At 40.2% G+C, this 230686-nt stretch carries 202 protein-coding genes, 3 tRNA genes and 5 pseudogenes (1 of these 210 cut by a window edge); 170 read left to right on the top strand and 40 right to left on the bottom strand.

Going from position 1 to position 230686, the window contains the following annotated elements; translation table 11 throughout:
- The 3 genes and pseudogenes from IGJ28_RS06480 to trhA all read left to right on the top strand — a co-directional run.
- Positions 1–342 (top strand): annotated as a pseudogene (locus IGJ28_RS06480) (pilin N-terminal domain-containing protein) (it extends 1521 nt beyond the left edge of the window).
- Between the two features lie 39 nt (positions 343–381).
- Entirely contained in the window at positions 382–1242 is an 861-nt protein-coding gene (locus tag IGJ28_RS06485) for a class C sortase (protein ID WP_175413541.1), read from the top strand.
- A 73-nt stretch (positions 1243–1315) separates the two neighbouring features.
- On the top strand, positions 1316–1957 hold the full coding sequence (gene trhA / locus IGJ28_RS06490; RefSeq protein ID WP_021149355.1) for a PAQR family membrane homeostasis protein TrhA: 642 nt from the start codon (positions 1316–1318) through the stop codon (positions 1955–1957).
- Positions 1958–2148: 191 nt separating this feature from the next.
- Here trhA and IGJ28_RS06495 read toward each other — a convergent pair whose 3' ends face one another.
- Positions 2149–2643: an FUSC family protein gene (locus IGJ28_RS06495; RefSeq protein ID WP_081445577.1), complete on the bottom strand. Its 495-nt coding sequence runs from the start codon at positions 2641–2643 to the stop codon at positions 2149–2151.
- A 275-nt stretch (positions 2644–2918) separates the two neighbouring features.
- Here IGJ28_RS06495 and IGJ28_RS06500 point away from each other — a divergent pair, with 275 nt between their 5' ends.
- From IGJ28_RS06500 to IGJ28_RS06545, 10 genes are all read left to right on the top strand, one after another.
- Positions 2919–4022 (top strand): alpha-hydroxy-acid oxidizing protein, encoded by a 1104-nt coding sequence (locus IGJ28_RS06500; RefSeq protein ID WP_252712121.1) that lies wholly within the window; start codon positions 2919–2921, stop codon positions 4020–4022.
- A gap of 248 nt (positions 4023–4270) precedes the next feature.
- A complete protein-coding gene (locus IGJ28_RS06505) occupies positions 4271–4897 on the top strand; it encodes a glycosyltransferase family 32 protein (protein WP_003127510.1) in 627 nt (208 codons plus the stop codon).
- Positions 4898–5044: 147 nt separating this feature from the next.
- Positions 5045–5551, top strand: a complete 507-nt coding sequence (locus tag IGJ28_RS06510) for a GNAT family N-acetyltransferase (protein WP_005471780.1) — start codon at positions 5045–5047, stop codon at positions 5549–5551.
- A gap of 194 nt (positions 5552–5745) precedes the next feature.
- Positions 5746–6588: a DUF368 domain-containing protein gene (locus IGJ28_RS06515; protein WP_003127514.1), complete on the top strand. Its 843-nt coding sequence runs from the start codon at positions 5746–5748 to the stop codon at positions 6586–6588.
- Positions 6589–7638: 1050 nt separating this feature from the next.
- The gene (locus IGJ28_RS06520; RefSeq protein WP_438845433.1) at positions 7639–8457 is read left to right on the top strand and encodes an alkaline phosphatase family protein; all 819 of its coding nucleotides are present in this window, start codon (positions 7639–7641) and stop codon (positions 8455–8457) included.
- 486 nt (positions 8458–8943) lie between these two features.
- A complete protein-coding gene (locus IGJ28_RS06525; protein ID WP_252712122.1) occupies positions 8944–10716 on the top strand; it encodes an oleate hydratase in 1773 nt (590 codons plus the stop codon).
- A gap of 350 nt (positions 10717–11066) precedes the next feature.
- Positions 11067–12518: an amidase gene (locus IGJ28_RS06530; RefSeq protein ID WP_171917668.1), complete on the top strand. Its 1452-nt coding sequence runs from the start codon at positions 11067–11069 to the stop codon at positions 12516–12518.
- Positions 12519–12564: 46 nt separating this feature from the next.
- Positions 12565–13407 carry a transporter substrate-binding domain-containing protein gene (locus tag IGJ28_RS06535; protein WP_252712123.1) on the top strand — a complete coding sequence of 281 codons (843 nt, stop codon included), beginning with the start codon at positions 12565–12567 and terminating at the stop codon, positions 13405–13407.
- A complete protein-coding gene (locus IGJ28_RS06540; protein WP_156248185.1) occupies positions 13407–14078 on the top strand; it encodes an amino acid ABC transporter permease in 672 nt (223 codons plus the stop codon). Before IGJ28_RS06535 ends, IGJ28_RS06540 begins: the two co-directional genes overlap by 1 nt.
- Before the next feature lie 111 nt (positions 14079–14189).
- Positions 14190–14831 carry a GyrI-like domain-containing protein gene (locus tag IGJ28_RS06545; RefSeq protein ID WP_005471783.1) on the top strand — a complete coding sequence of 214 codons (642 nt, stop codon included), beginning with the start codon at positions 14190–14192 and terminating at the stop codon, positions 14829–14831.
- A gap of 81 nt (positions 14832–14912) precedes the next feature.
- Here IGJ28_RS06545 and IGJ28_RS06550 read toward each other — a convergent pair whose 3' ends face one another.
- Complete coding sequence (locus IGJ28_RS06550) at positions 14913–16088, bottom strand: AI-2E family transporter (RefSeq protein ID WP_005471785.1); 1176 nt, start codon at positions 16086–16088, stop codon at positions 14913–14915.
- A gap of 170 nt (positions 16089–16258) precedes the next feature.
- Here IGJ28_RS06550 and IGJ28_RS06555 point away from each other — a divergent pair, with 170 nt between their 5' ends.
- Both IGJ28_RS06555 and IGJ28_RS06560 read left to right on the top strand, forming a co-directional pair.
- A complete protein-coding gene (locus IGJ28_RS06555; RefSeq protein WP_003127523.1) occupies positions 16259–16462 on the top strand; it encodes a hypothetical protein in 204 nt (67 codons plus the stop codon).
- 17 nt (positions 16463–16479) lie between these two features.
- Complete coding sequence (locus IGJ28_RS06560) at positions 16480–16692, top strand: DUF2922 domain-containing protein (RefSeq protein ID WP_003127524.1); 213 nt, start codon at positions 16480–16482, stop codon at positions 16690–16692.
- A 210-nt stretch (positions 16693–16902) separates the two neighbouring features.
- Here IGJ28_RS06560 and IGJ28_RS06565 read toward each other — a convergent pair whose 3' ends face one another.
- Positions 16903–17268: a PaaI family thioesterase gene (locus IGJ28_RS06565; protein ID WP_003127525.1), complete on the bottom strand. Its 366-nt coding sequence runs from the start codon at positions 17266–17268 to the stop codon at positions 16903–16905.
- A 126-nt stretch (positions 17269–17394) separates the two neighbouring features.
- Here IGJ28_RS06565 and menB point away from each other — a divergent pair, with 126 nt between their 5' ends.
- Genes menB through menC form a run of 6 tightly spaced genes read left to right on the top strand, consistent with a single transcriptional unit; the run spans position 17395 to position 24650 of the window.
- On the top strand, positions 17395–18210 hold the full coding sequence (gene menB / locus IGJ28_RS06570; protein WP_003127527.1) for a 1,4-dihydroxy-2-naphthoyl-CoA synthase: 816 nt from the start codon (positions 17395–17397) through the stop codon (positions 18208–18210).
- Complete coding sequence (gene menE, locus IGJ28_RS06575) at positions 18210–19673, top strand: o-succinylbenzoate--CoA ligase (RefSeq protein WP_252712523.1); 1464 nt, start codon at positions 18210–18212, stop codon at positions 19671–19673. Before menB ends, menE begins: the two co-directional genes overlap by 1 nt.
- Positions 19651–21027, top strand: a complete 1377-nt coding sequence (locus IGJ28_RS06580; RefSeq protein WP_138371614.1) for an isochorismate synthase — start codon at positions 19651–19653, stop codon at positions 21025–21027. The genes menE and IGJ28_RS06580 overlap by 23 nt, the downstream gene beginning before the upstream one ends.
- On the top strand, positions 21005–22723 hold the full coding sequence (gene menD / locus IGJ28_RS06585; protein ID WP_138371615.1) for a 2-succinyl-5-enolpyruvyl-6-hydroxy-3-cyclohexene-1-carboxylic-acid synthase: 1719 nt from the start codon (positions 21005–21007) through the stop codon (positions 22721–22723). Before IGJ28_RS06580 ends, menD begins: the two co-directional genes overlap by 23 nt.
- Positions 22707–23525, top strand: coding sequence for a 2-succinyl-6-hydroxy-2,4-cyclohexadiene-1-carboxylate synthase (menH, locus tag IGJ28_RS06590; RefSeq protein WP_103300634.1), 819 nt, complete (start codon positions 22707–22709; stop codon positions 23523–23525). The genes menD and menH overlap by 17 nt, the downstream gene beginning before the upstream one ends.
- A gap of 21 nt (positions 23526–23546) precedes the next feature.
- On the top strand, positions 23547–24650 hold the full coding sequence (gene menC, locus IGJ28_RS06595) for an o-succinylbenzoate synthase (protein ID WP_252712521.1): 1104 nt from the start codon (positions 23547–23549) through the stop codon (positions 24648–24650).
- A 119-nt stretch (positions 24651–24769) separates the two neighbouring features.
- Here menC and IGJ28_RS06600 read toward each other — a convergent pair whose 3' ends face one another.
- Positions 24770–26296 carry an AMP-binding protein gene (locus IGJ28_RS06600; RefSeq protein WP_003127533.1) on the bottom strand — a complete coding sequence of 509 codons (1527 nt, stop codon included), beginning with the start codon at positions 26294–26296 and terminating at the stop codon, positions 24770–24772.
- Positions 26297–26641: 345 nt separating this feature from the next.
- Here IGJ28_RS06600 and IGJ28_RS06605 point away from each other — a divergent pair, with 345 nt between their 5' ends.
- The 3 genes from IGJ28_RS06605 to IGJ28_RS06615 all read left to right on the top strand — a co-directional run bounded on the left by IGJ28_RS06605 (position 26642) and on the right by IGJ28_RS06615 (position 30345).
- On the top strand, positions 26642–27295 hold the full coding sequence (locus IGJ28_RS06605) for a GntR family transcriptional regulator (protein ID WP_003127534.1): 654 nt from the start codon (positions 26642–26644) through the stop codon (positions 27293–27295).
- Between the two features lie 118 nt (positions 27296–27413).
- Positions 27414–28625 (top strand): quaternary amine ABC transporter ATP-binding protein, encoded by a 1212-nt coding sequence (locus tag IGJ28_RS06610; protein WP_252712520.1) that lies wholly within the window; start codon positions 27414–27416, stop codon positions 28623–28625.
- Positions 28618–30345 carry an ABC transporter permease/substrate binding protein gene (locus tag IGJ28_RS06615; protein WP_252712519.1) on the top strand — a complete coding sequence of 576 codons (1728 nt, stop codon included), beginning with the start codon at positions 28618–28620 and terminating at the stop codon, positions 30343–30345. The genes IGJ28_RS06610 and IGJ28_RS06615 overlap by 8 nt, the downstream gene beginning before the upstream one ends.
- 115 nt (positions 30346–30460) lie before the next feature.
- On the opposite strand, the gene rnhC is transcribed toward IGJ28_RS06615, so the two are convergent.
- Positions 30461–31396, bottom strand: a complete 936-nt coding sequence (gene rnhC / locus IGJ28_RS06620) for a ribonuclease HIII (protein WP_138371618.1) — start codon at positions 31394–31396, stop codon at positions 30461–30463.
- 205 nt (positions 31397–31601) lie between these two features.
- Here rnhC and zapA point away from each other — a divergent pair, with 205 nt between their 5' ends.
- The 9 genes from zapA (at position 31602) to IGJ28_RS06665 (ending at position 41484) form a co-directional block, all read left to right on the top strand.
- Complete coding sequence (gene zapA / locus IGJ28_RS06625) at positions 31602–32042, top strand: cell division protein ZapA (RefSeq protein ID WP_003127539.1); 441 nt, start codon at positions 31602–31604, stop codon at positions 32040–32042.
- A 23-nt stretch (positions 32043–32065) separates the two neighbouring features.
- Positions 32066–32620: a CvpA family protein gene (locus IGJ28_RS06630; RefSeq protein WP_003127541.1), complete on the top strand. Its 555-nt coding sequence runs from the start codon at positions 32066–32068 to the stop codon at positions 32618–32620.
- Between the two features lie 72 nt (positions 32621–32692).
- Positions 32693–35056 (top strand): endonuclease MutS2, encoded by a 2364-nt coding sequence (locus IGJ28_RS06635; protein WP_005471799.1) that lies wholly within the window; start codon positions 32693–32695, stop codon positions 35054–35056.
- Positions 35057–35150: 94 nt separating this feature from the next.
- Complete coding sequence (gene trxA, locus IGJ28_RS06640) at positions 35151–35465, top strand: thioredoxin (protein ID WP_021149372.1); 315 nt, start codon at positions 35151–35153, stop codon at positions 35463–35465.
- A gap of 155 nt (positions 35466–35620) precedes the next feature.
- Positions 35621–37840: a L,D-transpeptidase family protein gene (locus IGJ28_RS06645; protein WP_252712517.1), complete on the top strand. Its 2220-nt coding sequence runs from the start codon at positions 35621–35623 to the stop codon at positions 37838–37840.
- A 479-nt stretch (positions 37841–38319) separates the two neighbouring features.
- Complete coding sequence (locus tag IGJ28_RS06650; RefSeq protein ID WP_003127545.1) at positions 38320–38646, top strand: PadR family transcriptional regulator; 327 nt, start codon at positions 38320–38322, stop codon at positions 38644–38646.
- Positions 38633–39313 carry a DUF2812 domain-containing protein gene (locus IGJ28_RS06655; protein WP_103300638.1) on the top strand — a complete coding sequence of 227 codons (681 nt, stop codon included), beginning with the start codon at positions 38633–38635 and terminating at the stop codon, positions 39311–39313. Before IGJ28_RS06650 ends, IGJ28_RS06655 begins: the two co-directional genes overlap by 14 nt.
- Positions 39314–39338: 25 nt before the next feature.
- A complete protein-coding gene (locus tag IGJ28_RS06660) occupies positions 39339–40238 on the top strand; it encodes an ABC transporter ATP-binding protein (RefSeq protein WP_003127547.1) in 900 nt (299 codons plus the stop codon).
- Positions 40231–41484, top strand: coding sequence for an ABC transporter permease (locus IGJ28_RS06665; RefSeq protein ID WP_438845295.1), 1254 nt, complete (start codon positions 40231–40233; stop codon positions 41482–41484). The genes IGJ28_RS06660 and IGJ28_RS06665 overlap by 8 nt, the downstream gene beginning before the upstream one ends.
- A gap of 303 nt (positions 41485–41787) precedes the next feature.
- Here the strand turns inward: IGJ28_RS06665 and IGJ28_RS06670 are convergent, their stop codons facing one another.
- Both IGJ28_RS06670 and gloA read right to left on the bottom strand, forming a co-directional pair.
- Positions 41788–42501 (bottom strand): gamma-glutamyl-gamma-aminobutyrate hydrolase family protein, encoded by a 714-nt coding sequence (locus IGJ28_RS06670; protein WP_176333187.1) that lies wholly within the window; start codon positions 42499–42501, stop codon positions 41788–41790.
- A 184-nt stretch (positions 42502–42685) separates the two neighbouring features.
- Positions 42686–43060, bottom strand: coding sequence for a lactoylglutathione lyase (gloA, locus tag IGJ28_RS06675; protein WP_003127551.1), 375 nt, complete (start codon positions 43058–43060; stop codon positions 42686–42688).
- 145 nt (positions 43061–43205) lie between these two features.
- On the opposite strand from gloA, the gene IGJ28_RS06680 reads away from it, so the two are divergent.
- Entirely contained in the window at positions 43206–43667 is a 462-nt protein-coding gene (locus tag IGJ28_RS06680; protein ID WP_005471806.1) for an NUDIX hydrolase, read from the top strand.
- 29 nt (positions 43668–43696) lie between these two features.
- Here the strand turns inward: IGJ28_RS06680 and yidA are convergent, their stop codons facing one another.
- From yidA to IGJ28_RS06695, 3 genes are read right to left on the bottom strand one after another with little or no spacing between them, the layout of a single operon-like run.
- Positions 43697–44518: a sugar-phosphatase gene (yidA, locus tag IGJ28_RS06685; RefSeq protein WP_003127553.1), complete on the bottom strand. Its 822-nt coding sequence runs from the start codon at positions 44516–44518 to the stop codon at positions 43697–43699.
- Between the two features lie 9 nt (positions 44519–44527).
- Complete coding sequence (locus tag IGJ28_RS06690; protein ID WP_060813523.1) at positions 44528–45898, bottom strand: HD domain-containing protein; 1371 nt, start codon at positions 45896–45898, stop codon at positions 44528–44530.
- A complete protein-coding gene (locus IGJ28_RS06695; protein ID WP_176333185.1) occupies positions 45895–46725 on the bottom strand; it encodes a lipoate--protein ligase family protein in 831 nt (276 codons plus the stop codon). The genes IGJ28_RS06690 and IGJ28_RS06695 overlap by 4 nt, the downstream gene beginning before the upstream one ends.
- A gap of 179 nt (positions 46726–46904) precedes the next feature.
- Between IGJ28_RS06695 and IGJ28_RS06700 the strand changes: the two genes are divergently transcribed.
- Together IGJ28_RS06700 and rpoE are read left to right on the top strand one after the other, a co-directional pair.
- A complete protein-coding gene (locus IGJ28_RS06700) occupies positions 46905–47342 on the top strand; it encodes a DUF1934 domain-containing protein (protein WP_005471808.1) in 438 nt (145 codons plus the stop codon).
- 86 nt (positions 47343–47428) lie between these two features.
- Entirely contained in the window at positions 47429–48034 is a 606-nt protein-coding gene (rpoE, locus tag IGJ28_RS06705; RefSeq protein WP_005471809.1) for a DNA-directed RNA polymerase subunit delta, read from the top strand.
- A 150-nt stretch (positions 48035–48184) separates the two neighbouring features.
- Here the strand turns inward: rpoE and IGJ28_RS06710 are convergent.
- Positions 48185–48256, bottom strand: a tRNA-Arg gene (locus tag IGJ28_RS06710).
- A gap of 54 nt (positions 48257–48310) precedes the next feature.
- Here IGJ28_RS06710 and rpoN point away from each other — a divergent pair.
- Positions 48311–49624: an RNA polymerase factor sigma-54 gene (gene rpoN / locus IGJ28_RS06715; protein ID WP_081131213.1), complete on the top strand. Its 1314-nt coding sequence runs from the start codon at positions 48311–48313 to the stop codon at positions 49622–49624.
- Here rpoN and IGJ28_RS06720 read toward each other — a convergent pair.
- A complete protein-coding gene (locus tag IGJ28_RS06720) occupies positions 49602–49802 on the bottom strand; it encodes a hypothetical protein (protein ID WP_081131214.1) in 201 nt (66 codons plus the stop codon). The two genes, rpoN and IGJ28_RS06720, sit on opposite strands and share 23 nt — an antisense overlap.
- Positions 49803–50060: 258 nt before the next feature.
- On the opposite strand from IGJ28_RS06720, the gene IGJ28_RS06725 reads away from it, so the two are divergent.
- From IGJ28_RS06725 to IGJ28_RS06755, 7 genes are all read left to right on the top strand, one after another.
- Entirely contained in the window at positions 50061–51098 is a 1038-nt protein-coding gene (locus tag IGJ28_RS06725) for a sugar-binding transcriptional regulator (protein ID WP_003127560.1), read from the top strand.
- 40 nt (positions 51099–51138) lie between these two features.
- Positions 51139–52140, top strand: coding sequence for a type I glyceraldehyde-3-phosphate dehydrogenase (gene gap, locus IGJ28_RS06730; protein ID WP_003127561.1), 1002 nt, complete (start codon positions 51139–51141; stop codon positions 52138–52140).
- Positions 52141–52239: 99 nt separating this feature from the next.
- Positions 52240–53430, top strand: a complete 1191-nt coding sequence (locus IGJ28_RS06735) for a phosphoglycerate kinase (protein ID WP_003127563.1) — start codon at positions 52240–52242, stop codon at positions 53428–53430.
- 69 nt (positions 53431–53499) lie between these two features.
- Positions 53500–54255 (top strand): triose-phosphate isomerase, encoded by a 756-nt coding sequence (tpiA, locus tag IGJ28_RS06740; RefSeq protein ID WP_252712515.1) that lies wholly within the window; start codon positions 53500–53502, stop codon positions 54253–54255.
- A 111-nt stretch (positions 54256–54366) separates the two neighbouring features.
- The gene (gene eno / locus IGJ28_RS06745) at positions 54367–55668 is read left to right on the top strand and encodes a surface-displayed alpha-enolase (protein WP_003127565.1); all 1302 of its coding nucleotides are present in this window, start codon (positions 54367–54369) and stop codon (positions 55666–55668) included.
- Between the two features lie 227 nt (positions 55669–55895).
- Positions 55896–57008: a UDP-galactopyranose mutase gene (glf, locus tag IGJ28_RS06750; RefSeq protein ID WP_081131216.1), complete on the top strand. Its 1113-nt coding sequence runs from the start codon at positions 55896–55898 to the stop codon at positions 57006–57008.
- Between the two features lie 159 nt (positions 57009–57167).
- Positions 57168–68072, top strand: a complete 10905-nt coding sequence (locus tag IGJ28_RS06755; RefSeq protein WP_438845296.1) for a KxYKxGKxW signal peptide domain-containing protein — start codon at positions 57168–57170, stop codon at positions 68070–68072.
- A 136-nt stretch (positions 68073–68208) separates the two neighbouring features.
- Here the strand turns inward: IGJ28_RS06755 and secA2 are convergent, their stop codons facing one another.
- Positions 68209–70578 (bottom strand): accessory Sec system translocase SecA2, encoded by a 2370-nt coding sequence (gene secA2, locus IGJ28_RS06760; protein WP_438845297.1) that lies wholly within the window; start codon positions 70576–70578, stop codon positions 68209–68211.
- 41 nt (positions 70579–70619) lie between these two features.
- Positions 70620–71075: a hypothetical protein gene (locus IGJ28_RS06765; protein WP_081131219.1), complete on the bottom strand. Its 456-nt coding sequence runs from the start codon at positions 71073–71075 to the stop codon at positions 70620–70622.
- A 262-nt stretch (positions 71076–71337) separates the two neighbouring features.
- Between IGJ28_RS06765 and IGJ28_RS06770 the strand changes: the two genes are divergently transcribed.
- The 43 genes from IGJ28_RS06770 to IGJ28_RS06980 all read left to right on the top strand — a co-directional run bounded on the left by IGJ28_RS06770 (position 71338) and on the right by IGJ28_RS06980 (position 106588).
- Complete coding sequence (locus tag IGJ28_RS06770) at positions 71338–72555, top strand: accessory Sec system protein translocase subunit SecY2 (protein WP_252712194.1); 1218 nt, start codon at positions 71338–71340, stop codon at positions 72553–72555.
- Positions 72556–72576: 21 nt separating this feature from the next.
- Positions 72577–74178 (top strand): accessory Sec system protein Asp1, encoded by a 1602-nt coding sequence (asp1, locus tag IGJ28_RS06775; RefSeq protein WP_230321091.1) that lies wholly within the window; start codon positions 72577–72579, stop codon positions 74176–74178.
- Positions 74165–75757 carry an accessory Sec system protein Asp2 gene (gene asp2, locus IGJ28_RS06780; RefSeq protein ID WP_252712195.1) on the top strand — a complete coding sequence of 531 codons (1593 nt, stop codon included), beginning with the start codon at positions 74165–74167 and terminating at the stop codon, positions 75755–75757. Before asp1 ends, asp2 begins: the two co-directional genes overlap by 14 nt.
- A gap of 15 nt (positions 75758–75772) precedes the next feature.
- On the top strand, positions 75773–76318 hold the full coding sequence (gene asp3, locus IGJ28_RS06785) for an accessory Sec system protein Asp3 (protein ID WP_438845298.1): 546 nt from the start codon (positions 75773–75775) through the stop codon (positions 76316–76318).
- A gap of 88 nt (positions 76319–76406) precedes the next feature.
- Positions 76407–76655, top strand: coding sequence for a hypothetical protein (locus IGJ28_RS06790; RefSeq protein WP_438845299.1), 249 nt, complete (start codon positions 76407–76409; stop codon positions 76653–76655).
- 16 nt (positions 76656–76671) lie between these two features.
- Complete coding sequence (locus IGJ28_RS06795; RefSeq protein ID WP_438845300.1) at positions 76672–78111, top strand: glycosyltransferase; 1440 nt, start codon at positions 76672–76674, stop codon at positions 78109–78111.
- Positions 78101–78949 carry a DUF2963 domain-containing protein gene (locus tag IGJ28_RS06800; protein WP_003127568.1) on the top strand — a complete coding sequence of 283 codons (849 nt, stop codon included), beginning with the start codon at positions 78101–78103 and terminating at the stop codon, positions 78947–78949. The genes IGJ28_RS06795 and IGJ28_RS06800 overlap by 11 nt, the downstream gene beginning before the upstream one ends.
- Positions 78950–78956: 7 nt before the next feature.
- Entirely contained in the window at positions 78957–79490 is a 534-nt protein-coding gene (locus IGJ28_RS06805) for a hypothetical protein (RefSeq protein ID WP_003127569.1), read from the top strand.
- Positions 79491–79573: 83 nt separating this feature from the next.
- Positions 79574–79756 carry a hypothetical protein gene (locus tag IGJ28_RS06810; RefSeq protein WP_005471830.1) on the top strand — a complete coding sequence of 61 codons (183 nt, stop codon included), beginning with the start codon at positions 79574–79576 and terminating at the stop codon, positions 79754–79756.
- A 46-nt stretch (positions 79757–79802) separates the two neighbouring features.
- A complete protein-coding gene (locus IGJ28_RS06815) occupies positions 79803–80789 on the top strand; it encodes a helix-turn-helix domain-containing protein (protein ID WP_081131225.1) in 987 nt (328 codons plus the stop codon).
- Entirely contained in the window at positions 80786–81802 is a 1017-nt protein-coding gene (locus IGJ28_RS06820; protein ID WP_103300949.1) for a sugar transferase, read from the top strand. Before IGJ28_RS06815 ends, IGJ28_RS06820 begins: the two co-directional genes overlap by 4 nt.
- Positions 81799–82182 (top strand): hypothetical protein, encoded by a 384-nt coding sequence (locus IGJ28_RS06825; RefSeq protein WP_003127574.1) that lies wholly within the window; start codon positions 81799–81801, stop codon positions 82180–82182. Before IGJ28_RS06820 ends, IGJ28_RS06825 begins: the two co-directional genes overlap by 4 nt.
- 70 nt (positions 82183–82252) lie before the next feature.
- Positions 82253–83596 (top strand): hypothetical protein, encoded by a 1344-nt coding sequence (locus IGJ28_RS06830; RefSeq protein ID WP_252712196.1) that lies wholly within the window; start codon positions 82253–82255, stop codon positions 83594–83596.
- 378 nt (positions 83597–83974) lie between these two features.
- On the top strand, positions 83975–84910 hold the full coding sequence (locus tag IGJ28_RS06835; protein ID WP_103300947.1) for an alpha/beta hydrolase: 936 nt from the start codon (positions 83975–83977) through the stop codon (positions 84908–84910).
- A 12-nt stretch (positions 84911–84922) separates the two neighbouring features.
- Entirely contained in the window at positions 84923–85225 is a 303-nt protein-coding gene (locus IGJ28_RS06840) for a GNAT family N-acetyltransferase (protein WP_225585961.1), read from the top strand.
- Between the two features lie 209 nt (positions 85226–85434).
- Positions 85435–85671 carry a preprotein translocase subunit SecG gene (gene secG, locus IGJ28_RS06845; protein WP_003127578.1) on the top strand — a complete coding sequence of 79 codons (237 nt, stop codon included), beginning with the start codon at positions 85435–85437 and terminating at the stop codon, positions 85669–85671.
- A 122-nt stretch (positions 85672–85793) separates the two neighbouring features.
- Positions 85794–86549, top strand: coding sequence for an alpha/beta hydrolase (locus IGJ28_RS06850; protein ID WP_003127579.1), 756 nt, complete (start codon positions 85794–85796; stop codon positions 86547–86549).
- Between the two features lie 3 nt (positions 86550–86552).
- Positions 86553–88886 (top strand): ribonuclease R, encoded by a 2334-nt coding sequence (gene rnr / locus IGJ28_RS06855; protein ID WP_171917937.1) that lies wholly within the window; start codon positions 86553–86555, stop codon positions 88884–88886.
- A gap of 12 nt (positions 88887–88898) precedes the next feature.
- Complete coding sequence (gene smpB, locus IGJ28_RS06860) at positions 88899–89357, top strand: SsrA-binding protein SmpB (protein WP_003127581.1); 459 nt, start codon at positions 88899–88901, stop codon at positions 89355–89357.
- Between the two features lie 292 nt (positions 89358–89649).
- Complete coding sequence (atpB, locus tag IGJ28_RS06865) at positions 89650–90369, top strand: F0F1 ATP synthase subunit A (RefSeq protein WP_003127582.1); 720 nt, start codon at positions 89650–89652, stop codon at positions 90367–90369.
- Between the two features lie 32 nt (positions 90370–90401).
- Positions 90402–90617: an ATP synthase F0 subunit C gene (gene atpE, locus IGJ28_RS06870; protein ID WP_003127584.1), complete on the top strand. Its 216-nt coding sequence runs from the start codon at positions 90402–90404 to the stop codon at positions 90615–90617.
- Positions 90618–90699: 82 nt separating this feature from the next.
- Positions 90700–91224, top strand: a complete 525-nt coding sequence (gene atpF, locus IGJ28_RS06875) for a F0F1 ATP synthase subunit B (protein ID WP_003127585.1) — start codon at positions 90700–90702, stop codon at positions 91222–91224.
- Positions 91211–91753 (top strand): ATP synthase F1 subunit delta, encoded by a 543-nt coding sequence (gene atpH / locus IGJ28_RS06880; protein WP_438845301.1) that lies wholly within the window; start codon positions 91211–91213, stop codon positions 91751–91753. The genes atpF and atpH overlap by 14 nt, the downstream gene beginning before the upstream one ends.
- A gap of 23 nt (positions 91754–91776) precedes the next feature.
- Complete coding sequence (atpA, locus tag IGJ28_RS06885) at positions 91777–93333, top strand: F0F1 ATP synthase subunit alpha (RefSeq protein WP_003127587.1); 1557 nt, start codon at positions 91777–91779, stop codon at positions 93331–93333.
- 15 nt (positions 93334–93348) lie between these two features.
- Positions 93349–94251, top strand: a complete 903-nt coding sequence (locus IGJ28_RS06890) for a F0F1 ATP synthase subunit gamma (protein ID WP_003127588.1) — start codon at positions 93349–93351, stop codon at positions 94249–94251.
- 26 nt (positions 94252–94277) lie between these two features.
- The gene (gene atpD, locus IGJ28_RS06895) at positions 94278–95684 is read left to right on the top strand and encodes a F0F1 ATP synthase subunit beta (protein WP_003127589.1); all 1407 of its coding nucleotides are present in this window, start codon (positions 94278–94280) and stop codon (positions 95682–95684) included.
- Positions 95685–95714: 30 nt separating this feature from the next.
- The gene (locus IGJ28_RS06900) at positions 95715–96137 is read left to right on the top strand and encodes a F0F1 ATP synthase subunit epsilon (protein ID WP_003127590.1); all 423 of its coding nucleotides are present in this window, start codon (positions 95715–95717) and stop codon (positions 96135–96137) included.
- A gap of 152 nt (positions 96138–96289) precedes the next feature.
- Positions 96290–96523: a DUF1146 family protein gene (locus IGJ28_RS06905; RefSeq protein ID WP_003127591.1), complete on the top strand. Its 234-nt coding sequence runs from the start codon at positions 96290–96292 to the stop codon at positions 96521–96523.
- Positions 96524–96615: 92 nt separating this feature from the next.
- On the top strand, positions 96616–97905 hold the full coding sequence (gene murA / locus IGJ28_RS06910; protein ID WP_003127592.1) for a UDP-N-acetylglucosamine 1-carboxyvinyltransferase: 1290 nt from the start codon (positions 96616–96618) through the stop codon (positions 97903–97905).
- A gap of 15 nt (positions 97906–97920) precedes the next feature.
- Positions 97921–98097, top strand: coding sequence for a DNA-directed RNA polymerase subunit beta (locus IGJ28_RS06915; protein WP_005471848.1), 177 nt, complete (start codon positions 97921–97923; stop codon positions 98095–98097).
- An 83-nt stretch (positions 98098–98180) separates the two neighbouring features.
- Positions 98181–98456 (top strand): membrane protein insertion efficiency factor YidD, encoded by a 276-nt coding sequence (yidD, locus tag IGJ28_RS06920; protein WP_003127593.1) that lies wholly within the window; start codon positions 98181–98183, stop codon positions 98454–98456.
- A gap of 53 nt (positions 98457–98509) precedes the next feature.
- Positions 98510–98965, top strand: coding sequence for a GNAT family N-acetyltransferase (locus tag IGJ28_RS06925; RefSeq protein ID WP_252712199.1), 456 nt, complete (start codon positions 98510–98512; stop codon positions 98963–98965).
- A 184-nt stretch (positions 98966–99149) separates the two neighbouring features.
- Entirely contained in the window at positions 99150–100022 is an 873-nt protein-coding gene (locus IGJ28_RS06930; protein ID WP_003127596.1) for an ROK family protein, read from the top strand.
- Positions 100023–100283: 261 nt separating this feature from the next.
- Positions 100284–101471 (top strand): ABC transporter substrate-binding protein, encoded by a 1188-nt coding sequence (locus tag IGJ28_RS06935; RefSeq protein WP_003127598.1) that lies wholly within the window; start codon positions 100284–100286, stop codon positions 101469–101471.
- Positions 101472–101680: 209 nt separating this feature from the next.
- Positions 101681–102559: a branched-chain amino acid ABC transporter permease gene (locus IGJ28_RS06940; RefSeq protein ID WP_003127599.1), complete on the top strand. Its 879-nt coding sequence runs from the start codon at positions 101681–101683 to the stop codon at positions 102557–102559.
- A 9-nt stretch (positions 102560–102568) separates the two neighbouring features.
- Complete coding sequence (locus IGJ28_RS06945) at positions 102569–103546, top strand: branched-chain amino acid ABC transporter permease (RefSeq protein WP_005471852.1); 978 nt, start codon at positions 102569–102571, stop codon at positions 103544–103546.
- The gene (locus IGJ28_RS06950) at positions 103527–104303 is read left to right on the top strand and encodes an ABC transporter ATP-binding protein (RefSeq protein ID WP_252712200.1); all 777 of its coding nucleotides are present in this window, start codon (positions 103527–103529) and stop codon (positions 104301–104303) included. Before IGJ28_RS06945 ends, IGJ28_RS06950 begins: the two co-directional genes overlap by 20 nt.
- The gene (locus tag IGJ28_RS06955; protein ID WP_005471855.1) at positions 104303–105004 is read left to right on the top strand and encodes an ABC transporter ATP-binding protein; all 702 of its coding nucleotides are present in this window, start codon (positions 104303–104305) and stop codon (positions 105002–105004) included. Before IGJ28_RS06950 ends, IGJ28_RS06955 begins: the two co-directional genes overlap by 1 nt.
- Positions 105005–105029: 25 nt before the next feature.
- The gene (locus IGJ28_RS06960; RefSeq protein ID WP_003127602.1) at positions 105030–105677 is read left to right on the top strand and encodes a CBS and ACT domain-containing protein; all 648 of its coding nucleotides are present in this window, start codon (positions 105030–105032) and stop codon (positions 105675–105677) included.
- A gap of 124 nt (positions 105678–105801) precedes the next feature.
- Positions 105802–106038: a DUF2969 domain-containing protein gene (locus IGJ28_RS06965; protein ID WP_005471857.1), complete on the top strand. Its 237-nt coding sequence runs from the start codon at positions 105802–105804 to the stop codon at positions 106036–106038.
- An 85-nt stretch (positions 106039–106123) separates the two neighbouring features.
- A tRNA-Tyr gene (locus IGJ28_RS06970) sits at positions 106124–106207 on the top strand.
- 1 nt (position 106208) lies between these two features.
- Positions 106209–106280 (top strand) — tRNA-Gln (locus IGJ28_RS06975).
- A 140-nt stretch (positions 106281–106420) separates the two neighbouring features.
- Complete coding sequence (locus IGJ28_RS06980) at positions 106421–106588, top strand: hypothetical protein (RefSeq protein WP_003127605.1); 168 nt, start codon at positions 106421–106423, stop codon at positions 106586–106588.
- A gap of 156 nt (positions 106589–106744) precedes the next feature.
- Here the strand turns inward: IGJ28_RS06980 and IGJ28_RS06985 are convergent, their stop codons facing one another.
- On the bottom strand, positions 106745–107350 hold the full coding sequence (locus IGJ28_RS06985) for a TetR/AcrR family transcriptional regulator (RefSeq protein ID WP_003127606.1): 606 nt from the start codon (positions 107348–107350) through the stop codon (positions 106745–106747).
- A 177-nt stretch (positions 107351–107527) separates the two neighbouring features.
- On the opposite strand from IGJ28_RS06985, the gene IGJ28_RS06990 reads away from it, so the two are divergent.
- Positions 107528–111760, top strand: a complete 4233-nt coding sequence (locus IGJ28_RS06990; RefSeq protein WP_438845302.1) for an acyl-CoA dehydratase activase-related protein — start codon at positions 107528–107530, stop codon at positions 111758–111760.
- Between the two features lie 188 nt (positions 111761–111948).
- Positions 111949–112656, top strand: coding sequence for a GntR family transcriptional regulator (locus IGJ28_RS06995; protein WP_003127608.1), 708 nt, complete (start codon positions 111949–111951; stop codon positions 112654–112656).
- A gap of 192 nt (positions 112657–112848) precedes the next feature.
- Here the strand turns inward: IGJ28_RS06995 and IGJ28_RS07000 are convergent, their stop codons facing one another.
- A complete protein-coding gene (locus IGJ28_RS07000) occupies positions 112849–113484 on the bottom strand; it encodes a YigZ family protein (protein ID WP_003127609.1) in 636 nt (211 codons plus the stop codon).
- A gap of 101 nt (positions 113485–113585) precedes the next feature.
- Here IGJ28_RS07000 and IGJ28_RS07005 point away from each other — a divergent pair, with 101 nt between their 5' ends.
- The 5 genes from IGJ28_RS07005 to hpf all read left to right on the top strand — a co-directional run bounded on the left by IGJ28_RS07005 (position 113586) and on the right by hpf (position 117152).
- Positions 113586–113879: a DUF7662 domain-containing protein gene (locus IGJ28_RS07005; protein WP_003127610.1), complete on the top strand. Its 294-nt coding sequence runs from the start codon at positions 113586–113588 to the stop codon at positions 113877–113879.
- A 71-nt stretch (positions 113880–113950) separates the two neighbouring features.
- Positions 113951–114271, top strand: coding sequence for a PTS sugar transporter subunit IIB (locus IGJ28_RS07010; protein ID WP_003127611.1), 321 nt, complete (start codon positions 113951–113953; stop codon positions 114269–114271).
- A 215-nt stretch (positions 114272–114486) separates the two neighbouring features.
- Positions 114487–115797: a DEAD/DEAH box helicase family protein gene (locus IGJ28_RS07015; RefSeq protein WP_438845303.1), complete on the top strand. Its 1311-nt coding sequence runs from the start codon at positions 114487–114489 to the stop codon at positions 115795–115797.
- On the top strand, positions 115787–116461 hold the full coding sequence (locus IGJ28_RS07020; protein ID WP_103300937.1) for a ComF family protein: 675 nt from the start codon (positions 115787–115789) through the stop codon (positions 116459–116461). Before IGJ28_RS07015 ends, IGJ28_RS07020 begins: the two co-directional genes overlap by 11 nt.
- 133 nt (positions 116462–116594) lie before the next feature.
- Entirely contained in the window at positions 116595–117152 is a 558-nt protein-coding gene (gene hpf / locus IGJ28_RS07025; protein WP_003127615.1) for a ribosome hibernation-promoting factor, HPF/YfiA family, read from the top strand.
- 250 nt (positions 117153–117402) lie between these two features.
- Here the strand turns inward: hpf and IGJ28_RS07030 are convergent, their stop codons facing one another.
- Positions 117403–118197: an SDR family NAD(P)-dependent oxidoreductase gene (locus tag IGJ28_RS07030; RefSeq protein WP_060813460.1), complete on the bottom strand. Its 795-nt coding sequence runs from the start codon at positions 118195–118197 to the stop codon at positions 117403–117405.
- 18 nt (positions 118198–118215) lie between these two features.
- Positions 118216–119058, bottom strand: a complete 843-nt coding sequence (locus tag IGJ28_RS07035) for an aldo/keto reductase (protein WP_252712202.1) — start codon at positions 119056–119058, stop codon at positions 118216–118218.
- 128 nt (positions 119059–119186) lie between these two features.
- Here IGJ28_RS07035 and IGJ28_RS07040 point away from each other — a divergent pair, with 128 nt between their 5' ends.
- Positions 119187–119546 carry a winged helix-turn-helix transcriptional regulator gene (locus IGJ28_RS07040; protein ID WP_003127619.1) on the top strand — a complete coding sequence of 120 codons (360 nt, stop codon included), beginning with the start codon at positions 119187–119189 and terminating at the stop codon, positions 119544–119546.
- A 91-nt stretch (positions 119547–119637) separates the two neighbouring features.
- Here the strand turns inward: IGJ28_RS07040 and IGJ28_RS07045 are convergent, their stop codons facing one another.
- The 3 genes from IGJ28_RS07045 to IGJ28_RS07055 form a co-directional block, all read right to left on the bottom strand.
- A complete protein-coding gene (locus tag IGJ28_RS07045; RefSeq protein ID WP_003127620.1) occupies positions 119638–120507 on the bottom strand; it encodes a sugar ABC transporter permease in 870 nt (289 codons plus the stop codon).
- A gap of 2 nt (positions 120508–120509) precedes the next feature.
- Complete coding sequence (locus IGJ28_RS07050) at positions 120510–121856, bottom strand: carbohydrate ABC transporter permease (RefSeq protein WP_252712203.1); 1347 nt, start codon at positions 121854–121856, stop codon at positions 120510–120512.
- 81 nt (positions 121857–121937) lie between these two features.
- A complete protein-coding gene (locus IGJ28_RS07055; protein ID WP_060813454.1) occupies positions 121938–123197 on the bottom strand; it encodes an extracellular solute-binding protein in 1260 nt (419 codons plus the stop codon).
- Between the two features lie 506 nt (positions 123198–123703).
- Here IGJ28_RS07055 and secA point away from each other — a divergent pair.
- The 5 genes from secA (at position 123704) to cls (ending at position 130634) form a co-directional block, all read left to right on the top strand.
- Positions 123704–126199, top strand: coding sequence for a preprotein translocase subunit SecA (secA, locus tag IGJ28_RS07060; protein ID WP_029487183.1), 2496 nt, complete (start codon positions 123704–123706; stop codon positions 126197–126199).
- A 92-nt stretch (positions 126200–126291) separates the two neighbouring features.
- Positions 126292–127399, top strand: a protein-coding gene (gene prfB / locus IGJ28_RS07065; protein ID WP_252712204.1) for a peptide chain release factor 2 whose coding sequence is annotated in 2 segments (ribosomal slippage) — positions 126292–126363 and positions 126365–127399 — 1107 coding nt in all. Because the reading frame shifts where the segments join, the coding sequence is not laid out codon by codon here.
- Positions 127400–127515: 116 nt separating this feature from the next.
- Positions 127516–128202: a cell division ATP-binding protein FtsE gene (gene ftsE, locus IGJ28_RS07070; RefSeq protein WP_005471877.1), complete on the top strand. Its 687-nt coding sequence runs from the start codon at positions 127516–127518 to the stop codon at positions 128200–128202.
- Positions 128195–129079 carry a permease-like cell division protein FtsX gene (gene ftsX / locus IGJ28_RS07075; protein WP_003127626.1) on the top strand — a complete coding sequence of 295 codons (885 nt, stop codon included), beginning with the start codon at positions 128195–128197 and terminating at the stop codon, positions 129077–129079. The genes ftsE and ftsX overlap by 8 nt, the downstream gene beginning before the upstream one ends.
- A gap of 109 nt (positions 129080–129188) precedes the next feature.
- On the top strand, positions 129189–130634 hold the full coding sequence (gene cls / locus IGJ28_RS07080) for a cardiolipin synthase (protein ID WP_003127628.1): 1446 nt from the start codon (positions 129189–129191) through the stop codon (positions 130632–130634).
- Positions 130635–130760: 126 nt separating this feature from the next.
- On the opposite strand, the gene IGJ28_RS07085 is transcribed toward cls, so the two are convergent.
- Positions 130761–130880 carry a DUF4044 domain-containing protein gene (locus tag IGJ28_RS07085; protein ID WP_005471881.1) on the bottom strand — a complete coding sequence of 40 codons (120 nt, stop codon included), beginning with the start codon at positions 130878–130880 and terminating at the stop codon, positions 130761–130763.
- A gap of 330 nt (positions 130881–131210) precedes the next feature.
- Here IGJ28_RS07085 and IGJ28_RS07090 point away from each other — a divergent pair, with 330 nt between their 5' ends.
- The 19 genes from IGJ28_RS07090 to IGJ28_RS07180 all read left to right on the top strand — a co-directional run bounded on the left by IGJ28_RS07090 (position 131211) and on the right by IGJ28_RS07180 (position 155706).
- Positions 131211–131579, top strand: coding sequence for a DUF3397 domain-containing protein (locus IGJ28_RS07090; RefSeq protein ID WP_003127630.1), 369 nt, complete (start codon positions 131211–131213; stop codon positions 131577–131579).
- A 207-nt stretch (positions 131580–131786) separates the two neighbouring features.
- The gene (gene mraZ, locus IGJ28_RS07095; RefSeq protein WP_003127631.1) at positions 131787–132218 is read left to right on the top strand and encodes a division/cell wall cluster transcriptional repressor MraZ; all 432 of its coding nucleotides are present in this window, start codon (positions 131787–131789) and stop codon (positions 132216–132218) included.
- A gap of 14 nt (positions 132219–132232) precedes the next feature.
- The gene (rsmH, locus tag IGJ28_RS07100; protein WP_438845304.1) at positions 132233–133192 is read left to right on the top strand and encodes a 16S rRNA (cytosine(1402)-N(4))-methyltransferase RsmH; all 960 of its coding nucleotides are present in this window, start codon (positions 132233–132235) and stop codon (positions 133190–133192) included.
- Positions 133193–133197: 5 nt separating this feature from the next.
- Positions 133198–133617, top strand: a complete 420-nt coding sequence (ftsL, locus tag IGJ28_RS07105; RefSeq protein WP_003127633.1) for a cell division protein FtsL — start codon at positions 133198–133200, stop codon at positions 133615–133617.
- Positions 133618–135825, top strand: coding sequence for a penicillin-binding transpeptidase domain-containing protein (locus tag IGJ28_RS07110; RefSeq protein WP_041119492.1), 2208 nt, complete (start codon positions 133618–133620; stop codon positions 135823–135825).
- 12 nt (positions 135826–135837) lie between these two features.
- The gene (gene mraY, locus IGJ28_RS07115) at positions 135838–136800 is read left to right on the top strand and encodes a phospho-N-acetylmuramoyl-pentapeptide-transferase (RefSeq protein ID WP_438845305.1); all 963 of its coding nucleotides are present in this window, start codon (positions 135838–135840) and stop codon (positions 136798–136800) included.
- 14 nt (positions 136801–136814) lie between these two features.
- The gene (gene murD, locus IGJ28_RS07120; protein ID WP_156248154.1) at positions 136815–138191 is read left to right on the top strand and encodes a UDP-N-acetylmuramoyl-L-alanine--D-glutamate ligase; all 1377 of its coding nucleotides are present in this window, start codon (positions 136815–136817) and stop codon (positions 138189–138191) included.
- A complete protein-coding gene (gene murG / locus IGJ28_RS07125; protein WP_438845306.1) occupies positions 138188–139282 on the top strand; it encodes an undecaprenyldiphospho-muramoylpentapeptide beta-N-acetylglucosaminyltransferase in 1095 nt (364 codons plus the stop codon). The genes murD and murG overlap by 4 nt, the downstream gene beginning before the upstream one ends.
- 86 nt (positions 139283–139368) lie before the next feature.
- Entirely contained in the window at positions 139369–140319 is a 951-nt protein-coding gene (locus IGJ28_RS07130; protein ID WP_138371644.1) for a cell division protein FtsQ/DivIB, read from the top strand.
- Positions 140320–140473: 154 nt separating this feature from the next.
- A complete protein-coding gene (gene ftsA, locus IGJ28_RS07135; RefSeq protein ID WP_003127640.1) occupies positions 140474–141790 on the top strand; it encodes a cell division protein FtsA in 1317 nt (438 codons plus the stop codon).
- A gap of 31 nt (positions 141791–141821) precedes the next feature.
- A complete protein-coding gene (gene ftsZ / locus IGJ28_RS07140; RefSeq protein WP_003127641.1) occupies positions 141822–143060 on the top strand; it encodes a cell division protein FtsZ in 1239 nt (412 codons plus the stop codon).
- Between the two features lie 12 nt (positions 143061–143072).
- On the top strand, positions 143073–143747 hold the full coding sequence (locus tag IGJ28_RS07145) for a YggS family pyridoxal phosphate-dependent enzyme (protein ID WP_252712205.1): 675 nt from the start codon (positions 143073–143075) through the stop codon (positions 143745–143747).
- Between the two features lie 13 nt (positions 143748–143760).
- Positions 143761–144375 (top strand): cell division protein SepF, encoded by a 615-nt coding sequence (locus IGJ28_RS07150; protein WP_005471891.1) that lies wholly within the window; start codon positions 143761–143763, stop codon positions 144373–144375.
- A gap of 17 nt (positions 144376–144392) precedes the next feature.
- Positions 144393–144665 carry a YggT family protein gene (locus tag IGJ28_RS07155; protein WP_029487179.1) on the top strand — a complete coding sequence of 91 codons (273 nt, stop codon included), beginning with the start codon at positions 144393–144395 and terminating at the stop codon, positions 144663–144665.
- A gap of 18 nt (positions 144666–144683) precedes the next feature.
- On the top strand, positions 144684–145466 hold the full coding sequence (locus IGJ28_RS07160) for an RNA-binding protein (RefSeq protein WP_003127645.1): 783 nt from the start codon (positions 144684–144686) through the stop codon (positions 145464–145466).
- Positions 145467–145485: 19 nt separating this feature from the next.
- The gene (locus IGJ28_RS07165; RefSeq protein ID WP_003127647.1) at positions 145486–146235 is read left to right on the top strand and encodes a DivIVA domain-containing protein; all 750 of its coding nucleotides are present in this window, start codon (positions 145486–145488) and stop codon (positions 146233–146235) included.
- A 375-nt stretch (positions 146236–146610) separates the two neighbouring features.
- Positions 146611–149406, top strand: a complete 2796-nt coding sequence (gene ileS, locus IGJ28_RS07170) for an isoleucine--tRNA ligase (RefSeq protein ID WP_438845307.1) — start codon at positions 146611–146613, stop codon at positions 149404–149406.
- Between the two features lie 371 nt (positions 149407–149777).
- A complete protein-coding gene (gltB, locus tag IGJ28_RS07175) occupies positions 149778–154265 on the top strand; it encodes a glutamate synthase large subunit (protein WP_252712206.1) in 4488 nt (1495 codons plus the stop codon).
- Between the two features lies 1 nt (position 154266).
- Positions 154267–155706, top strand: a complete 1440-nt coding sequence (locus IGJ28_RS07180) for a glutamate synthase subunit beta (RefSeq protein WP_156248150.1) — start codon at positions 154267–154269, stop codon at positions 155704–155706.
- A gap of 137 nt (positions 155707–155843) precedes the next feature.
- On the opposite strand, the gene IGJ28_RS07185 is transcribed toward IGJ28_RS07180, so the two are convergent.
- The 6 genes from IGJ28_RS07185 to IGJ28_RS07210 all read right to left on the bottom strand — a co-directional run bounded on the left by IGJ28_RS07185 (position 155844) and on the right by IGJ28_RS07210 (position 161390).
- Complete coding sequence (locus IGJ28_RS07185) at positions 155844–156401, bottom strand: TIGR01440 family protein (protein ID WP_438845308.1); 558 nt, start codon at positions 156399–156401, stop codon at positions 155844–155846.
- 7 nt (positions 156402–156408) lie between these two features.
- Positions 156409–156888, bottom strand: a complete 480-nt coding sequence (locus IGJ28_RS07190) for an ECF transporter S component (RefSeq protein ID WP_029487174.1) — start codon at positions 156886–156888, stop codon at positions 156409–156411.
- The gene (locus IGJ28_RS07195; RefSeq protein ID WP_138371650.1) at positions 156870–157676 is read right to left on the bottom strand and encodes a hydroxymethylpyrimidine/phosphomethylpyrimidine kinase; all 807 of its coding nucleotides are present in this window, start codon (positions 157674–157676) and stop codon (positions 156870–156872) included. Before IGJ28_RS07195 ends, IGJ28_RS07190 begins: the two co-directional genes overlap by 19 nt.
- Positions 157677–157774: 98 nt before the next feature.
- Positions 157775–159298, bottom strand: coding sequence for a glucose-6-phosphate dehydrogenase (gene zwf, locus IGJ28_RS07200; RefSeq protein WP_060815194.1), 1524 nt, complete (start codon positions 159296–159298; stop codon positions 157775–157777).
- Positions 159299–159310: 12 nt separating this feature from the next.
- Positions 159311–159958 (bottom strand): metal-dependent transcriptional regulator, encoded by a 648-nt coding sequence (locus IGJ28_RS07205; protein ID WP_005471905.1) that lies wholly within the window; start codon positions 159956–159958, stop codon positions 159311–159313.
- 196 nt (positions 159959–160154) lie between these two features.
- Positions 160155–161390 (bottom strand): aminopeptidase, encoded by a 1236-nt coding sequence (locus IGJ28_RS07210; RefSeq protein ID WP_438845309.1) that lies wholly within the window; start codon positions 161388–161390, stop codon positions 160155–160157.
- Between the two features lie 231 nt (positions 161391–161621).
- Here IGJ28_RS07210 and IGJ28_RS07215 point away from each other — a divergent pair, with 231 nt between their 5' ends.
- Positions 161622–162209, top strand: a complete 588-nt coding sequence (locus IGJ28_RS07215) for a TetR/AcrR family transcriptional regulator (RefSeq protein ID WP_003127658.1) — start codon at positions 161622–161624, stop codon at positions 162207–162209.
- A 68-nt stretch (positions 162210–162277) separates the two neighbouring features.
- Here the strand turns inward: IGJ28_RS07215 and IGJ28_RS07220 are convergent, their stop codons facing one another.
- On the bottom strand, positions 162278–162718 hold the full coding sequence (locus IGJ28_RS07220; RefSeq protein ID WP_003127659.1) for a flavodoxin: 441 nt from the start codon (positions 162716–162718) through the stop codon (positions 162278–162280).
- Positions 162719–162889: 171 nt separating this feature from the next.
- Here IGJ28_RS07220 and map point away from each other — a divergent pair, with 171 nt between their 5' ends.
- From map to IGJ28_RS07235, 3 genes are read left to right on the top strand one after another with little or no spacing between them, the layout of a single operon-like run.
- The gene (gene map / locus IGJ28_RS07225) at positions 162890–163654 is read left to right on the top strand and encodes a type I methionyl aminopeptidase (protein ID WP_252712207.1); all 765 of its coding nucleotides are present in this window, start codon (positions 162890–162892) and stop codon (positions 163652–163654) included.
- Between the two features lie 32 nt (positions 163655–163686).
- Positions 163687–164610: a YihY/virulence factor BrkB family protein gene (locus tag IGJ28_RS07230; RefSeq protein ID WP_003127661.1), complete on the top strand. Its 924-nt coding sequence runs from the start codon at positions 163687–163689 to the stop codon at positions 164608–164610.
- Between the two features lie 19 nt (positions 164611–164629).
- Positions 164630–165841, top strand: a complete 1212-nt coding sequence (locus IGJ28_RS07235; protein ID WP_003127662.1) for a glycosyltransferase family 4 protein — start codon at positions 164630–164632, stop codon at positions 165839–165841.
- A 91-nt stretch (positions 165842–165932) separates the two neighbouring features.
- On the opposite strand, the gene IGJ28_RS07240 is transcribed toward IGJ28_RS07235, so the two are convergent.
- Entirely contained in the window at positions 165933–166292 is a 360-nt protein-coding gene (locus tag IGJ28_RS07240; protein ID WP_021149466.1) for an iron-sulfur cluster biosynthesis family protein, read from the bottom strand.
- A 148-nt stretch (positions 166293–166440) separates the two neighbouring features.
- Here IGJ28_RS07240 and IGJ28_RS07245 point away from each other — a divergent pair, with 148 nt between their 5' ends.
- The 5 genes from IGJ28_RS07245 to IGJ28_RS07265 all read left to right on the top strand — a co-directional run bounded on the left by IGJ28_RS07245 (position 166441) and on the right by IGJ28_RS07265 (position 171139).
- Positions 166441–167427 (top strand): aldose epimerase family protein, encoded by a 987-nt coding sequence (locus IGJ28_RS07245; protein ID WP_005471910.1) that lies wholly within the window; start codon positions 166441–166443, stop codon positions 167425–167427.
- A gap of 114 nt (positions 167428–167541) precedes the next feature.
- Positions 167542–167988 carry a CopY/TcrY family copper transport repressor gene (locus IGJ28_RS07250; protein WP_252712208.1) on the top strand — a complete coding sequence of 149 codons (447 nt, stop codon included), beginning with the start codon at positions 167542–167544 and terminating at the stop codon, positions 167986–167988.
- A gap of 3 nt (positions 167989–167991) precedes the next feature.
- Positions 167992–168201, top strand: a complete 210-nt coding sequence (gene copZ / locus IGJ28_RS07255) for a copper chaperone CopZ (protein ID WP_086269458.1) — start codon at positions 167992–167994, stop codon at positions 168199–168201.
- A gap of 141 nt (positions 168202–168342) precedes the next feature.
- On the top strand, positions 168343–170424 hold the full coding sequence (locus IGJ28_RS07260) for a heavy metal translocating P-type ATPase (RefSeq protein WP_438845310.1): 2082 nt from the start codon (positions 168343–168345) through the stop codon (positions 170422–170424).
- A 196-nt stretch (positions 170425–170620) separates the two neighbouring features.
- Complete coding sequence (locus tag IGJ28_RS07265) at positions 170621–171139, top strand: prevent-host-death protein (protein ID WP_005471914.1); 519 nt, start codon at positions 170621–170623, stop codon at positions 171137–171139.
- A gap of 168 nt (positions 171140–171307) precedes the next feature.
- Here the strand turns inward: IGJ28_RS07265 and IGJ28_RS07270 are convergent, their stop codons facing one another.
- The gene (locus IGJ28_RS07270) at positions 171308–172042 is read right to left on the bottom strand and encodes a DUF2087 domain-containing protein (protein WP_219645623.1); all 735 of its coding nucleotides are present in this window, start codon (positions 172040–172042) and stop codon (positions 171308–171310) included.
- Between the two features lie 166 nt (positions 172043–172208).
- Here IGJ28_RS07270 and IGJ28_RS07275 point away from each other — a divergent pair, with 166 nt between their 5' ends.
- From IGJ28_RS07275 to IGJ28_RS07285, 3 genes are all read left to right on the top strand, one after another.
- Entirely contained in the window at positions 172209–173387 is a 1179-nt protein-coding gene (locus IGJ28_RS07275) for a pyridoxal phosphate-dependent aminotransferase (RefSeq protein ID WP_252712209.1), read from the top strand.
- Between the two features lie 533 nt (positions 173388–173920).
- The gene (locus IGJ28_RS07280) at positions 173921–174832 is read left to right on the top strand and encodes a phosphate ABC transporter substrate-binding protein PstS family protein (protein ID WP_005471921.1); all 912 of its coding nucleotides are present in this window, start codon (positions 173921–173923) and stop codon (positions 174830–174832) included.
- Between the two features lie 120 nt (positions 174833–174952).
- Complete coding sequence (locus tag IGJ28_RS07285; RefSeq protein WP_252712210.1) at positions 174953–177172, top strand: GH25 family lysozyme; 2220 nt, start codon at positions 174953–174955, stop codon at positions 177170–177172.
- Positions 177173–177195: 23 nt separating this feature from the next.
- Here IGJ28_RS07285 and pnpS read toward each other — a convergent pair whose 3' ends face one another.
- Both pnpS and IGJ28_RS07295 read right to left on the bottom strand, forming a co-directional pair.
- A complete protein-coding gene (pnpS, locus tag IGJ28_RS07290; RefSeq protein WP_252712211.1) occupies positions 177196–178938 on the bottom strand; it encodes a two-component system histidine kinase PnpS in 1743 nt (580 codons plus the stop codon).
- Positions 178935–179642, bottom strand: coding sequence for a response regulator transcription factor (locus IGJ28_RS07295; protein WP_003127674.1), 708 nt, complete (start codon positions 179640–179642; stop codon positions 178935–178937). The genes pnpS and IGJ28_RS07295 overlap by 4 nt, the downstream gene beginning before the upstream one ends.
- A 143-nt stretch (positions 179643–179785) precedes the next feature.
- Here IGJ28_RS07295 and IGJ28_RS07300 point away from each other — a divergent pair, with 143 nt between their 5' ends.
- The 5 genes from IGJ28_RS07300 to IGJ28_RS07320 all read left to right on the top strand — a co-directional run bounded on the left by IGJ28_RS07300 (position 179786) and on the right by IGJ28_RS07320 (position 182580).
- Entirely contained in the window at positions 179786–180259 is a 474-nt protein-coding gene (locus tag IGJ28_RS07300) for a DUF523 domain-containing protein (RefSeq protein WP_081131248.1), read from the top strand.
- Positions 180249–180587, top strand: coding sequence for a putative DNA-binding protein (locus IGJ28_RS07305; RefSeq protein ID WP_003127676.1), 339 nt, complete (start codon positions 180249–180251; stop codon positions 180585–180587). Before IGJ28_RS07300 ends, IGJ28_RS07305 begins: the two co-directional genes overlap by 11 nt.
- Positions 180588–180602: 15 nt before the next feature.
- On the top strand, positions 180603–182021 hold the full coding sequence (ffh, locus tag IGJ28_RS07310; protein ID WP_003127677.1) for a signal recognition particle protein: 1419 nt from the start codon (positions 180603–180605) through the stop codon (positions 182019–182021).
- Between the two features lie 38 nt (positions 182022–182059).
- A complete protein-coding gene (locus IGJ28_RS07315) occupies positions 182060–182200 on the top strand; it encodes a hypothetical protein (protein WP_156137048.1) in 141 nt (46 codons plus the stop codon).
- 176 nt (positions 182201–182376) lie between these two features.
- Positions 182377–182580 (top strand): CsbD family protein, encoded by a 204-nt coding sequence (locus IGJ28_RS07320; RefSeq protein WP_252712212.1) that lies wholly within the window; start codon positions 182377–182379, stop codon positions 182578–182580.
- 76 nt (positions 182581–182656) lie between these two features.
- Here IGJ28_RS07320 and IGJ28_RS07325 read toward each other — a convergent pair whose 3' ends face one another.
- The 3 genes from IGJ28_RS07325 to IGJ28_RS07335 are packed head-to-tail and all read right to left on the bottom strand — an operon-like array spanning position 182657 to position 185091.
- Positions 182657–183814, bottom strand: coding sequence for an ABC-2 transporter permease (locus IGJ28_RS07325; RefSeq protein ID WP_438845311.1), 1158 nt, complete (start codon positions 183812–183814; stop codon positions 182657–182659).
- A 12-nt stretch (positions 183815–183826) separates the two neighbouring features.
- On the bottom strand, positions 183827–184708 hold the full coding sequence (locus IGJ28_RS07330; protein WP_005471930.1) for an ABC transporter ATP-binding protein: 882 nt from the start codon (positions 184706–184708) through the stop codon (positions 183827–183829).
- On the bottom strand, positions 184705–185091 hold the full coding sequence (locus IGJ28_RS07335; RefSeq protein ID WP_003127681.1) for a GntR family transcriptional regulator: 387 nt from the start codon (positions 185089–185091) through the stop codon (positions 184705–184707). The genes IGJ28_RS07330 and IGJ28_RS07335 overlap by 4 nt, the downstream gene beginning before the upstream one ends.
- A 96-nt stretch (positions 185092–185187) precedes the next feature.
- Here IGJ28_RS07335 and IGJ28_RS07340 point away from each other — a divergent pair, with 96 nt between their 5' ends.
- Complete coding sequence (locus IGJ28_RS07340) at positions 185188–185745, top strand: DNA-3-methyladenine glycosylase I (RefSeq protein WP_156248143.1); 558 nt, start codon at positions 185188–185190, stop codon at positions 185743–185745.
- Positions 185746–185779: 34 nt separating this feature from the next.
- Positions 185780–186295 (top strand): dihydrofolate reductase family protein, encoded by a 516-nt coding sequence (locus tag IGJ28_RS07345; RefSeq protein ID WP_005471936.1) that lies wholly within the window; start codon positions 185780–185782, stop codon positions 186293–186295.
- A 173-nt stretch (positions 186296–186468) separates the two neighbouring features.
- On the opposite strand, the gene IGJ28_RS07350 is transcribed toward IGJ28_RS07345, so the two are convergent.
- Positions 186469–187020 carry an NADPH-dependent FMN reductase gene (locus tag IGJ28_RS07350; RefSeq protein ID WP_103300916.1) on the bottom strand — a complete coding sequence of 184 codons (552 nt, stop codon included), beginning with the start codon at positions 187018–187020 and terminating at the stop codon, positions 186469–186471.
- A gap of 278 nt (positions 187021–187298) precedes the next feature.
- Here IGJ28_RS07350 and rpsP point away from each other — a divergent pair, with 278 nt between their 5' ends.
- The 24 genes and pseudogenes from rpsP (at position 187299) to IGJ28_RS07470 (ending at position 213113) form a co-directional block, all read left to right on the top strand.
- Entirely contained in the window at positions 187299–187574 is a 276-nt protein-coding gene (rpsP, locus tag IGJ28_RS07355) for a 30S ribosomal protein S16 (RefSeq protein WP_003127685.1), read from the top strand.
- An 11-nt stretch (positions 187575–187585) separates the two neighbouring features.
- Positions 187586–187831 (top strand): KH domain-containing protein, encoded by a 246-nt coding sequence (locus tag IGJ28_RS07360; RefSeq protein WP_003127686.1) that lies wholly within the window; start codon positions 187586–187588, stop codon positions 187829–187831.
- 111 nt (positions 187832–187942) lie between these two features.
- On the top strand, positions 187943–188206 hold the full coding sequence (locus tag IGJ28_RS07365; protein WP_081131250.1) for a hypothetical protein: 264 nt from the start codon (positions 187943–187945) through the stop codon (positions 188204–188206).
- Positions 188207–188280: 74 nt separating this feature from the next.
- A complete protein-coding gene (locus IGJ28_RS07370; RefSeq protein WP_252712215.1) occupies positions 188281–189081 on the top strand; it encodes a hypothetical protein in 801 nt (266 codons plus the stop codon).
- 30 nt (positions 189082–189111) lie between these two features.
- Positions 189112–189588 carry a GNAT family N-acetyltransferase gene (locus IGJ28_RS07375; protein ID WP_252712216.1) on the top strand — a complete coding sequence of 159 codons (477 nt, stop codon included), beginning with the start codon at positions 189112–189114 and terminating at the stop codon, positions 189586–189588.
- A gap of 48 nt (positions 189589–189636) precedes the next feature.
- Positions 189637–190161, top strand: coding sequence for a ribosome maturation factor RimM (rimM, locus tag IGJ28_RS07380; protein ID WP_003127690.1), 525 nt, complete (start codon positions 189637–189639; stop codon positions 190159–190161).
- A complete protein-coding gene (gene trmD, locus IGJ28_RS07385; RefSeq protein WP_252712223.1) occupies positions 190151–190906 on the top strand; it encodes a tRNA (guanosine(37)-N1)-methyltransferase TrmD in 756 nt (251 codons plus the stop codon). The genes rimM and trmD overlap by 11 nt, the downstream gene beginning before the upstream one ends.
- A 257-nt stretch (positions 190907–191163) precedes the next feature.
- A complete protein-coding gene (rplS, locus tag IGJ28_RS07390) occupies positions 191164–191511 on the top strand; it encodes a 50S ribosomal protein L19 (RefSeq protein WP_002357176.1) in 348 nt (115 codons plus the stop codon).
- 370 nt (positions 191512–191881) lie between these two features.
- On the top strand, positions 191882–192544 hold the full coding sequence (locus IGJ28_RS07395; protein ID WP_103300913.1) for a hypothetical protein: 663 nt from the start codon (positions 191882–191884) through the stop codon (positions 192542–192544).
- Positions 192545–192624: 80 nt separating this feature from the next.
- Positions 192625–195852, top strand: a complete 3228-nt coding sequence (fss3, locus tag IGJ28_RS07400) for a fibrinogen-binding MSCRAMM adhesin Fss3 (RefSeq protein ID WP_170081238.1) — start codon at positions 192625–192627, stop codon at positions 195850–195852.
- A 112-nt stretch (positions 195853–195964) separates the two neighbouring features.
- Positions 195965–196279, top strand: coding sequence for a YdcP family protein (locus tag IGJ28_RS07405; protein ID WP_137264439.1), 315 nt, complete (start codon positions 195965–195967; stop codon positions 196277–196279).
- 12 nt (positions 196280–196291) lie between these two features.
- Positions 196292–196666 carry a YdcP family protein gene (locus tag IGJ28_RS07410; protein ID WP_170081239.1) on the top strand — a complete coding sequence of 125 codons (375 nt, stop codon included), beginning with the start codon at positions 196292–196294 and terminating at the stop codon, positions 196664–196666.
- Between the two features lie 9 nt (positions 196667–196675).
- Positions 196676–197020, top strand: a complete 345-nt coding sequence (locus IGJ28_RS07415; RefSeq protein ID WP_170081249.1) for a type II toxin-antitoxin system RelB/DinJ family antitoxin — start codon at positions 196676–196678, stop codon at positions 197018–197020.
- A 67-nt stretch (positions 197021–197087) separates the two neighbouring features.
- Positions 197088–197477, top strand: a pseudogene (locus IGJ28_RS07420) (ATP-binding protein); the annotation flags it as partial.
- Positions 197463–197594: pseudogene (locus IGJ28_RS07425) on the top strand (NlpC/P60 family protein); the annotation flags it as partial. The pseudogenes IGJ28_RS07420 and IGJ28_RS07425, both read left to right, overlap by 15 nt.
- Positions 197595–197612: 18 nt before the next feature.
- The gene (locus IGJ28_RS07430; protein ID WP_137264857.1) at positions 197613–198524 is read left to right on the top strand and encodes a conjugal transfer protein; all 912 of its coding nucleotides are present in this window, start codon (positions 197613–197615) and stop codon (positions 198522–198524) included.
- Between the two features lie 420 nt (positions 198525–198944).
- Complete coding sequence (gene bsh / locus IGJ28_RS07435; protein ID WP_137264856.1) at positions 198945–199922, top strand: choloylglycine hydrolase; 978 nt, start codon at positions 198945–198947, stop codon at positions 199920–199922.
- An 836-nt stretch (positions 199923–200758) separates the two neighbouring features.
- Positions 200759–207547 carry a Rib/alpha-like domain-containing protein gene (locus IGJ28_RS07440; RefSeq protein ID WP_438845312.1) on the top strand — a complete coding sequence of 2263 codons (6789 nt, stop codon included), beginning with the start codon at positions 200759–200761 and terminating at the stop codon, positions 207545–207547.
- 192 nt (positions 207548–207739) lie between these two features.
- Positions 207740–208048: a DUF7006 family protein gene (locus IGJ28_RS07445; protein ID WP_436796725.1), complete on the top strand. Its 309-nt coding sequence runs from the start codon at positions 207740–207742 to the stop codon at positions 208046–208048.
- Entirely contained in the window at positions 208008–209351 is a 1344-nt protein-coding gene (locus IGJ28_RS07450) for an NAD(P)/FAD-dependent oxidoreductase (RefSeq protein ID WP_238696195.1), read from the top strand. Before IGJ28_RS07445 ends, IGJ28_RS07450 begins: the two co-directional genes overlap by 41 nt.
- Positions 209352–209369: 18 nt before the next feature.
- The gene (locus IGJ28_RS07455; RefSeq protein WP_137264851.1) at positions 209370–209831 is read left to right on the top strand and encodes a hypothetical protein; all 462 of its coding nucleotides are present in this window, start codon (positions 209370–209372) and stop codon (positions 209829–209831) included.
- 58 nt (positions 209832–209889) lie between these two features.
- Complete coding sequence (locus IGJ28_RS07460; RefSeq protein ID WP_170081581.1) at positions 209890–211077, top strand: YSIRK-targeted surface antigen transcriptional regulator; 1188 nt, start codon at positions 209890–209892, stop codon at positions 211075–211077.
- A 114-nt stretch (positions 211078–211191) separates the two neighbouring features.
- Positions 211192–212511 (top strand): DUF3440 domain-containing protein, encoded by a 1320-nt coding sequence (locus IGJ28_RS07465; protein ID WP_137264849.1) that lies wholly within the window; start codon positions 211192–211194, stop codon positions 212509–212511.
- 68 nt (positions 212512–212579) lie between these two features.
- Complete coding sequence (locus tag IGJ28_RS07470) at positions 212580–213113, top strand: IbrB-like domain-containing protein (protein WP_252712599.1); 534 nt, start codon at positions 212580–212582, stop codon at positions 213111–213113.
- A gap of 364 nt (positions 213114–213477) precedes the next feature.
- Here the strand turns inward: IGJ28_RS07470 and IGJ28_RS07475 are convergent, their stop codons facing one another.
- Complete coding sequence (locus tag IGJ28_RS07475) at positions 213478–214674, bottom strand: ROK family transcriptional regulator (RefSeq protein WP_202977527.1); 1197 nt, start codon at positions 214672–214674, stop codon at positions 213478–213480.
- A 452-nt stretch (positions 214675–215126) separates the two neighbouring features.
- Here IGJ28_RS07475 and IGJ28_RS07480 point away from each other — a divergent pair, with 452 nt between their 5' ends.
- From IGJ28_RS07480 to IGJ28_RS07505, 6 genes are all read left to right on the top strand, one after another.
- Positions 215127–216026 carry a DUF7916 family protein gene (locus IGJ28_RS07480; protein ID WP_170081580.1) on the top strand — a complete coding sequence of 300 codons (900 nt, stop codon included), beginning with the start codon at positions 215127–215129 and terminating at the stop codon, positions 216024–216026.
- A 7-nt stretch (positions 216027–216033) separates the two neighbouring features.
- Positions 216034–216351 carry a PTS sugar transporter subunit IIB gene (locus IGJ28_RS07485; protein WP_137264847.1) on the top strand — a complete coding sequence of 106 codons (318 nt, stop codon included), beginning with the start codon at positions 216034–216036 and terminating at the stop codon, positions 216349–216351.
- Positions 216352–216360: 9 nt separating this feature from the next.
- Positions 216361–216678 carry a PTS lactose/cellobiose transporter subunit IIA gene (locus IGJ28_RS07490; protein ID WP_396336521.1) on the top strand — a complete coding sequence of 106 codons (318 nt, stop codon included), beginning with the start codon at positions 216361–216363 and terminating at the stop codon, positions 216676–216678.
- Positions 216679–216744: 66 nt separating this feature from the next.
- Positions 216745–218061 carry a PTS sugar transporter subunit IIC gene (locus IGJ28_RS07495; protein WP_077454692.1) on the top strand — a complete coding sequence of 439 codons (1317 nt, stop codon included), beginning with the start codon at positions 216745–216747 and terminating at the stop codon, positions 218059–218061.
- Between the two features lie 223 nt (positions 218062–218284).
- Complete coding sequence (locus IGJ28_RS07500) at positions 218285–223093, top strand: family 16 glycosylhydrolase (RefSeq protein WP_438845313.1); 4809 nt, start codon at positions 218285–218287, stop codon at positions 223091–223093.
- Positions 223094–223384: 291 nt separating this feature from the next.
- Positions 223385–224287 (top strand): diacylglycerol/lipid kinase family protein, encoded by a 903-nt coding sequence (locus IGJ28_RS07505; protein ID WP_252712602.1) that lies wholly within the window; start codon positions 223385–223387, stop codon positions 224285–224287.
- A gap of 361 nt (positions 224288–224648) precedes the next feature.
- Here IGJ28_RS07505 and tnpA read toward each other — a convergent pair.
- Together tnpA and IGJ28_RS07515 are read right to left on the bottom strand one after the other, a co-directional pair.
- Positions 224649–225100, bottom strand: a pseudogene (tnpA, locus tag IGJ28_RS07510) (IS200/IS605 family transposase).
- A 527-nt stretch (positions 225101–225627) separates the two neighbouring features.
- Positions 225628–226839: an ROK family transcriptional regulator gene (locus IGJ28_RS07515; protein WP_170081576.1), complete on the bottom strand. Its 1212-nt coding sequence runs from the start codon at positions 226837–226839 to the stop codon at positions 225628–225630.
- A 134-nt stretch (positions 226840–226973) separates the two neighbouring features.
- Here IGJ28_RS07515 and celB point away from each other — a divergent pair.
- Positions 226974–228253, top strand: a pseudogene (celB, locus tag IGJ28_RS07520) (PTS cellobiose transporter subunit IIC).
- A 9-nt stretch (positions 228254–228262) separates the two neighbouring features.
- Entirely contained in the window at positions 228263–230152 is a 1890-nt protein-coding gene (locus IGJ28_RS07525; RefSeq protein WP_170081574.1) for a DUF4838 domain-containing protein, read from the top strand.
- Positions 230153–230686: the final 534 nt, after the last annotated feature.

Consider the following 230686-nt stretch of genomic DNA (forward strand, 5'->3'; position numbering starts at 1 on the left):
ACAAAAGCAGTGGCGTGGACGAATTCTCCGGAGAAAGCAACAACTTTCAATACAACGAACGATGGATTAGTAGACATTACAGGATTAGCTTATGGAACCTAATATTTGGAAGAAACCAAAGCACCGAATAGCTATATCAAATTAAATGAACGAATTGCTTTCAAAGTAGATTCACAATCTTATGCGGTGGCGAATGAATTGGTTACTCCAGAAAAAGTACCAAACAAACAGAAAGGAACATTACCAGCAACTGGCGGCGAGGGAGTTACTTTGTATATTGGTTTAGGCGTCGTTTTATTGACGATAGTAGGTGTCTACTGGATAAAAAGATATAAGGCTTAGTGTCAAACGAAGAACGAATGGATAGCTGAGGAGAATGAAATGAAGCAAAAAAAAAGGCATCCTTTAGATCTAATCATGCTATTGGTATTTTTTATCGGTATCCTCAGCTTGGCGTATCCCTTTGTTAGCGATACATTGAATGACTATCTCGATCAACAAATCATCAAAAACTATCAGAAAAAAGCAAAATCTGAACATGCGTCAGTGATTGCTGAGTTGAACAAGCAGATGCGTGAAGCAAATGAAAAAATGGCATCAAATGAACCTAAGACAGAAGCAGACCCATTTTCCAAGGAAAAAAAGGAAAAGCAGAACTCGCTGAAATCTTATATAGAAGCACACACGATAGGTGTTTTGACGATCCCGAAAATCAATGTCAATTTACCAATCTTTGATCAGACGACAACAAAACTATTGGAGAAAGGGGCCTGTCTGCTCGAGGGAACTTCATATCCAGTCGGAGGAGTATCGACACATGCGGTACTTTCTAGTCACCGAGGATTACCACAAGCAAAACTCTTTACAGATCTACCTCGGTTACAGATAGAGGATCGCTTTTATATCGAAATCAATGGTCAATATCTTGCGTATCAAATCGATCAAATACAAACCGTCGCGCCGACAAAAACAGAAGCACTTCAGATCCAAGATAACCAAGACCTGGTCACACTAGTTACTTGCACCCCTTATATGATCAATAGTCACCGTTTGCTGGTTCGCGGACACAGGGTCGCAGTTGAGCAAGAGGAAATAAGCGCGTCATTGTCAAAAGTGCAGCAAGCAAAACGAACGACCTTTTTACTCGTGACTGGTTTGATCGTTGTCCTTTTGATGCTGTCTTTGGTGATGGTGATAAAACATTTTACAAAAGTTAAAAATACATGTAGTTTTAAAAACTAGATGAAAAAGTTTTGGTAATCAGATAGTTTTTCGAGTATAATGGAGTCGAAGAAATGAAACGGAGTGGATCAAGATGGAGATAGAATTTAGTCGAAAGTATCAAATCATCAATGAAGTATTAAATGCAGTGACCCATGGGATCGCAGCGTTGTTAAGTTTGTTTTGCTTTAATTTGCTGATGGATCGCGCCCATACCACCTTAGATTATGTCGCTTTTGCGATTTATGGAAGTTCGCTTTTTCTGCTTTTCTTTTCCTCTACGTTATTTCATAGCCTGATTTTTACGAAGGCAAAGAAAGTTTTCCAAGTATTCGATCATTGCTCGATCTATCTCTTGATCGCTGGTACGTATACCCCATTTTGCCTCTTAGTCGTACAGGGAATGGCTGGGTTGATCTTGCTTAGTGTCATTTGGACCACCGCAGTAATAGGGATTATTTACAAATCTTTGACGTTGACAAAAACGAACAAAGTATCGAAAGTTTCAACGATCATCTACAATGTGATGGGGTGGGCAATCATTGTTGTCTTACCTAAGCTCTATCAGAATATCGATTTGACCGGATTACTACTGTTAGTTGCTGGAGGAATCGCTTATTCTGTAGGCTCGCTCTTTTATAGTATGAAAAATAGACGATTCACCCATGTAATCTGGCATTTGTTTGTCATGTTAGGTGCAGCATTGATGTTTTTTGCGATTTACGTAAGTAATTAAGACGTTGTGCATGATGAAATAAGAATGAACAAATTGTTGGGACATAGGTTCGTTACACTCTCAAAAAAACAGAAGCACTCGAAAATGGTTTATTTTTCGAGTGCTTCTTGTTTGAAAAGGGAATCCGAGGAAATCCTTTATGACTAAAGCAAAAACGTGCCGAGCAATTTAGCTCAGCACGTTTTTTTACCTTATTCTTCCACTATTTTAGCTGATGCAGGCAAGCAGCGGTTGACGGCAATCGCAACAGCCATCCCAATGAAACTATCGATCACCCGGTTAAAGGCATAAAGATAGGATTCAGTTTGGGGAACCATAAATAAAATCGTCAATAGGGTAGCACAGGCACCGACCGTTCCTTCGTGATAGTCGAATTTCACTAATAATGCGATCATCAGCATGATAACGAAAGGAATCGATAGCAGCTGAACAAGGTGTGTGTAGCCAAAAAATTTAAAAATTCCGATACAGATGATCGATGCTAATGCGCCAAAGGTATTTCCAGCAATCCGATGCCGGCCGTATTTGACAGTAGTCCCATGATCTTCTCTTAAGGTAAAGACAGCTGTGATCGTTGAAACAACGTATGTCTCACGCTGTAGAAGAAAACTTAGAAGAATACAAATGAAGACGCTGATCCCCGTTTTTAGATTTCGCAAACCAAATTTTAATCCGAATAGATTCAATAATGCCATCCTTTCATAAGAAATCATCTTAACCCTTTCAAACGAATCATATCATACCATAAGCTGTATTTGCTAGTGAAAAAAAGTCCGAAAGGTTGCTGCAAAGGCTTCTCTTTGTGAAAAACCTTCGTGGCTCTCCTGGAGAATACGTCAATCAGCTTGAGAGTGATCAAAAAAGAGTGACTACCAGCGTTGGAGCGAATCAGTTGCTTGGCTGACCAAACAAGCGTAACATAATATTGTAAACGTTATCTTATTGGAGAGCAGGGATAGGGATGGAAAAAATTTATCAAGCAAGTACGGCAGAAGGCGCAGTCGATTTTATCAACATGCGTGATTTAGAAGAGGCAGCAAAAGAAGTGATTCCCAAAGGAGGCTATGGCTACATCTCTAGCGGTGCGGGAGATACCTTCACTTATCGAGAAAATGAACGCGCATTCAATCATAAGCTGATTATTCCTCATGTCCTCAAAGACATTGAATTACCAGACACCAGGACTACTTTTTTCGGTGATACATTAAATGCACCGATCATCATGGCTCCGGTGGCCGCTCATGGCTTGGCCAATGTCAATGCGGAGAAAGCCTCGGCAAAAGGAGTTGCGCGCTTCGGTACAATTTACACAGCTAGTTCTTATGCTTCCTGTACGCTAGAAGAAATTCGGGCAGCCGGCGGAGAACAAGCACCTCAGTGGTTTCAATTCTATATGAGCAAAGATGATGGCATCAATCGGGATATTTTGGCGATGGCGAAACGCAATGGTGCCAAAGCGATTGTTTTAACAGCGGATGCCACAGTTGGTGGCAACCGAGAAACGGATCGCCGTAACGGCTTTACCTTTCCATTGGCTATGCCAATTGTGCAAGCTTATCAGTCTGGAATCGGACAAACAATGGATGCGGTATATGGCTCCTCCAAACAAAAACTGAGTCCTCAAGATGTGGCGTTCATTGCGAAGGAATCTGACTTACCTGTTTATGTCAAAGGGGTTCAATCAGAAGAAGATGTAGCACGTGCGTTAGATGCTGGAGCACAAGGGATTTGGGTCTCAAATCATGGTGGCCGTCAGTTAGATGGTGGACCAGCTGCTTTTGATTCTTTACAGATCGTAGCAGATGCCGTCGCTGGCAGAGTTCCGATCGTCTTTGACAGCGGTGTGCGCCGTGGGCAGCACGTCTTTAAAGCAATCGCCTCTGGTGCTGATCTAGTGGCGATTGGACGTCCAGTGATTTACGGATTAGCGTTAGGCGGTACAACAGGCGTTCAGCAAGTGTTCGATTTCTTCAAAAAAGAATTAGAGATGGTAATGCAATTAGCAGGGACTCAAACGATTGCAGATATTCGCCAAGCGAAACTACGGGACAATCATTATATGTAATAAAAAATAGTAATAAAAAGAGCCTTCCTCTGCCGCACGCAGCCAGAAATTCAAAGAACTGAAACCTTTGAAAGCCACGGCAGCGGGGCTTTTTTTATGGCTTTTTTGTATCTGGGTTGATTATAGGAAATCACCGGTATCAAGAACGAACTGCTACGATTTATTTGATAGTAACAGTGTATATGATTTTGAAAAGGAGAGAAAACCCTGTACACTTAAATTAACGAAATCAAAAAGGAGAGGGTAAAATGATTCCAAAAATCATTCATTATTGCTGGTTTGGGGGCAATGAATTAGGGGAAAGCGAACAGAAATATATCGAAACCTGGCGCAAATTTTGCCCAGACTATGAGATCAAACGCTGGGATGAATCAACGATCGATCTTTCAAAATTTGGTTCTTACTTACAAGAAGCCTACAAACAAGAAGAATGGGCCTTTGTTTCTGACGTTGTTCGTTTGTATGCATTAGTGACAGAAGGCGGCATTTATATGGATACCGATGTCGAAGTGGTAAAACCATTAGATGATCTATTAAACTATGAGGCATTTATGGGATTTGAGATCGAAACCAAAATTTCCACCGGTATCATCGGTGCAGTGCCTCATCATCCTTTCATGGAAGAATGGTATCATGACTATGATGATCGTGAATTTGTGCGAGCAGAAAAAACGGAAGATGTAGTAACCAACGTCATTCGAGTCACTGAATTGTTGCAGGAATATGGTCTGCAACTAAACAATCAGCGTCAAACGGTTAAAGGGGTAGAAATTTTCCCGCAAATGACTTTCTCGCCAAAAAGTTATATTACCGGCGAAGTTGAGGAAGATCCAACTACTATGGTGATCCACCAATTTTCCGGATCTTGGCTATAAACAGTTTTTTACTGATCCGATAGTTCGTCAAGCAGAATCCCAGCAACAGTTGAATGGGCGCCTGCTGACGAACTATTTTTTATTGTCTTTGGCAATGAATTATGCCACAATAGAACGAAATGAAATGGATCGGAGTGAGAGTTTATCATGGGAATTATCCAATGTACACCGGCTGACCTTGTTGAGTTGAAAGCCATCAGTATTGAGACGTATCAGGACACATTTGCGCCATATAATACGGAAGAAAATATGCAAGCTTATTTAGAGGCTGCTTATCATTCAGAAAAATTGCACAAAGAACTGAAAAATCCGCAGTCTGCTTTTTTCTTTTTGCAAGAAGAAGCAATTGCTGGTTATCTAAAGCTTAATTGGGGAACAGCTCAAACTGAGCCGATTGCACCAGAGGGACTTGAAGTTGAGCGGATCTACATCCGAAGTGACTACAAACGCCGCGGCTATGGTCAGCAATTGTTGTCTTTTGCGGAAGAGTTTGCCAAGGCAAAACAAAAGACGTCTTTGTGGTTAGGCGTATGGGAACACAATGCCAATGCATTGGCTTTTTATAACAAGATGGGCTTTCGACGAGTAGGCAGTCATTCTTTCTTCATGGGGGATGATGAACAGACCGATTATTTAATGGAAAAACAAATATGAAGAGAGTCACTCTTCTTCGATTCGTTGTTGAAAAATCAAAGTCGAAAACCTGTCGATGAGAGATGCCATTAGTGACTTCGAAAGAGGGAGCAAGAGGAGGATGAAAATTCCTTTTCAATTAATAGAGCTTCCAGTATAGTAGTAAATGACTAACTAAAAAATGAAAATTATGGTGACAGATGAAGGAGACAAGAATGGGACAACAAAAAACTGAAAGTGTATTATCACGATTTTTAAAAGGAGTCGTTATTGCTTTAGGATTTATTTTGCCGGGGGTCTCCGGTGGAGTTCTAGCAGCAATTTTAGGGATCTATGAACGAATGCTGCGTTTTATGGCACATTTAACGAAAAACTTCAAAGAAAATCTGCTCTTTTTCTTGCCAGTAGGGATCGGCGGGATCGTTGGGATCGGGCTTTTATCGAAACCGTTAGAATGGCTGCTGCAAAATTATCAGATTGTCGTCTTATGGGGATTTGCCGGAGCCATTATTGGTACATTGCCTGCACTTGCAAAAGAATCGACTCTTAAAAGCAAACGAACTATGGGGGATCTGTTTTGGTTCTTTGGTACAATGATCATCGGTTTCTTATTTCTTTATTTCATGGGTGATATTCTAGGAACGATCCCAGCAAACTTTTTAGGATTTGTTTTGGCCGGCGGATTGATTGCATTAGGTGTGTTGGTGCCTGGATTAAGCCCATCTAACTTATTGCTCGTATTAGGTTTGTATGATCCGATGTTGAAAGGCTTCAAGGGGTTCGACATCTTAGGCGTCTTCTTGCCGATCGCAATTGGTGGTCTACTCGTGATGCTGCTGTTCTCAAAATTGATGGAGTGGCTCTTGGAGCATTATCATTCGAAAGTCTATCACTTTATTTTGGGAATTGTGATTGCATCAACAGTATTAATCGTCTTGCCACCAGTGGCTGATTATAGCGGATTTACTTGGCTGACTGCGGTCAGCGGTGTGATACTGTTTGTTTTAGGGTACTGGTTAGGAGCTTGGATGAGTAAATTAGAAGAAAAATATAAATAACCACTGCGTGGACAAAAAAACAATCGGTCAGATGATCGATTGTTTTTTTATGGAATAGAAACCGAGGCAACCTTTGTCTGAATAGCGACGTTCACACGTACTATCCTCACTCCCCCTTGGAAGATAATCATGAAACGTCGCTGGAAAAAGGGGACAGGATCGAACGGGACAACTTACATCTGATCGCTAAGCGCCCAAATTTAAAAAAGGATATATATAAAAAAGAGGTATCGGACGATCCTGCCCAATACCTTTGTCATAGTGAAATAAGCAGACCAAAGCGTGTTGATTTACCTAAAAAGAGGTAGAAATCACCCAGAAAATTGGGTACAATAAACACGTTGATGTACTGCATTGACTATGGCAAACTTGATGGTCAGTTGCTGCTGACAAATCAAGGCCCTATTCCTTAGTTGCCGCTAAGGGATGGGGTGCCTTTTTTGGTTTCTATTCGCTTTTATTTTATAGAAAGCGAGGGTATAAATCAAGGGAACGTTTCCATATTTAATGAAAAAATGCAAGTGTTTTATTAGAAAAACGTGAAAAGATAACAGAATTCTGTGAGATTTGTCAATAAAAGTCAATATTTATTTATTGATATGAGAAAGACTGAAAAAATAAATTTTTTCCTGTGAGAGCCAAGCCATCAAAGTGATGATTTGGCTCTTTTTTGTCGCTTTTTTAAGGGGGGACACTTACGAGCCCTTTATTGTGTTAGGCAAAAGTTTACCAACTTAACATGAACTTTTCATAACGCTTACTGGATGTTAACGATTGCTTGATAGGATGGAGTAAATGAGTAATGAGGTGAAAAGATGAATCATGATAGGCTAAAGGTACTTATTGAAAAGAGACTGCCCCATATCCCTGCAAGGGATTGTAAACGAAACACCTCCAAAAGCAAACGGATTTTGGATCCTCAAAAAAGTATCCGGTTCCAACGTGGACTTGCTAAGAAAAAGATACTAAACGGGCTAGCTATAATAGTAATTAGGAAATGGCTTTTGAGAATCAGCAAAGACCGACAGATGGGGGTGACAAGCTATGTCCATTAAATCGCAAATAACCGAAAAGCTGCTTTTACTGGTTTTGGATGGCTGCCGATACGATACCGCGGTTGAACAGATGGGGATCTTGAATCATCATGTGGATTATAAACAAGCACAATTGATCAAAGTCCATGCTGAAATGCCTAGCAGTTCTCGGCCATTGTATGAAGTGTTGGCTACTGGTGTACCAAGCTACCGGAATGGGATTCTGACCAATGCCGATGGTCAACATTCCAAAGAACTCTCGATTTTTGATCTTGTCAAAGCTGCCGGCGGAAGTACTGCAGCTGCAGCACATTATTGGCAAAGTGAATTATTCAATCAAGCACCTTATGAAATCAAACGAGATCGTATTCAACACGACCACAAAAAAAGTATCCAACATGGGATCTTTTATAGTGAAAACCAGTATCCCGATTCACATGTGTTTGCAGATGGACATTATTTACTGCACACGTATCAGCCGAATTTGTTACTGATACATTCCATGAATATCGATGCCGCGGGACATCGTTATACGGCTGTTTCAAAAGAATACCGAAGAGCCGTCAACCAAGCAGACCAATTGATTGGTCTGTATTTGCACGATTGGTTGGCTGCAGGTTATCAAGTGATTGTTACTGCGGACCACGGAATGGATGAATATGGGTTGCATGGCGGAAGCATGGCTGCTCATCGCGAAGTCCCCCTCTATATTTTTTCAGATATTTTTCCGCCAGACTGTGGGATCGAAAAAATGAATCAATTAGAGTTGGCACCACTGATTTGCAGTTTATTAAAAATCGATACTTCTGAACGCATGCAGATTGGGCGCAGCTGATTTGTAGAAACGAACAAAGCCGCTAAAGTCAGGTGCTCAAATTAGGGCATCATTGCTAGAAGTCTATTTGGTTTGGCTTAACGGGCATAAATAGATGGCTTATATCAGATGAATAAGCAAAAAAAGTAATCGATTGTTGTTCCGCTACAGAGAACTGTGCCATGAGTGAAAATAAACGGACATTGTAAATGAGAGAAAGTGGCTGCCGCGTCTTGGAAACTGTGAGAGTGCCTAGGTACTATAGCAGCAGTTGCGATCGTTAGAATTTATTGGGCTTTGTTTAGATCCGGTCGTTCCGTCTGTTTGTTGACTGTTTATGGGACCGTCTTTTTTAATTAGAACAAGGCAACGAAGTGCTGCTATTCTTTGCACTTTTGGACAAACGACTTTATTTGTCTAAATCTGTGAAAAATAGCGGTTGTTATTTTTGTCACAAATAGAAGATACTGCTACCATGGATTCGTACCAATATTAGGAGGGGATCATATGAGATATACAAACGGAAATTATGAAGCTTTTGCAAGAAGCAGAAAACCGAAAGATGTCGAAAAAAAACAGGCCTATATTGTTGGTGGCGGATTAGCTGGATTAGCAGCAGCAGTCTTTTTGATTCGTGACGGACACATGGAGGGAAAGAAAATCCATGTGCTGGAGGAGCTGTCTCTTTCAGGCGGCTCACTCGACGGCAAATTTATTCCTCATGATGGCTTTGTCACTCGAGGCGGCCGTGAAATGGAAAATCATTTTGAATGTTTATGGGATTTATTCCGTTCGATTCCATCATTGGAGGTAGAAGATGCCTCCGTCTTAGATGAATTTTATTGGTTGGATCATGACGATCCAAACTCATCCAATTGTCGGATCATTCATGATCGTGGCCAACGAGCAGCAGATGACGGAGAATTCACTTTATCAGCAGCAGCCCAAAAAGAGTTGGTCCAACTATTTATGATTTCAGAAGATCAGCTTGTTGGCAAACGGATCGAGGATGTTTTTGGAGACGAGTTCTTTGAATCAAACTTTTGGCTTTATTGGTGTACGATGTTTGCTTTTGAAAAATGGCATTCTGCCATCGAAATGCGTAGATATGTTTTAAGATTCATTCACCATATCGATGGATTGCCTGATTTCACGGCTTTGAAATTTACTCGTTACAATCAATATGAATCGTTAGTTAAACCATTATTAGCTTACCTTGATGCACAAGGTGTCGATTTCCAATATGAAACCAAAGTCATGAATATTGACGTGAAGATCACTGAAGGAGAGAAAATCGCCCAAAGTATCACACTGATGAGAAATGGCAAAGCCCAAGAAATCACTTTGACAGCAGATGATCTGGTGTTTGTAACAAACGGCTCAATCACGGAGAGTTCGACTGAAGGGGATCACCATACGCCTGCCCCTATTACTCATGAATTAGGCGGCAGTTGGAATCTTTGGAAGAACTTGGCTGCTCAATCTCCTGAATTTGGTCGCCCAGAAGTCTTTTATGACAATCTGCCAGCAGAAAGCTGGTTTGTATCAGCGACAGTCACATGGCAAAACTTTGATATTGAACCTTATATTTCTCGTTTGACAAAACGGAAATTACGGACAGGAAGAGTAGTGACCGGTGGGATCGTCACCATCAAAGATTCAAATTGGCTGATGAGTTTTGCGACCCATCGTCAACCTCATTTCAAAGAGCAAGGCGATCAACAAACGGTGACTTGGGTTTATGGTCTATTGTCTAATACACCAGGAAATTATATCAAAAAACCGATTGAACACTGTTCCGGACAAGAAATCGTTCAAGAACTATTGTATCACTTAGGTGTTCCAGAAGATGAAATTCTACGGATCTCTAATGAATCATGTTCAGCGATCCCTGTGTATATGCCTTTTATCACTTCTTACTTCATGTTGCGGGAACCTGGAGATCGTCCGCTTGTGATACCGAATGGTTCACGAAACTTAGCCTTCATCGGCAACTTTGCCGAAACGCAACGTGATACCGTCTTTACGACTGAATATTCTGTACGAACGGCGATGGAAGCTGTCTACCAATTGTTAGCTATTGAACGAGGCGTTCCAGAAGTCTTTGCTTCTGCCTATGATCTGCGTACATTGGCCAATGCGATTTACTATTTATCGGACAAGAAAAAATTGACTGAGATGGAGCTGCCATTTATCGAACGCAAATTAGTAGAAGGATTTGTTAAGAAGACGAAAGATACCTATATCGGCGAAATCCTTGAAAAAAATCATTTAGTTTAACACACTTGAATGCTGTGACATCCGTTACTTAAAGACAGGATACCCGAAAGAACCAGAGAGGCCATGAAACGGCCTCTCTTTTCTTCGGGGTTACATATGTCTGACAGATGGCACAGTTTTTTGGGGAACGATTTCCATGCTGTAGACCCCCCTGTGTGATGTACACAAGAGTAGCGAAAAATAAGGGAACCGCTATCAAACAAATTGCTTCTTTTTAATAATACAGAGTGTTATTCTGTTATATTTGTATTGAACTTTTTCACTCTGTTTGGTATATTGGTTGTTAATTAAAAGCTTTTTTTGTTTTTAGTACAGAAGCTATAATTGTTACGATGAAAGGCGGGAGATTTATGGAAGATGCGACCTATTGGGCAGAGCAATTAACGCAGAAGAAAATCAGTTTTTCGGAATTGACAGCTAGGATCGAAGAAAAAATTCAGCAAGTTGAACCAACGTTAAATGCGCTTGTTTCTTTTGATCGGCAAGCAGCAATTAAGCAGTATGAACAGAATCCGCAAACAAAAGCGGCTTTATTCGGCGGGCTGCCAATACCACTTAAAATATTGGGTCAAAGTAAAGCGGGGTGGCCGGCCACATCGGCGGCTGCATTGTTTGCAAATGCAAAAGCAGAGCAGACGAGTGCATTTGTCAACGGGCTGGAACAGCTAGGATTGATTCCTTTGGGTCAAACCAATGCCCCGGAATTTGGTTTCAAAAATGTTACCGATCCAGTATTGTACGGTCCAACACGCAATCCGTGGCAGTCCGCCTATTCGGCAGGGGGATCCAGCGGTGGAGCGGCGGCCGTCGTAGCGGCTGGACTATTTCCATTAGCTGCTGCTAGTGATGGAGGCGGTTCCATTCGTATCCCAGCTTCTTTCAACGGACTAATTGGGTTAAAACCGACGCGAGGAACTATGCCAGTGGGACCTCAAGAATGGCGTAGTTGGCAAGGTGCTTCGATCAATTTTGCATTGACGCTTTCTATGAGAGATACGGAACGTTTGTTTTATGGATTACGTACGTCTCAACCGGCGGCTCCCTATCAGGCACCTAGAATCGAATGGAAACATCATGGACCCAGTCAGAATCGAACACTGAGAGTTGCGTACACAACCGAGTCTCCAGTCGGGAGTCCAGTTTCAAAAACTGCTGTCTTAGCTGTCAAGAAAGCTGTCGCATTTTTGGAAGATCAAGGACATCAGGTTACAGAAATCCGTTATCCTGTTGACGGTCAAACGATGATGGCAAGCTATTATCGTATGAATGGTGGAGAGACAGCAGCAATGTTTGCCGAGATCGAGGCAATGCTGCAACGACCAGTGGAACAGAAAGATATGGAGCTGATGACTTGGGGGCTGTACCAATATGGCAAAAAATTAGCGGCTGCCGATTATATCCAGGCATTGCAATATTGGGATCAGCTGGCAGTAACGATGGAAGCTTTGTTTGCAGATTATGAGTTGTTTTTGACCCCTGCAACAGCACAAACGGCGCCATTGATCGAAGAGGATTTGCAAAGTGATACGATTCGACGCGAACTGCAAGAGATAGAAAGACGAACAGCTGCTGCTGCCGGAGACTTGATTTATCAGATGTTCGACAAAAGTTTGGCACTGACGCCCTATACGCAATTGGCCAATCTAACGGGCCAACCTGCAATCAGCCTTCCAACAGCTGTTAGTGAGGAAGGTTTGCCATTGGGAATTCAGTTTATGGCATCAAAAGGCCGTGAAGATTTACTTTTTCAAGTGGGTGAATTGTTTGAACGATGGGAGCAATTTCATTTACCCAAAAAATAACTGTCGATGAATGACGGTTCAAGAATGATTTTCTAGGGGGATAAAGATGGAAACAATCAAAATAAACAAGTGGAAAAATATCGTTGTACTAGGTGCCTTTGTGATGTTGTTAGGTGCTTGCGGAAGTAAGGCTAAAGAGGACAATAGTTTAAGTCGTGTTCAAGAGTCAAAAGAATTGACTGTTGCTACGTCAGGTACGTTATTTCCTTCCTCTTATTACAATGATGACAATCAATTAGTTGGCTATGACGTAGACGTTGCAAAAGAAGTAGCCAAGCGGATGGGTGTTTCGATCCAGTTCAAAGAATACAATGTAGACGGACAAGTGGCGTCCTTGACTAGAGGTAAAGCGGACTTTGCCGCAAATGATTTCGGTCTCAGCGGAGACCGTGGAGATAAGTTTCGTCTGTCTGAACCAATCAAGTATTCATTTGATAGTATGATCGTGCGAAAAAGCGATGATTCTGGCATTGCCTCTCTAGATGATTTAGCAGGCAAAAAAGCAGCGGGAGAACCCAATACAAGCTACATGAAGTTAGCCGAAGAATATGGTGCGAAACTTGTGACCTATGATAATGCCACGAATGACCAGTATCTGACAGATGTGGCAAACGGACGGACCGATGTGATCCTTAATGATTATTATCTGCAAAAGATGTCGGTGGCAGCTTTGCCAGATATTCCAGTTAAAATCTTGGAAGATGTCTACTTCAATCCGAACGAAACAGGCTTTCTTTTTGCGAAAGACAACCAAGCATTGCATGACGAAGTCGATCGTGTTTTAAAAGAGATGAAAGCAGACGGGACGTTAAAAGAAATTTCCGAAAAATACTTCCAAACAGATGTATCTGTACCATCTGACAAAGAGATCCAAAAGGTTGAAAAGTAATGTATATCCCAACTCTTGATCTTCCACTGATGTGGGAGTCGCTTCCTTTTTTACTGACAGGGTTATCCTATACGTTAGGGATTGCCATTGCTTCTTTTCTCGCAGGAAATGCTTTAGGTTTATTGCTGACTTTTCTGGGGATGCTTCAAAACCCTTTGGTAAGAAGGATCGTTCGAGGCTATATCTCCTTTCTGCGAGGAGTACCCGCATTGGTGCTGTTGTTTTTGCTCTATTTCGGATTGCCGTATCAATTACCCGCATTGACAGCTGCCATTATTTGTTTTAGTTTGACTAGCAGTGCTTTTATTGGAGAAATTTATCGAGGATCGATCGCCGGAGTGGATCGCGGGCAATGGGATGCAGCGTATGCTCTGGGATTGAGTTTTTCTAAAACATTACGGTTGATCATTCTGCCTCAGGCATTTCGCATATCGGTCCCAGCATTAAGCAATGTCGCGATGGACCTGTTGAAAGGAACCTCGTTAGCGGCAATGATCACGATCCCGGACATTTTTCAAAAAGCCAAAATTGTTGGCGGCCGGACGTTTGATTATATGTCGATGTACGTGTTAGTGGCGATCATTTACTGGTTGCTGTGTATCGGGATCGAAGCGCTCCAACATCGCTTAGAAAAACGATTTGCTGACCGCTTTGAAAGTCAAAAAGGCTGATCGTCAAAAAAGCTGATCGTCAAAAAAGTAGCTAAAAAAATTCGCTGGTTGGATTATTTATGAATCAATCTCTTTGTTTGTGGTACACTTTACAAAAAAGGAGTTTAGACAATGAAATATGAATGGCGAAAACAAGAAAAAGCTTACTATTTACCAAAAGAACCACAGCTGATCGAAGTGCCTGCTTATCAATTCATTACGTTGACTGGCGAAGGAAATCCTAACCGTCCTGAATTTTCCGAGCAAATCAGTGCACTTTATATGATGGCCTATGGATTGCGCATGGGATTGAAAAAAGGCTCCTTCGGCAATACGCCTTTTGAGTATACGGTATACCCGCTAGAAGGCGTATGGACTTTACCTGAAAAACCACAAGGACCGATTGCTAAAGAAGAGTTGATCTATAAAATCATGATTCGGCAACCGGAACAAGTAACTGCTGATTTAGCCGCCGAACAGTTGACACAAATCATGAAGAAAAAAGAAAATCGTTTTTTGGAACGAATTCGTTTCGAAGAATACCAAGAAGGCTGGTCCGTGCAAGCTTGTCACATCGGTCCTTTTGACACAGAAACAGAAACGTTTGCGAAAATGCAAGACTATTGCGAAGCCCACGATCTATCAATTGTTCCCACGATGGGCAATTATCAGCATCGGGAGATCTATCTGTCAGATCCGCGAAAGACAGCACCAGAAAAAGCAAAAACAGTCTTACGCTGGCGGGTAGCCAAAACAAACAAAGAATCCGCTTGATCCATTTAACCGTTGGTGTACTTAATGAAAACACGTAATGAAAAGAGAGAGAACCGCGCTTAAGCGATTCTCTCTCTTTTACTACTCATCTTTTAAATAGTCTTCACTGGTGAATTCACTGTGAAAATACTTGCCTTCGTCGCCGTAATAGGTATTGTACCGTTGCTTGAATTTGCGGAATCCATACACCACTAATACTTTTAAGAGACAGTAGATCGGTATTCCGAAAATGACACCTACGATCCCCATCAAATCCCCCATAACTAATAAAACAACGAGAATCGTGATCGGATGGATCTGCAGACGATCTCCCATTACACGAGGAACGACCAAGTCACCATGAAGCAGCTGTACGGCGAACCAAGCAATCAGGAATTTGATCAGCATTCCTGTTGAATCTTGTGCTGCGATGAAAAGGGCCGGGAAGAAGACGATAAATGGACCGATATATGGAATGATACATAAAATCCCGGCAGCGATCGCCAAGATACTTGCATATTCTAAACCAATCAGCAAAAAAATCACCCAATAAATTCCGCCTAAAATAAAGGAAGAAATAATCTGTCCTTTCAGAAAGGCACCAACTTGTAGGTCAGCGATCTTTACGATCGTGTTGAAATCTTTACGAAATCGCGGTGGTACGATTGACAGGAGAGAATAATAAAACTTGTTTGGATTTCTTAGTAAGAAAAAAGCAATGATCGGTCCTGTAAACAATGCGATAAACAACGTTGAGATCGTCGAAAAGATACTGCTAAGCCCTGCAGCACCGGTTTGCCAATAGTCACCAATGAAATCCATGATATTGTTGGCAACTTTTTGAAGAGTATCCGTGATCTGATCGATCTGAGCACCAAATGGCGTATTCGCTAGGAATGAGTCAGCGTTTCGCTCGAAATCAGCAATCAAATCTGGGAATTGATTGATCAAATCGGTTGTTTGTTTTTGGATGATTGGATAAAGCTGAAACCCAGCCAAAACGATCACTAAAAGAATCAGAAGATAGATCCCGCCAATGGAAACAATGCGGGGAATCTTTTTCGTTTCTAAGCGATCAACTAACGGATTGAACAAATAATACAAGATCAGGCCGAATAAAAATGGTGGAATAAGAGTAGAAATAATGACAAAAAAAGGATCAAAAAGAAACGAGATTTGTTTAAGTAAAAAAGCAGCGATCGCACAGAGAATGATCAATCCCAGTACATAATAGCTGGTTTTTCCTCCTAAAAATTGGATTAAACGGTTTTTTTTCATAGAAGAGCCTCACTTTCTTAGCCTCATTATAACGAAAGCAGCACTTTCTGTAAAAAAAGAGCGAGTCAAACCAATTTTATTTTTTACTTTTGCTTATTTGATTCGTTTATAGATATGTAAGGGCGCCACTTACGAAGCAATCAAAATACAATAGAGGAGGAAAAGAAGCGATGAAGACCAAAACCACCACAAGGCTGACGATTCGAATCCAAGCACCAGATGCAGAAAAAACTGTCAGTCAGACCGTCAATCAAGTCATGAATGCTCCAGAGGAGGCTAAGATGTTAGCGTTTGGTGAAGCCATGGCAGGATTTTCTAAGAATGCGTCTTTGGCTGGCGTGGTAGAAACGATCCAGAATGAGTACGTAAAATAACGAAAGGAGAGAAAGAGATGAAAAAGCTTCATGCATTATTTTTGACTAGCGAGGGCAAAAAACACACATTGCAGCCAAAAGTTTTTGATGAAGAGATAACGGCAGAAGCAGCACGAACAGCAATGGAGAATATTACAAAAATCGGTATCTTTGAATCAGATGGTGTCCGTTATTACAATGAGCTGTCTGGCGCCAAAATCGTAGAGACGATTGAGACGCCATTGTTTTGAAATAAGTTGAAGTAGAACGTTCATCAAGAAATGCTCGACAATCAAAAGGGACTGTGCCATAAGTCAGTATCCAACAAGTTAAACCGAATAATAGTCTGTTGCTAGGATAGATTCCTCTGACTTTTGCGACGAGGAGTCCCTGCACCGCAGGAGCAATAATCATTAATGTTCGGCTAGTGTTACTTGTAGGAGACTTATGGCACAGTCCCTTTATTTGGTGACGGCAGTTAATGTACAACGTCCGACAGCCGTTTTCGTTCCATCGGATTGTCTGATCGTAGCTTGCCAAGTTTGGATCTTTCCACCGATTCGATCAGGGACAGCTTCCACAGTAACAGTTCCTTGTTTGACCGCTTTTAAATGATTGACTTGTAGATCAATCGCGGCGGCAAATTGGTCTTCAGCTACGGCTTGATTTGCCCCCAGACTACAAGCTGTTTCAATCAAGACGGCATTGATACCACCGTGCAGAAGACCAAAAGGTTGTTTATGCTGATCGGTGACCACTAAAGATAACCGAACCTGAGTAGCGGTTGTTTCTTCGATCTGGATGCCTAAATAGTCAAGTAAGTTCATAGAGTTCCTCGTTTTCTGAGAATTTGATGATTTGATTATAACAAACGTTTGACAGAAAGCAATTTCTAACGAAATTCGCTCAGAAATGTGTATAATGGAAACATGTGACATAAGGAGGAACCTGTAATGAGAGAATGGAAAACCTTAAAAGAATACGATGAAATTTTATTTGAACAGCATGGTAAAGTGGCGAAGATCACGATCAATCGTCCAGAAGTCCACAATGCCTTTACACCGAAAACGGTGTTTGAAATGATCGATGCTTTTTCAATCAGTCGCGATGAACCTGGCATTGGTGTGATCATTCTAACAGGGGCTGGCGACAAAGCTTTTTGTTCTGGCGGCGACCAAAAAGTTCGCGGACATGGCGGCTATGTTGGTGAAGATCAAGTTCCTCGTCTCAATGTGCTGGACTTGCAACGTTTGATCCGGACATTACCAAAACCGGTGATCGCTATGGTCAAAGGTTGGTCTATTGGAGGCGGAAACGTGCTGCAGCTGGTTTGTGATCTAACGATCGCGGCAGATAATGCGAAATTTGGTCAAACAGGACCGAATGTCGGCAGTTTCGATGGTGGCTACGGTTCAGGCTATCTTGCTCGAACGATTGGCCACAAGAAAGCCAAAGAAGTTTGGTTTATGACGAAACAGTATACAGCAGAAGAAGCTTTAGCAATGAACTGGATCAATACAGTCGTTCCTCTTGATCAAGTGGAAGATGTGACGATGGAATGGGCAGAAACGATGCTGCAAAAAAGCCCATTGGCTTTGCGCATGATCAAAGCCTCAATGAATGCCGATACAGATGGGCTAGCCGGAATCCAACAACTTGCTGGCGATGCGACCTTATTGTATTACACAATGGATGAAGCAAAAGAAGGCCGCGATGCGTTTAAAGAAAAACGTCAGCCTAATTTCGACCAATTCCCTAAATTCCCTTAATGAATGGTAGTTGGCTGCAACGGCAAGCACAACTTCATCCAGAACGACCAGCTTTTTATTGGCAAGATAAAAGCTGGTCGTTTGCTGCCTTGCAAAAAGAAGTCACGGCTTATGCTTGCTATTATGAACATCGGATTCCTCAAACAATCGAGCGAGTAGCGATTTTAAGCAATAACTCTCCTGAGATGTATTTCACGATTTTGGCACTTTGGGAATTAGGAAAACAAATTCACTTCTTAAACACTCGATTGACTGAAAAAGAGCTGTACTTTCAATTAACCGATGCTGCCTGTCAGTGGGTAGTCACCAATCGATCGCTTTCCTTGCCGAGAATCAAGTTCCTGCCTTTTGGCAAATTGCAAGAACGTTTTTTTTCTGCGCCGATTTCGATTTACCAAAAAACACAAGTTGCATCGGTCATGTACACTTCTGGCACGACGGGTAATCCCAAAGGAGTGCCTCAAACATTTGGCAATCATTTTGCCAGTGCACAAGCCACGCAGATCAACTTGTCGGTGACTGCTGACGACTGCTGGTGTTGTGTCGTTCCGTTGTATCATATTAGCGGTTTATCAATTTTGTTGCGTTCCTTGATTTTAGGGATCAGTGTTCGATTATATGATCGATTCGATGCGCAGCAAATCGCATCAGACCTAGCTGCTGGTAAAGGAACGGTGCTCTCGTTAGTGACCAAAATGCTGACCGATCTTTTGCCTTTGACTGGAGACAATGGTTACCCTTCATTGCGCTATATTCTTTTAGGTGGTGGTCCGATTGCCAGATCAGTCTTGATGCAATGCCAAGACAAGTGCTTATCAGTTATTCAATCCTATGGGATGACTGAAACTTGTTCGCAAGTCGTTGCTTTGCCTCCAGATAAAGCCGAGGAAAAAATTGGTTCTGCTGGATTACCATTAGCCCAAGTCAATTTGCGGATTCAGTCGCAGTCTTTGAAAGAATCTGTTATCGAAAAAGAAGGAAAACTGGGGGAAATCCAGTTGCAAGGACCTGCGATCGTTACGTGCTATTTGAATGATCGCGGGTTGGAGCAGTGGACGCAGGATGGCTGGTTTGCCACCGGTGATCTTGGCTATTTGGATTCTGAAGGGTATTTGTATGTGGTATCTCGTTTGAGCGAATTGATTATTTCCGGTGGCGAAAATATTTATCCAGCTGAAGTTGAACAGGCATTAGTTAGCCACCCTGCAATTGAAGAAGCGGCAGTGGTGGGCGAGCCAAGTGGAGTGTGGGGACAAGAGCCAGTTGCTTATCTTACACTCAAAGAGCCGATTACATTACCAGAATTGATCGCCTATCTAACCCCACAGCTTGCTCGGTACAAACACCCCCGTCGCTATTATCAAGTAAAAGAAATGCCGCGTACCGCTAGCGGGAAAATAGTAAAGCGTGTATTGCTGACAGAAGAAAGAGTGAACTACATTGAACAGCAAATCAAAGAATGAGTATCAACAAGCATTAGCTGCTGGCAAAAAGGTGTTTAGTCATTATTACCCACTTGCACCTTGTGATTTTGTTCAGTTATATGCTGCTGCCAGTCAATTTATTGGTGAACGTTATTTTTGGCGATCATCAGATCAAGCAACCTGTTTTTTGGGTATCGGCAGTGTGAAACGGTACGCGAACCCATCATTGATTGATTTTGAGCGGCAGCGTCGAAACCTTAAAAAGCAGCATTTTCAACCAAATACGGACCAAATGGCTGCTACATTATTAGGGGCTTTTGCTTTTGATGAACAAAGCCAAGGAGCAGCAGAATGGGGCACAATCGGCAATGGTCTTTTTGTGTTGCCGAAAATTCTTTTTAGAAAAATAAATGATGTGTATGGTGTGATCTTGACCGTCGAAGCGAAGGATACGAATGACGTGGAAACGCTGTTCGGACAGTTTGCTGATTTACAACAACTCGTTGAGCAATGGGGAAAACAAGCGCAACAGCCTGTAGGGGCTTGTTTGTTGCAGCAAACAGAATTAGACGTACCACAATGGGTAAAAGCGGTCGATGAGACAGTCGCTGCGATCCGCTCTGCAAAAACGCCTTTGGAGAAGGTTGTTTTAGCTCGGCGAATGAAAATCACTACTAAGAAGGAGATTGATTCCTTTGCGGTGTTGGCCCGTCTTGCAGAGCAACAAACCAATACCTATCTCTTTGCTTTTGAAGACGAGGTTTCGTTTATTGGTGCCACACCGGAGCGCTTGTTAAAGGCGACTGCCAGTCATTTCGAGACAGTCAGCATTGCAGGGTCTGCGCCTCGAGGCAGCACACCAGCAGAAGATCAGCAAATAGCTGATGCATTATTAACTGATCCCAAAAATACCCATGAGCATCAAGTAGTTGTCAATCGCCTGGAGCAGGCGTTGTCTTCCTTATTGGCGGAAGGGTTCCATTCAGAGGCGCGATCGATCATCAAGAATCGCGACATTCAGCACTTATTCGTGCCTTTGTCTGGCAAGCGGAAGCCCGCTGTTTCTTTTTTAGAAGCAGTGGCTAAGCTGCATCCAACACCAGCCCTAGGTGGGGAGCCAAAAGCTGATGCGCTGGCATGGATTCGTAACCACGAACCTGCGCGTCGGGGATTATATGGTGGACCAATCGGGTGGCTAGGTATCCAAGAAGATATCGGAGAATTTGCAGTAGCGATTCGTTCTGGTGTTTTTCATGGGACAGAAGGCATCCTTTACGCAGGATGCGGGATCGTCGCCGATTCTGTTGCAGAAGAAGAGCGCCAAGAGACAGCCTTGAAATTCCAACCTATGCTAAGAGGAGTGATAGAGAATGAATCAGCAAGTCATGACTGACTACTTGTTGGCAGCAATCCATGGGTTTAAAGCCGCTGGAATAAAGCGAGCGGTGATCAGTCCCGGATCGCGGTCGACACCGTTGGCATTGCTTTTGCATCGGGATCCAGAAATCACTTGTTGGATCGATGTCGATGAACGTTCAGCAGCTTTTTTTGCGTTGGGAATGACCAAAGTCGATTTGCAGCCGACACTTTTACTATGTACATCAGGTACTGCTGCAGCCAATTACTATCCAGCAATTTGTGAGGCGGAAGCCACAAATTTGCCATTGATCGTCTTAACTGCTGATCGGCCACCGGAACTACGTGGTGTTGGTGCACCGCAAGCCATGGATCAGCAAAGTCTGTATGCTTCTCATGTAAAAAAAATGGTAGAAATGACTGTGCCGGAGAATACACCCAACATGCTGAAGTACAGCTTTTGGCAGGCTGCCACGACAACGATCGAAGCATTAAAGCAACCACGTGGTCCCGTACACCTGAATTTTCCTTTGCGGGAACCATTACTGCCTGACTTCACGCGGACTTGTTCGATCCAACAAAATATCGCTTACCTCCCTACACAGCAATCGCTACCTGCAGCTGTATTGACAGAACTGGCACCATTGTTTATGAAAAAAGGGCTCCTAGTGGTGGGTGAAAGTTTGACACCTTCTGAAGCAGAAACGCTGCATGCGCTTGCCAATCATCTTGGCTGGCCGCTAGTGGGGGATCCACTGACAAATTTGGCCACTTGCGGGGAAACGTCGGCTCATTTTCTCCCACAGGCTGATTTGATTTTTCCACAACTAGATGCGGACTTTATTCCCGAAGTCGTTATTCGTTTTGGTCGCTTGCCAGTGACCAAAAATGTCTTGCTTTGGTTAAGCGGTCTGCCGGAAGGCATCGACTGGCTTTTCGTGGATGAATCTGGACAGTGGCAAGATCAATTGCATCGCTCAGCCTTTTTGCTACAGCTTACGATAGAGGATTTTGTGGAGCAAGTAAGCAAGTTGCCTAGCAGACCACAACCAGAATGGTTTCAGCCATGGCAAAAGCTGCAAGCCGTCGCTGAGGAAGCATTGGCAACGACTCATTCTTTAACGGAGTGGAATGAAACTGCTGCTGTACGGATCTTGCAACAAACATTGGGACATGATGCCCAATTGCTCTTAGCAAATAGTAATGCGATCCGCTTTGTTGATCGATACGGAACGGTTACAGGTAGTGCTTACCAAGTATTTGGCAATCGCGGTGTGAATGGTATCGATGGGTTGATATCGACCGTTGCTGGGATCGCAGCTGCCAGCCAAAAACCGACCTATTTATTGATTGGCGATCTAGCTTTCTTTCATGATATGAATGGGCTGCAATTGCTCAAACAATATCAGCTGCCAGTCACGATCATTTTACTGAATAATAACGGTGGTGGGATTTTTTCCTTCTTATCGCAAAATACCTTGTCAGAAAGTGACTTTGTGCCGCTATTTGGCACCCCGTTGGATCTTGACTTTCAGCAAGCTGCAAAACTTTATGGCGCGAAATGGCACGCTCCAGCAACTTTGACTGATTTTGCCTCCCAAATCGAGCAATCATTAACGACGCCTTGTTTTCAGATCATTGAAGTAGTTGGCCTGCAAAAAGATCCTGTGATCGCTTGGCAAGCGTTGCAACAGGAGTTTCAGGAAAGGATCTCCAATGAAAATAAACGTTAACGGTGTGAACTATTTGTATCAGTGGTATCGACCTTATCTGGCTGATCTGCCGACCCTCGTAGTTCTGCACGGATTTACTGGCACTTCAGATTCTTTTCGCCCAGTGTTTGCTCAAGAAACGTCCTTCAATGTCTTAGCAATCGATTTGTTGGGTCATGGTGGTTCCGCCAGTCATGTGCACCCGTTACGCTATGAGATGATTCAGATGGTAACGGATCTGGCAGAATTGGTGGATCGTTTAACGGTTGACCGTTATTATCTTTATGGCTATTCAATGGGTGCTCGTACGGCATTGGCATGGACGGTTGCTTTCCCAGATAAGATCGCTGGCTTGATCATGGAGAGCGGCTCTCCGGGACTGGAATCAGAATCTGCCCGCAGTCTTCGCCGACGCAATGATCAACGTTTGGCGATACGATTGATTCAGCAACCGCTGGTTGACTTTGTTGATTATTGGCAAGAACTGCCATTGTTTGCTAGTCAAAAACGATTACCAAAGGAAATACAGCAGCAAGTACGAGCGACGCGTTTGAGCCAACAGGCGTTTGGTTTGGCGATGAGTTTGTACTATAGCGGAACAGGAACACAACCTAGCTTCTGGCAAAATTTGGCAGACATTCAGTGCCCATTTCTGGTTCTCACTGGGGAATGGGATGAAAAATTTTTCCTGATCGCTAAAAAAATGCAGCAGCAACAACCAGCGTTGACTATCCTCTCGGTGTCAAAAGCCGGTCATTGCGTGCATTTGGAACGTCCAGATGTAGTGGCAAATGAAGTGCATGCTTGGTTGACCGCACACTGATATTGGAAAAGGAGAGCGCGTATGAAAATCGTCAAAGCAGAACGGATTGCTTGTCGACTCCCATTGAGGCAGCCTTTTGAGACGAGTTATGGTCGCTTGACGGAAAAAGCATTTGACCTGCTTGTACTGACCGACCAAGACGGAACCGTAGGTGTTGGAGAATTGGTGGCTTTTCAGCAACCAGATTATATTGAAGAAACGTTGGCTTCAGCTCGAGAAGTCATTAGCAAGTTCTTATTCCCATTGCTGACAGGAAACATCGATCATCCGCGAGATGTTTGGACGTTATTTCAAACAGTTCAAGGAAATTTTATGGCCAAATCAGCAGTTGAAACGGCGATTTGGGATTTATATGGCCGCCAAAAACATTGCAGTCTGACCTCTTTTTATCCTACAACAAGAGACAAGCTTGCTGTAGGGGTCAGTGTGGGGATTCAAGCATCCACAAAACAGCTAGTCGCACAAGTCGCTGATTATGTAGCGCAAGGATATCAGCGAGTAAAAATCAAAATCAAGCCGGGAGTCGACTTAGAGCCGTTGACAGCCGTTCGGGAAACCTTTCCCGAGCTAGTGCTGATGGCTGATGCGAACGGCGCTTATGAAGATCAACCGGAAAAGATTCTCGCATTAGATGAATTGGGGCTGGCAATGATCGAGCAACCGTTGAAGATCCGGGATCTAGTGGGGCATCGCCGTCTGCAGAAGCAGTTAAAGACGCCGCTATGTTTAGATGAAGATATACGTACTGCAGAAGATGTCGCTGTTGTTGCCTCATTAGATAGTTGCCGAGCAATCAATCTAAAAATTCCGCGAGTGGGAGGAATCACCGAAGCGATGCGAATTGTTTCAGCCTGCCAACATTATGGATTGGATGTCTGGCTAGGTGGAATGTTCGAATCAGGAGTGGGACGAGCGTTGAATCTGCAGTTTGCCAGCCAAGCTCCCTTCCACTTCCCTGGTGATCTATCTGCTTCTGATCGTTATTTTTACGATGACATCGTCACTGAACCTGCGAAGATCAAAAATGGCTGTCTTCAGGTGCCTGTTGGTGTGGGAGCGGGCTTCACACTAGATGAAAAGAAAATAGCTGACTATTGTGTTTCCCGTACTCGTTTGTTAGGTTGAACTTTAGAAATAGTTTTTGATCAGCAGATCAATTATCAAGCAGCAAAAAGCACCTTCTCGCTTTTAGAGAGGGTGCTTTTTGCTGCTATTTGGATAAAAGGGCGTGCAAGCGCCTGTTGCTAAGCCTGTTCTTTAAATTCTTTCTCAATTTGCAAACGGCGAACTTTCATTGTTGCTGTACGAGGGATCTTTTCAAAGTCCCAGAGAATTGGCTGATTCAAACGAGGAAGATCTTCTACTGCTTGCCACCAAGCTGTCCAATCCATTTCACGGTTTGGTGCTAAGGCAATGATCGGTTGCGGTGAATTTTCTTTGTCACGAACGATGACCACTTCAGCTAGAAAATCCAATGTATCTAAAAGCAGATCTTCTAAAGCTAAATTACTATCGATGGATTCAATCAGATCCACTTGGCGGTCTTTCAAGAATAAATGGCCTTCTTCATTCATGCTGCCATAATCGCCGCTATCCCACCAATCTCCATAAACATTCTCAGTAAAACGCTGATCTTCTTTATAATAAGTCAATGCCCGTCCTTTGGATAGGAAGTGGATATGTCCGTCTGTATTTGCAGGCAATTCATTGCCGTCAGCATCTGCGATTCGTGCTTTGGTCAAATCGCCTAAACCAATGCCCATATCGCGAGCATCATTTGATTGTATACTTTCTAGCGTATGTGCTTTCAGGATCATTGGGCCGCACTCGCTTTGGCCGTATACTTGCAAGAAGATGGCATCTTGATTGGCAGAAGTTTGTAAGAAAGCTGCCATTGTTTGATTATTGATGGCATCGAATGTGGAGTGATAATACCGTATTCCAGCAAAAGCTTCAGGATGTTCTTCTGCAACGAATCGCCATTGCACGAAGTTATTTGGGTGTGTCTCTAAGGCAATCGGTGGATTCTCTTTCAACATCCGAACGACGTGAGGACCATTCGCACTAGCAAGAGGCATCATTGGAAAGCCCATAGACATCAAAGAAGAGATCCCAATATTGAAGCGAGAATGAACCGGTGAAATATGGAACGCCACTAATTTTGTTTCTGCGATTTTTGTGAAGACAGTTCGCTGCCACTTTGTCCGCCACCCCATAGAATTGGCCGAGTGACAAATCAATTTTGGTATTCCTGTTGTGCCTGAGGTGTGGGTCATATAAGAAATTTGATCGTGAGGCAATTCGGTTTGGCCAACAGGTTCAGCTGGTTGCAACAATAGATTGCGGACAGCAATCTGCTTGTTCGGGCTGCTGTTTTTGACAGCTGCCACTCGGTTTTCTGTCTCTTCATCAAAAAGGATATAAGGATCTTCTAAGCGGTCAACAAAGACTTCGATCGTTGAAGCTGGAAAATGATAAGAAATCATTGCTGGGACAGCGCCTAAATAAGCAGCAGCTGTAGCTAAAAGATACGTATCAAATTTTGATGATTTATAGATAATGATTTTATCTCCGGCTTGGACGCCAAGGTGGGCAAGTTGATACGCCCGCTTTAAGATTATTTCATGACTTGAATGATATGTGCTGCGGTAACCCAATTCAGGAAAAGCTGGCAAGATCTCATCATGAATGATTGGGACGTCTGGATAAGCCTCCGCCGCATCGCGGTAATTGGTATAAAGATTCAATGGTTGATACGCTAAAATAGACAAAATAACACACTCCTTTAAATTGATGACGGTGTTTTGTTAACTTCGATGGTTAATAAAGTCACCTTTCTCAAACTATGGTTCATTTTAACATAGCGTTTTTTTTAAGAATAGTTACTTTGGGATTTTTTTCACATAACGTCTTAAATCAACTGACTTACAAGCCGGGTAGGGCTATTTTGAGACAATCAAGTTTGATTAGTGATACTCGATTGGTATGTTTTGATTGGCACAAGGGCAACCGAGGATAGTTAGAACAAAAGATTCTATTGCGAACATCAGCAGGACGATAGTTGTCAGTATGTCTTTTTATTGCTATCATGAAAAAAAAGACAAAGGAAGATCCCGATGGCCAAAAAGATACAAAATAAAAAACATGTTTCGCTTCCTCGATACCAGCAGATCGCTGTGGAGATCGCGGAAAGAATCGTGGAAAATCGCTACGAAGTTGGACAAAAGGTTCATGCCCGTTCGACATTAGCCAGTAACTTCAATGTGTCGCCAGAAACAGCCCGTAAAGCAATCAATGTCTTGGTCGATTTGGGGATCATGGATGTCCGTCATGGGAGCGGCGCGTATATTGCCTCAAAAGAAAAGGCGCAATCTTTTTTGGATCAGTACAAAGATGTTCAATCGATCCAAGAGATTCGTAAAGACATTTTAGAAAGCGTTGAACGGCAACAACAAGAGCTGGATAATTTTTCGGAACTATTGAATGTTTTGGTTCGGCAAACGAAAAAAGTGCATAATATGAGCCCTTTTCTGCCATTTGAATTGTTATTGAAAGAAGATGCCCAGCACTTAGAGAAAAGTGTCCACGAGCTGAATATTTGGCAAGTAACGGGAGCAACCATCGTGGCAATCCAAACGGAACAGGAGTTATTGCTCTCACCAGGCCCTTACGCCAAGTTTAGTGCCGGCAATACGATTTATTTTGTCGGAAATGAGTTGGCACTACAACGTATGACGAACTTTTTTTATCCACAAGACTCCGCTAATTGAATAGCGAAAGATTCCATTTCTAAGAAGAGATGGAATCTTTTTTTGACAAAGTGACCACATGCTGTTAGTATAGTATGGTCACTTTCGTGAAATTTTTCAGAAAAAGGAGTCAGTATAAGTGAGTAAAGTTAAAGTTGCACATTTAACGAAAATCTTTGGCAAGAAGAAGCAACAAGCGTTTGCCATGATTCAAGAACAACGCAGCAAGAATGAAATTCTAGAAAAAACTGGGGCCACTGTTGGCGTCTATGATGTGAATTTTGAAGTCAATGAAGGAGAAATCTTTGTGATTATGGGACTTTCTGGTAGTGGGAAGTCAACCTTGATCCGTTTATTGAATCGGTTGATCGAACCATCCGGTGGGGACATTTATATTGATGGGGAAGACATTGCGAAGATGAGTAAAGAAGAATTACGTGAAGTCCGACGCCATAAGATCAACATGGTTTTCCAAAGCTTTGGTTTGTTCCCTCACCGAACGATTCTTGAGAATACAGAATATGGCTTAGAGGTGCGAGGGGTTCCCAAAGAAGAGCGAGTAGCCAAAGCCGAAAAAGCTTTAGCTAATTCTGGGCTATTATCTTTCAAGGATCACTATCCTGATCAACTGTCTGGTGGGATGCAACAACGGGTTGGTCTGGCGCGAGCATTAGCAAATGATCCAGAGATCTTATTGATGGACGAAGCATTCTCAGCGTTAGATCCGTTGATTCGTCGTGAAATGCAAGATGAGTTGTTAGAATTACAAGCCAATGTCCAAAAGACAATTATTTTTATCACTCATGATTTGAATGAAGCCTTGCGAATTGGTGATCGCATTGCTTTGATGAAAGATGGACAAATCATGCAAATTGGGACAGGAGAAGAGATTCTGACCAATCCTGCGAACCAATATGTGAGAGATTTCGTCGAAGATGTCGATCGCTCGAAAGTTTTGACGGCTCAAAACATCATGGTACCAGCACTAACGACAAATATCGAAATCGATGGGCCAAGCGTTGCGCTAAATCGAATGCGTAAAGAGGAAGTTAGTATGTTGCTGGCGGTAGACAAAAAACGTCATCTAAAAGGTAGTTTGACAGCTGAGTCGGCTCGCGAAGCACGCAAAAACAATTTGACCCTAAAAGAAGTCATCGATAAAAATGTACAAAAAATCGACAAAGATATGCTAGTGACGGATATTTTCAATTTAATTTATGATTCCCCGACACCGTTAGCGGTGGTTGAAAATGATCGTCTGATCGGTGTAGTTATTCGAGGCAGTGTGATCGAAGCACTGGCAGAAACGGATTCATCAGTGACAGAGGAAGGAGTGGTCGTCAATGGGTAATTTTCTTCAACAAACGATTCCAGTTGCTGATTGGGTAGAGTCCTTTACAGATTGGCTAACAGGAACTTTTAGTGGGCTCTTTTCCGCATTGCAGTCTTTTGGTCAGTTCGTGATGGATGGAATGACCAATACTTTGCTTTTTGTGCCACCACTAGTCATGATCTTGCTGCTGACAATCGCTGCATTTTTTGTTTCAAGTAAAAAATGGGGGCTGACGGCATTTACATTTGTCGGGCTACTGTTTATCTACAATCAAGGTTTGTGGACTGATTTGATGAATACTGTCACATTGGTTCTGCTCTCTAGTCTGGTATCGATCATTATCGGTATTCCCCTCGGAATCTTAGTGGCAAAAAGCGAAAAGGCGCAAAGCATCGTTACGCCAATCTTAGATTTCATGCAAACGATGCCTGGCTTCGTCTATCTGATCCCAGCAGTCGCTTTCTTTGGGATCGGCATGGTACCAGGGGTTTTTGCCTCAGTGATTTTTGCATTGCCGCCGACTGTACGGATGACTAATTTAGGAATCCGTCAAATTTCTCGTGAATTAGTCGAAGCTTCGGATTCCTTTGGGGGAACTGGCTGGCAGAAATTGGTCAAGTTAGAATTGCCATTAGCGAAAAGTACGATTTTAGCAGGTGTCAATCAAACCACGATGCTTGCTCTTTCAATGGTAGTGATTGCTTCGATGATCGGTGCCCCTGGTCTTGGACGAGGTGTCCTATCTGCACTGCAGCGGGCACAAGTCGGAAATGGATTTGTGAGTGGGGTTTCATTAGTGATCTTAGCGATCATTATGGATCGGTTTACCCAAAACTTGAATAAACCCGCTCATAAGAAAAAAGCCGTGTCCGCGAAAAGCCGCAAGCAAAAACGTCTCTTTGGCGGGATCGCTGCCGCAGCTGTTGTTGCGCTGATTGGTGCTTCTGTAGCTTTTGGTCGTGTTTCAGACAATAAAGGAACAGTCAACTTAGCATATGTCGAATGGGATACAGAAGTGGCTTCCACTCATGTGGTAGCTGAAGTGTTAAAAGAAATGGGCTATGAAGTCAAGACGACACCATTAGACAATGCGATCATGTGGGAATCTGTGGCTAAAGGCGAAGTTGACGGGATGGTAGCTGCCTGGTTGCCTTCGACTCACCAAGCTCAATATGAACAATATAAAGACCAAGTAGAAAATCTAGGACCAAACTTAGAGGGAGCTAAACTGGGAATTGCAGTTCCTAGCTACATGGCAGTTGACTCTATCGCAGATCTATCGGATGAGGCAGGAAAAACGATCACGGGAATTGAACCAGGTGCAGGTGTGGTCGCTGCTGCTGAAAATACAGTTGCAACATATGATAATCTTTCTGATTGGAATGTGGCGACATCTTCTTCCGGGGCAATGACTGTGGCGTTAGGACAAGCCATCAAGAATAAAGAAGACATTGTGATCACTGGCTGGTCGCCTCACTGGATGTTTGCAAAATATGATTTGAAATATCTAGATGATCCTGAAGGAACGATGGGAGAAGCAGAGAGTATCAATACGATGGTACGTCAAGGATTAGCTGATGATCTGCCAGAAGTTTATGAAGTACTGGATAAATTCAATTGGACACAAGAAGATATGGAAGAAGTCATGCTGGCAATCAACGATGGAACTTCTGCTGAAGATGCTGCAAAAGATTGGGTAACCAAACACCCAGAAGAAGTGGCAGCTTGGACGAAGTAAGTCAATGAAGCATGAAAGGATCAGATAAATAAACAAAAAAAGAAAGTTTCGCATCTAGACTCGGTGGCCGAGTTCAGGTGTGAGACTTTCGTTTTTTTCACTGTCTACTGACTGTCTACTGATAGTAGCCAGCAATTTTTTGTGCTTTTTCAGTATTGGCGAAATGCAGTTTGGTATACTTCGCTAATAAAGGCATTCCGCCTTTTTGCAAAAGCTGAGCAGCGACCTGATCGGATTTGCTGCCGGCACCCGAAGGAAGCTGTAATCCAACTTCTTGTGACGCCTTCTCTAGTTCCTCCAGAAAAACAGTGCGGCATAGAATGGAGGCCGCAGCCACTGCTAAATGATATTGCTCCCCTTTTGTTGCAAAAAACAATTTTTCTGTGATTTGATTTTTTTCTGATTTTAGATAGGTACGGTAATTTTTTTCGCTAGTGAATTGATCAATCAAGATGGCATCCGGTGTTTTTGGTGCGATTTTTTGCAACAGTAGCCGAATGGCTTGATTGTGTAGCGCAACTTTCATTCGAACGGTGTTGTATTTAGGTTGGATCTCATTGTATTTAGTTGGTTCAACTGTCAGTAATTGATAAGGCACAAGTTTTTTTATTTTTGGGGCCATTGCCCGAATTTGTGGATCAGTCAACATTTTGGAGTCTTTGACACCTAATGCTTTCAATGCGGGTAGCTGATCTTTACTGGCATAGACAGCGCAAACGACTAAAGGACCAAAATAACTGCCATTGCCAACTTCATCACTACCAACGACACTCCACTGTGAAAAATCAGCAGGCAAGGAGGATGAAGGAGCCTTGTTGTTCGTATTTGCTGTTTTGGACAAGTCGGCGGAATTGCTCCAACGAGCTGCTTCAGCTTCTGCACCACTGCCTTGAAACATCACTTTACCAGAAGTATAAGCGGTGATGGTCGTTTGTTCTTTTTTGGCAACAAACACGGTATAAGGAACTTTTTTATTCAACAGCGCTTGCTGATAGAAGTTCATCATTTCTGCGATAGTTTTTTGAGATACTTTAATGACGATATTACTCATTATCTTCCTCCGATATACATACTGGTTATTTGAATAGAACATCTTCTTAGATTCTACCATAGGTAAAAATTTTACGAAGCCTCTTTCTAAAAAAACGATTGGCATGGAAATTACACTAGAAATCACGTATAATAGGTAGGAGTTTGCGATACGCGTGCAGAAAGTGATAAAATAGTACAGAACAGCAATGGGAGGAATCTTTCCTATGACGGAGCAAAAGAAACGTTATAAAGCAGTAATCGCCAATCAAAGCTACACGATTATTGGGCGTGAAAGTAAACAACATATGGATATGGTAACGAAATTAGTCAATGACCAATTGACAGAAATCATGGGGCTGTCTTCTCAAGTCGATAAAGAGCAAGCAGCAATTCTATTAGCAATCAATGCGATTTCTGATCAGTTGAAAAAACAAGAGCAAGTATTAAGTTTGCAAAATAAGGTAGAAGAGTTACGCAGTCAAGCGATTAAGGCGACCGAACTAGAGAATCGGATTAAGCGAATCGAAGCGATTGAGTCTGAAGCGCGCCAAGTATTGGATGAGACAGGTCGCGGAGATGTGGAGATCCATAATCATGTGGAGGCTCAACAAATACTAAATGAACAACGTAAGCGCAAAATCCAAGAAAAAGCAGCTCATGGTTAAGTAGGCGCGGAAAGGACTCTGAAATGATAGGATTTTTGGTTCTGGTTCTTTTGTTAGCGGCATTTTATGGTGGCGCACGGCGAGGGACTTCATTGCAGCTGGTCTCCGTTTTAGGATACCTTTTTTCTTTTTTAGTTGCAGTGGCAAATTACCAAGCTTTGGCAAAAAAAATTGAATTATATGTTCCTTATATGTCTGTGACCGCAGACTCAAAGTTGGTCTTTTATAACCTAGATCTTGCTCTAGACCTAGACAAAGCGTACTATGCAGCTGTCGCTTTTATTATGATCCTTTTTGCTGGCTGGTTAGTGACAAAATTGATTTGCATTTTTGCAAATGGACTGCGTTTCAAACGTCTGCGTTTTTTGAAAGGCTATGATTGGGTCGTAGCAGGGATCTTGAATACGCTATTAGTTTATCTGAATATCTATTTCTTTTTTATGATCCTCTCGATGATTCCTTTAGCGACTATCCAAAATTTGTTTGATAAGAGCAGCACGGCACACTTTATCGTTGAAAGTTCGCCAATCATTTCTGATTACTTTTACCGTTTGTGGATCACTAATGTGATTGGTTAGTATAAGGCAGCTGGTCATTAGACCCATGCTGCTTTTTTTCTTAAGTAAAAAAATGAAAAAGTAGGTGAGACTATGAATAAAAAAATTCTTGATGTTTTAGCTTTCGATCAAGTAAAACAATTGGTTGGGCAGTATCTAGTGACCGCCCAAGGGAAAGAAGAATTAGCTCAATTAGCGCCATCAGCAGATGCTCAGCAAATTTCCACTTGGCTGGCTGAAACAGAAGATGCGTTAAAAGTACAGCGATTGCGGGGCGGTATTCCTGTACCAAAAATTGAAAATATTCGTCCGCAAATGAAGCGAATCGAAATAGGAGCGGACCTTAATGGTTTAGAATTAGCGCAAGTAGGTCGAGTGTTGGTGACAGCCAATGAATTGAAGCGTTTCTTTGAAGATCTATCAGACAGCGAAATCGAGTTCGAGCGACTGTATGAATGGGAAAAGCAGTTAGTAACGCTGCCCACGCTTAGCCGTCGCCTGAAAGAAGCAGTGGATGAAGACGGTCGGTTGACTGACGAAGCATCTCCAGAGCTACGTGTCATTCGACAAAATATTCGTCGTTCTGAACGAACGATCAGAGAAACGTTAGATAGTCTCGTACGTGGCGGAAATGCCAAGTATTTGAGCGATACCATTGTCACGATGCGAAATGAGCGCTATGTGATTCCGGTGAAGCAAGAATATCGTGGCGTGTTTGGCGGGGTCGTGCATGATCAGAGTTCTTCTGGGCAGACATTATTTATTGAACCAAAACAAGTGGTGGATCAGAATAATCGACTGCGCCAACATCAAATCGCTGAGCGTACGGAGATTGAACGAATCTTAGCGGAACTTTCTGCAGAGCTAGCTCCTTATCAACGCGAAATTCTGCACAACGCCTATGTGATCGGGATGATGGACTTCATGAATGCCAAAGCACGCTTTGGGAAAGAATTGCAGGCAATCGTGCCGGCTATCAATACAGATAATCATGTCGTTTTCAAACAAGCACGTCATCCGCTGATCGATCAAGAAAAAGTCGTACCGAATGATATTGCTATTGGTGAAGACTATCAAGCGGTGGTAATTACCGGTCCGAATACTGGTGGGAAAACAATCACCTTGAAGACGCTGGGATTGCTTCAAATCATGGGGCAATCTGGATTGCCGATTTTAGTCGATGAAGAGAGCCAAATGGGCATTTTTCAAGAAATTTTTGCTGATATTGGGGATGAGCAATCCATCGAACAAAGTTTATCTACCTTCTCTTCTCACATGACGACGATCGTCGATGTTCTCAAAAAAGTGGACCATACAAGTTTAGTTTTATTCGATGAACTGGGAGCTGGGACCGATCCGCAAGAAGGCGCGGCGTTAGCGATTGCTATTCTTGATGAACTTGGTGCACGCTCTGCCTATGTGATGGCGACGACTCATTATCCGGAATTGAAAGTGTACGGTTACAATCGTGCCAATACCATCAATGCTTCAATGGAGTTTGATGTCGATACCCTAAGCCCAACATATCGTTTGCTGATCGGTGTGCCTGGTCGCAGTAATGCTTTTGAAATCTCCAAACGTCTGGGCTTGGACACCCAGATCATTGAGCAAGCCAAGCAAATCATGGATGGCGAAAGTCAGGACTTGAATGAGATGATCGCCGACTTAGAAAACCGGCGCAAGATGACCGAAACAGAGTATTTGGAAATGCGGCATTATGTAGAAGAAGCGGAACGGCTGCAAAAAGAATTGAAACAAGCATATAACTTTTTCTTTGAAGAACGCGAAGCAGAACTAGCAAAAGCCCGCAAGAAAGCAAATCAAATCGTTGAAGAAGCAAAAGAGGAATCGGAAAAAATCATTTCGGATATCCGCAACATGCAATTGAGCAGCGGACAGAGCCATGTCAAAGAACATGAGTTGATCGCAGCCCGCACAAAATTGTCTGATCTTCATCAAGAAGAACATTTGCAAAAGAACAAGGTCTTGCAAAAAGCCAAAGCTGCGAAAACATTGAAGGTCGGCGATGAAGTGTTAGTTACTTCCTATGGTCAGCGAGGAACTTTGATCAAAAAGATGGGACAATCACAATGGCAAGTGCAATTGGGAATCTTAAAAATGACGCTGCCTGAATCAGATCTACAGCCGGCAGCACCTGTCAAAGAACCTGTGCAGCGCGTCGTTCATACCGTCCGTTCAGCGGAGTCTTCGCATGTTCCTAATCAGCTGGATCTTCGTGGCAAACGCTATGAAGAGGCATTGAATGAAGTTGATCAGTATCTCGATGCGGCGATTCTTGCTGGTTACCCACAAGTGACGATCGTTCACGGAAAAGGGACGGGGGCATTACGGCAAGGAATTACGGAATATTTGAAAAATCATCGTAGTGTCAAAAGTTTTGAGTTTGCACCGGCAAATCAAGGTGGCAATGGGGCGACCATCGTAAAATTTAAATAATCGTTAAGGCTTCTTACCTTTTGTAAGCAGAGGATTTCAAAAAAGCACGTGAACATGCTATACTTTTTTTAGCAATCAAATGGAGGCGAACAATATGGCAAAAGAAATTACAGATAAAACTTTTTCAGAAGAAACCGATAAAGGCTTAGTCCTTATTGATTTTTGGGCAACATGGTGCGGTCCATGTCGGATGCAAGCACCAATCTTGGAACAATTAGCAAATGAATATGAAGAAGACGAATTAAAAATCGTCAAAATGGATGTGGATGAAAATCCTGAAACGCCAGCTTCATTTGGTATCATGTCGATCCCTACGCTATTGTTGAAAAAAGATGGCCAAGTGGTAGATAAAGCCGTTGGTGTTCATACCAAAGATCAATTGAAAGAAATGGTAGCAAGCCACATGTAAGAAAATTTTATAGTAAGCAGCGATCTTAAGCGATCGCTGCTTTTTTTTGAGTAGTTTTAAGCGAGGATTTATTCTTGCAATGGTATAATGAAAGTGTGAATATGGGGAGCGTCTACTTTCTATGGAGTGCTTTTATTTGAAAAGGGGGATGAAAAATGAAAAAGAATAGAGGATGGGGGTACCGGCTGCTCTGTATCATTTCCTTGGTCAGTGCACCGCTTGTATCTGCAGGTGCGACCTACGCGGAAACAATTGATACAGGAACTTCTTCAGTCAATCAAGTCACCGAATCAACCACCAATACCAGTAGGACGACAACCGAAACGACTGACTCAACAACTGCGACATCGTCTACAATAGACACGTCAACTTCCGAAGCGAGTACCAACAGTTCGACTGATAGCTTTGGGGAAACAACTACAAGTAGTTCAGAAATAACTGTTTCTTCCACAGAAGAAACGGATACTTCAGAAGCGAATCCAGTCATCACTGTTAAGGAATTAGCCAATTCAAATCGCTATGTCAAAATCAACACTTTCACAGCGACTACAACGGAGTCGCAAGCAATGGATAGTCGTCAGGTTTTATATACCCTCAATCAATTGCAACTAACAGCCACAGGATCAATTACTGAACTTGCGGGTCACGTTTATAAAAGTGTCAAACAGTACCAAGATACAGCGACGAAAAAGAAGTATAGTGAACTACTTGATGAACAGAATCACGTGATTGGTATTGTTGAAGCAGAGTCTGTCACGACAGCAGATGGGGTGTTTCAGTCAGAAAAAAAATATGCTACTGTTCAAAGTGGCAATTATCCTTTATGGGAGTCAATTTTTTTTGATAAACAGTTAGGCACGACAAAAACAATCAATCAACAAACGTTTCAAGTAAAAGAAAGTTTCAAACACGGAAACGGCTCGACCTATTATGCTCTGTACACGGATAAGAACCAATTTATTGGTTGGATTAATGCCAAAGGAGCCGCGGATGCCAAATCACCTGGAGGCATATGGCAATCTGAATCAAAATACGCCACGATCATCAGTGGCAACTACACATTATGGCAAAATTTTGATTGGTCAGCCAAAAAAGGAACGACAGCTGCTTTAAATGGAAAGACCGTCAAAGCCACAGGAAAATATCGCCATGTTAATGGTGCAACGTATTATTCGTTGTATGACAATAAGAACAAGTGGTTAGGTTATATCAACGCTGCCGGTGTCAAAACGACATCAAATGCACAGGGAGCTTACCAGGCTTACGGTAAATATGTTACTCTAACAAAGAAAAATTATACAATTTGGGGTAATTTTAACTGGTCGAGCAAAAAGAACACTACCTCTTCATTGTATGGAAAAACTTACCAGGCTAAAGGAAAATATGAACATTGGAACGGATCAACTTACTACTCATTGTCTGATTCTACTGGCAAATGGATCGGCTATTTGAATGCTGAAGCCGCTACTGTGGCTAATAATCAAGGTGGCATATGGCAGAGTGAAAACAAGACGATCCGGATGAAAAGTAAGAACTATACATTGTGGCAAGATTTGAATTTTTCTAAGAAGAAAGCTTCGAGTGGCAATTATATGAACAAAAATATCAAAGTCACCGGAAAATATCAGCATTATAACGGTGCGACCTATTACTCATTGTATTTAAACAATACATGGATCGGCTATATCAATGCTACAGGTGTCACAAATGCTCATGTAATCCATTCGCAGAGCAATATTAGCCGTTATGTGATCGTCAACAATGCCAGCGGGAATTTTCTGAATGCTGCTGATCCTAACAGCAGCAAATTAGGAAAAAAGAGTAATTATAAAGGGTATATGGCGAAAGCAACCAAATTAGCCAAAACGAGTGATGGCAATTATCTGTATCTGGTTTCACCAGCAGGGAAAATCGGGTGGATCAAAGAGAATCAGACGTATAGCGTGAATGATAAATTCTGGATGTACACTACTGGTGGCAAGTACCCTTCGCTAAATGTCAAAAATTTAAACATTCATGTGTCCATCAGTAAGCAGCGAGTTTACATTAAGTCAGGCGACAAAGTCATTTATACCATGCTTTGTTCCACGGGGACAGTTTTTACGCCGACACCGTTAGGTAATTTTAGAATTCAGCAGGAGAAAGGCTCCGCCTTTTCAGGAGCGGCTTATTACCGTTCTTTCAAAGATCATGGTGTCTATCTATTCCATACCGTTCCAACAAGCATTGCTTGGTCAACCAATTCATTTAGTTCGGTGGAAGGCAAAAAACTAGGACAGCGAGCTTCTCATGGCTGTATTCGATTAGCAGTCCCTGATGCTAAATGGTTCTATTACAACATGCCTTACAACACTCCCGTAAAAATCGTTAACTGATTCTAGCTGCTGCATCCTTTGAATAAGGATGCAGCAGTTTTTTTGTAGCGAAAAGAGCTGTTGATTTGCACTTCACTAATTAGAGTTGAAAGTTTTTATCTTCTGAATAGAGATCAAGGCCTTTTTGATATTTTACTTTTTGATATTTTGATAGAAGTTAGATTTGTAAAGTGGGTCAATTGACTAAAAACTGCCCTTTGAAATCTGTGTCGCCCGTTTGGGAAAAGGATTTCTCTTTTGAATGACTGACATGTCCGTTCGAAGCTTGATAGGGAGCATCAATCTCGAATCCCTAGTTGCTAACTAAGGTAAGTATAAAGCGGTCAACTAAGTGTAAATAGTTCTGAAATACGCCGATAGATAATCAGAAAACTACCCAAATCCGGGAGAAAATTGCTTACAAAAAGAGATTGACACTTATTATATCATTCGATAATATATCAATAAGTGATATAGTTTCCTAGGATGGGGGAAAACACATGGATGAACCATTGACCGATTCAACTTATTTGATTTTGTTAGCTTTATTAAAGCCAAAACATGGCTATGTGATCATGAAGCAAATCAATGAATTAAGCCAAGGTACCTATGAAATCGGTCCGGCAACAATGTATACTATATTGAAAAAATTGACCAAAAATGAAATGATCAGTTTAGAAGAGACGACAGATCGTAAAAAAATCTATCAGATCACAGCCAAAGGAAAAACGGCTTTAGAAAAGGACATTCAGCGACGAAAACATTTCTTTGAGATTGGTGAACAGATTATGGGTGAGTTGGGGGGACTGGCAGATGAGCAAACGTAAGACAAAATATTTGTATTCATTAGGTGTTGCCTATTATCCAGAAAAAGAAATGATGCGGCTGCAAGAGCAAGCAGCAAAAGGTTGGCAGTTTGTGCATATGAATCAGTTCGGTTTTTTGAAGTTTATTCAAAGCCAACCACAAGAGAAGAAGTTTGCTGTCGATTTTTTTCAAGGAGACAAATCTGATGTTGATGAATACTTGGCAATGTATGAAGCCGGCGGATGGGAGTATATTAGTTCCTACAAAAACCGTTACTACTATTTTCAGGCTCCTTTAGAGACACCAGCTATTTTTAGTGATCAGCAAAGCTATCAAGAACGAATCGATAGTGAGGCACGCTATCTTATGAAACGTTCTTTTGGCATAACAGGTGTTGGCTTGGTTATTCTGCTTTTGATTTATCTCCTCGCTCGCTGGCTAGTACTTACCTATAATGAGATACTAGGTTTCTCATATGGTGTTGCAGTTGGGCTGATTTGTGCGCCTCTTATCATCGGTGTGGTGTCATTTCTCATGCGTCGCTTGTACAAGAACCGCGCCTCTTTTTACAAAGAACCAGAGAAACTAGCTAAGCGGCAACACGTGTTACGGGATACGCTGCTCTTTATGGGAGTCGGCGCATTAATTGGAGGAATTATCGGCTTTTTAGCCGGTTATTTATACTAACTTAAAAGACAAGGAAGGTGAAATTGTGTTAGAAGCAAAGAATTTAGTGAAAACATTTGGGGACTATCGGGCAGTGGATCAATTGTCCTTTCAAATCAACGATGGCGAGATCATGGGGTTGATCGGTCAAAATGGTGCTGGTAAAACCACGACATTCCGATTGATTCTAGATTTCTTACGGGCTGAACAAGGAGAAGTACTATGGAATGGCCATCAAATCACAGAAAAGGAATACAATTTGATTGGTTATTTGCCAGAAGAACGGGGACTTTACCCTAAAGTAACCATCCAAGACCAACTGATTTATTTTGCACGCTTGCGTGGAAAAAAGAAAGAAGAAATTGAACCTAAGATCGACGAATGGATGGAAAAATTCCAAGTAAAAGGGAAAAAGACAGATAAAGTTAAATCATTATCGAAGGGGAATCAGCAAAAAGTCCAATTGATCGCAACATTGATTCATGAACCTAAATTAGTCATTTTGGATGAACCATTTAGCGGATTGGACCCTGTCAATGCTGAGTTGCTGAAAGATGGCATTATTGAACTAAAAGAAAAAGGGTCTTGTGTCATTTTTTCTAGTCATAACATGGATAATGTTGAGAAAATCTGCGATCATTTGATCATGCTAAGAGATGGTCAAACGGTTCTCAACGGAAAAGTTCATGAGATCCGTGAATCGTTTGGGCGGACAAAAGTCTTCTTGGAATCTTCATTGTCAAAAGAAACCATCCTAGCAGTTGAAGGTGTCGAAAAAGTTCTTCATAAAGAAGATGGGAGTTATGACATTACATTATCGCATCCTGAAGTCGGTCGCACATTGTTTGATTTGGCCACAGCTGATGGCTATATCCCGATGTTTAACCAACAACCGCCGACATTAGAAGAAATCTTTAAGAGAAAGGCGGGAAAAGACAATGAGTAAATTTTGGGTGATCGCGCTCGATGTGTTTAAGAAAAACGTGAAATCGATCTCATTTTTGATCATGATATTGATTCCATTTATTGCATTGGGCATTATTTATGTGGTAGGAATTTTTACCGATGGAATGAACAGTGCCGATAAAATTGCTGTTTATGCGAATGAACCAGCTATTGCACAAACAATCACAGCTCAGAAAAATGAAGACTATCAATTTGAAGTGGTGGATTCTGAAGAAGCTGGAAAAAAACAATTAGCGGATGAAAAGGTCGATGCATTCTTGATCGTTACTTCAGAGGCCGACAGTATCAAAGGTGAATTATTGAGTGAATCTTCTATGGGACAAACCACAGAGTTGACGGTTCAGCAATTATTGTCTGGGTTGCAAGCCTCGGGACGTGCCGCAGCACTCGGATTAAATCAGGAGCAAGTGGCTAGTTTAAGTGAGCCAGCAAACTTCAGTAAACAAAAAGTTTCTTTCACCGAAGATGGCAAAATGGAGCTTGGGGAAGACAATAGTTCGATCCAATACATTGTGAGTTATATCGGAACAATTATTTTATTCATGTTTATTTTGACTTACGCTCAAATCATTGCCCAAGAGATTGCTTCCGAAAAAGGGACCCGGATCATGGAAGTTATTTTGTCCAGTACGAGAGCACAGGTTCACTTTTATGCCAAATTAACCGGTGTAATTATGGTCGCATTAGCTCAGTTATTGGCTTACGCCGGTATCTTTGCTATCAGTTATTATTGGATCAAAGACATTTCAATGGTCAAAGATGTATTAGCCAATTTCTCAATTGATGGATTATTCGGTCCATTCTTGATTTACTCGGTCATCTTTGTCCTATTAGGAATTTTGATTTACTCTGTCCTGTCTGCTTTGTGCGGTTCATTAGTCAATAAAGCAGAGGATACTGCCAAGGCGATCATTCCTGTCACTTACCTTTCTTTAGCCGGTTATATGTTAGGTTTGATTCTAGGCGGTACAGATCCTAACAATATCATTTTGCGGGTCACTTCTTATATCCCGTTTTTATCTTCATTTATCATGCCAGTCCGATTGGCTAACGACACAGTAGGTATCGGAGGCGCGGCAGTCTCTGTAGCCATCTTAGCAGTAAGTACATTGGCATTGATGCTGATCTCAGCAAGAATGTATAAGTCAAACGTACTGATTTATAACGATAACGGCATTTTGGCTTCATTGAAACAATCTTTCGTTTTGATGAAGAATGAAAAATGACCAGCCAACAAATTCTCCGATTAGTTAGGCTTCAATAAAGAAACCGATGAAAAGCTTGTGCTTTCTGATTACCAAATGGTATCCAGAAAACCCTCTGCTTTTCATCGGTTTTTTTCTACGTAGAATTAGGTAAAGTAGCTTTAATGAGTCAAGACCGCCAATTGATCAAGCTAGTATCCAATCAGCCTTTAATTACTAACTATTAAAGTTAAACGAGTCATTTAAACTACTAGTTTCAAATATAACCAAGTCTTTTTTCAATCAGGCATTGCCTCTGCTAGCGAAATCTTTGTTGGCATAATGTCAAAACTGATGAACAAAGTAGTCGAAAATTTGCTGTTCTGAAGCAATCTCTTGTGCGGTTAATTCAGGATGCCATTGGATCCCTAAAATCGGCGCCGCAAAGGCAGAAGTTTCAATGGCTTCTACGATACCGTCAGGGGCAGTTGCGATCACTTGGAAATCTTTTGCAACATCTTTAATGGCTTGATGGTGAAACGAATTCACTTGATAGGTGGTTCCTAATAATTTTCCTAAACGACTGTCAGCAACGATCTCAACGGCATGAGTAGGAAAGCGAAAGGGTGTCGGTGCTTGCACATGCTTGATGGTTGGTTGCTCGACCAATGACAAGTCTTGATAGAGGTTGCCGCCGAAAGCAACATTCAATAGCTGCATGCCACGACAGACACCAAAAATTGGTTTTTCTTGTGCGACAGCTTCTTTGATCAACGCCAATTCAAATGCGTCTCGTTCAGGATGTGTACCTTGGATCAGTGGATGCATCTCTTCGCCATAATAGCGAGGAGTCACATCATGACCCCCTGCCAAAAGTAATTTATCAATCTGGGCAATATATTGGGCGGCATTTTCGGGAGCTCCCATGGGTAAAATAAGGGGAAGGCCAGAGGCTTGTTGAATCTGTGTCACAAAATTTCTCGGGGTATATGTAATCCAATGGGCTTCCCCATCAATCATCGTTCGTTCGTTGCCAGCAATTCCAATCACTGGTTTCATAAGCATTCTCCTTCCAGCTGTTTTGACAGCAGTAATGAATAAAAAACTGTGACAAAAGGAAAACAAAGGAAGCTATCCGAACTGACTTTTTCCACGAAATTGCGAGGACCTACTAGAGAGTAGATGCAATTTCGTTATCGTTCGGATGCTCCATTTGTTGCTGCACTTAAGTCACAGTACTTTTTTATTTTTCGCGAATCACTTCTATTTTGTAGCCATCTGGGTCTTTCACGAAATAGTAAGAAGGAGAAGTACCAGGCAAGCCTTTTAAGTCAGTAACATCAAAACCAGCTGCTTTATGCTGCTCGTGAAGTTTCTCTAAATCATCGGTACTGATCGCGATATGACCATAGCCGTCACCTAGATCATAGCCGGGATGATCATAGTTATAAGTTAATTCTAATTCATAATCATCTCCTGGTAATGTCAGGTAAACCAACGTAAATTTGTTTTCTGGAAAATCACGACGGCGCGATTCTTCAAAACCGAATGCTTCTTGATAAAATGCAAGTGATGCTTCAAGATCTTTCACTCGCACACAAGTATGTGCCATTTTCATTTGTCATTCATCCTTTCAATTGTGGTAAGCCTATAATAACATAACCCGATTTTTTGTGGTAAGAAAAGTGCACCCCGTCAAGTTGCAGCTTGTCGCCAGTGGCTTCCTAAGGTAGAATGGAAAGAAAGAGATGATGGAGGGAAACATGGGGAACAAGGAGAAAGTGTTTGGGCAAAAAGAGCCGGGGGCTGACTATATTTCACGATTCGGTGCCTATGTCGTGATTCCGAATGAACACCAACAAGTGATTTTGGTCCAAGCGCCAAATGGCGCCTTTTTTTTACCAGGAGGGGAGATTGAACCCGGTGAATCGAAGGAAGAAACGATCAAACGGGAATTGGTCGAAGAAGTAGGATTTGCAGGAAAGATCGCCAGTTATTTAGGGGAGGCGGTTGATTATTTTTACTCGCGACATCGAGAAACGTATTACCATCATCCGGCTTATTTTTATTTAATGACCGATTGGCAAAAAATAGGTGAGCCAACAGAACAACACAACCAACTTTCGTGGCATACACCAGAAGAAGCCATTCATTTATTGAAACGCGGCAGTCATGCCTGGGCAGTGAAACAATGGGTAAATCAAAAAGACAACGATCATGCATAAAGGCAGTGATCGTTGTCTTTTTTACTCTTTTATTTTAGTTCATTTAACACATAGTCATTGATAACTTTAGCTACACCATCTTCTTCATTGGAAGCAGTGATGACGTCGGCCGCTTGTTTGACGTTTTCTGTTGCATTAGCCATTGCAACGCCAAGACCCGCATATTCGACCATCGTTAGATCATTTTCGTTATCACCAATCGCCATGACTTCTGCTTGTGAGATACCTAGTTCCTCAGCTAGCTTCTGAACCGCAGCCCCTTTATGAGCTTTCTTATTCAAGACTTCTAAGAAAAATGGTGCACTTTTGACGATATTGAAACGCTCAGTCAATGAAGTTGGCAATTGTGGAATAATAGCATCGATCAATTCAGGCTCATCGATCATCATCATTTTGATGATATTCAGATCCGCAGTCATTTCTTCCGGTGTACGATATTTCAAAGGCATATTGACCAAAAAGGCTTCATAGACGGTATAAGGACTGATGTCTCGATTCGCTGTGTACATCGTATCTTGGGTTTCCACATGCAAATGAACCCCTAATTTACGGGCAGTCATTTCTACTTCTAAGTATTCTTCATGCGTCAATCCGAATTCAGAAACGATTTCTTTTGTTTTAGTCTTCTGTACGAGAGAACCATTATATGTGATTACGTAGTCCGTTTCTGAAAACAAGTCTAGTTCACTTAATAAATCTTGGACACCTGTTAAGGGGCGGCCAGTACATAAGACGATTCGAACACCCTGTGCCTCCGCAGCTTTTAGTGCTTGGTACACTCCAGGTGTGATTTTTCGATCATTGTTCAGTAACGTGCCATCGATATCGATAGCAATCAGTTTGATGCTCATAACTTCCTCCTAGTTGTTCGTATTGATCAAGGCACCATTGCGAATATGTTTCGCAAACTCTTGATACGTATCCCAAAATAAATCATAGTGATTTTGTAGTGCGGGGTCAATCATTTCTTTTGGGAAATAAAAGCGCTGGTCTCCTTGTGTTTGCCCAGCAAGTGCAGCTACTAGTTGACTAGCCTTGGATAATTCCACTAGGGAGCCGTCTTTTTCTTGCAGTTCGATTTGTGTCCGATGCATGCCGGAAGTTGGGCGATAAAAGTCATAAGGTAAATCGAAACTAGAATTGATTGCTGTGTAATAGTCGGGGTTAAAACCGACTTTTTCGACAAGAGATTGCAGTTCATGAATCAATGGCAATTGAGTGTCTTCTTCAAAACGTGCAGACTTCAGCGGTTTGCGGTTCAAGAATCGTTTGGCTAAGTCACTAAGAATCGGATCATTTTCTTCCGTCCACTGAGTGAAGTACGTATTCAAGACGCCATCGTCTAGTTTTAGGTATTCTTCCAAAGTAAAGTGCTGTTTAAGAAAGGGCAGCAAAAGCTGGGAATGCGATTGGAAAAGTTCTTCATGCTCTTGATACAATTCGGCAGCGCGATTTAGTAAATGTGCCAAGATAACTTCCATTCCCCGAGAACTGGCATGGAAATAGACTTGGACATACATTTGATAGCGGCTGACAATATAATCTTCTACCGCATGCATGCCACTCATAGAAAATGCGATCCCGCCAGCATAGGGACGAATGACTCGCAGAATACGTGTCAAATCAAATGTGCCGTATTCCGTTCCCGTGAAGTATGCATCCCGCAGTAAATAATCCATGCGATCCGCATCGATCTGACTGGAAATCATTTGCACCACTTGTGGGTTTGGGTATGTCTTAGTAATAACACTGGCCACTTTTTCAGGAAAACCTTCTTCCACACGATTGAGGATTTGATAGACTTCTGTTTCTGGAGAAGTAATGATCGCTACAGTGATGGCTTCGTGATCGGTATGAAAAATATGTTCAAAAGTGTGAGAATAAGGGCCATGGCCAACATCATGCAACAAAGCAGCACAAAGCGTGACCAATCGTTCCCGGTCATCCCAGCCATCAGACCCAACTTTTTCAACTGGGAAATTTCGTTGAAACAAATCACAGATGCGGCGGCTAATTTCGTAGACTCCTAACGAATGTGAGAAGCGACTATGTTCAGCACCATGAAAAGTAAACGAAGAAGTTCCTAGTTGTTTGATCCTTCGCAGGCGCTGTACTTCTTTCGAATTGATCAAGTCCAAGATCACTTGATGCTGCACATGCACATAGTTGTGTACAGGATCACGGAATACTTTTTCAATAGCAAGTGTTTGATACTTATATGGGATGCTCATTGTGAACTCTCCTTTATCGGTTGATTTCGTTGATACATACTGGTCATACGAGCCTCTAGTAATGCCGCTTGATCATTTTTTTCAACCCATTCGGATGCAGTCACAGGGCTGAGAGAGGACTTAGTTAGCCGCATCAAGGCCTCTTGCAGTCGTGAGGCAGCTTCTGATACAGAGAAAGAACGCTGAAGCACATCTTGGAGTGTTGTCATACTGGTAGGTTCAACGGCGGGATAGCCATTAGTACCAAACTGCTCTTTCAAGCTTCTTTGATAAAACGTTCTTACTACTTCTCCTCGATAGTGTTGGTCGCCGTTGACACTAAGGTACATCATGACTGCAATTCCTGCTTTGATCCTGCGCTGGGCAGTCCCTGCGATTTTCTTTCCGTCCATACTCAAGTCAAAGGTACCGGGACAATAAGAGTTTGGGATTTCATAGGCAGCAATTTCTTTTTCGGGAAATGCTTCTCGCATCAAGTCGACCATTCGCTGATAAGCCGCATCTGTAGTAGCAGCTAACGTTTTTGGGAAAATCCACGATACATTCAGAACACCGGCATCGTTGATGACCCCAAGCCCGCCTGAGTTGCGGATGATTGGTTGAAAGCCAGCAGTCGTCAAAGCGGATATTCCTTCGGTGAAATAAGGCACTCGGGTATCTTTCATTCCTAAAATCATAGTATCAGGCAACTGCCAAAAGTGTAAAAATTCCTGATGATGAACGCCTGCATATTCACTCAATACATCGGTCAATGCAAACGGTAAAAAACGATTCTCGGTAGTTTGGGGATCAAATGGCAACATTTGATCAATCATTTCAATGGTCACGGTAGGCTTAGATTCTCCTTCAATAATAAGATCTCCTACTATTATATATGAAGATCATGAAAAAACTTAATCAAAAAGCTAAGAAAACGTTCTATAGTGGATGTTTTAGCTGAAATGATTGACAAAAGAGGGGAAAAAAGGAAAAATGGAACTGAAATTTGCTAAGGAGGCACACTATCATGAGGGAATTGTCACAAGGAATTCCGATTTCGATCCATTTAACGACAAAGGTCGAACAAGCGGGAGAAACACAAGATTTTTTGTTTGATTTACAAGGACAGGCGGTCAAAATCGGCGATACGCTGTATCTGAGATACAAAGAGATTCAGCCAGAAGGAGCCGAAGTACCAGTGACGATGAAAATTATGCCAGATGGCGTGATCCAACTGATTCGCTCGGGAGAAATGCGAACACGCTTGAAATTCGCTTACAAAGAGCGTTTAGAAACAAGTTATCAAACGCCTTACGGCACGATGCATTTCCATACATATACAAGTCACTTACATGTGAGTCTGAAAGATCGTCCTTATTCAGGTAAAGTCGATGTCCATTATGATTTATTTATGATGGAAGACAAAGTGGGAGAATACAAACTTTCTTTGGAGTTTACTGCTTAAATAAATGCAAATTTTGAAAGAATAAATTGCAATTTGTCTCACATTTTTGTATGATTAGGAGTAGACTGTGAAAGGACGTGTCCCGTTTGGAAATTAATGTATTTGAAGGTGTAAATAAAAACGAATTGTCAATGATCGAAGTTGCCCATGCGATTTTAGAGCAACGCGGTGACGTGATGGATTTTTCTGATTTGGTCAACCAAATCCAAAACTATCTAGAAACTTCGGACAGCGAGATTCGTGATTCTTTGGCGCAGTTTTATACAGACTTGAATATCGATGGCAGTTTTATTTCTTTGGGAGACAATCGCTGGGGATTGCGTTCATGGTATGCGATCGACTCAATCGATGAAGAAGTCAACCACGGAATCGATGATGAAGATGAAGATACACCGCGTCGTCGCAAACGTAAGAAAGTGAATGCCTTTATTAGTGACGATGAAGACGCGATCGATTATAACGATGATGACCCAGAGGATACTGATTTGTCTGATGACGATGAAGAGGATCTTTTTGACGATGATGACGATGAGGATGAAGAAATCTCCGCATATAACTCAGATCTGCAAGAAATTGGTGCAGACAATAACGATGATGACGAAGAGGAACTACCAGGGAACATTGAAGAAGATCTAACGATCATCGATGATGATGAAGAAGACGAATTTGATGACGAGGAAGAAGAGGAATAGGCCTCTTCTTTTTTGTGTTTAGCAAAGGCAACAGCGTATGGAAGATGGCAAGAGCTCAATCAAAATAAAAAAAACGGAAGTGCTGTCAGCACTTCCGTGTTTTTTTGAATTATCCCTTGAGATAAAGTATACTATAAATGAAATGAAAAACGCGCCTTGAGGGAATCGAACCCCCGTCTCAAGAACCGGAATCTTACGTGATATCCACTACACTAAAGGCGCGAAGCACAAATAACAGTTTAACCAATTTTCTCAGAAAAAACAAGAGGTAAAATGATGAAATTTCAACAACAATTTTCGCAACAACAAAAACAGACACAAAAGTTGGCGATGACGCAGAAATTACAGCAGTCGATCCAAGTGCTGCAATTTTCATCAGATGAACTGCTTGCTTTCGTAGATAATCAGGCATTAGAGAATCCCCTGATCGATTTAACGGACCATGAATATCCGACGAGTTATACTCAAGGCAGTGGGACATCTGAGCAATTCAATGAATATTTGAATCAGATCCCAAATAGAGGAAGTTCGCTCTTTGAGTATTTGATCGATCAAATCCATTTAAATTACCGAGATACCTTTCTACGCACCGTCGTGTTATTTCTAGTGGAATATATTGATTTGAATGGATTTTTGACCATTGATTTGGTGAAGGCTGGTCAAATGATCGGAGCTTCAGAGATTCAGATGCTCGATGCCTTGACACTGATTCAGCAGTTGGATCCAGCGGGTGTCGGCGCACGAGATCTACGAGAATGCCTCATGCTTCAAACTGAACGGGACGATGCTGCGCCAGAACTCGCCTATATCGTTCTTGAAGAATGGTTCACGGAATTAGCAGAGCGCAAGTGGGACAAAATAGCGAAAAATCTAGCAGTTTCGCTTTCAGAAATTCAGAAGGTGTTTGACTATATCCAAACGTTGACCCCAACACCAGGGGCGGCCTTTGGGTCTACAGATGGTTTGTATATCATCCCAGATTTGCGAGTTACGATTATTGAAGGCCAGCCAGTGGTTACCTCTAATCGACGAGCAATGCCGGAAGTCCGTTTCCAACAACACTATTTTGATCAATTAAAACAAAGTGGCGATGCTGAGGTAAAGAAATATTTAGACAACAAAGCCCAAGAATTTGAATGGCTAAAAAAGACTCTCCAGCAGCGAGGAGATACCATCTATCGAGTGGGAGAAGCGATTGTTCATCATCAGCAAGCCTTTTTTTTACAAGCTGACCGACCATTGAAGCCATTGATCCTCAAAGAAATCGCTGACGAATTAGGTATTCACGAATCGACAGTCAGTCGTGCCGTCAATGGGAAATATTTGGAGACAGAATTTGGTGTTTTTGAACTGAAGTCCTTCTTTGGTCAAAAAGTGTCCACCCAAAGTGGAGAGGATGTCACCACGGAGGCAATCAAGCGGCGTTTGGCAGCTTTGATCAACGAAGAGAATAAGCAGAAGCCGCTTTCTGATCAAAAATTGGCTGATTTGTTAAAAGCGGAAGAAGTGGAAATTTCTCGCCGGACTGTTGCCAAGTATCGTGAGGCTCTTAATATTCCTGGATCATCTAAACGAAAGCGGTTTGATTGATTTTTCGATACAGTTCTTGTTCTGGTCCAGCTATTGAAGAAAGATTCAACAAGAATGCCGGCAAAAAGTCCAATGACCCCACCTCTTTTACATAAGAAGACAGGTAAGCAATTTGGGTTTCATATAATCGTAGCAAAGGCAGGGCTACTTGTGATAAATAGCTCTGCCCGCTTTTCATAGGCGGTCGCTGATCCTTTTGCTCGAGTTTTTCTTTGTTGATTTCTTTTACTAGTTTGAAAGCTATTTTTGGCTGTGATAAGAATCCGCTTTACGGTTAAAAAAGTTTGGAGAATCATTTTTTATAATTGAAATAGTTGCATGAGGCGTCCAGAAGTGCTACTATTATTGGTGTAAGAGATGAATTAAATTTTTTTTGGAATAGATGGGTCATTTTAAGTCATTGTAGGACAAAAAAAGTCCAACGGGAGGATGCAAAATGCTCGATGAATTGAAATTGATTGAGGCAATCACCCCGGATATCCTCGCGGTGCTTCAAGAACGTTACCGTATTTTACGGACTATCTATTGGATGCAACCAGTAGGGCGGCGGACATTGTCTGAAAGCTTAGCAATGACGGAACGTGTGTTGAGGTCTGAAACGGATATCCTCAAAAAACTTAAATTGATTGATTCGTCTAAAAGCGGTATGCAATTAACGGCCTATGGCGAAGAAATCTATACAAAAATCGGCAGTTTGATGGATCAATTGTTTGGCATGCATCAAACAGAGAAGCGATTATCCGAGTACTTCGGGATTGATCGTTGCTTGATTGCCAGCGGTGATGGGGACCGTCAACCGAAAGTGATTGCTGAATTCGGTCAGCTGCTTAATGAGTCGTTAGACTTATTGCTGCCAGATGGTGAGAATACGATCGCTGTGATGGGCGGTACGACAATGGCAAAAGTTGCCGAAGAACTAGGCAATCTTGAAACTGGCAAACGCCATAACTTGTTTGTCCCAGCCAGAGGGGGCATCGGAGAAGCAGTCAATGTTCAGGCAAATTCAGTCGGATCAGTGATGGCGATGCGTACCAATGGTAATTATCGTTCCCTATTTGTACCGGAACAATTAAGCACTAACACCTATGAATTTTTGTTGAAAGAACCAGCGATCCTTGATGTCTTAAACTTGATAAGTCAAGCAAATTGTGTTATTCATAGTATTGGACGAGCACTGCATATGGCAGCTCGAAGAAAGATGTCAGAAAAAGAGATCCTGATGCTGAAACAAAAGAATGCAGTAGCGGAATCCTTCGGTTATTTCTTTAATGAAGCAGGCGAGGTCGTTTATAAGATTCCTCGTATCGGACTGCAGTTGAAGGACTTGCAGAACGTGCCGATCATTTTCGCAATCGCAGGCGGTAAATCAAAAGCCAAAGCGATCAATGCATACATGAAAAATGCACCAAAACAAACATGGCTCATCACAGATGAAGCCTGTGCCAATGAGATTTTAAAAGGGGCAACCCTTTAAAATAAATATTTTTATGATTTTCATAAGGAGGAAATCTTAAATGACAGTTAAAGTAGGTATTAATGGATTTGGACGTATCGGACGCTTAGCATTTCGTCGTATCCAAGAAGTAGAAGGAATCGAAGTTGTGGCTATCAACGACTTAACAGACGCTAAAATGTTAGCACACTTGTTAAAATATGATACAACACAAGGACGTTTCAACGGTACAGTTGAAGTTCATGAAGGATCATTCAACGTGAACGGAAACGAAATCAAAGTTCTAGCAAACCGTAACCCTGAAGAATTGCCTTGGGGCGAATTAGGTGTTGAAATCGTGCTAGAATGTACTGGATTCTTCACTTCTAAATCAGCTGCTGAAAAACATTTAACAGCTGGTGCAAAACGTGTAGTTATCTCAGCTCCTGGCGGAAACGATGTACCAACAATCGTTTACAACACAAACCACGAAACTTTAACAGGTGATGAAACAGTAATTTCTGGTGCTTCATGTACAACTAACTGTTTAGCTCCTATGGCTAAAACATTGAATGACAAATTTGGTGTGATCGAAGGCTTGATGACTACGATCCATGCTTACACAGGTGACCAAATGACTCTAGACGGACCACACCCTAAAGGTGACTTCCGCCGTGCGCGTGCTGCTGCAGCAAACATCGTTCCTAACTCAACTGGTGCTGCTAAAGCTATTGGCTTGGTAATTCCTGAATTGAACGGTAAATTAGACGGAGCTGCTCAACGTGTTCCTGTTGCAACTGGTTCATTAACTGAATTAGTTACAGTTCTTGACAAAGAAGTAACTGTTGACGAAGTAAACGCAGCAATGAAAGAAGCTTCAAACGAATCTTACGGTTACAACACAGACGAAATCGTTTCTTCTGATATCGTTGGTATGACTTACGGTTCACTATTTGATGCAACTCAAACAAAAGTTATGACTGTTGGCGACAAACAATTAGTTAAAACTGTTGCTTGGTATGATAACGAAATGTCATACACTGCACAATTAGTACGTACTTTAGAATACTTCGCTAAATTATAAGATTTGCGTCGTACATTCATTTAAACCATCGCAAGAGAAAGCGGGGAAGCAGCGCGCTTCTCCGCTTTTTTTAACAATTACATTAGGAGGAATCTGTTCATGGCTAAAATGACAGTTCAAGATATCGATTTAAAAGATAAAAAAGTTCTTGTGCGTGTGGATTTCAATGTTCCATTGAAAGACGGTGTGATCGGTGACGACACTCGTATCAAAGCAGCACTTCCAACAATTAATTACGTGATCGAAAATGGCGGAAAAGCAATTCTTTTCTCTCACTTAGGTCGTGTCAAAGAAGAAGCAGATAAAGAAGGCAAATCTTTAGCACCAGTAGCAAAACGTCTAGGCGAATTGTTAGGCAAAGAAGTGACTTTCGTTCCTGAAACACGTGGGGAAAAATTGGAAGCAGCAATCAACAACATGAAAGACGGCGATGTTGTTGTTTTCGAAAACACTCGTTTTGAAGATGTTGACGGCAAAAAAGAAAGCAAAAACGATCCAGAGCTTGGTAAATATTGGGCTTCATTAGGGGATGTTTTTGTCAATGATGCATTTGGTACAGCTCACCGTGCCCATGCTTCAAACGTCGGAATCGCTTCTACAGGAATCCCAACAGTTGCTGGATTCTTAATGGAAAAAGAAATCAAATTTATTGGTGAAGCAGTCGAAGAACCAAAACGTCCAATGGTAGCGATTCTTGGTGGTGCGAAAGTATCTGACAAAATCGGTGTCATTGAAAACTTGATTCCTAAAGCAGACAAGATCTTGATCGGTGGCGGAATGACTTATACATTCTACAAAGCAAAAGGAATGGAAATTGGTAACTCTCTTGTTGAAGCGGATAAAGTTGAGTTGGCAAAAGAATTGATCGAAAAAGCTGGCGATAAACTTGTTTTACCAGTTGACTCAATCACAGCTGCTGAATTTTCAAATGATGTTCCAACAGAAGAACATACTGGTGATGTTCCTGAAGGTCAAATGGGCTTAGATATCGGACCTGAAACAATTGCATTGTTCGCTGAAACATTAAAAGGTGCAAAAACAGTTGTTTGGAACGGACCAATGGGTGTGTTCGAAATGTCAAACTTTGCTAATGGTACCATCGGTGTTTGTGAAGCAATCGCAAACCTTGAAGATGCAACAACAATCATCGGTGGTGGAGATTCAGCTGCAGCTGCAGAACAATTAGGTTTTGCTGATAAATTCACTCACATCTCAACAGGTGGCGGTGCTAGTTTAGAACTTCTAGAAGGTAAAACTCTTCCTGGATTAGCAGCAATCAACGACAAATAATCAAGCAATGACGCGGCTGCGTTGCAATAAGCAGCCGTGACCCTTAAATAACAAAGGAGTGCCAGAAAAATGCGCAAACCAATTATTGCCGGAAATTGGAAAATGAATAAAACTGCGAAAGAAGCAAAAGAATTTGCTGAAGCAGTCAAAACAAAAATTCCTAGCAACGATAAAGTAGATTCTGTTATCGGAGCACCAGCGTTGTTCTTGGAAACATTAGTAACAGCTGCAGAAGGTACAGAATTAAAAATTGCTGCTCAAAACAGCTACTGGGAAAATGAAGGTGCCTTTACAGGAGAAACTTCACCAGCTGCTTTAGCTGACTTAGGTGTTGACTATGTAATCATCGGTCACTCAGAACGCCGTGAATATTTCCATGAAACTGACGAAGACATCAACAAAAAAGCGAAAGCGATTTTCGCAAATGGTATGATCCCAATCCTATGTTGTGGTGAATCTTTAGAAACTTATGAAGCTGGAAAAACAGCTGAATGGATCGAAGGACAAATCACTGCCGGTTTAGAAGGATTGACAGATGGCCAAGTCAGCAATCTAGTCATTGCTTACGAACCAATTTGGGCGATCGGTACAGGTAAATCAGCAGATGCACAAATTGCTGATGAAATCTGTGGTGTTGTACGTCAAACAGTTGAAAAATTATACGGTAAAGCAGTTTCTGATGCTGTACGTATCCAATACGGTGGTTCTGTAAAACCTGAAAATATTGCAGAATACATGGCAAAAGAAAATGTAGATGGAGCATTAGTTGGCGGCGCAAGCTTGCAAGCTGATTCATTCCTAGCATTGTTGGATGCAGTAAAATAATTTCATTCTCATGAAAATATTGTTTGCAGAAAACAGCTTTTTTCACTACAATTAAGATGTTCGCAAGGGAGATTCCCTTAAGATAAAACAAACTCAAAGGAGAGACAAAACATGTCAATTATTACTGATGTTTACGCACGCGAAGTCCTAGACTCACGTGGTAACCCAACTATCGAAGTAGAGGTCTACACAGAATCAGGTGCTTTCGGCCGTGGAATGGTTCCTTCAGGAGCTTCAACAGGTGAACACGAAGCAGTTGAATTACGTGATGGCGACAAAGCTCGTTATGGTGGTAAAGGTGTAACGAAAGCAGTTGACAATGTAAATAACGTCATTGCTGAAGCAATCATCGGCTACGATGTACGTGACCAAATGGCTATCGATAAAGCAATGATCGCTTTAGATGGAACTCCTAACAAAGGCAAATTAGGTGCTAACGCAATTCTTGGTGTTTCTATTGCCGTTGCTCGTGCAGCTGCTGATTATTTAGAAGTACCTTTATACCACTACTTAGGCGGATTCAATACAAAAGTATTGCCAACACCTATGATGAACATCATCAACGGCGGATCTCACTCAGATGCTCCGATCGCTTTCCAAGAATTCATGATCTTGCCTGTAGGCGCACCTACATTCAAAGAAGGTCTACGTTGGGGTGCTGAAGTATTCCATGCATTGAAATCAATCTTATCTAAACGTGGTTTAGAAACATCAGTAGGTGACGAAGGTGGTTTCGCTCCTCGTTTTGAAGGAACTGAAGATGGTGTTGAAACAATCTTAGAAGCTATCAAAGCTGCTGGTTTAGAACCAGGTAAAGACGTTTACCTAGGATTTGACTGTGCTTCTTCTGAATTCTACGAAAATGGCGTGTACGACTACACGAAATTTGAAGGCGAAAACGGTGTGAAACGTACAGCTGCAGAACAAGTTGACTACTTGGAAGAGTTAGTTAACAAATACCCAATCATCACAATCGAAGATGGTATGGATGAAAACGACTGGGATGGTTGGAAACTATTGACTGAACGCCTAGGCGACAAAGTTCAATTAGTTGGTGACGACTTGTTTGTTACAAACACTGAAATCCTTGAAAAAGGAATCAAAAACGGTATCGGTAACTCAATCCTAATCAAAGTAAACCAAATCGGTACATTGACTGAAACATTCAATGCGATCGAAATGGCTAAAGAAGCTGGTTATACTGCCGTTGTTTCTCACCGTTCAGGTGAAACAGAAGATTCAACAATCTCTGATATCGCAGTTGCAACAAATGCTGGCCAAATCAAAACTGGTTCTCTTTCACGTACTGACCGTATTGCTAAATACAACCAATTACTACGTATCGAAGACCAACTTGGTGAAGTTGCTGAATACAAAGGCTTGCAAGCTTTTTACAACTTGAAAAACAAATAATCTTTCGATGATTACATTGCTCTGAAAGAGCAGCGGTTGATTTAACAACCGCTGTGATTTCAGAGCTTTTTTGCTGTCTGGATTAAGTGATTTGAATCAAGACTTATTTTTCTCATGGAACAGAGAGCAGTCTTTTCTTCTTTATTTTCTTTTTCTAAAAAAAGAAATTATAGTTCTGGTTTAGCGAAACTCTATAATAAAAGAAAAAATAAATTTAGGAGAAATACATGGCGTATGATTATCTAATCGTTGGTACAGGACTATTTGGCTCGGTTTTTGCTTATGAAGCAGCTAAACGGGGTCACTCGGTGAAAATGTTGGAAAAACGAGCACATATTGGTGGCAACTGTTATACAGAAAAACAAGTCGGAATTGACATACATAAATATGGTGCGCATATCTTTCACACATCGAGCAAAAAAATTTGGGACTACGTCAATCAGTTTGCTGATTTTTATCCCTATATTCATGAACCTATTGCAAACTATAAAGGTGAGCTATATAATCTCCCCTTCAATATGAACACGTTTTACCAATTATGGGGAACCAAAAGACCAGATGAAGCTCGCATCAAATTAATGGCTCAAATTGAAAAGACAGGAATAAAAAGACCCCGAAATTTAGAAGAACAAGCTCTTTCTTTGGTGGGGACAGATATTTATCATAAGCTGATCAAAGGCTATACGGAAAAACAGTGGGGACGAGGATGTGCTCAGCTACCTTCTTTTATTATTAAAAGACTGCCGGTCCGGTATACATTTAACAACAATTATTTTACGGATACTTTTCAAGGCATTCCAAAATTGGGCTATACAGAAATGATTCAAAAAATGCTTTCAAATCCACTGATTGAAGTTTCTTTAGAAACTGATTTTTTTGCAGACCGTACGCGTCATGAAGCATCAACCAAGAAGATTGTTTATACTGGAATGATTGACCAATATTTTGATTATTGTTACGGGGAGTTGGCCTATCGTTCTTTACATTTTGAAACTGAAACATATGATACAGATAATTATCAAGGAACAGCAGTCATGAACTTTACAGACAGTCAAACGCCCTATACGCGAATCATTGAGCATAAACATTTTTGTCCAGTTGTGACAAAAAAAACAGTTGTCACGAAAGAATTTCCAAAAACTTGGCGGAAGGGAGACATTCCTTACTACCCAATTAACGATCAAATCAACCATGCACTGTATCGCAAGTATGAAAAATTAGCGCATCAGCAAAAAAAATGTTTATTTGGTGGGCGTCTAGCAAACTATCGTTATTATGATATGGATGATACGATTGCAGCCGCTTTAAAACTAGTCAAACATGAATTTCAAGCAGAGTAACTTCTTTTATGGAAGAGGTTGCTCTTTTTTTGTCCCGATTCTGGGACAAAACGTAACTTTTTTACTAGTTATGAAATAATGAATTGTCCTATCTTTTAAAAATAGGACTAGGGGAAGCTTATAAAAATAGTTTTATGAAAGGGGAGAAAAATAAACGTAATGAGTAAAAAGAATAATTATCGAAAGTTGCTACGCTCCAATAAGAGTGAACGCTACAAGATGTATAAAAGCGGAAAACATTGGGTCTATGCAACGATCACTTCTTTTACTGGCATTGCTGGATTGAGTATCACACCAATCGTGGCGCATGCTTCAGAAATCACACCGCCTTTAGATGCAAGTAAAGAAGCAAATGCCGAGAACGTCTTGGCAAATAAAACGAATGCCAAAATTCCTGCTTCATCGACGCAAGAAAGTGAGGCTACTTCACAATCTGAAAGCATACGTCCATCGGAAAGTTTTTCTGAATCCGAAAGCAACACCCAGTCACAAAGTGCGACAGAGTCAACGAGTGTAACAGAATCACAGAGTATGAGTGATTCAGAAACTGAAAACAATGCTACCAGTATCGAGGCATCTCAAAGTGTTTCTGAATCAAGGAGTCTTTCGGAAGAGAAGAGCGGATCTGAATCAGAAAGTTTGAGTATCTCTGAAAGTGCCTCGATTTCTGAAAGCGGCTCATTGTCGTCAAGTGCCTCAGAATCGACAAGTCTATCGTTGTCACAATCGACAAGTGGCTCTCATTCAACTTCAGTAAGTCAAAAGAACCAACCAAAACAAACTGTTTCCGAAAAAAATAAAGTGGAGTCACAAAAAGCACAAGATCTCTTCGATCAATTAGTACCCAAGAAAGTACAAGCGTCGGTTGACACCACGACGAATGCATTAGAAATTGTTGTCAAAGATGGCAAATCACCAAGCACATCTTTGATTCGGTCAGCACAACAATATGCTAGTGCCAATAATTTGATTGCTAGTTTTGCCATCACCACCCAATCAGGGCAGATTGTTAAAATCAATGTTTCTGCGGATCCAGATATGGGCCGAGAAGAATTTGAACAGGCAATCAACGATGGTAACAAAACCAATTCACCTTCTGGGGTGACGGTTGATGTTCCGGACCAAGTGAAAAATAAGGAATTATACAAGCAAACAGCTATTGCTAATGGCACTTATGCAGCAGTGAATGACTGGGCTACGCTGAAAGCAGCATATGGAAATGCTTCGATTACCTATATTGAGGTAACCGCTAATATTACGGCAGCTACCAATGTGGCTACCCGTGATTTAGGATGGCGGGCAACGAGTGTGATTATTGACGGTAATGGGTTTACAGTCAATATGGCAGGAGCAGCATTTAATGTAGGGACAAGTTCTACAGTTCGCGGTTCTATCTTTACGATCACAGATGTGAATTTGATTCATTGGCAATCAGGAACCCTCTCGGGAGACAGTGGCACAGGTAATGCAGATGGAGTGATCGATTCACGATCAGCAACCGGTGGTTATGGGTACTGGTTCTTCAATATCAATAATGTGACTCTCGAAGGTCGAGATGGAGTTAACGGGACAGATACCGCTTATCAACCACGACGATTGCTGGATGCAGAGGACAGTCACGTTACTTTATCAGGTAAAATCGTCGCAAATGTCAAACAAGAATTGATGCAAATTGGTGAAGTAGCAATCGCTAACGGAGCCCATGTAGAGTTGAATCGGACAGCTGGTACTACCGGCTACTCCATGTTTTACTATATGGCAATCCGTGGCAATAATGCGAGTGATACAGGATTCAATCACACCTTTAAAGTGGGCGATGGCGCGACAATTATTGGAAACGAGCTTAGTACCTATAACAGCAACAACTATCCCCTTGTCTATTATGGATTTAACTCAATTACTGTCGGAGATGACGTAACTTGGAAACAAGACGGTTTCCAAATGCTACTCGATTTTTCTCGTTACTCGGGAAGTCAATCAAATGACCGAACCGCAACTTTTGGTCAAAATCTGCAGATGACGGCTACTCGCACAGTAGGATCGAACTCGTTGAATGTCACAGATAGGGCGGTTGTTACATTTAATGCAGGAACGGTACTTGATCTGCAACAATGGAATGCCAACACTGTTGTGAACGTGGCTTCCGGTGCAACAGTTCGCTTTATTTCACCGCGGGCATTGCACTTAGCCCGTCTAACTTCTTCAGGAGCTGTTTCGGCAGGTCGATTGATTACCGGTTCGGGAACATTTGTCATGAATAATTCTCAGATCAGTACATGGCAAGGCAGCAGTAGCCAAACCGCTGCTCCAGAAGGCAACCGTAACTTAAAATTCGTGGAAATGACTATTTCAGGTTCGACAACAACTATTAAAGATACGGCTGGAAATGTTACTACATCTAACATTGTAGACACTTCTACCCGTGAATTAGCGACTGTTGCGATTGCGCCAGGAACCGTAACCGTAAATTATGTTGATCAGTACGGCAATATTATTAAAACTGTTGATATGCCAATTGATCCAGACGTTAATTACATTGGTGAGTATCTTGATTTGCAAACATTGGAGTATGCCAAGGAGTTAATGCCTGAAAATTATATGTGGGCAATCGGTACCCAAGTTGCTAGTTCAGCTAAAAATGATGGTCAAAGCGGCGGAGATAGTACGACTAATGCCGATAATGGGGACAGCTATGGGCAAGCGACGGTTGCGATTGTTCCAATGGAGAACACAAATTATACTTATAATATTTATGTATATGGTGTTGCCAATCATTCGGTTCAGTACCAATATGTCGACGTTAAGACTGGTCAAGTAATCTCTTCTGAGTATATGAATGCTGGTACCGAAGCTTCCGGAACAGATAGAATTCCTGCAAACTACGGGAATGTTATCGATTGGACAAATAGTTACTATACTTCGACTAATTTGCCTCCAGGTTACTATTATGCAACAGGTGCCGTATTGAATGGCAATGTACAGCCTGGATCTACTACAGTCGGAACTGAAGCGAGTCTGACAACCATTTACGTTGCAGCAGACACACAAACTGTCAATGTAACTTTTGTTAATTCAGATGGCCGTCCGTTACAAAACCAAGTTGGCACAGTTGCTATCAATGGGACGACTGGTCAAGAACTAAGCTATTCTGACTTAATCGCGGATTACCTAACTCAAGCTGGTTATTATGCAGATCAAACTGGAACATTTGTTTTTGATAGTACTAGTAATAATGGCAGTACAACAGACAGTGATCAACAATTTATTACGATCACTCTTTATCCATCCTATCAAGAAGTCGGTGTCGTTGGTAATAATCAACCTGAATCAGATCCTGCTACAGGGGAAGCATTTGAGCAAATCCCAGGAACTGTCACTGTTGGAAAATATGGTACTTCCGGTGTTTCAAATGAAAGTTTCACTCTTGGGGTGACAGATGCAGATTTAGAGAGAAACGGGTATATCTATACGGTTACAGGACCAGATGGAGTAGTCTACAATACATTAGCGGAAGCTATGGCTGCCAATCAAACTTTTGATACTACCAGCAATGGAGCATCTCAAACGGATTCTTCGCCACAGATGTTTACGGTCAATTATGAACAAGACCCGGTATCATTGTCTACGTCCGAGTCTATTTCGGGAAGCGAATCATTATCAGAATCCATTGTTACTTCTACTTCTGAGTCAGAAAGTGTTTCTCTTTCTCAATCAATTTCAGAAAGTGACTCATTATCAGAATCGATCTCTATTAGTGATTCAGAATCAATTTCTACATCAATTAGTGCGTCTGTTTCAGTATCAGATTCAGAGAGCAACTCAGTGTCATCGTCTATTTCAGAAAGTGAATCTGACATGAATGACTCGACTTCTGAATCATTGTCAACATCAATCTCTACTTCAACTTCTTTAAGTGATTCAGAATCGGTTTCGATTTCATTGAGTGACTCAGAGTCAACGTCTCTTTCTATCAGTGAATCTGTTTCGGTATCAGACTCAGAAAGTGGTTCGTTATCTACATCTATTTCAGAAAGCGAATCAATGTCTCTATCAATTTCTATTAGTGATTCAGAATCGTTGTCAGAATCCCTATCTGAAAGTATTTCAACATCTATTTCATTATCGGATAGTGATTCAATGTCAGAAAGCCTTTCGGCATCAGAATCGTTATCTATATCAGCTAGTGTATCAGAGTCTGATTCGGAAAGTGATAGTTCCAGCTTAAGTGCGTCTGTTTCTGGATCATTGAGCAACAGTACAAGTGATTCTGAAAGTTTATCTTTATCAGAGTCAGTATCAGTTTCACTCTCGGAATCACTAAGTGAATCCACGTCACTATCTCTGTCAGAAAGTGACTCAGTATCAGAAAGTATTTCAGCATCAGAATCATTATCTGTCGCTATCAGTGAATCGGATTCTTCTTCCCTCAGTGAAAGCATTAGTTTAAGTGAATCTATTTCTGATTCGTTGAGTGCAAGCATGAGTTTATCCGAAAGTTTATCGGAGTCAGAATCGATCTCAAATTCAATTAGTACGTCGATGTCATTGAGCATTAGCGATAGTAATAGTGAGTCTAGTAGTGAATCAGCCAGCTATAGCGGCAGTACGAGTGTAAGTAATAGCGATTCAACAAGTGAAAGTATTTCTGCAAGTAATTCACTATCAGTAAGTATCAGTGAGTCAACCAGTTTGAGCACATCAATCAGTGATTCATCCTCATTGAGTACAAGTATTTCTACCTCACTAAGTGCGAGCGAATCTGCAAGTTACAGCAGTAGTACGAGCGTAAGTAACAGTGATTCGACAAGTGTGAGTACGTCAGTTAGCGAATCAACATCTACAAGTATCAGTGACTCAATCAGTGCCAGCATATCAGCTAGTGATTCTTTATCGGTAAGTATTAGTGATTCAACAAGCTTGAGTACCTCACTTAGTGATTCATCCTCAGTGAGTGTCAGCGTTTCGACATCACTAAGTGCAAGTGAATCAACAAGTTACAGCGGCAGTACGAGTGTAAGTAATAGCGACTCAACAAGTGAAAGTACGTCAGCTAGTGAATCAACATCTGCAAGTAACAGTGACTCAACAAGCTTGAGCACGTCAATCAGTGATTCATCCTCATTGAGCACAAGTATTTCTGCATCACTAAGTGCGAGCGATTCTGCAAGCTATAGTGGTAGTACGAGCGTAAGTAGTAGTGAATCGACAAGTGCAAGTACGTCAGCAAGTGAATCAACATCTGCAAGTATCAGTGAGTCAACAAGCTTGAGCACGTCAATCAGTGATTCATCCTCATTGAGCACAAGTATTTCTGCATCACTAAGTGCGAGCGATTCTGCAAGTTACAGCGGTAGTACGAGCGTAAGTAACAGTGATTCGACAAGTACAAGTACGTCAGCAAGTGAATCAACATCTGCAAGTATTAGTGAGTCAACAAGCGTAAGCACATCAATCAGTGACTCATCATCACTAAGCACTAGCGTAAGTATCAGCGAGTCAGCAAGCTTGAGCACGTCAATCAGTGATTCATCCTCATTGAGCACAAGTATTTCTGCATCACTAAGTGCGAGCGATTCTGCAAGCTATAGTGGTAGTACGAGCGTAAGTAGTAGTGAATCGACAAGTGCAAGTACGTCGACTAGCGAATCAATATCTGCAAGTATTAGTGAGTCAACAAGCGTAAGCACATCAATCAGTGACTCATCATCACTAAGCACTAGCGTAAGTATCAGCGAGTCAGCAAGCTTGAGCACGTCAATCAGTGATTCATCCTCATTGAGCACAAGTATTTCGGCATCACTAAGTGCGAGCGATTCTGCAAGCTACAGCGGTAGCACGAGCGTAAGCAACAGTGATTCGACAAGTGCAAGTACGTCAGCTAGTGAGTCAACATCTGCAAGTATTAGTGAGTCAACAAGCATAAGTACGTCGATCAGTGATTCGTTATCTGTAAGCACAAGTATCAGTAATAGTGAATCCGCAAGCGTAAGTACATCAATCAGTGATTCATCCTCATTGAGTACAAGTATTTCAACATCATTAAGCGCGAGTGATTCTGCAAGCTATAGTGGTAGTACGAGCGTAAGTAGTAGTGAATCGACAAGTGCAAGTACGTCGACTAGCGAATCAATATCTGCAAGTATTAGTGAGTCAACAAGCGTAAGCACATCAATCAGTGACTCATCATCACTAAGCACTAGCGTAAGTATCAGCGAGTCAGCAAGCTTGAGCACGTCGATCAGTGATTCATCCTCATTGAGCACAAGTATTTCGGCATCACTAAGTGCGAGCGATTCTGCAAGTTACAGCGGTAGTACGAGCGTAAGTAACAGTGATTCGACAAGTACAAGTACGTCAATGAGTGATTCATCATCACTAAGCACTAGCGTAAGTATCAGCGAGTCAGCAAGTACAAGTACGTCGATCAGTGATTCATCCTCATTGAGCACAAGTATTTCGGCATCACTAAGTGCGAGCGATTCTGCAAGTTACAGCGGTAGTACGAGCGTAAGTAACAGTGATTCGACAAGTACAAGTACGTCAATGAGTGATTCATCATCACTAAGCACTAGCGTAAGTATCAGTGATTCAGCAAGTACAAGTACGTCGATCAGTGATTCATCCTCATTGAGCACAAGTATTTCGGCATCACTAAGTGCGAGCGATTCTGCAAGTTACAGCGGTAGTACGAGCGTAAGTAACAGTGATTCGACAAGTACAAGTACGTCAATGAGTGATTCATCATCACTAAGCACTAGCGTAAGTATCAGTGATTCAGCAAGTACAAGTACGTCGATCAGTGATTCATCCTCATTGAGCACAAGTATTTCGGCATCACTAAGTGCGAGCGATTCTGCAAGTTACAGCGGTAGTACGAGCGTAAGTAACAGTGATTCGACAAGTACAAGTACGTCAATGAGTGATTCATCATCACTAAGCACTAGCGTAAGTATCAGTGATTCAGCAAGTACAAGTACGTCGATCAGTGATTCATCCTCATTGAGCACAAGTATTTCGGCATCACTAAGTGCGAGCGATTCCGCAAGCTTCAGTGGTAGCACAAGTGTAAGTAATAGCGAATCGACAAGTACGAGTACGTCGATCAGTGATTCATCCTCATTGAGCACAAGCATTTCTGCATCATTAAGTGCGAGCGATTCCGCAAGCTTCAGTGGTAGCACAAGTGTAAGTAACAGTGAGTCAACAAGTACAAGCACTTCGATCAGTGATTCATTATCAGTAAGCACAAGTATCAGTAATAGTGAATCCGCAAGTGCAAGTACGTCAATCAGTGATTCATCCTCATTGAGTACAAGTATTTCGGCATCACTAAGTGCGAGTGATTCTACAAGCTACAGCGGTAGTACGAGCGTAAGTAACAGTGAGTCAACAAGTACAAGCACTTCGATCAGTAATTCATTATCAGTAAGCACAAGTATCAGTAATAGTGAATCAGCAAGTGCAAGTACGTCGATCAGTGATTCATCCTCATTGAGTACAAGTATTTCGGCATCATTAAGCGCGAGTGATTCTGCAAGTTACAGCGGTAGTACGAGCGTAAGTAACAGTGAGTCGACAAGCGAAAGTACGTCAGTCAGTGATTCATTGTCAGTAAGCACAAGTATTTCCGCATCATTAAGTGCGAGTGATTCTACAAGCTACAGTGGTAGTACGAGCGTAAGTAATAGCGAGTCCACAAGCGAAAGCACGTCACTAAGTGATTCTTCGTCGCTAAGTACAAGCGAAAGCAACAGTGAATCAACAAGTACAAGTACGTCGATCAGTGATTCATTATCTGTAAGTACAAGTATTAGTAATAGTGAATCCGCAAGTGTAAGCACGTCAATCAGTGACTCTATGTCATTGAGTACAAGTATTTCAACATCACTGAGTGCGAGTGATTCTGCAAGTTACAGTGGCAGCACAAGCGTAAGTAACAGTGACTCGACAAGTACAAGTACATCAATCAGCGATTCGCTGTCTCTAAGCATGAGTATTTCCGCATCATTAAGTGCGAGTGATTCTGCAAGCTATAGCGGCAGCACAAGTGTAAGTAACAGTGACTCGATAAGTACAAGCACATCGCTAAGTGATTCATTATCTGTAAGCACAAGTATCAGTAACAGCGAATCATCAAGTGTAAGCACATCAATCAGTGATTCATCCTCATTGAGTACTAGTGGTTTGGTTTCACAAAGTGCGAGCGACTCTGCAAGCTACAGCGGTAGTACTAGTGCAAGTATTAGTGAATCAACAAGTACAAGTACGTCAGTTAGCGATTCGCGGGCTAGTGAAAGTCAAAGTTATAGCAGTAGTACTTCAGCCAGCTTGAGCCTGAGCACAAGTGTCAGCACTTCAGTCAGTGATTCTGCTTCAATTAGTTCAAGTATCAGCAACAGTGAATCGAATAGTATGAGTACGTCAATCAGTGATTCACGTTCTAGTATGAGTGAAAGCTATAGCAGCAGTACTTCGGCAAGTATTAGTCAAAGTACTAGTGACAGTTCTAGCTACAGCAGTAGTACCTCAGCAAGCATTAGTGCAAGCACTAGTGATAGTACAAGTATTAGTAATAGTGCTTCTGTAAGTATGAGCGAAAGTTTGAGTCTCAGCACATCAATCAGTGACTCGTTGTCAATCAGTGCAAGCTTGAGCAATAGCGATAGTCTTTCAGAAAGTAGATCATTAGCAAGTGAAAGTCAAAGCTACAGCAGTAGTACTTCTGCAAGTCTGAGTCTCAGCACAAGTACTAGTATTTCATTGAGTGATTCATCGTCAACTAGCATGAGCAACAGTACCAGCTTGAGTACTAGCTTGAGTCAATTGACAAGCGACTCGCTTTCCGAAGGGATTAGCTTAAGTAATAGTCTAAGTAATAGTTTCAGTAATAGTACTTCAGCTAGTACGAGTTTGAGCTCTAGTACAAGTCTAAGTGAACAACTATCACAATCAGTAAGTGCCAGCGAGTCACGGAGTGATAGCGTCAGCTATAGCAGCAGCACGTCAATTAGTACGAGTGAAAGCAGCAGTACTAGCTTGAGCGAATTACTATCTCGTTCAGCCAGTGCCAGTGAGTCGCGAAGCAATAGCTTAAGTCAAAGCACAAGTACTTCCTTTAGCGGAAGCAGCAGTACTAGCTTAAGTTTAAGTGAAATGAACTCTCAATCAACAAGTGCTAGTGAGTCACGGAGTGATAGTGTAAGCAACAGCATGAGCACTTCAATCAGTGATAGCTTGAGTGCAAGTACTAGCTTAAGTGATTTACTATCTAGATCAGAGAGTGCGAGTGAATCGCGAAGTGACAGCCTGAGCTATAGCGGCAGCACATCGATCAGTAACAGCTTAAGTTTAAGCACGAGCCAAAGTGATTTAGTATCTAGATCTGAAAGTGCAAGCGAATCACGTAGTTTCAGCACGAGTGATAGTGCTAGCACATCAATCAGCAATAGCGCTAGTGCAAGTGACAGCTTAAGTGATCTATATTCAAGATCGAATAGTTCTAGCCTTTCAACAAGTGACAGTACAAGTACCAATGATTCTGTCTCAGCAAGTGCTAGTGAAAGCACTAGCACCTCACAATCAATTAGTACGAGTCTAAGCGAATCGGCATCAATCAGTACGTCGCTTAGCGAAAAACAAGAAGTGATTGAGTCTCAAAGTGTGAGTGCTTCAACAAGTGATTCACAAAGTTCGAGTATAAGTGAATCAGTTAGCGTCAGCATCAGTACTAGCGAAAGCGAGCGGAATAGTACGGTGGTTTCACCTAGCGAATCAACTTCGATTAGTGAAAGTATTAGTACGAGTGAAAGTTTCCGAGATTCTGAATCGGTTAGTGCAAGTGACAGTACAAGTTTGAGTCAATCAATGAGCACTAGCGACCAAGTCTCTGCTTCTGAGAGTATAAGCGACAGCTCCAGCACTCGTGATTCTGAGTCTGAAAGCGCAAGTATTTCTACGGAAGAAAGCCGCAGTTTCAGTACAAGTGAGTCAATTTCTGCAAGTGAAAGCACATCGATTAGTCAAAGCGAAAGTGCAAGTATGAGTGAATCAGCCAGTGAAAGTACAAGTACGAGTGACAGTGAACGTGACTCAATGTCGAATAGTGCAAGTGTAAGTGATTCGAATTCAATGAGTGAAAGTACAAGTACGAGTGAATCCGTTAGCGAAAGCACAAGCATTAGTGATAGTGAGCGTGATTCAATGTCGAATAGTGCGAGTGTAAGTGATTCGAATTCAACGAGTGAAAGTACAAGTACGAGTGAATCCGTTAGCGAAAGCACAAGCATTAGTGACAGTGAACGTGATTCAATGTCGAATAGTGCAAGTGTGAGTGATTCGAACTCAACAAGTGAAAGCCTGGATGTGAGTGAATCAGCTAGCGAGAGCACAAGTATCAGTGATAGTGAACGTGATTCAATGTCGAATAGTGCAAGTGTAAGTGATTCGAACTCAACAAGTGAAAGTCTAAGTGTGAGTGAATCAGCTAGCGAAAGCACAAGCATCAGTGATAGTGAACGTGACTCAATGTCAAGCAGTGCTGAGACAAGTGAATCTGGCTCTACAAGCGATAGTACAAGTGCTAGCAACTCTGCTAGTCTGAGTGAAAGCTTTAGTGCTTCTGATCGGGACTCCGTCTCTATGAGCGCAAGCGAATCAATCAGCGAAAGTACAAGCATTAGTGAATCTGCTTCGTTAAGTACAAGTACAAGTGATGTCAACTCTGAAATCGTCAGTGACTATCATAGTAATAGTTTGTCTGAAAGTCTTTCAGAACTACAATCACAATCAACTAGTCAAGATCATTCACTTTCAGAAAGTGCATCAATCAGCGGATCTACTTCAACTCCTACAAATTCCGAGCAGAATAATGCAACGAATGGAAATACAGGAACGTCACAAGGCAACATAGGAGTGGGGGGACATGCGACTGGAGCCACTCTTCCTAAGACTGGTGAATCTGATGCAAGCGGTAGTCAAATGTCTCTTGCTGGAATTGCCGCGCTGTTAGCTGCGATTGCTTTAATGAAAAAGAAAAAAGATGCAGCAAAGCGTGAAACGGATTAATCAGTTCCTTTCAGTTTATGAAGGGCTGGGATAAATTTCCTAGCTCTTCTAAAATGATAGAAGTGTTACTACTCAATAAAAAAGCGTCACAGTTAGATTTGCCTAACTGTGACGCTTTTTTATTCGCTATAGCCGATTATGGAAATTCAACATCGAATGAACCATCTTCTGTTTTTACCAACTCGGATAATAATAAATTTCTGATTGCTTCTAGATAAATTGCTTCACGCATTTGAGTGAAAGAACGGTGTGCCTCTACTTGAAACTCATAGATGGGACGGTGTTGTCCCCAGTTTCTTCCATTGATGACTGTTTTCAATTGTTGCAAGTTGTCTGATTGTTCGATCCAAAGAGTATCCAACGCTTTTAAAAGAACAATTCGCTTGAAGAACAGCTGCTGGAAACTGTCTGGCATGAATTGCTGAATGTGAGTCAAACGATCTGAAATCAGAGCTAATAAGAATTTTTTGACGGTTCGTTTATTAAATTTATCCAGTTTCTCGATTTCAAAAATATCAAAATTATAGTCCAAATTATTAAAGATGAAATCAAGGATCGCTTGTTTATTTAGATTCTCTTTCTTAGTGATGAATTGATTGATTGCTTCTTCCATGCATTTGTTGAAGATTTTTTCTAACTCAACTGGCGTGCCTGTCATGATACTGTTCCTCATGCTGTACATTTTGTCTCTTTGAATGGTGATGATTGAGTCAAATTCTAGCGTTGTTTGACGTCCAGCAATTTCTTGATTTTTGCGATTGCTTTGAGACTGATTGATCAATTTATTGTATTTTTTCTTTTTTAATGGCTTGAAACCATTGGCTGATTTTTCTTGTTCAGTTAATAATTCTCGTTCCTGGGCTGCCCATTTAGGTGCACTTTCAACAACGATTTTATCCTCCATGGATACATAAAAAATGCTATCACCAGGGTCTCCTTGACGTCCGGAGCGCCCCCGCAGCTGATTATCGATTCGGTCACTGGTCATTCGTTCGGTTCCAACTACTAACAGACCGCCGTTTTCCCGCGCGTCTTGTTCAAGTTTAATGTCTGTACCGCGTCCAGCCATTGAAGTGGCTACTGTTACGGCCCCTTTTTTGCCCGCTTCTGAGATGATCCAGGATTCTTTGGTCGCTGTTGTAGCATTTAAAAGGTTATGAGGAATTCGATGCTTTAAGAGAATCAGAGAGTATAAAGTCGACATTGAGACCGATCCTGTTTCAATCAGAACGGGACGTTCTTGGATCAAAGCATTTTTTACTGCTTCTAAAGAAGCCATGATCTTTGACTGATTGGTAACATATACAAGGTCCTGATGATCTTTTCGGCGAATGGGTTTATTCGTTGGAATTTCGATTACGTCAATATTATAAGTTTCACGAAATTCGTCAGCGTCTGTTTTGGCTGTCCCGGTCATTCCGGATAAAATCTTGAATTTTCGGAAGAGATTCTGATAGGTAATGGAGCCCATGGATCGGCTTTCCGTGGTGATCTCTACACCTTCTTTGGCTTCGATTGCTTGATGAAGCCCAGCTTGTAGTTTTGTTCCGATCAACTTGCGCCCATTTGCTTCGTCAAGTAAGAGAATTTCATTGTCTTCCACAACATAGTCTTTGTTTAAGTGCAAGAGATAATTGGCCCGCAAGGCAATGACTAAATGGCGGTAAAGATTTTTCCATTTTTCTGAAAGAATGTTTTCGATACCTAAATAGTCTTCTGCTTTTTGAATACCTGTTTCTGTAAACCAGGCGTGGCGCTTATTTTCGCTCCTTAGGTAGTCTTTCCCTTCAATCAGGCTCTTTACAAACCAATCAGATAGCGTAAAAAAGTTGGACGGGACTTTGGGAGCTCCTGAAATGATCAATGGTGTTTGAGCCATATCGAGTAATATTGCATCAATTTCATCAATCAGTACATAATTGAAGTGGGGAACGTATTGTTCATCTGGAGAAACGGCCAAGTTGTCAAACAAGTAGTCAAATCCTAATGCGCTATGGGTAGTATAGACAATGTCTGCTGCATAGACGACCTCTTTGTCGACTTCTTCTCCTTCATCTTCATGTTCGGGGACTCCAGCAGCCACGGTTAGTCCTAGAAAACGATAGACTTTCCCGGTTTCCTCAATATCCCGCAATGCTAAATAGGTATTGGAAGTAATCAAAAAATTTCCTTTGCCTCCCAGACCGTGTAAGTACATCGGCATGGTGGCTGTCAATGTTTTTCCTTCACCGGTTTTCATCTCAGCAACATTGCCATAAAAAAGAGCAATCGCGCCAAGAATTTGGACAAAATAAGGTTCCATTCCTAAGACACGACGGTCTGCTTCGACAACTACAGCATAGGCTTGTGGGAGTATACTCTCTAACTTTTTTCCTAGTTCGAGTTGTTGACGAAAAAGAATAGTTTGCATTTGTAATTCTTGATCCGACAATTGCCGATACTTGTCTGCGAGATTTTGAACCTTTCTCGCTAACCGCATATATTTGCGAAATTTTTTATCTTTCATTTTTGCTGATCCTTCCCCAAAAAATTGATAGTGTTAGCAGATTAATTTGTGTTACTGGCTAATTTAGCACGAATCATTACGTCCTCTAGTTCAAAAAGATAATCCCGCATCAAATCATTGGCTTCTAAAAAAAAGACGATTTTTCCCTTCGGAGCAGCTAGTTTCATTTTTTTGGACGCAATAAGTGGTTCCTTGTTTTGATCAAGCAACGCTTCACCAGAACTTGTTACGAAGTGAAGGGAAAACGTATAGGTTTTGGTGGTGTCCATATTATAGTAGGGAAATTCCCCATGATAGATGGACTCTTGATCAGCTACCTCCAAAGTATCTTCAGTCCGTAAAACGACAGCTTTCAAGTCTAATCTAGGACTAGGTTCATTGTCAGGAGTCCTTGATTCTACAGTCTGTGTTTCATTATTCGTCAAAGTATCTTTCAAAAAAAAGATACCTCCTAACAGCAAAACAAGAGGTATGATGAGTTCAATTAGTTTCTTCATATGAAATCCTTCTTTTTGGGGATGTTTCTACGGAATTTTCTCCCCTTTTTTTTCCAATCCTCGTCATTCTCAGATGATCATCTAAAAATGAAGCGTTGTTTTCTTATTTGAATTTAAAACGATGATACCACAATGACTAACACCACCTTTTCATTTTTTTTTCGTTTCAACAAAAAAACAAATAAAAAAGGGGGATTTAAACTTGCTATTATTTTGTTAATCCTTACAGATGAAAAAAAAGTAAGAAAAATTGGAGATGAAAATGAAGAATCAAAAAGAACTCATTCGTAGGGTCATCGCGAGTTTCTTCCTGTTGTTCATCGTTGAGATAGGAAAGCATATTCCGATTCCTTTTTTTATTTCAGAAAAGATACCAGAGGAATCAACTAGCTTGATTCTGAAATTCTTAGCAACATCAACCGGTGGAAATTTCACTGTTCCAACGCTTTTTTCTTTAGGAATGGGACCGTATATGACTGCTCTGATCATCTGGACAACGATCAGCATGATTGATACAGAAAGTATCGGAAATCTTTCCACAAAAAGAATCGGCTATATTCAACGTTGTTTGACTCTTTTATTTGCTGTCCTTCAAAGTTGCGCATTAGTGTTAAAATTTCGTTCATCAATGATCGATCAAAAAGCTGTTGGGGGATCCGTTGTCTTGTTGTTTTTAGGAGCAGTCCTTATTTTGACTGCTGGAGGATTGTTCGTTGCGTGGCTAGCCGATATCAATATCGACAAAGGAATCGGTGGTCAAAGCTTGTTTATCGTTCCAGGTCTATTGATGAACATCCCAGCTATGTTAATTTCGGGACAAACAGAATCCGTCCACTTGAGTCAAAATTTTATGATTGGTTTGGTTATAGTGACTTTAATCTTTATTTATCTAACGCTTTTCCTTTACAGTGCAGAATACCGCATCAATATTGAACGGACAGGTATTGATAGTCGCTTCAACAATTCGTATATTCCCATTCGTCTTTTGCCTGCAGGAGCGATGCCGTTTATGTTTGCGGTAACCGTCTTTTCAATGCCGCAGCTTTTACTCTTGAATGAAAAGTGGGGAGACACAGGCTTTTCGAATTTTATTACGACTTACTTTTCATTTAATAATGTGCGGGGTGTTTTCACTTATGGTCTGATTCTCTATGTTTTAGGTTATGGATTTAGTTTTATTAACGTTCGACCTTACGATATAGCCAAAAATCTTAAAGAGACAGGAGACTATATTTTAAATATTGCACCTGGTAAACAGACGGAGAGATATATATTGAAGCGATTATCTACGGTTGCATTGCTTGGCAACAGTTATCTTGTGATCATTTCAATGATTCCGTTATTGATTGGGTTGCAAAATCAGATCATTTCCAACTTAGCTTTTTATTTTGGAAGTATTTTTATGTTGATCATTATTTTAGAAACTATCACAAATGAAATACGCTTCCTCTTTTCCAGACGCACTTACCGGATTTTTTAGAGGATGTTAGGAGGCAATTCTTTGAATTATTTTATTCCCGATTGGACGACCAGCAGCGGCAATTTAGAAAGTGACTACATGATGAATGTCATTCAGCTTTTCAAGAACAATCGAGAACCGTACCACTTATTGTTATTGGAACATATCCCGTTTTTGCGCTATAAAATGCATGCGTATGGGTTAGAAGCAGCTCAGATGACTTCGCTTTACGATCGCTTGCAAGATATTCACAAGATCAATGGGTTTCCTTTAGATGTAGATGACTTGCCTCTTTCTCACAATGTGGAGAAAGTCTATACGCCTTTTGGAATCACGTTGATCAAGGAAGATCAACCATTTGGTGAAATTCGTTTCAATGCTTTTGGCTTTGCGGAACAAATGTATTTAATGACGGACCCTTACCGACAAATTCTCTTCTTCGATGATCGAGGATTTATTTCTGCAAAATCATTGCAGACAGACAATGGGGAACAAGTAAAGAGGATTTACTATAACGAATCGGGAATGGAAAAATGTGTGGAATACTTTGGAGAAAATCCGCATGTTGAGCTGATTGATTCTCAAAGAATTGGACTAAAGAAAAGTCAGTATCGAAGTATGGAGGATCTTCTCTTAGAAATGATGAATCAATTTCAATGGAATAGTGAATCCGAAGATCAACTGATCTGTTTGACAAATGAGCGGAATCTGCGATTGGTCAAAACGAATGAGCAACGAAAGCGAGTGATTCAGATCGTTTCTGATGCTCACCAACTTTCAAAGTGTGCACCAGAGGAAAAAGCAGAATTGTGGGCAGCCGAAAATAAAATTATTACTGATTCCACTAGTAATCAAACAGCGCTCTTGTCTTTAATGAGACATTCCGGTGTCAATGACCCATCTCGTATACAGCGCATACCTATTTACACAACTTCTTTCCATCTAGGCAATAGCAACTCCATTCCGCAGCTGGTTCTTTATTGGAACGCCGGTGAGCTTAACGAAGACGTTCTGAGAATCCATCACTTATTGCTGCAAAAAGTCATTCAAAATGATCGTTATGACTTAATTATCGAAACGACGACATTCCAAAGCGAAGTCGTTTTACGTGAAGCACAAAAAGAAATGGTTGATACTCACTTTGGTGTCGATAGTGAATCTGAGGAGTATCAGAAGGTACTGAAGTATTTTGAAGCAAAAAAAGCCAAGAAGTTATTTAAAACAGATGAAGAGGCGATTGAAGAGATCCGAGAAAGTGAAAACTGGAGAAATCTGGTAGAAGCAGTTGATGTCAACTTCAGGATTCACTTTCGATTGGATTCTCACCTCACGACGATTCGACAGGATTTTAATGAGACACGTTTGTATATTGATTTGTCTGCTGAAGTTGATGTGCAGAAACAAGCATTGGCAGTAAGCGCAGGAATTCCTCAGCTCGTTCGGAAGAAAACCGATTATGTTGATGACCAAAAGAATGGGCAAATCATTGGTCAAATCAGAGACCTAGATCCAGCAATCGCTTTTTATATGGATGATTTAAACAATTGGAACCAAGCACTAGTAGAAAATATCAGTTATATTGAACGATTTAGCGAAGAAAATGTCATCAAACAATGGAGGGATCTGCTCTATGGCGTCGTCTAAACAAATAAAGATATTCCATATTGCGGCTGCAGCTGTTTCTTCAGAGTGGCAAAAACAGCTTTCTTCTTTGTTTGTTTATCAATGGCTTCCGTTAGCCTATGATTTCAGAAAAGATGAGCAGGAACTGCAGCTGTTCGAGAAAGACAAATATAACAGCAAGTACCATCGAGCCCTTTTTCTACTAGAGAAAGATGCGTTGATTCTTGAAGACAAGGAGCTATTGGAACAACTGCCAGCCTATCAAATCTTTTACGAAAAAAACTGTCAGCTGTCTCCCGAAGTTCAAGCGCTCTTCACATTAAAAGCAGCAAAACTGTTTGATGAACAACAGTTGGAAAATGTTTTTAGTAGCATCAATGAACAATTTTCAGCGAAGCAGCAAGGATATAAGTTATCGATGGATCACATGAAATTTAATAAAGATGTATCGTTGCAAATCACTAAAGAAGGACATGCAGCTTGTCAGGTAAAGGCACAATTGACACCAGATTATCAGCAAATCGCTACTTGGAAAATGACGAACCTGATCCCTAAAGAGGAACGGACATGTTTTTATCCCGAGATCGCAAATATCCAAGGAGAGGCGATACTGAAGATCAAACTTTTTTTCATCAAAGAAAACACAAATCAGGTCATTCAAGTGATTGAGATCGCCCACGATCGCATCCTAAATGGGGATCCGATTTACTTCAAATTGGATCAACAGGCATACATCAACGTCTCATTGTATGCCAAAGGAAATCAAGGACAATTTACGATCGGACAAATGCACTTGCGACGAGCAATGGCAGATGAAAGTGTCATGATTCCAGGGGGCGGCCGGATCCGGGATGATGAGCATCTGGGCGGAGAAGTGATCTATTACTTTAATCCAGGAGACCTAAAACCTCCATTAGCGGTTTATTTTTCCGGATATCGCTCTGCTGAAGGATTCGAAGGACGTGGAATGATGGGGAGCATGGGCTGTCCTTTTTTGCTGATTGGTGACCCCCGTCTAGAAGGAGGAAATTTCTATCTAGGCAGCCAGAAATTTGAACAAGAAATCGTAACAATCATATTAGAAAAACTAGCATTGTTGGGATTTCAAAAATCGGATCTCATTTTGTCTGGATTGTCGATGGGCACTTTTGGCGCTCTTTATTATGCGAGTGATTTGAGTCCAAACAGTGTCATCGTGGGGAAACCGTTGACGAATCTTGGATCTATTGCACTCAATGAACGCATCAATCGGCCAACAGGATTTCCAACCTCATTGGATATGCTGCTTTACAATATTGGCTTTGTTTCAGAAGAAGCAAGTAGTCAATTGAATGGACGTTTCTGGGAAAAGTTTAAAAGTGGAGACTACAGGCAAACGACATTTGCTATCGCCTACATGAAACAAGACGATTATGACATGGAGGCATTTCCAATGTTATTTGAATTTCTAAAAAACAATTTTCCCATGACTCGTGTTCTATATAAAGGCATGATAGGCCGTCATAACGACAATAGTCCCGCCATCAACAATTGGTTTTTGAAACAATACAAGAATATTCTTGTGCATACATTTCATCGGAATATCAAGAAAATTTTATAAGAAATGGGGGAGTCGATGAATCGCATGTACCGTATCAAGTGGGGGATCGACTTTAATGATAATTACAATTATGGCGCAAAAATAGCCTACACATCCTCTGGTGACGTCGCTTATTCTTCACCTCTGATGCCTCCTGGCGTCAGTATTAAGTCCTGGTATTCGAAAACAGAATTTCACAGTAGTCGAAAATCACCTATGTTGCCGATGTTGCTGCCTGGACACGAGTACGAGTTAACACTTCATGCTGAATTCGATCGTAAAGAAGCAGTCCAGCTGCTGGTGGAATTTTTTGATAAAGACGGCTTTTTTCTTGAAAAACTGGTCTTCGAAACAACCCAAGAGAGCTTCCGTTTTCCACAAAACGCCACTGATTACCAAATTCATATGGTAAACAAAAAGCACCAACAGATTCTTTTTAAGGAATTGGTTTTATCCACTAAGGAGAACCAAGCTTTGGCGGTGGTTCCTATAGGAGCAAACTCAGGAGCAAACATTGTTGCAGTTACTCCGTTGGTGGGGGAAAGTGCTGCATTATCGGTCGTATTCGAAAAAACAGAATAGTTATGTCAAAGAATATTCACTTCCTGATTGTGAAGCGGGATTATTTATTGAACCCGGTGTTACGGCTGCTTCATCGTTTTTGGAAGTTTTGCTTGAACAAATCTATCAGCGAATCGATAATCCTGATCAAATCACCCTTAAAATGGGACAAAATTTTTCTTTACTGGAATCCTGTTATCACGATGATTTTTCTATACTGGCTTTATTATTTGCAAAACCAAATAAAGAAACTGAGTCAACTGAGCTTATGCATCGTTTGCAGAAAAAAATCGTACTTAATCGAAGGGCACTGAATGTATTAGAAAATTTAAAAGAAAATAGAAAAAAATCAACCTAAATAAAAGGGGGACATCATGAATTTTTTTGTAAATAAAGCAATGGGAATCGGCAATTCTGGTGTGGAACATGCACAGTTCTACCGTGCTGCTTGTTTTGATAGAAAAAATATTCCGTATAAATATATTTTTATGGAATTAGTAAAGAATCTTCATGAAGCGATGGCAGCTTGGAAGATACCAGACAATAAAGTCATCTCCATGTGGGAATATTTTGCCCTAGAAGGTGACTATTTAAGACAAGGAGCTAAAGCGAATTTTACCGCGAAACAGGATCTCTTGGTAGACGCCACGAACACGCATAGGATTAAAGAAACCATCACATCATCAGGATTGAAAATCGTTGAGCACATGGAAAAATCCCCTAGCCGAAAAAAAGAAGGGTTATTGCTAGTTTCAGATTATCGGTTAGAGATTTTTGACTATCGAACGAATCAAAGAAAAATCATGTACAGCTATCGCAATGATCCTCATCGAGGAAGAGTGATGACGAATATTCACTTGTTTGCTTTTAAGGGCAAACATCGCTTCTTTAGAAATGAAGTCTTGCTGCAACGCTTTTTCTTTAAACAATTGATGGAAGAGTTCCCAGAAATCAAAACTATCATCATTGATCGAGGAGAAGAAAGTGAGGCCGCCTTATATGATCATTGTCCTCCAGAAATCAAATTGATCGAAATAGTACATGCTGATCATTTATCTGATCGTGATGTACCTCGTGCGCCTCTTTGGAACAATTATTATGAATATGCATTGACGCATTTAGAGCAAGTTACTCACATCGTTGTTGCGACAGAATTGCAGAGACAAGATCTACTGATCGATTTTCCAAACGAATCCGAAAAAATTGTGACGATCCCTGTGGGGGGGATTCGCGATATGACAGAAGAATCATTTGAAAAAGGCAAACAACAGGCGGAGAAGTTTGTGACGGTCTCTCGCTTGGCATCAGAAAAGCACATTGATCTTGTGATACGTGCAATTGCTGCAGCAAAAAAAGAACATCCAACGCTCTCTTTAGATATCTATGGTCAAGGCGGAGAAGAAAGCAAGTTGAATGCAATAATCAAAGAGCTAAATGCAGAAGAATATATTCAATTAAAAGGCCACTCCCATGCGATCAATGAGGTATATCCCAATTATGATGCCTTTATTTCTGGCTCTTTTTCAGAAGGATTTGGATTGACCTATATCGAAGCATTGAATGCGGGATTACCAATTGTGACGTACAAGGCACGTTTTGGGGCGATGGAGTTGATCAAAGAAGGGGTCAACGGGTATTTGAAAGACTTTTCCAGAAATGATGATACCTACAATGTCCAGCAACTAACAGAAGGAATTCGTCAGTTAGTCGCTACTGATTTAAACCAACTTAAAGCCAACACCCGCAAGTCTGTCCGGATGTTTCAAGACTCGATAATTGCAGAGAAATGGAGTGAGTTGATCGATGCATTATGAATTAGTCACTGTGATCCGACCCAATGACCGGATATGGATGACACAAAAATCACGAATCAAAGAAGGAAACCAAGTGTTGTCTATCTCACCAAGTCCAAATTTTCAAGCGATGCTTCAAAAAGAAGCGGTGCAGGGAATAAATATTTTAGATCAAGTCACACAACGGAGCCACGATCCAGAAACCTTTTTATTTTTTAACCAAGTCCCAACGGCTTATTGTACAGAAGTCTATATGAACGAAGATCGTACCATTTCGTTGATTACAGACGGGGATGAAATAGGCAAAGTGAGCTTATACCCTATGACTAGAAGACATGTCAAAGAGGTACGGTACTTCTATCCGGATGGTACGATAGACTTCATTGAAGAATATGCCGCTGACGGGAAATTGTTCTCAACTATTTATTATTGTAACGATCAGGTTCAAGAGATTGCTTTTTTCAATGATCAGCAGCAAAGCATCTTGAATTATTACTTTTATCAGGGAGCAATCAACTTGGTCACGATTCGTGATACTGCAACATTGAAGGTAACCCAGAAATTTAATACAACACTTGATTTCATTCGGGAACAGTTAGCTTTGCGGTTAACAGAAAATGATACCGTGGGAATTTCATACATGGGATTAGAATTGTTCGCTTTAGCAACATCTAATTCAAGAAATACCCTGTATCTAGAAGAGTCGCCTCTTGATGGCAAAGGGAATATCAAAGGAAATTTAATGAGTATTTTAGATGATCACATCCCTTACATCCATAGGGTGGAAGTGGATCAGAAGAATTATCAACTATTGGCAAATAAGAATGTTTGCATGGACAAAGTTGTCTTGAAAGGATGAAGACGAAATGAAGAAAATGAAGGTCAATGAATTGTATGAGCAAATCATGTCATTAATCAAAGAAAACAGCGGATCCATGCTCTCTTTTGAGAATGAGCAGGAGGAAGCAAAGCGCATCCTGCATCAACAAAAAGAATTGATTGATCAATTGATTCAGATCAATCAAGAGATGAAAGCAATGATCAATAAGTCAGAAAATGACATCGATCTAAATGAGATCCAAGCGTTAAAAAAACAATTCAATGCGTCTTTTGAGCAGCAACAGGAAGAGCAAAACAGATTGCAAATGATTTATGAAAAACTCTTTTCTGCTTACGAGGTTGAAAAGCAAATGCTTCGGACGTATTTCTTGAATGAAACCGATCAGATCATTGATATGTTGACCTCAACCGTAGAAAGACAGGATAGCGAAGTGAGTCAATTGAGTCAAGAGCTGATTCATGAATTGCGTTCATTAGAAGAAACAGAAGTAGAAGCTAATACAGGTGCAGAGGAAAACGAACCAACAGAAAACGTTGCAGAAATGAGTGAGTCGCTATAGCTGGCAACTGATCAAATCCAATAGTTAAACACTGTATTCTTCATAGTTGTTAGCTGGAAATAAACTGGGGAGAGGTGATTTCGTTGGCAAATAATCAGTTAGATAAAACGATTCAAGCAGGATTTCAAGAAGAACGAGAAAACGTAAGAGATCACTCGGAAGAGAAAAAAAAAGGGAAAGCTGTCACCATCGTGCTTTCCTTGGTTATGTCGATCGTGATCCTTGGATCGTTGGTCTATTCTTTGTTGGAAGCATTACAGAAGTAAAAATTGGAAATAGGTCCTGCATTTTAGAAAAAAGGATTTGAAAAATATGGAAACTAGATTACTAAGCGTTTGTCGATTAATCAGTACGATCAACCCAGACTTAAAGATACCTGATACATCAGTAGTTGCTGTCAATATTGATCGCGAGAAATTAGAAGAAATCCGCAAATGTAAAGGTCTATCTGTGAAGTCTTTTGAAAGAAAGATTGGGTTATCTCGCTCACGATACTATAGGTGGGTACAATATGAAATCGACCTGCCTTTCGAAATGGTTGTTGGAATCAAGAAAATGTTGAGCATATCAGATACCGAATTGTTAGACATGTTTGCTATGTCAACAGATGAACAACTTCATCTATTAAGTGTACTGATTTATAGCTCTTTATCAACGAAAGAGGACATGTTCGTCACCTTTCTCAAAGTCAGAAAAGAGTTAGAAAAATTTCGTCCTGCTACTGAGGATAATGTGATGTTTAAACTTATGCTGGCCTATTCTGACCTCGTGTTCGGCTGTATGAACCAGAAAGTCCCACAAGCAAGTTTAGAGATGCTTGAAACATTTTTTCTCGGAACTGATTTTTATACATTGTTTGATAGTCTCTTATATTTGGCTACGTTGCGCATCAAACATCGCTATGGATTGCAATCCTCTTCTTTAGAAAAACAAATTTTTCTGTTAGAAAGCTGTCTATTAAAGAAAATAAATGCAACTGACTTTACTGAACTGCGACCAGTTTTAGTAGGAGCCGTATTGGATTTGTCGGAATGTTTGGTAGATATGCAACGCTGTGAAGATGCCATTCAATTGCTTCAACATGCGAGTCGTTTAATGGAAGAACATTGGCATATTGATGTCTACAATCAAACGGTTCTAAAGCTAGTCAAATATCTGATCCTTACAAGGAATACTTCGCAAGAAGATCCAGCTGTGCAACTGTTTTCCAAAAATTTGAAAGGTGCAGAATGGTGCTTACCAAAAGATGAAGTGATGTTTGTGCGAGCAATGATGGAAAAGGAGATGGGGCAAGCGTGAATCGGTGGGTGACGACGATCATTGAATCGAATGCAGCAGATTCAGTCAAAAAGGCGAAAGCAGATGTTTGTGACATTGCCAAGGGGATGGATTATCAGCCTTTATATATTTATCGTTATATCGATGAGAATGAAGATGATTACGCACTTACCTCGAGGATCGATGGCATTACAGCTGGTGTTGCCAATCAAGATATGGTGGTCTACCAATATCCAAGCTATAATGGTGCCCATTTCGATCGGATGTTTTTACAAAGAATGAAGCAAAGAGGGATCTATACGATCTTATTCATCCATGATGCTGAGATGTTGCGAGGGAAAGTCGACTTTGATGAAGCTGCTCTTTTCAACGAAGCCACATTATTAATCGTTCATAGTCAAGCTATGCAGACAGCTTTAGTCGAACGAGGAGTGACCCGAAAAATGGTCCAAAAACCGTTTTTTGACTATCGACACAAGGAAGTAAGTGTCAGTCATGAGAGACCAGAAAAACGAGTTGTCTTTGCAGGGAATTTAGCAAAAACCCTTTTTTTACAGCAATGGCCCAATCGCACTGAAATTCTCGTATATGGTGAAAAGAATGATCGCCCTTTTGGCGCAAATGTCCATTATTGTGGTGTATTTGAGCAAGAAGAATTGATTCGCAAGATGGAGAAGAATGGCTTTGGTCTTGCGTGGGATGATAAATTGCCAGCTGGTGGTGACTATCAACAGTACACGAAGTATAATGCGCCTCACAAAATTTCATTGTATCTCTCATTAGGCATCCCTGTCATTGTATGGCAACAAGCAGCCATAGCAGAGATGGTACAGAAACTAGGACTTGGGATTGTTATCGCTGGGATTGAAGAAATTGACCATAAATTAGGTGAGTTAACAGATGAAGAAATGCTGCGAATGAAGAACAATGTTCTTTCATTTAGTTGCTTACTGCGATCGGGAATATTTACTAGGACTGCACTAGTGGATTCAGAAGTAAAAATACTCCTAAACAAAGGGGCAAATCAAGAATGACACAATCGATGATCACAAAGAAATTATCCGCAATCGTCCAGATCAGCGAGCTAGACCAGATGCTAGCAGAGATGAATCAAACGATCGAACAACGGGATAGTAAAATTGAGCGATTAAAGCAAATGATCTCAGAAAAAAAACAGTCCACCATTGGGTATCGCGATTTTTTTATTCTGAAGAATAGTCAAGATGAGCTGAGAGATCTTTGCCAAAAAATTGACTTGCAGCGGGTCAAAGTCAATGACCTTTTGGAACATGTACGCAATACAAAAGCGATTTTCAACGATTTGTTTTTTTTAGAAACAGAAGTCAACGAACAGGCGAAGAAAATACAAGAACTGTCAAATGCATTCTTTATTCAAGCGGAGACAAAAGAGTAGCGGCTGAAACAACAACAGAATGTTTGGGGAGCAAGAAATCATGACAAATAGGGAAGTTAGGAGGATTAGTGTGGACAAAATCATTGCATTAGACATTGATGAATTTCGAGTAGGCGTCGTTGGCTATGGTTATCAAGATGTCAGAAGTTCTGTTTATTCAGAAGTCAAAAAAAATAATCTGCAGTATCTTTTAGGAAAGAATAATGAACCGACCCACTCCAAAAACAAAGTTGGGGAACGAATTCTTCTCGGGGGAAGCGAGCAAGAAATTACTTGGGGCTTCGACAAGTTATATAGTCGACGTTCGAAGGCTTACCAAACCTTTGGAAATCCATTGGCAGCCATTGGAGACCAAAATTTTAAGACATATATCAAAACGATACTTTCTTATTTAGTAGAGAAGAGAACCTCGCTTTTCACTGAAATTGCAAAGGATTGCTTTAGCTGCTCATTGTGCATTGGCGTAGCAACAGAAAGTTTTGACCAGCTGGCTGAAATCGAGAGGCAACTGGCAGATGAATTCGAGACAGTCGTTAATGGTACCCACTATCGGATACGAATCGAACGAGTAAAACTGATTCCCAAATCGCTGGCTGTGATTTTTGAAAGTAGACGAAACGATATTCATTTAATGTTAGGCGTTGAAGAAATTCTGGCGGGATTGACTTATGTGTTTGAGATTAATGATCATTATCTAACTTGTGACAGTTATGAAAATGGCGAACTGATCAAAAGTACAAAAGTTACAGACGGCTTGTATGAATTAGCCGGCAACGTGGTACAAGCTTACCAAGAAAATGAGGGAAATCATCCCACGCCAACTTTTGATTTGGATGCTGGGGTAATCTACGATATGCTGGTCACAACGAAGAAGAACAATCCATTTATTGTGACGATCAATGGACGTCAGACCGTCGATTTAACCGAAATCGTAAAAAAAGAGCTGACGGCTTTGACGGATCAATTCATTGATTATGTCAATAGTGATCAGGATGTTCAATATGCGGATACAATACTGATCCGGGATATTTCTGCAGGAACGATCAATGAAAACACAGTGAATCAGGTATTAGCTAAAATGGGGCTATCTTGTAAAGTGTTTAATAATAAAAATGCGCTGGGAATGTATTTATTTGGGGAATTGTTCTGGCAAGACCAACCGAAGACTTCGGCTGATCGCTTTGAGGATAGCCGTCCATCAGCTATGAATCATTGTTTTTCAGAACCGGAAGTGCGTGCAGAATCTGCACCAATCGAAGAGTACGTCGAATCAACTAACCAAATTGATTCCGAGCTATCAGAAGTTACCGAGCAAAAGAGTCATTATCGAAGCTCATCTGTGGAAGCAATTTTTGCAGAACAGTCAGAATTGCTTAAATTCTTGATCAATGATGACAAGGAGCCTTCCATTTAGCAATGAAAAAGAGAATTTTGATCGATAAACGATCAAGATTCTCTTTTTCTCGTGGTTGGATTTTTTTGCTTAAATCCGATACTCGAATAGGGCAAGAATTGGTCATCGGCAATCATCTATCAGCCAAACTGTCGCAGATGAATGAAGGATCATTCTGTGCTTTAATCTTCTTCGGAGGTTTGCTCCTTCTGATTGCTGGTATCTTCAGCTACCGTCACCGTAAAAAAATCTTTGGGGAAAATCAATTTATCTGGTTCAGAAATGTTTTTTCTCAAAGTTTTTTGATTACTGGTTATTTTATAAGGACACCTAAAATCTGTTTAAATTTTTGGCTCATTTGCTGTGCAGATGGTACACTAGAGTCAAGGGAGGGATCCTATGCTTTGGCTGATAATTGTACTTATTGGACTGATTGCTGGGTTATACTATATTTACCGAACTGCAGTCCTAAAAAAAGGTGTACGTTATTTTGTATCTGCTCTGATCATGCGCAATAACCATTGGTATGAAAAAGAAGGCAGAAAACAACTTGTTCCTTCGGGACAGCGATCACAGGAAGCACCTTCAACTTTCTGGCAAGAAGGGTCCGAATGTACCCTTACTGCAACGGATGATGTTCTGTTACATGCACGGGTCTTTGATCAGTGTGCCAAAACATGGGTGATTTGTCTTCATGGCTATCGCAGTTCTGGACAAGTCGATTGTCAAGATGCCGCGGAACGCTTGTGGCAAGCCGGACACAATGTCTTAGTGCCAGATCTTCGCGGACACGGGCAAAGTGAAGGGCTTCAAATCGGGTTAGGCTGGTTGGATCGCTTAGATCTGATTCTCTGGATCGAGAAATTAGTTGAAAAAGATGCGCAATGCCAGATTTTCTTGTATGGTCAAGGGATGGGGGCCGCAACAGTCCTCTTAGCGAGTGGAGAAGTATTGCCTATTCAAGTTCGAGGATTGATTGCAGACAGCAGCTATACCTCGATCTATAGTTTGATACGAGCCAATTTACCGCGTCTTTCTGGATTACCCGTCAAACGGTTCCTGCGTATGGCAAATCGTTACAGTAAACAATTAGTAGGGTACCCATTTCTACAGATCTCTGTCACACGCCAACTAGGCAGTAACCATTTACCTGTTTTATTTTTACATGGTTCTGAAGATCCATTTGTCTCAGCAGAAGAAACAGACACATTGATGGAAGCAACTGCTGGGGAGAAAAAACGAGTCATTTTTCCAAAGATGGGCCATCTTCAAGCGGTCACAGAAAGTCCAGAATATTGGCCGACTATTCTACAATTTATCCAGGCAACAGAGTAATAGTGCATTTGAATTTTTTTAACTAGAAAGGAATGTGAAAAAATGGAAATCAAAGAAGAAAACAAACGTTTTGCCTTATACGATGACGGCAAGGAAATAGGAGAAATCACCTGGCAAGAGGCGCCAGACGATGTGTTGGTGGTTGATCATACATTTGTTGATTCTGCGTATCGCGGTCAGAAGTTAGCACAAAAATTACTGAATGCGGTGGTAGAAAAAGCGCGCCGCGAAGATCGAAAAATCATGCCAGTTTGTTCATTCGCTGTCAAAGAGTTCAAAGAAAAATCAGAATATGATGATGTATTGGCTCGCTGAATTTCGGTAGAAAATGATTGAGACAACAGTCGTGCAACAACGATTTTTATGTTGCTGTACGGCTAGTGTCTTTTTTTGTTCCGGGATTTAGTAGTTGTCTTGTTTGGATGCAGGGAACATCGCCATAGCATCAATAAAATATACTGGAAAAAAGGTCCCGAATGTGGTAGAGTTAGAAGGACGATTCTAGCAAGCAAGGAGGAGCTATCGTGTACAATATATTATTAGCAGCAGTGATTGTGATTTCTGTGATCATGGTTATTACGATTATGATGCAACCAAGCAAACAAAATAGTGCTGCCAGCGCGTTTACGGGTGGAGCAGACCAATTGTTCGGTAAACAAAAAGCGCGTGGATTTGAAGCGGTAATGCAACGTTCAACTGCCATTTTAGGCTTTGTATGGATGGTCTTGCTATTTCTTTTGGCCTATTTGTCATCAAAATAATTGGATGAAATTTGGAACCTCTCGGCTGCGAGGGGTTTTTTCTTTGCCAAAAATCTTATGAACGCATTTATCGTTGAAATCATCGAACTATGGTAGAATTGGACGTGAGGTGAAACGAAGAAATGAAGAATTTTAACCAACCAAAACCAGTGTTTGCTCCCCACGGAGATCGGGCAGTGATTTTGTTCCATGCTTATTCTGGTAGTCCCAATGATGTGCGGATGCTTTGCCGGTTTTTAGAACAAAAAGAGTATACTGTTTATACACCGATGTTTTCGGGTCATGGGACAACAAACCCTGAAGATATTTTGAATCAAGGGATTCAACAATGGCGAGCAGATGCCAAAGCAGCGATTGAATTTTTGAAAGAAAAAGGTTACCAAAAAATTGCTGTGTTGGGATTGTCAATGGGAGGCATCTTTGCCATGAACAGTTTGACACAAGCGGAACCTGCGCTAATCGGTGGTGGGCTATTCTGTTCACCGCTCTTTGAAACAAAGAATGATGTGCCGCGAAATTTTGAAAAATATGCAGAAATGATTCTGCAATACTCTTCTTATTCATCCGAAGAGCAGCAAATGATTTTGGCTCGCGTACCGCAACAAGTCAGAGATCAGCTGCTAGAAATTGAATCGATTGGGCAAGAAACAGCAACTAATCTTGACACGATCGATGTGCCTGTTTTTCTTGCACAAGCAGGAAGAGACCGTATGATCGATCCCCAGACGGTTTTTCGCACAGCAGCAGCATTGTCTCATGTGCCCTACACATTACAGTGGTATCCACATAGTGGACATGTAGTGACTGTCGGCCCAGAACGAAAAAAATTAGAACAAGATGTTTGGGCTTTTCTGGAAAGCCTCGCTTGGGAAGGGTAAAAAATGAAAGAGACGATTAAAACAAAAATTATTCAGTTCATGGAAGAAAGCCGCAAGAAAAGCTTTTCCATGGAAGAAATTGCCGAAGCATTGCAACTGCAAAAAAGCGAGGATTTCAAAAATCTTGTTCAAACAGTAGCCGCAATGGAACGAGAGGGGAGCATTCTCTTCAATAAGAAAGGCAAAGTCAAATTGCCAATGCAGCGAGTCTTAGTTGAAGGAACATTCCGAGCAAACGAACGAGGCTTTGGATTTGTGAGTATCGATGAGGAAGAAGAAGACATCTATATTCCTAAAGAATCGACTGGCTATGCGATGGATGGAGATACAGTTGCTATCGACATACTTCATGCTGCTGATCCTTTTTCCGATAAAGGGGCAGAGGGCAAAGTCGTTGAAATCCGCAAACGGGCAGTCACACAAGTTGTCGGTGAGTTTACACTCTTTGATGAAGCGGAGATCCAAGAAACAGACCTCTATGGAGTCGTTCAGCCAAAAGATAAAAAAATGAATGAGTTAAAAGTATTCATCGGTGCAGAAGGCGTTCGTCCGGTAGATGGCAGCATTGTGATCGTTGAGATCACTCACTATCCGGAGAAAGGCTACTCTAAAAGCTTGGAAGGACTAGTCAAAAAAGTAGTTGGTCATAAAAATGATCCTGGAATGGATATTTTGTCGATCGTCGTAGCTAACGGCATTCCGACAAAGTTTGAAGAAGCAACATTAGCGGAAGCTGATGCAGTTCCTGATGCCATTGATCCGGCACAATTCCCAGAACGTCGTGACCTGCGGGAACAATTGATCGTCACGATCGATGGGGCAGATGCGAAAGACCTTGATGATGCGGTCACCGTTCGTAAATTAGCCAACGGCAACTTTTTCTTAGGGGTCCATATCGCAGATGTTTCTTATTATGTGACAGAAAACAGTGCCCTAGACAAGGAAGCTTTTGAACGAGGCACCAGTGTCTATCTGACCGATCGGGTCATTCCTATGATCCCTCAGCGGCTGTCAAATGGTATCTGCTCACTGAATCCTCACGTTCCGCGGTTGACAATGAGTTGTGAGATGGAAATCGATTCTTCAGGTAAAGTGATCAAACATGAGATTTTTCAAAGCATCATTCAAACAACAGAACGAATGACTTATCAAGCAGTAAATGAAATCTTGGAAGACCAAGAGCCTGAGACAATGGCTCGTTATGCCTCGCTTGTTCCGATGTTTAAGGAAATGGCTGAATTGCATCAAATCTTAGAAGCGATGCGCGTTCGGCGGGGGGCAGTTTCTTTTGAGGATCGTGAAGCCAAAGTATTGGTTGACGAAGCAGGGCATCCTCAGGACATCCTTCTTCGCGAACGAGGAGTTGGCGAACGATTGATTGAGTCCTTTATGCTTGCTGCTAATGAAACAGTGGCAGAGCATTTCAACAAACGTCGATTGCCGTTCATTTATCGGATCCATGAAGAACCAAAAGAAGAAAAAATGCGGCGCTTTTTTGATTTTGCTTCTGCGTTAGGAATTGTTGTCAAGCAGACAAAAGGCTCCATCACGCCCAAAGATCTACAAAAAGTCGTGGAAGATGTTGCAGATAAACCTGAAGCGATGGTGGTCAACACCATGCTGTTGCGAAGTATGCAACAAGCAAAATATTCTGAAGATAACTATGGGCATTATGGACTGGCTGCAGACTACTATACCCACTTCACATCACCGATCCGCCGATACCCCGATTTGATCGTTCATCGGCTGATTCGTTCATACAGTACTGATCCGTCAGAAAGCAATCAAGAAAAGTGGGAGCAGAACCTTCCAGATATTGCTTTACACAGTTCACAAATGGAACGAAGAGCAGTGGAAGCAGAACGTGAAGTAGATGCTCTTAAAAAAGCTGAATTTATGGCCGATAAAGTAGGAGAAGAGTTTGATGGGATTATTAGCTCAGTAGTAAAATTCGGACTTTTCGTGGAGTTGCCGAATACCATCGAAGGGTTAATCCATATTACTGCATTGAAACAAGATTACTTCCATTACTTGGAAAACCACCTCGCATTAGTAGGTGAACGTACTGGGCAAACGTTTAAGATCGGACAAAAAGTTCGCATCAAAGTGATCAAAGCGGATCCAGAGACTCGCGAAATCGATTTTGAATTGATTGAAGCAGAAGAAGTCGTACGAATCCAACAGCCTAAAAATAAGCAAAATAAAGAAAACAAACAGCGAAGACAAACCTCAGATCGACAGAAAAAAGAAAATTTACGGGGAAAATCTTCTCGTAAAAAGAAAAAAAACGGAAATTCAAAAAAGAAACCTTTCTATAAAGGAATTAAGAAAAAGTAGGAGAGATGACCGTTGCCTAAGGGAGAGGGCAGACTAATTGCCCAAAACAAAAAAGCTCGTCATGACTACACGATCCTTGATACGATCGAAGCAGGGATCGTGCTGCAAGGAACTGAGATCAAATCGATCCGCAACAGTCGGATCAATCTAAAAGACGGCTTTGTTCGTATCCGTAATGGAGAAGCCTATTTGTATAATGTTCATATAAGTCCTTATGAACAGGGGAACATTTTTAATCATGATCCTTTGCGTACAAGAAAATTGTTACTGCATAAAAAGCAGATTGCTCGGTTAATCGGTGAAAGCAAAAATACAGGAATGACCATTGTTCCGCTAAAAGTTTATATCAAAGATGGTTATGCCAAAGTTTTGATCGGCTTAGCCAAAGGAAAACGCGAATATGACAAGCGAGAAACCCTAAAACGAAAAGATCAGGAACGGCAAATTGATCGTGCTCTTAGAAACTTTTAATCTTCTAAGAAGTTCTTTTAGAATCATTTAAAGTGTATTGCTTTGAGATTAGGGAAAAATTTGGTAGCATTTAAGGCAAAGGTACTGATGTACCAAGCTTTTCATGAAATTTCACGACAGTGTTTCAATTAAGTTTTTTTTCGAATTTTGGCAGAAAAACTTTTTTGTCTAATTTTCTTGAAAATACTTTGAAATTTTCTTGTCGTGGTGGTATGATACCGATTGTTATGAGAGGAAACGCATTGTAACACCAGATATTTTCTGGAGATGACAGGAAAAGAGGTGAGAAAGATTGGATGAAAAATCGCTTATGTTTCACATCGGTCCGATTTGGTTTGATGGAACTGTAGCAATGATGACAATCATTTCTTGTATAATTGTTTTTTTGGTGGTGTTCATTTGTACACGAAATTTGCAAATGAAGCCAAAAGGGAAGCAGAACTTTATTGAATGGGTCATTGATTTTGTTCGCGGAATCGTAGCTGACAATATACCAGGATCGCAAGTGAACAACTTTCATTTGCTGGGTGTAACAATGTTTCTTTTTGTGTTTGTGGCGAATGAAATTGGGCTGGTCACAAAGATCGTGACAGCTGATGATGTCTCTTTATGGAAGAGTCCCACAGCGGATCCTTTTGTCACCTTGACACTTGCACTTATGGTTATTAGTTTGACACATTTCTTTGGTATCAAAACGCTTGGTTTCAAAAACTTTATGATCAATTCTTACTTGAAACCAGTTGGTTTCTTATTACCATTGAAAATTATCGAAGAATTTACAAATGTTATTACTTTGGGCTTACGGCTTTATGGGAATATTTTTGCTGGAGAGGTCTTGTTAGGGTTGATAGCGAATATGTTCACAAGTCTAGGTTGGTGGTCATTGCCTATCGCGATGCCGCTTGAAATGATTTGGATTGGCTTCTCATTGTTTATAGGCGCCATCCAAGCCTATGTATTTGTCACATTGACCATGGTATTTATGAGCCACAAAATCGTGGCGGAACACTAATCAAAACAAACACTTTTAGGAGGAAAAACAATATGAATTTCATCGGAGCAGGATTAGCAATTATCGGAGCAGCAATTGGTGCAGGTTATGGTAACGGACAAGTAATCGCCAAAACGATCGAATCAATGGCACGTCAACCTGAAATGTCAGGTCAATTACGTTCAACAATGTTTATCGGGGTAGCGCTAGTCGAAGCTGTGCCTATTTTGGGGGTAGTTATCGCGTTGCTATTAGTCTTCCAAGGCTAAACGTGAAAAAGGCAGAAACGAACAATGCACTCGTTTTTGCTTTTTTAAATGAGAGAATTACTTTCAGAAAGGAAGAGTCGTTATGCTAAATCACTTGGTTCTAGCAGAAGTAAAAAATGCTATGCTTGGCAATATTATTCTTGTCAGCGGCTCAATTCTTCTTTTGCTATTCTTGTTGAAACACTTTGCATGGGATGCCATTAGTAGCATGATGCAAAAACGGGAAGAAAAAATCGCCAATGATTTGGATTCAGCGGAACAATCCCGCTTGAATGCAGCGAAACTGGAAAAAGAACGCCAAGAAAAATTGGCCAATTCCCATTCAGAAGCTGCGGAGATCATCAAAAGCGCCAAAGACAGCGGAGAATTGAGTCGCCAAAATATTTTGAACGAGACCAAAGAAGAAGTTTCTCGTTTGAAAGAAAAAGCTCACTCAGATATCACGCTTGAAAAAGAAGCTGCGTTAAAAGAAGTCAAAGATGATGTTGCAGATCTTTCACTTCAAATCGCAGAAAAAATCTTGGGCCGTGAATTGACTCCCGAAAATCATGAATCTTTAATTAATCAATATATCGAAGGATTAGGTTCAGTCAATGAAACTCGATAAATTTACTGTAGGTAAACGCTATGGCAAGGCGTTGTTCGAATTGGCGATGGAAGAACAACGAGCTGAAGCTGTTTATCATGAGTTGATGACACTACGTCAGATTTATCAAAAGATTCCGATGTTTGGCCAAATCGTGACCGATAATCGTTTGGATCTTCATGAAAAAAGAAAACTTGTTGATCAGTTATTTAATAACTTTGATGGATTAGTCAAAAATTTTCTTGAGATCGTGTATGAATATAATCGTATGGACGACCTATTGCTGATCATTGATGAGTATGAACGCCGCTATGACGAGCAGCAAGGTTTAGTCAGTGGTACGGTGACCACAGCAGTTGCATTGTCGTCAAGTCAAAAAGAACAATTGTCGAAACAAATCGCACAGACGCTCGGCTACCAGAAAGCAGTGCTTTCAGAAAAAGTTGATCCAGCCATTTTAGGTGGGGTCATCGTGGAAGCCAATCATCAAGTGATCGACGGTAGTATTAAGAGCCAACTGGATTATCTGCGACAACAGATCGGCAGATAAACAAGAGATAAGAGGTGAATCGGATGGCCATCAAAGCAGAAGAAATAAGTGCCTTGATCAAAGAACAAATCAAAAATTATCAAAATGAACTTTCTGTAGAAGAAATTGGAACAGTCACATACGTAGGGGATGGGATCGCCCGGGCTCACGGATTAGAAAATGCGATGAGTGGAGAATTGCTTGAGTTTTCAAACGGTTCTTACGGTATGGCCCAAAACTTGGAATCAAACGATGTAGGGATCATCATCTTAGGTGAATTTGAATCCATTCGTGAAGGTGACAAAGTAAAACGTACTGGAAAAATCATGGAAGTTCCTGTTGGGGATGCCTTGATTGGACGAGTAGTGAATCCGTTAGGACAACCAATCGATGGCTTAGGTCCAATCGATACAGATAAATCTCGTCCGGTAGAAGCAGCTGCACCTGGTGTTATGCAACGTAAATCCGTTTCAGAACCAATGCAGACTGGATTGAAAGCCATTGATGCTTTAGTTCCAATCGGACGCGGACAACGTGAATTGGTCATTGGTGACCGTAAAACAGGGAAGACAACCATCGCAATCGATACGATCATCAACCAAAAAGGTCAAAATATGATCTGTATTTATGTAGCGATCGGTCAAAAAGATTCCACGGTTCGTGCACAAGTAGAAACATTGCGCCGTTATGGTGCGCTTGACTATACGATCGTGGTATCAGCCGGTGCTTCTCAACCTGCACCACTATTATATATCGCCCCTTATGCTGGAGCAGCAATGGGTGAAGAATTCATGTATAACGGTAAACACGTTTTGATCGTTTTTGATGATTTATCAAAACAAGCCGTTGCTTATCGGGAACTTTCCTTACTACTTCGTCGTCCGCCAGGTCGTGAAGCTTACCCAGGGGACGTTTTCTACTTGCATTCTCGCTTATTGGAACGGGCTGCAAAATTAAGTGATGAACTAGGCGGAGGCTCAATGACTGCCTTGCCATTCGTTGAAACCCAAGCAGGAGATATCTCTGCTTATATTCCAACCAACGTGATCTCCATTACAGACGGACAAATTTTCTTAGAAAATGACCTGTTTTATTCAGGTGTTCGCCCTGCCGTAGCTGCCGGACTTTCCGTTTCACGGGTTGGGGGTTCTGCACAAATCAAAGCGATGAAGAAAGTGGCTGGAACATTGCGTTTGGACTTGGCAAGTTACCGCGAGTTAGAAGCCTTCACGCAATTTGGTTCTGATTTAGATGCCGCTACTCAAGCAAAATTGAATCGTGGACGTCGGACTGTTGAAATTTTGAAACAAAAACTGCATGAACCATTGGCAGTTGAAAAACAAGTGGTTATTTTATACGCATTGACGCACGGATTCCTTGACAGTGTGCCAGTAAATAAAGTATTAGACTTTGAAGCAGAATTGTTTGAATACATTGAAGCAAATCAAGCAGATGTGTTTGAAACGATTCGTGCAACGAAAGACTTGCCAGAAGAAAGCTTATTAGATGACACAATCAAAGCATTCAAAGATATTTTCATGGCTGCAAATACATCACGTGTTTCAGCACAAGACAAAATGTCAACAATGCAAAATGCATAAAAGAGGTGAGAATGAATGGCTGCTTCATTAAATGAGATCAAGCAACGAATTGCCTCAACCAAGAAAACCAGTCAGATCACAAACGCCATGCAAATGGTTTCGGCTGCTAAATTGACTAAATCAGAAGCACACTCAAAACAATTTCAAGTCTATGCAACGAAAGTGCGTGAGATCGTTACTCACCTTACTGCGCAACAACTCTCAGATCTTGCAGCTGCTGGACCTAAAGAGGGCGTCAATTACAACAGTATGCTTGTTAGTCGTCCTGTAAAGCGCACTGGCTATATCGTCATTACTTCAGATGGCGGTTTAGTCGGTGGCTACAACAGTTCGATTTTGAAACAAATGATGACGATGCTGGACGAAGATCATGCTCAAGATGAAGAATATGTTATGATCGCCATCGGTGCGACAGGAGCAGATTTCTTTAAAACACGAGGAATCAAGTTAGCTTATGAGTTGAGAAATCTTTCCGATCAGCCAAGTTTTGACGAAGTGCGTAAAATTGTTACCTTAGCTACAACGATGTATCAAAATGAAGTATTTGATGAACTATATGTTTGTTATAACCATCACATCAATTCGTTGACGAGCCAATTTCGCGTGGAAAAAATGCTGCCTATCTCAGATTTGGATCCAGAAGAAGCAGAAAGCTATGAACAAGAGTATTTGTTTGAGCCTTCAAGAGAAGCAATTTTGGATCAGTTGTTGCCGCAATATGCTGAAAGCTTGATTTATGGTGCCATTGTCGATGCCAAAACAGCAGAGCATGCTGCTGGAATGACTGCGATGAAGACGGCAACAGATAATGCCAAAAATATTATTGGGGATTTGACGATTTCTTATAACCGGGCGCGTCAAGGAGCAATCACCCAAGAAATTACTGAAATTGTTGCGGGGGCATCCGCGTTAGAATAATTTCGAGAACGAATGGAGGAATACGAATGAGTTCAGGCAAGATTGTTCAAGTCATTGGTCCCGTTGTCGACGTGGAATTCTCTCTAGACCAATCCTTACCAGATATCAACAATGCGTTGATCGTTTACAAAAAAGACGAGAAAAAAACAAAAGTAGTATTGGAAGCCGCTTTAGAACTAGGGGATGGTGTGATCCGCACCATCGCAATGGAATCTACAGACGGTTTGCAACGAGGAATGGAAGTCATCGATACAGGTGCCTCAATCTCTGTCCCTGTAGGAACAGATACTCTAGGCCGAGTATTTAATGTACTAGGCGATACTATCGACTTGGAAGCACCATTCCCAGAAGATGCCAAACGTAGTGGTATCCACAAAAAAGCCCCAGATTTCGATGAATTGTCAACAAGTACAGAAATCCTTGAAACTGGGATCAAAGTTATCGATTTATTAGCTCCTTACTTAAAAGGTGGTAAAGTCGGCTTGTTCGGTGGTGCCGGTGTTGGTAAAACCGTATTGATTCAAGAATTGATTCACAATATCGCTCAAGAGCATGGGGGAATTTCAGTATTTACCGGTGTTGGCGAGCGGACGCGTGAAGGTAATGACTTGTATTATGAAATGAAAGAATCAGGCGTTATCGAAAAGACAGCCATGGTTTTCGGTCAAATGAATGAACCACCAGGTGCCCGGATGCGGGTTGCTTTGACTGGTTTGACCATAGCTGAGTATTTCCGTGACGTTGAAGGTCAAGATGTGCTCTTGTTTATCGATAATATTTTCCGTTTCACACAAGCGGGTTCTGAAGTATCTGCCTTGTTAGGCCGGATGCCATCAGCCGTTGGTTATCAACCAACTCTAGCAACTGAAATGGGTCAATTACAAGAACGAATCACTTCTACGAAAAAAGGATCTGTAACATCGATTCAAGCCATCTATGTGCCAGCCGATGACTATACTGACCCAGCACCAGCAACTGCATTTGCCCATTTGGATGCGACAACGAACTTGGAACGTAAATTGACTGAACAAGGGATTTATCCTGCGGTAGATCCATTGGCTTCATCATCAAGTGCATTAGCTCCTGAAATCGTAGGGGAAAAACACTATGAAGTAGCAACCGAAGTTCAGCATGCGTTGCAACGTTACCGTGAATTGCAAGATATCATCGCGATCTTAGGGATGGATGAATTGTCAGATGAAGAAAAGACTCTCGTAGCGCGTGCGCGTCGAATCCAATTCTTCTTATCACAAAACTTCCACGTAGCGGAACAATTTACAGGACAACCAGGTTCTTATGTGCCAGTTGAAGAAACCATCAAAGGATTTGCTGAGATTTTAGAAGGTAAATACGATGATCTTCCTGAAGAAGCCTTCCGAAGTGTAGGTCGAATCGAAGATGTAATTGAAAAAGCAAAAGCACTAGGTTATTAATAAGCAACCATAGAGAAAGAGGGGAACCTCATGGATCAATTTTTAACGGTTAATGTGGTGACACCTGCTGGTTTGGTGTATGAACACCATGCCAAAATCGTGGTTGCACGAACGACAGATGGAGAAATCGGGATCTTACCGCAACACGCGCCGATCATCGTGCCTTTGGCTATCGATGAAGTTCGAGTGAAACGGATCGATTCCGATACTCACGTCGATTGGATCGCTGTCAATGGCGGAATCATGGAAGTGCGGGACAATGTAGTTTCAATTGTAGCCGATAGTGCTGAACGTGATCGTGATATCGATGTTTCTCGTGCTGAACGTGCCAAACAGCGTGCCGAAAAGCAAATCGAAGAAGCAAAACAAGTGGAAGATATCGACCAATTACGACGTGCGACTGTTGCTTTGCATCGTGCAATCAATCGAATCAATGTGTCAAAACATTCCTAAGCGAAGACCAGTGGTCTTTGCTTTTTTTTATCTCAAAAACGTTTTAAAGTCTTTTTAAAGTCTTCCAATGAAAGTTTCAAGAAAGAATATTTTGGCTCTTTTAAATTTTGTGGTATGATAGTAACGTTCAGATGTGAAAAGGAGAATCGAGGATGCAAGTTTACGGAGTAGATGCGATTATTCGTATCGTCAGTCATTTAGCATTTATCTATTTAGCGTTTTGGGCGTTGCAGTCTTTGCGGATCGATGCTTTTTTTAAAGCCTTACAAACGACGCAAATACGGATGGTCATGGTCTTTTTAGCAATTGCTTTAGGCTATACTGCTAGCACTTTTTTCCTTGAACTGATTGCATTATGCCGTAATTTATTTTTAATAGGTTTTTAAGAAATTCAATAATACATGCAGGTTGTGCGATTGTATGCTATAATTGTCAAGATTTTGTGTATGATTCAACTGCATTATTTGGAGGGAACAAAATGGAAGAGATTATCGTTCAAGGTGGTAATCGTTTAATTGGAACTGTCAAGGTTGAAGGTGCAAAGAATGCCGTTTTACCTATTTTAGCAGCAAGTTTGTTAGCAGAAGAAGGAACAACGACTTTAGAGAATGTACCGATTTTATCTGATGTTTTGACAATGAATGAAGTGATCCGTCATTTAAACGTCGAGATTGCTTTTGATCAATCAAAAAATACCATTACAATGGATGCTTCCCGCGAATTAGCTATTGAAGCACCGTATGAATATGTTAGTCAAATGCGTGCGTCAATCGTTGTTATGGGACCTTTATTAGCCAGAAATGGTCATGCGAAAGTTGCAATGCCAGGAGGTTGTGCTATTGGCAAACGACCAATTGATCTGCATCTCAAAGGATTCCAAGCTCTGGGAGCTGAAATTATTCAAAAAGATGGCTACATAGAAGCGATTGCTAGTGAGTTAAAAGGAAATACGATCTACCTTGATTTTCCGAGTGTAGGCGCTACTCAAAACATCATGATGGCAGCAGTCAAAGCCAAAGGAACGACGATCATTGAGAACGTCGCTCGAGAGCCTGAAATCGTAGATTTAGCGAACATTTTAAATAAAATGGGCGCAAAAGTCTTTGGTGCTGGGACAGAAACCATGCGCATTGAAGGCGTCGACCATTTGCATGCGGTCTCTCATGCGATCGTACAAGACCGTATTGAAGCAGGAACTTTCATGGTAGCTGCTGCAATGACAGAAGGCGATGTGATTATCAAAGATGCAATTTCTGAACACAATCGTCCACTGATTTCAAAATTAACTGAAATGGGTGCTAAAATCACTGAAGTTCCAGAAGGGATTCGGGTAGTTGGACCTAAAACAATCAAAGCAACTGATGTAAAAACGATGCCTCATCCAGGTTTCCCAACAGATATGCAAGCGCAAATGACTGCGATTCAAATGTTGGCTGATGGGACTAGCATCGTGAATGAAACGGTTTTTGAAAATCGCTTCCAACATTTAGAAGAAATGCGCCGTATGAACGGTCATGTTAAAATTGACGGAAACATCGCTGTGATCGAAGGCGGCCACGAATTACAAGGCGCGCTAGTTTATGCAACGGATCTACGAGCGGCAGCAGCTTTGATTTTATTAGGCTTGCGTTCAAACGGATTGACTCGTGTCCGTAATCTGAAGTATCTTGACCGTGGCTATTATAAATTCCACGAAAAATTGCAACAGTTAGGTGCTTCTGTTGAGCGGGTAACAACTTCTGAAAAAACAGCACCAGTAACCGTTTAAAGAGGAGATGCGACCTTGAAGCTTAATCGATATATTTTAACTAGTTTGGTAAAAATTTTGTTGGTTATCTTATTGGCGATCCTGCTCTTTATTGCCGGCACTATGATCGGCTATGGTATCATTGGAGACGGTATGCCGTTAAAAGTGTTCTCGCCTCATCTATGGAACCATATATTGGACTTCATGAAGTAAACAAAGCTGAAACTAGAATGGAGCACATTGCTTTATTCTAGTTTTTTTCAATTCTATAAATAGAAGAGAGAGGAGTATGAGATGTGAGCAAGCTTTTGATTGGATTTGTTCGGCTGTATCAGCGATTCATCTCTCCCTTATTTCCCCCTAGCTGTCGCTATTATCCTACGTGTTCGTCCTATATGATTCAGGCGATCCAAGTACATGGGGCAGGTAAAGGAAGTTTGATGGGAATCTCGCGAATTTTACGTTGTCATCCCTTTGTAAAAGGGGGAATCGACTACGTACCTCAGCGCTTTACACTAAAACGAAATACCCAAGATCAGGAGCAGCCTACTTATCACTATCGCAAAAAATAAACCCTTCAAACTGCAGGGGTAGGCAGGAATGAACGGAGTAAAGGAGCAAAACGATGATTCGAGCTTTATCACCAAAAGAATCTTTGCCATGGCCGCTATTACTGGATGCTGATCCAGAAAAAGAAGCGGTAGATCGATACATACAAGCCAGTGAGATTCTTGTTTTTGAAAATGAGCAGCAGATCGTAGGAGTGATTGTTTATCAACTGCAAACAGCAGGATGGGAAATCATGAATGTTGCTGTTGCACCGGAAGCACAGAATCAAGGAATCGGTGGTCGTTTACTGACCGCAGCGTTAAGTAAGATTGCTGCAACAAAAACTACGGAAACTCTTTGTGTAACTATCAAAACTGGTAATCTTCCTTCCGCAGCGTTAACACTTTATAAAAAAATGGGTTTCATTGAAAAAAAAGTAGTCAAAAACTATTTTGTCGATCATTACAAAGAGCCCATTTGTGAGAACGGCATTCTACTTACTGATCAAGTGATTTTAGAGAAAATTCTCTAAAAAGCATCTCGCGCACTTTGACTTCATTTGAAAAATGGGTTTTGTCCGCCATTCATGTTACTCTGAATCAAATCATTTAGAGCGCGTTATTGTCCTTTTCAACGAAATCAACAGAAATCGCTTTCTTAACTGAGGAAAGTACAGTAAAATAAGGGAGACAACTGAGTGAGAAAGGAATGTTGAGATGACATTACTAGTATTTGATATGGGCGGTTCTGCAGTGAAATATGGATTATGGCAGGACGAACAATTAAGTGACAAAGGACAATTTGCGACGCCTGATACTTGGCAAAAAATGAAAGAAGAGCTCAAAGCAATTCGAGATAGCATTAAAAAACCTCTTGAAGGCGTTGGCATTAGTGCGCCAGGAGCGGTGAATGTTGCACAGCAGCAGATCAATGGGATCAGCGCCATTCCATATATTCACGGATTTAATATTTTCGCTGAATTGGAAGCGTTATTTCAATTGCCAGTCACTATTGAGAATGATGCCAATTGTGCCGGAATGGCAGAATTTTATCAAGGCGCTGGGAAAGATTTTGACACGGCAGCATTCATCGTGATTGGTACTGGGGTCGGCGGAGCACTTTTTCAACAAGGAAAACTGATCAAAGGCGCCCATCTTTACGGCGGCGAGTTTGGTTTGATGGTTCTTGATAAAGGCAAATCTTTTTCACAGTTAGGGACGGCTGTTCAAATGGCTTGGCGTTATTGTGACCGAATCGGTGTGGACCGCAAAACGATCAGTGGCGAGGAAGTCTTTCGTCGAGCAGAAGAAGGTGATATTATCGCCAAAGAAGAGGTAGACAAATTTTATCGCTATTTGACTGAAGGGTTATTCAGCATCCAATTTGCTTTTGACCCTGAAGTATTGATTATTGGTGGCGGAGTCAGTGCAAAAGCAGGATTGTTGCCAGAAATCAATCAACGAATGAAGAAAATGCTGGCAGCACAAGACTTAAATGACTTTGTTCCACTGATTAAGCTTTGTGATTATCGAAACGATGCCAATCTAGTTGGAGCGGCAGCTAATTTCACCGCACAAGTGCTGAATTGATTCAGCGCATTGTTGCTGCCATTTTTTTCAATTTTAAACATAAACCTTGAATCAACAGATACACAAGTTGTGATCACTTTGGAAGAGTGGTCACAACTATTTTTTTCGGAAATCGATTACAATCGCGACGCATCAATCTTTATTTTTTTTAAAATAATTTAAAGTATCTGAATAAAGAAAATATTCTGATAATTCGTTGACATTTTCCCTATTATTAAGTATATTTGATAACATATCCATGGGAGTAGGGGAGGAATAATGATGAAAAAGAAATTTGCATTTTTATTTGCTAGTTTATTTTTATTATCGGCTTGTAGTGCGGGACCAACTGGTGGTTCCACTAGCGGTAGCGGTTCTGCTAGCGGTGGCAACAAACAAGAAGGTGATACGATCAAAATTGGTGTCAATTTAGAATTATCGGGTGCTGTTGCAGCTTATGGAACGGCGGAAAAAGAAGGAATTGATCTGGCGGTTGAAGAAATCAATGAGAGTGGCGGTATCTTAGGAAAACAAATTGAAATTGTTTCAAAAGATAACAAATCTGACAATAATGAGTCAGCGACAGTCGCAGCCAATTTAACGACCAATGATAAAGTAGTAGCAATGATCGGGCCAGCAACTTCAGGTGCGACGAAGGCGGCATTGCCAAATGTCACCAAAGCACAAGTTCCGTTAGTGACACCTTCCGGAACAGATGATGCGATTACTGTCAGCAGTGACAAAGTTCAAGGATTTGCTTTCCGTTCTTGTTTCCAAGACAGTTTCCAAGGAACGATCTTAGCAAAATATGCTGCAGACAACTTGGATGCTAAAAAAGCAATTATTTTAGGCGATAATTCCAGCGACTATGCGAATGGATTATCAGCAGCCTTTAAAGATAGCTACAATGGCGACATTGTACTCGAAGAGAATTTCACAGAAGGTGACAAAGATTTCCAAGCGGTGTTGACGAAAATCAAAAATGCTGACTTTGATGTATTGTTCATTCCTGGCTACTACACCGAAGCTGGTTTGATTATCAAGCAAGCCCGAGAATTAGGAATCGATCAGCCAATTATTGGTGCGGATGGCTTTGGTGATGAAAAAATGGTCCAAACAGCAGGAGCGGAAAATGTATCGGATGTTTATTATACAGGACACTTCTCAACTAAAGCTCCTGCCAATGACAAGGTAGAACCTTTTGTCGAAGCATTCAAAGCAAAGTATAGCAAAGAACCTTCCGCATTTAATGCATTGGCATACGACGCTGTCTACATGATCAAACAAGCCATTGAAGATCAAGATTCAGCAGACTCAACTGCGATTGCTGAAGGACTATCTGCTTTGAAAAACTTCCAAGGTGTGACGGGAGAGATCACCATGGACAAAAATCATAATCCAGAAAAATCAGCAGTTGTATTAGGACTAACTGAAGGTAAAGAAACGTCAGCTGATACAGTAAATCCTTAAATAGAAGGACCGTTCTTTACACGATCAAATAGGGACTGAGACAAAGTCGAAGGTAAGCGAACAAAATGATGAACGATAAATGAAAAAGTCGTAAATCTGTGATCCTATCAATCATGACAGATACTCATTTGACTCGTTGCTGCAGACTTCTGTCGCGGTTCCTTTTTCTTAGACAAGTATCAAGAATTTAAGGTATTGGAAGTGAAAACATGGAAATGATGATCCAACAACTAATCAACGGTTTATTTCTAGGTAGTATCTATGCCTTATTAGCGTTAGGCTACACGATGGTTTACGGCATCATTAAACTGATCAACTTTGCTCATGGTGAAGTGTATATGATCGGCAGTTTTATTGGTTATTTTTTGATCAATCAATGGAATCTGGGCTTTTTTCCTGCACTATTCATCTCAATGATCGCTAGTGCAGCGTTAGGCGTGACGATCGAGTTTCTGGCCTATCGCCCACTCCGGAATTCCACCCGGATCTCGGCTTTGATCACCGCTATCGGTGTTTCCTATTTATTGCAAAATGTCATGATTTTTTTCTTTTCACCAGATGTCCGACCATTTCCACAAGCCATTGCCCGCAAAACTTATAGTATTGGTTTTGTGGAGGTAAGTAACATACAATTATTGATTTTAGCAGTCTCATTGGCGTTAATGATCCTTTTACAGCTAATCGTCAAGAAAACCAGAATGGGAAAAGCGATGCGTGCTGTTAGCGTGGATGCGGATGCCGCACGGTTGATGGGGATCAATGTCAATCGGACGATTTCCTTCACATTTGCTCTTGGTTCTGCGTTAGCAGCTGCTGGTGGGATGTTAATTGGATTGTATTACAATTCGATCGATCCTACGATGGGGGTTGTGCCGGGACTAAAATCTTTTGTTGCGGCTGTATTAGGCGGTATAGGGATCATTCCTGGGGCAGCATTAGGTGGCTTCGTGATCGGACTAATTGAAACAGTTGCTACTGCATTAGGTTTTTCTGATTATAAAGATGCTTTAGTCTATGTCATTTTAATAATTATATTGTTGGTCCGTCCGGCAGGAATATTGGGCAAGAACCTGAAAGAGAAAGTGTAGGTGTCAGTGATGAAAAAGAATTTGAAATACAACATTACTTGGTTAGCACTCGCCGCTGTTATCTACTTTGGTTTGTTTGCAGCTTATAACGGCGGATTGATCAATCTATTTTCAGACGCGATTATCGTCAATATCGGAATCAATATTATTTTAGCAGTAGGGCTAAATTTAATTATTGGTTTTTCGGGACAATTTTCTTTAGGTCATGCAGGTTTTATGGCGATTGGTGCTTACGCAGGGGCAATTTTAACAGCCAACAATCCTACATTTGGCGGATTTCTTTCTGGTCTGATCGTGGGGATGTTCGTTTCGGGGCTGATCGCACTAGTTGTCGGGATTCCAACATTGCGCTTGAAAGGAGACTACTTAGCGATTGCAACGTTAGGTGTTTCAGAGATTATCCGTATCTTATTAGTCAATTTACGAGGATTGACGAATGGACCTGCAGGGATATTCGGGTTACCGCAATTCAGTAATTGGCAAATCGTCTTTCTTTTTGCTGTCGGCTCCATCTTGGTGGTCTCTAATTTTATCCATAGTGGACCAGGACGAGCAACATTAGCGATACGAGAAGATGAGATCGCTGCGGAAGCAATGGGGGTCAATACAACGAAATACAAAGTGATTGCTTTTGTGATGGGTGCTGTCATGGCTAGTATTGCCGGTACATTATATGCAAGTTATCAACAATCGGTATTTCCGAAAGATTATGGCTTTATGAAATCGATCGATGTCTTGATCATCGTTGTGTTTGGCGGGATCGGTAGTACGACAGGAGCAGTGGTTTCAGCGGTCGTATTAGGTATATTGAATATGTACTTACAAGGCTTCTCAGATTTGCGCATGATTATTTACGCACTGGCATTGATCGCCATTATGATTTTCAAGCCAAGTGGACTTTTGGGAACTTGGGAATTTTCTGTGAAGCGCATCTTTGATAAATTTACAAAAAAGGGGGATGACACGAATGCCTCTATTGGAAGTTAAGAAGCTGACTAAGAACTTTGGTGGTTTGGCGGCAGTTTCACATGTCGATTTACATTTAGAAACTAATGAACTAGTTGGCCTGATTGGTCCGAATGGTGCAGGGAAAACGACACTCTTCAATCTGCTGACAGGCGTCTATGAACCAAGTGAAGGCGACGTTCTTTTAGAAGAACAAGGACAATCCAAGCGATTAAATGGGGAGAAGCCCTATCATATCGCAGCTATGGGATTATCCCGAACCTTCCAAAACATTCGGTTGTTCAAAGATCTTACAGTGATGGACAATGTTCTGATTGCCATGAACAGCAAACAAAAAGAAGGCTTTTTTATGAGTGTGTTGCGGTTGCCAAAGTTTTATCACAAAGAGGCTGCAATGAAAGAGAAAGTCATGGAATTATTGCGTATCTTTGACTTAGAAAATAAAAGCCAAACACTAGCAAAAAATCTTCCTTACGGTGAACAACGACGTCTTGAGATCGTTCGGGCATTGGCTACTGAACCAAAGATCCTTTTTCTTGATGAGCCAGCCGCCGGGATGAACCCTCAGGAAACAGCGGAACTGACTAAATTGATCTACCGTATCCAAAAAGACTTTCAACTGACGATTTTATTGATCGAACATGACATGAGTTTAGTCATGGAGGTTTGTGAACGCATCTATGTACTGGAATATGGGCAAGTGATTGCTCATGGAAAGCCAGAAGAGATCAAAAATGATCCGCGAGTGATCGAAGCCTATTTAGGAGGGGAACTCTAATGCTGCGTATTGAAAATTTAAGTGTCCATTACGGCATGATCCAAGCGGTTCATGATGTTTCCTTTGAAGTCAATCAAGGAGAGATCGTCTCGTTGATCGGTGCCAATGGTGCAGGGAAAACGACAATTTTGCGGACGATTTCCGGTCTGATCCGACCCTCTAAAGGCACGATTCTCTTTGAAGGCAAACCCATCCAAAAAGAAGCTCCACAAAAAATCGTTGCTAATGGATTATCACAAGTACCTGAAGGACGTCACGTTTTTCCAGGACTCTCCGTTCAAGAAAACCTTGAGATGGGCGCTTTTTTGCGAAAAGACAATCAAGTCAAAGAGGACTATCAGCAGGTCTTCACGAAATTTCCTGTCCTAAAAGAACGACTAAGTCAAGATGCTTCAACGTTATCAGGAGGAGAACAGCAGATGTTGGCAATGGGACGTGCACTGATGTCCAAGCCTCGGTTGCTTTTACTCGATGAACCATCCATGGGCCTAGCCCCAATATTCATCAAAGAGATCTTCTCGATTATCCAAGAAATCAAACAGCAAGGAACGACCGTTTTATTGATTGAGCAGAATGCCAAAATGGCTTTGTCCATTGCTGACCGCGGGTATGTTCTAGAGACTGGCAAAATCGTCTTGCAAGGAAGCGGGCAAGAGTTATTGGAAAGTGATGAAGTCAAGAAAGCCTATCTAGGCGGTTAATAGCTTACAACAAGGAGGATGAAAAATGAGTGTACGTGATTTTATGACCAAGAATGTCATCACTGTTCATTCGGCAATGCCAATATTTGATGCGATAGACTTAATGAAAAAACATGACATCCATCGATTGCCGGTTGTTGATCAGCAACGGTTAGTTGGCCTGATTACAGAAGGCACGATTGCAGAAGCAATGCCTTCAAAAGCGACAAGTTTAAGTGTTTATGAAATGAATTATTTATTAAACAAAACGACTGTAGCAGATATCATGCTGAAGAAAGTGACCACCATCAAACCGGAGGCGCTGCTAGAAGACGCGATTGCAGTCATGCGAGAAGAAAATGTCGGTGTGTTGCCTGTTTTAGCAGATGACGAACTAGTAGGGATCATTACGAATAATGATATCTTTGATGCTTTCTTGAAGATCACAGGTTATTATGAGGGCGGTACAAGAGTAGCTCTTGAGATTATTGATGACCACAGCGGTGTCTTAGCGGAAATCACGCAGTTATTAACAGATCATCAATTAAGTATTTTAACGATCGTGGTCAATCGAATGGCTTTGAAAACGATCGTAGAGATTCAAGTTGAATCCAGACAAGTGTCAGAAATCGAGAAAATTTTTGCCAATGCTGGGTATACGGTATTGAGTGCGGTATTGACCAATCAAAAATAAGCAAAAATCATGCAAACACAATCAGTGATTGCATGATTTTTTTCTGGATGAATGGTTGACTAGATTTGCTTTTGCTTTGCGGTGTTTTCTGGTAGAATAAACAAGGTATCTGAAAGAGGTGAGTATGATGTCGAAAAAAAATAAAGATATTGAAGTCCGTGTGGAAGAAACCGTTAAGGTGATCCAAGGAAAAGAATATGAAGTCCATCAACTAGTATTAGGGAAAAAAGTGATTGGTGAAATTCTCGCATCCGGTCCGAAAGAATTCCAAAGCTTTCTGGGCGAAGAAGATTTAGGTGCAAGCCGAACTTTGGATGCAGCAATTGAAACGATTTTGCGCCAATGGAACTTACATGAATAATTTCTTAAAAAAAATGACATTTTTCTCTTGCAATTTGTTATATTTTTAGGTATTATAACTGAGTCAGGTTTTTTAAAAGCCGTTTGGAGGAGTAGCGAAGTGGCTAAACGCGACGGACTGTAAATCCGTTCCTTCGGGTTCAGTGGTTCGAATCCACTCTCCTCCACCATTGGGGTATAGCCAAGCGGTAAGGCAACGGACTTTGACTCCGTCATGCGTTGGTTCGAATCCAGCTACCCCAGTCAGTGAACAATCAAGAGAAGTCAGCAAGCATGTCTTGCTGACTTTTCTTCGTTATTTATAGCAAATTTCTAAGGGTTAAAAGTTGAAGATTTTTTTTATTTACGATAGGCTATAGGTAAATAACTCAGGAGATGAGAAGATGAAATTTAAATTGAATCTAAAAGAAAAAGTCACCGAAGCAGCTGAACATGTGTATGATGTTGTCAAACGTGAAGATTATGCTATTCGTATTGCACCAAAAGGTATCAAAGTTACACAATTGCGTAAAACAAAAGATACGATCAAATGGCGTTCAAAGAATCATTGATTGCGAAAAGACATTGAGTAAAACAGCCCAATAACAAATAAACCGGACAAGAGTTGTCACCCGTTTCACGTTTTCCTGATTTCTGAGAGGAAGTACTGGGAGAAGCAACTCTGGTTCGGTTTTTTGATTTATACGATATACTCTCCTTCTCGTATGTTACCCTTCGATTTCGATACCGAGAACGGTTAAGTGTCCATTGGCGACTAATTTAATGACCAGTTTAGCTAGTTGGTCAGGAGTCATTTGACTATCGGCAGTAAGCCACCAGTGCAGAGTACCAACAAAAATCGATGTCATATATTCAATAACGAAATCCAGCGGTACTTCGATGGAGCTTTCTGTAATTTTTAATTTTGAAAAAATATGGTCATATTGTTCATAGAGAATCTCCGCGATTCGTTGCCGGACTAATTCGATGGCTGCGCCATCCATGATGGTCAGATAAAAAAAGCGATTGTCCTGAATGTGCTGATAGATTTTTGTCATCGCAAGTTCGACTCGTTTGATCTTGATTCGATTTCCCTGGACTAAATCTTCAAGGGACAAAATCGAAGTAAAGGAGTCGATTGCCATATCAAAAATTTTTTCATATAAATCTTGTTTGTCTTTATAATGAGCATAGAATGTCGCACGATTGATCATGGCTTCGTCGGCAATATCTTGGACAGTCACTTGATCGTAGCCTTTATGCTCTACGAGTCGGATAAAAGCCTCCATGATATGTTTATTCGTGCGTTGAACCCGCAAATCAACTTTTTTCATTTTTGTGAACTTCCTCTCAATTTAAACGACATTTTTACCGTTCCTGTTGCTTATCCCACACATCCCATGAATCTGTTTGTTGAAATGTCAATAGATTGTTCTTAAAATAGACATAAGTATTATAACAAACAGTTTGTAAGATAATCAACAAAGTGTTGGATAAAGCGGAGGCACCCTATGAAAAAATTAAGTGCTGGTATCGATGTAGGATCGACGACTGTCAAAATGGTGGTCTTGAATGAAAAAAAGCAGACCCTCTTTGCCAAGTATGAACGCCACTATTCGGATATCAAAACTGCCACAAAAAAAGTTTTACTGGAAGCTCAGGAAGTCATCGGTAATCAACAGGTCGCACTAGCAATCACTGGCTCTGGAGGGATGGGACTGGCCGAAGTTTTAGCGATCCCTTTCGTGCAAGAGGTCATTGCCTGTACTAAAACAGTTGAGACACTGATTCCTGAAACAAATGTTGCCATTGAATTAGGGGGAGAAGATGCCAAAATCACCTTTTTTGAAGGGGCGTTGGAACAACGAATGAATGGTAGCTGTGCAGGTGGGACGGGTGCGTTTATCGATCAAATGGCGGTATTGTTGAAAACCGATGCTAATGGTGTAAATGATTTAGCGAAAAATTATCAAACGATCTATCCTATCGCTTCCCGTTGCGGGGTATTCGCAAAAACAGATGTGCAACCTTTGATCAATGAAGGAGCAGATAAAGCCGACATCGCCGCCAGTATTTTTCAAGCAGTGGTCAATCAGACGATTGCAGGGTTAGCTGCTGGTCGTAAAATCAAGGGGAAAGTGGCTTTTTTAGGTGGCCCCCTTTATTTCATGTCTGAACTACGGCGCCGCTTTGTGGAGACACTGCAAATTGCTGAAGAAGACATTATTTTTCCAGAAAATCCCCAGCTGTTTGTTGCGATCGGCGCCGCTTTATATGGAGAAGAAACAGCTCAACTCAATACATTATTAGCCCGGTTATCAACCGATGATTCAGCGAAATTGCAACCGTCTCACACATTGGCGCCGCTATTTGCTACGGAAGAAGAGCTCGCAGTTTTTAGACAGCGTCATGGCCAATCTTCGGTGGAAGAAAAAAAACTTGCTTCTCATACAGGAGCAGCCTTTCTCGGTATCGATGCGGGTTCAACGACAACGAAAGTCGTATTGATCGACGAAGTGGGTAGGATTCTTTACTCTTTTTATGGCAACAATGAAGGGCAGCCATTGGAAACCACCATGCGGGTATTACAGGAAATGTATCAGCAGATGCCACCAGCTGTGTTTATTGGGAAAGCTGCGGTCACAGGATATGGAGAACAGTTGATCAAAAATGCACTGAAAATTGACATTGGTGAAGTTGAAACGATGGCTCATTATAAAGCCGCCGAACATTTCCAACCGGGGGTCGATTTTATTTTAGACATTGGCGGGCAGGATATGAAGGCCATGACTATCAAAGATGGTGCGCTCTCTTCGATCCAGCTGAATGAAGCTTGTTCCTCAGGCTGCGGGTCCTTTATTGAAACCTTTGCGCGTTCGCTGAAATACGAAGTCAAAGAATTTGCGTTAGCAGCCACTACTGCCAAGAATCCAGTCGATCTTGGTTCTCGCTGTACGGTATTCATGAATTCAAAAGTGAAACAAGTCCAAAAAGAAGGTGCATCTGTCGGGGATATTTCTGCGGGTCTCTCCTATTCTGTGATCAAAAATGCCTTGTATAAAGTGATCAAAATTCGTCGCCCAGAAGATCTAGGCGAAAAAATCGTCTGCCAAGGAGGAACTTTTTATAATGAGGCGGTGTTACGAGCCTTTGAAAAAATCAGCGGCAGGGAAGTCGTGCGGCCGTCAATTGCTGGCTTGATGGGGGCTTATGGTGCAGCACTGATCGCGTTAGAAAATTACGGGATTGGTGAAGTCACAACCTTGCTTTCAAGTGATGAATTGAGTCAATTTACTGCTGAAAAAGAATTCACTCATTGCGGGTTATGTGAAAATAATTGTATGCTGACTGTCACTTTATTCTCGGATGGACGCAAATTTATTACCGGAAATCGCTGCGAGCGGGGTGCCAGCATCAAAATCAAAAAAGAAGAGCGCAAGATAAATTTAGTCGATTACAAATACCGCCGCTTGTTTAAGTATCGCCCGCTTCGCAAAAAAGAAGCGTCTCGTGGGCGTATCGGCATTCCTCGTGTATTGAATCTATATGAAAACTATCCGTTATGGCATACTTTTTTTACAGAACTGGGCTTTCGCGTTGAATTGTCCCCACGATCAAACAAAGAATTGTATGAGAAAGGTATCGAGACGATTCCAAGTGATACCGCTTGTTATCCGGCCAAAATCGCTCATGGACATATTCAAGCGTTGATCGACCAAGGGGTCCCATTGATTTTTTATCCAGGAATTATTTTTGAAAGACCAGAAACAGCGCAGGCTGAGAATCATTTCAACTGTCCCATCGTACAAAGCTACCCAGATGTTATTCGCAACAATCTGGATGATATCCGCGCTGGTCGTGTGGATTATCGTAACCCGTTTCTAAATTTGGCAGACGAAACTTCAATGGTCAAAGTGTTGTCAGAAGAATTTCAAGATTTGGGTATCACTGAGACAGAGATCGCGCACGCATTGCGGCTTGGTTTTGAAGAATTGGATCAATTTAAGCTAGATGTTTGTCAGCAAGGGGAAAAAACCTTACGGATGCTGACCGAAACCAATCAGCGGGGCATCGTACTTTCTGGCAGACCCTATCATTTGGATCCGGAGATCAATCATGGGATCGCGGAAGTGATTACCCAAGAGGGCTTTCATGTATTAACAGAAGATAGCATTGCGCATTTGGGAAATGTCGGTCATTTACGGGTCGTTAATCAGTGGGTTTACCATTCTCGTTTATATGCCGCAGCACGGGTCGTCGCTAAAAGCAAGCAGTTGGAATTGGTCCAACTAAACTCATTTGGTTGTGGAATCGACGCCGTCACAACAGATCAAGTAGAAGAGATTATGGAACAATATGGCAAATTGTACACTGTATTGAAAATCGATGAAGGGGCTAATTTAGGCGCCATTCGGATCCGTTTACGTTCTCTTAAGGCAGCTGTCAATGAAAGGGAGAAAAACCATTTCATTCCTACTCAACGTTTTGAAGAACCAGCCAAGATCACATTTACTAAAGAAATGCGTAAACAACATACTTTGTTATTACCCATGCTAAGCCCAATCCATCAAAGCGTGTTAGTCGATGTGGCACTGCAAGCTTCGGGATACAATGTGATCTGCTTGCCGGCGGATGATCGAGAAGCAGTCAATGTGGGCCTGCGTTTCGTAAATAACGATGCTTGCTATCCAGCCATTATTTCCATCGGTCAATTGATCGAAGCACTCCAAAGTGGAAAATATGACTTGCAAAACACTAGCGTATTGATGACACAAACGGGCGGGGGATGTCGGGCAACCAATTATATCCCGCTGCTGCGTAAAGCATTGAACGAGGCGGGTTTTCCACAAGTTCCCGTCGTTTCGGTCTCCATGGGAAATCAAGGCGTGGAGTCAAATCCTGGCTTTAAGTTTACATTACCAATGCTCAAACGCGTGGCTGTTGCATTTTTGTATGGAGATTTATTTGAACGAGTTGTTTATCGAACGCGGCCTTATGAAGCCATCTCTGGTTCTGTAGATCGGCTTCATGAAACGTGGCTTAAAAAAGTTGAAAAAAATGTACGCAACGGTTCTTTTACTTTGTTCAACCACAACATGAAAAAAATCATTGCCGATTTTGATACGATTGATCTGCAGGACATCGTGAAACCAAGAGTCGGTGTGGTAGGCGAGATTTTAGTGAAATACTCTCCTACAGCGAATAACGATATCGTGAGACTTTTGGAAGCAGAAGGGGCGGAAGCGGTAGTACCAGACATGGTTGGTTTTATGAATTATTCGCTTTATAATCAGATTTGGCGCTATCAAAACCTAGGAATGGCCAAAAAAAGCAAATGGATCGCTGAATTTGCCATTGGATTGATCGAACGGATCCAAAAACCGATGGACCGTGCGTTGCGGGCTTCTCAGCGATTTGAAGGATTACACTCGATTTATCAATTAGCAGATGATGCTAGCAAAATCTTATCTATTGGTAATCATACGGGTGAAGGGTGGTTTTTGACTGGTGAAATGATTGATCTATTGAAATCTGATGTGACTAATATCGTTTGCATGCAGCCTTTTGGTTGTTTGCCAAATCATGTGGTCGGCAAGGGTGTAATCAAAGAACTGCGGCACCAATATCCTAAAGCCAATATTGCTGCGATTGATTATGATCCTGGAGTCTCCATGGTCAATCAATTGAATCGGATTCGTTTAATGTTGGCAACGGCCAATAAAGCTTTGCAAAGCAGCAACTAACATTCAGCGCTTTAACTATCCAATAAGACTGTACCAATTTGAGGGAACTTTTTTTCTTATTTTGTCTTTTGCAAGAAGAACAGAATGAAAAAAAGGATTTTTCCCTTAAATTGACAGTCTTTTTAGTTTTTTCATTGGTTATTTAGGTATATACCAGTTATAATAGAAACTGAATGGAGGAATAGACTATGGCAGAGAACTTACCCGTATACATACAGATACATGATCAAATCAAAGCAAACATCGAGAATGAAACCTACAAAATCGGTGACCGTTTGCCTTCTGAGCGCGAGTTAGCGAAACAATTCGGTGTTAGTCGCATGACATTGCGCCAAGCTATTCAGACACTAGCCGACGAAGGGATTTTGGAAAGAAAAATCGGATCAGGAACTTATGTGGCTCGTCAGAAAGTACAGGAGAAAATGAGCGGAACCACGAGTTTTACTGAGATCATGCGCTCACTTGGACGGGTGCCTTCTAGTAAAGCAGTGGCCTACTTCTTGACAGCCCCAAGTTCGAGTGAAATGGAAAAGTTGCAATTAGAAGGACATGAGACGATTTTACGGATGGAACGCATTCGTTATGCAGATGATGTACCTATTTGTTTCGAAGTGGCGAGTATTCCAGAGAAATTGATTCACAATTTTAGTAAAGAAGAAATCATCTCATCTTTGTATCATGTGTTAGAAGAAAAGGGCGGTCATAAGATCGGAGCTGCCTCACAAACGATCTCAGCAATGATTGCTTCGGAGCAAATCGCTGATTACTTGCAAATCAAACGCGGGGATGCAATTTTAAGAATGCGGCAAATTACCTGTTTTGAAAACGGACAACCATTTGAATACGTGCGTACACAATACGTAGGGAATCGTTTTGAATTTTATTTAGAAAAATAAGACAGGAAATAGAAAATTATATTGACCAAAGTGAAAGACAAAAGTGAAAGCTAGTAAACGAGGTGAAAGAGTAGCAAGAATTGTCAGAAATGATGCCTCAAGCAGATTCATGAGGCATCGCTTGACAGTAGCTATCTGAACAATCATTCTGCTTCACCAGCAAGTAATGACAACACAAATTCGATCTGTTTCTCAGGAAATCGGTCGTTCCACATAGCTGACAGGGCCGTGTGCGATCTCTAGTTGTCCTTGTAACAGATCTGTTAGATCGGCTTCTACCGCGGACAAGGATATTTCGGGAACCATCAGCGTTACTCGGATTTTATCCGTATAGTCAATGGATGCTAAGTGAATGTTTTGGTGCTCTAAGTGATTTTGCAGCTTTCCTAGCTGAGGATAATCGATGGTCAAATAAAGTGTCTGGTTAAGTGTCCCTTCAACGATACCGATTTCCTTTAAGGCAGCGGCAACAGTGCTTGCATAAGCGCGGATCAAACCGCCAGCGCCTAATTTCGTCCCACCAAAGTAACGGGTCACAACAGCAACCACATTGATTAATTCATTTTTTTTGAGGACATCTAGCATGGGGACGCCAGCGGTACCGCTTGGTTCCCCATCGTCGCTGCTTCGTTGGATCTCATTGTTTTCGCCAATAACAAAAGCACTGCAATTATGATTGGCCTTCCAATGCTCTTTTTTGAGAGCGAGGATGAATGCTTTGGCTTCCTCTTCGGAAGTGACACGTTTAAGGGAACAAATGAATCGGGATTTCTTGATTTCTTGTTCACTTTGTCCATCCTCACGAATGGTGCGATAACTATTCTTCATAGGCTCCTCCTTTTATTTTCAGTATAGGTAATGTGGAGAAAAGTTTCAATGAAAGAAATCAGTAAAGAATAAGTGAACGGATAAAAAAGGAGGCGTTGCCATTGAGTAAACGCAAGAAATACGATATCATCACTCATTACTTAAAATCTAATGGCGGTTCTCAAGTCACATTGACTTTCACACAATTTGATGAACTGTTATTTCCGGCGACAGGGCTGCCAAAGAGTGCCCGCAAGAGCATTGATTGGTGGGCCAATGATTATCGACATCCGGAAAACGGGGCCTATGCGTGGTTGAATGCAAGATATGAAGTGGTTCACGTGAATTTAAAGAAGGAATATGTTGTTTTCAATCAATTGGTCAAGTCCAATTGGTTAATAGACAGTAAGCGTTGACAAATTTGAAACTTGTTCTATACTAGGAATAGGTAATGTTATATTATTTAAAATTTTAGGGAGTGTTCGATATGGCTAAAAAAACGATTATGTTAGTTTGTTCCGCAGGAATGAGCACCAGCTTATTAGTGACAAAAATGCAGAAAGCTGCTGATGCAAAAGGTCTTGATACAGATATTTTTGCTGTTTCCGCTTCAGAAGCAGATCAACATTTAGAAAGCAAAGATGTGAACGTTTTATTATTAGGCCCTCAAGTTCGTTTCATGAAAGGCGATTTTGAAAAACGTTTAGCACCAAAGGGAATCCCATTGGAAGTTATCAACATGGCTGACTATGGTATGATGAATGGTGAAAAAGTGTTGGATCAAGCATTGACATTGATTGGTGAATAAGCCCAATCCATTTTCAACGATTACTTAAGACTATTGAGTAGAACCTTACAGGTTTCGAGTTTCTCTGTTTTGGCAGAAAATGAGAACGAGTAAGGTTCTTTTTTTGTGGATGGCGTACTTTAATTGTGTCGAATGTCCAAGGCTTTCGAAAAAACTAGAGAATGTACCTGCTTTTGAAGGCTTGATCAGTCATATATAACGAGAGGAGGGATACGATGGAAGAAGGCGGTCGTCAAATTTTAGTATCCGAAAGGGAACGCAACAACTCCGACCAACTCAAATGTGACATTCGTCCAGCCGTCTTAATCAAAGAGGGACAAATTGAATGTCAGCGTTGTGGCAGCTGCTTCAATAAAGAGGAGGTACAACTGCCAACAGGGATTCACTATTGCCCTGCCTGCATCCATTACGGACGGGCAGATACGTCTAAAGTTTTTGTGACAGTTTCGGAACAAAGCAGCGTCAGTTTTCCGAAAATTCATTGGCCTGGTCCACTAACGGTTTTTCAAAAAAGAATCTCACAAGCGTTGGTAAGAAATTATCAACAAAAAAAAGCAACGTTGGTTTGGTCGGTAACCGGCTCTGGCAAAACGGAAATGATTTTTGAAGTGATACAAGCGGCAAGGCTGCAAGGACATCGGGTAGCTGTCGTCTCTCCGCGAATCGATGTGTGCCGCGAACTGTTCCCTCGGATCCAACAGGCATTTCCCAAAGAATCTTGTTTACTGCTTTACGGAGATTCAGAGGAAGACTATCGGTATACAGACTTGCTTGTGGCGACCATTCATCAACTGCTGCATTTTTATCGGGCATTTGATCTGATAATCGTTGACGAAGTAGATGCTTTTCCTTATGAAGGGGACCAGCAACTAAGGTTCGGGTTAATGAATGCATTGAAAGCGACCGGCTGTCTGATTTATCTAAGTGCCACACCTTCAGATGCGTTACTAAAAGAAACAACAAATTTTGCAGTGGAAAAAATGCCGCTGCGTTTTCATCAGCGACCGCTGATCGTTCCTCAACTGATTTGGTATGAAGGTTGGCGTAACGTGTATCAAACAAAAAGAAGACTACGGCGTTTATTGTTTCATCTGCAACGCCTATCTCAAACAAATTTTGTCTTAGTTTTTTGCCCAAGTATTGTTTTTATGGAACGGCTAGAAAAAGCTGTTCGATCATTCTTAAAAGAGGAGACGATAACCAGTGTTTCAGCAAAAGACCCTGCTCGAATAGAAAAAGTAGTCAAGGCGCGCAATTCAAAGTATCAGATTCTTTTCACAACTACCATCTTGGAACGAGGTGTTACCTTTGAAAATGTTTCTGTAGTGGTGATGGGAGCAGATCATCCTGTTTTTTCTAAATCAGCACTGGTCCAGATTGCTGGACGAGTTGATCGAAAAGGTCCATTCAATCATGGAGAAGTTCTCTTTTTCTATGATCAGGCAACATCAGCGATTCGTAAGGCGATCTTGGAAATCCAAGCGATGAATCGATTAGCAAAGGAGTGGCTGGCAAGTGAAGTGTAGCTGGTGCCAACAGGAGTTTGCACGAGAACTGTGGCTGCGGGAGATTTTATGGCCATTAGGAATTCCTGCTTCAGAGAAGTGTCCAGACTGTAGGAGTAAATTGCAGTTTGTTGATTTGACTAGCTGCTGCAAGACATGTTGTAATGAAAGCCAAAATTGTCGGGATTGTCGCTATTGGGGGCAACGTTATCCAAAGTTTCAGCTGCAGCATCGTGCTCTGATGACATACAATCAAGGAATGCAGGAGTGGCTCCATCAATACAAATTAATGGGCGATTTTCGTCTGCGGGCTACCTTTCTCCCAGAGATCAAGCAAGCTTTCAAAGGATTGCTCTATGATCTGGTCATCCCGATCCCCCTTTCTCATGAACGCTATCAGCAGCGTGGCTTTAATCAAGTGACAGCAGTATTACAAGCTGCCGGGATTGATTACCGATCCTTACTAAAGAAAAAGATCCATTTACCTCCTCAAGCAGCAATGACTAGAAACGAACGATTAGCAGCTCCGCAACCATTTATTATCGAAAAGGCTCAAGAAATCAAGGACAAACGTGTGTTGCTGGTGGATGATGTGTATACGACTGGACAAACAATTTATCATGCTGCAGAAGTACTTTTGACTTGCCAGCCGAAAACGATCACGTCCTTTTCTTTTGCCAGATAAGGAATTGTAAACGCTTAAAAAAATCTTAGCGATTCGCTTTCCAAATGCAAGATACTTCGATATAATAGAGTTAAGAAGAAGAAGAGAGTGGTCCTTTTCCTTCTTAGTGTGGTAGACGAAAGGGGTAATTTTTATGTTTAGATATAATGTACGTGGCGAAAATATCGAGGTAACTGAAGCGATCCGCGATTACGTTGAGAAAAAAGTAGGTAAACTAGAGCGTTATTTTAATGATGTGCCTGAAGCAACAGCGCATGTTAATTTGAAAGTATATACCGAAAAAACAGCAAAAGTTGAAGTAACCATTCCGTTACCATTCCTAGTCTTGCGTGCGGAAGAAACTTCTCCTGATCTATATGCAAGTATTGATTTGGTTGTTGATAAATTGGAACGCCAAATCCGTAAATTCAAAACGAAAATCAACCGTAAATCTCGGGAAACAGCTTTAGTGGCTCCAGACAATGGCGACTTATTCACAACGGATACAAACGAAGAAGAAACCAATGGAGCAGAACTAGACATTGTACGTACAAAACGTCTTTCTCTAAAACCGATGGATAGTGAAGAAGCCGTTTTGCAAATGAATATGCTAGGACATAACTTCTTCATTTTTGAAGATGCCGAAACAAACGGCACAAGCATTGTTTATCGCCGTAAAGACGGCAAGTATGGATTGATCGAAACCGATTGATCAAAGAATGACTTGTCGGAAATCCCCAAAAAAGTCTTTTTTGACAGAGCAGAGTGATCTGCTCTGTTTTTTTGAATAAAAAAGCTGTGATAAAAGGGGCAGTTAAACAAAATGATTCGCTGAGTGAAATAAAATTGCCCCATCAATCCTGCAGGTGTAAATCCGATCTGCGGGATCATAGGGGCAATTTCATGGCCTTTCGGCTGCTGTGTTTGCTAAAGTCTTTTTGACATAGTTCTTTGCTGAGAAATCAATAAATCGTTGGTACTAAACCACCGTCGAGTCTCAAGGCGGCTCCAGAGAAAGAGGATGCGTAAGGACTAGCAACGAAAGCTACAAAGCGTCCAATCTCTTCTGGACGAATGAGCCGTTGAATTTGAGACAGTGGGCGATGCTTTTTCATGAAATCTTCTTCCCACATGGACTCCGGCAAATCACTTTCTTGATACATCGTTTTCAGCATCGTTTCTACGCCTTCGGTCAGTGTTGAACCAGGCATGATCGTATTTACAGTGACCTGTGTCCCAGCGGTGAGTTTTGACAAACTTTTAGCCAAAGAGAGGTTCATCGTTTTTGTCATGCTGTACTGCGGCATTTCTCCAGAAGGCATAACGGCTTCTTCACTGGCAATAAAAATCACACGGCCGAAGTTTTGTTGGAGCATATGAGGCAAATAAAATTTTGCTAAAGCATTTCCCGACAAAACATTCACATGGAAAAAATGTTCCCAAACTTCATCGGTAATTTCCATGTAATCCATTGGTTCGAAGATCCCCATATTATTGACAAGAATATCTACTTTAGGGAAGTGGTCAAAAAGCTGTTGGCGAGCTGCTGCATCGGCTAGATCATATGGAGCCACTTGAGGATTCGTCTTAGGAAATTTTTCTTTTAATTCAGCAACGACAGCTTTGACACTGTCCTCTTGCCGTCCATTGACGATGACATCCGCGCCTTCTTTTGCCAGCTCGAAAGCAATTGCTTTCCCAATACCTTTCGTAGAGCCAGTGACCAGTGCTGTTTTCTTTGTTAATCCTAATTCCATTTCCTTCACTCCATTTCCTTAGTTAAAGTTAAATTGATCCGGATCGGGACCTACCCGGTGATCTTCATTCAAACGATTAAGTTCACGCATATCTTCTTCCGACAAAGAAAAATCAAAGAGTTGCTGATTTTGTTCCATTCTGTCGGGATTAACTGTCTTAACTACCAGTAAAATATCTTGCTGGATATGCCAGCGTAAGGCGATTTGTGCAGGGGATACGTGATGGCGTTGAGCCATCTTTACGAGGATCGGATGTTGGAGAATCTGACCTTGCATCAATGGAGACCAAGCTTGGATCTTGATTGCTTGTTGCTGACAATAATCACGCAGTTCTTTTTGAGCTAATTTTGGATGTAGTTCCACTTGATTTAACACAGGTTTGACTTTTGCTGCAGCGAGCAATTCCTTCAAATGATGGCTCTGAAAATTGCTGACGCCGATGGCTTTGATCTTTCCAGCTTGATGGAGGTCTTCAAGTGCCCGCCAAGATTCTTGATACGCATTTTTGCCAGGCCAGTGGAGCAAATAAAGGTCTAAATAATCCAATTGCAAAAGCGCGAGGGACTTTTCAAAAGCCGCGATCGTTTCATCGTAGGTCAAATAATTGTTCCAAACTTTAGAAGTGACAAAGAGTTCTTCTCGTGTAAGTCCCGTTGCTGCTAGTCCTTCTTTGATCCCTTGGCCTGTTCCGCTTTCATTATCATATATTTGCGCGGTATCAATCAAACGATAACCTTTTAAAATGCCGTTTTTTACAACAGCAGCTACTTCTTCATCAGGAATTTGAAAGACGCCCAAACCAAAGCCAGGAATGCTGACTTGTTCGTTCAATGTAATTGTGTCGGTTAATGAATGAATCATATAAATTTCCTCCTTGATTTTTGGTAAATATACCTTATACTAAAAAAGTTCAGATGAATAGTACCTACTTTTTTGTGCTATAGTGTCAAAAAAGTTACTTTTTTGAATTTAAAGGAAGTGTTTGAAGTATGACTCCAAAAAAATACAACATTGGTGTGGAAGCTACTATGGATGTGATCGGTGGAAAATGGAAACCGATTATTCTGTGTAATCTACGAGATGGCGCCTTGCGTCCGAGTGATTTGAAGCGACGGATACCTGATATCAGTCAAAAAATGCTGACGCAGCAACTAAGAGAGCTGGAGACAGACGGCATCGTTTTGCGAACCTCTTATCACCAAGTTCCACCAAAGGTTGTCTATTCTCTCAGCGACTATGGTCTGACATTAAGCAGCGTATTGGATGCTCTCTGTCATTGGGGAGAAATGCATGTTTCAACATTGAAAGAACAAGGCGTTGAAGTAGCGTTAGCTAGTCAAGAGGCGTAGGGAAGATCAAAAACAAAAACTAGCAATCGTCGAGTCGAGAGTCACTCAGCGATTGCTAGTTTTGCTTAAAAAAAGTGAGGTAGGAAGAGGGTTATTTCACTGAACCGGAAGTAATTCCTTGTACATAATATTTTTGCATATAGATAAAGAGTAGGGTGATTGGAATAGCGATCAGCACACAGCCAGCTGTAAAGGACATAAACAACGAATTGGCTGTTGTTTTTGTCATCATAGAATAAAGTCCGATCGCAACGGTATAGTTTTTGACGTCATCACCCATGATGATTCGAGCAAAGATGAAATCCATCCAAGGACCCATGAAGGCCATCAAAGAGGTATAGACGATAATTGGTTTTGATAAAGGCAATGTGATCTTGGTAAAAATATGCCATTTATTGGCACCATCGATCATAGCAGACTCATCTAGCGCCATTGGAATCGTATCAAAGAACCCTTTGGCAACGTAGAATCCCAGTGCCGCTCCAGCCGAATAAACCAAGATCAGCGCCAATAAGCTTTGTGTTAGGTTGAGGGCTTTTAGAATATAATAAACGGCGATCATGCTCATAAAGCCTGGGAACATATTCAATACCAAGGCAACTTTCAAGAAAGGTTTACGAAGTCTAAAGCGCAACCGTGAGAGAGAGTAGGCCATTGCGATTGTAATAAATGTAGACAAAAGACAGCTGCAGACAGCAACAAACAATGTATTCAAGAACCAGCGGACAAAAGGGTAGCTGCCGCTATCATTGGCTAATAGTTGTCGGTAATTTTCAAAAGTGAATTCTTTGGGAATGATATAAGGAACGAAGGCCCCACCTTCTCCTCTAAAACTTGTCAAAATGATCCAAACGATCGGGAATAACCAAAGAACAGAAAGAATGATCAAAATCGTATAAATCAGAAAACGGGTTTTTGACTGCCCTTGTTGGTAGCCGGATTTCTTTTTCTTTACAGACATTGTTACCCCTCCTTATAAGAATTTGTTCGCGTGTACGCAAACAGGCTAAAGACAGCAGATATGATAAAGATCAAGATACCGATTACGGAAGCTAAATTGTAATCCATCGTGTTGACTGTCAAGTTGTACAGCCACGTTACTAACAGATCGGTCGAGCCAGCACCATAGAAATTAGAGTTAGATGGGCCGCCGCCAGTCAATAAGAAAATAACATTAAAGTTGTTGATGTTGCCGATAAACTGTTGAATCAATGCGGGCATCATTACAAACAATATCTGAGGAAATGTGATGGAGCGGAAAATTTGGAATTTATTGGCGCCATCGATTTCGGCTGCTTCTAGTTGTTCCTGATCAAGATTTTGTAAGATTCCTGTTGTTACAAGCATCGTTGCTGGAATCCCGATCCACATGTTCACAAAGATAATGCTGACTTTCGCAAAGAAAGGATCGGTCAGAAACGGGATCGAAGAAGAGATCCATCCCCAATTCAGTAAGAGTGAGTTAATCGGACCAGAACCGTTTAGTAAGTTACGCATGATCAAAAGTGACACGAATTGAGGAACTGCCATCGTCAAAACAAAAATGGTGCGCCACAATTTTTTGTAACGGATCCCTTTCGCGTTGATCAATAAGGCTAAGATCACGCCGAAGAAGAAACAAGTGATCGTTGCGAGTACAGCCCATGTCAATGTCCAAGCTAGTACTGGGAAAAAGGTGGACGCCATATCACCAGTGATGACATTAGAGAAATTCTTCAATCCTACCCAAGTAAACAGATTTTTTGGGGGTAAATTTTTGTGATCATAATTGGTGAAGGCAATCGAAATCATATATAAGAGCGGTAAGATAGTAAAAAATAAGACACCAATCAATGGGATTGTCATCAATGTCGCATGAAAGCGTTCGTTCACCAGACTATGTAAATCGTCGCGTGTCGTAGGGATTTTAAGTCCTTGTTGTTTTAATTCGTACAAATGACGGGCGCTTTTCAAATTAATGATATAGAGAATAATCAAGAGTGCACAAACGAGCAGGGAAGCAATACCGAAAAGCAATAAGAGCATTGAATTGTCACCCTTTTGCAAGATTTCAATACCAAGTGCTTCGTTATAGACCAACCCTTGTTTTTGTGTTCCTAATGTTTGCAGCATCAGAAGAGCGTGGAAACCATTTCTTATGAACCAAGCGATAAAACCAACTTGTGATACGATGAAAATAATTCCTTTCAGCCATTGTTTATTGGCGAAATTAGCGCTTCCCATCAAAATAAAAGATAGCTTTGTCGCTAGATCGCCTTTTTTGAATAATTCTCTAAAAGTGATATGCGACGCATGTTTTTTCCTGAACATATCCTCTCACCTTGCTTTCGTAATTAACTAGAAAAGGGAAAGCAGGCTTTCCCTTTGTCATGTATAGTGATGTGTTGTTGATTATTCGGTTACTTTTGAAATATCGGAAACAAACTTATCGAGTTTATCTTGGAACTGATCTGGTTTGATTTGACCTTTATAGGTATCGTTGATTAACGCATCCATTGGTGGCCAGAAAGAAACCATCTCAGGCAATTTAGGCATTACGACAGAGTGTTCTGCATCAGACATTTCCATCACAGCTTTTGCTACTGCATCAGCTTTTACTGCATCAGATTCTTGTGCATCTTTATTTGAAGGGACAACGCCGTTTTCAGTAAATTCGATTTCTTGTGTTTCTTGGTTGCTTAAATATTCTGCTAAAGCCATAGCTGCTAATGGCGCTTCGGTTTGTTGGTTGACAGCATAAAGTTTTACACCTAAGAAAGCTTTCATTTGTTTCGCACCACTGCCGAAGTCGATTGTTGGATAGGCGGCAACACCCATGTTGTCTCCAAGCGCTTTTTCTACGTCATTTTTTGACCAAGGACCTGAAAGGAAGGCATCTGATTTACCAGATTGCAAATCAGACAACGCGGATTCACTGGCTTGAAGGACACCGCTATTATTTTTTTGATCGGCGATCCATTGTAAGACTTCAACACCAGCTTCGTTGTTGAAATTGGTTCCATTAATATCTTCACCGTCTTCTCCATAAAGAACATTTCCGTTGCTCATAAATAGAGGGCCAAAAATGTAGTTTGCACCGTCTTCTGCAAAGTTGGTACCGATTTTTCCAGCGGAAGTCAATCCTTCCCAAGTTTTTACATCATCTGCTGTCAATGTAGAAGTATTGTAATAAAGCACTTGAGATTCAACACCGTAAGGATAGCCGTAAATTTTGTCTTTCCAAGTCACGGCATCAACTGCTGCTTCCACGTTCGTATCTTTGATTGTTGCTGCTTGCTTATCACCGATTGGATAAATCAGACCAGCTTCAGCCATTTGTCCTACTTGGTCATGAGGCATCATGAATACATCGGCTGCTTGTTCAGGGTCTTTTGAGACGTCTGCTTTGGCATCGGCAGAAGAGCCAGCTGCAACTGTTACTTTTACATCAGGATACTCTTTTTCAAATTTGTCGACTTGCCCTTGTAAGGCATCAATATGTTCGGTATCTACCCATAATTTAATATCACCTTCGACTTTTGCACTAGACTCCGCTGCACTGCCATTGCTTGAAGCAGCATCGTCGTTGCTGTTGCCACAAGCGCCTAGTACGATTGCAGACAAGCTTAAAATACTTCCCCCAATAAGTAATCGTTTTACATCTACCTTCATTCTTGTTCCTCCTAAAAATTAATTGTTTGCGTTTACAGACCTAATTATGCAATCGATTGCAATAATAGTCAAGCAGAAAATGAACAACTTTTTTGGTTTTCTATTGCTTAAAAGAAAAATTAAGAATCAGTCTAACACAAAACCTTTCTACAATTGGAATGATAAAGTCGAAATTTTCAGTAAATAACTTAGTTATTCTATTCACATTTGAAAAGCGAATGAAAATGTGGCAGATCATTTTTTCGTCCGTTGTAAAGCAAACGATTGCTTTCTGTTTCAGAGATTGTTTTAAGGAGCAAGAGAAGTAGAGTTTCTTTTGGACACAAGAAGCAATGGGCGTAAAAGAAATCTATTTAAAGCAATTGAAAAAAGAAAAAAAGAGTTAAAAAATCATGGAGAAACATGAACTACGCCGAAAAATATTTCCTTTATGATGAACTAGTGATAAAATAGTTAGGAGAGTTTCCAGTTAGGAAAAGTAGAAATAAAAGGAGAATTATATAGGCATGGCCAATTTTTTTAGAAAATTAATCGAGAATGATAAAAAAGAATTAAAACGTCTTGACCATATTGCTTCACAAGTTGAATCTCATGCGGACGAAATGGCCGCTTTATCTGACGAACAATTGCGCGAAAAAACAGATGAATTTCGCGGTCGTTTTCAACAAGGTGAAACGTTAGACCAATTATTGCCAGAAGCCTTTGCTGTGGTTCGCGAAGCGGCAAAACGCGTCTTAGGGCTGTATCCTTACCATGTCCAATTAATGGGGGGGATCGTGCTTCATGACGGAAATATCCCTGAAATGCGTACCGGTGAAGGAAAAACCTTGACTGCGACATTGCCGGTTTATTTGAATGCGTTAAGTGGTGCCGGTGTACACGTTGTAACGGTCAATGAATACTTGGCAACTCGTGACTCTACAGAAATGGGTGAGTTATATAATTTCTTAGGATTGACTGTTGGGCTAAACATCAATTCGAAGACAGCAGAAGAAAAACGGGCTGCATATGCCTGTGATATCACCTACAGTACGAATAATGAACTAGGCTTTGACTATTTACGCGACAATATGGTGGTTTACCGCCATCAAATGGTTCAACGGCCATTGAATTATGCCATCGTCGATGAAGTCGACTCAATCTTGATCGATGAAGCCAGAACACCATTGATTATTTCTGGACAAGCAGAAAAATCGACTGCACTATACAATCGGGTCGATAATTTTGTGAAACGATTAAAAGAAGAAGATTACAAAATCGACATCCAATCAAAAACAATTGGATTGACTGAAAAAGGGATCGAGAAAGCCGAAGAAACATTTGGCTTGGAAAACTTGTATGATATCGAAAATACAGCGTTGACCCATCATATGGACCAAGCGTTGCGGGCGAATTATATCATGATCCGCGATATCGACTATGTCGTACAAGAAGGTAAAGTCTTGATCGTCGACCAGTTTACTGGACGGATCATGGATGGACGTCGTTATTCTGACGGATTGCACCAAGCGATCGAAGCAAAAGAAAATGTTGAGATCGAAGATGAAACCAAAACGATGGCTACAATCACTTTCCAGAACTATTTCCGGATGTACAAAAAACTTTCTGGTATGACTGGTACCGCAAAAACAGAAGAAGAAGAGTTTCGTGAAATCTACAATATGCAAGTCATTCAGATTCCGACCAATCGACCAATCGTTCGTGATGACCGTGCAGATTTACTTTATCCAACGCTGGAAAGCAAGTTCCACGCAGTGGTGCAAGATATCAAAGAACGGCATCGTAAAGGGCAACCAGTTCTTGTTGGTACAGTAGCTGTAGAAACTTCCGAGCTGCTTTCAAGCATGTTGGATAGAGAGAAAGTCCCTCATGAAGTACTGAATGCCAAAAATCACTTTAAAGAAGCTGAAATCATTCTGAACGCAGGACAAAAAGGTGCTGTAACGATCGCAACGAACATGGCTGGTCGGGGAACAGATATCAAATTAGGCTTAGGTGTTGCTGAATTAGGTGGATTAGCGGTCATCGGTACGGAACGTCATGAATCTCGCCGGATTGATAACCAATTACGGGGACGTTCTGGGCGTCAAGGAGACCCAGGGGTTTCTCAATTCTATCTTTCGTTGGAAGATGATTTGATGAAACGGTTTGGTTCTGAGCGGATCAAAGTGTTCTTGGATCGGATGAAGATTGATGAAGAAGATGCCGTGATTCAAAGTAAGATGTTGTCTAAACAAGTAGAATCTGCGCAAAAACGAGTAGAAGGTAACAACTACGATACCCGGAAAAACGTTTTGCAATACGATGATGTTATGCGTGAGCAACGGGAAGTCATCTATGGTCAACGTCAAGAAGTCATCATGGAAGAGCAGGATCTTTCACAAACATTGATGAATATGGTCAAACGATCGATTGAACGAGTTGTCGATAGCCATACCCAATTAGAAGAAAGCAATTGGAATTATGAAGGGATCGTCGACTTTGCCGGAAATGCTTTAGTGCATGAAGATTCCATCTCTGTTGATGATATCAAAGGCAAAAAACCACAAGAAATCAAAGACTATCTCTATCAACGGGCAGAAGAAGTTTTCGAGCAGAAAAAAGCCCAATTAAACAGTCAAGAACAATTGTTAGAATTTGAAAAAGTAGTTATTCTGCGAGTGGTGGATACGAAATGGACGGACCATATCGATGCGATGGACCAATTAAGACAGTCAGTCGGTCTGCGGGCATATGGGCAGAACAATCCATTGGTTGAATACCAAACTGAAGGATACAACATGTTTGAAGATATGGTGGGAGCGATCGAATATGAAGTGACACGCTTGTTTATGAAAGCCGAGATTCGCCAAAATGTACAACGAGAACAAGTCGCTCAAGGAGAAGCTCAAGAAACTGAAACAGTCCCAGAAGAAGATCCTAGTTTCAAAAATGTTGGCCGTAATGATCCGTGTCCTTGCGGCAGTGGCAAAAAATTCAAAAACTGTCACGGCAAAAAATAGAAGAATTGATACGTTAGGAAAAAGGCTGGCAGCTTTTCTTGTCCAGCCTTTTCCGTTCATTTACAATACACGTGAAGAAAGAAGGAAATCAAATGGAAATCGCAGATATCCGGAATCAATTGAATCAAATGAATGAAAAAATAAATAGTTTTAGGGGGTCTCTTTGACTTAGATCAGTTAGAAGAGGCAATCGCTGAAGCAGAACACCAGATGGCGGACCCTACGTTTTGGGATGATTCTGAGCAAGCACAGAAGGTGATCAACGAGAACAATGCCAATAAAGAAACCTACGATCAGTTCAATCAATTGGCAGAAGAATTTGAAGAGTTGGAAGTTCTTTTGGAAATGATCCAAGAAGAACCAGATGCAGAAATGGAAGCAGAACTAGCAGAACGTATCCAAGCTTTGAATGAAAAAATGGGAACTTATGAACTGTCTATGCTGTTAGATGAACCATATGATCGAAACAATGCAATCATCGAACTGCATCCAGGTGCTGGCGGCACCGAGTCCCAAGATTGGGGCAGTATGTTGTTGCGGATGTATACTCGTTTTTGCGAGCAACATGGATACCAAGTCGAAACATTGGACTATCAGGCAGGAGACGAAGCCGGAATCAAGAGTGTCACTTTGTTGATCAAAGGCCATAATGCTTATGGGTATTTGAAATCAGAAAAAGGCGTCCATCGCTTAGTTCGGATTTCACCATTTGATTCAGCCAAAAGACGGCATACCTCTTTTTGTTCGGTAGATGTCATGCCAGAGCTAGATGGTGCGATTGATATCGAAATCAATAGTGATGACTTGAAAATCGATACTTATCGAGCGAGCGGTGCGGGCGGTCAGCACATCAATAAGACGGAGTCTGCTGTACGAATCACGCACATTCCAACTGGTACCGTAGTGGCTAGTCAAGCACAACGTTCGCAGTTGAAAAACCGGGAACAAGCAATGGGAATGTTGAAAGCAAAACTTTATCAACTAGAAGTAGAAAAGAAAGAACTGGAAGCTGCAGCGCTTCGCGGAGAACAGATGGAGATCGGTTGGGGTTCACAAATTCGTTCCTATGTCTTTCATCCGTATTCCATGGTCAAAGATCACCGGACTAACTTTGAAACAGGAAATGTACAAGCAGTAATGGATGGTGATTTAGACGGCTTTATCGATGCCTACCTCAAGTTGAAATTAAATCAAAAATAACTATACTGGGCTATTAAACAGATTGAAATATAATTGTAATCTGTTGAAAGCATTGTGAAATATATTCATGCTATAATAAGCCAGTATGAAAAAAAGTGAGATGGAGAGATAGCTGCATGATTGAAATGAAAGAAGTAATGAAAAAGTACTCTAATGGTACGACTGCTATCCGTAATCTTTCGATTTCAATTGATCAAGGTGAGTTTGTTTATGTCGTCGGACCTTCCGGTGCAGGGAAATCGACCTTTATCAAATTGATGTATCGTGAAGAAAAAGCAACGAAGGGTGTTCTTAATGTAGCAGGGTATGACCTGTTGACGATCAAGAATCGCGAAGTGCCATTGATGCGCCGCGAAATCGGTGTTGTTTTCCAAGATTATAAATTGCTTCCGCGAAAAACGGTTTATGAGAATGTCGCTTATGCGATGCAAGTTATTGGCCGCAAGCCTCGGGAGGTCAAAAAACGGGTAATGGAAGTATTGGACCTTGTAGGATTGAAACACAAAGTACGAGTCTTCCCAAGTGAGCTTTCAGGCGGAGAGCAACAACGGGTTTCTATTGCACGAGCAATCGTGAATACCCCGAAAGTATTGATTGCAGATGAACCAACAGGAAATTTAGATCCTGAGAATTCTTGGGAGATCATGAAGTTGTTGGATCGGATCAATGCACAAGGAACAACAGTAGTGATGGCGACACACAATAGCACGATCGTCAATACGATTCGTCACCGTGTAATCGCAATTGAAAATGGTCGGATCATTCGCGACCAAGCGGAAGGAGAATATGGTTACGATGATTAGAACGTTTTTCCGTCATCTCCTTGAGAGTATTAAAAGTTTAAAACGAAACGGCTGGATGACGATCGCGTCACTCAGTGCAGTTACGATCACGTTGACGTTAGTCGGTATCTTTTTGGGTGTTATTTTAAATGCAACGAAGTTAGCCGAAGACATCCGTAAGAATGTGGATGTTTCTGTCTTTGTGGATATCGGAACAGAACAAAAAGACATGGATACTTTGGAACAATCGCTTAAAGAATTACCGAATGTTTCAGACGTTCGTTTTTCGAGTCGTGATGATGAATTGAAAAAAATTCAGGATGCGATGGGGGATTCTTGGAACTTATTTGAAGGGGACAGCAATCCGCTTTATAACGTATACGTTGTTAGTGCCACAGATCCTGAATACACGAAAAAAATTGCAAAACAAGCTGGAGAATTGCCAAATGTTTTCAAAGCAGACTATGGTGGCGATTCTTCTGACAAGATCTTTGCTCTATCAGCTGCGGTTCGTACTTGGGGACTTGGGGCTGCTATCCTATTGATCTTTGTGGCAATGTTCTTGATTTCAAATACGATTCGGATCACGATCTTGTCTCGTCAAAGAGAGATTCAAATTATGCGTCTGGTAGGTGCTAAAAATGGTTACATTCGCTGGCCTTTCTTCTTAGAAGGCGGCTGGATCGGATTGCTGGGATCAATTGTCCCTATCGCTATTATGTATTTTGGTTATCACCAAGTTTACTTGCTAGTCAATCCAGCACTGCTACGTTCCAATTATAGTTTGATTGCACCAAATCAGTTTCTACTGCAAGTTTGTGGTGTCATGGCTCTGATCGGAATCGTGATTGGTTCATTAGGATCGATCATCTCAATGCGCCGTTTCTTAAAAGCGTAGAACGTGTTATTGAAACAGATCTGCTGACTAGCAGGTCTGTTTTTCATTTGCCGACACCTTTACTTTAGACTGCAAGTTCGCTATTCTTTTAGGAGAGGTGAGGGTTGGTATGTTAGTTATGGATAACCTGTTCACGATCATTTTCTTCGTGAACATTTTGTTGTCGATTGTGATTATTTTTAGAGAAAGACGGCAAACGGCTCAGACATGGGCGTGGTTGCTTGTTTTATTGTTTATACCAGTCGTGGGATTTGTACTCTATTTTTTCTTTGGTCGCGGAATCTCCAAAGAAAAAATTTTCGATTTGAGGACACAAGCCAAAATTGGTTTGAACGTGGAGCTGGAAGAGCAAAAGCAAGCGCTGCAGCGGAATCTTTATCCCCATCCGCCCACTGCGCAAGTAGAAGTCAAACAGCTCGTTTATTTATTGACGATCTATGGTCAGTCGTTATATACCACTACAAATGAAATGACTCTTTATAAAGATGGCCGAAAAAAATTTGATGCATTACTCAAAGATATTGAAGGCGCCACAGATCATATCCATATGCAATATTATATTTATCGCAGTGATACATTGGGGGGAGAAGTACGAGATGCTTTGATCCGTGCAGCCAAACGAGGAGTGAAAGTCCGTGTGCTTTTGGATGCTTGGGGCAGCACCCAGGTTTCACTGAAATTCTTCGATGAATTACGGGTTCATGGCGGTCAAGTTGCGTTCTTTTTCCCGTTGTTCGTTCCTTATCTCAATCCTCGGATCAATTATCGCAATCATCGGAAAATTGTCGTGATCGACGGCAAGATTGGTTATACCGGTGGTTTCAATGTTGGAAATGAATATTTAGGTGAGGTAGAAAAATTTGGTTATTGGCGGGATAATCATCTGCGAATTTTAGGACCAGCTGTTTACTCACTGCAAAACCGGTTTTTGATGGACTGGAATTCACAACATGCTATCGAAATCAAATATGAAGCAGCGTTGTTTCCAATGATCGAAACAAACGGAACGATTGCTGCACAGGTAGTGACTAGCGGTCCTGATTCAGAACACGAAGAGATAAAGATAACTTATTTGAAGATGATTAATTTAGCCAAAAAAGAAATTTTGATTCAGACTCCCTATTATATTCCTGATGAATCGATCCACAATGCCTTGAAACTGGCACTTTTGTCCGGTGTTTCTGTTCATTTGCAGATCCCTAATAAACCAGATCATCCACTTGTCTATTGGGCAACTTACTCCTTTGCTGCTGAGTTATTAGCCTATGGTGCAGTGGTAGAGACTTATGAGAAAGGTTTTATGCACGCTAAAACGATGATTGTTGACAGTGGGGTCGTTTCGATTGGTTCTGCGAATATTGATGTTCGTTCGTTTCGACTTGACTTTGAGGTCAATACAGTTGTCTATGATGCAAAAGTTGCTGAGGAAGCGCGCCAAGCATTTTTTGCTGACTCCAAGGATTCAGAGGAATTGACTTTGGAAAAATACCGGAATCGCCGATTGTTGATCAAGGTCAAAGAGGGATTAGCACGACTTGTTTCGCCGCTTCTATAGAAACTATTTAGTAAACGTAGGTGAAAGTTGGATAACAAAAAAACAGCAGTAATGCTGAAGCACCTCTTCTAACGTTTGTTTTTTGGATCAACGTTAGAAGGTGATTCATGCAACTGCTGTTTTTTATTATTTCATGATACTTGTGTAGGCTGCCAGAAAAACTGACCCGACTGTCAAAATAAGCATTGTCCAAATAACTACTTGAGTGATTTTGGCGAAGGTGCTTTTTGGTTTTTTTTCGTTCATCGTGATCCACCTTTTAGATTGATTTCTAGTCACAGTTTACCTCCAATTACCAAAGAACTCAAGCTGCTATTCTTATAAATTAAGAAATCTTGAATATTTTGCAAGAGCACAAAAAGTTTTTTCAAAGATTCTCTTGTTGAAGGGGGGTTGTTCTGTTTTAATTAGTAAAGACATAGAGAAAAATAAGTAGAAAATAAGCAGGATGCTTGAGTAAGGAAAGTAAAAGATTGCAGACTGTCTTATTGGACCGCGGATTTTTAAACGAACTGAAACATAGATGTAAAGAAAATAAAGTATAGTTACACTAGCTGTTAGAAAGGATTTGTTTGTATGTCTGGATTTGGGCCTGCTGTTTTATTTTGGTATATCTTTCCATTAGTCGTTTTTTTTGCTTGCAGATTTTTAGTTTCTGCGTTGTCTTTGAAAGAACGGTTTGGACTGAAGGCACCCGACTTAGCTGTGCCTTTTTTGGTGATTGGGATTCATCAGTTATCAAAGAATACCTTTGAGCAATCGATCACTCCCTATTATTTGATCTCTATCTTATTACTGGGGATTCTCTTAGCTGTCTTTCAAGCGTATTATTACGAAGAAATCCAGTATGGCAGATACATCAAAATGTACTGGCGGAGTATCTTTTTGTTTACATTGATTTTCCATGTTGTTTTGATCATTTTAAATATCGTCAAGTATTTGTAATTTGTGACAAGGAGAACCCTTATCCCATCGAGATTTTTCTGCTTAAAGTTTTTTTTAAAAACTTTTTAAGAGAAAGAAACTCCTGTTTTTTCGTTTGGTAAAAATTAGTCAAAGAACTTCACTTTTAAATTTCACGTTAAATGTGGTAGAAAGTGGGGGATTGTGGTAGACTGTGATTATCAGGTGGAGATCGGGGGTTATTTATCGATGTTTATGGGTGAATTTCAACATTCGATAGATGCAAAAGGCCGACTAATCGTTCCTTCAAAACTGCGAGAAAAACTCGGAGAAAAATTTGTTGTGACACGTGGATTAGATGGCTGTTTATTTGGTTACCCCTTATCTGAATGGGAAAAACTAGAAGAAAAACTGAACGAAATGCCCTTGGCGAAGAAAGATGCTCGGACATTCGTACGTTTCTTTTATTCCGCTGCCACGGAGTGCGAGATCGACAAACAAGGTCGTATCAATATTCCGGCAACCTTGCGTGAACACGCGTCACTTATGAAAAGCTGCGTGATCATCGGCGTTTCCAACCGGATTGAGATCTGGGATGAAGCACGTTGGCAAGCATTTACCACTGAAGCAGAAGAAAATTTTGATGAAATTGCTGAAACAATGATTGATTTTGGCTTATAGGAAGAGGAAAGCGCATGGCAGAATTTCAACACTACACCGTAATGTTGAAGGAGACAGTGGACGGTTTAGCTATTCGTCCGGATGGAATCTATGTCGATTGTACATTAGGTGGAGCGGGTCATAGTGAATATTTATTGTCCCAATTATCAGAAGAGGGACACCTCTACGCATTTGACCAAGATCAAAAAGCGATCGATCATGCCAAAGAACGCTTAGCGCCTTATGTGGCTAAAGGAATGGTCACGTTTATAAAAAGCAATTTCCGCTATTTAAAGGAAGCTTTGCAGCAACTGGGTGTCGATCAAGTAAGTGGTGTGTTGTATGATTTAGGCGTTTCTTCGCCGCAATTAGATGAAGCAGAACGTGGGTTCAGTTATCATCAGGATGCACCATTAGATATGCGGATGGATGAGTCGGCTGCTTTGACTGCTTATGAGGTAGTGAATCAATTTGATTATCACCAACTTGTAAAAATCTTTTTCCGTTATGGAGAAGAAAAATTTTCAAAACAAATTGCTCGTGAAATTGAACGGACACGAGCAAATAAACCAATCGAAACGACTGGAGAATTAGTCGAGATTATCAAAACAGCGATTCCCGCTCCGGTGCGGCGCAAAGGCGGACACCCGGCCAAACGGATCTTCCAAGCCATTCGGATTGCTGTGAATGATGAATTAGGTGTCATTGAAGAATCTTTGGAACAGGCCATCGATTTATTGGAAAAAAATGGACGAATCAGTGTTATCACTTTCCATTCTTTAGAAGATCGAATCGTCAAGTCTACGTTCAAAGCTTACAGCACCCCAAAAGATGTGCCACCAGGGTTGCCGATCATCCCCGAAGAATTTCAACCAGTACTAAAATTAATTACTCGAAAACCACTTCTTCCCTCTGAAGAAGAAGTATCTGAAAACAATCGTTCCCGTAGTGCTAAACTGCGGATCGCGGAAAAAATGAAGGAAAGCGAAGGTTAGCAATTATGGCAGAACTAAAAGTTCATGATTATGAATTTGAAGAAACGTCTGAACAAGAGTTTTATGCTCACTCTGAACCGACAATTGAACAGCTGCCAAGCGAACCTGAGCGTCCTGAGGTTATCCGTGTACCAGCATCTCCTGCTCGCCGGTTAAAAAGTATCTCTAATTTAGAAAAACTGATTGCAGCATTTGTGATCATTGCCGTTTTGACATTAGCGATCCTGACGATCAATATTCGGACTACGATCAGTCAAGTCGAACATGATATTTCACTGATCCAATCAGACATCAATGAAAAAAATAGTCAAGCAGAACAATTAGAGCAAGAAAGAAACGAACTTTCTAAAACTGAGCGTATCAAAAAGGTTGCTGAGGATAATGGATTGTCGATCGATGATGACAATTTAAGGAAAGTGGATTAAATGAAGCTAACAGATAAATTCAAGCAATACTTGAAAAAGAAAAATCAAACTACAACGAACAATCGCAAAAAAGTAGGTATTATTCTCTTTGCTACGAGTATTGGATTGTTCTTTTTGTTTGTCACGCGTTTGAGCTACATTGTTATCGTAGGTAATGTGGCAGGTACTTCATTGGCTGAGAAAACCAAGAGCCTTTATCAAGGAAGCGAAGTTGTCAAAGCAAAACGCGGGACAATCTATGATCGCAACGGGATCGCGATCGCAGAAGATGCAACTTCTTATTCTGTTTATGCTATTTTGTCAAAATCCTACGTTAGTGGGAAAAAGAATTTATATGCTGAAGAGAAGAACTTTGATAAATTAGCCAAAATTCTGAATGAGCAACTAGGTATTGATCAGAATGAGGCTGTGCAAACTTTGGAAAAAGGTCTAAAAGAAGAACGTTGGCAAGTGGAATTCGGTAGCCAAGGAAGTAAAATGACGCTGGAGAAAAAGACAGCGATCGAAGAAGCAATGAAAAAAGAAGGAATCGCTGGCCTTTATTTTACAGATCATCCTTCTAGAATGTATCCTAATGGAATTTTCTCTTCTCACTTTATCGGCTATGCTCTAGCAGAAAATGAGGAGAACGACTCTTCTGGCTTAGTAGGAAAAACTGGTCTAGAAGCTGCTTATGATGATGTATTATCCGGAACAGACGGGAAAATCGTCTATCAAAAGGATAACAATCAAAACCCGCTACCGGGAACGGTGGCAGAATCAGTGGCAGCGGTAGATGGCAAAGATATCTATACAACGATTGATAGCCGGATTCAAAGCTATTTAGAAACGCTCATGGATAAAGTGTTCAAAGAATACAAGCCAGAAGATCTGACTGCCACATTAATGAATGCAAAAACAGGAGAAATCGAGGCGATGGCACAAAGGCCAACCTATGATCCTGATGATTTAAGTACCATCAAGACCTGGCAGAATTTATTGGTCGAAGACAACTATGAACCAGGATCGACCATGAAAGTCTTAACCACAGCTGCTGCTATCGATCAAGGGATATTCGATGAAAATGAAACTTTTACACCAAGTCCGGATGGATTGAAACTGTATGATGCGACAATCAATGACTGGGACTTTGGTCAAAAAGGAACATTGACGATGCGTCAAGCTCTTTCTTGGTCAAGTAATATTGGGATGGTTACTTTGGAACAACGAATGACAGACCGTTGGCAACAATACTTGCAACAGTTTGGATTTGGTCGCAGTACGTACTCGGGTCTGCCAAATGAGAATACTGGGATCATGCCGGAAAATAATCCGGTCAGTCAAGCAATGACTTCATTTGGTCAGGCAATCGGTGTGACGAATTTTCAAATGATGCAGGCTTTTACCGCAGTCGCAAATAACGGCACGATGGTCAAGCCGCAATACATCAGCAAAATCGTGGACAATGAAACAGGTGAAGAGACTGTAACACAGCCAGAAGTTGTTGGACACCCTATCACGGAACAAGCAGCGACGAAAGTTCGAGAATATATGCGTGATGTGGTAGAAAGTGAAAACTACGGAAGTGCGTATGGTGTCTATAGTGTACCTGGTTACAATATTTCAGCAAAAACTGGGACTGCCCAAGTAGCTGATCCAAAAACTGGGAAATACTTATCTGGGGATTCCAATTACTTGTACTCAATCGTAGAAATGGTTCCTTCAGAAGACCCTGAATACATTCTTTATCTAACAATTAAATTACCAGAACACCACGACAGCGAAGCATTGGCAAAAATCGCCAATCCGTTGATGAAACGCGTGATGGATTTAAAGAAAGCAACATTAGAAGAAACAGCAACAGAAAATAGTCAGAAAGTAACCGTCAATGATTATCGTAAATTAGATACAACTACCGCGGCAACTGATGTACAAAAAATTGGTCTAGCACCTGTAGTATTAGGGGATGGAAAAACAGTTATCGATCAGTCTGTGGACAGTGGATCGAAAGTACTGCCAGGAGAAAGACTTCTTTTGCTAACGGATAGTGACAAAATTTATATGCCTGACACCACCACATGGTCAAAAGCTGATTTAGTCAAATTGGGCAACATGTTGGATGTTGATGTCAAATTTGAGGGCGACGGGTATTGTGTTTCCCAAAGTCTTGCACCTTATGAGGAAATCACGGATCAAACAATCACCTTCAAATTGAGCGAAAAAGAATAGGGAGAGAACACTATGGAATGGACAGAGATGATATTTCCACTTGCCAGTAGTTTTGCAATCGTTACTGCTGCAATGCCGCTGTTTATCGGCTATTTTCAAATGAAAAAATACGGACAAGAGATTCGAGGAGAAGGGCCAAAATGGCACAATGTCAAAGCTGGCACTCCTACAATGGGCGGCTTCGTATTTTTGATTGCGGCATTGATCACAGCAGTTTGGGTTGGCGCATGGCAAAAGCAGTTGACCGCATCGCTGTTCATTTTGTTATTTATTATCTTGGTTTATGGTGCGCTTGGATTCTTGGACGATTTCATCAAAATTTTCAAGAAACGCAACATGGGTTTAAACTCTTTACAAAAATTGATCGGACAAATCATCGGTGGGATTGTCTTTTATCTGGTCTTTTTATCAGAAGGCAATGCGAATGTTTTGAATCTCTTTGGATTTGAGCTGCCGCTATCGATCTTTTACGGCGCATTTGTGATTTTTTGGTTAGTTGGCTTTTCAAACGCCGTCAACTTAACAGATGGGATTGACGGCTTGGTTGCTGGACTCGGTACGATCTCATTTGCAACTTATGGCCTCATTGCTTGGCGTCAAGATCAAATCGATATCCTGATCGTCTGTTTAGCGGTCATTGGAGGATTGATCGGCTTCTTCCCTTACAATCGTAAACCAGCTAAAATTTTCATGGGTGATGTGGGCTCCCTTGCATTGGGCGGTCTTTTAGCAGCAGTTTCAATACTGCTTCACCAAGAATGGACATTATTACTTGTCGGACTTGTCTATGTGATTGAGACAGCAAGTGTCATGCTGCAAGTCGCTTCTTTCAAATTGACTGGTAAACGGATTTTTAAAATGTCGCCTATTCATCACCATTTTGAAATGAGTGGCTGGTCGGAATGGAAGATCGATACAATTTTTTGGCTGATTGCTTTAGGATGTTCGATCATCACATTAGTGATTGTATGGTAGGAGAGATGAATCATATGAAAAATATAAATGAATATCAAAATAAAAAAGTTCTTGTGCTAGGATTAGCAAAAAGTGGGTTCAGTGCGGCTAAATTGTTACATGATTTGGGCGCACTTGTTACTGTTAATGACGGAAAACCCTTTGCCGAAAATCCAGAAGCACAGGATCTTTTGGCGTTAGGCGTTAAAGTAATCACCGGCAGTCACCCAATTGAACTACTGGATGAGGGTTTTTCACTTGTGGTCAAAAATCCTGGGATTCCTTATGATCAGCCTATTGTCCAAAAAGCGATCGAAAAAAATATCCCAATCATTACGGAAGTAGAGTTAGCTTACAAAATTTCGGAAGCACCGATCATTGGGATCACTGGAACGAATGGAAAGACCACGACCACTACGATGATCGCTAATGTTTTAAATACGGGATTTAGTGAAGGCCGGGCATTGTTGTCTGGAAATATTGGCTTTCCAGCAAGTACCGTCGCCCAAACCGCTAGCGCTAAAGATCGCTTGATCATGGAACTTTCCAGCTTCCAATTGATGGGGATCGAAACATTACATCCCAAGATTGCGGTCATCACGAATATTTATGAAGCTCATCTAGATTATCATGGCAATCGATCCGAATACGTGCGGGCTAAATGGCGGCTGCAGCAAAATATGACAGCAGAAGATTTTCTAGTCATCAATTGGAACCAGCCAGAATTAGTCGAACTTTCTCAACAAACAAAAGCAAAAGTGATTCCATTCTCGACACAACAAAAAGTGGCTGGTGCGTATCTTTTTGAAGAGCAGTTATATTTCAAAGATGAGGCAATCATGCCTGTTTCTGAACTGGGCGTTCCCGGCAGTCACAATGTTGAAAATGCATTAGCTGCAATCGCAGTGGCAAAATTAGAAGGGATAGCAAATGAGGCTATCGTTCAAGCATTGCATACATTTAGCGGTGTACCTCACCGTACTCAGTATGTTGATACGATTGAAGGGGTTCGCTTTTTCAATGATTCGAAAGCCACAAATAGCTTGGCGACAGAGATGGCTTTAGGTGGTTTCCAAAAGGATCAGTTGATTTTGTTGGCTGGAGGATTGGATCGCGGCAACTCCTTTGATGAGCTGATTCCATCACTGCAAGATCTCAAAGCGATTGTTTTGTTCGGACAAACAAAAGAGAAACTTGCTGAAGCCGCACGTAAAGCAGGAATCAAAACGATTAAATTGACAGAAGATGTAACTACAGCTGTTCCTTTGGCTTATCAATTAAGCCAACCGGGAGATACCGTTTTATTATCACCGGCCAATGCAAGCTGGGACCAATACCCGAACTTTGAAGTACGGGGGGATAAATTTATGGCGGCAGTAGCAGAACTTAACAGAAATGAGCGAAGTGAATGAAAATACTAGTAACTGGCGGTGGAACCGGCGGGCATATCTATCCGGCATTGTCTTTTGTCGATTATGTTCGTTCCATTGATCCAACAGCTGAATTTTTATATATTGGGGCTACCCGTGGATTAGAGAACAAAATCGTTCCGCCAACCGGGATTCCTTTTAAGACGTTAGAAATACAAGGCTTTAAACGAAAACTTTCATTGGACAATGTCAAAACAGTCCAACTTTTCCTGAAAAGTTATCGTGAAGCAAAGAAAATACTCAGAGAATTTCAACCGGATGTAGTGATCGGGACAGGGGGCTATGTCTCTGGTGCTGTGGGCTACGCGGCATCAGCACTTAAGATCCCAACGATCATCCATGAACAAAATAGTGTTCCTGGAATCACTAATAAATTTTTGACCAGATATGTGGACAAGATTGCTATTGCTTTTCAGGATGCAGCGCACTATTTTCCGGATAAGAAGACGGTCTTGGTGGGGAATCCCCGCGGGCAAGAAGTAAAAAACAGTCAGAAGTCTGCGATCCTTGCTTCCTATGACCTTGACCCTAAGAAAAAAACTGTTTTAGTCTTTGGCGGCAGTCAAGGAGCACTGAAAATCAATCAAGCGATTATCGAAGCAATTCCACTTTTTGCAAAGAAAGATTATCAACTGTTATATGCTTCTGGTGACCGTTATTACCAAGAAATCGAAGAGAAGATCGGTATGTCGAAAGATGCCTTTCCAAATATCAGCATTCGCCCCTACATCGATCAAATGGCAGAAGTCATGGCGAATAGTGACTTGTTGATAGGACGAGCTGGCGCTACATCGATCGCTGAATTTACTGCATTGGGATTACCAGCGATTTTGATTCCTAGTCCTTATGTGACGAATGATCATCAAACAAAAAATGCGCAAAGCTTAGTCAATGCTGGGGCAGTCAAGATGATTGCGGACAATGAGTTGAACAGTCAAAATCTAATTGAGTGTGTCGATGCGATCATGAGTGATGAAAACGTACGGATGGAAATGGCAAAGGCGTCGAAAGAGCAAGGAATCAGTGATGCATCTGAGCGACTATTTCGACTTGTGCAAGAGGTAATCAAATAGTACAATGTGTTGGATAGAAAGGAGAGATTGTCATCAGTAAAGATAAGAAATCTCATGATAATCAAACCACCCCCACGACAGAAGAATTGACCCCTTGGCAGAAAGAAAATCTGCGTTATCAAAAAGAAAAAGGCGATCAACCTGTATGGTCACCCTCTGTCATTTCCGGGATTCACTCAGATGAAGAACAATCAGAAGACCAAACAGAAGAAAAGCACGAAGAAGGCGCAGAGACTGAAGATTCAGAACAAGCTCCCCGCTCTTTTGCTGATCGATTGCCCAATTTAAAAAAATACCGTAATCGAGTATTGTTGCGCCGATTGCTGTTGATTATTGGTGTTTTGCTGATCCCGTTGTTATTTATTCTGTATTACGTCTCCCCGTTGAGTAAGTTAGCGGATGTTAAAGTCGTGGGCAATGATCAAGTGTCCGCCCAATCAATTATCGAACATTCGGAATTAACGACTGGAGAAGAAATATGGCCGCAGTATTTTGACCGCGAACAAACGGAACAAGCCATCAAAAAAGCGTTGCCTCGTGTCAAAAATGTTCAAGTGACAATCACTTCTTTAAACCAGTTCAAGATTCGGGTATCGGAGTACCAAGAGGTGGCATTGCTAGCAAGCGATAATCATTATTCACCTATTCTTGAAAGTGGTGTCGTGATCAATGAACCGAGTGACCAGCCTCTGGAAGGACTACCTATTTTAGAGAGCTTTTCGGATCAGTCAAAAATCAAAGAAGTACTGACTGCTTATCAGAAGCTCAGTCAAGAGATCCGTGAAGGAATTTCTCAAATCAAGTACACGCCTCGGGACAGTAATGACGAGTTGTTAACGATCTATATGAATGATGGTAACCAAGTGATTGTGAACATTTCAAATATGGCTAGTCAAATGCAGTATTATCCGCAAATCGCAAAAGATTTGAAAGAAGACAGTATCATCGATATGGAAGTGGGCATCTTTACCTATCCGATTTCCAATACAAAAGACAGTGACTCGGCAACAGAACAATCGACCGAAGGGGATTCTTAGGAAAAATTCAAGAGTTTTTTTCATTAACTTGTTTCTAAAAATCGCTATTATATGGTAGAATTGGTAACAGTGAACAAATTATTCTAATTAGATATAAATACGAACTTTTCAAGGTTCGCGATATATGCAAATTAAGTAGGAGGGAACCCCATCCATGGCAAAAACGGGAATGTATGTTGGCCTCGATATTGGTACGACATCTGTGAAAGTTGTTGTAGCTGAATACGTTGATAGCCAAATGAACATTATTGGTGTAGGAAATGCAAAATCAGAAGGAATCAACCGCGGAATCATTGTAGACATTGACAAGACGGTTCAAGCCATCCAAAGAGCAGTAAGACAAGCAGAAGAAAAAGCGGGTATCCAAATTCGCAGTGTGAGCGTGGGTGTGCCAGCCAATCTGTTAGAAGTTGAAAATTGCCAAGGGATGATTGCTGTCAACAGCGAATCAAAAGAAATCACAGATGACGACGTGCGTAACGTAGCATCAGCAGCGCTCGTTCGATCTACACCTCCTGAAAGACAGATCATTGCCATTTTACCGCAAGAGTTTACTGTGGATGGCTTTGAAGGGATCAAAGATCCTCGCGGAATGATCGGTGTCCGCTTGGAGATGTTTGGGGTAGTTTATACAGGCCCTAAAACGATTTTGCACAATATTCGCAAATGTGTTGAAAAGTCCGGCTTGATTGTCAACGAACTTGTAATCACACCACTAGCTTTGACTGAATCGATTTTATCAGATGGCGAAAAAGATTTTGGTACGATCGTGATTGATATTGGTGGCGGTCAAACAACGACTTCGGTAATGCATGACAAACAGTTGAAATTCACCCATGTCAATCAAGAAGGTGGAGAATTTGTAACAAAAGACATCTCTACTGTGTTGAATACTTCTTTCAATAATGCAGAAGCGCTAAAAATCAATTATGGTGATGCTTATCCTGAACGTACATCGGCAAGCGAAGAATTCCCAGTGGACGTCATTGGTAAATCTGAACCTGTCAAAATCGATGAACGGTATCTTGCTGAAATCATCGAAGCACGGATGGAGCAAATCTTTAATAAATCAAAAGATGTCTTGAATGAAATCGATGCGTTTGAATTACCAGGCGGAATTATTTTGACTGGCGGAGCTGCTAGCTTACCTGGCGTTGTCGATTTAGCACAGGAAGTCTTCGAAACAAATGTGAAATTATACGTGCCAAACCATATGGGATTGAGAAATCCGGTTTTCACTAATGTGATCAGTATCGTTGATTATTCTGCTAATTTAAGTGAAGTTTATCAGCTTGCTAAAAGCGCGATCACGGGTGAACGTACGACGCAACAACCTGTTGCTGTTCAACAAGAGATTTCTTATGAGCAGTACGAGGCTCCAGAAGAAACTTATGAAGAACCAGAAGAAGAGAAGAAAGGCGAATCGATCACGAATCGTGTCAAAGATTTCTTCTCAAATATCTTTGAATAATCTAAAACGATACTCAGGAGGAAGATAAACTATGGAATTTTCAATTGATAACAATATCAATGATGGCGCTGTAATCAAAGTTATCGGTGTCGGCGGCGGCGGCGGCAATGCTGTCAACCGTATGATCGAAGAAAACGTTAAAGGTGTCGAATTTATCGCTGCCAATACAGATGTGCAAGCATTGAAAAATTCAAAAGCTGAAACAGTGATCCAATTAGGCCCTAAATATACTCGCGGTCTAGGTGCTGGCTCTCAACCTGAAGTTGGAGAAAAAGCAGCAGAAGAAAGTGAAGACGCAATTCGTGATTCCTTGCAAGGCGCTGATATGATCTTTATCACTGCCGGCATGGGTGGAGGTACCGGAACTGGGGCAGCTCCGATTGTTGCAAAACTTGCCAAAGAAATCGGCGCATTGACAGTCGGCGTAGTAACTCGTCCATTCACATTTGAAGGACCAAAACGCGGCCGTTTCGCAGCTGAAGGAATTGCAAAACTAAAAGAAAACGTCGATACATTATTGATCATCTCCAACAACCGTTTATTGGAAGTTGTTGACAAGAAGACACCAATGCTGGAAGCATTCCGTGAAGCAGACAATGTATTGCGTCAAGGGGTACAAGGAATCTCTGATCTGATTACTGCACCAGGCTATGTCAACTTGGACTTTGCTGACGTGAAAACAGTAATGGAAAATCAAGGAACAGCATTGATGGGTATTGGTGTTGCTAGCGGTGAAGAACGTGTCATCGAAGCAACGAAAAAGGCGATCTCTTCTCCATTGCTAGAAACATCTATCGATGGTGCAGAACAAGTCTTACTGAACATCACTGGCGGATTAGACATGACTTTATTTGAAGCACAAGATGCTTCTGATATCGTAGCAAGTGCTGCAACAGGCGACGTAAACATTATTCTAGGAACTTCAATCAATGAAGACTTAGGAGATGAAATCCGTGTGACTGTGATTGCAACAGGTATCGATCCTTCAAAAAAGGAACGCTCTTCTCGTACAAGCAGACAAAGTCAAATCCATTCAATTCCACAAAAACCAACGTTAGATATGGATCAGGCGAAACCTTCACACGTAGAAGATGATCATGGCTTTGGTGATTGGGATATTCGTAAAGAACAAAACGTTCGTCCTAAAGTAGAAGAAAGCCAATTTGAGAATGTTGAAAAAAAAGAATTTGATACATTCAATAGAGATGAAGTAAAAACAAATGACGACGATGAATTAAGTACACCACCATTCTTCCGTCGCAAACGCTAGGAGGCAGAGCACATGATTTCTGAGAACTTGCACAAGATCCAGCAAGAGATCCAGGATTCTTGTGCTCTTGTTTCTAGAAAAGCAAGTGAGGTTCGTCTGGTTGCTGTGACAAAATCTGTCGATAGTGAAAAAACACGGAAGATCATCGAAGCCGGTGTCACTGACTGTGCGGAAAACCGAGTAGAAAAACTCCTGGAAAAAAAGCAGCAACTAGCAGATTTTCCAGAAGTAAACTGGCATTTTATTGGTAATTTGCAACGCAGAAAGGTAAAATCAATTATAAATGAAGTTGATTATTTCCATGCGTTAGATTCGCTGAAATTGGCGCAAGAAATTCAAAAACGAGCAGCAAAAACGATTGCTTGTTTTGTAGAAGTCAATATTTCAGGTGAAGCAAGTAAACAAGGAATTGCACCAGACGACGTTGTTTCATTTATTGAAGAGTTGCGGCCCTTTGATAAAATCAATGTCATCGGCTTGATGACCATGGCACCACTTGCTTCTTCAGAAGCAGAGCAGCTCCATTATTTTCATCAGTTGAAAGAATTACAAGAAAAAATCGCAGCGCTGCACTTGGCACATGCTCCATGTACAGAAACAAGTATGGGAATGAGTAATGATTTTGCCGTTGCGATCCAAGCGGGTGCGACAGTTGTTCGCATCGGCACCGCATTATTTCAGGAGTAAAGGAGGTTGACATATGTCTTTAAAAGAGAAATTGACCAATTTTTTTGGATTGACAGATGAAGAAGATTATTACGAAGAAAGCGTGGTAGCTCAAGAATCTGTGCGATCCCCGCAAAATATCGCCGTCAATCAAGGTAGTTCTTATGTTGCACCACGCACGACTCGTGCTGAAAATCCAACGAATACATTTTCACGAAGCCATATGCCATCACAGCAAGCGCAAGCGCAGCGTTCAACAGCATCAAGTGCGTCCTTTGAAAGACAACAACGCCCTGTCCAAAAGACAGAGGAAAAGGTCGTTTCTATGGCCCAACAACGCAGTAATCCCAAAACAAAAGAAATAAAGTCCAAGGCTGCAGGCAAGATTACTATCGTAGAACCAAGAGTTTATTCAGAAGCGATGGGAATCGCGAAACAAGTGATCAATGGCGATGCAGTACTTGTTAATTTTCATTTAATTGAGGAGTACCAAGCACGGCGAATAGTTGATTTTTTGACGGGAACAGTGTACGCTGAAGATGGCGATATCAAGCGTGTTGGAGATGAAATCTTCTTATGTACGCCAAAAGGAATGGAGATCGAGGGAACTGCTCAAACATTAGCAGATAGTAATTTCTTCGATATCTGAGTCAAGGAGGAAAGCATATTTTAGTCTTTAGGTTATTAAATCTATTCAGTGATGCAGTATATCTCTATACAGTATTATTAGTGATCTATGCCTTGCTTTCTTGGTTTCCGGGAGGATACCAATCAGCATTTGGACGTTTCTTAGCAAAAATCTGTGAACCATATCTAGGTTTGTTTGATCGTCTAAATCTGAGTTTCGCTGGCATCGACTTTACGATTGCATTTGCCATTATCGTTCTGCAGCTAGCAACGCAAGGTCTGTTCGTTCTTCTACAAGCAATCTTATTCTAACGTAAGGGGTGAATATCGGTGAACGCAAATGTCTATCAGCATTTTCGAAGCGATGAGCACCCTTTTATTGATTCTGCGCAAGGCTGGATCGAACAAGTGCAGATGCAATACGCACCCTATTTAACAGATTTTCTTGATCCGCGGCAAGCCTATATTTTAGAAAGTCTGATTCGGCAATCAACCGATTTGAGTTTTCAATTTTTTGGCGGATATGAAGCTGCTGAAAGAAGACGGTGCCTGATCTACCCAGACTATTACCAACCAGCAAGTGAAGAATTTGATTTGGTATTATTCACCATTATCTATCCAAAAAAATTCACGGTTTTAAGTCATGGGAAGGTTTTAGGAACGTTAATGGGCACAGGGGTCAAAAGGGAATACTTTGGTGACATCATTTCTGATGGGGAAAATTGGCAAGTATTTGTGGCAAGCGAAATCAGTCATTTTGTCCAAACACAGGTCGATAAAATCGGGAATGTCTCAGTTCGCCTCGAAGAAACGAAGTACACGGAATTGATCGTACCAAAAGACGGCTGGAGCGAAGAACGAGAAACGGTCAGCTCTCTCCGTTTGGATACTGTCATTTCTGCTGTCTATAATATTTCGCGCCAGCGTTCCAAACAACTCATCGAGTCTGGCAAAGTGAAAGTCAATTGGACAGAAACATTACGTCCGGATTTTATGTTGGATCTACTGGATATCGTATCAATCAGAGGATTTGGGCGTATCCAGATTCAGGGGTTAGAAGGCACGACAAAAAAAGAAAAAGTTAGATTGTTATTAGGTGTATTACGTAAATAAAACAAAGAGGTGTAAACTTATGGCATTAACTCCATTAGATATTCAAAACAAAAGCTTTTCAGTAAAAATGCGCGGTTACAATCAGGATGAAGTCGATGACTTCTTAGATATGATCGTTCGTGATTATGAAGAAGCTGTTCAAAAGAACCGTGAACTAGAAAAATCATTGAAGCATGCAGAAGAAAAACTTGAGTATTTCAATGAATTGAAAGATGCATTGAACCAATCGATTATCGTGGCTCAAGATACCGCAGACAAAGTAAAAACGAGCGCAAGCAAAGAATCTGAAGTGATCGTTACTTCTGCTCAAAACCGTGCAGATGAATTAGTAACGAATGCCGAAAAACGCGCTCATGCATTGACAACAGCTGCAGAAGAAAAAGCCAAAGAAATTCTGACGGATGCAACCAATAATGCGCGTCAATTGGCAACTGAAACCAATGATTTGAAGAAGAAAACGCGCGTTTTCCACAACAATCTTTTGGTTATGCTGCAAACACAATTAGAGCAAGTAAAAAGTCCAGAATGGGAAGAAATTTTGGCGCCATTTTCTAGCTATGTAAAAGATTCTCATCAAGTAATCAAAGAAGTTTTATCAAAAGAACTTGACAGCGAAAATGATTCTGAAGTAAACTCAGAAGCAGTGGAGAGTCCAGTAGAAATCGTGGAATCCAGTGAGAAAGAAATTGATGTAGAAGAAAATCCAGAAGTGAAAACATTGGATGATGCACGTCAATTACTAGATGAATTAAATAAAACAAATGACTAATATACAGAACAGAAAAATTTCTTATACTTTTAAAGCGAGTCTGGGAGAGTGGAAGCCGGATAAAACCCTGTAAGAAATTAGATCATCTGTTAGTCTTGGTCTTGAACAGTGGTAGAGTCCAACGTTTGATCTCGTTACCGATCAACAAAGAATTGTCACTGACAATAAAATTTGGGTGGTACCACGAACACGTTCGTCCCTTTCCGGGATGGATGTGTTTTTTTTATAACTTCATAGCCTATGGGCTTATTAGAAGGATTTGGTCGATTCAATGAGTGAATTCACTGAAATTGAGGCAGGATAGACAAAATTGTTTGATCGACATGTGCTTGCACATGCCATAATCATGAGTAATCAGTAAAAGGAGCGAATACAATGAAGATGAAAGAAACATTGCATCTGGGAAAAACGGCTTTTCCGATGCGGGGAAATTTGCCTAATCGCGAAATCGAATGGCAAAAAGATTGGGAAGAACAAAATATCTATCAACAAAGACAAGCACTGAACGAAGGGAAACCAACATTTGTCTTACATGATGGCCCTCCCTATGCGAATGGCAATATCCACATTGGTCATGCATTAAACAAAATCAGTAAAGACATTATTGTACGTTCTAAATCAATGTCAGGATTCCGCTCACCTTATGTACCAGGTTGGGATACGCATGGATTGCCGATCGAACAAGTGCTGACAAATAAGGGCATCAAACGCAAAGAAATGACACTTGCGGAATATCGCAAAAAATGCGAAGAGTATGCTTTGACACAAGTAGATACCCAACGTGAGGACTTTAAACGTTTAGGAATCTCAGGCGATTGGGATCATCCTTACATCACTTTGACACCTGATTACGAAGCTGCTGAAATCCGCGTATTCGGAAAGATGGCAGAAAAAGGCTACATCTATAAAGGATTAAAGCCAATCTACTGGTCACCATCCAGCGAGTCTTCATTGGCAGAAGCAGAGATCGAATACAAAGATGTCAAATCACCTTCGATCTATGTCGCTTTTCCTGTAGCAGATGGAAAAGGAATCCTTGATGAAGATACATCTTTCGTTATTTGGACGACGACACCTTGGACATTACCAGCAAACTTAGGAATTTCAGTAAACCCAACGTTTACTTATGTTCAAATCATGGCAGATGGCCGTAAATTTGTGATCGCCAAAGATTTGTTGGAGACTGTTCAAGCAGCTATTGGATGGGAAAGTGTTGAAATCTTGCAAGAAATTGCTGGAGAAAAACTAGAATACATGACTGGCCAGCATCCTTTCTATGATCGGACTTCATTGGTGATGCTAGGTGACCATGTCACGCTGGAAGCAGGTACTGGATTGGTTCATACTGCTCCTGGGCACGGGGAAGACGACTACATCGTAAGCAAAAAATACAAATTAGATGTCCTATCTCCTGTCGATAGTCGTGGGATGTTTACGGAAGAAGCACCAGGATTTGAAGGAATCTTCTATGATAAAGCGAACCCAATGATCACCGATTTGTTAGCAGAAAAAGGTGCATTATTGAAACTTGATTTCTTTGTCCATAGTTATCCTCATGATTGGCGGACCAAAAAACCTGTTATCTATCGGGCAACACCACAATGGTTTGCTTCAATCGATCAATTCCGTCAAAACATCCTTGATGAGATCGAGAAAGTGGACTGGATCATTCCTTGGGGCAAAACACGCTTGTACAACATGATTCGTGATCGAGGCGATTGGGTCATCTCACGTCAACGTGCCTGGGGGGTACCACTGCCGATTTTCTACGCCGAAAACGGCGAAGCAATCATTACACCAGAAACGATCGAACATGTTGCAACGCTATTTGAACAACACGGATCAAATATCTGGTTTGAAAAAGAAGCCGAAGAATTATTGCCTGCAGGCTTTACGCATCCGGGTTCACCAAATGGCAAATTCTCTAAAGAAACAGATATCATGGATGTTTGGTTTGATTCTGGTTCTTCTCATGAAGCAGTCTTGCGTCAACGTCCAGAGTTGACTTTCCCAGCTGACATGTATTTGGAAGGTTCAGATCAATACCGTGGATGGTTTAACTCAAGTATCACCACAAGTGTGGCGATCAATGGGGAAGCACCATACAAATCAGTCTTGTCTCAAGGGTTTACCTTGGATGGTGAAGGCCGGAAGATGAGTAAATCTCTTGGAAATACCATTGCTCCAGAGAAAGTAATCAAACAAATGGGTGCCGATATCCTTCGCCTATGGGTTAGCAGTGTAGATTATGAAGCAGATGTCCGAGTTTCAATGGATATTTTGAATCAAGTCTCCGAGGTTTACCGTAAGATCCGTAATACAATGCGTTTCTTATTAGCCAATACGGCTGATTTCGATCCAAAAACGGATATGGTTTCTTATGAAAACTTACGCTCTGTAGACAAATACATGCTGGTTCGATTAAACGAAACGATCAAAACCATTCGTGAAGATGGGTATGAGAAATACAATTTCTTGCATATCTATAAGACGATCATCAATTTCTTGACTGGCGATCTTTCTGCTTTCTATTTAGACTTTGCGAAAGATGTTGTTTATATCGAAGCGGAAAATGATCCACAACGGCGAGCAATGCAAACTGTCTTTTACCAAACGGCAGTGGCTTTGACAAAATTGTTGACGCCAATCATTCCTCACACAGCAGAAGAAATCTGGTCTCACTTAAAAGAAGAGGAAGCCTATGTTCAACTAGCTGAATTGCCAAGTTATGAATCATTTGCGAATCAAGCTGAGTTGCTTGATATGTGGACGGCATTTCTTTCATTCCGTGACAATGTCCTGAAAGCACTAGAAGAAGCACGGAATGAAAAACTGATTGGTAAGTCATTGGAAGCAAAAGTGACCATCTATCCATCACAACTGCTGGCAGACCTATTAACGGCTGTTGATGCTGATTTGGCCCAATTATTGATCATTTCACCAGACTTCTTCGAAATCAAAGAAGCAGGAAGTGCCGCTCCAGAAGCAGCGCTACAATTTGAAGATGGTGCAATCTTGATCGAAAAAGCCGATGGTGAAGTCTGCGACCGTTGTCGGCAAGTGCGGACAGATGTCGGAGTGGATGAGAAACTGCCAACACTTTGCGGGCGTTGTGCTCATTTGGTGGAAGAATATTATCCAGAAGCCGTTGCTGAAGGCTTTGAGAAATAAAAATTAGCTGAGAAATAAAGGTAAGCCAAAAATTATCAGTGTGCCGTTGGACGATCTACTTAGATCGTCCGATGGCACACGTTTTTTGTGATCATTTCATTGTGCTGACTTAGTTATCAGCTTTTGTGTCTTTTTCATCGTTTTCTCCTAGCAATAGCATCTAGACGACAGCAACTGATGATAAGAAGCATAGAAGTGATAAAAATGCAGCGCTAGGCAATCGTGCTCGCTTTGTCCCAATCGGTTTTACCCGTTCAGCGTTTTTGAGAGGAAGCTAGACCAACTTGCAGAAAAAGATTGCAAGATTTACATAGAAAAGGTAAACTATTAAAAATTGGAATATTCAGAATATTTAAAGAAAGGATGAGGGGATGAGTGAAAAAGAGACATTAATGTATGATCCTCGTTTTGAAAGTGATGCTTGTGGCATGGGCTTTATCGTACAAAAAGATGGATTATACTCGAGAAAACTGATTGAAAATGCGTTGACGATGTTAGAACGAATGAATCATCGTGGCGGAACAGGAGCCGAACCAGATACAGGGGATGGCGCTGGTGTGTTGATGGCATTACCTGATCCTTTTTTTCAAGCAATTGCTTTAGCGGCAGAGATTGTTTTACCGCCGAAAGGTCACTATGCAGTAGGCATGTTTTTTTTGCCGCAAGAACGAGAATCCGCAGTCAAATTAAGAAAGGCCGTTGCTCAGGATATTCAGCAAATGGGATTTCGGGTGTTGTGGCAGCGGGAAGTTCCCTATGACTATTCGCAATGTGGTCCAGGAGCACAAAAAGTGATGCCTAGTTTTTGTCAATTCTTTATTGAAAAACCTCTCGATGTGACAGTCGGAAGAGATTTTGAGGACCGTTTGTATCATTTGCGGCGACAATTAGAAAAAAACTATGCAGCCAAGGAACTAGCCATCTGCAGTCTTTCTAGCCAAACAATCGTCTATAAAGGCATGTTACATGCTTATCAGGTCGGACTGTTTTATACGGACTTACAAGATCCGCGTATGACTTCCAGTATCGCATTGACTCATTCTCGTTTTTCAACCAATACTTTTCCTAGCTGGAATCGCGCGCAGCCTTTTCGTTTTTTAGCCCATAATGGGGAAATCAATACGTTAAGAGGAGCCGAAAATTGGATGCATAGTCATCAAATCGAAGTCTATGATGAGGAAAATTCGGACTCCGCAAAACTTGAGAATTGCATGGAATTCTTGTATCGCCAAGGGAGAGATTTACCTCAGGCGCTTTTGATGATGGTACCTGAAGCCTGGTCGAAAGAAGCCGGTTTGCCAGAAGAACTAGTTGCTTTTCATGAGTACAATGCTAGTTTTATGGCACCATGGGATGGACCGGCAGCGCTTTGTTTTACGGATGGTGAGCTGGTGGGTGCTGCTTTGGATCGCAATGGGTTGCGGCCTTCCCGCTATTCAATTACGAGGGATGGCTTAGTTGTCGTAGCATCCGAATCAGGGGTGGTTGATCTACCCGCAGCAGAGGTAATTGAAAAAGGGGTTTTAGGTCCAGCCAATATGTTTTTGGTCGATACCAAAAATGGCTTGATTTTGAGAAATAAAGAGATCAAAGAAAAATATGCGCATGCTCATCCTTATCGCGAATGGTTGACAGAAAATTTGTTAACGATGGATGACTTACCAGAACCCCCTTTTTCTGATGGATTATCGACAGAGACATTACAGCGGTTATGGAAACTTCACGGGTACACCGACGAAGTCATCCGGACACTGCTGATCCCTATGGCTCAGACAGGAGAGGAACCGGTTATCTCCATGGGATTTGATTCACCATTAGCAATCTTAAGTGAACGTCCCCAGTCGCTTTTTACGTACTTTAAGCAACAATTCGCACAGGTAACGAATCCACCAATTGACGCGATTCGCGAAAAGCTAGTGATCGGTACAGAATTATTTCTGGGACGAGATGGCGATGTTACAAAAGATCTTAGCCAAAATTGCCATAAATTAAAAATCGCTAGTCCGATTTTAGCCACAAGCGAGTATCTGAAGATCAAACATCTAAATCAGAAACAACAATCGGCGGCAGTCCTCTCTACTCTTTATTCTGTGACTGGCAATGAGCAGCAAACACTGCACCAAGCATTGGATACTCTTTTTAAAGAAAGTGAAGCCAAAATTGATCAAGGGGCTACGATTCTCGTGTTAAGTGATCGCGAACCCATTGCACCACAACTAGGTAAGATGGCAATTCCTGTCTTGTTGGCTGTTTCGGGTTTGCATAATTACTTGGTGCGAAAAGGAAAGCGAGCGCTTGCCTCACTCATTGTTGACACGGCTGAAGTCTGCGAAGTTCATCACTATGCTATGTTAGTTGGCTACGGTGCCAGTGGGATTCATCCTTACGGGGCTTACGAAACGCTGCATTATTATGACATGAGTGATCATGTCGAAAATTATCGACAGGCCTGTGAGAAGGGACTCATAAAGATTATGTCTCGTATGGGAATTTCAACTATTGCCGGTTATCATGGTGCTCAGCTCTTTGAAGCTGTCGGTATCTCACCACAAGTCACTGAGTTTTATTTTACGGGAACTGTTTCTCGGATTGGCGGACTGTCGTTGAAACAAATCGAACAAGAGTATTTTGAGCGATACGAAGCTGCCTATGGTGAAAAACAACAGGATTATCTAGATTCGGGAGGCAGCTTTCAGTTTAAAGCAGAAGGTGAGCATCACCTTTTTAATCCCAAAACCATCTATCACTTTCAAAAAGCGGTGCGCACAGGAGATTATCAGTTGTACAAGGAGTATGCAGCTGTCATGAATCAAGAGGCTTTAAGCACACCCACGACACTTCGTTCACTATGGGAGTTCACACCTTCGCGTCAGCCAATTCCATTGGAGGAAGTAGAGCCTGCTGTCCAAATCGTCAAACGATTCAAAGTAGGAGCAATGTCTTATGGATCGCTAAGTGAGGAAGCTCATAAATGTATTGCTGAGGCAATGAATGCCATCGGAGCTAAATCAAATAGTGGAGAAGGCGGAGAACATCGCGAGCGTTTCAAAGCGGTCAACGGCAAAAATTACAATAGTCGGATCAAGCAAGTTGCTTCTGGACGTTTTGGAGTTAATGCGGAGTATTTAATGAGTGCCGATGAGTTGCAGATCAAGATGGCTCAAGGAGCGAAGCCAGGTGAAGGTGGTCAACTGCCTGGAAATAAAGTTTTCCCTTGGGTCGCTGAGATTCGCGGATCAACCCCTGGGGTTCGCTTGATTTCACCACCTCCTCATCACGATATTTATTCGATTGAAGATTTGGCACAATTGATCCATGATTTAAAGACCATCAACCCTTATGCGCGAATCAATGTGAAGCTGGTTGCCAGTACGGGTGTTGGAACGATTGCAACCGGTGTTGTCAAGGCAGGTGCTGATGTTGTTGTAATATCAGGCTATGATGGCGGTACTGGTGCTTCTCCCCGCAATTCCATCAGAGATGCGGGCTTGCCTTGGGAAATGGGGTTAGCAGAAGCTCATCAAACATTGGCACTGAATCATCTTCGTCAGCGGATGACCTTAGAAACGGATGGTAAATTGATGACGGGAAGGGATATTGCGATTGCGGCACTTTTAGGTGCTGAAGAGTACAGTTTTGCTTCATTGGCCCTTGTTGCGATCGGCTGTGTGATGATGAGAGTCTGCAGTCTGAATACTTGTCCCGTGGGTATTGCCACCCAAAATCCAGCTTTACGAAAGTTTTTTGCTGGTAAACCGGAACATATTATTCATACTATGTTTTTCTTAGCAGAAGACCTCAGAGAAATCATGGCAGAACTGGGTTTTCGTACCATTGATGAGATGGTGGGTCACACAGAAGTCTTGGTACCTCGTTTCATTGCCAAAGGGAAAGCAAAATCATTGGATTTCGCTCGCATCTTGGGTACGACACTTCCGATTGCACGTAAAGTGACGGATCCTTTTTTGGAGAAACGACAATGGCCAGAATTGGATAGTTTTGCCAAAGCAGCAATTGAAAAACAACATCCTGTTGCTATCAGTCAACCGATCAACAACATTCAACGTTCTGTTGGTGCCCGCATAGGGGGATGGATTGCAGAACGCTTTGGGAACTATGAACTTCCTCCAGGATTGCTGCAATTCAATTATCAAGGAATTGCGGGTCAAAGTTTTGGTGCCTTTGCAACGCAAGGACTTGAGCTGAGATTGGTTGGAGAAGCCAATGATTACGTAGCCAAAGGATTGAGTGGTGGCCGTTTGATCATTGTACCGCCAGCAGATGCTAGTTATGATATTGAACAGTCGCCCATTGTAGGTAATGTGGCTTGCTTTGGGGCAAATCGAGGAGAAGGATATTTCAGAGGTCTGGCAGGAGAACGTTTCTGTGTTCGAAATAGCGGAGCCAAAGTGGTTGTAGAAGGAATCGGCGATCATGGCTGCGAGTATATGACTGGAGGTGTCGCTGTTATTCTAGGCAAGACGGGCCGCAATTTTGCTGCTGGCATGTCTGGAGGTGTCGCCTATGTGTACGATCCGGAGCAAGCGTTTGCTGCTCAATGCAATTTAGAAATGGTGGAATTGTTTAAGGTAGATGAGAGCGGGGATGATGCGGTATTGAAAGAATTGATCGAGAACCATTTTGCCTATACAGATTCCTTAAAAGCAGCCGAGATTCTAAGCGATTGGCTCTATCATAAGCAGTTGTTCATCAAAGTTTATCCTAAGGAATATCATCAAATGGTGGAAGCGACTCATCAATTGGCGCAACAAGGTCTCTCAGGAGATGAACTGATCGCTAAAGCTTTTGAGTCAGTTGTCGGTCCTCAGATGACGATCCCAGGAAAGGAGCATGACTAGTATGGCAGATCCTTTTGGTTTCTTAAAATACCCTCGAAAAGAAAATCCGTATCGTCCGGTAGCAGAGCGGATCACTGATTGGCAAGAACTGCAAGAACCATTGCCGGCAAGTGAGCGGCAAGAACAAGCAGCAAGATGTATGAATTGTGGCATTCCTTTTTGTCATACCGGTTCTTTCTATGGTGGGCAACGGACAGTTTCTGGATGCCCCAACGATAATTTGATTCCTGAATGGAATGATCTTGTTTATCAAGGCAGGTTTCAAGCGGCTTTTGAACGGTTAGCGAAAACGAATCCATTACCTGAAATGACCGGACGGGTTTGTCCAGCTCCTTGTGAGAAAGGCTGCACGGAGGCGCTAAATGGGAGCGGGGTCACGATTCATGACAATGAGCGTTTCATTATCGACACTGCATTTGAGAATGATTGGGTCCGAGCATCGGGAGAACCGCAAGCAGCAACTGGTTTCAAAATTGCCATCATTGGCAGTGGACCAGCTGGTCTATCCGCTGCTTGGCGCTTGCATCAGTTAGGTCATCAAGTGACGGTTTATGAACGCAGTGATCGTTGCGGGGGGTTGCTGATGTATGGTATCCCTAATATGAAACTAGATAAAACAGTGGTTCAGCGCAGAATCGATTTGATGGCAGAACTAGGCGTGACGTTCCTAACGAATGTCGAAGTCGGCCGCGACATTTCTGCTGAAGAATTAGAAGCTGCTTATGATCGTGTTATTATTTCTACTGGCGCCAGTGTTCCGCGGGATTTAAAGATCCCAGGAAGGTCTTTGACTGGGATTCAGTTTGCTGTTGATTATTTGACAGCAGCAACCAAAGAGGTATTGAACCATGGAAAAGCTGCGAATGAATCCTTGGCAGGCAAACACGTGGTCGTGATCGGCGGTGGAGATACCGGAAATGATTGCTTAGGGACTGCGATGCGCCAAGGGGCTGCTTCTGTTCGTCAGCTGGAAATCACGCCACAGCTTCCACCACAGCGTTTAGCTGAAAATCCATGGCCTGAATACCCAATGACAGCTAAAATCGGGTATGGTCAGGAAGAAGTTGCTGCGGTTCTACAGGAACATACGTATCACAGCATTTCGACGACTGCTTTTGTAGGAGCGGAACGGGGACAAGTGATTGGGATCGAAACAGTCAAAGTAGATGAGAATTTTCAGCCAATCTCTGGTACAGAGCAAGTGATGAAAGCCGATTTAGTTTTGTTGGCAATGGGCTTCTTAGGTCCAGAAACACACTTGTTAGACACCTTCAATGTCCGTGAAATCTATGATGATTATACAACCAATAATGAACGGGTTTTGGTAGCTGGTGATGCAAAAAGAGGTCCTAGCTTAGTGATTTGGGCAATTCGAGAGGGGCGGCTCGCTGCGGAGAAAGTCGATCAATCGCTGAGGGCCTTGATTTATCAACAAATTTAGCAAAAACAACGGGATAAATGCGACAGATAAGACAAATAAACCGAAGGCTATCTCTGAAAAGCGATGCGCAATCTTGCGCGAAGGACGAATCGTCCAAGAAGCTTAGCAGGTATCCTTCGGTTTTGTTGAATCTTTCGTCACATAGCAGATACTTTGTACTGTGCCCGCGGTCCGCCGATATATTTGGGGCGTGAGCCTAATGCAGTCACATGAGCTGCACCTAACGTTTTGATACTTGGCCGAATAGGGATCTGTACGTGTTTGACATGCATGCCGATGGCAGTATCACCAATATCGATGCCAGCTTTCGCAATGATATGCTCCACTTCAACGGGATCATCAAACAAGCGAAATGCCGCTACAGAACAAGCACCTCCCGCATGAAGTGCAGGGACAACTGCCACTTCTTCTAATTGATAATACTGAGCAGTGCTACGCTCTACAGCTAATGCACGGTTCAAGTGTTCGCATCCTTGAACCGCTAAGCGAATGCCAAGCGGATCCAACACCTCTTTAATGGTCTTAATAATGATGTAGCCTACTTCTTCGCTGGAGTTTTTGCCGATCATCCCGCCAACGACTTCGCTAGTAGAACAGCCTAAAACAAATAAATCATTTTGCGTTAAGTGTGCTGCGTCAATTACTTCAGTTGTGATGGTTACTAAGTCATTTTTAAGTTGATGAAAATCATTCATTGGAATCTTACCTCTCATTCAAAGAAAATTTTTGCGTTCGTTTTAAATAATTGACAAGCGGAAATGCTACCAATATACCGAAAACATTTTGAAGGCTATTGCTGAGAATCGAAGCAATGCCTGCTCCAAAGCCAAACATGATGGTCGTTGCTGCGGCATAGCCTAAAATCATCGTCACGCTTCCCAAACAAAGTGCCAGCAGGGGATAGTGACGAAAACGACCAGTAAGGTAGCCTTGGCAGCCATGGATCAAAATAGAAAACAATGCCCATTCTGGATAACCGGACAAAAAGTCGATCATTCCGCCGCTCAAGCTGCCGACGATCGCACCTGAAGGACCGCCTAATAGAAGAGCTGTGGTATAGATGCCGGCTTCGCAAAGGGTCACGACACCTTTTGTCTGAGGAACTGGCAGGACAAATAATAAAGAAAGAGCGGTAGTCAGTGCTGTCAGCATAGCTAACGTTGTTAGTTTCTTGGTAGACATGAGGTAACTCCTTTCCTAAAATAAGCAAGTTGATCGACATTTCCTAAAGATTCTGTCAGCTGTAGCCCATTTTCAATGCCGGCAAAAACAAAGTCTTTGGCTTGCTGTACAGCATCTGTCATTGAGCGGTCAGTAGCCAAGAGCGCAGCGATGGCAGCGGATAACGTACAACCGGCGCCGTTCGTTGTCTGTTTGGGTGATTTTGGTGTCTCAAAAAAGAAAAAGTCATCCCCATCATAGAGCAGGTCGCAGGCTTGCAGCCCGTTCAGACGAGCGCCACCTTTGATCAACACAAAAGCAGGCCCAAGTGCTTTGATTTTTTTGGCAGCTATCTTCATTTCTTCCCGAGTAGTAATGGCTTGATTTGCGAAATATTCTGCTTCAACCAAATTGGGAGTAACGATAGTGGCTAAGGAAAATAAGGATTGCAGGGCGTGTTGATACTCTTGATTGGCTTTTGTCTGTCCTTCTTTAAAAGCTAAGACTGGATCTAAGATGATCGGGCAGTCTTGGGTCACTAGGAAATTTTTCACTAATTCGATCGTTTCCAGTGTATGTAATAGGCCGATTTTGATGGCTGCTAAACGGGTGAAAGCTTTAACTGAAGCTAATTGGTCCTTCAGCGTTGCAGGAGGGATATCATAAATGGTGATTTCCTCATTGATGGCTGCGACACAAGTGAGCACCATGTGACCAAAGGTATTGAATTCTTCAAAGGTCTTGATATCTGCAGTGGCACCACCACCTGCTAAGCTGTCTAAGCCAGCAATGGTCAATACTTGTTTCATTGATTCACATCCTTTAGTCTTTCGTTTTATTATAGCGAATGGAGCAAAAATAAAAACAGCCAATTGGCTGTTTTTTTACCCATCCAATTGGCTGCTGCTTATTGATTATTTAGTAAGTTCCGTTCACGATACCATTCATCTGGTTTCCAAATCCATTCAAAGCCATCAGCTGCTAATAGATCATAGGCGGCTTTTGGTCCCATGGTCCCTGCTGAATAGTTCGGAAAATCAGGTGTTTCTTTATCCCAAGCATGTCGGATGACATCGACGATGCGCCATGATTGAGCAACTTCGTCCCAATGAGTAAAGTTGGTGCCGTCCCCATTTAAAGCATCTAAGAGCAATTTTTCATAGGCTTCTGGCGTATTTTCTACGATTTCAGTACTATTGCGGTAATCTAGTTTAACAGGAAGGGTGTCGAATCCTTGACCGATTTCTTTGCCATTTAGAGAAAGTGAAAAGCCTTCCGTCGGTTGAATATAAATCGTCAAGACATTAGGTGCTAATTTCTTCTTGCTTTCGCAATCAGTCACATCTTTCTTGAAAACATTCACTGGGACTTGCTTGAAAACGATATTGATACGGGTGCCTTTCTCTGTTAAACGTTTCCCTGTGCGTACATAAAAAGGGACTCCTGACCAGCGGAAGTTGTCGATCAAAAACTTGCCTGCGACAAATGTTTCGGTGGCAGAATCTTCCGCAACATTCATTTCTTCACGATACCCAGCAAACTGCTGATCCTCTAATTGCCCGTGAGCATACTGTCCGCGGACAAAATTAGTTTTGACTTCTTCTTCTGAATAAATGCGAATCGCATTCAATGCTTTGATTTTTTCTGTACGGAGTTCTTTTTCTGAGAAAGCGACTGGTGGTTCCATAGCTAGCAAAGAGAGAATCTGCAAGATGTGGTTTTGGACCATATCCTTTAAGGCACCACTCTTATCATAATAGCCGCCGCGTTCTTCAACGCCGAGATCTTCAGCGATATTGATTTGAACATTGTCGATATAGCGGTTGTTCCATTGCGATTCAAAAATATTATTGGCAAAACGGATTGCAGAAATATTTTGGATCATTTCTTTTCCTAGATAGTGATCGATTCGATAGATCTCTTGCTCACTGAAAACTTGATTGATTTCTTCGTTCAATTGTTTCGCAGAGGCATAGTCACTTCCGAAAGGTTTTTCAATCACCACACGATGGTAGCCTTCGGTTTCAAGCATGCCTTGTGATTTTAAATGTGAGACGATGGTACCAAAGAAGTTTGGAGACATTGCCAGATAAAACAGTTGGTTTCCTTCAAGCTGATACTTCTGATCTAGAGAATCTGCCAGCTCTTTCAATGAGTCATAGTGAGTGGTATCTGTTACATCATGAGACTGATAATAAAAATGTGAAGCGAAAGTCTCAGCTTGTTCTTTTGACTCGATCAAATCTTCGATCGTTCCCATAACAACTTCACGGTAATGTTCATCTGACCAAGGACGGCGAGCCGTACCGATTACAGCAAAATCTTCTTTAAGATCGCCTTTTTTATACAAACGGAAGAGGGAAGGGTAAAGTTTGCGTTGTGCAAGGTCACCGGTTCCGCCAAAAATAGTAAAAAGCACCTTTTTTTCCATCGTTTTCACTCCTTACAATTTATCTACAAAAATCGTACTAGCTGCTTTATAACTGACAGCAATTTCTTTATCCGCATTTTTAATGGTGATCGGTCCTTCGTAGGCAGCCGTATCAATGATCTCAAACTCTTCATGAATATTCAGGTCGATGGCTACCAGATAGTCCAACAATTCCCGTTCATCCAACACGCGAGCAATTCGGATCTTTGTCCCGACAGGGTAAGCACTCATCGTCGTTTTTTCTCCTTCGTGGACGGGTTGTCCCTGTTCGGGGATCATTCCGCCGTGAGGACAAAACTTAGGATGTCCTAGATAGGCTTCTAAATGATCAGCCAATGTCCCTGATGTGACATGTTCAAGTACCTCCGCATCATCGTGGACTTCATTCCAAGAATAATTCAAATGCTCCACTAAAAATACTTCCCATAAACGATGTTTACGAATGAGAGCACTTGCCGAAGCTAGTCCGCTTTCGGTCAATTGGACGCCTTGATAAGGAGAGTGTTCTACTAAGCCTTCTTTTAAAAGCTTAGAAATCATCTCGCTTACTGAAGCAGCAGACACATCCAGACCAGAAACGATTTGTTTGTTGTTGATTTTCTTCTGATCACCGCCCAATTCCAAGATGAGCTTCAAATAATCTTCGCGGTTTGGTGTCATGGTATTCATCCTCTCTTATCAAAGACTATCAAACTAAATTCTATCAAAAAAAGCCACAGATTACTACGGAAAAAACCGTGGGAAGAAGAAGGTTTTTTATAAACCGCTTTACTTTATTCGCTTATTCTGACAGTCAGTTTTTTAAGAAGAAGAAAACTGAGAGAATGATTCATCCTCTCAGCCTTTTTAGTGTGTATTAAGCCCAATCGCCATTTCTGAATACTGGGACTGTTGTGCCATCTTCTTTGATTCCATCGATGGACATTTGGGCAGATCCTACCATAAAGTCAACGTGTGTTTGGCTGCGGTTGAGACCAGCAGCGGCCAATTCTTCTTCGCTCATTTCTGTTCCGCCTTGTAAGCTGAATGCATAAGCCGAACCAAGAGCTAAGTGGTTTGAAGCATTTTCATCAAAAAGGGTGTTGAAGAAAATGATTCCGGATTGTGAGATTGGTGAAGGATCAGGAACAAGGGCCACTTCGCCTAAATGTTTTGCGCCTTCATCAATGGCTAATAATTTTGCTAAAACTTCTTCTCCTTGTTCTGCAGAGAAATCAACCACTTTCCCATCTTTAAAGGTGAACTTCATCCCAGAGATGATCGTTCCCGCATAGCTTAATGGTTTCGTACTTGAGATATAGCCATCGATGCGGCGGCTATCAGGAGCGGTAAAGACCTCTTCTGTTGGCATGTTTGCCATAAACTTTTCGCCACGGGCATTGAAGCTGCCGGCACCTTCCCATAAATGGTTCTTTGGCAAGCCGATAATAATGTCTGTGCCTGGGGCAGTATAATGCAACGCTGTGAATTGTTCTTCGTTGAGTTCATTGGCTTTTTCTTGCAACGTTTTATCATGATTCTTCCAAGCTGCCACAGGGTCTTCTTCATAGATGCGCGTTGTTTTGAAAATTTGATCCCAAAGCAAGTCTTGCGCTTCTTCTGGTGTTGCATCAGGGAAGACTTTTTGTGCCCAATCTTGACCAGCGGCTGCCACAACCGTCCAGCTCACTTTGTTGGCTTGGGTTGCTTTTCGCAAGTTAATCATGGCTTTCCCCGAGGCGGCTTGATAAGTCGCTACGCGGTCTGAATCTACACCTGCTAATGCATCGTGATTGGCTGAAACCACACTGATACGGCTCGCACCTTTTGCTACCCAATCGTCTGTTTGATCGATTTTGTATTGGGGAATCGTTTCCAAGCGATCGCTGTCGGCGTGGGCAAGAAATTCTTTTTGAACGACATCATCTGTCCATTGAACGATGACTTCTGCTGCCCCTAATGCATAGGCTTTTTTTGTCAAAAGGCGAGCCAAAGGTGCTTGATCAACAGCGATTTGGATGACGATCGTATGGCCTTTTTGAACATTGACGCCAACTTCTGTGATTAGTTGGGCATATTTCTCAAGATTTTGATTAAAATTTGGTAAAACCATTAAAATTCCTCCTAATTTTTCTAACTATAACTTTCTCTATGATAGCACTATCTTTTTTTGAAAACAAATGAAATCGAAGTCAAAAAAACAGATTTTTTCATGCTGAATTGGAAGCAAATAGGGACTAGGACAATCTTAAAAGTTGTTTTGCAATCTTAAAAAAACATGATACAATGAATAAAAGGTTTTTCTGAAAGCGATGTATAGCAGAATTAAGGAGATTAAAAAATTATGGCAAGAAAGAAAACAATTACTAGAGACCAGATTTTAAAAGCTGCCTATGAAGTTGTCGCAACCGAAGGATTCACACGTTTTACCGCACGTAATATTGCAGCGAAAATGAAGTGTTCAACCCAACCGATTTACTTAGAATTCAAAAACATGGATGACCTTAAAAGTGCCTTGATCAATCAAATTTATGATTATCTAGCAACAGAAGTATTTCCCATTGAGAGACGTGGGGACGTGATCGTCGATCTGACTTTGAATTACATTGGTTTTGCGAATAAAGAAAAACGCTTGTATCGCGCGCTTTACCTGGAAGAGTATGGCGGTGGCGATTCCATGCAAAAATTTTCTTTTGATTTATTCGTCAAATCTGTGAAAAAAGATCCGAAATATCAGGATTTAACAGAAGTCGAACTGAAATCATTGCATACGGGTGTATGGATCGTTGCCACTGGATTAGCCGCATTGATGTCTTCGGGAATTCTTCATCCGACGGAAGACCAAATTGCAAAATTGATGACCGAGACCGCAGAAAATATCATTCATCGAGAAACACCGATTGATATTTCATACAAGTCATTCGATCAATAATTAAATCATATGTAAAGAGAAAAAAGCATGTACCCAGCGTGGGATACATGCTTTTTTATGTATGCGCATTAAAGAGATGCAACGATTTTTTTCGCAAAGTCTTCTAAGTTTTGAATGTCTTCTTCTTCGGCAGCCAAATCAACTTTGACGCTTTCTGCTCCTTTGATAGCACCGGTCTTGGCAAAAGCTGCTTCAAAATCATCGACAGATTTGCAAAAATCATCGTAGAACGTGTCACCTGAACCGCAAACACCAAATGTTTTTCCACTCAGGTCTAATTCTTGCAAGTCTTCATAGAAATCAACGATCTCGTCTGGCAGTTCACCATCACCATAGGTATAAGTGGCTACAATGCAAATATCTGCCTCTTCGAATTCATCGGCATCTACTTGCGTACATTCATTGATATCTACCTCAATAGCCAGATTTTCAAGTGCTTCTGCAACGATATCAGCTATTTCTTCGGTGTTGCCTGTCATGCTTGCGTAAACGATTTTAGCTAAAGTCATAAATAAGTCCTCCGATCCTTTAACGGTCAACAGTAAAAACCCTCTCTGATTATAGCAAACCCAGTCAAGAATAACAATTCTTGAAAAAAGTCTTAGGTGAATCAGCAGACTTTGTAAAATTCTTGCTTTCTATGGTAAAATAAGAGGAATTTAAATAAGGGAGACGAGAAAATGATAACATTAAAATCTGCCAGAGAGATTGATCAAATGGCTGAGTCCGGCGCATTACTTGCGGACGTTCATAGACAACTTCGTACGTTTATTAAACCAGGGATCACTAGCTGGGATATCGAAGTATTTGTGAGAAATTATATTGAAAGCCATGGCGGAATCGCTGCACAGATCGGCTTTGAAGATTATAAATATGCGACTTGCTGCAGCATCAACAATGAGATTTGTCATGGGTTTCCCCGAAAAAAAGTATTAAAAAATGGTGATCTGATCAAAGTAGATATGTGTATTGATCTAAAAGGCGGAATCTCCGATTCTTGCTGGAGTTATGTCGTAGGTGAATCGACCCCAGAAATCGATCGTTTAATGGAAGTAACGAAAAAAGCGATGTATTTGGGAATCGAACAAGCACAAGTTGGGAATCGAATCGGTGATATTGGTCATGCGATCCAAACGTATGCGGAAGGTGAAGGCTATGGTGTTGTCCGTGATTTTGTCGGTCATGGCATTGGTCCAACGATCCACGAAGCACCAATGATTCCTCATTATGGCGAAGCAGGGAAAGGCCTGCGCTTGAAAGAAGGGATGGTCATCACGATCGAGCCGATGATCAACACAGGAACTTGGAAAATGAAGATGGATCCAAATGGTTGGACAGCGTACACACTTGATGGTGGATTGAGTTGTCAATATGAGCATAGCTTAGCTATCACAAAAGATGGTCCACGGATCTTGACTTCTCAAGGAGAAGAAGGAACCTACTAGAAAAGAATGGACGGATGTCGGAGGAACCCCAAATGAAATGGATCGATAAGGCGAAAAGCAATCAAAAGCTTATGCGATTTATAGAAACGACACAAACGCGGATCACGGAATCTGAAATGGGAACGACCTCAGTTGTCGTAGCCTATTATTTATTACTATCCTTGTTTCCATTGCTGATCGCGATCGGAAACTTGCTGCCTTTTCTTTCAATCGCTCCTAGTAACGTGCTGCCCTATGTCCAAGAATTGATTCCTGGTCAAGTGTATGAATTTATCGGACCGGCCATTGAGAATCTGCTGACTTCTGGTTCCGGCGGCTTGTTGTCTATTTCGGCACTTGCAGCTCTTTGGTCAGCCAGCCAAAGCATCAATGCATTACAAATTGCCATGAACAAAGCGTTTGGTGTCGATCAGCGTTCGAACTTTATTGTTGTTCGTGCGGTCTCTTTTGTCATTATTCTCTTGTTTATGATTGCAATTGTAGGTGTGACGATGGTTATTGGTTTAGGGAAGATCATTTTGGACTTTCTACAACCAATCTTCCATATTCAAGATGATTTGATTGCTACCTTCCAAACTGTCAAATGGCCTTTGACGATCATTGCGTTGCTGTTTATCTTGATGCTAATCTACTGGTTGGTGCCTAATGCCAAAGTAAAACTTCGGTCAACGCTTCCTGGCGCAGTATTTGCTACTGCGGGCTGGATGTTGCTGTCGCAAGTGTTCGGCTTATATGCCCGCTTTTTTGCTGCTAGGATCAGCGGCTATCAAATCATCGGGAGTTTCATTGTGTTGATGATTTGGCTGAATCTGGCAGCAACGATAATTATTTTAGGCGGCATCATCAACGCAGTTGTGGAAGAATATTTATCGGGACAAGAGATCAAAGAACGAAAAGATCCCGTGGAACGTATCTCATCAAAACTTGAAGATACATTTTCCAATAAGGAGAAATAAATGAAAGTGAGAATGAGCGATGGAATTTGCATTTAAATTTATTGTACGTCTTTTCATCACGATGATCATATCTTTGATATTGACGCCCATCATTAAATTGATATCCTTTAAAATTGGTGCAGTCGATCGCCCAGGAGAACGACGAATCAACACCAAAACAATGCCTACAGCAGGAGGACTTAGTATTTTCCTGTCCTTCTCTTTTGCCTTGCTTTGGGAGTTTCGCGAGATGATCCCATTTAACTATGTCTGGCCAATGCTCTTAGGAGCCGCGATCGTTGTAGTGACTGGTTTGCTTGACGATATCTTTGAGCTCTCTCCATTACAAAAGGTCTGTGGGTTAACGCTAGCGGCTTTGGAAATCTATTTTGTGGCGGGGATCAAGATCAGTACTGTGTCGATTCCTTATATCGGTGTATTCGATTTAGGGTGGTTAGGCCTGCCAATGACAATTTTATGGATATTGGCAATCACAAATGCTGTCAATTTGATTGATGGGTTAGATGGACTGGCTAGTGGAGTATCGATCATCAGTTTGATAACGATTGGGATTATCAGTTACTTCTTTTTACCTGATTCAGTAGCTGTTTCAATGGTGATCTTTACTTTAGTCGCTGCCATCGTGGGATTCTTTCCCTATAACTTTTATCCAGCAACGATTTTTCTGGGTGATACGGGTGCTTTATTCTTAGGGTTTATGATTTCCGTTCTCTCATTGCAAGGGTTGAAGAATGCGACGTTTATAACCGTGATTACGCCTATGCTGATTCTGGGCGTACCAATCACCGATACTGTCTATGCGATGATTCGACGGAAGTTCAACAAACAAAAAATTTCTTCTGCTGATAAAATGCATCTTCATCATCGCTTGCTTTCTTTAGGATTCACTCATCGGGGAGCAGTATTGACAATCTATGCGTTAGCAATGGTATTTTCTTTTATTGCACTGTTGATGAACTATGCCAGTAATACGGCAATTATTCTACTGATCATTAGTACCGCATTTGGGATTGAATTATTTATTGAATTGATTGGTTTGGTGGGAGAGAATCGCCAACCATTGATGTGCGCCTTGAAATTTCTAGGTAATCGGCGCTTTCGTCAGGAAGTTTTGACAAAGAGAACAGGCGACTCACTAGAAACAACCGAGGAGCCAATAAAGGAACCAACAGAATCAAAAACCCCTCAGCGGACCTCGCGCAGAAAACGACGGGCTAGGCATAAAAAATAATCTCGGTCCATCAGTAAAAGAACGATCCTCACATGACATGTTCAGTTGAAGCTGAAAGTCACGTGTGGGTCGTTTTTTTTTGTATCTATCCCTAAAAGGATTGTTTGCGCAAATCGATTATTTCAACGTTACGATCGACAACGCCAGATTCTGTTTCTAACATAATTGATTGGAAACGCTCATTTAAATTAAGCTTTGGTTCTTGGTCAAAATAATTGGCTGTATAGTCTTTGATATAAATAGGTCCAACCGCAGATGAGAGAGTAATGGTGTAAGGTGCGGGAACCTCTTTGTCTGAGACCAGCAAGAAACGAAAACTTGTATCGAGAGAACAGATTCCTAATTTCGAATAAGGTCCGACACCGTCATCCAGATCCAGCAGTAAAGCACCCTCATTGCTATGATATCCTTCTAGTTTGTTGATGACTGCTTGTGACATTTTTAGTTCCATCATGTGTTCCTCCTTCTTTCTCTTCATTTTCATTCTAAGAGCATTTCCCTCAGAACAAAAGTAATCTGCTTTCAGCTTATTGACGTCTTGAGGCTAAAACGTCTATACTGAATGAGAAGTTATTTCAGTGAAGAAAGAAGGATGGTCAATGCCAAGTGTACAGCAACGAGAAACAGAAAAAATGGGAACAGTTTATGAAGTTGAAAATGATAGCGGTGTCAAACTTGTAACAAGCCCGGAAGGAGCACGCTTACTGGATTGGATCGTGCCGATTGATGGCGGCCGAGACTTAGTTGTTGGGTATGATACGATCGCAGGACACCAGAAAGCGCGTTATTATGGCGCAACGATTGGGCCAGTTGCCGGCAGAATTGCAGGAACCCGATTTACTATCGACGGGAAAGAGTATCAAACAGAAGATAATGATAATGGCAATACATTGCATGGCGGATTTAAGGGATTGGATACCGATACTTGGAAAGCTGAAACATTTGAAACAGAAACCGCAGCTGGCGTAATTTATCGGACAGAACGCAAAGACGGCGATAGTGGATTTCCGGGCAATGTTTCATACACAGTGACTTATACATTGGAAAATGATGATTCATTTACGATTACTTACGATGCCACAACCGATCAGCCTACACTATATAATCCCACGAATCATGGCTATTTCAATTTGACCGGTGACACTAGAAATCCAATCGATGATCACATGGTTCAAATCAATGCAGAATATGTGGCTGAAACGAATCCTGATGTCACAACAACAGGAAAAAAACAACCTGTTGCTGATACGAAGTTTGACTTTCGTGTAGCACGAAAAATGGGCACAACATTACTTGATGATCCATTCTTATTGGATCATACTCAGGACTGGGACTTGAAAGTGACGAGCCCTGATGAAAAAGTTTCCATCACAGTTACAACGGATCGACCGGCTGTAGTCATCTATACCACACGAGATGGCGAAGAAGGAGCACCAATGAAAACCGGACCTTTTGCAAACCATGGCGGAATGGCTATTGAGACCCAAGGCGTTCCTGGAACAGAAAAATATCCTCAGTTTGGGGAGATCCTCTTACGTCCAGAAAAACCTTTCCATTCTGTGACTCGTTATCGTGTTTTTTATTAATCATAGATAATATATGACCTCTGTCAGTTGATCTCAAACACTGCAGAGGTTTTTTTTGACAATTTTCGATTACAGATGTAAACTTAAATCGTGAACAAGTAAGGAGGAAAAAATATGCAATCATCAAGTGCTCCTATAAAAATCAGTGATTCCGAATGGGAGATCATGCGAGTGATTTGGACATTAGGAAAATCCGATGCCCAAGAAGTCACGGCACTTCTTAGCGAATCCAAAGACTGGAAAACAGCAACCGTTAAAACATTACTAGGCCGTCTAGTGAAAAAAGGCGTATTGCGGACAGAAACCCAAGGAAAAAAATTTGTTTATTATCCTTTGGTTTCCGAGGATGCTACGATTCAAAGTGCCACAGAGAGTTTATTCTCTCATATCTGTGCAAAAAAAATCGGACAAACATTGGCAGAAATGATTCGTGAATCGGAACTAACTAATGAAGATCTAACAATGTTGGAAGAGGCACTGGCGAAAAAAGAACCGGTAGCCGCTATTGCTTGCAACTGTATACCGGGACAATGTCAATGTACAATGAATGAAGGAGAATAAATCATGAAAAAAATCTATCACATTGAAGGAATGAGCTGCGACCACTGTGTTGCTCGGGTAGAAAAAGCATTGTCTGAAGTGCCAGGTGTCAAAAAAGCAAAGGTAAATTTAAAGAAAGCCAATGCTAAAGTCAAATATGACGAACAACTTGTTACAGATGATGACATCATCGCTAAAGTAACGGAGGTGGGGTACACAGCCACGGTTGAATAAGTCTCTCACCGCTGTTCTTGAAAGATATGGAATGAAAAAAGTTCATTTAATTGTTTGCGGAAAGACGGTAGGCAACTTCTGTCACCCCCCAACGCGTTCCAGCAGGGCGCAAAACTTTCCAGCAAAAAGGAGGAATTTGAGATGAGCCATAACGAAATGGACGGAGGACATTCGGAAATGGATCACAGTAAGATGGATCACAGTAAGATGGATCACAGTAAGATGGATCATAGCCACATGGATCATGGCATGAGTGGAATGGATCATAGTATGCATATGGGGAATTTCAAGCAAAAGTTTTGGCTTTCCTTGGTTTTAGCAATCCCGATTATTCTTTTATCCCCTATGATGGGGCTTGAATTGCCTTTTCAGTTCACTTTTCCAGGGTCTGACTGGCTAGTGATGATTTTAGCCACGATTTTGTTCTTCTATGGCGGTCAGCCTTTCTTGAGCGGAGCGAAGATGGAACTGCAGCAAAAGAGTCCAGCAATGATGACGTTGATTGCTATGGGGATCACAGTCTCTTATGTCTATAGTATTTACGCGTTTATCACGAATCATTTCATGCATGGCGCACATGTCATGGACTTCTTTTGGGAACTGGCTTCATTGATCGTGATCATGCTTTTAGGACATTGGATCGAGATGAACGCTGTGTCCAATGCAGGGAATGCATTGCAAAAATTAGCTGAATTATTGCCTGATGAAGTAACTCGCAAAAAGGCAGATGGTTCTGAAGAAAAGATACCACTGGACACAGTGAAGAAAAATGATCGTTTGATCGTACGAGCGGGTGACAAAATCCCTACAGACGGTATCATCAAAGAAGGGACAACCACGATTGATGAATCCGCAGTTACGGGTGAGTCCCGTAGAGTAGCGAAAGAGTCCGGTTCGAAGGTAATCGGGGGTTCCGTGAATGGAAATGGAACGATTACTATTGAAGTAACAGGAACCGGTGATGAGAGCTATCTTTCAAAAGTAATGGAAATGGTTCGTCAAGCGCAGGCGGATAAATCAAAATTGGAAGCTTTGTCAGATAAAGTGGCAAAATGGTTGTTCTATATTGCATTGGTCGTCGGAATTACCGCATTTGTAATTTGGGTGTTCGCAGCGGATTTGCCAACAGCGCTGGATCGGATGGTAACTGTTTTTGTCATTGCCTGTCCTCATGCACTTGGATTAGCCATTCCGTTGGTTGTCGCACGTTCGACATCAATTGCTGCTAAAAACGGCTTATTGTTAAAAAATCGTAATGCACTGGAAAATGCCCATGATCTAGACTATTTGTTACTTGATAAAACCGGTACTTTAACACAAGGAACTTTCTCGGTCACAGGAATTGAAAGCTTTGGTGACTATACAGCAGATGAACTACTAGCCTATCTAGCAGGGCTGGAACAATCGGCCAATCATCCTATTGCTGATGGCATCTTAGCGCAAGCAAAAAAGGAAAATATTCAGCCGAAGGAAGCGACTGGAATCCAAGCGCATTCTGGTATCGGGATCGAAGGGATGATTGCTGGGGAGAAATGGCAGATCGTCAATCAAAAAGGGATCGAAAAGTATCAGACAACCATTGATCCGGACCAATTGAATAAATATCAAGAACAAGGGAACACCATTAGCTACTTGGTGAAAGGCAATCAAGTCGAAGGACTCGTAGCTTTGGGAGACAAAATCAAACCAGAGGCGGTAAATTTCATCGAAACATTGAAGAAACAAGGGATTACACCTGTGATGTTAACTGGAGACAATCAAGCAGCTGCTAAGGCAGTGGCAACTTATCTAGGCATCGATGAGTATTTTGCTGAATTATTGCCAGAAGATAAAGAACGAATCGTTGCTGATTATCTGAATAAGAAACAACGGGTAGCGATGGTTGGTGATGGTATCAATGATGCCCCAAGCTTGGCTCGGGCAACGATCGGTATTGCTATCGGCGCTGGAACAGATGTCGCGATTGATTCCGCAGATGTTGTTTTGACCAATAGTAACCCTAATGATATTCTGCATTTTCTTGAACTGGCTCATAAAACTAGACGAAAAATGATTCAAAACCTTTGGTGGGGAGCAGGGTACAATATTGTGACGATTCCCTTAGCTGCAGGAATCCTAGCACCAATTGGTATCATTTTAAATCCCGCTGTCGGCGCCGTTTTGATGTCACTAAGCACAATCGTAGTAGCAATCAATGCTATGACACTCAAAATTGATGAGTGACAAAAAACCGAATCGTTTGTTTCCATTGATTCTCTTGTAAGCAGGAGAACGACCGAAACAAACTGATTCGGTTTTTTAGTCAGTTGAGAATCGAAGATTCTTTGGTGATTTAACGGCAAAGCCGTCGAAATAAACCTACAATCGACCAGTGACTTTATGCTATAATGTGTTCGTTGAGACAAGGAGGACGTTGAGAATGGAACTGAAGAAGTTAGAGGTTCCCACTACTTCGATCACTGAAGTAAAAAAATCTCCGATGGATGTATTTAATCAAGCGAGAGAAGCGGGAACAGCAGTATATGTATTCAATCGTGAAAAAGTGGCGGGGGTCATGCTGACACAAGAGCAATATGAAACACTCTTACAGGAACTGGATCAACGGCCATTAGCGGAAGAAGAGCCGGATCAACCAGCTGTGGCGGGATTGGAAGAATTCTTACAGATTATGCGGCAAGCATTGATCACAGGGGCAACGATTTCTGCAAAAAATTTGGACGAACGAATGGTCGCATTAGGCTTTATTACCCGCAAAACAGGCTTTGGCGGTGTAGTTGACATGATCAATGAATTAAAAGAAACCGGAAAGATTGTCTATCAATTGCGCAAAAAGCCCGATGGAAAATCTGTCAGTGCCGAAGTCATCGGCGAGCAAGACAATCAAACGCAGCTTTTTGATAAATTGATCATCAAAAAAATATTCCTTAAAGAAAACTAACAGTTATGCTGCAGCATAACTGTTTTTTTGCGTAAGTGTAATAGTGTGAGTTTAGTCGATACCGATAGAAATAATGGCTGAGACAAAAGGTGTGAAAAGGATACTCCTGATTAGGATCAAAAAGTACCATCAGATAACAGCTAAGTCTCAGCCTTTTTCAGCGACCCACTAAGCAACCGTCAACCAATAGGTTTTACCATCTTTGGTTCGCTGCATGAATCCGTATTCGATCAAATAGCGGCGAACAGTGACGTAGTCAGCAATAAACTGTTTCAAAATATCATTGACGGCACTTTCGGAATAATTTTTTTGAGAATCAAATTTTTGAGCCAAAACACTCAATACCACGATTTTGCGTTTTTCCTTACTTGGAAATTGATGAATCACCCCATCTTGATCGAAGTAAGTCGCAATGATTTTTTCTCTTTCTTCGCTGGTGATTGCATAACGATCATCCAACATGGTTGCTCCTGTATGGGGAAGAACAAAATCTTGTTCCTCTAAATGTGCCATAATACTTAAAAAGACTTTCGCTTGCCGTTCTTTTTCTTTTAATTTAAAGCGGTGATTTCGTACTGTCGAATTAGAAATACCTAGACGTTGCGCGATGACGGCATCGCTGAGTCCTTGCGCAAATAATGATAAGATCTCTTGTTGGCTTTCTGACAAACCTGTCTGCTCGCGACTTAATGACAGCAATGCATTCAGTAAACCACCATGGACCTCATTTAGATGTAATAAGATGCATTTTTTGGCGGTATAAAAGCGATCAGAGGCTGGATAAATCTGTCCTTTTTCATAATTAACATCGCAGAATAGGCATTGATAATGTGTTTTTGTGGAACGATACCCATGTTCATAGTCAGACAAAGAGGTGGCGGGAATAGTATTCACTTTAATCATCTCCTTTTGTTTGTTTATATACTAACATTTATAAATATCGTTTGCAAATATATAAACAGATGAATTTTTATTTTTTGTTTTAGCGAAAGTATTAAATTACGGATCAAAATGTGATAGGATTAACAGCAATAACAAAAGGTAACTTTGTGTGGATAGGAGTGATACGATGACAGATGTCAGTCAGCGTTTTAACAAAGAAGTCTATCAAATTGCTGTTTCTTTGATTCGAAAATTTGATGAGCGGGTATCTGGTATACCAGATATTTTGAAATTAACATTAGGCGAACCGGATTTCAATACACCGGATCATGTCAAAAATGCTGGTGTTCAAGCAATTGAGCAAAATTACAGCCATTACTCAGGAATGGCCGGGTTAACGGATGTTCGAGAAGCCGCAAGCCTTTTTTTAAAAGAAAAATATCAATTGAGTTATGATCCGTTATCAGAAGTATTAGTGACTATCGGTGCAACTGAAGCAATCTCTGCTTCTTTATTAGCAATTCTGGAACCAGGAGATAAAGTCCTTTTGCCAGCACCTATTTATCCCGGATATGAGCCCGTGATTCAACTAGCTCACGCTATCCCCATTTATTTAGATACCACAGCGAACGATTTTGTATTGTCACCGGAGATGTTGGAAGCGGCTTTGATTGAGCATGGGGATCAGGTCAAGGCGGTTATCTTAAATTATCCTAGTAATCCAACCGGCGTGGTTTATTCTCGTGAAGAAGTTCAAGCACTTGCGGAAGTTCTGAAAAAATATCCTGTGTTTGTCGTTAGTGATGAAATTTATAGTGAACTTTCTTACGATGCACCCCATGTATCGATCGCAGAATATTTACCGGAACAGACCATTTTGATCAATGGGTTATCAAAATCACATGCAATGACTGGCTGGCGGATTGGTTTTATCTTTGCTCCCGTTGCCTTAACTGCCCAAATTATCAAAGTTCATCAATATTTAGTAACGGCAGCCTCAACGATTTCACAAAAAGCAGCTGTAAGAGCGTTAGTTGAAGGAATCAATGATGCTGCAGTTATGAAAGCCGAGTACCGTCAGCGACGTGATTTTCTCTATGAAAAAATGACAGCATTAGGTTTTGAAATCGCCAAGCCGTCAGGAGCTTTCTATTTATTTGCAAAAATCCCAACCGGTTATGAACAAGATTCGATGGCATTCTGTGTTGATTTAGCAGAAAAAAATCAATTAGCAATCATACCAGGGATCGCATTCGGACCCGAAGCCGAAGGATATGTACGCCTAAGCTACGCAGCCAGCCAAGAGAACCTGCAAGAAGCCATGAAGCGACTAAGTAATTATATGAAGAAACAACCAAATCAATAAACACATCAGAGCGTCCCAATGGGACGCTCTTTTGCTGCGAATCACTGCGATTGACACTCGAAGAGTGGCAGAACAGATGATGAGCAGTACTAGGCGATCAAAGAGAGCGTAGTCACATTCAAATGAATCACTGCGATTGACACTCGAAGAGTGACAGAGCAGATGATGAGCAGTACTAGGCGATCAAAGAGAGCGTAGTCACATTCAAATGAATCACTGCGATTGACACTCGAAGAGTGGCATGTAAGTTCGTCTTAGCGCAAACGCGCTAGAAGCCAGTGCGAAGCAAAGTAAGTATAGCCCCAATATGGAGTCATAAAGAACAACACACAGCGGCACTTGTACCTTTTGCTTTTTTAAGAAGGAACCAGGCAAGCTCTTTTCACTTTAATGAAAAGAGAGGAACAATGACGAGCGATACGTTTTAATGTTTACAAAAGATTTACATGGGTTTATCTATTCTTTACTTTAAATCAATCATGGGTTTACAAGGGGTTGCTAAACTAAGCATATAACGAAAGGAGATTTAACAAATGAAAAAACTGGGATTCTTAATTTTAGCAACAGGACTATTACTAGCTGGCTGTGGAAATAGCGGATCAAATGCTGCTGATAGCGGTCAAGCATCAAATGAATCAAGTGCTTCAGGAGCAGCGTCTGGAAATGTAGAAATTTTGGCTGTTGGATCAACTGCACTACAACCATTAGTTCAAGCTGCACAAGAAAGTTTCACCTCTGAAAATCCAAACTATATGATTACTGTTCAAGGCGGCGGTAGCGGCACAGGACTGAGCCAAGTAGAAGCTGGTGCTGTAACAATCGGTAATTCTGATGTTTTTGCTGAAGAAAAAGACGGAGTAGATGCTAGCAAATTGGTAGACCATAAAGTCGCCGTAGTTGGAATGGCTCCTGTAGTGAATAAAGAAGTTGGTGTTAAAGATATCAGCAAACAGGACTTGATTGATATCTTCACTGGTAAAACCAAAAATTGGTCTGAACTTGGTGGAAAAGACCAAGAGATCGCAGTGATCAACCGTGCTTCTGGTAGTGGTACACGGGCAACATTTGAAAAATGGGGACTTGACGGGGCCGAAACAATTCAAACCCAAGAACAAGACTCTTCTGGAACGGTTCGCAAAATCGTTGCAGAAACACCAGGAGCAATCAGCTATCTTGCTCTATCTTATCTGGATGATTCTTTACAAGCATTAACGATTGACGGTGTTGAAGCAACTCCAGAAAATATTGCTACAAATGACTGGAAAATTTGGTCTTACGAGCATATGTATACAAATGGCGAACCAGATGCAAACGTCAAAACATTTCTTGATTACATGTTGAGTGACGATATTCAACAAGGTGTGGTGAAAGAATTAGGATACTTACCAATCACAGAAATGAAAGTTGAACGTAGTGTTGAAGGGGAAGTTACGAATATAAACTAAGAAACTATAATTATCAATGAATAGTCAGAGACGAAAAGGGCAAATAAATGCCCTTTTTTTCTGTATTTTTATGCTTTTTTCCTATAAAATGAAAAGGAGTAAAATTGAAAGGGGAAAAAAATGTCAAAACAGACAAAATACTTTATATATATTTGTGCACTTTTGCCGCTACTGTTTTTAGGAAATACAGGAACTGTTTTAGCTATAGAAAATGGAAGCAACAGTCAAATACTAACTACAGGAATAACGGAAGAAACCAGTACTTCTGAAACCTCATCAACGGAGAGCTCAAGTACCGTGTCGTCAGATTCAGAGGGAGCTTCGAATACCAGTAGTTCAGAAAAGAGTAGTCAAGAAAGTACAAAAGAAGAAACACAAGCTTCAGATGAATCACAGCAAGAAACACAAGAAGAACCCGAAAAAATTTATGATGTTCAAGGTGGACTTGATCCATCGAGCAGAAATCGTTCCGATTTGAAAGAACAGGTGGGCATTCAGCGGCGTTCTCTGCGTTCAGCAGACGTCGCGTTTATTGAAGCCGGAGACCCATCGACTCCTAGTCAGGATTTTATTGATGTCTCTTCTCACAATGGCATCATTAGCGTGGAACAATACAAGATTATCAAAAGTTATGGTATTTCTTCCGTGGTTGTGAAATTGACAGAAGCTACTTCTTATCGCAATCCATTAGCAGCATCTCAAATTGCGAATGCTCAAGCGGCAGGACTGGTAGTACATGCTTATCATTACAGTTGGTTCACGACAGAAGCGCAAGCTAAAGCAGAAGCCGAGTATTTTGTCAAATATGCCAAAGAATTGAAGCTGCCAACCTCAGCTTTGATGGTTAATGATATCGAGGACAATCAAATAATGGGAAAAGCAGATCATACTGCACTTTCTAAAGTATTTGCCAATCGTATCAAAGAATTAGGCTATAGTAATACCCATCATTACACTGGGGTACTTTGGGTCACTCAAAAAGCGATCGATCCTGCTGCACTTGGCTATAGTAATGTCTGGATCGCGAATTATCCGTATGTTCCTGCAGGACAAAAATTCACGGAATATAGTGCATGGCAGTGGACCTATAATCTTTCTTTCCCAGGAGTCAGTGGGACCTTCGATATGTCTTCTGACTATAAGAAATACTTTACTGGTCAGGGGCAAGGAGGAGCAATACCAGACAACCGCTACGCTACGATTACGAAAGATAACTACACGATTTGGCAGAATTTTTCTTGGAAGAAAAAAGCAGATTCAAAAGATTATTTGGGTCAAACGTTACAAATAAAATATCGTTACGAGCATATCAATGGTAGTACGTATTTTTCTGTGTACGATAATCAAGGTACTTGGATAGGTTATATTAATGCTGGTGGAACTAAGACAACTGATGGCGCACAAGGAAGTTGGCAGTCAAAAGAAACGTATGTAAAGTTTCGTTCGACCGGAACGGTTTATCGCAATTTTAATTTCGATTCCACAGCAATAGTATCAGAAGAAATGTTGAGGAATCTTTACAAGGTAACAGGCACCTATCGTCATTTTAATGGTGTCGTATATGATTCAGTATATGATCTCAATGGTAAATGGATCGGTTATATCGATTCTGCAAAGCTTAGTGTGGAGAATCAAGGTCCAGCTATTAGCGACGGACGCTATACAACAATCACTAGTGCAAATTACTCGATTTGGCAAAATTTTTCTTGGAAAATGCGTGCGTCAAGTAGTTCTTATTTGCACCAGACGCTAAAAATTAAATATCGTTATGAGCATTTGAACGGCAGCGTTTATTTTTCATTATATGACAATCAAGACAATTGGGTGGGTTATATTAATGCAAATGCCACGAAAGTTGCCGACAATGCAGCGGGTGCTGTGTTATCCAGTGGACAATACGGAACGGTTACTAGTAAAAATTATTCAATATGGCAAAATTTTTCTTGGAAAGAAAAAAATAAAAGTGCTAACGTTTATGGACAGACATTGCAAGTGAAACGCTATTATAATCATTTTAATGGCAGTACCTATTATTCTTTATATGATAATCGAGGTACTTGGCAAGGATATATTAATAGTGGTGGAATGAAGATGGCGGATAATGCAGCTGGGAGTGCACAAAGCTATCATAAGAAAATAAAGTTCACACAAAATTTTCCTTTGTGGCAAAACTTTAACTGGAAAAAGAAAAGTACCGTTACAGATGCAATGAAACAAGAGACGTATGAAGCAAGATATGTATATCGTCATTTTAACGGAAGCAATTACTTATCAATTTATGACAACAAAGGCATTTGGCAAGGTTATATTAATGAATCGGCCACTCGCCAAGTAAACTAAAAAATTCAGGACTTGCGTATAGATTACGCAGGTCCTGAATTTTTTTTGGTCTCAAGAGGAAGTGTGATCGTAAATGTTGAGCCAGCCCCTGGGAAGCTGTCAACTGTGATAGTGCCGCCTAACAGTTTCGTATAATCTTTAACGATGGCTAGTCCTAAGCCGGTTCCTCCTGAATTACGCGTACGAGCTTTATCTACGCGATAAAAACGTTCAAAGATCCGAACTTGATCTTCTCGATCTATACCGATCCCTTGGTCACGAACTGAAAGCTGTAATTGTTTTGCTCGATACGAATAGTCAACTTGGATGGTCCCTTGTGATTTGGAATAATTGACTGCATTTTCAATCAAATTTTTTAAGATTGGTTGCAGTAGCTCTCTTTTTGAGATGAAAATCAACTCTTCGGTACCATTGATGGTAAAGGACAACTGTTTTTCTCGTGCAATTGGTTCATAGGAACGGATGATTTGCTCAATCAATGCTCGAAGGTTGATTTCTTGTGCGGTGTAATCAAATGAATGACTATCTTTGGATAGGAGAATAATCTCTTGAATCAAATTTTCTAGACGATAGGCATCTTTTTGGATGATTTTAAGGAACGAAACCAATGTTTCTCGATCTTCTAAGGCACCATCCAATAATGTTTCCGTAAAACCAATCAAAGAAGTGACTGGCGTTTTCAATTCATGAGAAACATTACCGACGAAATCTTTTTGCATTTTTTCTAATTGACGCACCCGAGTCAGATCATAAGAGATCCCTAACAACTCATTTTCATTAAAGAGACGCAATGTTACATCAAGAACTCGCGGATGATCATCACTCAAAGCAATTTCTTCTTGTAAAGAAGGGGACTGCTCGTTCATGTGATAAATTAATTGAATCAACTGTGTATCATGAATCACTTCAGTGAATGGTTGTGGCAACTGAGGCAATGCTTCGATCCCTAGCTGCTCTTGCATGGTAGGGTTCAGCAATAACAATCGGTCATCCTGATCAATGATAAAAACCCCGATCATCAGTTCATTCAACAGGCCATACAATTGTTGCTCAGAAGCGGCATAAGCTTGATAGGTTCGACTCATTTGTTCACTCAATTGATTAATCGTCTGGTATAAGTCATCATGCTCAGGTGTTTCTTGCATAATGATCGCCTGTTGATCAGGAGAAGAAATCATTTTTTTTAGAACAGGCAAAATAGTCTGCACAGGACGATTTCTTTGACGTAACGCATGAAACGTCAAAAAGCTGACAAATAAACAAAATAGGAGATAAACGAAAAAGATCGAACGCTGAATGGTTTGGCTTTTAGCAAAAAAAGGTGCCGTTGGTTCAGCGATCCGCAAAATTTGCTGCAAGTTGCCATCTTCTTTGACAGGGATCGCAACATACAGCAATTCTTCATTCAATGTATCACTTTTTCGCAAAGACTGGCCCAGATTACTACCTTTTAAAACTGCCTGCACTTCAGGCCGGTTGGCTCTGCTTTCTTTTAAAGACGAATCGTAAGTATCGTAGATGATCCGCCCATCCTTGTCCAATAAAGTGATCCGGCTGGAACTATCCTGTACATAGGCATCAGCAAATTGTTGCAATGTCGCTGGTTGATTATCAGAAAGGTTCAAGAAAATCGCCGCTTTTTCTTCCAAGAAGTCTACTTGTTGGGCAATCACTTGCTGGCGATAGAAGCTGCTAAGAAACTGCCAGCAGATGATAAACAGTACGGCTAATAGCAGACTCCATAGGCCATAGCCAAAGCGTTTCATGAATGAGGCTCCTGAAATTTATAACCAAATCCGCGAACTGTCACTAAATACTCGGGATGTTTCGGGTCACGTTCCAGCTTTTCGCGTAAATGACTGATATGCACATCAACGATTCGGCTTTGGCCATCAAAGTCAAAATTCCAAATGCGATTCAGCAGCGTATCGCGGTCGATCACACGGCCTTTCCGTTTCATGAAGTATATTAGCAGTTCAAACTCTTTTGGAGTCAGAAAAATCTTTTCTCCCTTGACGCTTACTTGGTAATTGGTCAAGTCTGCTAAAATGTCACCAATTTGCAACATTTCTGCTGGCTGATCCGAAAGATCTGCAGTGCCTCGCGGTTCCAACCGTCTAAAGATTGCTTTCATCCGAGCAAGCACTTCTCTAGGGCTAAAGGGCTTGGTCAAATAATCATCTGCTCCGATTTCAAGCCCAAGAATCCGATCAATCGGATCATCTTTAGCGGTTAAAACTAAAATAGGGGTCTCGATTTTTTCTTGTCGTAGTTTCTTGGTGATTTCGATACCGTCCATTTGCGGCAACATCACATCTAAGATAATGAAGTCAAAATCTTCAGATAGTGCCAGATCAACCCCCATTTTACCGTCGACAGCCGAAACGACTTGGTATCCTTCTTTTTCTAAATTGAATGTAAGTAAAGTAACGATAGATGGTTCATCATCTACCACGAGAATTTTTTTCATCATGAACTCCTTTCTCAACAAAGGAACAATCATTTTACGTTGTTCTAGCTATATTTTAGCATGAATAAAGAATTGGTACTATTGTCTACCACAAATAAATGCTATAATAAAGGACGATTTGAGAAGAAAGCTGAGGGTGTTCGATGATTGGAATCAGTGCATGTTTAGGTGGAGTCATGTGCCGCTATGACGGGCAGCATCAAGCGGTTGCTCAACTGGTTGAACTCGTTCAAACTGGTCAAGCAGTGATGGTCTGTCCAGAAGTCCTTGGCGGGTTGCCAATTCCTCGTGAGCCAGCAGAAATTGTTGGTGGGGACGGTAGAGATGTTTGGTCACAAAAAGCCAAAGTCATTACTGTCACTGGAGAAGATGTCTCAGAACAATTTATGAACGGCGCAAAGCTTGCCTATCAAAAATTACGCGATCTTGGGATCACGCAACTGATCTTAAAAGAAAAAAGTCCTTCTTGCGGCAGTCGGATTGTTTACGACGGCAATTTTTCAGGAGTCAAAAAAGAAGGTGTTGGTGTCGCCAGTGCTTATTTTCAACAACAAGGAATGACCGTGCTGTCGGATGTCGACTGGCTTGCTGAGCAGGAGGAAAATAATGGAGATTGAAAAAACCAATCGAATGAACGCGTTGTTTGAATTTTATTCTACACTGTTAACTGAGAAGCAGATGAATTATATGGAATTGTATTATGCAGATGACTTCTCATTAGGTGAGATTGCAGAAGAATACCATGTAAGTCGGCAAGCAGTGTATGATAATATCAAACGAACGGAAAAAATTCTTGAAGATTATGAAAAAAAACTACACATGTTTTCGGATTATATGATGCGGGAAGACTTGTTGGAGCAATTATCTGAGTACACCAAGACGCACTATCCCAAAGATGAGACATTGCGCTCGTTGATCGAAGAGATCCAAGAAATCGAAGAATAAAGGAATGAAAAAAAGATGGCATTTGAAAGTTTAACAGAACGCCTACAGCAGGCGATGAGCAAACTGCGTAAGAAAGGGAAAGTTTCTGAAGCAGATGTAAAAGAAATGATGCGGGAGATTCGTTTGGCTTTATTAGAAGCCGACGTTAATTTACAAGTAGTCAAGGAATTTACCAAAAATGTTCGTGAACGTGCAGTTGGAGCAGAAGTCTTAGACAGCTTATCTCCCGCGCAACAAATCGTCAAGATCGTTGATGAGGAACTGACCAAAACATTAGGTTCTGAAACAGTTGGTATTGAGAAATCACCAAAAATCCCGACTGTTATTATGATGGCTGGTCTGCAAGGGGCCGGTAAAACGACATTTGCTGGGAAATTAGCCAACCATTTGATCAAGACAGAAAATGCGCGGCCTTTGATGATCGCAGGAGACGTGTACCGTCCAGCAGCGATCGATCAGCTGAAAGTTTTAGGCCAACAATTAGATGTACCAGTTTTTGATATGGGAACCGATGTCAGTCCTGTTGAGATCGTTCGTCAAGGGATGGCATTGGCAAGAGAAAAGAAAAATGATTATGTCCTAATCGATACTGCCGGTCGTTTACACATCGATGAAACATTGATGGATGAATTGAAGCAGATCAAAGAGTTAGCGCAGCCGAATGAAATCCTCTTAGTCGTTGATGCGATGACTGGACAAGATGCCGTGAATGTCGCCGACAGCTTCAATCAACAATTAGGTATTACTGGGGTCGTTATTACGAAACTAGACGGGGATACTCGTGGGGGTGCTGCGCTTTCCATTCGACAAGTGACTGGTGCGCCAATCAAATTTACCGGTACTGGGGAAAAACTGACAGACTTAGAAGTCTTTCACCCTGATCGGATGTCCAGCCGTATTTTAGGTATGGGAGACATGTTGACGCTGATCGAAAAAGCCCAACAAGATTACGACGAGAAAAAAGCAGAAGAATTAGCGCAAAAAATGAAAGAAAATTCCTTCGACTTCAATGACTTTGTTGAGCAGATCGACCAAGTGATGGGCATGGGACCTATCGAAGATCTTTTGAAGATGATTCCAGGAATGAGTCAAATGCCAGGTATCGAAAACGTCAAAGTCGATCCGAAACAAATCGCGCGTCAAAAAGCGATGGTCTATTCAATGACGCCTGCAGAACGGGAGAATCCTGATTTGCTGAATCCAAGTCGTCGTCGTCGGATCGCAGCGGGGTCTGGAAATAGCGTGGTCGAAGTCAATCGGATGATCAAACAATTCAAAGAATCCCGAAAAATGATGCAACAAATGACCAAAGGGAATATGAATATCCCGGGTATGGATCAAATGTTTGGCGGCGGTGTTAAAGGAAAATTAGGTAAAATGGCCATGAACCGAATGGTCAAAAAACAAAAGAAGAAAAAGAAAAAACGTAAATAATTAACTGAAATAAGCAAGCAGCCGTTATGCTGATCACCATGAAAAGTATCGAAAAGATTCCAGGATCATTTCTGATACTAGAAGATGGTTTGGTCGACAACGGTTGCTTTTTTCGTTTGCGGTCTTCTGTTCGTCAGTTGCTTGTTTGGAAAGGGAATACCTATCAGTTGGATCGATAGCTGAAACGTAATATAGCGACCTTTGAACATGTATCGGCTGAGCAAGGATAGATGGTTTAACTAGCTGATCCAAGTAGATTCATTAAGTACTTGAACGCGTTGCAAGGCAAAATATTCGTGCTTTAGACGGATAGATGCTACTATTTATTTATAGTAATTGAAAGGAGCAAGTGACGATGACAAACAAATATCGAGTTGAAGGTAAAATTACTGAAACAAAAGGGAAAGTTACGGGCGATGACTCCGAAGAATTAAAAGGGAAAACCCAAAACGAATATGGTAAAGTGAAAGATAAAGTAGAAGACTTTGCAGATGACGTTTCTCGCAAAGTGAATCATTTCTTTGATAAACATGACGATAAAGATAAGCCTAACCGCTAATTTAACTGAAACAACCGTTAACGATTTCGTTAACGGTTGTTTTTTTCTTTTAAAAAGGAAGACTGTCAAAGAAGTGCTAGCTGACAGTCCGGCTATTCATAAAGCGACGAGCATGCCACCATTTTTTGATTGCTTTCGGATAAACCAATAGGAAGCTGACTACAAGACAGACCACTAAGTAAATATAAATCGAAACGATAGTTCTCGTTTGAGAGAAGTCATCATAATAGAGTTGGACCAGCAACCAATTCATATTGATCAAGTAGAACCAAGTACCAATGGCCATCACTAAAAAGACGGGCAATCGAAAGGCGGGAACCGTCAGATAGTCGCCGTCATTTTCTAAGGAGATGCGGGCGAACACTTCTTGAGCAGCAGCAATCAACAACAAGGATAGGAGTAGTGTGGCGAAGACTGCCCACCAATTGACTGGTAAGCCATTGGGCCAGTCATTCCAAAGATTGTTCAATACTAAGTGCCCCCCTTTTCCATAGAAGAAAAAGCTCAGAAATTCTTGCAGATTATAGTAAAAACTGTAAAAACCGCTCATCAAGAAAAAAATCAAAACGATCGTTAATGGACCGAAAAAGAGATTGCCCAAAAGCACCCCTAATAAGGATCCGATGGCTGTCACTGCCAAATTTCCTACAAACGTACCAACACCAGATGCGAATAGATCTGATAGCGGAATTTGGAAATATTCGGAGGGAATCATCAAGTAGCGAATGCAAATATTGCTCAAAATACCAATGATTAAAGCGAAACTGACCGGTGCAAATAAGAAAACCGCTTTTTGACGGAAAATCTGTCGTTTTTTAAACGGCAATGAGAATAAAAAACGATTGAAATTTGTCTTTTGATCAATGAAAAAACTAAGAAAACCAAAAACAAACAATAATGGAAGAATAAAATAAGCGCCTGAGGTATTGAAATTAGCAATATACGTATCCTGTCCATTACTTTCTGGTACCGGCCTATTATAAATGAGCAAGTTTTCATCCTTGTATTCATCGATCGATGAGTAATAGACTGGTTTTTCTCCGTTATAGTCCTTAATATAGTAATCAGGATGCTCTTGGAAATCTTTCTTGAATTCTTCTGAATCAAAATAGTTCTTTTGATTGTGCCAAGAACGTTGGGTATCCCAGCCCATTCCTGCATAAATCAAAACCAAGATCAGACAAAAGCCAAGCAACAGTTTGCCATATCGCTGGCAATAAATTTGTTTTAACATTTTCTTTCACCTCTAACCTTTCAACAAGGATTCTTGACTCAAATTGGCTTCAAATAAATCTTCCAAGGTCAATGGGAGTTCTTCAAAGAGCAACGGCTCTAGTTGCCGGATCTGTTCTTCTAATGCCGCGTCGTATTCTTCGAACAAAGCAACAATCACCCGCCCTTGACGATTGATCAATTTTGAATGCTGTTTGATCATTGGCGGTACCTGTTTCCCACGAAAGACGAATTGAATTTTACGGGCATTTTCCCGCATCGTTTCTAACCGATAATCTTTAGCGATTGTTCTTCCCTTGATTAAAAGGGCTCGGTCGATAATGTTCTCAAGCTCATTTAGATTATGAGAAGCGATAATGGCTGTGCGATTAGATTCACTCAAGTTTTCTAACAAAAGGCCAATGACCTTTTTGCGTACAATAATATCTAAACCGTCAAAAGGTTCGTCCAATAGCAAGTAATCGGCATTTGAAGCAATGGCTAAGATCATTTTATACAATCCTTGCATGCCTTTAGACATTCGGCGATACGAATGGCCAAGCGGCAATCCATTACTCTGCATCAGCTCAAGATAAAGGTTTTGATTAAAGTGGGAATAAGCGAGACGATAAAAGGCATTGATTTTTTTCAATGAATACGCCGCTAAAAAGTTCTCTTTTTCATCGATATAAAATAAGTTTTCCTTTAGTTGTGGCTTCTGAGCCAATGATTGACCATCAATCATGATTTCGCCGCCGTCTAAAGCGTACTGTCCTGAGAGTGTACGGAAAAGCGTGGTTTTTCCAGAGCCGTTGCGCCCAATCAAGCCAACGATTTCATTTTTGCGCAATGAAAATGTAACATCTTCTAGAATAGTAGTCCCTTCAATTTTCTTTGTAACGCCTTCTAGGTTCATTTATTGATCCCTCCCAGTTCTTCTTCAAAAACAGTGACCCAAGCAGTGATTTCTTGGATGCTGATCTGCAAATGTCCTGCCTCGATCACTAATTCTTTCAATCGTTCTTTTAATTGTTGGATGCGCCGCTCGTCGCGTGGAACACTGTCCAGTGCTTTGACAAACGTTCCTTTGCCTTTGATGGTGATCAAGACCTGCTCATTTTCTAATATTTTGTAGGCCTTGCTGACGGTATTTGGATTCATCAACAAGCGTTTGGCCATCTCACGAACCGAAGGAATTTGATCACCCGGTCTCAAAACACCATGCAAGATGTCTTCTTTGATGCTCAATATCAGCTGCTCGTAATAAGGTTTGCTGCTTGTCTTGTTGATCATGACCATGTACTCAGCCCCTTTCATTTATGTGTACTAGTATACGTAGTACACTATCAAAAGTAAAGAACTTTTGCTAAAATAAGACAAAAAGGAGGAGTGACTATGACTCGTTGTGGTTGGGCAACAAGTAGTCCTGCAATGCAAGAGTACCATGATCATGTCTGGGGGAAACCGGAGTATGATGATCAGCAGTTGTTTCGTAAGTTGGTTTTAGATATGAATCAAGCAGGGCTGAGTTGGCAAACGATTTTGAACAAGATGGCAAATTTTGATCAAGCATATGATCACTTTGATATTGAGACAGTAGCCAATTATTCGGAGGAAAAAATTCTAGCACTGATGGATGATCCCGGTATTATTCGTAATCGCAGAAAAATAGAAGCGGCAGTTCATAATGCACAACTCGTATTAGCGATTCAGCAAGAAATCGGCAGTTTTTCTGATTTTTTATGGCGTTATGTCGACCATCGACCCGTCATCAATCATTTTCAAACACAATCAGAAGTACCCACCCATTCACCAATTTCTGATCGCTTGGCGAAAGATTTGAAAGCCCGTGGCTTTAAGTTTGTAGGAACGACGACAATCTATGCATTCATGGAAGCTGTAGGAATGGTTAACGATCACCTGACAAGCTGTATCTGTTACGAGGAACGTTAGAAAGAAGACGAGAAAAATCGAGGAGGAGTCATATATGGGAAAACTGGTTTTTTATGGCGCTATCAGTTTAGATGGCTATTTAGCTGGAGCAAAGGATCAATTGGACTGGTTGTTGGAGACCGATACAGGGACAAGTACTACGTATGAGAAATTTTTTGAAACGATTGATGCAACAGCGATGGGCCGTAAGACGTACGAAGAAGCCAAAAAAATGTTGGCGACGGAGAAGCTCTATCCAGAAAAAGAAAATTATGTGTTTTCCCGTCAGATGCAGACCGATTTAACGGACGCAGTAGTTGTGGATCAAGACCCGGTTGCTTTTTTATCACAATTGAAAAAAGAGAAAACGGTTTGGTTGGTTGGCGGTGGAAAGTTATTGCACCCTTTATTGGAAGCAGATCTGATTGATGAATGGTATGTACAGATCGCTCCTGTGTTATTAGGAACAGGCAAGCGCTTGTTTGAGCCAGGAGAGTATACTACTCGTTTACAATTCGTGGATATGACGCAAATGGGTGAACTCGTAGAGATCCACTATCAACGGAAATAGATGGCTTGCTTTCTGAGTTTCTCTTTTTCTGTGTTGCAGATACTTCCTTATGATTCACTCAGAGTTTACATTGAACTATCCAGTAAAAAAACGCACACTCACTGGTTTCCCTTATGGGATAGATCAGTGAGTGTGCGTTTCTTATCTGACTGTCACAAAATCGTGACCGGTTTTTAGTTGTAACGGTTAAACAAGTTGATGTAGTTGTCAACGATTGTTTGGAAGAAGTTGACGGTATCTTCTTTGATCGTATTGTTTTCATCGATCAAGTTCATGATTCCACCGATATAAGCTTCTGGTTGTTGCAAGGTTGGCATATCTAAGAATACCAATGATTGACGCAGGTGATGGTTCGCACCAAAACCAGCGATCGCACCTGGTGAAACACTTACGACTAAAGCAGGTTTCCCGCTCCAGCTGCTTGCTCCATAAGGACGTGAACCGACATCCAAGGCATTTTTCAATGCTGCTGGTACAGAACGATTGTACTCTGGTGTAAAGAAGAATACACCGTCCACACTTTGCAATTCATTACGGAATGTTGTCCATTCTGTAGGCACTTTGCCTTCTACTTCCAAGTCTTCATTATAAAATGGGAGATTGCCGATTTCTAAAAAGACAGCTTCGAAACCTTCTGGCAATAATTCTGCAAATTTCTTCGCTACCAGCTTGTTATAAGAGCCTTCGCGTAAACTACCAACGATAAAACCAATTTTTTTTGTCATGTTGAATTCCTCCTCATATCTTTTACATGTTTTATCTTACCAAAAGTAAGTAAAACTGACAAATAAAAAGCATTTGCCTAAAAAATCCAGTCATAAAGCGATGTCTCAGCTATAATGACTGTCTCTCTCTAATGATACGCGTTGCAGGAAAATCTGGCAAAAGATAACCTATAGAAGAAAGAAACAGAAAAAAAGAGACTGTAAAGAAAAAACTCTTTACACCGTCAGTAAAACCTGTTAAACTAGCTCTTGTGATTAAAACAATGGAGGTGTAAATAATGGCAGTAAAAATTCGTTTAAAACGCATGGGTTCTAAAAAGAAACCTTTTTACCGTATTGTCGTAGCAGATTCACGTTCTCCTCGTGACGGACGTTTCATCGAAACAGTAGGTACTTACAATCCTTTGCAAGACCCAGCTGAAGTGACAATCAAAGAAGATTTGATTCTTGATTGGTTATCAAAAGGTGCGCAACCTTCTGATACAGTACGCAATATTCTTTCAAAAGAAGGCGTAATGAAAAAACACCACGAAGCTAAATTCACTAAGAAATAAGGTGACGACGGATGAATGATTTGCAAGAATTAGTCTTAACGATCGTTTCACCATTAGTGACCAAACCTGAGGAGATCCAGCTTGATGTGGTTGAATCAGAAGATTTCTTTGAATATAATCTTACAGTTGCTCCGGAAGATATCGGACGAATCATTGGTAAACAAGGTCGGGTGGCTAAAGCAATCCGGACGATCGTTTACGGGGTTCGCACCAACGGCCCCAAAAAGGTCCGTTTAAATATCATTGATGGTAAGTAATTGATCGCATCACTCATTGAGTGATGCTTTTTTTCTATCCTGTTAGTTCATGCTCAAGACCTATGACAGATCGGCTGATTTTTGAGATAATAAGAAAAAGGAGGCGGGAGTATGTCACAAGTGATTGCATGGATCCTATTTATTTTTGTTTTGATCTTTATTTATAAAGTGGGGTCATTTATCTGGCGCACATTAGGCGTATTGTTTTTGCTATTTTTACTATGGATCTATCGGGATGTCATCTTTACACAAGTTAGTCAATGGACACGAGATTTCCGCTGGGACCAACTACCAACTTATTTGGACCAAGGAATTCAATGGGTAAAAGACGGCTGGCAAGCCTTGCAAAGCTGGATTTCGAATAGGATTAGCTAGGAACAGGAGACAAGCAAAGTTGTTTGTCTTTTTATTTTGGAAAAGGTATGCTCAATAAAAAGGGGGAAATCATCATGAAAAAAGAAATAGGTCTCCTAGTGACAGTATTGGCCATTGGGGCATTAGCAGGATGCGACACGAAAAATAATACGGATAAGTCTGAGTCAACCCATTCAAGCACTCATACTAGTACAACCATTTCTTCTGAAAGCAGTAGCAGTAGTAGTGAGGCAGCCTCCAGCAGTGCCGCGCAAACTTCAAGTAAGACAGTTACCCAAGCAGGAACACTGGATCAGTTGTCAGCTGCTTTTCCGCAGGATCGCTTGCCATCAGAGGTGCCGCTGACGGAGCAAAAGACCTTGAATGCTGCAACCGACGAAGGGACAGATCAACTCTCTATCCTCTATTATCAGTTAAATGATCAACGAGAATTGAATGATCCATCATTGAACAATGAGACACCAATCGCTAGCTACAAAAATGCTGCTTACGAAAATGAAGACCAAGCGGCGGAGGCTGTACATGCGAACCTTGATGAAGGCGGACAGGCGGTCGATCTAGGACATAACATCACTGGTCATATGCAAGGTGCAGCTGGTTCCAGTTATCTAAGTTGGCAAGAAGGCAATTGGAACTTGACGGTACGAGCAGTCAATCAAGAAAATCAAGATCCCGTGCCAGTAGCAAAAAAAATCGTGGCCTATTTAGAAGAAGCTATGCTGCCCGCTCCAGGAATTGGTCAAATCACCATTGATATGGGAAAATCAGATTACACGGCTAACAGCGTTTCTTGGCAAGACAGTAAGATCACTTATACCTTGCAACATCAAGATCCTTTATCCGCATTGAAAATGGCTGTCTCAATGAATCAATAAAAGAGCCAATCTAACGTGTAGGAGGAAGTCATGCAAATTACGTATTTATCTGATCCTCAAGAAAAGAAACAGATCGCACAAACCATTCTGGCTGATTTGCCGGAATGGTTCGGTCTGCCTGAAAGCACTGCCGATTATATTGAAAAAAGTGCCTATCAAGAAATGATTGTAGTAGAAAACAAAGGTTTTTTGACCCTTGTAAAAACAAGTCCAGCGACTGCTGAGATCTATGTTATGGGCGTATTGAAAGCCGATCACCATCAAGGAATCGGCAGCCAATTGATCCAAGAAGCCATCCGTTGGTGCCAACGAGAAAGTATGGCCTTTTTACAGGTTAAGACATTGGCAGAGACGCATCCAGACCAATATTATCAGCGTACACGAAACTTTTATCGATCTATGGGATTCTTGCCGGTGGAAACTTTTCCCACCCTTTGGGGAGCGGAAAATCCATGCTTGTTGATGATCCAAGCAGTTCCTCCTTGGGAAAACACTAGAATTCCTTAACTGCCCATGCTAAAATGAGAAGGATTATAAAGGAAATGAGGACCAATCGTGACTGAATTTTTAAATGTAGGAAAAATTGTCAATACCCACGGAATCCGGGGAGAAGTACGAGTGATCTCGCAAACCGATTTCCCAGAAGAACGCTACCGTAAAGGGCAACGATTAACACTGTTTCGAGAAAATAAAGCACCGCTGGAATTAACCGTCGCTGGTCATCGTAAACACAAGAATTTTGATTTATTGACATTCGAGGGGTACCCCACGATCAATGATGTGGAACCTTTGCGAGACGGTATCTTAAAAGTTTCAAAAGACGAATTAAGCGAACTAACAGAAAATGAGTATTACTATCATGAAATCATCGGCTTGACCGTCATTGATGAGCAAGCCAGAGAACTAGGAAAAATCAAAGAAATCCTATCTCCCGGTGCCAATGATGTTTGGGTAGTCCAACGCAAAGGCAAAAAAGATGCGTTGATTCCCTACATCGAATCAGTGGTAAAGCAAATTGATTTGGATAAAGGCGAAGTGCATATTGAGATCCCAGAAGGGTTGTTGGATGATGAGGATTGATGTTTTAACCTTATTCCCAAGAATGTTTGACGGCCCAATGGGGGAATCGATCATTGGAAAAGCTCGGGAAAAAGAGCTTCTAGAAATCAATGTCTCAAACTTTCGCGAATTTTCGGACAACAAACACCAAACAGTAGATGACTACCCTTATGGCGGAGGGGCAGGGATGCTGCTGAAAGTTCAGCCGATCTATGATAATTTAAACGCGATTGAAACTGCCACCCCGCAAACCAAAAAACGTATTATCTTGTTAGACCCTGCCGGTAAGAAATTCGATCAAAAAATGGCCGAATCTTTTTCGCAAGAAGAGCATCTGGTATTTATCTGCGGACATTATGAAGGGTATGATGAACGAATTCGTTCGCTAGTGACGGATGAAGTTTCTCTCGGGGATTATGTTTTGACTGGTGGCGAATTAGGCGCGATGGTGATGATCGATGCGACCGTTCGTTTGCTGCCTGAAGTGCTAGGAAACGAGACGTCTGCGCAGACTGATTCCCACTCCACAGGGTTGCTTGAACACCCGCAGTACACGCGACCAGCAGAATTTCAAGGGATGACGGTCCCACCAGTCTTGATGAACGGCAACCACAAACTGATCGAAGAATGGCGCTTAAAAGAATCCTTGAGACGAACTTATCATCGACGACCTGATATGTTGGCGGATTATCCTCTAACAGCAGAAATGAAAAAAATGCTACAAGAGATCGCCGAAGAAGCTTCTGCAGAGGATGAATCAAAGTAAGAAATCTCAGTATCTGGAATCGCACCTGCAATCAAATGAAACCACCACAACGGATACTAGAAGCACCAGTCTAGTCCGTTGTCTTTTTTATAGAGACAAAATAAATGTCGGGAAAAAAAGCTGGTGACAAGAAATTTGTCTTTACATGAGCTGGAAAGTTATGGTAAGATACTTCAGTGAGTGTAAACTCAACTATTACGATATTCCGCTGGAGCAAATTGCTTTAAGAATGTTTGGGAATAAGGAGAATGATAAAGATGAATCCATTGATTCAAGAATTAACTCAAGAACAATTACGTACTGACATCCCAGCTTTCCGTCCTGGGGACACTGTTCGCGTTCATGCGAAAGTTGTTGAAGGAACGCGCGAACGTATCCAGTTATTTGAAGGTGTTGTTATCAAACGCCGCGGAGCTGGTATTAGCGAAACTTATACCGTTCGTAAAGTATCAAATGGTGTAGGTGTTGAACGTACCTTCCCATTGCACACACCACGTGTTGCACAAATCGAAGTTGTTCGTTACGGTAAAGTACGTCGTGCAAAATTGTACTACTTGCGTGCATTACACGGAAAAGCAGCTCGTATCAAAGAAATCAGAAGATAAACACGGGAAACTTCCTTGGAAATCTGAAATCTGTGAAAAGTCCTTGTATATCAAGGGCTTTTTCTTTTTTCACTATCACAGTTTTAAGCCTCAATTGGCTATTTTGGATCATTTTTCATTCATATTCCATTAAATTGCCCTAGATTGTCCGATTTTGACTATCAGTGTCGTCAAAATAGGGCAAAATTTCGTAGTCAATTTGACGACAAATTTAATACGAAAAATACCAAAACATTTACCGAATTTAGCAACTTCTGAACCCGAGTTACTAAAAGGGTCGACTTTTTTCGAAAAAGCCAAAACATGTACTTTTCTACTAAAAAGTTGATGTGATAGGATTCTATCTAAATAATTTTTAGGAGTTTTTATCGTGAAACAAGATGATGGACGAATCGTATGGAAGAATCTAAGTGATCTAAAACTGATTTTGTTAATCAATCAATTTATCGAAAAACACGAAATAAAATCTAGCCGTCAATATCAGAGGAAATTATTAGAAAATCCCAATTCTGCACCAAGTATGTGGTTTATCAATCAAAAATATGGTTCATGGAAAAACTTATTAGTTAGTCTTGGGTGTGATAATGGAGAATATGGGAAATGGGCAAAAATATCAGAAAAAGATTTATTGAAAATAGTAGAGTCTTTTATTACGGTTGAGAAAATAACTTCTCAGCGTATGTATGAAAAAAGATCAGTAGGAAAAGACGTTCCTTCATTGAGTACATTGAAAAAGAGATTTGGAGATATAAGGTATCTATTTAGAAAGAATACAGAGAAGTCTTCTTTTACTGATTTTGAACTAATGCTTGAACTAAGAAATGAAATAGTCCGATTAAAATTACAGGATGATTTATCAATGACGAAATTTCGAAAACTAGTTCAATCACCAAAGTTACCATCAGTTGATACAATAATGAAAAGAACAAATAAAAATTGGGAAGAGTTGATGACAGAAATAGGGTTTGACTATCGAAAAATCAAAATCAATAAGCAGAGAAATAACTTATCTAAAAAGAAGAAAACTAAATAGTAAAACTCTAGACTAGACGTTCAAAATAAAAAGTTGAACGTCTTTTTTTATTACCTAAAAACGAAAGGGGATTTTATTTTATGATAAAGCCGAGATTTAAAAATTGTCGATTATTTGCGGCTTGGGCACTATTAGGTCAAACAATTGGCGGAACGATTGTTCCTTCGATTGCCTTCGCCGATGAAATTACTCATCCACAAACGGTAACCGTAGAACTAGATTTAGCACATCAATATGTTGTCGAAGGAACGTTTAGTGACGGTCGTCCGATGTCAGAAGTCACTGTTCCGCATTATGCAGTGTACAATGGCGTGAAACAAGATATTTTCTGTATTGAACCAGGAGTCCCGATTTACAATGAGTTCACTCCTGGCTATGAGAAAAATCCATTGCCTGATATGTCTGAGAAAGCGAAACTAGTTTCTGTTTTATGGAAAAAAGCCGGTACAGATGCAGATACTCATATTGTGGCACAGAAGATGATCTGGCAAGAAGTTAATGGATATACCCTTCACTCAATCAAACGATCAGATGGTAGTGCCGTAAATATCTCAGCCATTGAGGCAAAAATAAATCAAGCCATTGCCGATTATCAGAAGAAACCAAACTTCCATAATAGTACTGCTAAAACAGTATTAGGGCAATCGACTACTGTGACGGATACGAATAATCTTAATTTGTCAGAGTTCGATGAGGTTGTGGAAAATACCGCAAACATTGATTATCGTGTGAATGGCAGTCAGTTGATAATCACCCCAACTGCCAATTCAAAAGAAAATGGTGTGCTGACGCTTAAGAAATCTGCTGGTACCGGAACACCTGTCGCCTATAAAAAGGCTGGCCAACAGACTTTAATGGCCGGGGCGATTGATAAGCCGAACACTTACACGGTCAAAATTGATATAAAAACGGAAGGTTCTTTGAAGATTAAAAAAGTTGATAAAGAATCGGGTGATATTATACCAGGAACGGTTTTCCATTTAGACTTTGGAAAATCTTTACCTGCAAAAGACTTGACTACCGATAAAGAAGGAATTGCTTCATTGGATGAGATTCCTCATGGTACAAAAGTAACCATTACCGAAAAATCAGTACCGGCGCCTTATACGATTGATACCACCCCCATGACTACCACCATTAAAGCAGGCGAAACCATTTACGTGACTTCAAAAAATACACGGGAAAAAGGTCAAATCATTCTGGATAAAAGCGGAGTTGAAACAGGGAGTGATCTTTGGAATGACAATTATTCCTTAGCTGGTAATACGTTTGCCATTCGCAAAGACAGTCCAACCGGTGAAATCGTTCAAGAAATGACCACGGATGAAAACGGTCATGCGGAAACACCAAAAGAGATTGCTAATGCGTTGGAATTGGGAACCTATTATGTGACCGAAACTAAAGCTAGTCATGGGTTCGTGAATACGTTCAAACCTGTAAAAGTCGAATTGAAGTATGCCAATCAAACCGTAGCCCTTGTTACCAGTAACGTAAAAGGGCAAAATCAAGAAATCACTGGCGAAACCACTTTGACGAAAGAAGACAAAGATACTGGGGATAAAACACAAGGTAAAGCAGTCTTTGAGGGTGCTGAATACACCTTGTTTACTGCTAAGGATGGAAAAGCTGTTAAATGGAGTGAGGCTTTTAAACCAGAATTAGTGAAGGGAACGAAAGCTTCTGATGAAACCGTCACTTTGACTTTAGACGAAAAGAACCAAGTTGCCGTTAAACATTTATCTATCAACGAGTATTACTGGCAAGAAACCAAAGCGCCTGAAGGATATACCTTGGATGAAGCGAAGTATCCTGTATCTATCAAAAAGGTGGATGATAATGAAAAAAATGCGGTGATTACCCGAGATGTTACGGCAAAGGAACAAGTGATTCGCTTTGGTTTTGATTTCTTTAAATTTGCTGGATCAGCTGCGGGTACTGCCGAAACTGGCTTCAATGATCTGACCTTTAAAGTGTCACCATTAGAAGGAACCAATGAAATCACAGGTGCCGAAGATGAAGCGACCACTGCTTATAACGAGCAATTAGGGTTTGATGGCTATGGGAAGTTTGAAAATCTTCCTTATGGAGATTATTTACTTGAAGAAGTAGAAGCGCCAGAAGGATTTCAAAAGATTACGCCATTAGAAATCCGTTCTACTTTTAAGGAGAACAAAAAAGACTCTGTGAAGAGTGAGTATGTCTTTACTATTACCGAACACGGCCAAAAACAACCAATTAAAACGGTCACCGTTCCTTACGAGAAACTGACGAACAAAGCATTTTCTGTTAGTTTGAACCGTTTGATGCTTTATGATTTGCCTGTGGAAGAAGATAGTTTAACTTCTCTTGCGACTTGGAAAGACGGAGACAAAGAATTAACTACCCTTGATTCTACCGAGTTAGTTGATAAATTGAGTTACAATCTACATGAAATCAAAGAAGACTGGTATTTGGTAGCGCAAGCCATTGATGTGGAAGCCACAAAAGCTGCCCAAGAAAAAGATGAAAAAGCCAAACCAGTCGTGATTGCCGAAACAACCGCCACTTTGGCGAATAAAGAGAAAACAGGAACTTGGGAAATTCGGCATAAATTAACCGCCGAACAAGTTTTGGATAAAATCATCGTCTTATTCAACTATGTGTATGAAAATAAGGAAGCTTTTGAAGCAGGCGATGAGCCAGTATCGAAGGATGCTAGCTTGAATAATCAAGCCCAAACTGTTAATTGTACGGTGGAACGTCATGTTTCCATCCAAACAAAAGCCCACCTAGAAGATGGTTCTCAGACCTTTACTCATGGTGATGTGGTGGATATGTTTGATGATGTATCTATTACTCATGATGTATTGGATGGATCAAAAGAAGCTTTCGAAACAATTCTGTATGCACTACTACCGGATGGTACAAACAAAGAAATTTGGAAATCAGGCAAGATTGATTATGAAGTAAATGATAAAGAATTTACCAAAACTATGCTTGCGGAAAAAGTAGATACCGGAAAGTATCCAGAAGGAACCAAGTTTACTTTTGCAGAAATCAATTATGATAAAGATGAGAATATCAATGGGAAACACAATGAGGATCTAAAAGAAAAAAATCAAACCTTAACGCCCAAAAAAGTTCCAACCACACCACGTACGCCGAAACAACCGGAAACACCAACTGTTCCAAGTGGCTATCAAGAATCTAGTCCCACAGTGAAGACATTCCCTCAAACTGGGGAGAAAAATTCCAATGTTTTACTGTTCATTGGTTTTACTTTGATTTTTGCGACGGCGGGCTATTATTTCTGGAATCGCCGTAACTAAGGTGATGAGATGATACAAGTAAATCCTAAGAACCAACGTGCGCGACCGCCTCCTAACAAAGTGGTCACGCTATTTTTGTATCCAAAACTAACAATGAAAAGAGGAAAAGAAGATGGAATTGAAATTTGTCGTGCCAGATATGACTGAAACCTTTGGAAAGTTGAGTTATGCCGGTGAAGGAGAAATTTTAACAGAAGGATATGGACGGAATACTACGGTGATTGGTCGCAGTTATCATTTGTATTCTAGTAAGCAACGGGCTGATGATATTGAGGTGGTAGTAGCTGCGGAAGCCGGTGAAAAGGACTTTGATCAAGACCAACTGCTAAAAGCCGTGAATCCCCACTTGGTTGCCAAAGGCTATGAGATTGAGAATCGTGGGTTTACTGATTACGTGTTGTATGTTGATGATTTAGTGAAAGCATAGGAGGAAAAGAAGATGAGATTAACAGGAGGTATTGTTGTAGATTCAGGATTAACCTTTGGCAAGTTGCGATTTTCCGCATTACGCCGAGAAGTACGGAAGCAAAATGAGGATGGAACGATTAGTAACGAGGTAAAAGAACGAACCTATAATTTGAAATCCTCTGCACAAGGTCGAATGATCCAAGTTAGTATTCCAGCAAATGTACCCTTACGCGAGTTTGCTTATGATGCAGAGGTAGAGTTGGTCAATCCAATTGTGGATACAGTCGCCAATTATGTTTTTCGAGAAGGAACTACTGTTAATTGGTTTATTAAGGCAGACGATTTAGTCTTGAAACGACAGCCAAATCAAGGAAATCCTACGAACCAAAATGAAGGAAAGAAATAGGTGAAACGTATGGAAATTAATGTTGAACATATTTTAGATTGTTTCGATCAATATGGAAAAAGTGAGCTAACTGAGGAACAACTCGTTAAAGCATTAACCTATGATGAAAAAATGTTTCTGATTATGCATCAAGGTTTACTTGGAGAAAATAGCGACAGTGAAGAAGACTTTGATGTACTAGACTGGTTAGGAGAAGAAGAGTCCTTCTTAGTGGTTGTAGAAGTAAATGCAAACTTATGTCGACAGGCAGAATCTGTCTTGGAAGAAATCGGTGTGGAGATGACGGATGCCATTGAAGGCTTTTTAAATCAATTGGTTGAAACGAAACAACTCCCGATCGCAGTAAATGACTAGCATAACTATTTGAAATTGCCAATGAAATCCTATTGGTTTTTTTTGATTGGAGGTGGAAACCATCAAAATGTACAAAGGACATCGCATACGCGCAAGAGATCAGCACTTGGTTTATCACTTTATTCTTGGCTGGCTAATCGCTTTGTTCATCGGTTGGATGGGTGTCTTTTATTTTCAAGAGCTTAGAAAATTTGATATTTCTAGGGTATCACTTTCTACTATTGAAACTGTTTGGTCTATGAAGGAATTAATCTGCTTACTTGGAAGTCTCGCTTTTTCAGGAGTTATGCTGTTGCTTTATATTCACTTTTTTCCTGATCATTGGCGAAGCTTGTGGCATAGACAAAAACTAGCTCGGATGATTCTAGAAAACCATTGGTATGAAGTGAAACAAACTCAAAGTGAAGGCTTTTTCAAAGATTTAAATAGTAGTCGAACCAATACTTATGTGACCCATGTCGGTATTTATGCAGGAGAGAATCGGATGTTTCATGCAGGAGATCCAGTGGGCTGGACAAATCTAACAGAAAGCTATTGGCAGCAGCATCTTATCGGTGCTGGACGGTACAAATAAGAGAAAAGAGGAAAGATAATGAAGATAAAAATTGAATGGATTCAAAAGGAAAAGACTCAGAAAAAGAAGAAAGGACGAGTGATTTCAGTGGGGAAGCATCGAAAACTGGTGCTTGCCCTTTGGCTTTTATTGATAAGCAGTTTGTCTTTTGGTGTTTATAAAAATTTTACCGCCATTAATCAGCACACGACCCATGAGAAGGTGGTTGTAAAAGAAAAAATAGTGAATACTTCTGGAGTTGAAAATTTTACGAAGGATTTTGTGAAAGAATATTTTTCATGGAAGAATAATGAGAAAGCAATTGAAAAAAGAATGAGTAATCTTAGACAGTACCTTACTGAAGAAGGAATCGCTTTGAGCCAAGATATGGTTCAAGTAGATATTCCTACTAGTTCAGAAGTTCAATCAGTAAAAATTCTTGATGTTGAAAAAAGGTCAGATGATTTTGTCGTTTCATTTTTATTAGATCAAAAGATTACAGAGGGGAAAAAATCTCAACAAATTTCTTCTGCCTATCGAGTGATTGTTTTTGAAGATGAAAAAGGGAATCATATTGTGACAAGTTTGCCTACCACAATTGCAAAACCAGATAAGGCACAATATGAGACAAAACAAGTAGAAAGTGATTCAGAAATTGATGCCAAAACAACAGAAGAAATAACCGAGTTTTTAGAGACTTTCTTTAAAATTTATCCAACTGCTTCTGAAAAGGAACTTGAATACTATGTTGAAAATAAAGCATTTCAGCCGATTAATAGTAATTTGATATTTATAGAATTAGTTAATCCTGTTTTTCAGCAAAAAGGAAAAGAAATTCAAGGAGAAGTCTGTGTTAAGTACCTTAATAATACAACCAAAATAAATAGTACCTTTGAGTATTCTTTTACTCTTGAAAAGGTAGAAAACTGGAAAGTTATTTATATTAAATAGAGATAGAGCAAATCTTTGAGTTTTAATTAAAATGAAATACTCTCATAAAGGATGACCAAAAATATAACTATTTTTAGAGGTGTTTATTTTCTTATCAATAGTTTTTATGTAACCTTCTAATTTGAAGAGGTATTACTAAAAATTTAGTGTTGATATAATGATTCTATTCATAATTGTTAATTCTGTTATTTTATCACTTTAATGGATTCAACGATTTGAGAATAATTTTTTTTAGAGTTAAAATAAATGTGTCAAGTGTAAAAAGGATGCTATCTATACAAAATGTTAAGTAAGAAAAGCAAATGCATTATTTAAAATTAGAGAAATTTTTAACTATTTTATTAAAGATGAAGTACTCTTAATCCAGTATAATCATTTTATTTAAGAGAAGAATAAAATCATTTTTTTAGGAGGTAAAATATGTGTACATCAGTTATTTATTCAACACAAGATCATTATTTTGGGAGGAATTTTGATTATGAATTATCTTATAAAGAAGTAGTTACTGTAACACCAAGAAATTATAAGCTGACTTTTCGTAAAGTAAGTGATTTAGGTACCCATTATGCAATGATCGGGATTGCTGCTGGTATAGCAGATTATCCGCTGTATTATGATGCTACTAATGAAAAAGGATTAAGCATGGCTGGTTTGAATTTTGCTGGTTTTGCAGATTACAAAGAACCAGTTGGTAATAAAGACAATGTCACCCCCTTTGAATTTATTCCTTGGATTTTAGGGCAATGCAGTACAATAGCTGAAGCAAAAGAATTGTTGAATAAAATCAATTTGGTCAATATCAACTTTAGTGAGAATCTTCCGCTGTCGCCTTTACACTGGTTAATAGCTGATAAAGAATCTTCGATCGTTGTAGAAAGTATGAAAGATGGCCTTCATATCTATGATAATCCTGTTGGTGTCCTAACGAACAATCCTTCTTTTGACTATCATTTGTTTAATTTAAATAACTATCGTGCTTTATCTAGTAAAACTCCAGTCAATACCTTCTCCGAAGCAATTGAATTGAATGAGTATAGTCGAGGAATGGGCGGAATTGGGTTGCCTGGGGATTTGTCCTCGATGTCTCGATTTGTGAAGGCTGCATTCACGAAACTGAATTCTGTATCTGGTGATTCAGAATCAGAAAGCATCAGTCAATTTTTCCACATTTTAGGGTCTGTCGAACAGCAAAAAGGATTATGTGATGTGGGGGATGGGAAATATGAATATACCATCTATTCTTCTTGCTGCAATGTCGATAAAGGGATCTATTATTATAGAACATATGGAAACAGTCAAATAAATGCGATAGATATGAATAAGGAAGATTTAGAGGGTAAACAAACAGTAAGCTATCCCTTGTTAGAGGAACAAAAGATTCATTACGTGAATCGTTAATAGCACAAAAATCGAACAAATGTATTTTAGATAATACAATATTTTATTTCAAATTACTTCCCGTTAGTTCTTATTACTAGTACTCAAGATCTGAAAAAGACTTTTATTGACTAAGTAAGAATATTACTTGATATGCTACTTACTTTTTGGATAAGAAATAATGACTAAATGAGGATAATGCAAGCTTAAAAGCCCCGTATGTTTGTGAAGCTAAGAAATCAGTTGTAGTATTATTATATAGGAATTTAATATAAGCACACAGGTATAGTATTTATGGTTGTGTAGTTCTGTTAAGCTCTGTTTAGGATTGTTCCAGTTTTTCTAGCGTTATCGAGTGAAACAATAGTTGCTCAATTCTAAATGTAGACGAAATAGCTTCAGCAATAACAAATTTCTTTTAATATATTGATAAGTGATTACCAGATTAAATTGAAGAGGCTGCGACAAAAGTCATTTTTGTTAAGCTAAAAGCGAATTAAAAAATGTTTATAATTACAATCGTTTGTTTAAGATTCTATGAATTATTCTGGAACGCTGCAAAACCGATACTTTATAAGTATAAAAGAGATGACTTTAGATCCTGAACAAGGAATTTGAAGTCATCTTTTTATTTAATTTAATCTTTATATGTATTATTCATTATTGATTGGCATCTCTTTTTAATTCAATAGGCAAGGAGTATGGAAGTATGCAATGATGATATGTAAAAAAAAAGATAGATTATCAATAAATTATTTAAGCATAGTGATTATATTAAACTGAAATGAACGATATATAAATGAAATGATTAGTAATCGGTAACTATAATATATTTTAGTAAGAAAGGAGGAAGTTATATGTTTTCTAAAAACAATCGGCAAATGCTTTTAAAAAGAACAGAAAAAAGAAAACTTAGCTATTCTATTAAGAAACTAAGTATAGGTGTTGCATCTGTTTTAGTTGGAATTTACATTGGTTTCGGTGGAGCTGAGAGTGGAAATGCTCAAGTAGTAAATAATTCTGGAAACCTTTTGGGTTCTTCTGAAGTTATGAATGAATCAATGGAAAAACCAGTTATTCTGGATGCAGCAACAGAGGCCCCAGACTCAAACTTAGTAAGTGATGAAGGTGCAGCAACAGAGGCCCCAGACTCAAACTTAGTAAGTGATGAAGGTGCAGCAACAGAGGCCCCAGACTCAAACTTAGTAAGTGATGAAGGTGCAGCAACAGAGGCCCCAGACTCAAACTTAGTAAGTGATGAAGGTGCAGCAACAGAGGCCCCAGACTCAAACTTAGTAAGTGATGAAGATGCAGCAACAGAGGTTCCAGACTCAAACTTAGCAAGCGATGAAACTGTACCAGCAGAGGAACCAGTCGCAAATGAAGCAAGCAATACAACCGTACCAACAGAGTCAAGTATAGCAACTCGCAATGCTACTGAAGCTCCGATAAATATTGATGCAATTGAATCTGGAAAAGTTAAGACAGGCGGACAATTGACGAATGCAGGTAATATCATAAGTGGGTGGTTAGAGCTTGCACCTCAGTCAGCTGTAGGATATACACCAGGTACAGGAGCAAGTACCAAGTTGAATGGCTATACGGTAAATGCTCAGTGGATTGATACAGATGGAGCAGTAAGCCCTATTTATTCAGCTGTCACGCATAACTTAGCAGGAGCTGCTTCTAATGGTGGAGGAGATGGAGTTTTTGCATTTGAGCTACCTACATGGATAGATGAAACTGGGGTAGAACATAAATTTACTTACTTACCAACTTCAAAACAAAAATTGAAATTATGGCTGGCACCTAAACAATTATCACCAGATGGAAATGAGTTAATTACATTTCGTCCAGTAGTTGGAAATACACCTGGTTTTTCAACACCAACAACAGCGGGGGCTTTTTATTTAGCAGGAGCAAATTTACAGCGTGCAAGTATTTATGTAGTTGAACTGCCGAGTAAAGAGAATTTAGAAGCATTTGTAGGAAAAGAAGATACTTGGATTTATGACGATAAAGGACCAGATAGTAATCCGTCTAATATCGTGGGAGGAACTAATAGAGTTTCTGGAAAAGTTTGGTGGGAAACATCAAAAAATGGTACTACTTTCCCAACTAGTACAAGCGAAAACTTTGTAACTCAAACAGCAGATGAAGCAAAAACAGGATTCAGAGTTGTTACTAGTGTCCTTACCCCAGATGGAAAAGCAGCAATAGAATCTACACAAAACGCTAATAATGCGTATGATAAGGTTAAGGAACAATTAGCCATATTAAAAGCTCATCCTGAGTATGTACAAGAAACTGTAGTGGCTCCAATTGTAGATGGAGAATATACTGCTCATTTTACTAATGATATTGATGTTGAGGCAATGTATCAATTTGTAATAAATGGGGAGGGAGAAATTCAACTAGCATATAGCAATTTCCCGATTCTTGCTTATGGGTCACCAAGAGAATATACACATTCAAATCCATTTATTACGGCAGGTCGACAACAAGTATATAACTCTCATTTTGCATTAGTTCCTAAATTAGATGAGTTTAACATTGACATAACTAACTATGATACAACGAAAAATATTGCTCTTCCAGGAAACACTGCAGTCAGTGATGTTCAAACTATCTTTAATGTTGGTTCGACAGTAGAAATTGTGTGGTCAAATAAAGATGGGGAGATTAGTAGAACATCTGTTTCTACAATAGATGATGCTAAAAAAGCAGCAATATTTACTGTTCCATCAGATATAAAGGAAAATACAATTTATACTGTAGAGTTAGTGGTAAATGGTGTTACGGTCGATGCAGATAGTTTCCTTGCAAGATTAGCTGAAGACGCAGATAAATACGAGCCAAAAGCAGAGCCGGTTGAGAAACCGTATGGGGAAGCAACAACAGAAAAGGATGTAACAGATGCAGTAACGGTACCAGGTTATCCTACAGGTGGAGATCAACCAGAAGTTACGGTCGATCCGGGAGCAACATTACCAGATGGGACAACACCTGGCACAGTAGAAGTACCTGTGACAGTAACGTATCCGGATGGATCGAAAGATCAAATTAAAGTACCAGTAACTACACTAGAAAAAGTGATTGATCGTACAGATGATCCGAGTCAACCGACACCAGCAGGGTATGTACGAGTAACGTTTGAAGCTGGGGAAGGAAGTTTCGCAACGGATGCGAAGACGGTGTTTGATGTAAAAGCTGGAACCGCAGCAACTGAAGTTCCAACACCAACGGTGACTGCACCAACGGGTAAAGTACAAAGTGGGTGGAATCCGGAATTACCTGCGAACTATGATAAAGCGGGAACATATACTGCTCAGTTCAAGGCTCAAACAACAGACGCAGATAAATACGAGCCAAAAGCAGAGCCGGTTGAGAAACCGTATGGGGAAGCAACAACAGAAAAGGATGTAACAGATGCAGTAACGGTACCAGGTTATCCTACAGGTGGAGATCAACCAGAAGTTACGGTCGATCCGGGAGCAACATTACCAGATGGGACAACACCTGGCACAGTAGAAGTACCTGTGACAGTAACGTATCCGGATGGATCGAAAGATCAAATTAAAGTACCAGTAACTACACTAGAAAAAGTGATTGATCGTACAGATGATCCGAGTCAACCGACACCAGCAGGGTATGTACGAGTAACGTTTGAAGCTGGGGAAGGAAGTTTCGCAACGGATGCGAAGACGGTGTTTGATGTAAAAGCTGGAACCGCAGCAACTGAAGTTCCAACACCAACGGTGACTGCACCAACGGGTAAAGTACAAAGTGGGTGGAATCCGGAATTACCTGCGAACTATGATAAAGCGGGAACATATACTGCTCAGTTCAAGGCTCAAACAACAGACGCAGATAAATACGAGCCAAAAGCAGAGCCGGTTGAGAAACCGTATGGGGAAGCAACAACAGAAAAGGATGTAACAGATGCAGTAACGGTACCAGGTTATCCTACAGGTGGAGATCAACCAGAAGTTACGGTCGATCCGGGAGCAACATTACCAGATGGGACAACACCTGGCACAGTAGAAGTACCTGTGACAGTAACGTATCCGGATGGATCGAAAGATCAAATTAAAGTACCAGTAACTACACTAGAAAAAGTGATTGATCGTACAGATGATCCGAGTCAACCGACACCAGCAGGGTATGTACGAGTAACGTTTGAAGCTGGGGAAGGAAGTTTCGCAACGGATGCGAAGACGGTGTTTGATGTAAAAGCTGGAACCGCAGCAACTGAAGTTCCAACACCAACGGTGACTGCACCAACGGGTAAAGTACAAAGTGGGTGGAATCCGGAATTACCTGCGAACTATGATAAAGCGGGAACATATACTGCTCAGTTCAAGGCTCAAACAACAGACGCAGATAAATACGAGCCAAAAGCAGAGCCGGTTGAGAAACCGTATGGGGAAGCAACAACAGAAAAGGATGTAACAGATGCAGTAACGGTACCAGGTTATCCTACAGGTGGAGATCAACCAGAAGTTACGGTCGATCCGGGAGCAACATTACCAGATGGGACAACACCTGGCACAGTAGAAGTACCTGTGACAGTAACGTATCCGGATGGATCGAAAGATCAAATTAAAGTACCAGTAACTACACTAGAAAAAGTGATTGATCGTACAGATGATCCGAGTCAACCGACACCAGCAGGGTATGTACGAGTAACGTTTGAAGCTGGGGAAGGAAGTTTCGCAACGGATGCGAAGACGGTGTTTGATGTAAAAGCTGGAACCGCAGCAACTGAAGTTCCAACACCAACGGTGACTGCACCAACGGGTAAAGTACAAAGTGGGTGGAATCCGGAATTACCTGCGAACTATGATAAAGCGGGAACATATACTGCTCAGTTCAAGGCTCAAACAACAGACGCAGATAAATACGAGCCAAAAGCAGAGCCGGTTGAGAAACCGTATGGGGAAGCAACAACAGAAAAGGATGTAACAGATGCAGTAACGGTACCAGGTTATCCTACAGGTGGAGATCAACCAGAAGTTACGGTCGATCCGGGAGCAACATTACCAGATGGGACAACACCTGGCACAGTAGAAGTACCTGTGACAGTAACGTATCCGGATGGATCGAAAGATCAAATTAAAGTACCAGTAACTACACTAGAAAAAGTGATTGATCGTACAGATGATCCGAGTCAACCGACACCAGCAGGGTATGTACGAGTAACGTTTGAAGCTGGGGAAGGAAGTTTCGCAACGGATGCGAAGACGGTGTTTGATGTAAAAGCTGGAACCGCAGCAACTGAAGTTCCAACACCAACGGTGACTGCACCAACGGGTAAAGTACAAAGTGGGTGGAATCCGGAATTACCTGCGAACTATGATAAAGCGGGAACATATACTGCTCAGTTCAAGGCTCAAACAACAGACGCAGATAAATACGAGCCAAAAGCAGAGCCGGTTGAGAAACCGTATGGGGAAGCAACAACAGAAAAGGATGTAACAGATGCAGTAACGGTACCAGGTTATCCTACAGGTGGAGATCAACCAGAAGTTACGGTCGATCCGGGAGCAACATTACCAGATGGGACAACACCTGGCACAGTAGAAGTACCTGTGACAGTAACGTATCCGGATGGATCGAAAGATCAAATTAAAGTACCAGTAACTACACTAGAAAAAGTGATTGATCGTACAGATGATCCGAGTCAACCGACACCAGCAGGGTATGTACGAGTAACGTTTGAAGCTGGGGAAGGAAGTTTCGCAACGGATGCGAAGACGGTGTTTGATGTAAAAGCTGGAACCGCAGCAACTGAAGTTCCAACACCAACGGTGACTGCACCAACGGGTAAAGTACAAAGTGGGTGGAATCCGGAATTACCTGCGAACTATGATAAAGCGGGAACATATACTGCTCAGTTCAAGGCTCAAACAACAGACGCAGATAAATACGAGCCAAAAGCAGAGCCGGTTGAGAAACCGTATGGGGAAGCAACAACAGAAAAGGATGTAACAGATGCAGTAACGGTACCAGGTTATCCTACAGGTGGAGATCAACCAGAAGTTACGGTCGATCCGGGAGCAACATTACCAGATGGGACAACACCTGGCACAGTAGAAGTACCTGTGACAGTAACGTATCCGGATGGATCGAAAGATCAAATTAAAGTACCAGTAACTACACTAGAAAAAGTGATTGATCGTACAGATGATCCGAGTCAACCGACACCAGCAGGGTATGTACGAGTAACGTTTGAAGCTGGGGAAGGAAGTTTCGCAACGGATGCGAAGACGGTGTTTGATGTAAAAGCTGGAACCGCAGCAACTGAAGTTCCAACACCAACGGTGACTGCACCAACGGGTAAAGTACAAAGTGGGTGGAATCCGGAATTACCTGCGAACTATGATAAAGCGGGAACATATACTGCTCAGTTCAAGGCTCAAACAACAGACGCAGATAAATACGAGCCAAAAGCAGAGCCGGTTGAGAAACCGTATGGGGAAGCAACAACAGAAAAGGATGTAACAGATGCAGTAACGGTACCAGGTTATCCTACAGGTGGAGATCAACCAGAAGTTACGGTCGATCCGGGAGCAACATTACCAGATGGGACAACACCTGGCACAGTAGAAGTACCTGTGACAGTAACGTATCCGGATGGATCGAAAGATCAAATTAAAGTACCAGTAACTACACTAGAAAAAGTGATTGATCGTACAGATGATCCGAGTCAACCGACACCAGCAGGGTATGTACGAGTAACGTTTGAAGCTGGGGAAGGAAGTTTCGCAACGGATGCGAAGACGGTGTTTGATGTAAAAGCTGGAACCGCAGCAACTGAAGTTCCAACACCAACGGTGACTGCACCAACGGGTAAAGTACAAAGTGGGTGGAATCCGGAATTACCTGCGAACTATGATAAAGCGGGAACATATACTGCTCAGTTCAAGGCTCAAACAACAGACGCAGATAAATACGAGCCAAAAGCAGTTGGAGAAAAAGTAGAAGTTGGAGAAAAAGTAGATTTAACGGATAATGTTACAAATTTACCAGAACTACCTAAAGGAACGAAAGTGACTGATATTACTCCTGATGGGGAAATTGATACTACAACACCAGGAAAATATCAAGGGACAATTGAAGTAACGTATCCAGATGGATCGAAAGATCAAATTAAAATACCTGTAGAAGTTGTAGATACAATTGCTCCTGATAAACCTAAAGTTGATCCTATTAAACCAGGAGATAATGAGGTAACAGGTAAAACTGAACCAAATATTGATGTAACAGTTAAACTACCGAATGGGAGTGAATATTATGGTTCTTCTGATGATAAAGGAATTTTCAAAGTAAAAGTTCCTAGTCTAGAAGCAGGTGATAAAGTTATTGTTACAGCAACTGATAAATCAGGTAATACAAGTGAACCAACGACTGCCATTGTTTCTCCTAGTAATACAGAATATGTGACATCAGGAGAAAATAACAAGATTATTACAAGCCCTCAACGAAAATTAGAGAGCGGTATTGGGTTACCTTTGCAAGTAGGATTTAAAGAATTACCCAAAACCGATGAATCAAGTAATGACATGATTACTATTAGTGGGGGAGTTGTTTTCTTGAGTATGTTGGGACTACTTGGGTATAAAAAAAGAAAAGAGAACGAATAGAAGTTAGAAGCTTAATTCTTCTCGAAGAAGAGGAAGAGTATTTTCTTCCTCTTTTTAATTAATGAGGTGAAATAAAATGTATTCTAAAAAAATATATTTTTGGGAGATCCAAAGTCTAGCTTCTTTTGTAGAATATGAACGAAAAAAAACTCTCAAGAAAAGGTTGGCTTAACAAATAATGACTATTATGTATTGAAGATAATAGAGGAATTATGTAAGGAAGCTCGAAATTTGATAAAAGGAATCTCAGAAGAAAATTTTAAATTAACAATGGGTAATCTTGTAAAGGTAGACGCTAAGATTTGTTTATATCTATTTTTCTTAATTAACAGTCAATATCTAGATTATTCAGAAATTCAACAGGTTGTGGATCAAGAGTATTTAGAAGATTATTATGATAGTTTTTTTTTCTCAGATAGTTTAAATGATTATAAGCTTATTAATTACAGAAATATAGGGGATGGAAGGTACGTTGAAAAAAATAGTAATTGTAGGTTCTAATCACGCAGGATTATCATTAACTAAGTGCTTACTTGAAAGTGAAACGAAATATGAAATAATTCTTATAGATAAAAAATCAGTAGTTAGTTATTTAGGATGCGGCTTATCTTTACTTCTAAAAAAAGAAGTGTCAGATATGAGTTCTTTATTTTATGTAGATATGCAACAATTAAAATCTAAAGTTTCTAATCTTTACATGGAAACAGAAGTTTTAGATATTGATACTGTTGAGAAGAGAGTTCTTTGTAAAGATAAATATAACAATTTATTTTATCAAAATTATGATAAATTGGTGTTGGCTACTGGTTCTAGTCAATTTACATTGGATATACCAGGAAATGAATTAGTACAGAACTTTATGTTAAAGGATATTTCTGATGTATCAAAAATCATCAAAAATTTGAATGATCCAGCAGTAAAAAGTATTGCTGTTGTAGGAGCTGGATACATAGGTGTTGAGTTGGCAGAAGCAATTTCCAGATGTGGAAAAAATGTATATTTATTTGATGCTGCTAATCGAATGTTATCGATGCACTATGATGAACCGTTTTCAAATATTATCGAACAAATTCTCCTAGAAAATAATATTAAAGTCTGTTTGAGAGAAACTCCAATACAGTATCTAGGAGATAAGAGAATAGAAAAAATAGTGACTAATTTGAAAGAATACAAGATTGATATGGTTGTTCAAGCTATTGGTTTCACTCCTAATAGTAAATTGGGGAACAAAAAATTATTAAGACATTTAAATGGAGCATACTTGACAAATGAATACCAGCAAACAAATGTAAAAGATATTTATGCAATAGGTGATTGTGCAACAACATTTTCAACTGTGTTAAATCGAAGTGATGTAGATTTTTCTGTGTCTAATGCTTTAAGAACAGGATATATTGTAAGTCAACATCTCGAAGGACAAAGTTGTAACTTACAGGGAACGCAATTTGCAAATGGATTCTCTATTTTTGGCTATAACTTTTATTCGATTGGTTTAAATTCAAAATGGGCAAATTTGATGGATACAACATTGAAATTTGTAGATGTTGAAGAAAATATTAGACCAGAGTTCATAAAAAATAACAATTCGATAAGACTTAGGATTTTTTATCATGGTAAATCAAGAAAAATTATGGGAGCACAATTTGTTAGTAAAGAGGAATTGTCCAGTTTGTTAATGCTGTTTTCTTTAATTATACAAGAAGGAATAACTGTCGATAAGTTAAAAACTCTAGATTATTTATTTTATCCAATGTTTAGTAAGCCATATAATTTTCTTATCAATGCTGTTAATAAAGCAAAATAAAAGTATGAGGTGAAATATTTGAAAAAGATACTAGTGTTAGCAGTTATTTTATTCATGTTAGTTAGTGGTGTTTTATTGCTTGGACAAAATTTTTGGGGTGTTAATAAAAAAAATAAGATGAATTCAGAGACATCGATTAGTGTTGAAAAGAAGATTGTCCCCGAATTAAGTGTGGAAGCAAGTGTTTTAGATAGAGGTTCAGTGATTGAAGACGAGAAATCAGTAAACGAACTATATCAAGGAAATATAGATTTTGAAAATGCAAATCCGAAGCACCTCTATATACTCTCTATATCACTCAAAGGAGAAGATGGACAATTTGTGGATCCTGATGGGGAACCTTTAGAAGTAAAAAAAGATATAATTCTGAAAAGAAAAGAAGGAATTGTACATGTAAAACTAACGGGTAATAAGCCAATGCTCAATCATATTAAAAAATTAAAAAATGTTAAGGTAGTATGTGATTTAAAGGAAAAATAAAGTTTGCTTTGATAGAATATAGTTATCTATTCTAATTAAAAATGAGAGGGAGATATCTATGCCTCAAGATAAAGAGGTGTTATTAAAGTCGTTACATGTTTGTTTGAGATTGCCAATTCTGATTTTTGATAAAGAATTTAATCTTGTTGAAGAATATCGTTCGAATAGAACAATTTCGTTCTTTTATAATTATAAGCTATTACTAAAGAGAATAGTTAATGATCGAGATTTCTTTTATTATATTAATGGTAATTTTAACGAAATGTTCTTATTGTATGTAAATGGAGAAAGAAATTATTTGTTTGGACCATTTAAATGCAACTTTATAGATAAAGAATTTTTTCAGCTCAAAATGGATCAACAACATATCAGTTTAAGTAATCAAAAAACTCTATATGAGTCATTGAGTGAGCTACCACTTTTTTCTCTTGGGGATGTAAGAGACATATTAATTTTAGTTCATTATTTTTTTACAGGAAAAATTGAAGATGTACTGCATATTCAATTGCACAATTATGTAAAAGAATTCTCAGAATATACTGAATTAAACAAGAGAATTGATGATTTAGTATCACAGAATTATGATCCAGAGATATATTTATTTTTATATGAAAATAAAATATTAGAATATGTTAAGAATGGTGATGTTGAAAAACTTAGAGATATGGTTTTTCAACTTAGTAACGGTATAGTTCCAGCAATTAGTGGAGATACAATTAGATCAGAAAAAAACTATTCCATCATTGTTTTTGAAAAATTAGCTCAGACTTCAATATCTTTGGGAATGGACATCATAAATGCTTATCAAAATAGAGATAAATTTGTGCGTAAGAATGAGCTAGCAGTATCTTTAAATGAAGTTCTACAAATAAGAGATGCTTCAATTGTTTTTTATACAAAAGAAATTGGGAAAGAAAAAACTAAAAAGCTGTCACCGTTAATTTCTTCAGTTGTCCAATATGTAGGGTTAAACATTTATAAAAAGATAACTGTAAAAGAAATTTCAGAGTACTTTTCAATAAGTGAAACCAAATTAAGGACAAATTTCAAAGAGGAAATGAACACTACTTTGTATAACTATATTATGAAACGTAAAATTTCAGCAGCTAAGGTAATGTTAAAATCTAATAATACAATTAGTGAAGTTGCTTTTACACTTGGTTTTTCTGATTCCTCACATTTATCAAAAGTATTTAAGAAATATACAGGAATTTCGCCAAAACAATTCCAGCAGAAGATTAATTAAAGATAAAATTCTCTACAATTATTGTACTATTATAAAAGACCATGTGTTCAATTAACTTTGTTAATATAAAATAGTTCATTTTCTTTTTAACACTTTTTATGAAGAGGGTTGCTAATGAATAAAAAAAAATTGACTGATAATGTTTATGAGGCTACTCAAAAAAGATTTAAATTTATTTTTGAGGAATTTGAAAATATTTATGTTTCTTTTTCAGGAGGAAAAGATAGTGGCTTGTTACTACAGTTATTATTGGATTTTAGAGATAAATATTATCCTCAAAAAAAGATAGGAGTCTTTCATCAGGATTTTGAAGCACAATATAGTGCTACAACAGACTATGTTGAAGAAGTATTTGCATCTTTGACTCATAATGTAGAAAGATATTGGGTATGTTTACCTATGGCCACACGTACAGCTTTGAGTAGCTACGAAATGTACTGGTATCCCTGGGATAATGAAAAAGAAGATTCTTGGGTGAGAGAGATGCCAAAACATGATTACGTAATAAATTTAGATAATAATACTATAACAACATATAGATATAAAATGCATCAGGAGGATCTGGCAAAGCAATTTGGCAGGTGGTATAGACAGATTAATAAAAATAGAAAGACAATTTGTTTGTTAGGTATACGAGCAGATGAATCTTTACAAAGATATAGTGGGTTTATAAATAAGAAATATAGCTATAAAAATAAATGCTGGATCACTCAAAATTTTAAAGGAGTATGGTCAGGTTCTCCGTTATATGATTGGACAGTTGATGATGTTTGGCATGCATATTATAAATTTAGCTATACATACAATAATCTATATAATCTATTTTATAAAGCAGGATTAAGTGCATCTCAAATGCGTGTCGCTTCTCCATTTCAAGATTACGCCAAGGAGTCTTTAAATTTATACAGGGTAATAGACCCTAGAATATGGGTAAAGCTTGTTGGAAGAGTTCAAGGGGTAAATTTTGCTAGTATTTATGGAAAGTCTAAGGCTATGGGATATCGAACAATAAGTTTGCCTGAGGGACATACATGGAAATCATATACACAATTTTTATTATCTACGTTACCAAATGACTTACGAAATAACTATATAAAAAAATTTAATAAATCTATAAATTTTTGGCATCATGTAGGGGGAGGATTAGAAGAAGAAACAATTGAAGAATTACTGAAAAATGGTTATCGTATAAAAAGAAATGGTATATCAAACTATACTATATTTAAAAATTCTAGAATTATTTTTTTGCAAGATATTCCAGATGACACTGATGATATAAAAAGTACAAAAGATATACCTAGCTGGAAGAGAATGTGCTTTTGTATATTAAAAAATGATCATATTTGTCGTTTTATGGGTTTCGGTTTAACCCGTATCCAACAAAGAAAGTTAGACTTTCTTAAAAGTAAATACAAAAGTATCGATGATATATAAATATATAATATATTAAATATCTTTGATTGATTATAGAAATGATAGTTAGTTACAGGAAGTGAATGTAAATGGAATCAGGGAAAAAAAGTCCTGTTTATAATGTTAAATCAGTAGATATAAAGAAAGTATTTCCGAATGATTATAATCCTAATTCGGTAGCAACTCCGGAAATGAAGTTATTGTATGAAAGTATTAAGTATGATGGTTATACGATGCCTATTGTATGTGTTTACGATGAAGTTGAAGATAAGTATATTATTGTTGATGGTTTCCATCGTTATCGAGTAATGATGGAACATCGAGATATATATGATAGAGAGAATGGTATGCTTCCTGTTTCGGTTATTGATAAGCCAATAGACCAAAGGATGGCTAGTACTATACGGCATAATCGTGCACGAGGAAGCCATGATGTAGATTTAATGAGTAATATAGTTAAAGAATTGCATGAGCTTGGACGTTCAGATGCGTGGATAGCTAAGCATCTTGGAATGGATAGTGATGAGATATTGCGTTTAAAGCAAATCACCGGATTAGCTTCATTATTTAAGGAGCATGAGTTTAGCGATGCTTGGGAACCAGATGAAGAATTACTTGAGTAACCTCTATTGCATTCAGTAGAATGATTCATTGACAATAGTTCTTTTTAGTAATAATCATTGTCAATGAATCCATACAACGTCAAATTACTTATACAATTATAGACAAATTTATATTGTGAGTGTTACAAAATTGAATACAAATTTGTTTTCTGCTCATAATAATCGTACCTACTGAACAATAGAAATGTTTCTGTGAGTTTTAATGAAAAGTGAAGGTAGTATCATACTTTTCATATTTTAGATAGCGAACTTAGTAACTGTTTTAAATAATCTTTTGAATGGTTTTCTTTTTTTGTCATAAATTATCTTAGAGTATTAATTCTTCTTCACAAAAAATAGAAAGCATGGATTATGTATAGATATATTAAACTACAAAATCATAATTTTCTAGCTTTTTATATATGCATAATGCAGATGCTCCAATAGCTCCGTTAATTTTTTGATAGGGCTTTTTTATAATTTCTTCTTGTTTAGGAAAAACTAGTAATTTGGGTTCTACATTTAATAATTGTGTTAAAAAATTGAAAATGTTTTCATTATCAAATATTTGTCCATGTAAAAATATTTTAGCAGAATCAAGAATCATATTTAAATTATTTAGAGTTAAAGCAATATAATTGAGCGCATTGTCAAATATTTTTAGAATAGCAGGATCTCCAAGATCATATGCAGTAAGAAGTGTTTCCATAGAAAGTTCTGATTCAGTATCAACTAGTTGATGTAAAAAAGTAGAAGTGGAGTTTCTATAGATTGATTGTGAATACTTTAATAACCATGTTTCACTAGTGTATGTTTGTAAGCACCCTCTTTTTCCACACTCACAGTACTGTCCATCTAAATTTACTACAGTATGTCCTATTTCACCTATTAAAAAATTCTCCTTGCTAAAAATATCTCCCTTATAGAAGTAAGAACAATGAATCCCTCGACCGATATGAAAAAATAAAAAATTCTCATTTCTTTGACTATGGAAAAAATGTTCTGCCAATGCCATACAATTTACGTTGTTTTCAAAAAAAACTGGAATCTCTACGGAGTCTATAATTTTTTTTAGATCAAAATGCTTCCATGTATAGTTATTAGTAAGTATTTTACTGGAATAATTATAATGACCAGGCAATGCAATTCCAATTGCAGAGACAGGGACAGTTAATGATCTATAAAAAGATAGAAGATTTTTAATAAATACATCGCTAGTAATAAATATTTCTGATGTATTTATGGAATAAATTTTTTTTGAAAAAATTTTCCCGGTATTATCTGTTAAAACGTAAGAGTAAAATGATTCGGTTATTTCAGCTCCAATAAAAAAACTATGCTCTTGGGAAACATCCAATAATATCTTTCTTCGTCCAGCTTTAATTGTTTCGTTATAGGATTCTCCCAATTCGTATAAAAGATTTTTCTCTATCATTATTCCTGTAAGAAAACTAACTGTAGCTGGTGTAATACCGGTTTTATTTGCAATGTCAATTCTAGAAATCGGTCCTTCAGGAAAAATTACATTCAGTATTTCAGAACACAATTCTTTTTGTTTTTTTGTGAGTTCTATTTTAAACACCTCCAGGATCTATTGGAAATTATAGCATAGAAATTAGTATAATAGTTGACTTACAATTTCAAAAAAACAGTAATGCTTCTAATTCTATATAGTTTACCTGTAGATATTTTAACGGGTTTTATACTTTGTATTGACAAAAAATAATTCTAAGTTGTAAGATATAATTGGTAATAGATTATTATCAAAAACTATGTTGAAAGGGGTTTTATAGTTTTAAAAACGAATCAAAATTTTTTGGATAATTGACTTGAAATTGAATTAATGAAGGGGGGAGTTTATAGAGTTTATTTGATATAGTTATGTATTTTTCAAGGAATGTTTTTTTGTTGTCAAAAGGATTATGGCTTTATATGTAGCCAAAAATTCTTAAGAAAAAAGTATAAAATTGGCTATTCATTGTTAATAAAAAATAATTATTTAATGGAACTGTAGACAAGAATGGAGAGATTTCTGTGGTTAAAAGGCTTATTAGTACAAACTCTTCAGAAATTTTGAAGATGAATGCTCAAGAATTAAAGCAAAGTATTAAAGCCAGTGAAGGAAGAGTTGTCCTGTCAGAAAATGTTGCACCGAGAGAAAGTTTTATAGGTGATATTACCAATGCTGAAATTGCGCGTGCATTTGGGGCAGATTTAATTTTATTAAATGGTTTAGACGTATTGCATCCAAAAATTTTTGGATTAGATAGCAAAGAAGATAATATTATTGAAGAGTTGCATTCTTTAATTGGATGTCCGATAGGTGTAAATTTAGAACCTGTTGATCTAAATGCCGAGTTACAAGAAGAACGTTTAGAATTAGAAATTGGGAGACAAGCAAATATACAAACTTTTAAACGGGCAGAAGATTTAGGGTTTGATTTTATTTGTTTAACAGGTAATCCAGGAACTGGCGTATCAAACAAACAGATTCTTAAAGCTATTGAAGAGGCAAGGAAAATGTTCTCTGGGTTGATTATTGCGGGTAAGATGCATGGGGCTGGAGTAGATGAAGCAATTGTAGATATGGAGATTACACAAAAACTATTAAATGCTGGTGCAGATATTATTTTAGTACCAGCTGTCGGAACAGTTCCAGGACTTCATGAAAAAGATTTAGTTGAAATTGTAAAAGAAGTTCATAAAAGAAATGGCTTAGTCCTTTCAGCTATTGGTACCAGTCAAGAAAGCTCTGATGTTTCAACAATTAGAGATATTGCAATTCGTAATAAGATTTGTGGTGTTGATATTCAGCACATTGGTGATGCAGGATATGGTGGTGTAGCACCAGTAGAAAATATTTATGAACTAAGTAAAGCAATTAGAGGAATCAGACATACAGTGTCTGTTATCGCAAGATCAATTAATAGATAGGAGAATAATGATGTCGAAAAAGATTATGTTAGCATGTGCAGCTGGAATGAGTACTAGTTTGTTAGTAACGAAAATGCAAAAAGCTGCAGATGCAAAAAATTTAGATGTAGAAATTTTTGCAGTTCCAGTGGCAGAAGCTGATCAATATGTAGAAGATAAAAATGTTGATGTTGTATTGTTAGGACCCCAAGTAAGATATATGCTTCAACAATTTGAACAAAATTTGAAACCTAAAGGTATTCCAGTTGCAGTCATTCCAATGACTGATTATGGAATGATGAATGGATCAAAAGTAATTGATTTAGCGGAAGGATTAATGAAATAGATGGAAAATATGGATGAGAAAACAATGCAAGCAGTAATGGGATTAATTATGTATGGAGGTGATGCAAAAAATAATGCAATGGAGGCAATTCAAGCAGCAAAACGATTTGATTTTGAAGAGGCAGAAAAAAAGCTAAAATCTGCTCAAGAATCTTTGGTTTGTGCACATAATTCTCAAACAAAAATGTTAACAGCGGAAGCACAAGGAAAAGAAAATACTATTACTTTGTTAATGGTGCATAGTCAAGATCATTTAATGACAAGCATTACATTTACTGATTTAGCTAAAGAAATCGTTGATTTATATAAATCCTTAGCATCTGAATAAAATGAACTAATTATCAGTAGTTTATAAACTTTGAAGATATTTTTATTTATAGGAGGGAGAAGGCGAATGAATAAATTTGAAGAAGTAGTTCAAACAAAATTGGTTCCTATTGCTGGTCGTTTTGGAAGTAATAAGTTTTTGATAGCTATTCGGGATGGTATTACTTATTCAATGCCGTTAATTCTAATTGGCTCATTTTTGATGGTGATTGCAAGTTTTCCAGTTCCAGGTTGGGAAACTTGGCTCGGGGAAGTGGGCATTTCAACGTATCTTTGGAAAGGGGTCGATTCTAGTTTTAATTTGATCGCTTTAATTGCTGCTTTTGCCATTCCTTATAGTCTGGTCAAACAGTATAAAGAAGATGGAATTTCAGCTGGTGTCATTAATATATCAGCGTTCTTAATGGTTACTCCGTTTACAATTCCTTTTTTAGATGAATCGGGTAAAACGTTAGGTTCTGTTGGAGGAATCGCACCATCATATTTATCATCTGGCGGATTATTTGTAGCCATTGTTTTAGGATTGCTTAATGGTTATGCGTATCAGTGGTTTATGAAAAAAGATATTCGTATAAAAATGCCTGAAGGAGTTCCTCCAGCGGTGTCAAAAAGTTTTAGTGCTATTATTCCTGGAACAGTAATTCTAGTTTTTTGGCTTATTATTTATGGACTGTTAGATAGTCTGAAACTACCTAATGTACATGACATAGTAAAAACAGTTTTAGGTGTTCCATTTAGTATGTTGGGAAGTACGTTGTTTGGTAATTTTATTGTAGTTTTATTAAATGGTTTATTGTGGTTCTGTGGTGTTCACGGAGGAAATGTTTTAAATAATCCGATTATGAAGCCTATTTGGTTAGCTAATTTAACAGAAAATGCGACAGCTCATAAAGCTGGACAAGAACTTCCTCATGTTTTCACATCTGTATTTATGGATAATTTTGTTTTTATTGGAGGCTCGGGTGCGACAATTGGGTTAGTTATTGCGTTAGCGTGGTTAGCAAAACGTCGTAAAGCCAGTCAACAGGCCAAGGTTCTTTCTCCTTTAACATTATTACCTGGTCTTTTTAATATTAATGAACCTACAATGTTCGGGGTTCCTGTCGTTTTGAATGTTTTAACAGTTATTCCGTTTGTTTTAGCTCCAGCAGTAAATCTCATTGTTGCTTATTTTGCGTTCAGCTCAGGCATAGTCCCTGGAACATATACAGATCCTGGTTGGACAATGCCACCAGTTATTTCAGGTTTTTTAGCAACTGGTAGCTGGCAAGCTTCTGTTTTACAAGTCATTTTGATTGTATTAGATATTCTGCTCTATTTACCGTTTATCTTTAATGTTGAAAGAAGATGGAAAGCTAGTGAACAATATAAAGATAATATATAATTAACATTTTATAGCGTTGCTAATTCATACCAGAATAATCGCTATTATAATTATTCTGGTATGAATATAAGTGATTTCACAAATATTTTGGCGGTTTAAACTCTATAGTGCATTTTTTATAAATGAGAGCGTTTTATTAATACATTGAGGTGGATTAAACTCTTCTAAAGTGTTGTAGAGTTTTATAAAATCTAATTTTATTTAATATAGGAGTGAAATAATGGTGTCTAAAAGAAATGTATTATTGCGAAAACAAAAATATGCTTGTAAAGTTCAAAAATACTCTATCAAAAAATTAAGTGTTGGAGTTGCATCAGTTTTAGTAGGAACAGCTCTGTATCTAGGTAATTCTGTATCCGCTGCAGAGGTTACTGATACAGAGGTAAATAGTAATAATGCTGCATTAATAGAAGAGTCATCAACAGTTAGCGAAGGAGCAACAGTAGAGAATGGGTCAGCAGCATCAAGTGAAGTTGCCCCTACAGAAGTTGCAGAGTCATCAACAGTTAGCGAAGGAGCAACAGTAGAGAATGGGTCAGCAGCATCAAGTGAAGTTGCCCCTACAGAAGTTGCAGAGCCATCAATAGTTAGCGAAGGAGCAACAGTAGAGAATGGGTCAGCAGCATCAAGTGAAGTTGTCCCTACAGAAGTTGCAGAGCCATCAACAGTTAGCGAAGGAGCAACAGTAGAGAATGGGTCAGCAGCATCAAGTGAAGTTGCCCCTACAGAAGTTGCAGAGCCGTCGACAGTTAGTGAAGGAGCAACAGTAGAGAATGGGCCAGAAGCATCAAGTGGAGTTGCCCCTACAGAAGTCGAAGAGCCAAGTGAAGAAGTAACAGCAGAAAAGGTAAATAGTGAATTGAATCGTGCAGCAGATGGTGATTTTGAAGGAAGCATTGTTTCCAATAAATCAAAATGGACGATGAAGCCTTGGGGAGTCTCTACTATTGTAACTGAGGGAAATAATACGTTTGGAAAAATTAATGGTGAAACAAAAGATGAATATATTTTGCAGAAAATACCAACAACACCAGGGAAAAAATATTTAGTTACAGCTGATTTGAAAGTAGTTGCTCGAAATGCTACACCTACGGGAGCATATTTTACTGCAAAGGAATTCACAGAGAATAGACAACAAGGAAAAGTATACAGTCAACTATATTTAGATCAAACGCTAAAAGATTGGACGAAGCAAACATTTGAATTTACTGCAGAAGGAGCAGAAACACTTGTTGGTATTGTTAAGTGGAATCCCAATGATCCGACTATTAATACCGAAAAAACAGAAATCAGTATTGACAATTTAGTTGTCGTGGAGAAATCAGAAAGCAATTATGAAGTTATTTGGCAAGAAGATTTTGATAAGTCAGAGTTAGATAAAGATACTTGGAGTTACATGCCGGGTACTGTGGGACGAAGTGAACAACAAAATTATACTACAAGTAAGAGTAACGTTAATGTTGAAAATGGAAATTTAGTTTTGTCAGTCACTAAACGTGAAAAAGAAGAAAGCAATCCAAGAAAACCTAATGGTAGAACTATTAAGTATGATTCAGGTTTTATTAACACATCTGGTAAAAAGGACTTTTTATATGGTCGCATTGAAATGAAGGCTAAGCTACCTAAAGGTAAAGGGGCATTCCCTGCATTTTGGTTAATGGGAACATCATATGGTTGGCCTGGTGGCGGAGAAATAGATATTATGGAATTAATCGGGGCTCCGACTACAGAAAGAGCTGAGAATGGTGAAACAGATCCAACAGACAACGCAAGACAAAGTAATCAAATTATTTATGGAACTCCTCATTTTTACTATATCAATGGCGATGTAGATAAAGATGGTAGTTATGATCCATATGAGTTGGGCGGTAATGCTAAGATAGAAGATGATTTTTGGAATGAATACCATATTTTTGGGATTGATTGGTCTCCAGAAAGGATTGATTGGTATCTTGACGGGGTTATTTATAATTCTATGAATCTTGTTGGTAATGAAAGATTAGAAGCTGCCGCTAGAAGCATTAATCGTCCACAAATCCTGAAATTAAATTTAGCAACGGGTGGCGATTGGGCTGGCGATGCAGGTGATTATTTAGCTGATGACAATACTTCTATGACTGTTGATTGGATTCGCTGGTCACAAAATGAAGAGCAAAAGAAGGCTGCAGAAGCTTGGTATGCTGATGCTCCAAAACTTACAGGTGTAACAGACATTGTAATTAAAGAAGGAACAAATTATGATGTTTTGTCTAATGTACAAGTAGATAGAGACGATTATGTGGTTAATGCTAGCATAGATGATGAATATATGTATACTGACACTGGAGAGTTAAAACTAGTGAACACTATTGATAAAAATGATATTTCTAATCTTAAACCAGGCATTTACAATGTTCATTATAGCGTTGTTCCCAAAAATAAAAAATTAAATAATGATGGATTAGCTACAGGGGATATATATAAAACACTTTTGAAAACTGCCTCGCTAATTGTTCTTCCTGAATCAGGTCTTTCAGGTCAATCAGGAGCTAAGTTATCTACAATTAAGCTTCCAGAAGGTTGGGCTTGGGAGGATGATCAGTTAATAATAGGAGAGCAAGAGTTTTATAAAGTAAAATTTAGCACAAGCGAAGATTCACGCGCGATTTTTGTAAATGTTCCTGTTTCTGTAACCAATCAAGGAGACGAATCTACTATTGGGTATCTAAATAAAGTAGTGAATGGTAAATTTGAGAACGATTACGTTTCATCTAAACGAGAGTGGGAATTTAAAGAAGGCGGAAATTCGATTGTTCAATTGGATCCTAAGACAGGAAACTCTGTAGGAATGATTACTACTAATTCGACTGATGAATACGTTTTACAAAAAATACCAACAACTCCTGGCAAAAAATATGTATTGGAAGCAGATGTTTTAGCTGATTCCTCTACCACTTTAGACGGAGTTTATCTAACTGTTAAGGAAGTTAATAATGGAAAACAAGGGAAAGTTATTAAACAGTTACAGTCTTCTGATTTTGCTAAAGGTAAAAAAGAAAGATACAGAATTGAATTCGTTGCTGAATCTAATGAAACTTATGTAGGAGTTGTAAAATGGTCTGAAGCAAGAAATCAAGATATACAAAATAGCTCGATTTGTTTAGATAATGTTTCAGTTAAAGAGTTAGAAACGTATAATTTAGTATGGGAAGATCAATTTAAGACTGAAGAACTAGATCAAACTATATGGGGATATGAGTTAGGAAATATTCGAGGAAATGAACAGCAACATTATAGTAGTAGTAAAGATAATGTTGCTATTGAAGATGGTAACTTAGTTTTAAAAGTTACAGATCGTCCTAAAGAAGATCAATATAAAAATACGACCCGATGGAAAGATAATGCTAGATTAGTAAAATATAATTCTGGAAGTGTTCGAACTCAAGGGAAACAAGAATTTTTATATGGTAGAATTGAAGCTAAAATTAAGTTGCCAAAAGGTAAAGGAGTTTTCCCTGCTTTTTGGACGTTAGGTTCTGATTTTCATATGGATGGTCGAATTAATCCTAAACAGGGTTATGATTGGCCTTCAGTAGGTGAAATAGATATTATGGAATTAATTGGAGCTCCAACAGACGAACGGTTAGCTGAAGGGGAAAAAGGTGGAACAAGTAATAGTAATAAAAATGCAGTAGGTACACCACACTTTTATTATGCAAATACAAAGGATGGTGATAGGGACGGAAGTTATGGCTATTACGATGAAGATGGTCAATACATTGCTTCAAGTCTGAGTGGTAATTTGAAGATAACAGAAGATTTTTATGATAAGTATCATGTTTTTGGGATCAATTGGACGCCAGATAAGATTGAATGGTATGTGGATGGTGTTGTCTATAACACACTCAATTTTAGTGATCCTACAAATCCAGCTAATGATAAACGATTAAAAGCTGCAGCAGCAAGTTTGAATCGGCCACAATATATCCAATTTAATTTAGCAACTGGGGGTAACTGGGCTGGAGATGCTGGAGATTATTTAGCCAAGGATGGTACGGAACTAAAAGTGGACTGGGTTAGATGGTTGCAAACAGATGAACAAAAGGCTGCAATGGAAAAGTATTATGAAGATGCACCCAAATTGTATGGCGTTGAAAATATTACTATTCTATCTGGAAGTGACGTAGATTTATTGCAAAATGTTTCGACAGATAAGAATGGTTATGTCGTTGATTTTTCTATTGATAATGAATTCATGTTTGAAAATACAGGAGCTGTAGGTGGCAGAAATGAAGTTATGACAGTGGTTAAAGATAAAAATGATATTGATGCTTTGAAACGTTTAGAACCAGGAGTATACAATCTTCATTATACTGCATTACCTGATGGTCAAAATTTAAATGGGTGGACTACTCCTAGTTATAAACTTGCAAGAAAAACTGTTTTTCTTACTGTATTACCAAAAGAAGGATTAAGTGGAGCTGTTGGAGATAAATTATCTAGTGTTTCGTTGCCAGATGGTTGGAATTGGAACGATGGAGACTTGACTATTGATTCTAATACATCTACATCTTATGCAGCTACATTTAAACAGAAAGTTAATTCTGGTGTTAGTGACGGAAGAGAAAGAAAAATATTTATTTCAATCCCTTCAAACTTTATTAAGTTGGATGATTCTAGTAAGGATCAACCATCTATTGAGAAAGATTTATCATTAGAACCAGAAGAAGATGATTCGGATGATGTTTTATTGAAAAAGACTGGTAAGAAAAAAGAAGATTTGAATTATCGGGTAAATCGAGGGGATTTAGATGTCTCTAAAAAAGGAAATGAAATATTAGATAGTCATAGTGCTCGTATTAACGATATCAATATTTCTAAAGGAGAATCTAATATTAAAGCAACTTCTACAGAGCATATTAAGAAAGATCCTCATAATAAAGTTTTACCTAAAACCGGAGAAAGAAGTTTTTATTTCTCAGGAATTTTAGGATCGATTCTTATAGCTTTAAGTAGTATGGGATTAGCAACAAGAAAGAAAAATACTAAGTAACGAGTATATAATGAATATTTAACAACACTAAAAAATGTTAAGGGGTTTGGTTGTGAGTATATTACCAAATTCCTTAACTCTTCAGTGGATAATAAACAATGATTCATCATTTTGAAAATGGAATGTAAACCGGTTAAGTAACATATAAATCTATTTTTATCAAAGAGGATTAATAGATCGAGAACATAATATCAGAGCTAGATCCTACTTATTAAGAAGTGAAAATAGCAATCAGATAACTTATGTAAAAATTGATACGCACTGATGAATACAAATGGAAGGTAGATACAAATGAAACAAGCTTTATTAATTGTTAATCCTAGTTCTGGCGGAGAAAAAGCCAAAGAATTCAAAGAATTAGCGGAAAATAGATTAAATAGTTTTTTTGATCAAGTAATCGTAAAAGAAACAGAAAAGCAAGGTGACGCTAAACAGTTTGCTTATGAAGCAGCAAAACAACAAATGGATAGTGTTTTTGTTATGGGAGGAGATGGAACGGTTAACGAAGGAATTAGTGGATTAGCAGAACAAGAGTATCGTCCTAAATTTGGTTTTTTTCCTTTAGGAACCGTCAACGACTTAGCAAGAGCATTGAATATTTCATTAGATCCAGAAGAAGCGATTCAACAATTTGACATAAATCAAACAACAGATTTGGATATTGGAAAAATCAATGATAGCTATTTTATGAATGTTTTAGCAATAGGAACGATCCCTGAAGCTGTAAATGACGTCGATGTAGAAGACAAAACAAAATTAGGGAAATTAGCCTATTTTGTTTCAGCAACAAAAAAACTGACAAATACACAATCTTATTCGTTCCAATTAACGTTAGACGGAAAAGAACAATCCATAGAAAGTAGTACCATTTTAATTGGATTAACCAATTCCATTGGTGGTTTCGAATCCCTTTTACCAGAAGCAGAAGTAAATGATGGAAAGCTTCATTTGATTTATATCAAAGATAGTTCGTTATGGGAAACGATTAAAGCTGTACCAGACTTGCTAAAAGGAGTGGATAATTCAACGGATAATTTAGCTTACCTAACATTTTCCGAAGGAATGATAGTACTTGAAAATGAGGAACAACTAGCAACTAATGTTGATGGAGATGAGGGAGATTCTTTACCAGTTAAATTAAAAGTATTGCCTCAACATTTATTGGTTTATCGAGGAACTTCTGAAAAAGAATAATTAACATTTGATAAAATAGCTGACGATTTTTCGGATTTGTATAGAATACCTGAAAATAATGAGCAGCTTAGCAAAGGAGATAAAGTTAGTATTACTCTAAATGCCGATTATATAATAGTATGGAATCTAAAGGAAAGATTTTTACAGGTGAAATTCTAAAAAAATTGTGTTTTATAAACACTTTAAAAGAAATTTGTTTGGCAAAATATATTTTACGAGAACTGATGAGTTGTGCAAAGTAAATATCCACCCGTGAAACTGGTGGCTTTTTAACAGCTCTAGAAGGGCTCACCACTCGCTAGCCCCTTAAAAGGGGTTTTTAAAATGACCACCAACCGCTCACAGCCCTATCTCTTTTTAACTATCTAAATGGATCTACATACTCTTGTTTACTTATACTGTCTCTAATTCGATCGTCTGCTTCTTGTTCTCGAATATATTTTCAATTGTTTTTTGATTTAACCCAATCGTACTTACGTAGTATCCTTTGGACCAAGAGCTTTTATTCCCATACTTATATTTCAAATTCGCATGTTTTTCATGGATTAAGGTTGCACTTCGTCCTTCTAAGTAGCACATAAAACTAGAAATACTAATCTTTGGCGGTATTCTTATTGACATATGAATGTGGTCAGGCATTGCATGAGCTTCAATGATTTCAACGTCTTTCATCTCACACAATTTTCTTAATATCTGGACAATACTTACTCTTAATTTTCCATAAATCACTTTTCTTCGATACTTCGGAGTGAAGACGATGTGATACTTATAATTCCATCTTGTATGTGCTAAACTTTTATCGTCGTTAGACATAAAAAAACTCCTTTCGATCTGATATGCGGTTGGTAGCCATTATTAGTGTATCGAAAGGAGTCTTTATCGCTAAAGCTATTTCGTCCACGCGTAGAAACGCGCGGTTTTTTTGTTTCGTACGCTACGCGAACGAAACTGACTAAAGTCAAGAATCAAATCTGGGACTGAAGAATCAATTCTGATTCATCAGTCCCATAAATTATAGAGCCAAGAAATGAACGCTTTTTCGTCATTTCTTTCGGTTTTTTTCTATGGACTTATGGCACAGCCCCATAGCCAATAGAATTTTGATTGTTAAAAAGCTTTAGTTATTTAATTTCCACAGTGTAGCTAACAAACAGATTGATAACTTTAAAGTATAATTTATTGAAATTAGATAGGACCTGTTATTATCTTGAATACTTTAAAATAATGTATAGCTATACATTATTTTAATAGGTTGCTAAAAATTTTAAAATCAGTTTTAGTTAATCTGTAATAATTGGTGGTCTGAGTAATATATAATAATATTTCTATAAAGCTCATTGTTAATAATAAATGTTATATCCTGTATGTTTAATAAAGAAAGTTAGTACAGCTAATGCAGAAGCTCCTTTCGCACCTCTATATAAGTTATAGTTTAACACATCAATAAAGGTATTTTCTTGAGTTGGTATAAATGATAATTGTTTTTTCACAGAGTTAACTAGTTGATCCCTAAAGTTATTATGGTTTAAAAGTTCACTATTTATATAAATTTTATGGGCATCTTGGAAAATCAAACTATTTGCAATAGAAGTAGCTAGTAATTTTATTCCTAAATCTATTTGATTATTAATATATATATCACCTAATTCATATGCATGAATAATTGTGTTTAAATCTATATTTTTAGATTGATTAACTAAGCTTTTGAGTGCAGTATTTTGTGAATAATCAAATAAAAATTGAGCACGTTTTAGTAGCCACGAATCAGATATGTAAGTTTGCAAGCAACCTTGTTTGCCACACTCACATTTAGGACCATTTATATCTACCACAGTGTGTCCAATTTCACCAAGATAATAATTCGAATTAAACCCTAAACTTTTTGATTGAAAAAAAGAGCAGAACATCCCAGCGCCTATATGGAAAAATAAAAAATTTTCAGGAGTGGATTGAACGTTAAATAAGTATTCACCAATAGCCATACATTTTATGTTATTTTCTGCTATGAATGGGAATTTAAACCTATTACTTATTTCTAGTAAATTAAAATAGGCCCAGCTCTGGTTATTTGAAATAATAGAATTATTTTTAGTGTCATAATGACCGGGAACAGCTATACCTACTCCCAATATCTCATTTTTTTTAATTTTGCTGACAATTTTTTCTATTAAATTAGTTATCTCAATGTTGATATTCCTTTTATCATAAGAATAAGTAATTTTTTCTTCAACTAAAACTTTACCAATTAGATTGGTTGCTACAGCAAATATTCCCTTAACATTTACCTCAACTCCTATAACAACAGCTTTATTTTCATTTAATTTGATGATTTTTTGCTTTCTACCGGAGCCTGTATTCTTATTAACTTCATCTCCTGTTTCTATAATAATGTTTTCATCTATAAGTTCTCCTGTTATTTTTGTAATAGTTGCTGGTGTTAAACCAGTTAGTTTAGAAATTTCAATTCTAGAAGTTTTTGGATGTCTATATAAATGCTGAATAACTGTAGATCTATTCTTTGAAAATACTTCAGCTATACTTTTTTGGGTCATAATCAGCCAATTCCCTTCATTAGTTTAACAACAGTATACCATATTCTTTTATTTTTTATAAAAAATAAATATTGACTTTAAAACGCTTACTTGATATTCTTTATTTGTAAAAAATAAAGAAAAGAGGGGTAAAAATGAATAAATTCTTAAGTTTTCTTGAGAATAAATTAGCTCCATTGGGAGAGAAAATTGGAAAACAGCGGCATTTACGGGCACTAAGAGAAGGAATTATGATGGCAATGCCATTAGTTTTGATTGGTTCTTTTTTTGTTTTAATAAAAGATTTTCCGATTACCGCATGGAATGACTGGCTTAAATCACATTGGGATTTAGCTTCTTTATTAAATACTATGGCTAATAATTCTTTTGGGTTAATGGAATGGCATTAGTTACAGTTTTTGGGATTGCTTATCGTCTGGCAGAATCTTATGATACAGACGGACCCTCTTCGGGAGTATTAGCCTTAGGAGCTTTTCTTTTAATGACTCCATCGATTGTTGATAAAGCTGATAATTTAGGAATTCCATATGGCATGCTAGGTGGTAAAGGTATTTTTGCTGCTATTGTTGTAGGAATGATTTCGGCTGAAATATATAGATGGTTTATTCAAAAAAAGATTACTATAAAAATGCCTGAAAGTGTGCCTGATGTAGTAAGTAAATCATTTTCAGCATTGATACCAGGTGTAGTTATTTTAATTTTATTTGCTGGAGCACTTAAATTAATTGAAGTATCTGGTTTAGGAAGTTTGAATAATATTTTATCAGTTATTATTGGTACTCCATTAGGGTATATTGCAAGTACTTTGCCTGGAACATTTGTCGCAGTGTTATTAAATTCTATTTTTTGGTTTTGTGGTGTAAATGGAGGACAAGTTGTTGGTTCGGTGATGAATCCATTGTGGATTCAATATGCTGATGATAATAGAATTGCTCAAGCGGCTGGAGAGGTACTACCTCACATTGTAACTGCTCCGTTTATGGATTTATTTGTATATATTGGTGGTGGTGGTGCAACCATCGGTTTAGCTTTATGTTTGCTATTTTTTAGCAAAAGTAAAGAATATAAAACTCTTGGAAAGGTGTCAGGAATACCAGCGTTATTCAATATAAATACAGCTATTCTATTTACATTTCCTACGGTATTAAATCCGATTATGTTGATTCCATTTGTATTTACTCCAATAGTGAATGCGATTATAACCTATTTTTCAATGGCTATGGGATTAGTACCATATACTACAGGAGTTACTTTGCCATGGACGACTCCTCCAATCATTGGTGGATTTTTGGCAACAGGAAGTTGGCAAGGGGCAGTATTACAAGTAATTCTAGTTTTGATATCCTTTATGATCTATTTTCCTTTTTTTAAGGCTGCCGATCGAAACAATTTATTAGATGAAAGTAAAAAATGAGGTGAAGAGATGAATTTAAGTATCTATTTTAGTGATTGTGTAAAGAATGATCTTTTTTTAAAAAAAGAATGTGAATACTATTTTTCAAAAGTATTTAAAATTAACCCAGATTTTATTAATGAAAAAAAACAAGCAGCTTTAGTTTTTGATATTATCCCAGATAAATTATCAGTAGAAAAGGTATCAATTAATTTAAAAAGAGGAAAAGGTCAAGTTGTTTCCAATAGTGAGATAGGACTTGTTATAGCTTTTTATAAATTGTTTAAAGTTTTTGGAGTGCGTTATTTAAGACCTGGCAAAAAAAATGAAATTTTACCTGATCTTAATTTTGCTCATTTTATAGAAGCGGATATTAATATAGATGAAAAAGCAAGTTTTAAGCACAGAGGTGTTTGCATAGAAGGTGCAGATTCCTTTGAAAATGTATGCAATTTTATTGATTGGTTACCTAAGATAGGGATGAATTCATTCTTTATTCAATTTGAAAATCCATATTCATTTTTAAAACGTTGGTATGATCATGAATTTAATCCTTATATACAGAAAGAAGAGTTCTCTAATGAAATTGCTGAGGAAATGAGTAATAAAATTGATATGGAAATCCATAAACGTAGCTTAAGACAACATAGAGTAGGCCATGGATGGACAGGTGAAGTTTTAGGTTATTCTTCAAAATTTGGATGGGAATCAGGAATAAAATTACCAGAAGAGAAGAAACCGTTAGTTGCAGAACTTAATGGCGAACGTGAATTATATGATACAGCTCCAATACTTACTAGTTTAGATTTTTCTAATCCTGAAGTTGGTAATAAAATGGTAGAATTGATAGTTGCTTATGCTAAAGAAAGAAAAGATGTAGACTATCTTCATGTTTGGTTATCTGACGCGCGCAATAATATTTGTGAATGTTCAAAATGTCAAAAAGATTTACCTTCAGATCAATATGTTCGGATTTTGAATCAATTAGATTCAGCTTTAACAAGGGAGAAATTGGAAACAAAAATCTGTTTTTTATTATATCATGAATTGTTATTTGCTCCTCAAAAAGAGGAAATAAAAAATCCAGATCGTTTTACAATGATGTTTGCGCCAATTACAAGAACTTTTGAGAAAAGCTATGCTGATGTAGATTACGATCAAGGAATTCCTACACCTAATCAATATATTCGAAATAAAATTATTTTACCAAATTCATTAGAAGAAAATCTTTCTTATCTTTTTAGTTGGCAAAAATGTTTTGGCGGAGATAGTTTTGTATATGATTACCCATTAGGGCGTGCACATTATGGTGATTTAGGTTATATGAAGATTAGTCGAGTAATTAGTCGAGATATTAAGTATTTAGATAGGATTAATTTAGGTGGATACATTAGTTGTCAAGAACTACGTGCAGGTTTTCCACACAATTTCCCAAACTATGTAATGGGAGAAGTACTTTGGGATAAAAATATTAACTATGAAGAACTGTTGGCTGATTATTTCTCTAATTTATATGGATCCGATTGGCATACGATAGTTCAATATCTAGAACAATTATCAACGTATTCATCATGTGATCATTTTAATGCTATAGGTAATCGGATAAATCCAAAACTGAGTTTAAACTATAAAACAGTTGTTCATTTAGCTCAGTCTAGTCTTTCTTTGATTGAAAAAAATATTAGTGAGCATGATGGCTTCATAAAAGAACAATGGATACAGCTTGGCTACCATAGAGAATACGTTATAAAATTAGCTACATCTTTGGCACTTTTAAGTGAAGGAAGCTATGAGCTTTCTCAAATTTTTTGGCGTGATTTTATGGATTTTATTCGTAGAAATGAAGAAAAAATTCAAAATAATCTTGATGTGTATAGAGTAATTGAAGTTGCTAAAAACTACGCAGGTTTTAGTTTATAGTAATATAGATGATTAAATAAATCCTAGTAACAATGTTAATTCTGTTGATGATTACAAAGTCTTCTAATATCTTCTGGATGTTGATTATTAGAAGACTTTACTTTTGATAGGAATAAAGATATTAAAAGAAAGAATTAATAGGAATGGATTATGTTTAGATAAACAGAAGGAATGCTTGTAATAAAAAAATTTTCAGTATGTTAATGCTATTTTCTTTAGTTTATTGCATTAGATTAAATAAAGTATTTACTGATGAAACAGATCAATTGCTTTATAAAGTAAGTTTATCTATTTAAAATATATTTTTATCCGGATTCATAAAATTTATATGTGTTAAAGAGTGAAGCTCCAAGAAATAAATCGAACTTTCATTTAGATAGAAACTAAACTGCTATTTGGGAGGATTAGATAAGCCGGATGAAGAAATGAATGAACTAAATCGGGAGATATTAAGGGATATAGGAACAGGTTCAGAAAATATTGGCAATAATAAACCTAGAACAAATAAGTGTTAACCTGATGAATTATTAGGTT

The organism is Enterococcus sp. AZ091 (assembly GCF_051714805.1).
In the GTDB taxonomy this organism is placed as follows: domain Bacteria; phylum Bacillota; class Bacilli; order Lactobacillales; family Enterococcaceae; genus Enterococcus_D; species Enterococcus_D gallinarum.

What these genes read in the sequence shown, in the direction of transcription:
- IGJ28_RS06485 (WP_175413541.1), top strand. Translation starts at nt 382, where the DNA reads ATGAAGCAAAAAAAAAGGCATCCTTTAGATCTAATCATGCTATTGGTA.
- trhA (WP_021149355.1), top strand. Translation starts at nt 1,316, where the DNA reads ATGGAGATAGAATTTAGTCGAAAGTATCAAATCATCAATGAAGTATTA.
- IGJ28_RS06500 (WP_252712121.1), top strand. Translation starts at nt 2,919, where the DNA reads ATGGAAAAAATTTATCAAGCAAGTACGGCAGAAGGCGCAGTCGATTTT.
- IGJ28_RS06505 (WP_003127510.1), top strand. Translation starts at nt 4,271, where the DNA reads ATGATTCCAAAAATCATTCATTATTGCTGGTTTGGGGGCAATGAATTA.
- IGJ28_RS06510 (WP_005471780.1), top strand. Translation starts at nt 5,045, where the DNA reads ATGGGAATTATCCAATGTACACCGGCTGACCTTGTTGAGTTGAAAGCC.
- IGJ28_RS06515 (WP_003127514.1), top strand. Translation starts at nt 5,746, where the DNA reads ATGGGACAACAAAAAACTGAAAGTGTATTATCACGATTTTTAAAAGGA.
- IGJ28_RS06525 (WP_252712122.1), top strand. Translation starts at nt 8,944, where the DNA reads ATGAGATATACAAACGGAAATTATGAAGCTTTTGCAAGAAGCAGAAAA.
- IGJ28_RS06530 (WP_171917668.1), top strand. Translation starts at nt 11,067, where the DNA reads ATGGAAGATGCGACCTATTGGGCAGAGCAATTAACGCAGAAGAAAATC.
- IGJ28_RS06535 (WP_252712123.1), top strand. Translation starts at nt 12,565, where the DNA reads ATGGAAACAATCAAAATAAACAAGTGGAAAAATATCGTTGTACTAGGT.
- IGJ28_RS06540 (WP_156248185.1), top strand. Translation starts at nt 13,407, where the DNA reads ATGTATATCCCAACTCTTGATCTTCCACTGATGTGGGAGTCGCTTCCT.
- IGJ28_RS06545 (WP_005471783.1), top strand. Translation starts at nt 14,190, where the DNA reads ATGAAATATGAATGGCGAAAACAAGAAAAAGCTTACTATTTACCAAAA.
- IGJ28_RS06550 (WP_005471785.1), bottom strand. Translation starts at nt 16,088, where the DNA reads ATGAAAAAAAACCGTTTAATCCAATTTTTAGGAGGAAAAACCAGCTAT.
- IGJ28_RS06555 (WP_003127523.1), top strand. Translation starts at nt 16,259, where the DNA reads ATGAAGACCAAAACCACCACAAGGCTGACGATTCGAATCCAAGCACCA.
- IGJ28_RS06560 (WP_003127524.1), top strand. Translation starts at nt 16,480, where the DNA reads ATGAAAAAGCTTCATGCATTATTTTTGACTAGCGAGGGCAAAAAACAC.
- IGJ28_RS06565 (WP_003127525.1), bottom strand. Translation starts at nt 17,268, where the DNA reads ATGAACTTACTTGACTATTTAGGCATCCAGATCGAAGAAACAACCGCT.
- menB (WP_003127527.1), top strand. Translation starts at nt 17,395, where the DNA reads ATGAGAGAATGGAAAACCTTAAAAGAATACGATGAAATTTTATTTGAA.
- menE (WP_252712523.1), top strand. Translation starts at nt 18,210, where the DNA reads ATGAATGGTAGTTGGCTGCAACGGCAAGCACAACTTCATCCAGAACGA.
- menD (WP_138371615.1), top strand. Translation starts at nt 21,005, where the DNA reads ATGAATCAGCAAGTCATGACTGACTACTTGTTGGCAGCAATCCATGGG.
- menH (WP_103300634.1), top strand. Translation starts at nt 22,707, where the DNA reads ATGAAAATAAACGTTAACGGTGTGAACTATTTGTATCAGTGGTATCGA.
- menC (WP_252712521.1), top strand. Translation starts at nt 23,547, where the DNA reads ATGAAAATCGTCAAAGCAGAACGGATTGCTTGTCGACTCCCATTGAGG.
- IGJ28_RS06605 (WP_003127534.1), top strand. Translation starts at nt 26,642, where the DNA reads ATGGCCAAAAAGATACAAAATAAAAAACATGTTTCGCTTCCTCGATAC.
- IGJ28_RS06615 (WP_252712519.1), top strand. Translation starts at nt 28,618, where the DNA reads ATGGGTAATTTTCTTCAACAAACGATTCCAGTTGCTGATTGGGTAGAG.
- rnhC (WP_138371618.1), bottom strand. Translation starts at nt 31,396, where the DNA reads ATGAGTAATATCGTCATTAAAGTATCTCAAAAAACTATCGCAGAAATG.
- zapA (WP_003127539.1), top strand. Translation starts at nt 31,602, where the DNA reads ATGACGGAGCAAAAGAAACGTTATAAAGCAGTAATCGCCAATCAAAGC.
- IGJ28_RS06630 (WP_003127541.1), top strand. Translation starts at nt 32,066, where the DNA reads ATGATAGGATTTTTGGTTCTGGTTCTTTTGTTAGCGGCATTTTATGGT.
- IGJ28_RS06635 (WP_005471799.1), top strand. Translation starts at nt 32,693, where the DNA reads ATGAATAAAAAAATTCTTGATGTTTTAGCTTTCGATCAAGTAAAACAA.
- trxA (WP_021149372.1), top strand. Translation starts at nt 35,151, where the DNA reads ATGGCAAAAGAAATTACAGATAAAACTTTTTCAGAAGAAACCGATAAA.
- IGJ28_RS06645 (WP_252712517.1), top strand. Translation starts at nt 35,621, where the DNA reads ATGAAAAAGAATAGAGGATGGGGGTACCGGCTGCTCTGTATCATTTCC.
- IGJ28_RS06650 (WP_003127545.1), top strand. Translation starts at nt 38,320, where the DNA reads ATGGATGAACCATTGACCGATTCAACTTATTTGATTTTGTTAGCTTTA.
- IGJ28_RS06655 (WP_103300638.1), top strand. Translation starts at nt 38,633, where the DNA reads ATGAGCAAACGTAAGACAAAATATTTGTATTCATTAGGTGTTGCCTAT.
- IGJ28_RS06665 (WP_438845295.1), top strand. Translation starts at nt 40,231, where the DNA reads ATGAGTAAATTTTGGGTGATCGCGCTCGATGTGTTTAAGAAAAACGTG.
- IGJ28_RS06670 (WP_176333187.1), bottom strand. Translation starts at nt 42,501, where the DNA reads ATGAAACCAGTGATTGGAATTGCTGGCAACGAACGAACGATGATTGAT.
- gloA (WP_003127551.1), bottom strand. Translation starts at nt 43,060, where the DNA reads ATGAAAATGGCACATACTTGTGTGCGAGTGAAAGATCTTGAAGCATCA.
- IGJ28_RS06680 (WP_005471806.1), top strand. Translation starts at nt 43,206, where the DNA reads ATGGGGAACAAGGAGAAAGTGTTTGGGCAAAAAGAGCCGGGGGCTGAC.
- yidA (WP_003127553.1), bottom strand. Translation starts at nt 44,518, where the DNA reads ATGAGCATCAAACTGATTGCTATCGATATCGATGGCACGTTACTGAAC.
- IGJ28_RS06690 (WP_060813523.1), bottom strand. Translation starts at nt 45,898, where the DNA reads ATGAGCATCCCATATAAGTATCAAACACTTGCTATTGAAAAAGTATTC.
- IGJ28_RS06700 (WP_005471808.1), top strand. Translation starts at nt 46,905, where the DNA reads ATGAGGGAATTGTCACAAGGAATTCCGATTTCGATCCATTTAACGACA.
- rpoN (WP_081131213.1), top strand. Translation starts at nt 48,311, where the DNA reads ATGAAATTTCAACAACAATTTTCGCAACAACAAAAACAGACACAAAAG.
- IGJ28_RS06720 (WP_081131214.1), bottom strand. Translation starts at nt 49,802, where the DNA reads ATGAAAAGCGGGCAGAGCTATTTATCACAAGTAGCCCTGCCTTTGCTA.
- IGJ28_RS06725 (WP_003127560.1), top strand. Translation starts at nt 50,061, where the DNA reads ATGCTCGATGAATTGAAATTGATTGAGGCAATCACCCCGGATATCCTC.
- gap (WP_003127561.1), top strand. Translation starts at nt 51,139, where the DNA reads ATGACAGTTAAAGTAGGTATTAATGGATTTGGACGTATCGGACGCTTA.
- IGJ28_RS06735 (WP_003127563.1), top strand. Translation starts at nt 52,240, where the DNA reads ATGGCTAAAATGACAGTTCAAGATATCGATTTAAAAGATAAAAAAGTT.
- tpiA (WP_252712515.1), top strand. Translation starts at nt 53,500, where the DNA reads ATGCGCAAACCAATTATTGCCGGAAATTGGAAAATGAATAAAACTGCG.
- eno (WP_003127565.1), top strand. Translation starts at nt 54,367, where the DNA reads ATGTCAATTATTACTGATGTTTACGCACGCGAAGTCCTAGACTCACGT.
- glf (WP_081131216.1), top strand. Translation starts at nt 55,896, where the DNA reads ATGGCGTATGATTATCTAATCGTTGGTACAGGACTATTTGGCTCGGTT.
- IGJ28_RS06755 (WP_438845296.1), top strand. Translation starts at nt 57,168, where the DNA reads ATGAGTAAAAAGAATAATTATCGAAAGTTGCTACGCTCCAATAAGAGT.
- secA2 (WP_438845297.1), bottom strand. Translation starts at nt 70,578, where the DNA reads ATGAAAGATAAAAAATTTCGCAAATATATGCGGTTAGCGAGAAAGGTT.
- IGJ28_RS06765 (WP_081131219.1), bottom strand. Translation starts at nt 71,075, where the DNA reads ATGAAGAAACTAATTGAACTCATCATACCTCTTGTTTTGCTGTTAGGA.
- IGJ28_RS06770 (WP_252712194.1), top strand. Translation starts at nt 71,338, where the DNA reads ATGAAGAATCAAAAAGAACTCATTCGTAGGGTCATCGCGAGTTTCTTC.
- asp2 (WP_252712195.1), top strand. Translation starts at nt 74,165, where the DNA reads ATGGCGTCGTCTAAACAAATAAAGATATTCCATATTGCGGCTGCAGCT.
- asp3 (WP_438845298.1), top strand. Translation starts at nt 75,773, where the DNA reads ATGAATCGCATGTACCGTATCAAGTGGGGGATCGACTTTAATGATAAT.
- IGJ28_RS06795 (WP_438845300.1), top strand. Translation starts at nt 76,672, where the DNA reads ATGAATTTTTTTGTAAATAAAGCAATGGGAATCGGCAATTCTGGTGTG.
- IGJ28_RS06800 (WP_003127568.1), top strand. Translation starts at nt 78,101, where the DNA reads ATGCATTATGAATTAGTCACTGTGATCCGACCCAATGACCGGATATGG.
- IGJ28_RS06805 (WP_003127569.1), top strand. Translation starts at nt 78,957, where the DNA reads ATGAAGAAAATGAAGGTCAATGAATTGTATGAGCAAATCATGTCATTA.
- IGJ28_RS06815 (WP_081131225.1), top strand. Translation starts at nt 79,803, where the DNA reads ATGGAAACTAGATTACTAAGCGTTTGTCGATTAATCAGTACGATCAAC.
- IGJ28_RS06825 (WP_003127574.1), top strand. Translation starts at nt 81,799, where the DNA reads ATGACACAATCGATGATCACAAAGAAATTATCCGCAATCGTCCAGATC.
- IGJ28_RS06835 (WP_103300947.1), top strand. Translation starts at nt 83,975, where the DNA reads ATGCTTTGGCTGATAATTGTACTTATTGGACTGATTGCTGGGTTATAC.
- IGJ28_RS06850 (WP_003127579.1), top strand. Translation starts at nt 85,794, where the DNA reads ATGAAGAATTTTAACCAACCAAAACCAGTGTTTGCTCCCCACGGAGAT.
- rnr (WP_171917937.1), top strand. Translation starts at nt 86,553, where the DNA reads ATGAAAGAGACGATTAAAACAAAAATTATTCAGTTCATGGAAGAAAGC.
- atpE (WP_003127584.1), top strand. Translation starts at nt 90,402, where the DNA reads ATGAATTTCATCGGAGCAGGATTAGCAATTATCGGAGCAGCAATTGGT.
- atpF (WP_003127585.1), top strand. Translation starts at nt 90,700, where the DNA reads ATGCTAAATCACTTGGTTCTAGCAGAAGTAAAAAATGCTATGCTTGGC.
- atpH (WP_438845301.1), top strand. Translation starts at nt 91,211, where the DNA reads ATGAAACTCGATAAATTTACTGTAGGTAAACGCTATGGCAAGGCGTTG.
- atpA (WP_003127587.1), top strand. Translation starts at nt 91,777, where the DNA reads ATGGCCATCAAAGCAGAAGAAATAAGTGCCTTGATCAAAGAACAAATC.
- IGJ28_RS06890 (WP_003127588.1), top strand. Translation starts at nt 93,349, where the DNA reads ATGGCTGCTTCATTAAATGAGATCAAGCAACGAATTGCCTCAACCAAG.
- atpD (WP_003127589.1), top strand. Translation starts at nt 94,278, where the DNA reads ATGAGTTCAGGCAAGATTGTTCAAGTCATTGGTCCCGTTGTCGACGTG.
- IGJ28_RS06900 (WP_003127590.1), top strand. Translation starts at nt 95,715, where the DNA reads ATGGATCAATTTTTAACGGTTAATGTGGTGACACCTGCTGGTTTGGTG.
- IGJ28_RS06905 (WP_003127591.1), top strand. Translation starts at nt 96,290, where the DNA reads ATGCAAGTTTACGGAGTAGATGCGATTATTCGTATCGTCAGTCATTTA.
- murA (WP_003127592.1), top strand. Translation starts at nt 96,616, where the DNA reads ATGGAAGAGATTATCGTTCAAGGTGGTAATCGTTTAATTGGAACTGTC.
- IGJ28_RS06925 (WP_252712199.1), top strand. Translation starts at nt 98,510, where the DNA reads ATGATTCGAGCTTTATCACCAAAAGAATCTTTGCCATGGCCGCTATTA.
- IGJ28_RS06930 (WP_003127596.1), top strand. Translation starts at nt 99,150, where the DNA reads ATGACATTACTAGTATTTGATATGGGCGGTTCTGCAGTGAAATATGGA.
- IGJ28_RS06935 (WP_003127598.1), top strand. Translation starts at nt 100,284, where the DNA reads ATGAAAAAGAAATTTGCATTTTTATTTGCTAGTTTATTTTTATTATCG.
- IGJ28_RS06940 (WP_003127599.1), top strand. Translation starts at nt 101,681, where the DNA reads ATGGAAATGATGATCCAACAACTAATCAACGGTTTATTTCTAGGTAGT.
- IGJ28_RS06945 (WP_005471852.1), top strand. Translation starts at nt 102,569, where the DNA reads ATGAAAAAGAATTTGAAATACAACATTACTTGGTTAGCACTCGCCGCT.
- IGJ28_RS06950 (WP_252712200.1), top strand. Translation starts at nt 103,527, where the DNA reads ATGCCTCTATTGGAAGTTAAGAAGCTGACTAAGAACTTTGGTGGTTTG.
- IGJ28_RS06955 (WP_005471855.1), top strand. Translation starts at nt 104,303, where the DNA reads ATGCTGCGTATTGAAAATTTAAGTGTCCATTACGGCATGATCCAAGCG.
- IGJ28_RS06960 (WP_003127602.1), top strand. Translation starts at nt 105,030, where the DNA reads ATGAGTGTACGTGATTTTATGACCAAGAATGTCATCACTGTTCATTCG.
- IGJ28_RS06965 (WP_005471857.1), top strand. Translation starts at nt 105,802, where the DNA reads ATGATGTCGAAAAAAAATAAAGATATTGAAGTCCGTGTGGAAGAAACC.
- IGJ28_RS06980 (WP_003127605.1), top strand. Translation starts at nt 106,421, where the DNA reads ATGAAATTTAAATTGAATCTAAAAGAAAAAGTCACCGAAGCAGCTGAA.
- IGJ28_RS06985 (WP_003127606.1), bottom strand. Translation starts at nt 107,350, where the DNA reads ATGAAAAAAGTTGATTTGCGGGTTCAACGCACGAATAAACATATCATG.
- IGJ28_RS06990 (WP_438845302.1), top strand. Translation starts at nt 107,528, where the DNA reads ATGAAAAAATTAAGTGCTGGTATCGATGTAGGATCGACGACTGTCAAA.
- IGJ28_RS06995 (WP_003127608.1), top strand. Translation starts at nt 111,949, where the DNA reads ATGGCAGAGAACTTACCCGTATACATACAGATACATGATCAAATCAAA.
- IGJ28_RS07000 (WP_003127609.1), bottom strand. Translation starts at nt 113,484, where the DNA reads ATGAAGAATAGTTATCGCACCATTCGTGAGGATGGACAAAGTGAACAA.
- IGJ28_RS07010 (WP_003127611.1), top strand. Translation starts at nt 113,951, where the DNA reads ATGGCTAAAAAAACGATTATGTTAGTTTGTTCCGCAGGAATGAGCACC.
- IGJ28_RS07015 (WP_438845303.1), top strand. Translation starts at nt 114,487, where the DNA reads ATGGAAGAAGGCGGTCGTCAAATTTTAGTATCCGAAAGGGAACGCAAC.
- hpf (WP_003127615.1), top strand. Translation starts at nt 116,595, where the DNA reads ATGTTTAGATATAATGTACGTGGCGAAAATATCGAGGTAACTGAAGCG.
- IGJ28_RS07030 (WP_060813460.1), bottom strand. Translation starts at nt 118,197, where the DNA reads ATGGAATTAGGATTAACAAAGAAAACAGCACTGGTCACTGGCTCTACG.
- IGJ28_RS07035 (WP_252712202.1), bottom strand. Translation starts at nt 119,058, where the DNA reads ATGATTCATTCATTAACCGACACAATTACATTGAACGAACAAGTCAGC.
- IGJ28_RS07040 (WP_003127619.1), top strand. Translation starts at nt 119,187, where the DNA reads ATGACTCCAAAAAAATACAACATTGGTGTGGAAGCTACTATGGATGTG.
- IGJ28_RS07045 (WP_003127620.1), bottom strand. Translation starts at nt 120,507, where the DNA reads ATGTCTGTAAAGAAAAAGAAATCCGGCTACCAACAAGGGCAGTCAAAA.
- IGJ28_RS07050 (WP_252712203.1), bottom strand. Translation starts at nt 121,856, where the DNA reads ATGTTCAGGAAAAAACATGCGTCGCATATCACTTTTAGAGAATTATTC.
- IGJ28_RS07055 (WP_060813454.1), bottom strand. Translation starts at nt 123,197, where the DNA reads ATGAAGGTAGATGTAAAACGATTACTTATTGGGGGAAGTATTTTAAGC.
- secA (WP_029487183.1), top strand. Translation starts at nt 123,704, where the DNA reads ATGGCCAATTTTTTTAGAAAATTAATCGAGAATGATAAAAAAGAATTA.
- ftsE (WP_005471877.1), top strand. Translation starts at nt 127,516, where the DNA reads ATGATTGAAATGAAAGAAGTAATGAAAAAGTACTCTAATGGTACGACT.
- ftsX (WP_003127626.1), top strand. Translation starts at nt 128,195, where the DNA reads ATGATTAGAACGTTTTTCCGTCATCTCCTTGAGAGTATTAAAAGTTTA.
- cls (WP_003127628.1), top strand. Translation starts at nt 129,189, where the DNA reads ATGTTAGTTATGGATAACCTGTTCACGATCATTTTCTTCGTGAACATT.
- IGJ28_RS07085 (WP_005471881.1), bottom strand. Translation starts at nt 130,880, where the DNA reads ATGAACGAAAAAAAACCAAAAAGCACCTTCGCCAAAATCACTCAAGTA.
- IGJ28_RS07090 (WP_003127630.1), top strand. Translation starts at nt 131,211, where the DNA reads ATGTCTGGATTTGGGCCTGCTGTTTTATTTTGGTATATCTTTCCATTA.
- mraZ (WP_003127631.1), top strand. Translation starts at nt 131,787, where the DNA reads ATGTTTATGGGTGAATTTCAACATTCGATAGATGCAAAAGGCCGACTA.
- rsmH (WP_438845304.1), top strand. Translation starts at nt 132,233, where the DNA reads ATGGCAGAATTTCAACACTACACCGTAATGTTGAAGGAGACAGTGGAC.
- ftsL (WP_003127633.1), top strand. Translation starts at nt 133,198, where the DNA reads ATGGCAGAACTAAAAGTTCATGATTATGAATTTGAAGAAACGTCTGAA.
- IGJ28_RS07110 (WP_041119492.1), top strand. Translation starts at nt 133,618, where the DNA reads ATGAAGCTAACAGATAAATTCAAGCAATACTTGAAAAAGAAAAATCAA.
- mraY (WP_438845305.1), top strand. Translation starts at nt 135,838, where the DNA reads ATGGAATGGACAGAGATGATATTTCCACTTGCCAGTAGTTTTGCAATC.
- murD (WP_156248154.1), top strand. Translation starts at nt 136,815, where the DNA reads ATGAAAAATATAAATGAATATCAAAATAAAAAAGTTCTTGTGCTAGGA.
- murG (WP_438845306.1), top strand. Translation starts at nt 138,188, where the DNA reads ATGAAAATACTAGTAACTGGCGGTGGAACCGGCGGGCATATCTATCCG.
- ftsA (WP_003127640.1), top strand. Translation starts at nt 140,474, where the DNA reads ATGGCAAAAACGGGAATGTATGTTGGCCTCGATATTGGTACGACATCT.
- ftsZ (WP_003127641.1), top strand. Translation starts at nt 141,822, where the DNA reads ATGGAATTTTCAATTGATAACAATATCAATGATGGCGCTGTAATCAAA.
- IGJ28_RS07145 (WP_252712205.1), top strand. Translation starts at nt 143,073, where the DNA reads ATGATTTCTGAGAACTTGCACAAGATCCAGCAAGAGATCCAGGATTCT.
- IGJ28_RS07150 (WP_005471891.1), top strand. Translation starts at nt 143,761, where the DNA reads ATGTCTTTAAAAGAGAAATTGACCAATTTTTTTGGATTGACAGATGAA.
- IGJ28_RS07165 (WP_003127647.1), top strand. Translation starts at nt 145,486, where the DNA reads ATGGCATTAACTCCATTAGATATTCAAAACAAAAGCTTTTCAGTAAAA.
- ileS (WP_438845307.1), top strand. Translation starts at nt 146,611, where the DNA reads ATGAAGATGAAAGAAACATTGCATCTGGGAAAAACGGCTTTTCCGATG.
- gltB (WP_252712206.1), top strand. Translation starts at nt 149,778, where the DNA reads ATGAGTGAAAAAGAGACATTAATGTATGATCCTCGTTTTGAAAGTGAT.
- IGJ28_RS07180 (WP_156248150.1), top strand. Translation starts at nt 154,267, where the DNA reads ATGGCAGATCCTTTTGGTTTCTTAAAATACCCTCGAAAAGAAAATCCG.
- IGJ28_RS07185 (WP_438845308.1), bottom strand. Translation starts at nt 156,401, where the DNA reads ATGAATGATTTTCATCAACTTAAAAATGACTTAGTAACCATCACAACT.
- IGJ28_RS07190 (WP_029487174.1), bottom strand. Translation starts at nt 156,888, where the DNA reads ATGTCTACCAAGAAACTAACAACGTTAGCTATGCTGACAGCACTGACT.
- IGJ28_RS07195 (WP_138371650.1), bottom strand. Translation starts at nt 157,676, where the DNA reads ATGAAACAAGTATTGACCATTGCTGGCTTAGACAGCTTAGCAGGTGGT.
- zwf (WP_060815194.1), bottom strand. Translation starts at nt 159,298, where the DNA reads ATGGAAAAAAAGGTGCTTTTTACTATTTTTGGCGGAACCGGTGACCTT.
- IGJ28_RS07205 (WP_005471905.1), bottom strand. Translation starts at nt 159,958, where the DNA reads ATGACACCAAACCGCGAAGATTATTTGAAGCTCATCTTGGAATTGGGC.
- IGJ28_RS07210 (WP_438845309.1), bottom strand. Translation starts at nt 161,390, where the DNA reads ATGGTTTTACCAAATTTTAATCAAAATCTTGAGAAATATGCCCAACTA.
- IGJ28_RS07215 (WP_003127658.1), top strand. Translation starts at nt 161,622, where the DNA reads ATGGCAAGAAAGAAAACAATTACTAGAGACCAGATTTTAAAAGCTGCC.
- IGJ28_RS07220 (WP_003127659.1), bottom strand. Translation starts at nt 162,718, where the DNA reads ATGACTTTAGCTAAAATCGTTTACGCAAGCATGACAGGCAACACCGAA.
- map (WP_252712207.1), top strand. Translation starts at nt 162,890, where the DNA reads ATGATAACATTAAAATCTGCCAGAGAGATTGATCAAATGGCTGAGTCC.
- IGJ28_RS07230 (WP_003127661.1), top strand. Translation starts at nt 163,687, where the DNA reads ATGAAATGGATCGATAAGGCGAAAAGCAATCAAAAGCTTATGCGATTT.
- IGJ28_RS07235 (WP_003127662.1), top strand. Translation starts at nt 164,630, where the DNA reads ATGGAATTTGCATTTAAATTTATTGTACGTCTTTTCATCACGATGATC.
- IGJ28_RS07240 (WP_021149466.1), bottom strand. Translation starts at nt 166,292, where the DNA reads ATGGAACTAAAAATGTCACAAGCAGTCATCAACAAACTAGAAGGATAT.
- IGJ28_RS07245 (WP_005471910.1), top strand. Translation starts at nt 166,441, where the DNA reads ATGCCAAGTGTACAGCAACGAGAAACAGAAAAAATGGGAACAGTTTAT.
- IGJ28_RS07250 (WP_252712208.1), top strand. Translation starts at nt 167,542, where the DNA reads ATGCAATCATCAAGTGCTCCTATAAAAATCAGTGATTCCGAATGGGAG.
- copZ (WP_086269458.1), top strand. Translation starts at nt 167,992, where the DNA reads ATGAAAAAAATCTATCACATTGAAGGAATGAGCTGCGACCACTGTGTT.
- IGJ28_RS07260 (WP_438845310.1), top strand. Translation starts at nt 168,343, where the DNA reads ATGAGCCATAACGAAATGGACGGAGGACATTCGGAAATGGATCACAGT.
- IGJ28_RS07265 (WP_005471914.1), top strand. Translation starts at nt 170,621, where the DNA reads ATGGAACTGAAGAAGTTAGAGGTTCCCACTACTTCGATCACTGAAGTA.
- IGJ28_RS07270 (WP_219645623.1), bottom strand. Translation starts at nt 172,042, where the DNA reads ATGATTAAAGTGAATACTATTCCCGCCACCTCTTTGTCTGACTATGAA.
- IGJ28_RS07275 (WP_252712209.1), top strand. Translation starts at nt 172,209, where the DNA reads ATGACAGATGTCAGTCAGCGTTTTAACAAAGAAGTCTATCAAATTGCT.
- IGJ28_RS07280 (WP_005471921.1), top strand. Translation starts at nt 173,921, where the DNA reads ATGAAAAAACTGGGATTCTTAATTTTAGCAACAGGACTATTACTAGCT.
- IGJ28_RS07285 (WP_252712210.1), top strand. Translation starts at nt 174,953, where the DNA reads ATGTCAAAACAGACAAAATACTTTATATATATTTGTGCACTTTTGCCG.
- pnpS (WP_252712211.1), bottom strand. Translation starts at nt 178,938, where the DNA reads ATGAAACGCTTTGGCTATGGCCTATGGAGTCTGCTATTAGCCGTACTG.
- IGJ28_RS07295 (WP_003127674.1), bottom strand. Translation starts at nt 179,642, where the DNA reads ATGAAAAAAATTCTCGTGGTAGATGATGAACCATCTATCGTTACTTTA.
- IGJ28_RS07300 (WP_081131248.1), top strand. Translation starts at nt 179,786, where the DNA reads ATGATTGGAATCAGTGCATGTTTAGGTGGAGTCATGTGCCGCTATGAC.
- IGJ28_RS07305 (WP_003127676.1), top strand. Translation starts at nt 180,249, where the DNA reads ATGGAGATTGAAAAAACCAATCGAATGAACGCGTTGTTTGAATTTTAT.
- ffh (WP_003127677.1), top strand. Translation starts at nt 180,603, where the DNA reads ATGGCATTTGAAAGTTTAACAGAACGCCTACAGCAGGCGATGAGCAAA.
- IGJ28_RS07315 (WP_156137048.1), top strand. Translation starts at nt 182,060, where the DNA reads ATGAAAAGTATCGAAAAGATTCCAGGATCATTTCTGATACTAGAAGAT.
- IGJ28_RS07320 (WP_252712212.1), top strand. Translation starts at nt 182,377, where the DNA reads ATGACAAACAAATATCGAGTTGAAGGTAAAATTACTGAAACAAAAGGG.
- IGJ28_RS07325 (WP_438845311.1), bottom strand. Translation starts at nt 183,814, where the DNA reads ATGTTAAAACAAATTTATTGCCAGCGATATGGCAAACTGTTGCTTGGC.
- IGJ28_RS07330 (WP_005471930.1), bottom strand. Translation starts at nt 184,708, where the DNA reads ATGAACCTAGAAGGCGTTACAAAGAAAATTGAAGGGACTACTATTCTA.
- IGJ28_RS07335 (WP_003127681.1), bottom strand. Translation starts at nt 185,091, where the DNA reads ATGGTCATGATCAACAAGACAAGCAGCAAACCTTATTACGAGCAGCTG.
- IGJ28_RS07340 (WP_156248143.1), top strand. Translation starts at nt 185,188, where the DNA reads ATGACTCGTTGTGGTTGGGCAACAAGTAGTCCTGCAATGCAAGAGTAC.
- IGJ28_RS07345 (WP_005471936.1), top strand. Translation starts at nt 185,780, where the DNA reads ATGGGAAAACTGGTTTTTTATGGCGCTATCAGTTTAGATGGCTATTTA.
- IGJ28_RS07350 (WP_103300916.1), bottom strand. Translation starts at nt 187,020, where the DNA reads ATGACAAAAAAAATTGGTTTTATCGTTGGTAGTTTACGCGAAGGCTCT.
- rpsP (WP_003127685.1), top strand. Translation starts at nt 187,299, where the DNA reads ATGGCAGTAAAAATTCGTTTAAAACGCATGGGTTCTAAAAAGAAACCT.
- IGJ28_RS07360 (WP_003127686.1), top strand. Translation starts at nt 187,586, where the DNA reads ATGAATGATTTGCAAGAATTAGTCTTAACGATCGTTTCACCATTAGTG.
- IGJ28_RS07365 (WP_081131250.1), top strand. Translation starts at nt 187,943, where the DNA reads ATGTCACAAGTGATTGCATGGATCCTATTTATTTTTGTTTTGATCTTT.
- IGJ28_RS07370 (WP_252712215.1), top strand. Translation starts at nt 188,281, where the DNA reads ATGAAAAAAGAAATAGGTCTCCTAGTGACAGTATTGGCCATTGGGGCA.
- IGJ28_RS07375 (WP_252712216.1), top strand. Translation starts at nt 189,112, where the DNA reads ATGCAAATTACGTATTTATCTGATCCTCAAGAAAAGAAACAGATCGCA.
- trmD (WP_252712223.1), top strand. Translation starts at nt 190,151, where the DNA reads ATGAGGATTGATGTTTTAACCTTATTCCCAAGAATGTTTGACGGCCCA.
- rplS (WP_002357176.1), top strand. Translation starts at nt 191,164, where the DNA reads ATGAATCCATTGATTCAAGAATTAACTCAAGAACAATTACGTACTGAC.
- fss3 (WP_170081238.1), top strand. Translation starts at nt 192,625, where the DNA reads ATGATAAAGCCGAGATTTAAAAATTGTCGATTATTTGCGGCTTGGGCA.
- IGJ28_RS07405 (WP_137264439.1), top strand. Translation starts at nt 195,965, where the DNA reads ATGGAATTGAAATTTGTCGTGCCAGATATGACTGAAACCTTTGGAAAG.
- IGJ28_RS07410 (WP_170081239.1), top strand. Translation starts at nt 196,292, where the DNA reads ATGAGATTAACAGGAGGTATTGTTGTAGATTCAGGATTAACCTTTGGC.
- IGJ28_RS07415 (WP_170081249.1), top strand. Translation starts at nt 196,676, where the DNA reads ATGGAAATTAATGTTGAACATATTTTAGATTGTTTCGATCAATATGGA.
- IGJ28_RS07430 (WP_137264857.1), top strand. Translation starts at nt 197,613, where the DNA reads ATGAAGATAAAAATTGAATGGATTCAAAAGGAAAAGACTCAGAAAAAG.
- bsh (WP_137264856.1), top strand. Translation starts at nt 198,945, where the DNA reads ATGTGTACATCAGTTATTTATTCAACACAAGATCATTATTTTGGGAGG.
- IGJ28_RS07440 (WP_438845312.1), top strand. Translation starts at nt 200,759, where the DNA reads ATGTTTTCTAAAAACAATCGGCAAATGCTTTTAAAAAGAACAGAAAAA.
- IGJ28_RS07450 (WP_238696195.1), top strand. Translation starts at nt 208,008, where the DNA reads ATGGAAGGTACGTTGAAAAAAATAGTAATTGTAGGTTCTAATCACGCA.
- IGJ28_RS07460 (WP_170081581.1), top strand. Translation starts at nt 209,890, where the DNA reads ATGCCTCAAGATAAAGAGGTGTTATTAAAGTCGTTACATGTTTGTTTG.
- IGJ28_RS07465 (WP_137264849.1), top strand. Translation starts at nt 211,192, where the DNA reads ATGAATAAAAAAAAATTGACTGATAATGTTTATGAGGCTACTCAAAAA.
- IGJ28_RS07470 (WP_252712599.1), top strand. Translation starts at nt 212,580, where the DNA reads ATGGAATCAGGGAAAAAAAGTCCTGTTTATAATGTTAAATCAGTAGAT.
- IGJ28_RS07485 (WP_137264847.1), top strand. Translation starts at nt 216,034, where the DNA reads ATGATGTCGAAAAAGATTATGTTAGCATGTGCAGCTGGAATGAGTACT.
- IGJ28_RS07490 (WP_396336521.1), top strand. Translation starts at nt 216,361, where the DNA reads ATGGATGAGAAAACAATGCAAGCAGTAATGGGATTAATTATGTATGGA.
- IGJ28_RS07495 (WP_077454692.1), top strand. Translation starts at nt 216,745, where the DNA reads ATGAATAAATTTGAAGAAGTAGTTCAAACAAAATTGGTTCCTATTGCT.
- IGJ28_RS07505 (WP_252712602.1), top strand. Translation starts at nt 223,385, where the DNA reads ATGAAACAAGCTTTATTAATTGTTAATCCTAGTTCTGGCGGAGAAAAA.
- IGJ28_RS07515 (WP_170081576.1), bottom strand. Translation starts at nt 226,839, where the DNA reads ATGACCCAAAAAAGTATAGCTGAAGTATTTTCAAAGAATAGATCTACA.
- IGJ28_RS07525 (WP_170081574.1), top strand. Translation starts at nt 228,263, where the DNA reads ATGAATTTAAGTATCTATTTTAGTGATTGTGTAAAGAATGATCTTTTT.